This is a genomic window from Marinobacter litoralis, from assembly GCF_003336705.1.
Taxonomy (GTDB): Bacteria; Pseudomonadota; Gammaproteobacteria; order Pseudomonadales; family Oleiphilaceae; genus Marinobacter; species Marinobacter litoralis.
Window position 1 is genome coordinate 1 of the sequence record NZ_QMDL01000005.1, and the last position, 183,009, is coordinate 183,009.

General features: G+C 54.1%; 168 protein-coding genes, 5 tRNA genes and 1 riboswitch. Of the genes, 136 read left to right on the plus strand and 37 right to left on the minus strand.

Annotated elements, in window-relative coordinates; translation table 11 throughout:
• Positions 1-288 precede the first annotated feature (288 nt).
• The 54 genes from DOQ08_RS16230 (at position 289) to rplQ (ending at position 39,019) form a co-directional block, all read left to right on the plus strand.
• Complete coding sequence (locus tag DOQ08_RS16230) at positions 289-669, plus strand: hypothetical protein (protein ID WP_406565369.1); 381 nt, start codon at positions 289-291, stop codon at positions 667-669.
• Entirely contained in the window at positions 588-914 is a 327-nt protein-coding gene (locus DOQ08_RS16200; protein WP_227537710.1) for a hypothetical protein, read from the plus strand. Before DOQ08_RS16230 ends, DOQ08_RS16200 begins: the two co-directional genes overlap by 82 nt.
• 12 nt (positions 915-926) lie before the next feature.
• Positions 927-1,247, plus strand: coding sequence for a hypothetical protein (locus DOQ08_RS16205; RefSeq protein WP_227537711.1), 321 nt, complete (start codon positions 927-929; stop codon positions 1,245-1,247).
• Positions 1,248-2,321, plus strand: a complete 1,074-nt coding sequence (locus DOQ08_RS14805; protein ID WP_227537712.1) for a hypothetical protein — start codon at positions 1,248-1,250, stop codon at positions 2,319-2,321. It begins immediately after the preceding gene.
• The gene (locus DOQ08_RS14810) at positions 2,260-4,548 is read left to right on the plus strand and encodes a DUF6160 family protein (protein ID WP_227537713.1); all 2,289 of its coding nucleotides are present in this window, start codon (positions 2,260-2,262) and stop codon (positions 4,546-4,548) included. The genes DOQ08_RS14805 and DOQ08_RS14810 overlap by 62 nt, the downstream gene beginning before the upstream one ends.
• 108 nt (positions 4,549-4,656) lie before the next feature.
• Positions 4,657-5,622, plus strand: coding sequence for a biotin--[acetyl-CoA-carboxylase] ligase (locus DOQ08_RS14815; RefSeq protein WP_114335771.1), 966 nt, complete (start codon positions 4,657-4,659; stop codon positions 5,620-5,622).
• Positions 5,619-6,353 (plus strand): type III pantothenate kinase, encoded by a 735-nt coding sequence (locus DOQ08_RS14820; RefSeq protein WP_114335772.1) that lies wholly within the window; start codon positions 5,619-5,621, stop codon positions 6,351-6,353. Before DOQ08_RS14815 ends, DOQ08_RS14820 begins: the two co-directional genes overlap by 4 nt.
• On the plus strand, positions 6,350-6,988 hold the full coding sequence (locus DOQ08_RS14825; RefSeq protein ID WP_114335773.1) for a hypothetical protein: 639 nt from the start codon (positions 6,350-6,352) through the stop codon (positions 6,986-6,988). The genes DOQ08_RS14820 and DOQ08_RS14825 overlap by 4 nt, the downstream gene beginning before the upstream one ends.
• A gap of 31 nt (positions 6,989-7,019) precedes the next feature.
• Positions 7,020-7,095: transfer RNA gene (locus DOQ08_RS14830), tRNA-Thr, on the plus strand.
• 40 nt (positions 7,096-7,135) lie between these two features.
• Positions 7,136-7,219: transfer RNA gene (locus tag DOQ08_RS14835), tRNA-Tyr, on the plus strand.
• 10 nt (positions 7,220-7,229) lie between these two features.
• Positions 7,230-7,304: transfer RNA gene (locus tag DOQ08_RS14840), tRNA-Gly, on the plus strand.
• A 12-nt stretch (positions 7,305-7,316) separates the two neighbouring features.
• Positions 7,317-7,392, plus strand: a tRNA-Thr gene (locus tag DOQ08_RS14845).
• A gap of 52 nt (positions 7,393-7,444) precedes the next feature.
• A complete protein-coding gene (gene tuf, locus DOQ08_RS14850) occupies positions 7,445-8,641 on the plus strand; it encodes an elongation factor Tu (protein ID WP_114335774.1) in 1,197 nt (398 codons plus the stop codon).
• Between the two features lie 51 nt (positions 8,642-8,692).
• Positions 8,693-8,768: transfer RNA gene (locus tag DOQ08_RS14855), tRNA-Trp, on the plus strand.
• Positions 8,769-8,801: 33 nt separating this feature from the next.
• Positions 8,802-9,170, plus strand: coding sequence for a preprotein translocase subunit SecE (gene secE, locus DOQ08_RS14860; protein ID WP_114335775.1), 369 nt, complete (start codon positions 8,802-8,804; stop codon positions 9,168-9,170).
• Positions 9,171-9,181: 11 nt separating this feature from the next.
• Positions 9,182-9,715: a transcription termination/antitermination protein NusG gene (nusG, locus tag DOQ08_RS14865; protein WP_114335776.1), complete on the plus strand. Its 534-nt coding sequence runs from the start codon at positions 9,182-9,184 to the stop codon at positions 9,713-9,715.
• Between the two features lie 118 nt (positions 9,716-9,833).
• Complete coding sequence (gene rplK / locus DOQ08_RS14870; RefSeq protein ID WP_114335777.1) at positions 9,834-10,265, plus strand: 50S ribosomal protein L11; 432 nt, start codon at positions 9,834-9,836, stop codon at positions 10,263-10,265.
• A 1-nt stretch (position 10,266) separates the two neighbouring features.
• A complete protein-coding gene (gene rplA, locus DOQ08_RS14875; protein ID WP_114335778.1) occupies positions 10,267-10,965 on the plus strand; it encodes a 50S ribosomal protein L1 in 699 nt (232 codons plus the stop codon).
• 215 nt (positions 10,966-11,180) lie between these two features.
• Positions 11,181-11,711 carry a 50S ribosomal protein L10 gene (rplJ, locus tag DOQ08_RS14880; RefSeq protein WP_114335779.1) on the plus strand — a complete coding sequence of 177 codons (531 nt, stop codon included), beginning with the start codon at positions 11,181-11,183 and terminating at the stop codon, positions 11,709-11,711.
• 39 nt (positions 11,712-11,750) lie between these two features.
• Positions 11,751-12,125, plus strand: a complete 375-nt coding sequence (rplL, locus tag DOQ08_RS14885) for a 50S ribosomal protein L7/L12 (RefSeq protein WP_114335780.1) — start codon at positions 11,751-11,753, stop codon at positions 12,123-12,125.
• Between the two features lie 242 nt (positions 12,126-12,367).
• Positions 12,368-16,444, plus strand: coding sequence for a DNA-directed RNA polymerase subunit beta (gene rpoB / locus DOQ08_RS14890; RefSeq protein ID WP_114335781.1), 4,077 nt, complete (start codon positions 12,368-12,370; stop codon positions 16,442-16,444).
• A gap of 77 nt (positions 16,445-16,521) precedes the next feature.
• Positions 16,522-20,736: a DNA-directed RNA polymerase subunit beta' gene (rpoC, locus tag DOQ08_RS14895; protein ID WP_114335782.1), complete on the plus strand. Its 4,215-nt coding sequence runs from the start codon at positions 16,522-16,524 to the stop codon at positions 20,734-20,736.
• A 163-nt stretch (positions 20,737-20,899) separates the two neighbouring features.
• Positions 20,900-21,274, plus strand: coding sequence for a 30S ribosomal protein S12 (gene rpsL, locus DOQ08_RS14900; RefSeq protein ID WP_012139854.1), 375 nt, complete (start codon positions 20,900-20,902; stop codon positions 21,272-21,274).
• A gap of 111 nt (positions 21,275-21,385) precedes the next feature.
• On the plus strand, positions 21,386-21,856 hold the full coding sequence (rpsG, locus tag DOQ08_RS14905) for a 30S ribosomal protein S7 (RefSeq protein WP_114335783.1): 471 nt from the start codon (positions 21,386-21,388) through the stop codon (positions 21,854-21,856).
• An 18-nt stretch (positions 21,857-21,874) separates the two neighbouring features.
• Entirely contained in the window at positions 21,875-23,980 is a 2,106-nt protein-coding gene (gene fusA / locus DOQ08_RS14910) for an elongation factor G (protein ID WP_114335784.1), read from the plus strand.
• A gap of 35 nt (positions 23,981-24,015) precedes the next feature.
• Positions 24,016-25,212, plus strand: a complete 1,197-nt coding sequence (tuf, locus tag DOQ08_RS14915; RefSeq protein WP_114335785.1) for an elongation factor Tu — start codon at positions 24,016-24,018, stop codon at positions 25,210-25,212.
• 187 nt (positions 25,213-25,399) lie between these two features.
• The gene (gene rpsJ / locus DOQ08_RS14920) at positions 25,400-25,711 is read left to right on the plus strand and encodes a 30S ribosomal protein S10 (RefSeq protein ID WP_114335786.1); all 312 of its coding nucleotides are present in this window, start codon (positions 25,400-25,402) and stop codon (positions 25,709-25,711) included.
• Between the two features lie 75 nt (positions 25,712-25,786).
• On the plus strand, positions 25,787-26,425 hold the full coding sequence (rplC, locus tag DOQ08_RS14925) for a 50S ribosomal protein L3 (RefSeq protein WP_114335787.1): 639 nt from the start codon (positions 25,787-25,789) through the stop codon (positions 26,423-26,425).
• Positions 26,426-26,436: 11 nt separating this feature from the next.
• The gene (gene rplD, locus DOQ08_RS14930) at positions 26,437-27,042 is read left to right on the plus strand and encodes a 50S ribosomal protein L4 (protein ID WP_114335788.1); all 606 of its coding nucleotides are present in this window, start codon (positions 26,437-26,439) and stop codon (positions 27,040-27,042) included.
• Positions 27,039-27,332 carry a 50S ribosomal protein L23 gene (gene rplW / locus DOQ08_RS14935; protein ID WP_114335789.1) on the plus strand — a complete coding sequence of 98 codons (294 nt, stop codon included), beginning with the start codon at positions 27,039-27,041 and terminating at the stop codon, positions 27,330-27,332. The genes rplD and rplW overlap by 4 nt, the downstream gene beginning before the upstream one ends.
• A 17-nt stretch (positions 27,333-27,349) precedes the next feature.
• On the plus strand, positions 27,350-28,177 hold the full coding sequence (gene rplB / locus DOQ08_RS14940) for a 50S ribosomal protein L2 (RefSeq protein WP_114335790.1): 828 nt from the start codon (positions 27,350-27,352) through the stop codon (positions 28,175-28,177).
• A gap of 23 nt (positions 28,178-28,200) precedes the next feature.
• Entirely contained in the window at positions 28,201-28,476 is a 276-nt protein-coding gene (gene rpsS, locus DOQ08_RS14945) for a 30S ribosomal protein S19 (RefSeq protein ID WP_114335791.1), read from the plus strand.
• Between the two features lie 16 nt (positions 28,477-28,492).
• Positions 28,493-28,825, plus strand: coding sequence for a 50S ribosomal protein L22 (gene rplV, locus DOQ08_RS14950; protein ID WP_044387658.1), 333 nt, complete (start codon positions 28,493-28,495; stop codon positions 28,823-28,825).
• 11 nt (positions 28,826-28,836) lie between these two features.
• Positions 28,837-29,520 carry a 30S ribosomal protein S3 gene (gene rpsC / locus DOQ08_RS14955; RefSeq protein ID WP_011784249.1) on the plus strand — a complete coding sequence of 228 codons (684 nt, stop codon included), beginning with the start codon at positions 28,837-28,839 and terminating at the stop codon, positions 29,518-29,520.
• 12 nt (positions 29,521-29,532) lie between these two features.
• Entirely contained in the window at positions 29,533-29,946 is a 414-nt protein-coding gene (rplP, locus tag DOQ08_RS14960) for a 50S ribosomal protein L16 (protein WP_114335792.1), read from the plus strand.
• Entirely contained in the window at positions 29,946-30,137 is a 192-nt protein-coding gene (gene rpmC, locus DOQ08_RS14965; RefSeq protein WP_114335793.1) for a 50S ribosomal protein L29, read from the plus strand. The genes rplP and rpmC overlap by 1 nt, the downstream gene beginning before the upstream one ends.
• A gap of 1 nt (position 30,138) precedes the next feature.
• A complete protein-coding gene (gene rpsQ, locus DOQ08_RS14970; protein ID WP_114335794.1) occupies positions 30,139-30,405 on the plus strand; it encodes a 30S ribosomal protein S17 in 267 nt (88 codons plus the stop codon).
• Positions 30,406-30,423: 18 nt separating this feature from the next.
• The gene (gene rplN / locus DOQ08_RS14975) at positions 30,424-30,792 is read left to right on the plus strand and encodes a 50S ribosomal protein L14 (protein ID WP_114335795.1); all 369 of its coding nucleotides are present in this window, start codon (positions 30,424-30,426) and stop codon (positions 30,790-30,792) included.
• Between the two features lie 17 nt (positions 30,793-30,809).
• Positions 30,810-31,130, plus strand: a complete 321-nt coding sequence (gene rplX, locus DOQ08_RS14980; RefSeq protein WP_114335796.1) for a 50S ribosomal protein L24 — start codon at positions 30,810-30,812, stop codon at positions 31,128-31,130.
• 15 nt (positions 31,131-31,145) lie between these two features.
• Positions 31,146-31,685, plus strand: a complete 540-nt coding sequence (rplE, locus tag DOQ08_RS14985; protein WP_114335797.1) for a 50S ribosomal protein L5 — start codon at positions 31,146-31,148, stop codon at positions 31,683-31,685.
• Between the two features lie 12 nt (positions 31,686-31,697).
• On the plus strand, positions 31,698-32,003 hold the full coding sequence (gene rpsN / locus DOQ08_RS14990) for a 30S ribosomal protein S14 (RefSeq protein ID WP_114335798.1): 306 nt from the start codon (positions 31,698-31,700) through the stop codon (positions 32,001-32,003).
• Between the two features lie 88 nt (positions 32,004-32,091).
• Positions 32,092-32,484: a 30S ribosomal protein S8 gene (rpsH, locus tag DOQ08_RS14995; protein ID WP_114335799.1), complete on the plus strand. Its 393-nt coding sequence runs from the start codon at positions 32,092-32,094 to the stop codon at positions 32,482-32,484.
• Positions 32,485-32,493: 9 nt separating this feature from the next.
• Positions 32,494-33,027 (plus strand): 50S ribosomal protein L6, encoded by a 534-nt coding sequence (rplF, locus tag DOQ08_RS15000; protein WP_114335800.1) that lies wholly within the window; start codon positions 32,494-32,496, stop codon positions 33,025-33,027.
• Between the two features lie 9 nt (positions 33,028-33,036).
• Positions 33,037-33,384: a 50S ribosomal protein L18 gene (gene rplR, locus DOQ08_RS15005; protein ID WP_114335801.1), complete on the plus strand. Its 348-nt coding sequence runs from the start codon at positions 33,037-33,039 to the stop codon at positions 33,382-33,384.
• A gap of 12 nt (positions 33,385-33,396) precedes the next feature.
• Positions 33,397-33,897, plus strand: coding sequence for a 30S ribosomal protein S5 (rpsE, locus tag DOQ08_RS15010; RefSeq protein ID WP_114335802.1), 501 nt, complete (start codon positions 33,397-33,399; stop codon positions 33,895-33,897).
• 4 nt (positions 33,898-33,901) lie between these two features.
• Positions 33,902-34,090, plus strand: a complete 189-nt coding sequence (gene rpmD / locus DOQ08_RS15015) for a 50S ribosomal protein L30 (RefSeq protein WP_007153997.1) — start codon at positions 33,902-33,904, stop codon at positions 34,088-34,090.
• 1 nt (position 34,091) lies between these two features.
• Entirely contained in the window at positions 34,092-34,526 is a 435-nt protein-coding gene (gene rplO, locus DOQ08_RS15020; RefSeq protein ID WP_114335803.1) for a 50S ribosomal protein L15, read from the plus strand.
• Between the two features lie 17 nt (positions 34,527-34,543).
• Entirely contained in the window at positions 34,544-35,866 is a 1,323-nt protein-coding gene (gene secY, locus DOQ08_RS15025; protein WP_114335804.1) for a preprotein translocase subunit SecY, read from the plus strand.
• A 31-nt stretch (positions 35,867-35,897) separates the two neighbouring features.
• Positions 35,898-36,011 carry a 50S ribosomal protein L36 gene (rpmJ, locus tag DOQ08_RS15030; protein ID WP_008174902.1) on the plus strand — a complete coding sequence of 38 codons (114 nt, stop codon included), beginning with the start codon at positions 35,898-35,900 and terminating at the stop codon, positions 36,009-36,011.
• 140 nt (positions 36,012-36,151) lie between these two features.
• The gene (gene rpsM, locus DOQ08_RS15035; protein ID WP_114335805.1) at positions 36,152-36,508 is read left to right on the plus strand and encodes a 30S ribosomal protein S13; all 357 of its coding nucleotides are present in this window, start codon (positions 36,152-36,154) and stop codon (positions 36,506-36,508) included.
• Between the two features lie 13 nt (positions 36,509-36,521).
• Positions 36,522-36,911: a 30S ribosomal protein S11 gene (rpsK, locus tag DOQ08_RS15040; protein WP_004580767.1), complete on the plus strand. Its 390-nt coding sequence runs from the start codon at positions 36,522-36,524 to the stop codon at positions 36,909-36,911.
• 18 nt (positions 36,912-36,929) lie between these two features.
• On the plus strand, positions 36,930-37,550 hold the full coding sequence (gene rpsD / locus DOQ08_RS15045; RefSeq protein ID WP_114335806.1) for a 30S ribosomal protein S4: 621 nt from the start codon (positions 36,930-36,932) through the stop codon (positions 37,548-37,550).
• Between the two features lie 35 nt (positions 37,551-37,585).
• Positions 37,586-38,590, plus strand: coding sequence for a DNA-directed RNA polymerase subunit alpha (locus tag DOQ08_RS15050; RefSeq protein ID WP_114335807.1), 1,005 nt, complete (start codon positions 37,586-37,588; stop codon positions 38,588-38,590).
• A 33-nt stretch (positions 38,591-38,623) separates the two neighbouring features.
• Positions 38,624-39,019 carry a 50S ribosomal protein L17 gene (gene rplQ / locus DOQ08_RS15055; protein WP_114335808.1) on the plus strand — a complete coding sequence of 132 codons (396 nt, stop codon included), beginning with the start codon at positions 38,624-38,626 and terminating at the stop codon, positions 39,017-39,019.
• 218 nt (positions 39,020-39,237) lie between these two features.
• Here the strand turns inward: rplQ and uvrA are convergent, their stop codons facing one another.
• Positions 39,238-42,060: an excinuclease ABC subunit UvrA gene (uvrA, locus tag DOQ08_RS15060; RefSeq protein WP_114335809.1), complete on the minus strand. Its 2,823-nt coding sequence runs from the start codon at positions 42,058-42,060 to the stop codon at positions 39,238-39,240.
• Positions 42,061-42,240: 180 nt separating this feature from the next.
• Between uvrA and DOQ08_RS15065 the strand changes: the two genes are divergently transcribed.
• A complete protein-coding gene (locus tag DOQ08_RS15065) occupies positions 42,241-43,611 on the plus strand; it encodes an MFS transporter (RefSeq protein ID WP_114335810.1) in 1,371 nt (456 codons plus the stop codon).
• Positions 43,612-43,668: 57 nt separating this feature from the next.
• On the plus strand, positions 43,669-44,205 hold the full coding sequence (ssb, locus tag DOQ08_RS15070; protein ID WP_114335811.1) for a single-stranded DNA-binding protein: 537 nt from the start codon (positions 43,669-43,671) through the stop codon (positions 44,203-44,205).
• 78 nt (positions 44,206-44,283) lie between these two features.
• Here the strand turns inward: ssb and glnG are convergent, their stop codons facing one another.
• The 4 genes from glnG to glnA form a co-directional block, all read right to left on the minus strand.
• Positions 44,284-45,717, minus strand: a complete 1,434-nt coding sequence (gene glnG, locus DOQ08_RS15075; protein ID WP_114335812.1) for a nitrogen regulation protein NR(I) — start codon at positions 45,715-45,717, stop codon at positions 44,284-44,286.
• Positions 45,714-46,814 carry a nitrogen regulation protein NR(II) gene (gene glnL, locus DOQ08_RS15080; protein ID WP_114335813.1) on the minus strand — a complete coding sequence of 367 codons (1,101 nt, stop codon included), beginning with the start codon at positions 46,812-46,814 and terminating at the stop codon, positions 45,714-45,716. Before glnL ends, glnG begins: the two co-directional genes overlap by 4 nt.
• 239 nt (positions 46,815-47,053) lie before the next feature.
• Entirely contained in the window at positions 47,054-47,578 is a 525-nt protein-coding gene (locus DOQ08_RS15085) for a DUF4124 domain-containing protein (RefSeq protein WP_114335814.1), read from the minus strand.
• A 198-nt stretch (positions 47,579-47,776) separates the two neighbouring features.
• On the minus strand, positions 47,777-49,180 hold the full coding sequence (glnA, locus tag DOQ08_RS15095) for a glutamate--ammonia ligase (protein WP_114335816.1): 1,404 nt from the start codon (positions 49,178-49,180) through the stop codon (positions 47,777-47,779).
• 392 nt (positions 49,181-49,572) lie between these two features.
• Between glnA and typA the strand changes: the two genes are divergently transcribed.
• From typA to DOQ08_RS15120, 5 genes are all read left to right on the plus strand, one after another.
• Positions 49,573-51,384 carry a translational GTPase TypA gene (gene typA, locus DOQ08_RS15100; protein WP_114335817.1) on the plus strand — a complete coding sequence of 604 codons (1,812 nt, stop codon included), beginning with the start codon at positions 49,573-49,575 and terminating at the stop codon, positions 51,382-51,384.
• 181 nt (positions 51,385-51,565) lie between these two features.
• Positions 51,566-52,528 (plus strand): prolyl aminopeptidase, encoded by a 963-nt coding sequence (pip, locus tag DOQ08_RS15105; RefSeq protein ID WP_114335818.1) that lies wholly within the window; start codon positions 51,566-51,568, stop codon positions 52,526-52,528.
• 109 nt (positions 52,529-52,637) lie between these two features.
• A complete protein-coding gene (gene dtd / locus DOQ08_RS15110; RefSeq protein ID WP_114335819.1) occupies positions 52,638-53,093 on the plus strand; it encodes a D-aminoacyl-tRNA deacylase in 456 nt (151 codons plus the stop codon).
• 414 nt (positions 53,094-53,507) lie between these two features.
• Positions 53,508-54,524, plus strand: coding sequence for a porin (locus DOQ08_RS15115; protein WP_114335820.1), 1,017 nt, complete (start codon positions 53,508-53,510; stop codon positions 54,522-54,524).
• 92 nt (positions 54,525-54,616) lie between these two features.
• Positions 54,617-55,477, plus strand: coding sequence for a CYTH domain-containing protein (locus DOQ08_RS15120; protein WP_114335821.1), 861 nt, complete (start codon positions 54,617-54,619; stop codon positions 55,475-55,477).
• On the opposite strand, the gene mgtE is transcribed toward DOQ08_RS15120, so the two are convergent.
• Entirely contained in the window at positions 55,470-56,825 is a 1,356-nt protein-coding gene (mgtE, locus tag DOQ08_RS15125; protein ID WP_114335822.1) for a magnesium transporter, read from the minus strand. The two genes, DOQ08_RS15120 and mgtE, sit on opposite strands and share 8 nt — an antisense overlap.
• An 11-nt stretch (positions 56,826-56,836) precedes the next feature.
• Positions 56,837-57,994 (minus strand): potassium channel family protein, encoded by a 1,158-nt coding sequence (locus tag DOQ08_RS16165; RefSeq protein ID WP_114335823.1) that lies wholly within the window; start codon positions 57,992-57,994, stop codon positions 56,837-56,839.
• A gap of 80 nt (positions 57,995-58,074) precedes the next feature.
• Here DOQ08_RS16165 and glnE point away from each other — a divergent pair, with 80 nt between their 5' ends.
• The 3 genes from glnE to DOQ08_RS15145 all read left to right on the plus strand — a co-directional run bounded on the left by glnE (position 58,075) and on the right by DOQ08_RS15145 (position 62,471).
• Positions 58,075-60,969 (plus strand): bifunctional [glutamate--ammonia ligase]-adenylyl-L-tyrosine phosphorylase/[glutamate--ammonia-ligase] adenylyltransferase, encoded by a 2,895-nt coding sequence (gene glnE, locus DOQ08_RS15135; protein WP_114335824.1) that lies wholly within the window; start codon positions 58,075-58,077, stop codon positions 60,967-60,969.
• Positions 60,970-61,049: 80 nt separating this feature from the next.
• Positions 61,050-61,976: a branched-chain amino acid transaminase gene (locus DOQ08_RS15140; protein WP_114335825.1), complete on the plus strand. Its 927-nt coding sequence runs from the start codon at positions 61,050-61,052 to the stop codon at positions 61,974-61,976.
• Positions 61,977-62,063: 87 nt separating this feature from the next.
• Positions 62,064-62,471, plus strand: coding sequence for a DUF6165 family protein (locus DOQ08_RS15145; protein ID WP_114335826.1), 408 nt, complete (start codon positions 62,064-62,066; stop codon positions 62,469-62,471).
• 88 nt (positions 62,472-62,559) lie between these two features.
• On the opposite strand, the gene DOQ08_RS15150 is transcribed toward DOQ08_RS15145, so the two are convergent.
• Complete coding sequence (locus tag DOQ08_RS15150; protein WP_114335827.1) at positions 62,560-63,615, minus strand: glycosyltransferase family 9 protein; 1,056 nt, start codon at positions 63,613-63,615, stop codon at positions 62,560-62,562.
• Between the two features lie 118 nt (positions 63,616-63,733).
• Between DOQ08_RS15150 and DOQ08_RS15155 the strand changes: the two genes are divergently transcribed.
• The 9 genes from DOQ08_RS15155 (at position 63,734) to DOQ08_RS15195 (ending at position 72,616) form a co-directional block, all read left to right on the plus strand.
• The gene (locus DOQ08_RS15155; protein ID WP_114335828.1) at positions 63,734-64,405 is read left to right on the plus strand and encodes a 3-deoxy-D-manno-octulosonic acid kinase; all 672 of its coding nucleotides are present in this window, start codon (positions 63,734-63,736) and stop codon (positions 64,403-64,405) included.
• Between the two features lie 15 nt (positions 64,406-64,420).
• Complete coding sequence (locus DOQ08_RS15160) at positions 64,421-65,773, plus strand: O-antigen ligase family protein (RefSeq protein WP_114335829.1); 1,353 nt, start codon at positions 64,421-64,423, stop codon at positions 65,771-65,773.
• The gene (locus DOQ08_RS15165; protein ID WP_114335830.1) at positions 65,760-67,361 is read left to right on the plus strand and encodes an aldolase catalytic domain-containing protein; all 1,602 of its coding nucleotides are present in this window, start codon (positions 65,760-65,762) and stop codon (positions 67,359-67,361) included. Before DOQ08_RS15160 ends, DOQ08_RS15165 begins: the two co-directional genes overlap by 14 nt.
• 7 nt (positions 67,362-67,368) lie before the next feature.
• Positions 67,369-68,106, plus strand: coding sequence for a 3-deoxy-manno-octulosonate cytidylyltransferase (locus DOQ08_RS15170; RefSeq protein WP_114335831.1), 738 nt, complete (start codon positions 67,369-67,371; stop codon positions 68,104-68,106).
• Complete coding sequence (locus DOQ08_RS15175) at positions 68,090-69,286, plus strand: phosphotransferase (protein WP_133297174.1); 1,197 nt, start codon at positions 68,090-68,092, stop codon at positions 69,284-69,286. Before DOQ08_RS15170 ends, DOQ08_RS15175 begins: the two co-directional genes overlap by 17 nt.
• Before the next feature lie 179 nt (positions 69,287-69,465).
• Positions 69,466-70,536, plus strand: coding sequence for a hypothetical protein (locus DOQ08_RS15180; protein WP_133297175.1), 1,071 nt, complete (start codon positions 69,466-69,468; stop codon positions 70,534-70,536).
• A complete protein-coding gene (locus tag DOQ08_RS15185; RefSeq protein WP_227537714.1) occupies positions 70,517-71,149 on the plus strand; it encodes a hypothetical protein in 633 nt (210 codons plus the stop codon). Before DOQ08_RS15180 ends, DOQ08_RS15185 begins: the two co-directional genes overlap by 20 nt.
• 3 nt (positions 71,150-71,152) lie before the next feature.
• Positions 71,153-71,899 carry a BUD32 family EKC/KEOPS complex subunit gene (locus DOQ08_RS15190; protein ID WP_133297176.1) on the plus strand — a complete coding sequence of 249 codons (747 nt, stop codon included), beginning with the start codon at positions 71,153-71,155 and terminating at the stop codon, positions 71,897-71,899.
• A 54-nt stretch (positions 71,900-71,953) separates the two neighbouring features.
• Complete coding sequence (locus DOQ08_RS15195) at positions 71,954-72,616, plus strand: HAD family hydrolase (RefSeq protein ID WP_114335835.1); 663 nt, start codon at positions 71,954-71,956, stop codon at positions 72,614-72,616.
• Here DOQ08_RS15195 and DOQ08_RS15200 read toward each other — a convergent pair.
• From DOQ08_RS15200 to lpxL, 9 genes are all read right to left on the minus strand, one after another.
• Positions 72,613-73,770 carry a glycosyltransferase gene (locus tag DOQ08_RS15200; protein ID WP_114335836.1) on the minus strand — a complete coding sequence of 386 codons (1,158 nt, stop codon included), beginning with the start codon at positions 73,768-73,770 and terminating at the stop codon, positions 72,613-72,615. The genes DOQ08_RS15195 and DOQ08_RS15200 overlap by 4 nt on opposite strands.
• A complete protein-coding gene (locus DOQ08_RS15205) occupies positions 73,767-74,597 on the minus strand; it encodes a glycosyltransferase family 2 protein (protein WP_114335837.1) in 831 nt (276 codons plus the stop codon). Before DOQ08_RS15205 ends, DOQ08_RS15200 begins: the two co-directional genes overlap by 4 nt.
• Positions 74,598-74,703: 106 nt before the next feature.
• On the minus strand, positions 74,704-75,612 hold the full coding sequence (locus tag DOQ08_RS15210) for a lysophospholipid acyltransferase family protein (RefSeq protein ID WP_114335838.1): 909 nt from the start codon (positions 75,610-75,612) through the stop codon (positions 74,704-74,706).
• A complete protein-coding gene (locus DOQ08_RS15215) occupies positions 75,609-77,030 on the minus strand; it encodes a mannose-1-phosphate guanylyltransferase/mannose-6-phosphate isomerase (protein WP_114335839.1) in 1,422 nt (473 codons plus the stop codon). The genes DOQ08_RS15210 and DOQ08_RS15215 overlap by 4 nt, the downstream gene beginning before the upstream one ends.
• An 84-nt stretch (positions 77,031-77,114) precedes the next feature.
• Entirely contained in the window at positions 77,115-77,786 is a 672-nt protein-coding gene (locus tag DOQ08_RS15220; protein WP_114335925.1) for a YrbL family protein, read from the minus strand.
• Positions 77,787-77,833: 47 nt separating this feature from the next.
• Positions 77,834-78,853 carry a glycosyltransferase gene (locus DOQ08_RS15225; RefSeq protein WP_114335840.1) on the minus strand — a complete coding sequence of 340 codons (1,020 nt, stop codon included), beginning with the start codon at positions 78,851-78,853 and terminating at the stop codon, positions 77,834-77,836.
• Entirely contained in the window at positions 78,850-79,968 is a 1,119-nt protein-coding gene (locus DOQ08_RS15230; protein ID WP_114335841.1) for a glycosyltransferase family 4 protein, read from the minus strand. Before DOQ08_RS15230 ends, DOQ08_RS15225 begins: the two co-directional genes overlap by 4 nt.
• Positions 79,965-80,927, minus strand: a complete 963-nt coding sequence (locus tag DOQ08_RS15235; protein WP_114335842.1) for a mitochondrial fission ELM1 family protein — start codon at positions 80,925-80,927, stop codon at positions 79,965-79,967. The genes DOQ08_RS15230 and DOQ08_RS15235 overlap by 4 nt, the downstream gene beginning before the upstream one ends.
• A 3-nt stretch (positions 80,928-80,930) precedes the next feature.
• Complete coding sequence (gene lpxL, locus DOQ08_RS15240) at positions 80,931-81,890, minus strand: LpxL/LpxP family Kdo(2)-lipid IV(A) lauroyl/palmitoleoyl acyltransferase (RefSeq protein WP_114335843.1); 960 nt, start codon at positions 81,888-81,890, stop codon at positions 80,931-80,933.
• Positions 81,891-81,992: 102 nt separating this feature from the next.
• Between lpxL and waaA the strand changes: the two genes are divergently transcribed.
• Positions 81,993-83,246 (plus strand): lipid IV(A) 3-deoxy-D-manno-octulosonic acid transferase, encoded by a 1,254-nt coding sequence (gene waaA / locus DOQ08_RS15245; protein ID WP_114335844.1) that lies wholly within the window; start codon positions 81,993-81,995, stop codon positions 83,244-83,246.
• A 48-nt stretch (positions 83,247-83,294) separates the two neighbouring features.
• Here waaA and DOQ08_RS15250 read toward each other — a convergent pair whose 3' ends face one another.
• Positions 83,295-84,656 carry a TolC family outer membrane protein gene (locus tag DOQ08_RS15250; RefSeq protein ID WP_114335845.1) on the minus strand — a complete coding sequence of 454 codons (1,362 nt, stop codon included), beginning with the start codon at positions 84,654-84,656 and terminating at the stop codon, positions 83,295-83,297.
• A 183-nt stretch (positions 84,657-84,839) separates the two neighbouring features.
• Positions 84,840-84,953, plus strand: a riboswitch (TPP riboswitch).
• Between the two features lie 80 nt (positions 84,954-85,033).
• Between DOQ08_RS15250 and thiC the strand changes: the two genes are divergently transcribed.
• From thiC to DOQ08_RS15280, 6 genes are all read left to right on the plus strand, one after another.
• Positions 85,034-86,911, plus strand: a complete 1,878-nt coding sequence (thiC, locus tag DOQ08_RS15255; RefSeq protein ID WP_114335846.1) for a phosphomethylpyrimidine synthase ThiC — start codon at positions 85,034-85,036, stop codon at positions 86,909-86,911.
• Between the two features lie 420 nt (positions 86,912-87,331).
• Positions 87,332-87,952 (plus strand): NUDIX domain-containing protein, encoded by a 621-nt coding sequence (locus tag DOQ08_RS15260; protein ID WP_114335847.1) that lies wholly within the window; start codon positions 87,332-87,334, stop codon positions 87,950-87,952.
• Positions 87,949-88,434 (plus strand): DUF1249 domain-containing protein, encoded by a 486-nt coding sequence (locus DOQ08_RS15265; protein ID WP_114335848.1) that lies wholly within the window; start codon positions 87,949-87,951, stop codon positions 88,432-88,434. The genes DOQ08_RS15260 and DOQ08_RS15265 overlap by 4 nt, the downstream gene beginning before the upstream one ends.
• A gap of 176 nt (positions 88,435-88,610) precedes the next feature.
• Positions 88,611-89,417, plus strand: coding sequence for a 3',5'-cyclic-AMP phosphodiesterase (gene cpdA / locus DOQ08_RS15270; RefSeq protein ID WP_114335849.1), 807 nt, complete (start codon positions 88,611-88,613; stop codon positions 89,415-89,417).
• Positions 89,418-89,564: 147 nt separating this feature from the next.
• Complete coding sequence (locus DOQ08_RS15275) at positions 89,565-91,643, plus strand: T6SS phospholipase effector Tle1-like catalytic domain-containing protein (protein WP_114335850.1); 2,079 nt, start codon at positions 89,565-89,567, stop codon at positions 91,641-91,643.
• Positions 91,644-91,652: 9 nt separating this feature from the next.
• Complete coding sequence (locus tag DOQ08_RS15280; protein ID WP_114335851.1) at positions 91,653-92,258, plus strand: DUF2931 family protein; 606 nt, start codon at positions 91,653-91,655, stop codon at positions 92,256-92,258.
• 72 nt (positions 92,259-92,330) lie between these two features.
• Here the strand turns inward: DOQ08_RS15280 and metE are convergent, their stop codons facing one another.
• Positions 92,331-94,601: a 5-methyltetrahydropteroyltriglutamate--homocysteine S-methyltransferase gene (gene metE / locus DOQ08_RS15285; protein ID WP_114335852.1), complete on the minus strand. Its 2,271-nt coding sequence runs from the start codon at positions 94,599-94,601 to the stop codon at positions 92,331-92,333.
• Between the two features lie 114 nt (positions 94,602-94,715).
• Between metE and DOQ08_RS15290 the strand changes: the two genes are divergently transcribed.
• The 3 genes from DOQ08_RS15290 to DOQ08_RS15300 all read left to right on the plus strand — a co-directional run bounded on the left by DOQ08_RS15290 (position 94,716) and on the right by DOQ08_RS15300 (position 97,430).
• A complete protein-coding gene (locus DOQ08_RS15290) occupies positions 94,716-95,606 on the plus strand; it encodes a LysR family transcriptional regulator (RefSeq protein WP_114335926.1) in 891 nt (296 codons plus the stop codon).
• Between the two features lie 47 nt (positions 95,607-95,653).
• Positions 95,654-96,046 (plus strand): glycine cleavage system protein GcvH, encoded by a 393-nt coding sequence (gene gcvH, locus DOQ08_RS15295; protein ID WP_114335853.1) that lies wholly within the window; start codon positions 95,654-95,656, stop codon positions 96,044-96,046.
• Positions 96,047-96,233: 187 nt separating this feature from the next.
• Positions 96,234-97,430: a class I SAM-dependent rRNA methyltransferase gene (locus tag DOQ08_RS15300; RefSeq protein WP_114335854.1), complete on the plus strand. Its 1,197-nt coding sequence runs from the start codon at positions 96,234-96,236 to the stop codon at positions 97,428-97,430.
• Positions 97,431-97,584: 154 nt separating this feature from the next.
• On the opposite strand, the gene DOQ08_RS15305 is transcribed toward DOQ08_RS15300, so the two are convergent.
• Positions 97,585-98,241, minus strand: a complete 657-nt coding sequence (locus DOQ08_RS15305; RefSeq protein ID WP_114335855.1) for a histidinol-phosphatase — start codon at positions 98,239-98,241, stop codon at positions 97,585-97,587.
• Between the two features lie 183 nt (positions 98,242-98,424).
• On the opposite strand from DOQ08_RS15305, the gene DOQ08_RS15310 reads away from it, so the two are divergent.
• From DOQ08_RS15310 to DOQ08_RS15320, 3 genes are all read left to right on the plus strand, one after another.
• Positions 98,425-98,955: an RNA pyrophosphohydrolase gene (locus tag DOQ08_RS15310; RefSeq protein WP_114335856.1), complete on the plus strand. Its 531-nt coding sequence runs from the start codon at positions 98,425-98,427 to the stop codon at positions 98,953-98,955.
• A gap of 12 nt (positions 98,956-98,967) precedes the next feature.
• Positions 98,968-101,265: a phosphoenolpyruvate--protein phosphotransferase gene (gene ptsP, locus DOQ08_RS15315; RefSeq protein WP_114335857.1), complete on the plus strand. Its 2,298-nt coding sequence runs from the start codon at positions 98,968-98,970 to the stop codon at positions 101,263-101,265.
• Positions 101,266-101,357: 92 nt separating this feature from the next.
• Positions 101,358-102,599, plus strand: a complete 1,242-nt coding sequence (locus tag DOQ08_RS15320; protein WP_114335858.1) for a patatin-like phospholipase family protein — start codon at positions 101,358-101,360, stop codon at positions 102,597-102,599.
• A gap of 84 nt (positions 102,600-102,683) precedes the next feature.
• On the opposite strand, the gene hslU is transcribed toward DOQ08_RS15320, so the two are convergent.
• From hslU to DOQ08_RS15350, 6 genes are all read right to left on the minus strand, one after another.
• Positions 102,684-104,012, minus strand: a complete 1,329-nt coding sequence (gene hslU, locus DOQ08_RS15325) for an ATP-dependent protease ATPase subunit HslU (protein ID WP_114335859.1) — start codon at positions 104,010-104,012, stop codon at positions 102,684-102,686.
• Positions 104,013-104,023: 11 nt separating this feature from the next.
• The gene (hslV, locus tag DOQ08_RS15330; RefSeq protein ID WP_114335860.1) at positions 104,024-104,554 is read right to left on the minus strand and encodes an ATP-dependent protease subunit HslV; all 531 of its coding nucleotides are present in this window, start codon (positions 104,552-104,554) and stop codon (positions 104,024-104,026) included.
• Between the two features lie 62 nt (positions 104,555-104,616).
• Positions 104,617-105,264, minus strand: a complete 648-nt coding sequence (locus DOQ08_RS15335; protein ID WP_114335861.1) for an SPOR domain-containing protein — start codon at positions 105,262-105,264, stop codon at positions 104,617-104,619.
• A 7-nt stretch (positions 105,265-105,271) separates the two neighbouring features.
• Positions 105,272-106,957: an arginine--tRNA ligase gene (argS, locus tag DOQ08_RS15340; RefSeq protein WP_114335862.1), complete on the minus strand. Its 1,686-nt coding sequence runs from the start codon at positions 106,955-106,957 to the stop codon at positions 105,272-105,274.
• A gap of 134 nt (positions 106,958-107,091) precedes the next feature.
• Complete coding sequence (locus DOQ08_RS15345; protein WP_406565373.1) at positions 107,092-108,780, minus strand: Ig-like domain-containing protein; 1,689 nt, start codon at positions 108,778-108,780, stop codon at positions 107,092-107,094.
• Between the two features lie 418 nt (positions 108,781-109,198).
• Positions 109,199-111,370: a primosomal protein N' gene (locus DOQ08_RS15350; protein ID WP_114335864.1), complete on the minus strand. Its 2,172-nt coding sequence runs from the start codon at positions 111,368-111,370 to the stop codon at positions 109,199-109,201.
• A gap of 233 nt (positions 111,371-111,603) precedes the next feature.
• On the opposite strand from DOQ08_RS15350, the gene rpmE reads away from it, so the two are divergent.
• Positions 111,604-111,825: a 50S ribosomal protein L31 gene (gene rpmE / locus DOQ08_RS15355; RefSeq protein WP_114335865.1), complete on the plus strand. Its 222-nt coding sequence runs from the start codon at positions 111,604-111,606 to the stop codon at positions 111,823-111,825.
• Positions 111,826-112,041: 216 nt separating this feature from the next.
• Entirely contained in the window at positions 112,042-113,307 is a 1,266-nt protein-coding gene (locus DOQ08_RS15360) for a malic enzyme-like NAD(P)-binding protein (RefSeq protein ID WP_114335866.1), read from the plus strand.
• Positions 113,308-113,395: 88 nt separating this feature from the next.
• On the opposite strand, the gene DOQ08_RS15365 is transcribed toward DOQ08_RS15360, so the two are convergent.
• On the minus strand, positions 113,396-115,897 hold the full coding sequence (locus DOQ08_RS15365; protein ID WP_114335867.1) for a penicillin-binding protein 1A: 2,502 nt from the start codon (positions 115,895-115,897) through the stop codon (positions 113,396-113,398).
• A gap of 268 nt (positions 115,898-116,165) precedes the next feature.
• Here DOQ08_RS15365 and DOQ08_RS15370 point away from each other — a divergent pair, with 268 nt between their 5' ends.
• From DOQ08_RS15370 to DOQ08_RS15425, 12 genes are all read left to right on the plus strand, one after another.
• Entirely contained in the window at positions 116,166-117,230 is a 1,065-nt protein-coding gene (locus tag DOQ08_RS15370; RefSeq protein ID WP_114335868.1) for a pilus assembly protein PilM, read from the plus strand.
• Positions 117,230-117,793 carry a PilN domain-containing protein gene (locus DOQ08_RS15375; RefSeq protein WP_114335869.1) on the plus strand — a complete coding sequence of 188 codons (564 nt, stop codon included), beginning with the start codon at positions 117,230-117,232 and terminating at the stop codon, positions 117,791-117,793. The genes DOQ08_RS15370 and DOQ08_RS15375 overlap by 1 nt, the downstream gene beginning before the upstream one ends.
• Complete coding sequence (pilO, locus tag DOQ08_RS15380; protein WP_114335870.1) at positions 117,793-118,404, plus strand: type IV pilus inner membrane component PilO; 612 nt, start codon at positions 117,793-117,795, stop codon at positions 118,402-118,404. The genes DOQ08_RS15375 and pilO overlap by 1 nt, the downstream gene beginning before the upstream one ends.
• A 2-nt stretch (positions 118,405-118,406) precedes the next feature.
• Complete coding sequence (locus tag DOQ08_RS15385; RefSeq protein ID WP_114335871.1) at positions 118,407-118,964, plus strand: pilus assembly protein PilP; 558 nt, start codon at positions 118,407-118,409, stop codon at positions 118,962-118,964.
• Positions 118,964-121,072 carry a type IV pilus secretin PilQ gene (pilQ, locus tag DOQ08_RS15390; protein WP_114335927.1) on the plus strand — a complete coding sequence of 703 codons (2,109 nt, stop codon included), beginning with the start codon at positions 118,964-118,966 and terminating at the stop codon, positions 121,070-121,072. Before DOQ08_RS15385 ends, pilQ begins: the two co-directional genes overlap by 1 nt.
• Before the next feature lie 127 nt (positions 121,073-121,199).
• Positions 121,200-121,790, plus strand: coding sequence for a shikimate kinase AroK (aroK, locus tag DOQ08_RS15395; RefSeq protein ID WP_114335872.1), 591 nt, complete (start codon positions 121,200-121,202; stop codon positions 121,788-121,790).
• On the plus strand, positions 121,771-122,847 hold the full coding sequence (gene aroB / locus DOQ08_RS15400; RefSeq protein WP_206074880.1) for a 3-dehydroquinate synthase: 1,077 nt from the start codon (positions 121,771-121,773) through the stop codon (positions 122,845-122,847). The genes aroK and aroB overlap by 20 nt, the downstream gene beginning before the upstream one ends.
• A 40-nt stretch (positions 122,848-122,887) precedes the next feature.
• Positions 122,888-124,399 (plus strand): AAA family ATPase, encoded by a 1,512-nt coding sequence (locus DOQ08_RS15405; RefSeq protein ID WP_114335874.1) that lies wholly within the window; start codon positions 122,888-122,890, stop codon positions 124,397-124,399.
• A 186-nt stretch (positions 124,400-124,585) separates the two neighbouring features.
• The gene (gene gltB / locus DOQ08_RS15410) at positions 124,586-129,034 is read left to right on the plus strand and encodes a glutamate synthase large subunit (protein WP_114335875.1); all 4,449 of its coding nucleotides are present in this window, start codon (positions 124,586-124,588) and stop codon (positions 129,032-129,034) included.
• A gap of 75 nt (positions 129,035-129,109) precedes the next feature.
• On the plus strand, positions 129,110-130,528 hold the full coding sequence (locus DOQ08_RS15415; RefSeq protein WP_114335876.1) for an FAD-dependent oxidoreductase: 1,419 nt from the start codon (positions 129,110-129,112) through the stop codon (positions 130,526-130,528).
• A 125-nt stretch (positions 130,529-130,653) separates the two neighbouring features.
• Positions 130,654-131,721 (plus strand): uroporphyrinogen decarboxylase, encoded by a 1,068-nt coding sequence (gene hemE / locus DOQ08_RS15420; protein ID WP_114335877.1) that lies wholly within the window; start codon positions 130,654-130,656, stop codon positions 131,719-131,721.
• Positions 131,722-132,005: 284 nt separating this feature from the next.
• Positions 132,006-132,374, plus strand: coding sequence for a PilZ domain-containing protein (locus DOQ08_RS15425; RefSeq protein ID WP_114335878.1), 369 nt, complete (start codon positions 132,006-132,008; stop codon positions 132,372-132,374).
• A gap of 197 nt (positions 132,375-132,571) precedes the next feature.
• On the opposite strand, the gene radA is transcribed toward DOQ08_RS15425, so the two are convergent.
• Both radA and ettA read right to left on the minus strand, forming a co-directional pair.
• Positions 132,572-133,951 carry a DNA repair protein RadA gene (gene radA / locus DOQ08_RS15430; RefSeq protein WP_114335879.1) on the minus strand — a complete coding sequence of 460 codons (1,380 nt, stop codon included), beginning with the start codon at positions 133,949-133,951 and terminating at the stop codon, positions 132,572-132,574.
• On the minus strand, positions 133,951-135,612 hold the full coding sequence (gene ettA, locus DOQ08_RS15435) for an energy-dependent translational throttle protein EttA (RefSeq protein ID WP_114335880.1): 1,662 nt from the start codon (positions 135,610-135,612) through the stop codon (positions 133,951-133,953). The genes radA and ettA overlap by 1 nt, the downstream gene beginning before the upstream one ends.
• 395 nt (positions 135,613-136,007) lie before the next feature.
• Here ettA and glyA point away from each other — a divergent pair, with 395 nt between their 5' ends.
• The 8 genes from glyA (at position 136,008) to DOQ08_RS15475 (ending at position 142,619) form a co-directional block, all read left to right on the plus strand.
• On the plus strand, positions 136,008-137,261 hold the full coding sequence (gene glyA / locus DOQ08_RS15440; RefSeq protein WP_114335881.1) for a serine hydroxymethyltransferase: 1,254 nt from the start codon (positions 136,008-136,010) through the stop codon (positions 137,259-137,261).
• A 70-nt stretch (positions 137,262-137,331) separates the two neighbouring features.
• The gene (gene nrdR, locus DOQ08_RS15445; protein ID WP_114335882.1) at positions 137,332-137,847 is read left to right on the plus strand and encodes a transcriptional regulator NrdR; all 516 of its coding nucleotides are present in this window, start codon (positions 137,332-137,334) and stop codon (positions 137,845-137,847) included.
• Complete coding sequence (gene ribD / locus DOQ08_RS15450; RefSeq protein ID WP_114335883.1) at positions 137,844-138,959, plus strand: bifunctional diaminohydroxyphosphoribosylaminopyrimidine deaminase/5-amino-6-(5-phosphoribosylamino)uracil reductase RibD; 1,116 nt, start codon at positions 137,844-137,846, stop codon at positions 138,957-138,959. The genes nrdR and ribD overlap by 4 nt, the downstream gene beginning before the upstream one ends.
• Before the next feature lie 64 nt (positions 138,960-139,023).
• A complete protein-coding gene (gene ribBA / locus DOQ08_RS15455; protein WP_114335884.1) occupies positions 139,024-140,139 on the plus strand; it encodes a bifunctional 3,4-dihydroxy-2-butanone-4-phosphate synthase/GTP cyclohydrolase II in 1,116 nt (371 codons plus the stop codon).
• 49 nt (positions 140,140-140,188) lie between these two features.
• Positions 140,189-140,665, plus strand: coding sequence for a 6,7-dimethyl-8-ribityllumazine synthase (gene ribH / locus DOQ08_RS15460; protein ID WP_114335885.1), 477 nt, complete (start codon positions 140,189-140,191; stop codon positions 140,663-140,665).
• Positions 140,665-141,141 (plus strand): transcription antitermination factor NusB, encoded by a 477-nt coding sequence (gene nusB / locus DOQ08_RS15465; RefSeq protein ID WP_114335886.1) that lies wholly within the window; start codon positions 140,665-140,667, stop codon positions 141,139-141,141. The genes ribH and nusB overlap by 1 nt, the downstream gene beginning before the upstream one ends.
• Positions 141,142-141,144: 3 nt before the next feature.
• Positions 141,145-142,095, plus strand: a complete 951-nt coding sequence (gene thiL, locus DOQ08_RS15470) for a thiamine-phosphate kinase (protein WP_114335887.1) — start codon at positions 141,145-141,147, stop codon at positions 142,093-142,095.
• A 14-nt stretch (positions 142,096-142,109) separates the two neighbouring features.
• Positions 142,110-142,619, plus strand: coding sequence for a phosphatidylglycerophosphatase A family protein (locus DOQ08_RS15475; protein ID WP_114335888.1), 510 nt, complete (start codon positions 142,110-142,112; stop codon positions 142,617-142,619).
• Between the two features lie 34 nt (positions 142,620-142,653).
• Here DOQ08_RS15475 and DOQ08_RS15480 read toward each other — a convergent pair whose 3' ends face one another.
• Positions 142,654-142,854, minus strand: a complete 201-nt coding sequence (locus tag DOQ08_RS15480; RefSeq protein ID WP_114335889.1) for a DUF6316 family protein — start codon at positions 142,852-142,854, stop codon at positions 142,654-142,656.
• A 112-nt stretch (positions 142,855-142,966) separates the two neighbouring features.
• On the opposite strand from DOQ08_RS15480, the gene DOQ08_RS15485 reads away from it, so the two are divergent.
• Positions 142,967-143,608, plus strand: a complete 642-nt coding sequence (locus DOQ08_RS15485) for a DUF2057 family protein (RefSeq protein ID WP_114335890.1) — start codon at positions 142,967-142,969, stop codon at positions 143,606-143,608.
• A gap of 27 nt (positions 143,609-143,635) precedes the next feature.
• Here the strand turns inward: DOQ08_RS15485 and DOQ08_RS15490 are convergent, their stop codons facing one another.
• Positions 143,636-145,162, minus strand: coding sequence for a WS/DGAT/MGAT family O-acyltransferase (locus DOQ08_RS15490; RefSeq protein ID WP_114335891.1), 1,527 nt, complete (start codon positions 145,160-145,162; stop codon positions 143,636-143,638).
• A 127-nt stretch (positions 145,163-145,289) separates the two neighbouring features.
• Positions 145,290-146,258 (minus strand): octaprenyl diphosphate synthase, encoded by a 969-nt coding sequence (gene ispB / locus DOQ08_RS15495; RefSeq protein ID WP_114335892.1) that lies wholly within the window; start codon positions 146,256-146,258, stop codon positions 145,290-145,292.
• Positions 146,259-146,499: 241 nt separating this feature from the next.
• On the opposite strand from ispB, the gene rplU reads away from it, so the two are divergent.
• The 4 genes from rplU (at position 146,500) to proB (ending at position 149,591) form a co-directional block, all read left to right on the plus strand.
• Positions 146,500-146,811 carry a 50S ribosomal protein L21 gene (rplU, locus tag DOQ08_RS15500; RefSeq protein WP_114335893.1) on the plus strand — a complete coding sequence of 104 codons (312 nt, stop codon included), beginning with the start codon at positions 146,500-146,502 and terminating at the stop codon, positions 146,809-146,811.
• A gap of 35 nt (positions 146,812-146,846) precedes the next feature.
• The gene (gene rpmA / locus DOQ08_RS15505; protein WP_114335894.1) at positions 146,847-147,107 is read left to right on the plus strand and encodes a 50S ribosomal protein L27; all 261 of its coding nucleotides are present in this window, start codon (positions 146,847-146,849) and stop codon (positions 147,105-147,107) included.
• A gap of 138 nt (positions 147,108-147,245) precedes the next feature.
• Positions 147,246-148,436, plus strand: a complete 1,191-nt coding sequence (gene cgtA / locus DOQ08_RS15510; RefSeq protein WP_114335895.1) for an Obg family GTPase CgtA — start codon at positions 147,246-147,248, stop codon at positions 148,434-148,436.
• Between the two features lie 30 nt (positions 148,437-148,466).
• Positions 148,467-149,591: a glutamate 5-kinase gene (gene proB / locus DOQ08_RS15515; RefSeq protein ID WP_114335896.1), complete on the plus strand. Its 1,125-nt coding sequence runs from the start codon at positions 148,467-148,469 to the stop codon at positions 149,589-149,591.
• A gap of 74 nt (positions 149,592-149,665) precedes the next feature.
• Here the strand turns inward: proB and rpsT are convergent, their stop codons facing one another.
• Positions 149,666-149,935, minus strand: a complete 270-nt coding sequence (gene rpsT / locus DOQ08_RS15520) for a 30S ribosomal protein S20 (RefSeq protein ID WP_114335897.1) — start codon at positions 149,933-149,935, stop codon at positions 149,666-149,668.
• Positions 149,936-150,200: 265 nt separating this feature from the next.
• On the opposite strand from rpsT, the gene murJ reads away from it, so the two are divergent.
• From murJ to DOQ08_RS15585, 13 genes are all read left to right on the plus strand, one after another.
• On the plus strand, positions 150,201-151,790 hold the full coding sequence (murJ, locus tag DOQ08_RS15525) for a murein biosynthesis integral membrane protein MurJ (RefSeq protein ID WP_114335898.1): 1,590 nt from the start codon (positions 150,201-150,203) through the stop codon (positions 151,788-151,790).
• Positions 151,791-151,906: 116 nt separating this feature from the next.
• Positions 151,907-152,875 carry a bifunctional riboflavin kinase/FAD synthetase gene (ribF, locus tag DOQ08_RS15530; RefSeq protein WP_114335899.1) on the plus strand — a complete coding sequence of 323 codons (969 nt, stop codon included), beginning with the start codon at positions 151,907-151,909 and terminating at the stop codon, positions 152,873-152,875.
• Between the two features lie 34 nt (positions 152,876-152,909).
• Complete coding sequence (ileS, locus tag DOQ08_RS15535) at positions 152,910-155,729, plus strand: isoleucine--tRNA ligase (RefSeq protein WP_114335900.1); 2,820 nt, start codon at positions 152,910-152,912, stop codon at positions 155,727-155,729.
• On the plus strand, positions 155,729-156,253 hold the full coding sequence (lspA, locus tag DOQ08_RS15540; protein ID WP_114335901.1) for a signal peptidase II: 525 nt from the start codon (positions 155,729-155,731) through the stop codon (positions 156,251-156,253). Before ileS ends, lspA begins: the two co-directional genes overlap by 1 nt.
• Before the next feature lie 4 nt (positions 156,254-156,257).
• A complete protein-coding gene (gene fkpB, locus DOQ08_RS15545; RefSeq protein ID WP_114335902.1) occupies positions 156,258-156,710 on the plus strand; it encodes an FKBP-type peptidyl-prolyl cis-trans isomerase in 453 nt (150 codons plus the stop codon).
• 11 nt (positions 156,711-156,721) lie between these two features.
• Positions 156,722-157,675, plus strand: a complete 954-nt coding sequence (ispH, locus tag DOQ08_RS15550) for a 4-hydroxy-3-methylbut-2-enyl diphosphate reductase (RefSeq protein ID WP_114335903.1) — start codon at positions 156,722-156,724, stop codon at positions 157,673-157,675.
• A gap of 180 nt (positions 157,676-157,855) precedes the next feature.
• Entirely contained in the window at positions 157,856-158,416 is a 561-nt protein-coding gene (locus tag DOQ08_RS15555; protein WP_114335928.1) for a pilus assembly FimT family protein, read from the plus strand.
• Between the two features lie 8 nt (positions 158,417-158,424).
• On the plus strand, positions 158,425-158,958 hold the full coding sequence (gene pilV, locus DOQ08_RS15560; protein ID WP_114335929.1) for a type IV pilus modification protein PilV: 534 nt from the start codon (positions 158,425-158,427) through the stop codon (positions 158,956-158,958).
• Positions 158,958-159,977 carry a PilW family protein gene (locus DOQ08_RS15565; protein ID WP_227537718.1) on the plus strand — a complete coding sequence of 340 codons (1,020 nt, stop codon included), beginning with the start codon at positions 158,958-158,960 and terminating at the stop codon, positions 159,975-159,977. Before pilV ends, DOQ08_RS15565 begins: the two co-directional genes overlap by 1 nt.
• Positions 159,978-159,994: 17 nt before the next feature.
• The gene (locus DOQ08_RS15570) at positions 159,995-160,609 is read left to right on the plus strand and encodes a pilus assembly PilX family protein (protein WP_114335905.1); all 615 of its coding nucleotides are present in this window, start codon (positions 159,995-159,997) and stop codon (positions 160,607-160,609) included.
• 12 nt (positions 160,610-160,621) lie between these two features.
• Entirely contained in the window at positions 160,622-164,269 is a 3,648-nt protein-coding gene (locus tag DOQ08_RS15575; protein ID WP_165823680.1) for a pilus assembly protein, read from the plus strand.
• A gap of 19 nt (positions 164,270-164,288) precedes the next feature.
• Positions 164,289-164,816 carry a type IV pilin protein gene (locus DOQ08_RS15580; RefSeq protein WP_114335907.1) on the plus strand — a complete coding sequence of 176 codons (528 nt, stop codon included), beginning with the start codon at positions 164,289-164,291 and terminating at the stop codon, positions 164,814-164,816.
• Between the two features lie 91 nt (positions 164,817-164,907).
• On the plus strand, positions 164,908-165,516 hold the full coding sequence (locus tag DOQ08_RS15585; RefSeq protein ID WP_114335908.1) for a GspH/FimT family pseudopilin: 609 nt from the start codon (positions 164,908-164,910) through the stop codon (positions 165,514-165,516).
• A 33-nt stretch (positions 165,517-165,549) separates the two neighbouring features.
• Here DOQ08_RS15585 and DOQ08_RS15590 read toward each other — a convergent pair whose 3' ends face one another.
• Positions 165,550-166,929 (minus strand): sigma-54-dependent transcriptional regulator, encoded by a 1,380-nt coding sequence (locus DOQ08_RS15590; RefSeq protein ID WP_114335909.1) that lies wholly within the window; start codon positions 166,927-166,929, stop codon positions 165,550-165,552.
• Positions 166,930-166,981: 52 nt separating this feature from the next.
• Positions 166,982-168,625 carry a sensor histidine kinase gene (locus DOQ08_RS15595; RefSeq protein ID WP_114335910.1) on the minus strand — a complete coding sequence of 548 codons (1,644 nt, stop codon included), beginning with the start codon at positions 168,623-168,625 and terminating at the stop codon, positions 166,982-166,984.
• 94 nt (positions 168,626-168,719) lie between these two features.
• On the opposite strand from DOQ08_RS15595, the gene DOQ08_RS15600 reads away from it, so the two are divergent.
• Positions 168,720-170,384 (plus strand): NAD+ synthase, encoded by a 1,665-nt coding sequence (locus DOQ08_RS15600; RefSeq protein ID WP_114335911.1) that lies wholly within the window; start codon positions 168,720-168,722, stop codon positions 170,382-170,384.
• 10 nt (positions 170,385-170,394) lie between these two features.
• Here DOQ08_RS15600 and DOQ08_RS15605 read toward each other — a convergent pair whose 3' ends face one another.
• A complete protein-coding gene (locus DOQ08_RS15605; protein ID WP_114335912.1) occupies positions 170,395-171,228 on the minus strand; it encodes an outer membrane protein assembly factor BamD in 834 nt (277 codons plus the stop codon).
• Positions 171,229-171,399: 171 nt separating this feature from the next.
• Between DOQ08_RS15605 and rluD the strand changes: the two genes are divergently transcribed.
• From rluD to clpB, 3 genes are all read left to right on the plus strand, one after another.
• Positions 171,400-172,377, plus strand: coding sequence for a 23S rRNA pseudouridine(1911/1915/1917) synthase RluD (gene rluD / locus DOQ08_RS15610; RefSeq protein ID WP_114335913.1), 978 nt, complete (start codon positions 171,400-171,402; stop codon positions 172,375-172,377).
• The gene (gene pgeF / locus DOQ08_RS15615; protein ID WP_114335914.1) at positions 172,367-173,122 is read left to right on the plus strand and encodes a peptidoglycan editing factor PgeF; all 756 of its coding nucleotides are present in this window, start codon (positions 172,367-172,369) and stop codon (positions 173,120-173,122) included. The genes rluD and pgeF overlap by 11 nt, the downstream gene beginning before the upstream one ends.
• Positions 173,123-173,280: 158 nt before the next feature.
• Positions 173,281-175,857 carry an ATP-dependent chaperone ClpB gene (clpB, locus tag DOQ08_RS15620; RefSeq protein ID WP_114335915.1) on the plus strand — a complete coding sequence of 859 codons (2,577 nt, stop codon included), beginning with the start codon at positions 173,281-173,283 and terminating at the stop codon, positions 175,855-175,857.
• 75 nt (positions 175,858-175,932) lie between these two features.
• On the opposite strand, the gene DOQ08_RS15625 is transcribed toward clpB, so the two are convergent.
• Positions 175,933-176,409, minus strand: a complete 477-nt coding sequence (locus DOQ08_RS15625) for a DUF4124 domain-containing protein (RefSeq protein ID WP_114335916.1) — start codon at positions 176,407-176,409, stop codon at positions 175,933-175,935.
• A gap of 469 nt (positions 176,410-176,878) precedes the next feature.
• Here DOQ08_RS15625 and DOQ08_RS15630 point away from each other — a divergent pair, with 469 nt between their 5' ends.
• The 6 genes from DOQ08_RS15630 to DOQ08_RS15655 all read left to right on the plus strand — a co-directional run bounded on the left by DOQ08_RS15630 (position 176,879) and on the right by DOQ08_RS15655 (position 182,760).
• On the plus strand, positions 176,879-178,597 hold the full coding sequence (locus DOQ08_RS15630; RefSeq protein WP_114335917.1) for an acetolactate synthase 3 large subunit: 1,719 nt from the start codon (positions 176,879-176,881) through the stop codon (positions 178,595-178,597).
• A gap of 2 nt (positions 178,598-178,599) precedes the next feature.
• A complete protein-coding gene (gene ilvN / locus DOQ08_RS15635) occupies positions 178,600-179,091 on the plus strand; it encodes an acetolactate synthase small subunit (protein ID WP_114335918.1) in 492 nt (163 codons plus the stop codon).
• Positions 179,092-179,158: 67 nt separating this feature from the next.
• On the plus strand, positions 179,159-180,175 hold the full coding sequence (ilvC, locus tag DOQ08_RS15640; RefSeq protein WP_114335919.1) for a ketol-acid reductoisomerase: 1,017 nt from the start codon (positions 179,159-179,161) through the stop codon (positions 180,173-180,175).
• A 90-nt stretch (positions 180,176-180,265) separates the two neighbouring features.
• On the plus strand, positions 180,266-181,078 hold the full coding sequence (gene pssA / locus DOQ08_RS15645; RefSeq protein ID WP_206074879.1) for a CDP-diacylglycerol--serine O-phosphatidyltransferase: 813 nt from the start codon (positions 180,266-180,268) through the stop codon (positions 181,076-181,078).
• A gap of 93 nt (positions 181,079-181,171) precedes the next feature.
• Positions 181,172-182,143 (plus strand): protein-methionine-sulfoxide reductase catalytic subunit MsrP, encoded by a 972-nt coding sequence (gene msrP / locus DOQ08_RS15650; protein WP_114335921.1) that lies wholly within the window; start codon positions 181,172-181,174, stop codon positions 182,141-182,143.
• Positions 182,143-182,760, plus strand: a complete 618-nt coding sequence (locus DOQ08_RS15655) for a protein-methionine-sulfoxide reductase heme-binding subunit MsrQ (protein ID WP_114335922.1) — start codon at positions 182,143-182,145, stop codon at positions 182,758-182,760. Before msrP ends, DOQ08_RS15655 begins: the two co-directional genes overlap by 1 nt.
• Positions 182,761-183,009 lie beyond the last annotated feature (249 nt).

Here is a 183,009-nt window from a genome sequence, read left to right on the forward strand (position 1 = left end):
ATGGTAGTGTGGCACTTGCCCATGTGAGAGTAGGTCATCGTCAGACTCTTAATACCAAAACCCCAGCTTCGAAAGAGGCTGGGGTTTTTTCATTTATACTGCTGAAATTATGAACAGCCGCACAGTGTCAGCGACAAATTTTAGTTAATCTTTCTACCTAGTTGGCCAAAAAATAATAAGAGCCAGCCTCAGAGACACTCGTTAGTCAGTCCGTATCGCCTCCAATAACAAAGATTCTAGGTAGGTTTGGCTATGAGCATAAGAAGAGCATCGCTCTTGGCATGCCTCATGGGCATTCCGATTGCCTCGGTTGCAGGTCTACAGCCTATTACCGATCAGCAGCTATCAGAAGTGACAGGGCAGACCTTTGTTTCTATTGACCGCCCATACCACCCTGATCCTGCCCAAAACACCTCCTATACCCGTATCAATATGGGTATGGATATAGAAGTTCAAACCAATATTGACGTTCTTGAAGTGGGGCGGTACGACCGAGCAGGCGAAAGCCCGGGTCAGCCGACCTTCTTATCGAGAACTTTGCTCTGGGCTATATTAATAACCAAGCCTACTACAACGAAAACAGCACGGTGCCACAGCAATACAAGCCCGATGGCAGTCCCTACGCACAAAACGAAATCGTTCCCTTCACCATCAACAATCCTTTTATAGAGTTCGCACACGATCAGGCCACGAATGAAATCGTGGGTGTTCGGTTAGGATTTGGTGGAGCCATGGGCATGCTCTCAGGCCCAATAAAAAGTTTAACGGGTAACGTCAACATCGATCTTCTCGATAGAGGCGAGGGGCTTAAAAACGCCTCGTCTGATGGCAACCTGTTTGATCAGGTTATCGTGGCACTTGCGCCTTACCTTACCAGTGGCGATCCCATTGAGGCGAAAGCCCAGCTTCTGTAAGGCGAAGGGGCCATGATTGGTGAATTAGATCCGGTGCGTGCCGAGTATGCGGGTATCCCAAATGGCGAACAGATCGTTATTAAAGACGTTGATACCTCAACACGTGCCCTGTTGAAAATAATACGTGGTACTTCCAGTTCCGAGATAACGTTGCCCGGCTGCAATGAGTGGTATCAATCGTGCACTTTTGCCGGTCCAGGAAATGTTGAAATTGAAGTTCAACAGTGCGAGGCACTCGGAATTGATGTTTGTTTCTTAAATCTTGAGCAGGCAATAGACGGTATTCCGCGTTTGCGTACGGAGTATATAGACCGCGGACAGGGGTTGTTCTAGATGACCATATTCCGGTGTGTATTGATAGCGAGTCTCTGCATCGTGCGCCGCCTTCCGATTCTCGCGTTAGCATTTTTATTCGCCCACAGCGCTGTTGCTGAGATGAAGGGCCTTTCCGATGGAGAGATGGCTGACATTGATGGTGCGGGTATTGGCCTTGTACTTGAAAACTTCTTGTTCTCTCACGGAACTGATCAACCGGATGGTGCTGGTGAGCAGGCCAGAATTTTCAGAATTACCGGAATTAAGAGTACCGATGGCAGAGATGTGGATATCACCGTCAACCACTTATATATAGCGGGGGCGAACAGTAACTCCGGTCAGAATCTAACGCCCGTAAACAGCGGCCGGCTTACCAATCCGTGGCGTCTTGATGTGGTTGATGGAGATGAGATAGGCGTACCAGACGTAGCGGTTCTGGAGTTCGCGGCGCCAACCAAAGTGCCTGTGTCGGAGGGCTATGATTGCCTTTCCAGTTCTGCGGTAGCCGGAAGTGGGTCCTGTTCAAGCCGCCCGGCCACGGCGGATTGGCAAGGAGAGCGTGCCGACATTGGGCTCCAGATGAATGTCGCTGTAGGCGACGATCGCTCGGCAAATCTGAATATCCACGCTAGCAGCGCTGTTATTGATGCTAGCTACATACGAATTTGGGGCGACAGCGATCGTCGACAGATGGCAGGTCAGTTCCGGTTCAACTTGTATTCACCGGAAATCACAATCAATGCGTGTTCGCATGATGGCAGCACATGTGGGTCAAAAATTTCGATGTCGGACTTTGTCCTGGAACTTGCAATGGGCAACAACCAGCAGCCGGTGTTTTTTGATGTCGATGCGACCGGGAATTTCCTTTTGGAGATTGACACCATGGCGGCACCTGCTAACGGCACGATTGCTGCGAATGGGTTGAGAGCGGATAGCGATCCAGCGACTTGGGATTTCTACAACGATTACTACTCGAACCCGGTCTACAAAAGCAATGTCAGCGTCGGTAATTTCAGCGTCAGCGACCGCAATGTCGGAGGTTCAGGGGCAAAGTGGCATCACCTTAGAAATGGATCTCAGGTTATCCGCTGACCGGCTGTCTTACTATGACGACGGTCAAGGTGTGCATGTGGAAGGGATAAAAATAGGCTCTTCAGAGAGTCCGGGCAGCGCCGCTTTCCACAGAACCCGTATTGATATTGGGGCCGATGCCGGCCTAAATCTGGAATATCTTGTGGAAGACCGTCGCATCGAATTTGCTGACGTAAGGCTTGCCGGCGCGCCAGGTGTCAGTATGGGCGGGTTGTTCTTCGACCATTCGTTGGATGGTTATTTCAAGTTGAGGTCTGGTGGTGCAGTCGGCGGTGAAGGGTATACGTTCGACACAGCCTATACCGTGACAGGGGGTAGGCTCGGGTATCGAACCAATGGCAACGCAGTGTTTCTCGACGACGTCACGATGAATTTTGAAGCACTGGGGGTTACGTTGGATGTGGTAGGCAGTACGCTTCAGCTGGCTGCGCCGCGTGTGACCGGAGACTGGACCGTTGGGGCTATTCGATACAGTGACGATCCCGCGTTTCACGGCAGGAGTCATGGGGCGGATGGTTCGCTGTTACCGAGCTATGGTTCTTTGTCTGCAACCTATGACATGACAACTAGCACCGGAATAACCGCGGGGGGCCGACAAGGTGAAGGCCTGCGTATTGATAATGAAACCACCATCCATGGGGCCTCTCTTGAATACATTGATGATGGTTATGCACTGGCACTACGGGATATTACCGGGCACTACCGGATCCAGGATTTGAGGCTGGACGTAACCAACGATTGGCAGAACCGGCCTGCTGACGGGTTAACTCTGGGAAAGTTTGAAGGAGATATCAGTGTTGGCTCAATTGAAATGGGGGCCGGTGGGAACAGCGTAGGATCGGTTAATTTCAGGTTTATTTTTGAAGATCATGCGTTTAATGGTGAGAACTACACCAACGCTTTCTATCTTCTGGGCGGAGGGCACCAAGACGCCGGTCCTCAAGGCCTGCGGGTAGCCGCGGAGTGGAGCCTGAAGTTAGCTGATCTGAGCTTCACTGAGGATGGCAATCGTGTTTGGGTGAGTGGGCTTCAGTCCTGGGGGCGAGGCGATGTAACCGTTAACGTGACGCGAAATGAAGTTCGGAACGGTACTCAGTTTTATGACGGGCTAAGGGTGGGCTTCGAAAACCTAAAGGCTGGGTACCGAATCAACGGCATGAGGGTGGGTAGCGAGGATGCCCCTTTGCAGGGCGGTACTGAGCTGTTGTTGGCGATGGGCGTCTATCCGGCCTATGAATTCGAAATGGATGGCCACATTACGTTAGGCGCTGGGGGCGCGTCGGGGGATGGGCTTACTGTGAACTCCGATATTGCAATCCGAAATGGAAGAGCTGCCGTGATGGCGGCACCCTATGATGACGGTAGTGGAGAGGTTCCCCAAAAAGGATTGTGGCTAACGGATGTCACATATGATGGTCATGTACGCGATATGACCATTGATATGTCCGAAGAAGGGCTTGTCATGGAAACGGGAGAAGCCTGGAGCACTATGGATGTTGGAAACGTACGGGTCGGCACCGCTGATGATGGCGAGAGTTTTGGGCGTTTGCGACTGCAAAGCTTTGAGAAAGGAAGCACCATGGTGATTGCTCCGGGGGGAGCGGGGAATGTGTGTGTTGGCGGGACCGGAGCGACGTCAACCGCGTGCAGTGCCTCGGGAGGAATGTGGGAAGAACGAGGTGAGCAAAGAATCACCATCGGAATGAAGAAAATTCTCGCTCGTGCTGAGGGGCCGGATAAAAGGAACGCTGTCCTGTGGGAGACGTATCGCACACCAGATGGACAGGGCCAAGGAATAAACGGCACAGGTACTGGGTTGTTATTGAACGATATATATACTAGCGACGGAGAGGATTTGAATGGCGATGGTATCGTGGACAACGAGTTCGGGGTTCGAGCCAATCTTGCGGTGGACGTTTACCAGACAAAAGTGACGAAAAAGCAGGACGGCCCCGATTCACTGGGTGTAATCGGTGCTCGCGGCGATGAAAAAATCATGGACGCAAGCGCACCCCATGGTTACCGGTACGTTTCTTCGACTACGGCGGCTGACCGACTTAATCGGCCGATTGGCTTTGCGGTCAAGGCCGAGGCCCGTTTTAAGGAGCTCTCGATCAACAACGTAGATCTTATCCATCCGGTCGGTGGCGCTCAGACGGTTATTTATGGTGCTACGCTGCAAAACTTCGATATTCGATCCAATTTAACGGCCACCCCGATCCCATAGGGCGGGCCGGAACTGAAAAGAAGGGCAGCGACTGTGCTGCCCTTTTTGTTTTTTGTGGCTTGCTAGTGTTTAATTCCGTTCAGTCATTTCCTATCTGGAACCCGTTCGATGAAGCCGAATCCTTTGTTAGACCTTCTTAGCGACCATTGCGTTCATTCTGGCGAGTCGCTGGCCAAGCAGCTGGGTGTCTCCCGCACAGCCGTATGGAAGCAGATTCGAAAAGTGGAGGCCGAGGGCATAGAAATAAAAACCATCAGAGGCCAGGGCTATCAGCTAGTAACAGCGCTCGATTTGTTAGATCGGGAAAAAATTGTCGAGGGGTTGAAGGGCGCAAGCGAAGAAAAGCTCGATGTGGTGGTGCTCAAGGCGGTGGACTCAACAAACGCCGAAGTAGCCCGTCGATTGAGCGCCCCTAGTCCTGACATGCCCGTTGTGCTGGCCGATGCTCAAACCGAGGGGCGAGGCCGACGTGGTCGAAACTGGACAAGCCCCAAAGGTCAAAATCTGTATATGAGCATGGGTTTGACGCTTCGGGGTGGATTTGAGGGCTTGAGTGGACTCAGTTTGGTGCTAGGCGTGGCTGTGGTCAGGGCCTTAAGCGTATTAGGTGTAGAGGGCGCCGGGCTGAAGTGGCCGAACGACCTCTATGCCGGCGGAAAGAAATTTGGCGGCATATTGGTAGAGATTCAAGGTGAGCTGCAGGAAGGGCAGGTTCAGGTGATCGCCGGCCTAGGAATCAATGTCCATATGACAGCAGCGGCGGAGGTTGATCAGCCTTGGACAAGTCTGGCCAAACACTGGCCTGACCACAAGTGGACTCGGAATGAGTTGGCTGCGGCGGTGATTAATGCCGTGACAGAGGCTATGGGACAGTTTGAAGACCATGGCTTTGCGGGGTTTAAGGACGAGTGGCAAGGGCATGACATCTTCCTCGGCAAGCCGTTGGCGGCGAAAGATGGGACGCTATCCGGCATAGGTGCGGGAGTGGATGCCGGAGGTAATTATCAGCTGGATACGGACGCTGGGCTTAGGTCGGTAATGGCCGGTGACATCAGTTTGCGGGTGAGTGTGTGATCTTACTTATCGACTCAGGAAACACGCGGATCAAATGGCGTTTGGTTCAAGGAGTAGGGTGTGTAGCCGAGGGGGCCTCTGAACTCAGTGAGCCTGAACCTTTTTCGGGGCTGGAACAGTATTCCGAGGCGGTGAGTCGAGTCTGTGTGTCGACGGTTGGTTCTGATGCCAGTCGAGGTGCTTTAGAAGTTGCCGTAGCAAAGGTGACAGCGGCACCAGTTGCGTTTTATTGGAGCGAGTCGCAACGAGGAGGGCTTCAAAGCTCTTATCGGGACGTTTCCCGAATGGGGGCAGACCGTTGGCATGCTATGGTTGCCGCATGGGAACGATTTCAACAGGGCTGCGCTATCATTGATGCGGGCAGTGCTGTGACAGTGGATTATGTTGGTGGGGATGGTACGCACATTGGCGGATTTATCCTCCCGGGTTTGCGAATGATGCGCCGCAGCCTCAAGTTAGATGCCGCGAGAATTGGCTTCGATTTTGATGACCAGCTTAACACTCGGCCGGGCAATACGACCGGTGAGTGCGCGAATCATGGGTTGGCGTGGCTAACCGAGGGTGTCGTCCGCCAGATCCATCGTGACGCAGCGGCCTATGGTATTCCGAATATTTTGGTTACCGGGGGTGATGCAAAACGTTTTCTTGGGCTGGGGTTGAAGGCTGAGTATTGCCCGGGACTTGTACTCGACGGTCTACATCACGTTGCGGTACAGGATAGCCAACTATGAAGTGGTTGGCTCTTTGTTTGGCGCTTTTAAATCTTGGTCTTTGGTTTTTGCCCGGTCAGTTGCCGGGGGCAATGGTAAGCCCACAGGTCAGCGGCGGATTGCCGAGGGTGGCTAGCCTTAAGGCCAAGGGAACGACTCGGGACGAAACCGGGGTTGAGTCGGTTTGCCTGACCGTTGGCTGGTTCGAAACCCCCGCCTTGGCGCACGCTCTGGGGCGTACGACCGGTGTAAAGTACCAAGTTAAGCCGAAGCAGGAGTCTTTGCCAGCGTTGCATTGGGTATTGGTGCCGCCCCAGCCTGAGTCTGACGCAAAAGCCCAGGCCGATAACCTGCGTGCGCAGGGCGCTGATGTTTATGTCGTGGCGAGAGGCCAATATCGAAACGCCATTTCTTTAGGGATGTTTGAGTCCGTCAAAGCGGCTGAAAACTTAATGGCGAAAAAAAAGTCGGAAAATTTGAATGTAACGCTAGCCAAGTTCACACGTAATCGGATAGGATACGCGCTCGCTTTTGAAGTTGAATCAAGTCGGGAAACCGAAGTGCTTCAAGCGGTTGAAGCGGGTTTTGATGGAGATTTCGATTTCATCGAACGCAATGCTTGTGAAGGTGTTGCAACATCAGAAAAAAATCCGTAGTATACCGCCCTCGCTGAACGAGCGAATGTGAGCTGGCGTAGCTCAGTTGGTAGAGCAGCTGACTTGTAATCAGCAGGTCGGGGGTTCGATTCCGTCCGCCAGCTCCACTTTTTAGTTTTGAGCAGATCCGCGAAGCGGGTTTGTACTGGAGGGGTTCCCGAGTGGCCAAAGGGATCAGACTGTAAATCTGACGCGAAAGCTTCGCTGGTTCGAATCCAGCCCCCTCCACCACTTATTGCTCGCGGGCATCGTATAGTGGCTATTACCTCAGCCTTCCAAGCTGATGACGCGGGTTCGATTCCCGCTGCCCGCTCCAATTTAGTTTTTCGCTCATGTAGCTCAGTCGGTAGAGCACATCCTTGGTAAGGATGAGGTCACCGGTTCAATTCCGGTCATGAGCTCCACTTTTAATTCCGGTCAACGTTACGGTCCTGGTTGATTAGGGGGATTGGTCGAATGTCTAAAGAAAAATTTGAACGTAGTAAGCCGCACGTAAACGTCGGTACCATCGGTCACGTTGACCATGGTAAGACCACTCTGACCGCCGCTCTGACTCGTGTATGTCACGAAGTTTGGGGTACAGGTTCTGCAAGTGCTTTCGACCAGATCGATAACGCACCGGAAGAGCGTGCGCGTGGTATAACCATCGCCACTTCACACGTTGAGTATGATTCTCCTGCGCGTCACTATGCACACGTAGACTGCCCGGGCCACGCTGACTATGTTAAAAACATGATCACTGGTGCCGCTCAGATGGACGGTGCGATTCTGGTTTGTTCCGCAGCTGACGGCCCAATGCCTCAGACTCGCGAGCACATCCTGCTGTCTCGTCAGGTTGGCGTTCCTTTCATTGTTGTGTTCCTGAACAAAGCGGACATGGTTGACGATGAAGAGCTGCTTGAGCTGGTTGAGATGGAAGTTCGTGACCTGCTGAGCATGTACGACTTCCCGGGTGACGATACTCCGATCATCACCGGTTCTGCGTTGATGGCTTTGGAAGGCAAAGACGACAACGAAATGGGTACTACCGCTGTTAAGAAGCTGGTAGAAGCTCTGGATGCGTACATCCCGGATCCTGAGCGTGCTGTTGACCAGCCGTTCCTGATGCCGATCGAGGACGTATTCTCTATCTCCGGCCGTGGTACTGTTGTAACGGGTCGTGTAGAGCGCGGTATCATCAAAGTTGGTGAAGAAGTTGAAATCGTTGGTATCAAAGATACCGTGAAGACAACTTGTACTGGCGTTGAAATGTTTCGTAAGCTGCTTGACGAAGGTCGTGCTGGTGAGAACGTAGGTGTTCTGCTGCGTGGTACCAAGCGTGACGACGTTGAACGTGGTCAGGTTCTGTGCGTACCGGGTTCTATCAACCCGCACACCAAGTTTGAGTGTGAAGTGTACGTATTGTCCAAAGAAGAAGGTGGTCGTCATACTCCGTTCTTTAAGGGCTACCGTCCTCAGTTCTACTTCCGTACCACAGACGTGACCGGATCGTGCGAACTGCCGGAAGGTGTTGAAATGGTAATGCCAGGTGACAACGTTCAGATGATTGTTACTCTGATTGCTCCGATCGCCATGGAAGATGGTCTGCGCTTCGCGATTCGTGAAGGCGGCCGTACCGTTGGCGCCGGTGTTGTAGCTAAGATTATCGAGTAACCTTCGGGTTACTCGCGTACAGTGTAGTGTTGCACTGAGTTGTTTCGGTGCAGGCCAGTAGCTCAATTGGCAGAGCAGCGGTCTCCAAAACCGCAGGTTGGGGGTTCGATTCCCTCCTGGCCTGCCATTTTTTAACATCCGGATACATAAGCTGATTCCTATGGAGTCAAGAGCCGTTCAATCATCCAGTCGTTTCGATCTAGTGAAATGGCTGGTTGTTTTCGTTTTGATTGCTGCCGGCGTGGTAGGCAATCAGTATTTCAGTTCCGAGTCCGTGCTGTACCGGGTTTTGGCTCTCGTGGCGTTGGGTTTGGTGGCAGCTTTTGTTGCTCTGCAAACCGATAAGGGTCGCCGTTTTGCGACTTTGCTTAAAGAAGCGCGTGTAGAGATCCGGAAGGTAGTGTGGCCCACGAGACCTGAATTGGTGCAAACCACAGTGATTGTGGTTGTGTTCGTTCTGGTTGTGTCTTTGATTTTGTGGGGCATGGACTCGCTGATCAGTTGGCTAGTCGCCGGCTTTATCGGTTAACAGGAGTGTCAATGGCTAAGCGCTGGTACGTCGTTCATGCGTATTCTGGCTTTGAGAAGCAGGTAATGCGCGCTCTTAAAGAGCGAGTTGCTCTGGAAAGCATGGAAGACAAGTTTGGCGACATCCTGGTTCCGACCGAGGAAGTCGTTGAGATGCGTGACGGGAAAAAGCGCAAGAGTGAGCGGAAGTTCTATCCCGGCTACGTCCTGGTTCAGATGGAACTGGATGACGAGTCGTGGCACCTTGTTAAAGATACTCCGCGTGTACTTGGCTTTATCGGCGGAACCAAAGAAAAGCCAGCGCCAATCACGGAGCGTGAGGCAGAAGCAATTCTTCGTCGCGTAGAAAGTGGTGCTGACAAGCCGAAGCCGAAGACTCTGTTTGAGCCGGGTGAGGTTGTTCGGGTTATCGAAGGGCCGTTTGCCGATTTCAATGGCGTGGTCGAAGAAGTTGATTACGACAAGAGTCGTGTCAAAGTTGCCGTTTTGATCTTCGGTCGTTCGACTCCAGTAGAGCTGGAGTTTGGTCAGGTCGAAAAAGACTGACGGTAAGTGTAGAAAATTAGAGCTCGCTCGCCACGGCGTAGCGGGCTTTTTGTGTCTGCTCAGCGCAGATGTATTCACCGGGGAGCCGAAAGGCGATTGAACCCATAGGAGATCTATCATGGCAAAGAAGATTGAAGCGTATATCAAGCTTCAGGTTGCTGCCGGTCAGGCCAACCCAAGTCCCCCCGTTGGTCCTGCACTGGGTCAGCGCGGCGTAAACATCATGGAATTCTGTAAGGCGTTCAACGCCAAGACTCAGGGTGTTGAGCCTGGTCTGCCGATTCCTACTGTAATCACTGTATACAGTGATCGCAGCTTTACGTTTGTTACCAAGACTCCACCAGCTCCTGTTCTGTTGAAGAAGGCTGCTGGCGTTAAGAGTGGTTCCGGTCGCCCCAACACTGAAAAGGTTGGTACCGTGACGCGCGCTCAGTTGGAAGAAATCGCCAAGACCAAAGAGCCGGATTTGACTGCAGCCGACATGGACGCAGCGGTTCGTACCATTGCCGGAACAGCCCGTAGTATGGGCCTGACTGTGGAGGGTCTGTAAGATGGCTAAGTTGAGCAAGCGTAAGCAGCTGATTGCTGAGAAAGTAGACTCTACCCGCTCATACTCTGTTGACGAGGCTGTTGCCCTGTTGGCTGAAGTTGGTCAGGCCGTAAAGTTCAAAGAATCCGTTGATGTTGCGGTTAACCTGGGTGTAGATGCACGTAAATCTGACCAGGTAGTTCGTAGCAGCACTGTTCTGCCGCACGGCACAGGTAAAACTGTACGTGTTGCTGTCTTTACTCAGGGTGCAAACGCTGAGAAAGCAACAGCTGCCGGTGCAGACATTGTCGGCATGGACGATTTGGCTGAAGAAGTTAAGAAAGGCAACATGGATTTTGACGTGGTCATCGCGACCCCGGATGCAATGCGTGTTGTTGGTCAGCTGGGTCAGATTCTTGGTCCCCGTGGCCTGATGCCTAACCCGAAGGTTGGTACTGTAACTGCAGATGTTGAAACTGCCGTTAAAAATGCCAAAGCTGGTCAGGTTCGTTACCGTACCGACAAAAACGGTATTATCCACGCTCCGCTGGGTAACGTTGAATTCTCTGCTCAGAACATCAAGGAAAACCTTGAAGCTCTGGTTGCAGATCTTAAAAAGGCCAAGCCTGCGTCGTCTAAAGGTGTGTATCTGAAGAAGATCACTATCTCGTCGACCATGGGTCCTGGCCTGACTATTGATCAAGGCAGTTTGAGCCTCTGATCAGTAGTTACTTTGTAAGTCTAGGCGGAAGCCGAGGCTGTCAAAGACCGTAGGCCCCTGAGGCTCTTGGCAACAAGAGCCATACGGGTTAAAGCAACGCCTACGCAGACGGTGTGAAGACGTTCTCTCTGAACCCAAACACCGTAAGGCGCCCTTTTTTGAAGGGCAATGATGGGTTTGCCGGGGTTGTCCCGGCGAAATCGAGGAGAAATCCAGTGGCAATTAGACTCGAAGACAAGAAGGCGATCGTCGCTGAAGTCAACGAGACTGCTGGTGCTGCTCTGTCTGTGGTTTTGGCTGACTATCGTGGTGTTACCTCTGGTGACATGACGGCGCTTCGTGCCAAGGCTCGTGCTGAAAACGTACATCTGCAGGTTGTTCGTAACAACCTTGCAAAGATTGCGATTAAAGGTACTGAGTTCGAGTGCATCGATCCTGCGTTGGTTGGTCCGACCATTCTAGCTTTCTCAATGGAAGATCCGGGTGCCGCTGCGCGCCTGCTGAAGGATTTCGCCAAAGAGAAAGAGGCTTTCGAAATCAAGGCCCTGGCCGTCGGCGGTGAGCTGATGGGTGCGGACCAGATCGATCGCCTGGCCACTCTGCCGACGCTGCACGAAGCGTTGACGAAGCTGGCTATTGTTACACAGGCACCAGTAACCAAGCTTGCACGTACTCTGAACGATATTCCGGGCAGAATCACACGTGTAGTAGCTGCAGTTCGCGACCAGAAGCAAGACGCTGCTTGATTCTGTTGAACACCATATTTTATTTTTTGGGAGAAAGTCATGGCTCTGTCTAAAGACGATATTTTGAATGCAATTGCTGAAATGAGCGTAATGGAAGTTGTTGAGCTCGTTGAAGCTATGGAAGAGAAGTTCAACGTTTCTGCCGCTGCAGCTGTTGCTGCTGCGCCTGCAGCTGCTGCCGGTGGCGAAGCCGCTGAAGAGCAGACTGAATTTGACGTTGTTCTGACCGCTGCTGGCGACAAGAAAGTTAACGCTATCAAGGCCGTTCGTGAGCTGACAGGTCTTGGCCTGAAAGAAGCGAAAGAAATGGTTGATGGCGCTCCTTCTACTGTTAAGGAAGGCGCTAGCAAGGAAGAGGCTGAAGAAGCCAAGAAGAAGCTTGAGGAAGCAGGCGCTTCTGTTGAGCTTAAGTAATAGTCGGTTGTTGATCGACACCGCGCCATAGGCGCGGCGAGGCTGGTGGCTATATGCCACCGGCCTTTTTGTGTTGTATATGCTATAGAGTCTGGTGGGTTATATTGGGTTAGTTTCAGATTTATAACCTGCAGCCAGAGTCTTGTTCAAGGCGGCGCAATATGCCGAGCAACTCGGCCCCGAAGCAGAACACATGATTGCTTCTTGATACCAGGTATCAGGTCTAAAGCTGGGGAATGCAGATGACTTACTCCTACACCGAAAAAAAGCGGATTCGCAAAGACTTTAGTAAATTGCCTTCCGTGATGGACGTCCCCTATTTGCTGTCTATTCAGCTGGATTCGTTCCGGGACTTCCTACAAATGGAAGCCGCTCCTGAGGACCGCCGGGAAACCGGTCTTCACGCAGCGTTCAAATCCGTATTCCCGATTGTCAGCTACTCTGGCAACGCCGCGCTCGAGTATGTGAGCTACCGGATCGGCGATCCAGTATTTGACGTCAAGGAATGTCAGCTCCGGGGCGTTACGTACGCGGCGCCGCTGCGGGTGAAAGTCCGCTTGATCATTTATGATAGAGAATCGTCTAACAAGGCGATCAAGGACATTAAAGAACAAGAAGTCTACATGGGTGAAATGCCCCTGATGACCGAGAACGGTACCTTTGTTATTAATGGTACCGAGCGCGTTATTGTTTCCCAGCTGCACCGGTCGCCGGGTGTGTTCTTTGACCATGACAAGGGCAAAACTCACTCCTCTGGTAAGCTGCTGTATTCAGCGCGAGTGATTCCTTACCGTGGCTCATGGTTGGACTTCGAATTCGATCCGAAAGATTCCGTATTCGTTCGTATCGACCGTCGTCGTAAATTGCCTGCCTCTATTTTGTTGCGGTCTCTGGGTTACACCTCAGAGCAAATGCTGGCTATGTTCTTTGAGACCAGTAAGTTCACCGTGGGCAAAGAGGTTTGCAATCTGGAATTGGTTCCAAGCCGTCTGCGTGGTGACATCGCCACCTTCGATATCAAAGATAACGAAGGTAATGTCATTGCCGAGGAAGGGCGCCGGATTACCGCTCGTCATATCAAGCAGCTTGAGAAAGCGGGCATTACCGAGCTGGAAGTTCCTACGGAATACCTTTACGGCCGGGTTCTCGCCAAGGACATGATCGACGCGTCCACCGGTGAGGTTCTGGTTGAGTGCAACACCGAGCTGACCGAAGAGGTCATGGAAACAATCCTCGACGCCGGTGTGACAGAGCTAGAAACCCTTTACACCAACGACCTTGACTGCGGACCGTTCATGTCTGACACCCTGCGTGTCGACCCGACCCGGACTCCGCTGGAAGCGTTGGTTGAAATCTACCGCATGATGCGTCCTGGCGAGCCGCCAACGAAAGAATCTGCGGAGAACCTGTTTAACAACCTGTTCTTCTCTGAAGAACGGTACGACCTGTCTGCGGTTGGCCGGATGAAGCTGAACCGTCGTCTGGGCCGTGAAGAAAGCACAGGCGAAGGCATTCTGACCCACGAAGACATCATCGACGTTCTTAAGACGTTGATCGCGATTCGTAACGGTCAAGGCCAAGTCGATGACATCGATAACTTGGGTAACCGTCGTGTTCGCTGTGTGGGCGAAATGGCGGAAAACCAGTTCCGTGTGGGTCTGGTTCGTGTAGAGCGTGCTGTTCGGGAGCGTTTGAGCCTAGCGGAAAGCGAAGGCCTGATGCCTCAGGATCTGATTAACGCGAAGCCGGTTGCGGCCGCCGTTAAAGAGTTCTTTGGTTCCAGTCAGCTGTCTCAGTTCATGGACCAAAACAACCCGCTGTCCGAGGTGACTCACAAACGTCGTATCTCTGCGTTGGGCCCAGGTGGTCTGACTCGTGAGCGTGCAGGCTTTGAGGTTCGAGACGTTCATCCGACTCACTACGGTCGTGTGTGCCCAATCGAAACACCGGAAGGCCCGAACATCGGCTTGATCAATTCGTTGGCGACTTACGCCCGCTCTAACTCCTACGGCTTCCTTGAAAGTCCGTACCGGAAAGTTGTGGACGGCGTGGTTACTGATGAGCTTGTGTATTTGTCTGCGATCGAAGAAAGCAACTACGTTATCGCTCAGGCGAGTGCTGCCACAGATGAAGGCAAGCGCCTGACTGACGAGCTGGTTACGGTTCGTCACCAGAACGAATTTACCGTTGCTCCGCCGGAAGCGGTCAATTTCATGGACGTATCTCCGCGCCAGGTTGTTTCTGTCGCTGCGTCTCTGATTCCGTTCCTTGAGCACGACGATGCTAACCGCGCCTTGATGGGTGCGAACATGCAGCGTCAGGCGGTTCCGACACTGATCTCTCAGGTGCCATTGGTTGGTACCGGTGTTGAGCGTACTGTTGCACAAGACTCCGGTGTGTGTGTTACCGCGCGTCGTGGTGGTGTGATTGAGAGCGTCGATGCGGCTCGTATCGTTGTTCGCGTTAATCAGGCAGAAACGGAAGCGGGTGACGCAGGTGTAGATATTTACAACCTGACGAAGTACACCCGCTCCAACCAGAACACCTGTATTAACCAGCGTTCAATCGTGCGTGAAGGCGACGAAATCGCGCGAGGCGATGTGCTGGCCGACGGTCCGTCCGTTGATTTGGGTGAGCTGGCTTTGGGCCAGAACATGCGCATCGCGTTCATGCCGTGGAACGGTTACAACTTTGAGGATTCCATCCTTATCTCCGAGAAAGTGGTTCAGGAAGATCGACTGACCACCATCCACATTCAGGAACTGACCTGTGTGGCTCGTGATACCAAGCTGGGTAGCGAAGAAATCACCGCGGATATTCCAAACGTGGGTGAGAGCGCTCTGGCTAAGCTGGACGAATCCGGCATCGTCTATATCGGTGCAGAAGTAGGCCCCGGGGATATTCTTGTTGGCAAGGTGACACCGAAAGGTGAAACCCAGCTGACGCCTGAGGAGAAGCTACTGCGTGCGATCTTCGGCGAGAAAGCGTCTGACGTGAAAGACACGTCTCAGCGGGTTCCAACAGGTACCCGTGGTACGGTGATTGACGTTCAGGTCTTCACCCGCGATGGCATCGAAAAAGATTCCCGCGCTCAAGCGATTGAGAAAGAGCAGCTTGATAAGTACCGCAAGGACTTGAAAGACGAATATCGTATTGTTGAAGGTGCAACTTTCGAGCGTCTGATGGTTGCCTTGAAGGATCAGGAAGTCATCAGCGGCCCCGGTTTGAAAAAGGGTGCTAAGCTGGATGAAGCGTACTTGGCGGAACTGCCACGTTCGGACTGGTTCAAGCTACGGATGAAAGACGAAGCCCTGAATGAGCTTCTGGAAAAATCCGAGCAAGGTCTTGAAGAGCGTAAGAAAGAACACGAAGCGCGCTTTGACGACAAGAAAGGCAAGCTACAGCAGGGCGATGATCTGGCACCGGGCGTGTTGAAGATTGTTAAGGTGTACTTGGCAATCAAACGTCGTATCCAGCCAGGCGACAAGATGGCCGGTCGTCACGGTAACAAGGGTGTTATCTCCGCGGTTATGCCCATTGAAGATATGCCATACGACGAATTCGGTAATACCGTCGACATCGTCCTGAACCCGCTGGGTGTACCTTCGCGGATGAACGTTGGTCAGGTTCTGGAAACCCACTTGGGTGCCGCAGCCAAAGGTCTGGGTGAGCGGATCAGTCTGATGCTCGATGAGCAGCGCAAAGTCGCTGAGCTTCGTGAGCTGTTGGACCAGATCTATAACCACTCGGACGAGGTGTTCAAAGTTGATCTGGATAGCCTTAGCGATAAGGAAATCCTCGAACTTTGTAACAACTTGCGTGGCGGTGTTCCAATGGCAACCCCGGTATTTGACGGTGCCGAGGAAGCTGAAGTTAAGCGGATGCTTGAGTTGGCAGGCCTGAGCACAACAGGTCAGACCAAATTGTACGACGGCCGTACCGGTGATGCGTTTGATCGCCCGGTTACTGTTGGCTATATGTACATCCTCAAGTTGAACCACTTGATTGACGACAAGATGCACGCGCGTTCGACCGGTTCGTACAGCTTGGTGACCCAGCAGCCGCTGGGTGGTAAGGCTCAGTTCGGTGGTCAGCGTTTCGGTGAGATGGAAGTCTGGGCGTTGGAGGCATACGGTGCCGCCTACACCCTGCAGGAAATGCTTACCGTTAAGTCCGATGACGTCAACGGCCGGACCAAGATGTATAAGAACATTGTCGATGGTGATCATCGTATGGAGCCGGGCATGCCCGAGTCCTTCAACGTTCTTGTCAAGGAAATCCGCTCGTTGGGTATCGACATCGAGCTGGAATCCGAGTGAGCCGAATAGTTTTTTGGCAGCGTGAGCGGGCACTTTGTGTGCCCGCCCGAGATTAACGCCATCCGGAGCTTTTACTGATGAAAGATTTACTGAATCTTCTCAAGAGCCAGAATCAGAGCAAGGAATTTGACGCCATCCGTATTGGGTTGGCATCGCCTGACATGATTCGCTCCTGGTCTTTTGGCGAAGTGAAAAAGCCTGAGACCATTAACTACCGTACCTTCAAGCCGGAGCGTGACGGTCTTTTCTGTGCCAAGATCTTCGGCCCGATCAAAGATTACGAGTGCCTGTGCGGTAAGTACAAGCGCCTGAAGCATCGCGGTGTTATCTGTGAGAAGTGTGGCGTAGAAGTCGCACTGGCCAGCGTTCGTCGTGAGCGTATGGGGCACATCGAACTGGCGAGTCCTGTTGCTCACATTTGGTTCCTGAAGTCACTGCCGTCTCGTATCGGTTTGATGCTGGACATGACTCTGCGTGATATCGAGCGGGTCCTGTACTTCGAGAGCTTTATTGTTATCGATCCGGGCATGACGACCCTGGAAAAGGGTCAGCTGCTTAACGATGAGCAGTATTACGAAGCTCTGGAAGAATTCGGTGACGAATTCGATGCCCGTATGGGTGCCGAAGCTGTTAAAGAATTGCTGCAGGATATCGACCTGCAGGAAGAGGTTGATCGTCTTCGTGAAGAGATCCCTCAGACTAACTCCGAAACCAAGATCAAGAAGTTCAGCAAGCGCCTGAAGATCCTTGAGGCCTTCCTGTACTCCGGCAATAAGCCGGGTGACATGGTTATGACTGTTCTGCCAGTTCTGCCGCCGGATTTGCGTCCGTTGGTACCACTGGATGGTGGTCGTTTCGCCACGTCTGATCTGAACGACCTCTATCGTCGTGTGATCAACCGTAACAACCGTCTCAAGCGCCTGCTGGAGCTGAATGCTCCGGACATCATCGTGCGTAACGAGAAGCGAATGCTTCAGGAAGCGGTTGATGCGTTGCTGGACAACGGTCGTCGTGGCCGTGCCATCACAGGCACCAACAAGCGTCCGCTGAAATCATTGGCAGACATGATTAAAGGTAAGCAGGGTCGTTTCCGTCAGAACCTGCTGGGTAAGCGAGTTGACTACTCTGGCCGTTCGGTCATCGTGGTTGGTCCTTACTTGCGCCTGCACCAGTGTGGTCTTCCGAAGAAGATGGCTCTGGAGCTGTTCAAGCCGTTTATCTTCTCGAAGCTTGAGCATCGCGGACTGGCCACCACCATCAAAGCCGCCAAGAAAATGGTTGAGCGTGAAGAAGGTGTGGTCTGGGACATTCTGGATGAAGTGATCCGTGAGCACCCGATTCTGTTGAACCGTGCGCCGACACTGCACCGTTTGGGTATCCAGGCATTCGAGCCAGTACTGATCGAAGGTAAAGCAATTCAGCTGCACCCGCTGGTCTGTGCGGCCTATAACGCCGACTTTGACGGTGACCAGATGGCGGTACACGTACCGTTGACTCTGGAAGCCCAGCTTGAAGCCCGTGCGTTGATGATGTCGACCAACAACGTGTTGTCGCCAGCGAACGGCGAGCCGATCATCGTTCCTTCTCAGGACGTGGTATTGGGCTTGTATTACATGACGCGTGAGCGCCATGCAGCCGTTGGTGAGGGCATCGTATTCTCAGACGTGAAAGAAGCCCATCGTGCCTATGGCGCCGGTAAGGTTGATCTTCAGGCTAAGGTGAAGATCCGCGTCAAAGAAGTTGCGATCGCAGAAGACGGATCCCGCAGCGAAGCCTACCGTATCGTGGACACCACGGTTGGTCGTGCGCTGTTGTTTGATATCGTTCCTGATGGCCTGCCGTTTGACATCGTCAACAAGCCAATGGTTAAAAAGGCGATCTCGAACCTGATCAACACCTGTTACCGTGATGCTGGCCTCAAAGATACCGTTATCTTTGCTGACCAGTTGATGTACATGGGTTACCACTATGCAACTCGCTCGGGTATCTCGATCTGCTTTAACGACTTCGAGATTCCGCCAGAGAAGTACGAGTTGGTAGACGCTGCTTCCGACGAAGTGAAGGACATCGAGAACCAGTACGCATCCGGTCTGCTGACTCAGGGTGAGAAGTACAACAAGGTTATCGATATCTGGTCCCGCGCTAACGACAAAGTGTCGAAAGCGATGATGGAGCGGCTGTCTAAAGAACAGGTTATTGGTCCCGACGGTAAGCCGGTTAAAGGCGAAGACGGCGAAGAGCTGATGCAGGAGTCTTTCAACTCCGTATACATGATGGCCGACTCTGGTGCTCGGGGTTCCGCAGCTCAGATTCGTCAGTTGTCCGGTATGCGTGGTCTGATGGCTAAGCCGGATGGCTCGATCATCGAAACACCGATCACTGCGAACTTCCGTGAGGGTCTGAACGTGCTTCAGTACTTTATCTCGACTCACGGTGCTCGTAAGGGTCTTGCGGATACCGCTCTGAAGACTGCTAACTCCGGTTACCTGACCCGTCGTCTGGTTGACGTATCCCAGGATCTGGTTGTTACCGTTGAAGACTGTGGTACCGACGAAGGCCTGTTGATGACGCCGCACATCGAAGGTGGCGACGTTGTTGTGCCTCTGGGCGACCGTGTTTTGGGTCGTGTTACCGCTCGGGATGTGTTCACTCCGACCGATAAAGACAACGCAGTTGTTGAAGCCGGCACTCTGCTTGACGAGAAGACCGTTGAGTTGGTTGAGCGTGCAGGTGTGGACGAAATCTGGGTTCGCTCTGCGATCACCTGTGAGACTCGCCACGGTATTTGCTCAATGTGCTACGGCCGTGATTTGGCCCGTGGCCACCAGGTGAACGTAGGTGAAGCTGTCGGTGTAATCGCCGCTCAGTCCATCGGTGAGCCTGGTACCCAGCTGACCATGCGTACGTTCCACATCGGTGGTGCTGCAAGCCGGGCATCTGCCGTTGACAACATCCAGGTTAAGCACGGCGGTACCGTTCGCCTGCACAACTTGAAGTCTATCGAAAAGACCGATGGTTCACTGGTTGTTATCTCTCGTTCGTCTGCCTTGGCAATTGCCGATGAGCAGGGTCGTGAGCGCGAGTGGTATAAGCTGCCATACGGTGCGGTGCTGTCTGTTAAAAACGGTGACGTGGTAGAGGCGGGTGTTGCGGTAGCAAAATGGGATCCGCACACGCACCCGATCATCGCGGAAGCGAAAGGTACGGCCAAGTTCGTCAACATGGAAGAGGGCATTACTGTCCGCACCCAGGCTGATGAGCTGACGGGTCTGTCCACGATGGAAGTTATCGACGCGAAAGAGCGTCCTGCTGCCGGTAAAGATATCCGTCCTGCGATTCAGTTGCTGGATGAGAACGGCGAAGAAGCGGAGCTTCCAGGTGGTGGCGCTGCGATCTTCTTCTTGCCAGCGAATGCTCTTGTGAGCATGTCAAATGGCGCGAAAGTGGAACTGGGTGACGTAGTAGCCCGTATTCCGCAGGAAAGCTCGAAGACGCGAGACATTACTGGTGGTCTGCCGCGTGTTGCTGACTTGTTCGAGGCGCGTCGCCCGAAAGAGTCCGCGATTCTGGCCGAAATCAGTGGTGTTGTATCGTTCGGTAAAGAAACCAAAGGCAAGAAACGCTTGGTTCTGACACCGAAAGATGGTGATGCCTACGAAGTTCTGATTCCGAAGCACCGCCAGATGAACGTGTTTGAGGGTGAAACGGTAGAGAAGGGTGAAGTAATTTCGGACGGTCCATCCAATCCGCACGACATTTTGCGTCTGCTGGGTGTGGTTGAGCTGGCGAAATACATCACCAACGAAATTCAGGACGTATACCGCCTACAGGGCGTTGTGATTAACGATAAGCACATCGAAGTTATCGTTCGTCAGATGCTGCGCAAAGTGGAAATCACCGATCCGGGCGATACCACCTTGTTGTCGGGTGATCAGGTTGAGATCACTCATGTTCTGGAAGAAAACGAAAAAGCGGAAGCGGCTGATAAAGAGCCGGCACGTTTTGATCGTCTGTTGCTGGGTATTACCAAAGCATCTCTGGCGACCGAATCGTTCATTTCTGCAGCGTCGTTCCAGGAAACAACTCGGGTTCTTACCGAAGGTGCGGTCACTGGTAAGCGTGACTACCTGCGCGGCCTGAAAGAAAACGTTGTGGTTGGTCGACTGATTCCGGCAGGTACCGGTTTGGCTTATCACAGTGCGAGACGTCGTCGTCGCGACCTGGAAGAGCAGGGCGTAACGGCAGCGGACGTAGAAGAGGCTCTGAGCGCAGAACTCAATCGCGAAATCTGATTGAAGAGCGTGCCACCCCTGGGTAGATACGTACTCGGGGGTGGTTAAAAAGAGAACAGTCGTCTTGACTGTGCCCGGGCGCAAGCTTAAACTTGCGACCCTAAATTTTACCCTCTGTATGGAGGGTAAGTTTCATTGGTATGGTTTTTTGGAGTTTGCTTACATGGCAACGATTAATCAGTTGGTGCGTAAGCCTCGTAAGCGCAAGGTAGCCAAGAGCGATGTTCCTGCTCTTCAGGCCTGTCCTCAGCGCCGTGGTGTATGTACTCGTGTGTACACCACAACGCCGAAGAAGCCGAACTCAGCACTTCGTAAAGTGTGCCGTGTTCGTCTGACAAACGGCTTCGAGGTTTCGTCATACATTGGTGGTGAAGGTCACAACCTTCAGGAGCACAGTGTTGTGCTGATCCGTGGCGGTCGAGTAAAAGACCTTCCGGGTGTGCGCTATCACACTGTTCGCGGTACTTTGGATACCCAGGGTGTTCAGAACCGTAAGCAGGGCCGCTCCAAGTACGGTGCAAAACGACCCAAGTCCTGATGTCCCTAGCGGGTGTCTTTTATCGTTGCTTGTCAGAACGGTGAGAGTAAGGCTGAGTAGCTATTGCTATCTCAGGGGTTCCTGAAGACCTTTAAATATAAGGGCTTATCGATGCCTAGAAGAAGAGTTGCAGCAAAACGGGAAATTATTCCCGATCCTAAATTCGGCAGTGCACGTCTTGCGAAATTCATCAACCACGTGATGGAAAGTGGCAAGAAGTCGACTGCAGAGCGCATTGTTTACGGTGCTCTGACAATCGTTGCCGAGAAGTCTAATGAAGAGCCGATCGAAATGTTCGAGAAGGCCCTGGAAAACATTCAGCCGATGGTTGAGGTTAAGTCCCGTCGTGTTGGTGGTGCTACCTACCAGGTGCCTGTAGAAGTGCGGCCTTCCCGTCAGAATGCGCTGGCCATGCGTTGGTTGGTGGAGTTCTCTCGGAAGCGTGGTGAAAAGTCCATGGCTCAGCGTCTAGCTGGCGAAATTCTTGACGCGGCCGAAAGTAAAGGTTCTGCAGTTAAGAAGCGTGAAGACGTACACCGCATGGCAGAAGCCAACAAGGCTTTCTCTCACTTCCGTTTCTAATCAGCCGAGGTTTATACAGTGGCACGCAAAACACCGATTAAACGTTACAGAAACATTGGTATCTGTGCGCACGTTGATGCGGGCAAGACCACCACGACCGAACGTATTCTTTACTATACGGGTCGTAGCCATAAGATGGGTGAGACCCACGATGGCGCGTCTACCACTGACTGGATGGAGCAAGAGCAGGAGCGTGGTATTACCATCACCTCTGCCGCTGTTACGACATTCTGGCAGGGCATGGACAAGCAGTTTGATGAGCACCGCGTAAACATCATCGACACCCCGGGCCACGTTGACTTCACTATCGAAGTTGAGCGTTCCCTGCGTGTACTCGATGGTGCTGTCGTTGTGTTCTGTGGTTCTTCTGGTGTTGAGCCTCAGTCTGAGACTGTTTGGCGTCAGGCGAACAAGTACGAAGTACCTCGCATGGTTTTCGTGAACAAGATGGACCGTGCCGGCGCAGATTTCTTGCGCGTTGTCGAGCAAATTAAAGCTCGTCTTGGTGCGACTCCTGTGCCTCTTCAGTTGCCGATCGGTGCCGAAGATCAGTTCGCGGGCGTTGTGGATCTGCTGCGCAACAAGGCGATCTACTGGAGCGACGACGATCTGGGTATGACCTATCAGGAGGGCGAAGTTCCTGCCGATATGGTTGACCAGGTTCAAGAATACCGCGAAGCGTTGATTGAAGCAGCTGCTGAAGCCAACGAAGAGTACATGGACAAGTATCTCGAGGGTGGCGAGCTTACCCTGGAAGAGATCAAGGCGGGCTTGCGTGCTCGTACTCTGGCCAACGAAATCGTTCTGGCTTGCTGTGGTTCTGCATTTAAGAACAAGGGTGTTCCTGCGGTTCTGGATGCGGTTATCGAATATCTGCCGGCTCCCGACGAAGTTCGTGCGATTCGTGGTGAAGTTGACGAAGACGGTACCGAGGAAACTCGTCCGGTTGACGACAACGCACCGTTCGCCGCTCTGGCGTTCAAGATTGCAACTGACCCGTTCGTAGGTGCTCTGACCTTCTTCCGTGTCTACTCCGGTAAGCTTGAATCCGGTAACTCCGTATTCAACTCCGTAAAAGGCAAGAAAGAGCGTGTGGGCCGTATGGTTCAGATGCATGCCAACGATCGTGAAGAGATCAAAGAAGTTCTGGCGGGCGACATCGCTGCTGCGATCGGCCTTAAGAACGTAACGACGGGTGATACCCTGTGCGACGAGAACCACAAGATCATTCTTGAGCGCATGGAATTCCCTGAGCCGGTTATCTCTGTAGCTGTTGAGCCGAAGTCAAAGGCTGACCAAGAGAAGATGGGTGTTGCTTTGGGTAAATTGGCCCAGGAAGATCCTTCGTTCCGTGTTCGTACTGACGAAGAGTCTGGTCAGACCATCATCTCCGGTATGGGTGAGCTTCACCTGGATATCATCGTTGATCGTATGCGTCGCGAGTTCAAGGTAGAGGCGAACATTGGTAAGCCTCAGGTTGCCTACCGCGAGTGCATTCGTAAGCCGGTTGATGTCGAAGGTAAGTTTGTTCGTCAGTCTGGTGGTCGTGGTCAGTACGGTCACGTCAAGATCAAGCTTGAGCCGCTTCCGTTGGATGATGAAGATGGCGAAAACTTTATCTTTGTGAACGAAATCGTTGGTGGTGTTGTTCCTAAGGAATACATTCCGGCTGTACAGCAGGGTATTTCCGAGCAGATGCAGAATGGTTGTCTAGCTGGCTACCCTCTGCTGCGCATCAAGGCGACCCTGTATGACGGTTCGTATCACGATGTTGACTCCAACGAAATGGCCTTTAAGGTTGCCGGTTCCATGGCAATGAAGAAGGGTGCACTGGAAGCCAATCCTGCGCTTCTGGAGCCGATCATGAAAGTTGAAGTTGTCAGCCCTGAGGAGTACATGGGTGACGTCGTCGGTGACTTGAACCGTCGTCGTGGTCTGATCCAGGGTATGGATGACGGCCCTGCGGGCAAGATCATCCGCGCTGAAGTTCCGTTGTCGGAAATGTTTGGTTACGCCACTGATCTGCGTTCAGCGACACAGGGTCGGGCGTCTTATGCGATGGAGTTCTCCCGTTATATGGAAGCTCCTTCGAACATTGCCGAAGCGATCATTAAAAAGGGTTGATCCCCAGGACTTAAGAAACAGGAAGAGGTGTAACCGTGTCTAAAGAAAAATTTGAACGTAGTAAACCGCACGTAAACGTCGGAACCATCGGTCACGTTGACCATGGTAAGACCACTCTGACCGCTGCTCTGACTCGTGTATGTCACGAAGTTTGGGGTACAGGTTCTGCAAGTGCTTTCGACCAGATCGATAACGCACCGGAAGAGCGTGCACGTGGTATAACCATCGCCACTTCACACGTTGAGTACGATTCTCCTGCGCGTCACTACGCACACGTAGACTGCCCGGGCCACGCTGACTATGTTAAAAACATGATCACTGGTGCCGCTCAGATGGACGGTGCGATTCTGGTTTGTTCCGCAGCTGACGGCCCAATGCCTCAGACTCGCGAGCACATCCTGCTGTCTCGTCAGGTTGGCGTTCCTTTCATCGTTGTGTTCCTGAACAAAGCGGACATGGTTGACGATGAAGAGCTGCTTGAGCTGGTTGAGATGGAAGTTCGTGACCTGCTGAGCATGTACGACTTCCCGGGTGACGATACTCCTATCATCACCGGTTCTGCGTTGATGGCTTTGGAAGGCAAAGACGACAACGAAATGGGTACTACCGCTGTTAAGAAGCTGGTAGAAGCTCTGGACGCGTACATCCCGGATCCTGAGCGTGCTGTTGACCAGCCGTTCCTGATGCCGATCGAGGACGTATTCTCTATCTCCGGCCGTGGTACTGTTGTAACGGGTCGTGTAGAGCGCGGTATCATCAAAGTTGGTGAAGAAGTTGAAATCGTTGGTATCAAAGATACCGTGAAGACAACTTGTACTGGCGTTGAAATGTTTCGTAAGCTGCTTGACGAAGGTCGTGCTGGTGAGAACGTAGGTGTTCTGCTGCGTGGTACCAAGCGTGACGACGTTGAGCGTGGTCAGGTTCTGTGCGTACCGGGTTCTATCAACCCGCACACCAAGTTTGAGTGTGAAGTGTACGTATTGTCCAAAGAAGAAGGTGGTCGTCATACTCCGTTCTTCAAGGGCTACCGTCCTCAGTTCTACTTCCGTACCACAGACGTGACCGGATCGTGCGAACTGCCGGAAGGTGTTGAAATGGTAATGCCAGGTGACAACGTTCAGATGGTTGTTACTCTGATTGCTCCGATCGCCATGGAAGATGGTCTGCGCTTCGCGATTCGTGAAGGCGGCCGTACCGTTGGCGCCGGTGTTGTTGCCAAGATCATCGAGTAATACGCTCGGTTGATCAGGAAAAAGGGGCTGAAAGTTATCAGCCCCTTTTTCTGTTTAGGTCGCAAAGCTATCCCAACCGTGTCAACTGCTTCGGCAGTTGACACGGTTGGGTATTATGCATACAATGCGGCTCCTTTTTTTGAAGGTCGGCTAACTAGTAGCTGCTACGAGTGGAGTTTGGTGCATCATGCAAAGCCAAAAAATTCGAATCCGGTTGAAGGCGTTTGATTATCGCCTTATCGACCAGTCCACGCAGGAGATCGTCGATACCGCTAAGCGGACCGGCGCTCAAGTTCGTGGTCCTATTCCTCTGCCGACGCGGAAGGAAAAGTACACGATACTGGTATCCCCGCACGTCAACAAAGACGCGCGAGATCAGTATGAAATTGGTACGCACAAGCGTTTGCTCGACATTGTTGAGCCTACGGAAAAGACAGTGGATGCTCTGATGAAGTTGGACCTGGCAGCAGGTGTAGACGTTCAGATCAGCCTCGGCTAATACCTTTTGGTATTAGAGTGTGTAACTGTCATAGGCCATAGAGGGTGCGAGCCCCGTACACTTAAGAGGTGAAACATGGCAATTGGTGTTGTCGGTCGTAAGGCCGGTATGACCCGTATTTTTACGGAAGATGGGCAGGCTCTGCCTGTTACAGTAATCGAGGTTGAACCCAACCGGATTACCCAACTCAAAACTCTCGAAAACGACGGCTACCGTGCAGTTCAGGTAACCGTAGGTTCTCGTCGTTCCTCCCGTGTTACTAAGGCGGAAGCAGGTCACTACGCGAAAGCTGGCGTTGAAGCCGGTCGTGGTTCCTGGGAATTCCGTTTGGCAGATGGTGAAGGTGAAGAGCTGGCCGCTGGCGGCGAGCTAACTGTCTCTGTATTCGAAGACGGTCAGGTGGTTGATGCCACTGGTCGCTCCAAGGGTAAGGGCTTCCAGGGCGGTGTTAAGCGCTGGAACTTCTCCATGCAGGATGCTACCCACGGTAACTCCCTTTCTCACCGTGCTCCGGGTTCCATTGGTCAAAACCAGACTCCGGGTAAGGTATTCAAGGGTAAAAAGATGGCCGGTCAGATGGGTAATGCGCAGGTTACTGTGCAGAACCTCAAGATTGTCCGTGTCGATGCCGAGCGCAACCTGCTGCTAGTAAGTGGTGCCGTACCCGGCGCAACTGGCGGCGATGTTGTCATCAAGCCTGCAGTCAAAGCCTGAGGAGCGGTTCGATGGAATTGACAATTACTGGTAGTGGCAAGGGAATTTCTGTTTCCGATGCTGCGTTTGCCAAAGATTTTAACGAAGCTCTGGTTCACCAGGTGGTTACTGCATATATGGCAGCTGGCCGTCAGGGTACCAAGGCTCAGAAGACACGTTCTGAAGTCAGAGGTGGTGGTAAGAAGCCTTGGCGTCAAAAAGGTACCGGCCGCGCGCGTGCGGGTACTATTCGTAGCCCGATCTGGCGTTCAGGTGGCGTAACATTCGCTGCCAAGCCTCGCGACTTTGAACAGAAAGTTAACCGTAAGATGTACCGTGCGGCCATGTGCTCGATCCTTTCCGAGCTGGTTCGTCAGGAACGTCTGGTAGTGGTTGACGAGATCAGCGTCGATACTCCTAAAACCAAGGTGTTCACAGCGAAATTGGCGGACCTGGGTGTTTCTAATGCCCTGATTCTGTCAGAGACCGTTGAGCAGAACCTGCACCTTGCTTCTCGCAATATCCCTCACGTGGACGTTCGCGATGTGGCAGGTCTGGACCCTGTTAGCCTGGTTGCCTACGAGAAGGTCGTGGTCACTGTTCCCGCTCTGAAGAAGATCGAGGAGATGCTGGGATGAATCAGGAACGTATTTACAAGGTCCTGCTTGGACCGCTCGTATCAGAAAAAGCTTCTCGCGTAGCGGAGCACGGCCAGGTGGTTTTTCGTGTTGCCCCTGATGCGACCAAGCCCGAGATCAAGAAAGCCGTTGAGCAGTTGTTCAACGTCACCGTAGAAGGTGTTCAGGTTCTGAACCGTAAGGGTAAGCTTAAGCGCACTATCCGCGGGTTCGGCAAGCGTAATGACATTCGTAAGGCTTACGTTAAGCTGGCAGAAGGTCAGGACATCGATTTTCTGGATGTGGAATAAGGTAAAGGGGTCGTAATATGCCGATCGTCAAGACCAAACCAACATCTGCCGGACGCCGTCACGTTGTAAAGCTTTACAACCCGGATTTGCACAAAGGGCGCCCATACCAGTCGTTGGTAGAAGCACAGAGTAAGACTGGTGGCCGTAATAATAATGGCCGTATTACCAGTCGTCACATTGGTGGTGGTCACAAGCAGCACTACCGTGTAATCGATTTTAAACGGACTAAAGATGGTATCCCGGCGGTTATTGAACGCTTGGAATACGATCCTAACCGTTCAGCGCACATTGCGTTGGTCAAGTATGCCGATGGCGAGCGTCGTTACATCATCGCTCCTAAAGGTATGAAGGCTGGCGATCCTGTGCGCTCCGGCGTCGACGCGCCGATTAAAGTGGGTTCTACTTTGCCGCTCCGGAATATTCCGGTTGGTTCTGTGATTCACTGCGTCGAACTCAAGCCTGGCAAAGGTGCTCAGCTGGCTCGCTCTGCGGGCGCATCCGTACAGCTGGTTGCAAGGGAAGGGGCTTACGCCACTATCCGCCTGCGTTCAGGTGAAATGCGTAAGGTGCTTGTAGATTGTCGCGCCACGTTGGGTGAAGTTTCCAACAGTGAGCACAGTCTGAAGCAGCTTGGTAAAGCGGGTGCATCACGTTGGCGCGGTAAACGTCCAACAGTACGTGGTGTTGCTATGAACCCAGTTGACCACCCGCATGGTGGTGGTGAAGGGCGTACCTCTGGTGGACGTCACCCGGTTACTCCGTGGGGTGTTCCGACCAAAGGGCATAAGACTCGTAAGAACAAACGTACTGATAAGATGATAGTACGTCGTCGTTCGGCCAAGTAAACGACTACATAGAGGTAATTGCTGTGCCACGTTCTTTAAAGAAAGGTCCTTTTATAGACCTGCATCTGTTGAAGAAGGTCGAGGCAGCTCTGGAAAAAAGCGACAAGCGTCCAATTAAAACCTGGTCCCGCCGGTCGACAATTTTCCCAGAGATGGTAGGCCTGACCATTGCAGTCCACAACGGCAAGCAGCACGTGCCGGTTTATGTCACCGAAGATATGGTAGGACATAAGCTGGGTGAGTTCGCGGCAACGCGTACTTATCGTGGTCATGCGGCCGACAAGAAAGCTAAACGCTGATCCTGAGGTAATAGAAATGGAAGTAGCAGCCAAGTATAAGGGCGCTCGCCTCTCAGCTCAGAAAGCGCGTCTTGTCGCTGACCAAGTACGCGGCAAGGCTGTTGAGGACGCCCTGAATATTCTGACTTTCAGCCCGAAGAAGGCGGCTGGTGTGATCAAGAAAGCTCTTGAATCTGCCATCGCTAACGCTGAGCACAACGAAGGTCTGGACGTTGATGATCTGCGGGTCTCCACTGTAATGGTGGATGAAGGCCCAACGCTCAAGCGAATCAAAGCTCGAGCCAAGGGGCGCGCTGACCGTATTATGAAGCGCACCTGTCATATCACCGTCAAGGTCGCCGACAAGTAGGAGATGCTCAGATGGGTCATAAAGTAAATCCGACCGGCATACGCCTGGGTGTGATTAAAGAGCACAACTCAGTTTGGTACGCCGACAAAAAGGACTACGCGAAAAACCTGTTGAATGATATTCAGGTTCGCGAGTTCCTCGACAAGCGTCTGGTTAAGGCGTCTGTCAGCAAGATCGTGATCGAGCGCCCTGCTCAGAACGCCCGGATCACGATCCATACCGCCCGTCCCGGTATTGTTATCGGTAAGAAGGGTGAAGATGTTGATCGTCTGCGTCGTGAAGTTAGCGACATGATGGGTGTGCCTGTGCACATCAACATCGAAGAAGTCCGCAAGCCGGACCTGGATGCCCGCCTGGTAGCGCAAAACGTTGCCGGACAGCTTGAGCGTCGTGTGATGTTCCGTCGCGCTATGAAGCGTGCCGTTCAAAACGCTATGCGTCAGGGTGCCAAGGGTATCAAGATTCAGGTTGGTGGTCGTCTTGGGGGTGCTGAAATCGCACGTTCCGAGTGGTATCGCGAAGGTCGTGTTCCTCTGCACACACTGCGTGCAGATATTGATTACGCAACCTATGAAGCGCACACCACTTACGGCGTTATCGGCGTGAAGGTATGGATCTTCAAAGGTGAGATTCTTGGTGGTATGGAACAGGTCCGTGCTGACAAGAAAGCCTCTGGGAAGAAAGGTTCTAAGTAAAGGGGCACTCTTATGCTGCAACCAAAACGCACCAAATTTCGCAAGGTAATGAAAGGCCGTAACACCGGTCTTGCTCAGCGAGCTACTAAGGTGAGCTTCGGTGAATACGGATTGAAAGCGACAACCCGTGGACGTATAACTGCGCGTCAGATTGAGGCAGCGCGTCGTACCATGACTCGTAAGATCAAGAGGGGCGGTAAGATCTGGATTCGGGTTTTCCCGGATAAGCCGATCACCGGTAAGCCGCTCGAAGTTCGAATGGGTAAAGGTAAGGGTTCTGTCGAGTATTGGGTGGCTGAAATTCAGCCAGGCCGCATGCTCTACGAAATGGAAGGTGTTTCCGAGGAATTGGCTCGGGAAGCCTTTACATTGGCAGCGGCCAAACTGCCTGTACAGACCACCTTTGTAACGAGGACGGTGATGTGATGAAAGCAACAGAGCTGCGTGAAAAGTCCGTTGAGGAGCTGAACAGCGAGCTGATCAACCTCCTGAAGGAGCAGTTCAACCTGCGTATGCGTAAAGCGACAGGTCAGCTGAATCAGTCTCATCTCCTCGGCAACGTGAAACGCGACATTGCGCGCGTTAAAACGGTAATGAATGAAAAGGCAGGACAGTGACATGACCGAAGCTACCCAAACTGCCAGAACTCTGAGCGGGAAGGTCGTGAGCAACAAGATGGACAAGTCCATCGTGGTCCTGGTTGAGCGTCAGGTGAAACACCCTCTGTACGGTAAGTACATGAAGCGTTCAACCAAGATCCATGCGCACGATGAAAGCAATCAGTGCAACATCGGCGACACCGTAACCATCGAGGAAACCCGTCCGGTCTCCAAGACTAAGAGCTGGGCTCTGGTTGAGGTCACCGAACGCGCTTCCAAGGTGTAATTCGCCCGGAGAACAACCATGATTCAGACTCAAACAATGCTTGAAGTCGCGGATAACAGCGGTGCACGTCAAGTTATGTGTATCAAGGTCCTGGGCGGATCTCACCGGCGTTATGCCAGCGTTGGGGATATCATTAAGGTAACCGTTAAGGAAGCCATCCCACGCGGCAAGGTGAAGAAAGGCCAGGTCCTTAAGGCTGTTGTAGTACGTACCCGTAAGGGTGTGCGTCGTCCAGACGGTTCTTTGATCCGTTTTGACGGTAACGCGGCGGTACTTCTGAACACTCAGGACGCGCCCATTGGTACCCGTATCTTCGGACCGGTTACTCGTGAGCTGCGAAACGAAAAGTTCATGAAGATTATCTCACTGGCACCCGAAGTACTTTAAAGGACCAGAGGCCGGTTATGAAAAAGATTAAACGAGATGACGAAGTAATCGTCACCGCGGGGAAAGACAAAGAGAAACGTGGTAAAGTCCTGAAGGTTCAGGACGATGGTCGCGTGATTGTTTCTGGGATCAACATGATCAAGAAGCACACAAAGCCTAACCCGATGCTCGGCACCCCAGGTGGTATCGTCGAAAAAGAAGCGCCTATCCAGGCTTCCAACGTGGCTATTTTTAATCCGCAGACCGGCAAAGCCGATCGTGTTGGCTTCCAGATCAAGGAAGACGGCACTAAAGTGCGGATCTTCAAGTCCACGAAAGAACCTGTCGATAACCAGTAAGCGGTGGTGGTTACGATGCTTAACATGAAAGAGCAGTATTCAAAGGAAGTGGTACCCGCCCTGCAGAAAGAGTTCGGCTACAAGAACGTTATGCAGGTTCCGCGTATCGAAAAAATCACCCTGAACATGGGTGTCGGTGAAGCTGTTGGTGACAAGAAACTGATTGAGAATGCCGTCGCGGATCTTGAGCGTCTGGCTGGTCAAAAAGTTGTTGTGACCAAAGCAAGAAAATCTGTAGCGGGCTTTAAAATCCGTGAAGGTTGGCCGATTGGTTGTAAAGTGACCCTGCGCGGTGAGCGCATGTGGGATTTCTTTGATCGCCTGGTGCACATTGCGGTTCCCCGCATTCGTGACTTCCGTGGCCTCAATCCGAAATCCTTCGACGGTCGCGGTAACTACAGCATGGGTGTGCGTGAGCAGATCATCTTCCCAGAGATCGAGTACGACAAGGTCGACAAGGTCCGCGGGTTGGATATCACCATCACTACCTCTGCCGATACCGACGACGAAGGTCGCGAACTGTTGAAAGCCTTCGGCTTTCCGTTCAAGAAATAAGGAACGAGTGACATGGCTAAGGTTTCAATGAAAAACCGTGAGCTGAAGCGCGAGCAGACTGTGGCTAAATACGCAGCCAAGCGCGCCGAGCTCAAGGCGATTATCAAAAACCCTAATACCAGCGACGAAGAGCGTTGGGACGCACAGATGAAGCTGCAGCAGCAGCCTCGCAATGCGAGCCCTTCACGTCTTCGGAATCGTTGCCAGGTGACTGGTCGTCCTCACGGCGTTCTGCGCAAGTTCGAACTTTCACGGATTAAACTCCGCGAATACGGCATGCGCGGTGACGTTCCAGGGCTGACCAAGGCTAGCTGGTAAGACAGGCATCCTGACTTCGGTCAGGAGCCCGTTGGTAAGCGGTGCGGCGCGCCGCTGCACAACTAAAAAGATCAGGAGACTCATTGTAATGAGTATGCAAGATACGCTTGCGGATATGTTTACCCGTATTCGTAATGCTCAGATGGCACAGAAGGCCGATGTGGTCATGCCGTCTTCCAAAATGAAAATCTCCGTGGCCCAAGTTCTGAAGGACGAAGGTTACGTTGGAGAATTTTCCGTTTCAGCTGATGCCAAGCCCCAGCTAACGATCAACCTGAAATACTTCGGCGGTAAGCCGGTTATTGAAGAGATCAAGCGGGTTAGTCGTCCGAGTCTGCGCCAGTACAAAGGCGCTGGGGAACTGCCGAAAGTATCCGGTGGTCTGGGAGTCGCGATTGTCTCAACGTCCAAGGGCGTTATGACAGACCGCGCCGCACGAGCTGCTGGCGTGGGTGGCGAAGTCATCTGCACCGTATTCTAGGAGAATCACATGTCCAGGGTTGCCAATAATCCTGTCGTGCTGCCTTCCGGTGTTGAGGTTAAGCTGAACGGACAGGAAATTAATGTAAAGGGTGCCAAAGGTGCTCTTGAACTCACCATTCACCAAGCGGTTGAAGTAAAGCAGGAAGACGGTCGTCTTCGCTTTGCAGCGCGCGATGGTGCTAAAAAGTCCCGCGCTCTTGCTGGTACTACTCGGGCGTTGGTTAACAATATGGTTAACGGCGTATCTACAGGCTGGGAGCGTAAGCTTCAGCTGGCAGGTGTAGGTTACCGTGCTCAGGCGCAAGGCAAAAAGCTCAATCTGACACTGGGTTTTTCCCACCCGGTCGAATACGAGCTGCCCGAGGGTGTTACCGCTGAAACTCCGTCTAACACGGAAGTCGTCATTCGCGGTATCGACAAGCAACAGGTTGGCCAGGTCGCTGCAGACATTCGCGCGTTCCGTCCGCCCGAGCCTTATAAGGGCAAAGGTGTTCGTTATGCGGATGAGCAGGTAAGACGCAAAGAAGCCAAGAAGAAATAAGGCGGGACTATGAGCGCGAATAACGAAAGACTGCGTCGCGCACGTAAAGTGCGCATGAAAATTCGTGAGCTGGGTACTGACCGTCTGTGCGTTCACCGCACACCACGTCACATGTACGCCCAGGTTACAACTGCAGATGGCAGCAAAGTGCTGGCAACTGCCTCCACGTTGGATAAGGAATTGCGCCAGGGTGCAACCGGTAACGTGGACGCCGCTAAAAAAGTCGGTCAGCTGATTGCTGAACGCGCTAAGGCGGCAGGCATTGAGAAGGTCGCATTTGACCGCTCAGGTTACCGTTATCACGGTCGCATTCAGGCTTTGGCCGACGGTGCTCGTGAAGCTGGCTTGCAATTCTAAGAGGTGGAGAAGATGAGCGTTAACGAACAGAAGGCGCCTGAGCTCCAGGAAAGGCTGGTTCAGGTCAATCGAGTCGCTAAGGTTGTTAAAGGCGGCCGTATCTTTGCCTTCACTGCACTGACCGTAGTGGGTGATGGTAAAGGACGCGTTGGTTTTGGTCGTGGTAAGGCCCGGGAAGTTCCGGTCGCGATCCAGAAGGCTATGGAAGCTGCGCGTAAAAACATGGTAGACGTCGCTCTAGACGGCAACACGCTTCAGTACCCGGTTCGTGCACAGCACGGCGGTTCTAAAGTGTTTATGATGCCGGCTTCGGAAGGTACCGGTGTAATTGCTGGTGGTGCGATGCGTGCAGTGCTTGAAGTAGCGGGCGTTCAGAACGTTCTCTCTAAGTGCTACGGCTCTACAAACCCGGTGAACGTTGTACGTTCAACCATTAAGGGTCTGCAGGCAATGAATGCGCCTGAAGATGTTGCAGCCAAGCGCGGTAAATCCGTCGAAGAAATCCTGGGTTGAAGTCATGGCGAACGCAAAAACGATCAAAGTAACTCTGACCCGCAGCCCAATCGGCTGCCAGCCTAAGCACAAGCTTTGTGTAAAGGGCTTGGGTCTTCGTAAAATCGGTCACACCGTCGAAGTAGAAGATACTCCTTCTATTCGCGGCATGATCAACCGGGTTAATTACCTGGTGCAGGTTGAGGAGAACTAAGATGCGTCTGAACGAACTTGCTCCGGAACCTGGTTCACGTCCTACCGCTAAGCGTGTTGGTCGTGGTATCGGTAGCGGACTCGGTAAAACGGGCGGTCGCGGTCATAAAGGTCTGAAATCCCGTTCCGGTGGCTCCGTAGCCCCTGGTTTCGAGGGTGGTCAGCAGCCTTTGGCCCGTCGTCTGCCAAAATTCGGTTTCACCTCGCGTCAGCAGCGTTATGTTGCTGAGATTCGCCTGAATGAACTGGCGAAGGTTGAAGGTGACGTCGTTGATCTGGCAGCACTGAAGAAAGCTGACATTATTCGTGAAGAAATTCGCGTTGCTAAGGTTATGCTTTCTGGTGAGTTGGATCGCGCGGTAACCGTTAAAGGGCTACGTGTCACCAAAGGCGCACGCGAGGCAATTGTTGCCGCGGGTGGGAAAGTCGAAGACTAAGACGAGTCGAGGACTAAATGGCCAAGACAGCATCATTGCCTGCGGGTGCCGGAAAAGGATTTGCAGAGCTGCGTTCGCGGCTCTGGTTCGTCTTTCTGGCGTTGTTGGTGTACCGCATCGGTGCTCATATTCCGGTGCCGGGCATCAACCCAGACCGTTTGGCGGCATTGTTTGATCAGAATCAGGGTACAATCCTGAGTCTGTTTAACATGTTCTCCGGTGGTGCGCTTGAGCGCATGAGTATTTTCGCACTCGGTATCATGCCGTATATTTCGGCCTCGATCATCATGCAGCTCATGACTGCGGTCAGTCCGCAGCTTGAGCAACTGAAGAAAGAGGGTGAAGCTGGTCGTCGTAAGATTAGCCAGTACACGCGGTATGGTACGGTTATCCTGGCCCTGGTTCAGGGCTTTGGTATTTCGGTGGGGCTTGCCTCTCAAGGTGTTACGTTTAACGATAGCTTCAGCTTCCACTTTGTGGCGGTTGTCTCTTTCGTTTGTGGTGCCGTCTTCATGATGTGGCTTGGTGAGCAGATCACCGAGCGTGGTATCGGAAACGGTATCTCCCTGCTTATTTTTGCAGGTATCGTCGCGGGCTTGCCGGGGGCTATTGGTCAGACCCTGGAGCAAGCTCGTAACGGAGAGATGAGTCTGCTGGTTGTGCTCGGTATTGGCGTGCTGGCTGTAGCTGTAGTCGGATTCGTGGTGTTTATGGAGCGAGGCCAACGTCGTCTCACCATAAATTATGCGAAACGGCAGCAGGGGCGTCAGGTGTTCGCTCAGCAATCCAGTCATTTGCCGCTTAAGGTGAATATGGCCGGTGTTATTCCGCCGATCTTTGCTTCTTCGATTCTGCTTTTCCCGGCATCGCTGGGACAGTGGTTCGGGCAAGGTGAGGGCATGGAATGGTTGAGCGATGTATCACAGGCATTGGCTCCGAGCCAACCTTTGTATATTATTCTGTTCGCAGCAGCAGTTGTTTTCTTCTGCTTCTTCTACACAGCGCTGATGTACAACCCTAAAGAAGTTGCGGATAACCTCAAGCGTTCCGGCGCGTTCATTCCGGGGATTCGTCCGGGAGAGCAGACGGCAAAGTACATCGATGGTGTGCTTACCCGTCTAACGTTGTTCGGGGCTATGTATATTGCAGCGGTGTCCCTGTTTCCTCAGTTCCTGATGGTCGCAGGTAACGTACCTTTCTATCTTGGTGGTACATCACTGCTGATTGTTGTAGTCGTGGTGATGGATTTCATGGCGCAGGTTCAGTCGCACCTGATGTCTCATCAGTATGAATCACTGATGAAGAAGTCCAATCTCAAGGGCTATGGACGGAACGGCTGATAGCCGTTCCCCTTGAAAACTGGAGTCGACAATGAAAGTACGCGCTTCGGTAAAGAAAATTTGCCGTAACTGCAAAGTAATTCGACGCAATGGCTCAGTTCGAGTCATCTGCTCGGAGCCTCGCCACAAGCAGCGCCAGGGCTAATCCCACGGGATCAGAACTGACATTGTAAAAGGGGTTCGGAATAAGGCGCTTGACTCAAGCCTGAGTCAAGCGTTATTATTTCGCGCCCTTTTTGTGGCGGAAAATTCACACAGCAAAGCTTTGAACGCGGAGTAATTTGGATGGCACGTATAGCCGGTGTCAATATACCCGATCACAAACATGCTGTTATCTCACTGACATACATCTTTGGTGTCGGCAAGACAACAGCCCAGAAGCTTTGCGATGCAACCGGCGTTAAGCCGGACGTCAAGGTCAAAGACCTTACCGACGAGCAGCTTGAAGCACTTCGTACTGAAGTGGGCAAGTTTACCGTCGAAGGCGATTTGCGTCGTGAAGTACAGATGAACATTAAGCGTTTGAAGGATCTCGGTTGCTTCCGTGGTCTGCGCCATCGTCACGGACTTCCAGTTCGCGGCCAGCGCACCAAGACCAACGCCCGCACCCGTAAAGGTCCACGCAAACCTATTCGTAAGTAACAGGTAGGCAAACATGGCAAAGCCAGGTACACGTACCCGTAAAAAGGTGAAAAAGACGGTTGTTGATGGCGTCGCGCACATTCACGCGTCCTTCAACAACACCATCGTGACCATTTCGGACCGTCAGGGCAACGTATTGTCCTGGGCCACCTCAGGTGGTTCCGGCTTCCGCGGTTCACGTAAGAGTACACCTTTTGCTGCGCAGGTAGCAGCTGAAAGAGCCGGTAATGCGGCTGCTGAATACGGCCTTAAAAACCTGGATGTAGAGGTTAAGGGTCCTGGGCCCGGACGTGAATCTGCAGTTCGTGCCCTCAATGGGTGTGGCTACAAGATCACTAACATCACTGATGTGACGCCGATTCCCCATAACGGTTGTCGTCCGCCCAAAAAGCGCCGCGTCTAACACAGGAGACAGTGAAATATGGCTCGTTATATAGGCCCGAAGTGCAAGCTGTCTCGTCGTGAAGGGACAGATCTTTTTCTGAAGAGCGGTGTTCGCGCGCTCGATTCCAAGTGCAACATCGAGACTCCGCCGGGTATGCACGGCGCGCGTCGCGGTCGTCTGTCCGAGTACGGCTTGCAGCTTCGCGAGAAGCAAAAAGTTCGTCGTATCTACGGTGTGCTTGAGAAGCAGTTCCGTGGGTACTACAAAGAGGCAGCCCGTCGGAAGGGCGCAACCGGTGAAAACCTGTTGCAACTTCTGGAAGGCCGCCTGGATAACGTTGTATATCGCATGGGTTTTGGTTCTACCCGTGCTGAGTCCCGTCAGCTCGTTTCTCACAAAGCGATCCTGGTTAACGATAAGCCGGTAAACATTCCGTCTTATCAGGTTAAAGCAGGTGATGTTGTGAGTCTGCGCGAGAAGGCCAAGAATCAGTTGCGTGTTAAAGGCGCACTGGAACTGGCTGGTAGCCGCGCGCCGGTGAGCTGGGTAGAGGTTGACGCCAACAAGATGTCCGGCGTTTACAAGTCAGTGCCTGAGCGTACTGAACTGCCTGCCGACATCAACGAGAACCTCATCGTCGAGCTTTACTCTAAGTAAAGCCCAGTTAGCAACGATAGCAGATAGGGGCGTCTATGCAGCGTTCAGTACATGAGTTATTGACACCTCGTACGATTGACGTGAAAGAGTCCGGCGCTTTGCGTGCCAAGGTTACCCTGGAGCCGCTAGAGCGCGGCTTCGGTCATACTTTGGGCAGTGCGCTTCGTCGCATTCTTCTGTCTTCGATGCCAGGCTGCGCCGTGACTGAAGCACAGATCGACGGTGTCCTGCACGAGTACAGTGCCATCGAGGGTGTCCAGGAGGACGTCATTGAGATTCTTTTGAACCTCAAAGGCGTTGCCGTAAAGATGAACGGACGTGATGACACTGAGCTGACACTCAGAAAAAAAGGTCCGGGCGTTGTAACTGCTGGTGATATCACGTTGGATCACGACGTTGAGATCGCTAACCCGGAACACGTTATCTGTCACCTGAGCGAGAACGGCGAACTGAACATGCGCTTGCGCGTGTCTCGTGGTCGCGGTTACGAGCCGGCTGATCAGCGTGGACTGGACGAGGACGAAACTCGTGCCATTGGGCGTTTGCAGCTTGATGCTACGTTCAGCCCGGTTCGCCGAGTGTCTTATGCGGTTGAAAGTGCACGGGTTGAGCAGCGTACAGACCTCGACAAGCTGGTTATTGATCTGGAGACAAACGGTACGATCGATCCGGAAGAAGCAATTCGCCGGGCCGCGACTATCCTCCAGCAGCAACTGGCTGTATTCGTCGATTTCGATCATGAGAAAGAGCCAGAGCGCGTAGAAGAAGAGGAAGAAATTGATCCGATTCTGTTGCGTCCGGTTGATGATCTTGAGTTGACTGTACGTTCGGCTAACTGCTTGAAGGCAGAAAACATTTACTATATCGGCGATCTAATTCAGCGCACAGAAGTGGAGCTGCTGAAGACGCCTAACCTTGGCAAAAAGTCGCTTACCGAGATCAAGGACGTTCTAGCGTCCCGTGGTCTGTCACTGGGAATGCGTCTTGATAACTGGCCGCCGGCAAGCCTTCGTGGTGATGACCGGGTTCTGGGCGGTTAATCGCCGATTAGTTTAAGGTAAGGAATCAGAGCAATGCGTCATCGTAAGAGTGGTCGTAAGTTCAACAGGACCAGTGCGCATCGCAAGGCCATGTTCCGTAACATGACTGCGTCACTGGTTGAGCACGAGCTGATCAAAACGACGCTCCCGAAAGCGAAAGAACTGCGTCGGGTAGCAGAGCCATTGATCACGCTCGCAAAGAATGATTCGGTTGCAAACCGTCGTCTGGCGTTCGCGCGCCTGCGTAGCGATGCAGCGGTAGCTAAGCTTTTCAACGAGCTTGGCCCCCGTTACAACGAGCGACCGGGTGGTTACCTTCGTGTCCTGAAGTGCGGCTTCCGTGCTGGCGACAATGCCCCTATGGCATTTGTTGAGCTGGTCGGTCGTCCTCTGGACATCGAAGCTGAAGAGATGGGCGACGACGAGTAAAATCGTTTAGGCTGTTTCTTGATAAGGCCGGGATCCGAAAGGTTCCCGGTTTTTTTGTGTCTGGAACTTGAGGGTTCTGGCGGCGTGCTAACTTGGCGGGTTGGCCAGGGGTGCTAGGTTTATTTTCTTTGGAAAAATAACTCGCTGCGCTCAGACATCTTTTTCCGGCAGAAAATAAACCTAGCACCCCTGACCGACGTAGTTTTGTGGTGTTTTCCCTATTTTTCCAGCATCGGTTTTAGGTATTTGCCGGTGTGGGAGTTTGCGTTGTTCGCTACGTCTTCCGGTGTACCTTCCGCAATTATCTGACCGCCGCCAGAGCCGCCTTCCGGGCCCAGATCGACGATCCAGTCAGCGGTTTTGATCACATCCAGGTTGTGTTCGATTACCACGATAGTGTTGCCGTGGTCACGTAACCGCTGGAGGACGTTCAGTAACTGTTGAATGTCGTAGAAGTGTAGACCAGTTGTTGGCTCGTCCAGGATGTATAGAGTCTTGCCCGTATCCCGTTTGGAGAGCTCTTTAGCGAGCTTCACACGCTGCGCCTCACCGCCGGACAACGTGACCGCGCTTTGCCCGAGTCGAATGTAGGAAAGCCCTACGTCGATCAGGGTTTGTAATTTTCTGGCTAAGAAGGGCACGGCGTCGAAGAATTCGCGGCCTTCCTCCACGGTCATGTCGAGTACTTCGTGTATGTTTTTCCCTTTGTACCGTACTTCCAGAGTTTCCCGGTTGTAGCGTTTGCCTTTGCAGATGTCGCAGGGAACGTAGACGTCGGGCAGGAAGTGCATTTCTACTTTGATCACGCCATCGCCTTGGCAGGCTTCGCAACGGCCGCCTTTGACGTTGAAGGAGAAACGGCCGACTTTATAGCCTCTTGACCGGGCCTCTTGGGTTCCGGCGAACAGCTCCCGTATTGGGGTAAAGAGTCCGGTATAGGTTGCAGGGTTCGACCGGGGCGTTCTCCCGATGGGGCTTTGGTCAATGTCGATGACTTTGTCCAGATGGTCTAGCCCCTTAAGGTTTTTGTAGGGAGCGTGACTCAAACTGGTAGCCTTGTTGAGTTTGGCGGCTGCTACCGGGTACAGGGTGCTATTGATCAAGGTGGACTTGCCTGAGCCGGACACGCCGGTTACACAGGTCATGATGCCTAGAGGTAGCGTCAGCGTAACGTCTTGAAGGTTGTTCCCGCTGGCACCGGTCAGTACAAGGTGTTTTCCGTTGCCTTTGTTACGTTCCGTCGGTATCGCGATGCTTTTCTCACCGCTCAGGTATTGTCCGGTTAAGGAGGCTCTGTTGGCGATGATGTCGGCCGGAGTGCCTCTGGCGACTACCTGACCGCCGTGTACGCCAGCGCCCGGCCCAATATCGATCACGTAGTCCGCGGCGCGGATCGCGTCCTCGTCATGTTCAACCACAATGACGGTGTTGCCTAGGTCCCGCAGGTGGGTGAGGGTGGCCAGCAGGCGATCGTTATCTCGTTGGTGAAGGCCGATGGAGGGTTCGTCCAGAATATACATGACGCCGACCAAGCCGGCACCAATTTGGCTCGCCAAGCGAATTCGTTGGGCTTCGCCCCCCGAGAGAGTGTCGGCGCTGCGTTCGAGGGTCAGGTACTCTAAGCCCACGTTCACCAAAAACTGCAACCGTTCCCGGACTTCTTTCAGAATTTTGTCCGCGATCTCGCCTTTACGTCCCGGCAGTGTTAATTCGCCGAAATAGTGGTGTGCTTCACCGACCGGCATGCGGGTAACGTCCGGCAGGTTTTGCTCTTTGATAAACACGTGACGGGCACTCTGCCGTAAGCGGGAGCCATGGCAAGCTTTGCAGGGCTGGGTGCTGAGGTTTCTAGCCAGCTCTTCCCGCATACTTTGGGATTCGGTTTCACGATAACGGCGTTCCAGGTTGGGCAAAATGCCTTCGAAAGGGTGGGCCTTTTCGATGATCTGGCCGCGGGAGTTGACGTAACGGAAGGTGACGTCTTCGGTTCCCGTTCCGTGCAGCAAGGCCTGCTGGAAGTCGTCGGGTAGCTCAACCCACGGGGTTTCGAGATCCATGCCATAGTGCTCGGCAACGCTGGTGAGCATCTGAAAATAGTAAACGGCCCGGCGGTCCCAGCCTTTGATGGCACCGGAGGCAAGAGTGGCTTCCGGGTGTTGAATGATTTTTTCGGGATCGAAGAACTGTTTAACGCCCAGCCCGTCGCAGGTTGGGCATGCCCCTGCCGGGTTGTTGAAGGAAAACAGGCGTGGTTCGAGCTCGCTCAGAGAATAGCCGCATTGGTTGCAGGCATAGCGGGCGGAAAAGGTGTGTTCTTCGCCTTCGCCCGACATTGGTGCGACAAGGGCAATGCCGTCGGAGAGATCGAGGGCGGTTTCGAAGCTTTCGGCGAGTCTCTGTTCCAGCCCCGGCTTTACTTTGAAGCGGTCAACCACCACGTCGATTTGGTGTTTACGCTTTTTATCGAGAGCCGGCACGTCGTCGATGTCATAAACGGTGCCATCCACCCGCAGTCGGATGAAGCCTTGGCTGCGCATGGTATCGATCACTTGATGGTGTTCACCTTTCCGGTCCCGGATGACGGGGGCCAGAATCATCAGTTTACTCTCCTCGGGGAGTGCCAAAACTTGGTCAACCATTTGGCTGACGGTCTGGGCTTCCAGCGGCTGATGATGGTCCGGACACCGAGGCTCGCCGGCACGTGCAAACAGCAAGCGCAGGTAGTCGTAGATTTCGGTGATTGTTCCCACCGTTGAGCGCGGGTTGTGGGACGTGGACTTCTGTTCGATAGAAATGGCCGGCGACAGGCCTTCGATGTGGTCTACGTCCGGCTTTTCCATCATGGAAAGAAATTGCCGTGCGTAGGTCGATAGGGATTCCACATAACGTCGCTGGCCTTCGGCGTAGAGGGTATCGAACGCCAACGAGGATTTCCCGGAGCCAGACAGCCCGGTAATCACGATGAGTTTGTCCCGCGGCATATCCAGGTCGATGTTTTTCAGGTTGTGGGTGCGCGCGCCCTTGATCTGGATATGGTCCATAACACCTCGCTTCCGATAAAAACGACCAGTATATCGTTTTCAGAAGGGCGCGGCTAAGTTGCCGACTCTACGTAGAGTGCACCCCGATGTGGGTAGTCCCGTCGAAGCTTCCGTTCTGGTACAATGCGCGCCTCGCGGCAGACGGCCACCACCACATCCATTCACTCCGGCACGGGTTATATGAACGCGCTAGAAAAACGCTCAGTCGCAGCTCTGGCTTCGGTATACGCCATGCGTATGCTGGGTCTGTTTATGGTTATGCCGGTGTTTGTGCTGCTCGGGAGTGATTTGCAGGGGGCTACGCCAGCGCTGATCGGTTTTGCGATCGGTGCATACGGCTTGAGTCAGGCGTTGTTACAGATACCGTTCGGCTTGATGTCGGACCGGGTCGGCCGTAAACGGATGATTTATATCGGCTTGATTCTGTTTGCAGCGGGGAGTGTCCTGGCGGGAGTCGCCGACTCGATTTACGGGGTGATTGCCGGGCGTGTATTGCAAGGTGCAGGGGCCATCGCCAGTGTTCTGATGGCGATGCTAAGCGATCTGACACGAGAAGAGCAGCGCACCAAGGCGATGGCAACGGTTGGTATCTCTATCGGTTTGTCGTTTTCGGTCTCACTTGTTGTCGGGCCGCTGTTAGGTGCCGCTTGGGGGCTGTCCGGTATTTTCTACACGACCGCCGTGCTGGCTTTGCTGGCATTGATTGTGGTGGCCAAGGTAGTGCCTACGCCGCATCAGAACAAAGTGAATGCCGAAACGCATCCGGCGCGTGAGATGGTGGGGACGGTTCTGGCCGATGGCCGTTTGTTGCGGCTTGATTTTGGCATTTTTGCCCTACATTTTGCGTTGACCGCGCTGTTTTTGGTATTTCCGACCCTGCTCAAAGAGCAGCTCGGGTTGGCGGCTACTTCTCATTGGTGGTTTTACCTGACGGTGATGGTGACCTCTTTCTTTGCCATGGTGCCGTTTATCATCATTGGTGAGAAAAAGCGTAAGATGAAGCCGGTGCTCTGTGGCGCGATTGCGTTGTTGGCCGTAGCAACGGCGTCAATGACTGGCGTGACGAATAGTCTGGCGTTGGCGTGGGTGGTTTTGTTTTTCTTTTTCATGGCGTTCAATTTGTTGGAGGCAAGTTTACCGTCATTGATCAGTAAGGAAGCGCCAGCGGCAAGCAAGGGTACGGCGATGGGCGTTTATTCGACGTCTCAGTTTTTAGGGGCGTTTCTTGGGGGCGCATTGGGCGGATATTTGTTGCAGCAAGCTGGTTTGAACGGTGTGCTGTGGTTAATGGCGGGCGTATTGGCAGTTTGGTTGCTGGTAGCGCTCACCATGCCTTCCCCGAGTTACACCGCTAGTATGGTGGTGCAGTTGCGTACTGTGATCGCAACATCCTTTGACGACATCGATCAACGTTTGCGTGGCCTATCTGGCGTAGCAGACGTTGTTATTGTTGAAGAGGCTTCGACGGCCTATTTAAAGGTGGATCGTCAGCACTTTAATGAAGATCAGCTTGCGCGCCTGGAGTTTGTGCGGCAGGGTGATAATACTTAAACATTGGATGCCTGCAAGGAGCGCAGGCGTTCGGTCAAAAAACACCAGGAGCAGAACATGGCACGAGGCATAAACAAGGTAATTCTGATCGGCAACCTGGGCCAGGACCCGGATACCCGATACACCCCGAACGGCAATGCAGTGGTTAACCTGAACCTGGCGACCGATGAAAGTTACAAGGATCGCCAGACCGGCCAGATGGTTCCGAGAACCGAGTGGCACCGGATTGTTATCTTCGGAAAGGTGGCGGAAGTGGCCGGGCAGTACCTGCGTAAAGGCTCAAAAGTCTACATCGAAGGACGTTTGCAGACTCGTAAGTGGCAAGGGCAGGATGGTCAGGATCGTTACACCACCGAGATCGTGGTGGATATTAACGGCCAGATGCAGATGCTGGACAGTCGCGGAAGTGAAGGCGGCATGAATCAAGGCGCTCCGCAAGGTCGCCCGCAGCAGCAAGCGCAAGCACCTCAGCAGCAGTACAATGCCCCGCAACAGCCTCAGCAGCAGGGCGGGTACAGCAATCCTGCGCCACAGCAGCAGGCGGGTAGCATGCCAGAGCCCATTGATGACTTCGACGATGACATCCCGTTCTAAGACGTAGGATGTGTCGTATAAAAAAACCCGAGCAGTCGCTCGGGTTTTTTTATGGTATTGGCTTAATCGTACTAACCGCTACTCTTCTGTGGTTTCCGGATGATCCAATCCCAGTTCGTTGATCTTTCGGGTTAAGGTGTTTCGGCCCCAGCCGAGCAAGATCGAGGCATCCCGTCGTCGCCCACCGGTATGTTTCAGGGCGGTTTCGATCATGATCTTTTCAAACTCTGGTACGGCTCGGTCCAGTACCCCCTTTTTACCGCGCTTCAATTCTTGTTCTGCCCAGTTTTTCAGGCCTTCTTGCCAGGTCTGGCCGGTGGCGTCGTTCTCGGACTCGGCTTGGTCCAAAAGTTCCGGAGGTAAGTCGGCCACATGAATTTCACGGCCACTCGCCATCACCGTGAGCCAGCGGCAGGTGTTCTCGAGCTGACGAACGTTGCCAGGCCAAGGCAAGGTTGAGAGGTATTCTTCTGCGTCTTTTCGCAGAAGCTTTGTTTCGACGGCGAGCTCTTTCGCGGCTTGTTCGAGAAAGTGTTGCACTAGACGGGGTATATCTGTCCGCCGCTCGGCGAGTTTCGGCAAATGAATCCGAATCACGTTCAAACGATGGAACAAATCCTCTCTGAAGCTGCCCGCGTTCACGAGTTTCTCGAGATCTTGGTGAGTAGCGGCGATTATACGAACGTCCACTTTGATCGGGGTGGTTCCACCAACACGGTAGAATTCTCCATCGGCCAGAACTCGCAGTAAGCGGGTTTGGGTGTCGGCAGGCATGTCGCCGATCTCATCCAGAAATAATGTGCCGCTGTTGGCTTGCTCGAAACGACCTTGCCGGGTGCCTCCGGCGCCGGTGAAAGCGCCTTTTTCATGACCAAACAGTTCGGACTCGATGAGGTCCTTTGGGATGGCGGCCATATTGAGCGCAATAAAGGGGCTGCGGGCACGGGGGCTGTGGTTATGGAGGGCCTGAGCAACCAGCTCTTTGCCGGTGCCGCTTTCACCGTTGATCAGTACGGTGATGTTTGAATTTGAAAGCCGCCCTATGGCCCGAAACACTTCCTGCATGGCCGGGGCTTCGCCAATGATTTCAGTGCTCTTTTGAACCTCTTCAATGTGAGGTTCGGCCGTTGCTCTCTGTTCATGGCTGTGAGCGATGGCTCTTTTCACTAACGCAACGGCTTCATCCACATCAAATGGCTTGGGCAGGTATTCGAAAGCACCGGTTTGGTAACTGGTGACGGCGCTGTCTAAGTCCGAGTGAGCAGTCATGATGATGACCGGAACGTCCGGGTGCAGTGCGACAATACGTGAGAGTAGGGTGATGCCATCCACCCCCGGCATGCGTATATCGCTGACAATGGCGTCGGGCCGTTCGTGTTCAAGGCGGGCGATGATGCCTTCACCGCTGTCAAACGCTTTCACTTGCAAGCCGGCTTGGCTTAACGCCCGTTCAAGTACCCAGCGGATACTTTTGTCGTCGTCGATGATCCAGACGTTTCCTGGCTGATTCATAAAGTGTCCTCCAGAGGCAGGAAGATAATAAAGTCGGTTTTTCCTGGCTCGCTTTCACATTCCACTAAGCCTCGGTGCTGGCCGATGATGCTTTGGGTAATCGAAAGTCCCAACCCTGTGCCCGAAGCGCGGCCGCTGATCATGGGGTAAAAAACATTTTGTAGCAGGTCAGCCGGAATGCCGGGGCCGTTGTCGATAATATCGATGCGGCAGACCAATCGGTGGCGTTGATGGCCAATGGTGAACTGCCGCAATGTGCGAGTGCGGAAGGTAATTGTGGGGACGGTGTCTTCTCTTGATGCATTCTCGTTTTCGAAAGCCGCCTCCATAGCGTTTCGGGCAATGTTCAAGACCGCTTGAATAAGCTGCTCTTTGTCACCCGAGAATTCCGGAATGCTAGGGTCGTAATCACGCTGAAGCTGCACTTTGCCCCGGCTTTCCGCCTCGATCAGGGTGCGAACCCGCTCCAAAACCTCATGGATGTTGGTGGGGGCAATCTGCAGGGCTTTGTTGGGTCCGAGCATGCGGTCCACTAAACTACGCAGCCGGTCGGCCTCGTTAATGATGACTTGGGTGTATTCGCGTTGCCCGTCACTGTCTAGCTCGCGGTCGAGCAGTTGCGCTGCGCCTCGAATGCCGCCCAGTGGATTTTTGATCTCGTGGGCCATACCCCGGACAAGAATTCGGGAGGCCTCCTGCTGGGAAATGATGTCTTCTTCCCGACTGATACGAAGCTGGCGGTCTATGGGCTGGAGTTCGATCAGTAGCTCAATTGGGTCAATGCTGATAGGGCTGACGGAGTAATCCACCATCAGGCGGGATCCGGTCAGCAATGCGAACTCAGCTTCGCGCCGGGTATAAGATTGACCGTTCTTTGCCGCGGCGTGCAGTGTTCTTAGTGCATTCTCTGAATCGATCAGTACATCGCTCAACGCTGTGCCCTGCGTTCGCATAAGGCTCGTTTCGAACAGGTTTTCTGCGGCCGGGTTCAGATAACGAATCGTCAGATCGTCGCCCAGAACCAGGACGGCGGTCGTCAGGCTATCGAGAATACTTTTATACCCGGCGTTCAGGGTGGTTGATGGTCGAAACGACATGCAGGAATCCCGTTGGGCGCTCATGGTTATAGCTATGAATTAGCAATAAACGAACCAGTTTTTCTGTCTCGTCCGATGAGCGGTGTTTTTGTGCGATAGGGCACCCGGGAAGGGCTTGTCGTGCTTTTAATCTCAAGGCAGGCGAGTTGGAAAGCTGCAAGCGGGCCGGGTTTGCCCCTTTGTTTGCCTACAGCATGGCACTAAATTGGTGCTGGCGCACTATTTTGGTGCGGCCTGATTTACTGTGCCACAGAGGGGCGGTGCACCGTAAAGCGAATGGGTTGGCCGGTTTTAACTTGTACGCCGTTGCGATCGATAATGTGGGCGACAGCACTGTGAGTGCCTCGGTCGATGTTTGGTACGGTCACGGAGCCCGAGGTGCTTTGGCCGACCGGCTGGCCATCGAGTGTGATTTCGTATTTGTGGCCGGGTTTCAGGCCGGGAGTGCTTCGGACTTCAAAGGTGACCGTGCCGTTGCCGCTGTGAAAGGCTTGGTCATCCTGAGGGTAAGCGAAAGCGAGGTTGTCGTACGAGGCCCCTTTACGTTCAACCTCTTCTCTTAGCTTTCGGGGTTCGCGCACGGCTTCGGGCTTGGGCAGTGTGATGGTGGTAACAGGCTTTACTTTGACCGGTTCGCCGCCCTTGATGGGTTCGTCGGAGAAGGTAACGTTGCCTTGTGCATCTACGTGGCGGTAAACCTCCGCCCAGCTGGTAGATGCGGCAAGTATCAGTATTCCGGATGCGAGCGTGACAAGAGTTTTCATGATGGCGACCTGTGCTCTGGTTGACTCATTTGATTATCCGGCGCAGCGGAGGGGATATCAACGCTGTGGGTGGCTCGCTTGGTTACATCTCGTTAAGAGCGACAGGTGTTGGTTGGGTTTTGTGGAATCGGCCACAAAAAAACCCGCCGAAGCGGGTTTTTTCTCTCTTGCTGAAACGCACCTAAGCGGTGCAATCAATTAGCAGGAGTAGTACAGCTCGAACTCAACCGGGTGCGTGGTCATGTTGATGCGCTCAACTTCGGCACGCTTCAGGTCGATGTAGCCGGCAATCATGTCTTCAGTGAACACGCCGCCACGGGTCAGGAACTCGTGGTCTTCTTTCAGGGCATCCAGAGCTTCTTGCAGAGTCTCGGCAACCTTCGGAATGTTCAGAGCTTCTTCTTTCGGCAGGTCGTACAGATCCTTGTCCATGGCATCGCCAGGGTGGATCTTGTTCTGGATGCCGTCCAGGCCGGCCATCATCAGTGCTGAGAAGGCCAGGTACGGGTTAGCAGCCGGGTCCGGGAAGCGAACTTCAACACGACGGGCTTTGGCACTGTTTACGTATGGGATACGGATAGAGGCAGAACGGTTACGGGCAGAGTAGGCCAGCATAACCGGTGCTTCGTAGCCTGGTACCAGACGCTTGTAGCTGTTGGTGGCCGGGTTGGTGAAGGCGTTGATTGCCTTGGCGTGCTTGATGATACCGCCAACGTAGTACAGAGCTTCGTCACTCAGGCCTGCATAGCTGTCGCCTGCGAACAGGTTCTTGCCGTCTTTGCTCAGGGACATGTGAACGTGCATGCCGGAACCGTTGTCGCCAACAACCGGCTTAGGCATGAAGGTTGCGGTTTTGCCGTATGCATGGGCAACGTTGTGCACGCAGTACTTAAGGATTTGTACTTCGTCGGCCTTTTTGGTCAGGCTGTTAGGGCCTACGCCGATCTCACACTGGCCAGCGGTGCCGACTTCGTGGTGGTGAACCTCAATGGTCAGGCCCATGGATTCCATGGCCGCACACATAGCGCCACGCAGATCGTGCAGACTGTCTACCGGTGGAACCGGGAAGTAACCGCCTTTAACGCCCGGGCGGTGACCGATGTTGTTGCGGTCGAAGTCTTCGCCGGAAACCCAAGCGGCTTCTTCTGAATAGAGCTCGTACATAGAGCCCTGCATGTCGGTCTTCCACTTCGCGGAATCGAAGATGAAGAACTCTGGCTCTGGGCCGAACAGGGCGCCATCGGCGATGCCGGTGGACTTCAGGTACTCTTCAGCGCGCTGGGCAACAGAGCGGGGGTCACGCTCATAACCTTGCATGGTGGTCGGTTCCACAATGTCACAGGTAATGTTGATGGTGGCTTCTTCGGTGAACGGGTCCAGAACGGAGCTGCTGTCGTCCGGCATCAGGATCATGTCGGATTCGTTGATGCCTTTCCAGCCAGCAATGGACGAGCCGTCGAACATCTTGCCGTCGGCGAAGAAATCTTCGTCAACTTCAGATGCGGGTAGGGTTACGTGTTGTTCTTTGCCGCGTGTGTCTGTGAAACGCAGGTCGACCCATTTGACTTCGTGCTCTTTGATCAAATCAACAGTCTTGGACATTGTGCATGCTCCGTAAGTTATACATATTCGTTGTGCCGGATCGTTCAGCGTACTGAGGCCCGATCTGCTTGCAGGTGAGGGAAGCTTATCAGAAGCCGTTGGCCCTTACCTTTCAATTGCGGCTGTTTACACCTAAGCAAGGGCCTTGCCAGTTTATCGATGTTGCCTCACAAAAGCGCAGTTACGGGGCTTGCGGGCAACGCCGGGGCGCTGAGGGCGCGCATCCTGGCGTTTTTAACGTCTCAGTCGTGCCCCAAAGTGGTGCGCCGAGCTGATAAATGCCTAATAACAGTGCGCTTCGTGATTGATTACATATTAAGCACTAATCTTCATATTATCGACATGGACTTTTCGATATACTGCGTCCCGCTAATTTCTGCAGGATACCAGTTGTGATTGATAAGCTTAGAAACGTTGCCATTATTGCCCACGTAGACCACGGTAAAACGACCCTGGTTGACCAATTGTTGCGCAAGTCCGGAACTTTGGACCGTAAAGAGCTCGAAAGCGAGCGCGTTATGGATTCCAACGATCAGGAAAAAGAGCGTGGCATTACCATTTTGGCGAAGAACACTGCGCTGAAGTGGAAAGACTACGACATCAATATCGTGGACACCCCGGGACACGCTGATTTCGGTGGCGAAGTTGAGCGAGTCATGAGCATGGTAGACAGTGTTCTGCTTGTGGTCGATTCGATTGACGGCCCGATGCCACAAACCCGCTTTGTAACGCAAAAAGCGTTCGCAGCAGGCTTGCGCCCGATTGTTGTGGTCAACAAAATTGACCGTCCCGGCGCTCGCCCGGACTGGGTAGTAGACCAGGTATTTGATCTGTTCGATAACCTTGGCGCTACCGATGAACAGCTCGACTTCCCGATCGTATACGCCAGTGCCTTGAACGGCATTGCGGGTATGGATCACGAAGACATGCAAGACAATATGGATGCCGTTTTCCAGGCCATCGTGGATTACGTGCCAGCACCTGATGTTGATCTGGACAAGCCGTTCCAGATGCAGATTTCCCAGCTGGATTACAACAGCTTTCTGGGTGTGATCGGTATTGGCCGCATCGCCCGCGGCAAGGTAGCGACCAACACCCCGGTCGTTGCGATTGGCGCTGACGGTAAAAAGCGTAACGGCCGAATCCTTAAGATCATGGGCCATTCCGGTTTGCAGCGTGTCGAAGTTGACGAAGCTCAGGCTGGCGATATCGTGTGTGTGAGCGGTTTGGATCAGCTCTTCATCTCTGACACCTTGTGTGATCCTTCAAATGTTGAAGCGCTGCCCGCACTGACCGTTGACGAACCGACGGTTTCGATGACCTTCCAAGTCAACGATTCGCCGTTTGCCGGTAAAGAAGGTAAGTACGTAACCAGCCGTAATATTAAAGAGCGTCTGGAAAAAGAGTTGCTGCACAACGTAGCTCTGCGTGTTGAAGAAGGTGACTCCGCGGACAAATTCAAAGTATCTGGCCGTGGTGAGCTGCACCTGTCAGTACTGATTGAAAACATGCGCCGCGAAAACTTCGAGCTGGCGGTTGGTCGTCCGGAAGTGGTGATCAAAGAAGTAGACGGTGAGAAACAAGAGCCGTACGAAAACGTGATCATCGACATCGAAGAACAGCACCAAGGCCCCATTATGGAGCAAATGGGTCTGCGTCGTGGCGATATGACCAACATGATCCCGGACGGCAAAGGCCGCATGCGTCTGGAATACACCATTCCGGCTCGTGGCTTGATCGGCTTCCGGAACGCCTTCCTGACCATGACCTCCGGTACCGGTATCCTCACCTCGACCTTCAGCCATTACGGTCCTGTGAAGCTGGGTGAAGTGACCAGTCGTCAAAATGGTGTCATCGTTTCCATGGCGACCGGCACTGCGTTGACCTACTCGCTGGAAACCCTGCAGAGCCGAGGCAAATTGTTCCTTGAGCCGGGCCAGGAAATCTACGAAGGACAGCTGTGTGGTATTCACAGCCGCGATAACGATCTGGTGGTTAACCCGACCAAGGGTAAGAAGCTGGATAACATGCGTGCGTCGGGTAAGGACGAAGTCATCGGCTTGGTGCCGCCCATCAAGCATACGCTTGAGCAGGCGCTTGAGTTTATTGACGACGACGAGTTGGTGGAAGTAACGCCCAAATCGATCCGTCTGCGCAAAAAGCTTCTGACCGAAAACGAGCGTAAGCGCGCCGGTAAGAAGTAAGTACGGTTGGCCCGGGGTTTCAGGCAATCACAGTGATAGAAACGAAGGTTTTCTTCTTGTGATCGTTCTGTTGCTCCGGGCCGATTGCCTTTCGAGTTAACTCCCTATCCTTTGCATTAAATCTGTAATCTCTCTCGCTATTCTCGGCTAGACTTCCGTTAATCATTCATCGGAGTCCGCCATGCTTACTCTTTATCCCGAAATTCAGCCCTATGCTCGGCATCGCCTCGCGGTGGATGATGTTCATGAGCTGTATCTGGAAGAATCCGGTAATCCCGAGGGTACTCCCGTGCTTGTGGTGCACGGTGGCCCGGGTGGTGGTTGTGAGGACTACCATCGACGGTTTTTTGATGCCGAACGTTTCCGAATTATTCTGCTGGATCAACGTGGCGCAGGGCGATCGACGCCGTTGGCCGCATTAGAAGGAAATGACACCCCGAATTTAGTAGCGGATATAGAAGCGGTACGCCAGTTCCTTGGGGTGGATCGTTGGATGCTGTTTGGCGGTAGCTGGGGCTCTACGCTCAGTCTTATATACGCGCAATCGTACCCGGAGCGGGTGTTGGGGCTGGTGCTGAGAGGTATCTTTCTCTGCCGGCCTCGGGATATTCACTGGTTGTATCAGGAAGGCGCGAGCCGGGTGTTCCCGGATTACTGGCAAGACTTCCAAAGGCTTATTCCCCAGGAAGAGCGCGATGATATGGTTGCGGCCTATCACCGGCGTTTGACTAGCAATAACGAACTGGAGCAGATTCAGGCGGCGAAGGCCTGGTCTGTTTGGGAGGGTCGTTGCGCAACGCTCCAGCCGAACCCGAAAGTGGTGGAGCATTTTGGGCACCCCCATGTTGCGATCGCACTGGCGCGAATAGAATGCCATTTCTTCATGAATCAAGGTTTTTTGCAGCCAGACCAAATTATTAATAACGCGGATAAGTTGGCGAGGATTCCGGGCATTATAGTTCACGGACGATACGACATGGTGTGCCCACTGGATAATGCTTTCGCCCTTAGTGCGGCTTGGCCCGAGGCCGAACTGCAAATCATTCGCGATGCCGGTCATTCGGCGTCCGAGCCGGCCATTGTGGATGCGCTGATTCGTGGCGTTGAGCAAATTGCCGTCAAAGGTGCGCCTTCAGCTGGTTGATTATTAGACTTTTTGTTGACTTGGCGGGGTTGCGACCTTTGAGTGGCCTCTATACACTTTGGTGCATTACGGTGTTTTAACCCCGCGAGCCGAGTTGCCAAGGGACTAAATGAAAGGATTGATCCAGCGAGTATCCGAGGCAAGTGTTGCCGTAGGGGGCCATCAGATTGCCAGCATTGGCAATGGGCTCTTATTACTCTTGGGCGTGGAAAGGAATGACGCATCAAAAGAGGCAAAGGAACTGTGCCGGAAAATTCTCTCATACCGGATTTTCCCCGATGAGCAGGGCCGGATGAACGTGAACGTTCAGGACTCCGGTGGCTCGCTTTTAATTGTTCCCCAGTTCACCTTAGCGGCGGATACTTCCTCCGGAACCCGGCCAGGCTTTTCTCTGGCGGCTTCCCCGGACGTGGCAAATCGTTTGTATGAGGAGTTTGTTGCCGAGGCGAAGAGCCTGTTGGGGGCTGAGCGTGTGCAAACCGGCGAGTTCGGGGCAGATATGAAAGTGGCGTTAGTGAACGATGGCCCGGTTACCTTTTTGTTGGAAGTGGGTGGGTCAAAATAGGTCATTTTAACGCTGACGTAATAATGCCCATGATTAGGGCGTTGCTTGGGGTTTCCGGGTGCTGATATCTGATCCTAGGGCGCTCGCGACAAGTGACCAGTTTTGTAACGTGTTGGTTGGAAAGATAATAGTGGATTTAGGTCTGAATTTTGCGATGCTAGGCCCTAATTGCCGTAAGTATGGACGGACACACAAGTTTTGAATCTGGGGCTTGTTTAGGTTAAAAAATAGCCGCTAAAAATTTGCAAAAATGTAATTGTTGTATTAAAACAGGATCATCACAGGGAACTTTAACAGAGTTCTGTAAGTGACTGAGAATCAAGGCCTGCTGTTCGCCTTGTTGGGATAAAAAGAAAAGATCGGGCCTTAAGACCCGTCGAAGAACCTGAGTTAACTCACAAAGGAAGATGCAACATGAAAAAAACTATTCTTGCTTCTGCTATCGCAGCTGCAACCTTCTCTGGCGCTGCTCTGGCCCAAGAAAGCAACCTGCCGACTGTTTACGGTAACATTCAGTACGCTCTGACCCACGACAACGTTGATGGCGGTAGCAGCGACATCGCTCACAACGACAACGGCTCCACCATTGGTCTGAAGCACGACCACGAAATTGCTCCTGGCGTTACTGGCTTCTTCAAGATTGAGCTTGATGGTATTGACGCAGATGACAAGTCAAAAGGTCGTGGCCGTATCAAGCTGGACGAAGCATACATCGGTGTGAAAAGTGATAGCTTCGGTCAGGTGTGGGTTGGTTCTGATGATTCTCTGTATGAGTCCACCATTGACCGCATCGTTAACTATTACGAAGTTGCCGCGCGCAATATCGGTGGTAGCTACACCACAGGTGAAGGCGACTTGATTCAGTACATGACGCCTTCTTTCGGTGGCTTGAAGCTGGGTGCTGCCGTTCAGATCAATGGTGATGGCGATTCACAGTCTAACGGTAAGAGCTACCCGTACCAGTTGGCCGCTATCTACTCTGTTGATGCTCTGACTCTTGCGTTCGCTATGGATTCTAACGATGGCGACACCGGATACTCAAGCGGCAGCTCCGAAACTGTAGGCGACCCTGCGGTAAACGTTAAGAACAACGAAAACACCTACGGTGTGCGTGTAGCATACGCCGCAGATGCTTTCGGTGCTTCACTTGAGTATCAGACTCGTAAAGATGCGTACGACATTGTTGGTGTTCAGGGCACCTACACTCTGGGCAAAAACGTGTTCGCGCTGTCATACGAGCTGGCAGAAGCTGACGGTGTAAGCGGCGACGACAAGATGGATACTATTGCCCTGCAGGCGCTGCATAACCTGTCAGACAACATGTACGTCTATGTTGAAGGCAACTTGGCCGGCGGTGACGACGGTGTCTACGGTGTGGCTGACAAGAGCGAGGCTTCGACCGTTTCTGTTGGTGCCACCTACTACTTCTGATCAGCTAACCAGCTAATCCAGTAGTATCGAAAACCGGTGACTTAGGTCACCGGTTTTTGTATTTTTAGCCTCCAAGTTTTCAGGAATCCCCTATGGCCACCGAGCTCGAAATCAAACTTACCCTGTCTGAGCAATCCCAGACTGAAGCGTTGGCATGGCTATTGGCCCAACAGGAAGCCTCCGAAGGCCCAAGAAAGGTGTTGATGAACCGCTATTACGACACCCCCAGCGCGGCGCTCAATCGTGCCAGAGCGGCTTTACGGGTGCGTGAGGCTGGCGGCCGGTACATTCAAACCCTGAAAACCCAAGGCGAGTTTGTGGACGGGGCCCATCGGCGGGAAGAGTGGGAATGGGAGATCCCGAGTACCGATCTGGATGTGTCGTTACTCGAACAAACCCCGCTGAACGATCAATTGGATCTGTCCGAGTTGGCGCTGGTATTTGAAACCAACTTCACCCGTCAGATTGTCATGCTGAATACCGCTGGTTCAGTGATCGAGGTGGCGGTCGATTCCGGAGAAATTGCCGGTCGGGGGGCTGCCAGGCCATTGCACGAAGTGGAATTTGAACTGAAGTCCGGTAACTCTGAATCCTTGATGATCTGGGCGGCCGCGCTGGCCCGAGAGGTTCCGGTATTCCTTAATCTGGTGAGTAAAGCGGAACAAGGCTATCACTTGGCGGGTATTCATCAGCCAACTCTAGGCCGCAGCACTGAAGCACTATCGGTAACGGAGTTTCTGCATCAGTTAAGCCTCGCATGGTTGCTAAAAGCGCCTGCACTTTTTTCAGCGGAGTCGTTGTCAGAGGTACAAAGGTTCGCCGATGACGCGGGTTTTTCGGACGTGTGGGGGCAGCTCATGCCTGAACTGGTCCGTGGCTGCTGTGTTGCAGACATGCTCCAGAGCATTCCCCGCATCGGCGAGTTGCAGTTAGCGATCGCCGCCGCTAGCTGATATCGAGTAACGCCGTCGCAATACTGAAGTAAATCAGCACGCCGCTCACGTCCGCAATGGTCGTAATCAGCGGGGTGCTGGCGGTGGCAGGGTCAAACTTCAGTTTGTCGAGCAGGAAGGGCAGTAGCATGCCAATCAAGCTGCCGACCATCACCACGACAATCATGGTCACCGCAACCACAGTGGCTATCTCAGGGCCTGCGCGTAGCAGTCCGACCACCATCACGGCAGCAGCCATGGTCAACCCAAGGCCAGTGGCGACCAAGGTTTCTTTGCCTAGCAAGCGCCCCCAATCTGTGACGGTGACATCGCCCGTGGCCATGCCTCGAACCATCAAGGTGGCTGACTGGGCTCCGGCGTTACCCGCACTGGCAACGAGCAAGGGCATAAAGAACAGCAGGGCGATGTGTTCGGAGATGATTCCTTCAAAGTAAGCAATCCCGGCGCCTGTGAAGATATTGGCGAATACGAGAATGACCAGCCACTGCACTCGAGAACGGTAGAGTGAAAACGGTGAGGCATCTCTTAGAGTGCCTGTGAGTTTTCCCACTGTTGCACCCTTGTGCATGTCTTCTGTTGCTTCCGCTTCGGCGGCATCCATGGCGTCGTCGTAGGTGACAATGCCGACCAATCGGTTGTCGTGATCGACAATAGGGAGAGCCAGTAAATCGTACCGGGAGATGAGTCGAGCTACCTCTTCTTGTGGCGTGTGCGTATTGGCCGTCACCAGGCCGGTTGCGATCAGATCGTTCACCGAAGCACTGGGCGTTGCCGTGATCAGATTTCTCAGGGAAACGGCGCCAAGCAGCGTGTGATCTTCGTCCACCACATAGGCGTGGTAGATGGTTTCTTTGTCAGGCGCTGTTTTACGGAGCAAATCGATGGCTGCGCTTGCGGTCACGCCGGTGTTTATCATGGCGTAATCGGAGCTCATCAGGGCGCCGGCCGTGCCTTCTTCGAAGCTGGCCAAACGCCGAAGGTCTTCTCGCTCTTTGCTGGCAAGAGATTGAAACAGGCTGTGCTGCCTTTGTTCATCCAGCAGTTGGAAGAAGTCGGCTCGTTCATCCGAGGGCATCGCCGTAACCAGCTCGGTCAGGCTTCGAGTCGGAAGTTGTTGGGCAATCAGGGTTTGTGGAGTTGGTCCAATGTACCCGAGCACCTTGCCGCCTTGCTCCTTAGGCAGCGCATTTAGCAGGCGTATACCGGTATCGGCTTCCGGATGCGCTTCGATAAAGTCTGCTAAATCGGCTGCGTTAAACGTGGATGCGGCAATCTGAATCTGGCTGTCGTCGTTCGCGGCGAGCGCCGTAAACAAGGGCCGGAAGAACTCAGTGTCCTGGACTGACATGGATGACCCCGTTATTTCTGTGCGTTATTTGCTGCGCCATCGCCCTGTAGCTCCCGCCATTTCTTGAGGAACTCTCGATAGCGATCCAAAGCCTCTTCCACCACGGCCACCGTCGGTGTGTCGCTGGAGCTTACCAGTACGATCAACCCTTTACCTTCCACTTCTTTGTTGGAGGCAGGGTGGCAGGTCACTTCGTTGTCGTGATCAATGTAGGCCAAAGCGGTTCCTATACCGTGGCGGACAAGGGCGCTGACGATATCGGCCCACGTCAGATCATCCAATTCCAGCTCATAGCGGTGAGGGTGGTCGCGTTCGTAATTGAACATGTCCTCCAGGACTTTTTCGGAGCCAGGGGCGACGACGGCCCGTACCATGATTTCCGGGTAGGTGCGCACGGGGCGGATCACGGTGCGTACACCCAAGGTTTTGAAGCGATCGCGATTGATGTCGCTGACGCATTCGGCGGTGGTGCGGTTGCCCAAGTTGGATTCGGTCAAACGATGGGCGATGTCGAACGTCAGGCTGTCAGAGAAAGCGTCGGTTTCATCTGCGGCGAGCACGATGATGTGCCGGGCATCGCCTGCGTGAACGGCTTTAAGTGCCTCTGGGTCGTTCCCGGAGCCATGAAAGTGCACCATGCCGCAGTCCCTCAGCTCCGCGGGCAAGCCTCCGGGGAACTGCCGGGTCAGAAGAATAATCGGAACGGTATGATATTCCGGAATGGAGCGAATTTGAGAAGCGAAGCGCATGAAATATTGCTCGCCTCCGCTGCGGGGGGTGTTAATGATTACGATGTGGTCTTTCATGTTGTAGATCCAGCGTCCAGTCAGGATTCGTTCGCGGCGGTAAAAACGGTATTCAATATAGTCACTAACGATCAATGTCAGCAGAGTGATTGATGAAATAAACATCAGCAACACCGTGCTGATGCGTCCAACAACGGTTACGGGCGCAAAGTCGCCGTAGCCGACCGTAACCAGGGTCGTCATGGTCAGCCACGCGGATTCGAACAGAGTCAGGGGCTCGAATGTCCAGAGAATCAGAATGTGAGTGCACGTGAGCGCCGCGAGAGCCAAAAAAAGGCGCTTGACCCGCTGGCGAATCAGGCCTCCCATCGGCAGGTGTGACTGAGTGTGCTCCGGATTTAGCGGTCGCTTATTTCTCATCATGAATGTCGGGGCCTGTTCAGTCCTTGGCGAGTTCGTTATACAGTACTTGGAATATATCAGAGAGATAAAGGAGTTGCGTTATGTCCGACCCTTGGAAATCGCTACCGGCAGCGCTTGCTGATGAGGTATCGGCCTGCTGGTCGTCGATATTTCCAGGCGGTGTGCCCGAATGGCTGGCTGTGGTACCCGAGTCGGACATTGCGGAAGCCGTGGCGCGTAGCGTGTTCTTGCGCCAGACCCTCCAGCGCCACCCTGACTGCATGCAGGAAGTATTCGCTACCCGTCCTATGACGGAACCCACCACCGAGGCGTGGCTGGCAGAGCGATGGGCCAGTTATTTGAATGCGGTTGAAGCCGAACCAGATTTGCACAGCGCTTTGCGCCGTTTTCGCCGTGAGGTGCAGTTTCGAATTATCTGGCGTGATTTGATGGGGTGGGCGGATCTCAACGAAACCATGTTGGCGACCAGTGCCTTTGCCGATGTGTGTATTGACGGGGCATTGGATTGGCTCTACAGCAAGGCTTGCGAAGAATTCGGAACGCCGTGGGGCAAAGACCCGGTCACCGGAAAGGACGCTCCTCAGCGTATGGTGGTGCTGGGAATGGGCAAGCTCGGTGGCCGTGAGCTGAATGTGTCCTCGGATATTGACCTTATTTTCGCATTTCCCTCAAACGGTGAAACCCAAGGCGGCCGCCGTGCTCTGGATAACCAACAGTTTTTCATTCGCTTGGGGCAGCGCTTGATTCAGGCGCTGGACCAGATCACCGCCGACGGTTTCGTGTTTCGTGTTGATATGCGTTTGAGGCCGTATGGCCAGAGCGGGGCTTTGGCGCTGAGTTTCGCGGCACTGGAAACCTACTATCAGGACCAGGGCCGTGACTGGGAACGTTATGCCATGGTGAAGGCGCGGGTGGTTGCGGGAGATCAGCGTGCGGGTGCGGTCCTGATCGAGAGCCTGCGACCGTTCGTTTATCGGAAGTACATCGATTTCAGTGCCTTTGAGTCTCTTCGCAATATGAAAGCGATGATCGGCCGGGAAGTGCGGCGCAAGGGGCTGGAAGACAACATCAAGCTGGGCAGCGGGGGAATCCGCGAGATTGAGTTTGTGGTGCAGGCCTTTCAGTTGATTCGCGGGGGCCGTGATCGGGAGCTGCAGCAGCGGGAACTGCTGAACATTCTCAAAGAACTGGAGGAGTTAGAGTTGTTGCCTTCGCCGGTGGTGAAGGAGCTGCGCGAAGCCTATGTGTTCTTGCGGAATATCGAACATGCCCTGCAAGGGGTGGAAGACAAGCAGACCCAAACGCTGCCAGACAACCCTTTGTGCCAGGCTCGAATCGCACGCATCATGGGTTTCGACGACTGGGCAAGTTGTCAGGCTGCGTTAGCGGGTCACCGTGAACGGGTGGCACTGCACTTTGCCAACATTATTGCCACCGAAGATGAGGAGGGTGGCGGCGACACTGCCGTGGATGATGGCTGGTTCGAACTGTGGTTGCAGGAAATGGATGAGCCGGCGGCCATTGAGTGGTTGGCTGAGCAAGGTTATGAGAACCCCGAAGGCAGTTATAAATTGCTGACAGCCTTGCACACTGGCCGCACCGTACAAACCATGCAGACTCAAGGCCGCAAGCGCCTGAATCAGTTCATGCCCCTGTTACTGAGTGCGTTGACCGAAGTAGAAAACGCTTCGGAAACCCTGGAGCGGGTGTTGTTGCTGGTTGAGTCGATCTTGCGCCGGACCGCCTACATGGTCTTGTTGGTGGAAAACCCGAATGCGCTCACCCAACTGGTGGGGCTGTGTAGTGAAAGTCCGTGGATTGCCAAGTTGCTGGCGGACACGCCGCTGCTGCTGGATGAGTTGTTGAACGCCGAGAGTCTTTACAGTCCGCCGGCCAAAGAGGCGTTGCAGGATGACTTGCGCCAACAAATGCTGCGCATCCCGTATGAAGATCTTGAAGAGCAGATGGAGTCTCTTCGACACTTCAAAAAAGCGCACACTCTGCGGGTGGCTGCCTCTGAGCTAAAGGGCACCTTGCCGCTGATGAAGGTAAGCGATTACCTGACCTGGATTGCGGAAGTGGTGCTGGATCACGTAGTGGATGTGGCCTTCTCGAATCTCGTGAGCCGGCATGGCCGCCCGCAGCGCGTTGATGGCACGGCCTGTGATACCGATTTCGCCATTTTGGGTTACGGAAAGCTGGGCGGTATAGAAATGGGGTATACCTCAGACCTGGATTTGGTGTTTGTGCACCAGTCCGACCCACTCTTGACGACCGACGGCGACAAACCGATCGACAATGCCATCTTTTATACCCGCCTTGGCCAGCGGATTGTGCACATTCTGAGCACGCAAACACCGTCTGGCCAGTTGTACGAAGTGGATATGCGACTGAGGCCTTCGGGTAATTCGGGACTGCTGGTCAGCACGCTTCAGTCGTTTGAGAAATACCAGCAGAACGATGCATGGACTTGGGAGCACCAAGCGCTGGCTCGGGCTCGAGGTGTGGCGGGGTGTCGAGACACCTTGGCGGCGTTCGAGCGGGTTCGGCATGACATCTTGTGTGCTCAGCGTGACAAGGTGGCGCTTCGGAAAGAAGTTGTTGATATGCGTGAAAAAATGCGCGCCAACCTCGGTACGGAAGAATCGAAAAGGATCGAAGAATTTCATGTCAAACATGACTTCGGTGGCATTGTCGATATCGAGTTCATGGTGCAGTACCTGATGCTGGCCTGGAGTGGTGAACATCCGGAGCTGACCCAGTGGAGCGATAACATTCGCCAGCTGGAGGAGTTGGGGCGTGCGGGTGTGCTGGATGTTGCAGACACCGAGAAGTTGCGCGATGCCTATATTGTCCTGCGGTCAACGATTCACAGGCGGGCGCTGCAAAATCTGAGCAGTCGGGTTGAAGGGGAGCGATTTGTGAATGAACGCGATTATATCGAGGGGATGTGGAAAAAAGTCATGGTTAATTAGTAAGCTAAATTTATTTCTGGCCGGTATTCCTGCTAGAATGCGAGTTCCCCGAAAATCGCTTTTTTAGGAGCAGAAAAGAAATGTCGATGGCTGATCGCGATGGCGTTATCTGGCTGGATGGTGAAATGGTTCCTTGGCGTGATGCCAAAACCCACGTCCTTACCCATACCTTGCACTACGGCCTCGGCTGTTTTGAAGGGGTACGAGCCTACAATACCGCCAATGGCCCGGCGATTTTCCGCCTGAAAGAGCACACCGACCGCTTGTTCCGCTCGGCTCACATCCTGAACATGAAGATGCCGTTCAGCAAAGATGAGATCAACGAAGCCCAGCGTGCCGCCGTTCGCGAAAACAATCTGGACGAAGCTTACCTGCGCCCTATGGTGTTTTTGGGCTCTGAAGGCATGGGTCTTCGTGCTGATAATTTGCAAGTGCATGTGATGGTTGCCGCCTGGAGCTGGCCGTCGTACATGTCGCCTGAGGCCAAAGAAGTGGGCATCAAGGTGCGTACCTCTTCTTACACTCGCCACCACGTTAACATCACTATGTGTAAGGCGAAGGCTAACGGTAACTACATCAACTCCATGCTGGCGTTGAACGAAGCTATCTCTGGCGGTGCTGAAGAGGCCCTGTTGCTGGATAACGAAGGATATGTCGCGGAAGGTTCCGGCGAGAACATCTTCATCGTTCGTGACGGGGTGCTGCACACTCCTGAGCTGACGTCGTGCCTGGAAGGTATCACCCGCGCCACCATCATCGATTTCGCCAAAGAGCTTGGCTTACAGGTGAAAGAGCGCCGGATCACTCGTGACGAAGTGTACGTTGCAGAAGAGGCCTTCTTTACCGGAACGGCTGCTGAGGTTCTGCCGATTCGTGAGCTGGATGGACGTGCCATTGGCGCAGGCAAGCGCGGCCCGATCACTGAAAAGCTCCAGAGCATGTATTTTGATGCGGTTAAGGGTAAGCTGGCTCAGCATTCTGAGTGGCTGACTCACGTTAAAGGTTAAGACAGTTAGCTGTTCCAAGGTGGCCGCCGGTGCTTTCAGCCCCGGCGGCTTCGCTATATTGAATTCACGGAAAAACAGGGCAAGACAATGGCAGACGTAATCAAGGTACCGGTTTCTTTCGGTGAAGTGTTGGATAAGATCACGATTCTTGAAATCAAATCCGAGCGCATTAAAGACGAAGCAAAGCTCAAGAATGTGCGTTTGGAGCTTGATGAGCTGAGCGCAACTTGGGACGAGGCCGTAAAAGACAAGGCTGCCGAGATTGCGGATTTGCGCAAGCAGCTTAAAGCGGTTAACGAAGAGCTTTGGGTGATTGAAGACGATATCCGTGACGAAGAAGCGGACCAGAACTTCGGCCCGCGTTTCATTGAGTTGGCCCGTGCGGTCTATGTCACCAACGACAAGCGTGCAGCCATCAAGAAAGAAGTGAACCTGGCGCTGGGTTCGCGCTTTGTGGAAGAGAAATCTTATCAGGATTACACCGCCCGTAAGTAAAGCGGCTAGACATACCACTCGCTGAAGCTGCTTAAAGGCCCATCAATCTGGCCGAGTTTAGCGGCTTCAGCGATTCTGTTCTGGGTGATCAGTTGTTTTCGGCCATCCAGCGGTCCAGCATTTCAGTAGCGTCCTTGACGGACACCATCTCCATCGCCCCCTCGAATTCTGCCTTGGCGCCCCAGCGCGCTTCCTCCACGGATTTACCTGTGAACTTTTGCAGTGCTTCCGGGTAGCGGTTTACGCACCATTTCAGAGAATTGTAGGGCCCTGAACGATTGGGGTTGCTGGCGGCGAAAACGCCCAAGACATCGGTATTCACCGAGCTGGCAATGTGAGCGGGGCCGGTATCCGGTGCAACTACAAGATCGGCCTCAGTCATTAAAGCTGTGAGCTGCTTCAGAGTGTCTTTGCCGCAAATATTGTGCGCCTTGTGCTTCATGGCACCTTCGATGGCGGTGCAGTACTCTGCTTCAAAAGGTGCCGGACTGCCCACGAGAATGACCTTCATGCCGTAAGCTTCAATGGCATAGTCTGCAAGCTGCGCGTAGCGATCCGCTGGCCAATTCCTCAGCGTGTGACTGGCGCAGGGGCTGATGACTAAGTTCTTGCGGTCTGCTGCCAGGTGGCTGCGCGCAAATTCGTGATCGGCCTCTGACAGTGGAATGTGCCACCGGGGTGGGGCGGCTTTTAGCCCCAATGGCTCCAGAAAGCTCGCCAGACAATCCCTGACGTGCTGCTGTGGCACCGGAACAATACGCTTGTTAATAAACAGACTGTGCAGGTCTTTGCTGCGAGCTTTGTCGTAGCCGACTCTGATCTTGGCCGGAATCAGTGCCGCGGCAAGATTAGCTCTCAACGCCACCTGCATGTGCAGCAAGGCATCAAACTTGCGGCCTTTCATTTGCTGACGCAGGTCCGCATAGCCCTGACGGCCGGCTTTCTTGTCGAAGATGATGAACTCGACACCCGGAAGGTCGCCAATTAGCTTGGCTTCGATTTTGCCAATGACCCAGGTAATTTGGACGCCGGGAAGCTGCTCTTGCAGGCTCAGAACAACCGGGATGACGTGAGTGACGTCGCCGATGGCGGATAGGCGGAGGATACAGATGGATTTCGGCAAGGCGTCCTCGTAACGTTTCATAAAGATTAATGAGTGGAGCCCTGAGTCACGCTCCTGCTAAACTGCGCCTATTCTAACCCACTGTTGGTGCGGGGTCTGCCATTCACATTTCCACAAATGTTGGCTATCAGGTTTATTGATGCTTATTGTTAACCCTTCATACTCGGGAGTGTCTGAAAGGATGCTTTCCCCATCGTATTGGAACGATCGTGCTGAACCGGTTTCCGTTGGAGGGCGGGGTGGCGCTTGGTTTGTGGATGCGGATCAGGGGGGAATGGTTCTTCGGATGTATCGCCGCGGAGGTGTGGCTGCCCGGCTTTCGGAATCCCGATACCTCTTTACGGGCTGGCACCGGACTCGTTCCTATCGGGAGTTTCAGGTTCTAAGCCAGCTCTACCAGATAGGTTTGCCTGTGCCAGAGCCTGTTGCTGCTTCGGCTTGTCAGTCTGGTTTGTTTTATCAGGCCGCGATTCTTATTCGCCGGATACCAGATGCGGTACCGTTGCCGGAAGCGTGCGAGCTTAGTAAGGAGGCTATTTGGTGGGAGGTGGGCAGAACGATACGGCGTTTTCACGATGCAGGCCTAGACCATGTTGACTTGAACTGCGACAACATTCTGGTCGCGAATGGTCTCGTGTATGTAATCGATTTTGATAGGTGCCTATTCCGCAAGCCCGGTGTGGAAAAACGTTGGACCAAACGGAATCTATCCCGATTGTACAGATCCATCGAGAAGCGAATAGACACCGTCGATATTACGAAGCCCTGGCAATCGTTGTTGGCAGGCTATAGTAAGGTTGCCCAGTCTTAAACGGAGTGTTGTGGTGTGGTTGATCGAGTAGTTCCCGCTGAAACTCAAAGCGAGTTTACAGACCGTTTTCCTCGCTGGTCATTCGTATCCTTATCTGTGTTGTCGGTGCTTTTTACTGTTTTGCCTCTTGTTGAGGTTCGCCTGCCAAATGCAGTGGAAGTCTTGTTTGCTTTGCTGGGGTTGTATGCGTTTTTCCGTTTTGCTCGAGGCGTCCGTTGGAGTGCTCCGGTTAGGTTGATGGTTGCAGCTGTGATTGTCCTTAACCTCAGTTGGGGCTTTATGCTGATTGACCATCCCGGTTTGGCTCGCTCCGGTCCATCGCTAGAAGACTTCCTTGATAAGTTCATGTTTTTGTTCATTGCTTGCGTCTTAGTAGGATCAGAGAAAAAGGTTATCGGTTATTTAGCCATTTTTGGCGTGAGTATCGCCTTGATGCCGTGGCTGTCAGGAAACGGATTTTCCGAAATCGCAAGCGGGTTAGATGGAGCAAGAGCTAGTTTTGGCATTAACCCGATTCGTACGGGGTTGCTTTTTGGCGGTGTGTGCATAGGCTTGCTGTGCTTTTGGCAGCGAATTTTTCTCAAGCCATCGTTTTCGGTTTGGCGCTTCGTGGTTTGGTCAATTCTGTTGTGCTTTTGTGCGACTATGCTACTTATCACTCAATCCCGTACGGCTATGGTCGCGATTATTCCCGGGTTGCTGACGTCGGTGGTCCTGGGGGCCGTGTTGTCGACGTTTTCTTTTAGAACCAAAGCAATCTCAGCGGCTGCGGGCTGTGTTTTCTTGGTGATCGTTGTTGCTGGTAGCGTTTTTACGGGACTTGCGGAGGTGGTTGAGCAGCGATTCAACAAGGAGTCCGTCGTTGTTGAACGAATTATTGAGGGCGATTTTGAGAGCGTTCCAACGACCAGTTGGGGACTACGTGTCCACTTTGTTGTGGAGGCGGGGCGGGGGATTCTTGAGCGTCCGCTTACCGGCTGGGGGTACCGGGCCGGCGAAATCGTTTTGAATCAAGACGGTCTTCGTCAAGCCGACGGAGGAGTGTTCAGTCAAGTTCATAACAGCTATTTAGAGGCAGCCCTACGTTACGGAGTTGGGGGGGCGCTGATTGTTTTGCTGCTATTCGCTTGGGCGACACTAGAGACAGTGCGTTGCTGGAAGCAAGGGCTAATGTCTTTTGACGTTTTTGTGTTTTTGATGTCTGCTACTGCGTACTTTATGGTTGCGAACCTGTTCGATGGACTGCTGTTTCAAACTGAAGGCGTGTTGATGTTCAACGTGCTTATGGGGGTTGCAGCGTCATTTATATTTCAGAGGCGATGGCAAGCTTCTCTTGACGGTGTAGGGGATGTGAATGCACGTAGTTAAACTCGACTGCACGCTGAGAGACGGCGGTTATTACAATAGTTGGAATTTTAGCGCCGACCTCGCGCAGAGATACCTCGATGCGATGTCGGAGGTGGGCGTGAGCGTAGTTGAAATAGGTTTGCGCTCGTTAGAAAACGATGGGTTTAAAGGTGCGTTCGCTTTTTCACATGACGAGTACTTGCAGAATCTAAATGTTCCATCCGGTCTTGATATTGGCGTTATGGTTAACGCCAGTGAGCTGGTTGGGGGTGATATAAATGATCGTCTGAAAGCTTTGTTTCCTCGGCCATCAGGCCAGTCTCCTGTGTCATTGGTTCGTATCGCTTGCCATGTCCATGAGTTTTCTGAAGCCTTGAGCGCCACCTCGTGGCTCAAAGAACAGGGTTACCGTGTCGGTTTCAACCTAATGCAGGTGGCTGACCGATCAGAAACCGAAATCGTGGAATTGGCTCGCGAAGCACAGCAATGGAATCCTGATGTTCTTTATTTTGCCGACAGCATGGGTGGAATGACACCGGATCAGACAGCCACCATTATTGGCTGGATACGCCAAGGTTGGCAGGGGGCGCTAGGCATTCACACCCACGATAACCTCGGCTTAGCGCTTCAGAACACATTAACCGCGCTCGACAAAGGGGTGACCTGGATTGATTCCACGGTGACCGGTATGGGGCGAGGGCCAGGCAACGCGAGAACCGAAGAAGTTGTCATAGAGTTAATGGATAAAACCGAGCATCGGGTTAACCTGATTCCGTTAATGAGCCTGATTCGGACAGATTTTAAACCAATGCAGCAGCATTTTGGCTGGGGAACAAATCCGTATTATTTCCTAGCCGGCAAGTATGGTATCCATCCGTCGTTTGTGCAGGAAATGTTGGCTGATTCGCGGTATGTGGAGGCGGATCTTCTGGCGGTTATTGAGCACCTTCGACGAGAGGGTGGAAAAAAGTTCAGTCGAGATGCGTTGCACTCAGCACGACACCGTTTACGCAGTGAGTCTAAGGGGGCTTGGGCACCTGCGGAGATGTTGAAGGGGCGGGATATTCTGCTGCTGGGCTCTGGTCCGGGAGTTCGGGAGCACCGGGAGGCTCTAGAGCAATACATCCGTAAAAATGCGCCGGTTGTTATGGCGCTAAATACCCAAACATCTATTGATTCGTCTCTTATTGATGTACGAGTTGCATGTCATCCAGTTCGGCTGTTAGCCGATTGTGCTGAGCATTCGTCTTTGCCCCAGCCGCTGATTACGCCGGTTGGAGTGTTGCCAGAGGATGTTCGCTCTAGGTTGTCAAAGAAAAAACTACTGGACTTCGGTATGCAGGTCGAGCATGGCAGGTTTGAATTTGACGATACCCATTGCGTTCTACCAGTATCACTAGTAATTGCTTATGCCCTGGCAGTAGCCACCAGCGGTCAAGCGGAGCGGGTTATGATGGCAGGATTCGATGGGTTCGGAGCGGATGATCCGCGAACGGTAGAAATGCATGCTTTGCTGGCGGGGTATCAGCAGCATTCTGCAGCCCTGCCGCTGCTAGCGGTGACGCCAACTCGTTACTCAGTGCCTGTCCAATCCATTTACGGGATGTGAGATATTAATGAAAAGTGTTGTGGTTATTCCTGCTCGTTATGGTTCCAGTCGTTACCCTGGTAAACCCCTTGTGGAGCTTCTCGGAAAGCCCATGATACTTTGGGTCGCGGAGCTTGCAGCACAAGCGGTTAGTCCGGAAAACGTATACGTCGCCACAGAAGATGAGAGCATCGCAGCTGTAGTTTCGGATGCAGGGTACAACGCTGTTATGACAAGTGATTCTGCACTAACTGGAACCGATAGGCTGGCAGAAGCCGCCTCCCAAATTAGCGCAGATATATTCGTTAATGTTCAGGGGGACGAGCCGCTGGTTGACCCCAAAGACATTGTTCGAATTATTGATTTCAAAAAAGCGCATATGAACAAGGTTATTAATGGCTTTAGTGTGCTGTCAGAGGGTGAAGATCCAGCAAACGTTAATATCCCGAAGGTGATCGCTACAGAAACTGGGCGCATGGTTTACATGTCTCGTAACCCTTTGCCTGGCTTCAAAGATGCAACTAATAAACCCGGAAATTATTACAAGCAAGTTTGTATTTACGCGTTTACTGGGGACGAGCTCGCACAGTTCGCGAACTATGGACGTAAGAGTGACCTAGAGCGTTGTGAGGACATAGAAATACTGAGGTTTCTTGAGTTGGGCAAGGACATCCAGATGGTTGAAACGCAACCCGGTAGCTTAGCGGTGGATGTTCCTGAAGATGTAGCGCCGGTAGAGGCGGCCTTGCGTGCCCGAATTGGATAGTTTGATGTCTCCCGTGACTGATTTTGGTGTGGCGCCGCGCCCTGACTTTACACTTCCGAAGGCGCAACGGCACCGGTTGAAGCGCGTGAGGGCGCTTATGCTCGTAACGGATAAGTTTCGGTTTCCGTTCCGTCAGGCGTTGGCTGATAAGTTGTGGAAAGATTCAAAGCACTTCTACCGGCTAGCGGGAACAACCGCTCCGTGGGATGCAGCCCCCAGAGCAATGGCTACGTGCCGATCGTGGGAGGAGCTCAAGTACTGGAGCTATATCGTTTCCTGTTACGAGCAGCACCGAATATATGAGCAGATGGTGTCGGATTTTGGTTCTGTTGAAGCTCTTAGTGCATCAGGAATAGCCGCAAAAGTTAAATTTGTTGGTAGTGGCAGCGGCGGTTCCACGCTGAACTCATATCGATCCATTGTTTTAGCTGACCCGTCGAAGCCAAACTCGTGGTTGTTCGAAAAAGTATACCGTTGCCAAGGTTACGACGACCTAGAGAGGGTGCTTGCAGTATCCCGCCATCTTGGCGACAGACTTTGCACGGGCGACATCTTTATGCCCCGGTTGCTTGATGTCCGGAAGGGTGGGGAGCTCGCTATCGTATATAGCGCTTTTACGCCGAGCGCTCGCGTGTCTGCGAGGCAGGCCGTTGCCCGAGGTGCTGATGTTGTTAAGGAGTTGATGGCTTTACCTACTGATAGCTTGGTCTCTGAACCTGTTTTGAGAAAGCCGCATTCAAACTATTTACTGGCGTTGGCGAAAACGCGCGATTGGATTGCAGGCAGACGTCCGGAGGTTTTAACTGAGTTTGATGCGCTTTCTCGCAAGATCAACGATAGTTATCCGCGATATCTGGCTCATGGGGACTTGCATCGCAAGAATATTCTCGCGTCGGGTGCCGTGCTCGACTGGGATTCTTGCGGGTTTTACCCGATAGGGTATGACCCAGGACTGATTATAGCGAGAGGTCTGAAGGCTGATTCTGTTGAGGAGTTGGAGCACTCGCTGGTTAAGTATTTTGGGACCATGAATGCTGGCACAGATGCTCGGTTAATGGTGTCGGGGGGGCTGTACTTCGCTCTAGTTTTCGGTGCGGGCAAGAAATCAGCTTTGAGTGAGCCAGTGTTGGAGTCACTGCTAGCTAAAATTGTGCCGAATTCGGAGGTTGAGGGCCATTGATTAGTCGATTGCTTTACCATAAGAAACGCCAGCAACGGTGGTGGCGATACTTGCAGTTCCGAGGGGCTTACCAGGCGGCGCAACAAGCACGTGACCCTGCGAGCAGGCTTTGCGCCTGTTTCCGGAAGCTGGGGTATGGCGAGCCAACTTCTGAACTCAAAGATGTATGGGCTCAATGGGTGGCCCTAGGTTCTTTGGTTGCCCCCAAACTGGAGACTTCTACGGTAACCGCATTGGAGAGCCAAATTGTATCCTTGGACGGGAAGCAGTTACCGGTACTGGCTTGGCTCGATCTATATCGGTTGGCCATTGGTGTTGGTGTCTATGGCCCCGCTAATGCCCTCCGAAACAAGGCGATAACCCGCGCAGCCTCGGTGGTTGGAAGCGCCTCAAAGGGTAATCTTACGGCACAAGAAGTTGCGCTTGGCTTTTACTGCAATCTCGAATTAGGTCGTTTTGGTGAAGCCGATATACTGCTGCGGGACATGGCGACGGGAGGTTTGCCTGCAGAGAAAGTTGGTCACGCCCGGTGGTTTTTGTCTCTTTACAAGGGCGACCTTGCGACCTCTGAAGCCGGCTCGTTGGACGAGGATTTTGGAAGTTATCTCCGAGGGCAACGCGTTGCGATTGTCGGGCCAGTCAAAAGCCATGCTTCCCAAGGTACAGAAATTGATGCCCACGATCGCGTAGTGAAGTTTAGCTATCAAGGGGGAGAAAAAGGCCGGGATGCACTGACCCAAGGTCAGCGAATTGATGTCAGCTATTACAACAACACCCAGTCGCAACGTCTTTCTGAATCGGGTTACTCGAAAGTATTGGAGCAGCTAAGTTGGATAGTGTGTATCAACCGGAAGGGACGGTCTCGCTTCCCCTCCCACGAACAGAAGATTCGCCAGATCTACTCATTACAGTGGCTGCTTCCTGATACGCACTTTAATGCGGGACCGAATGCCTTTATTGATCTTCTGCGGTGTCAGCCTGCGGGAATTAAAGTATTTAACACAGATCTGATGCTGTCGGCAGGTCGTTATGCGGGGTATCGAAAGCCCGGGGCGAAGGACATCGATTATACTCGGTCGTTTATCAAGACTCACGATCCGATTCTTCAGTATGTAACAATCCACCGCCTGTGGGAGCTTGGCTATCTCGAGGGGGATGCCCGTTTCGAAGAGGTCATGGAGCTAGGCTTGAAAGGATATCTCTCGCAGTTGCAGAGAGTGCACGGAGCTCATGACCAAGCACTTTTATAGAGCCGTTTTACGTGATGGCTACAATCAACTGAGATATGGGCGCTGCGCTCCCAAATATGCTGAAAAAGTGTATGTTCGTGCGCGTGATTGTAGGGCTTATCTTCGGTCTTCAATGGTCGAGAGTTTCTTTTCTGTTCGGGTCAGGCAGGGCTCGGGCTTGGTGGTTAATGCATGGCCTGAAGCTGAACTAATCCCCGTGGACGAACACCCCAAGGTGGGTTATTGCAAGCAGCATTGGCTTGGCGGTAGTACGTGGCACCAGTCAGGCGCATACGATTACCTGATGGCACGAATTGAGGCCTCCGATTCAGGTAGTTTCGACGAATGTAGGAATTTGGCTGATGTGAAGCGCCGTTATCAAAATTTGGATGCATTATTCTTAACCCTGCAATCCGAGGGAGGGTTTAAATCGCAAAAGGAGATCCATCCTGATAATTTTCGGGAAGTTGGGGGGATTCAGTTTCACTTCGGCCCTGATGGCGTTCCCGTTTTTAGTGGTGCTGGGGCTCATCGATTCGCTATTGCCCAGATTCTGGATTTGGTTATCCCGGCACAGGTTGGAATAGTGCATCAAAGTGCTATTCCACACATGCAAAGATACCGTCGCGGTTAATTTATGGTTGATACTATGTGCTCGGGTGTGCGTGAACTCACTCACCAGGGGTGGAGTCTTAAAAGTCGATTATCAATTGAAGAAAGTCAGGGGCTGCTCGAATCGGTTTTGACAGGAGCGATAGAGCGACAGCATGTGTTTCGTGACAACTGGCGAACTTTGAGTGCCAAGGTGGCTTTTGGTGACCAGGTATTGATTCTGAAAGTCCCTAGAGCCCGAAATAAGCGCCGGTGGGAGCGTTTGTTAACGAGGTTTCGGGGAAGTGACTCTGTACGGCATTTTCGGCAACTGCACTTTATGCGGGAGCTTGGGTTTCAAGCCCCAGAGCCAGTGCTGGCCGGTGAGCTGAAGCAAGGTGGCGCTGTCATTGATTCTTTCGTCCTTTATCGGTTTGTGGAGGGAATCCCTCCTTCGCATGAACACAGCGAAGTGGTTTTAGGTACCCTGCTGGCGCTTCATGACAAAGGATATGTCCGTAATGACCCGCAGCTCGCTAACTTCTTATTAACCGATATGGGTGTCTGCTTCATCGATTTTCGGCTTAAAAAACCGAGATTTTTTCGGCTTTTATCGATGAATCGGGAGGTTGTTCAGTTTTTGAAGAGTTGTTCTGCTCCTGAAAGCATCGTGCCCGAGCATGTCCGGGCTTCTATCTGGTTTCGTATCGCCAAACGATTTGATGCATTTGGGGCCGCTGTGAAGCGGTGGAAGAAAAGCTTGCGTCGCCGGAAACGGTCAGAGCGCGCATAGTGACGGTTGCTGGTGTGTCAGAACGTTTCCTAAACAAGGGGTGGTCATAAAACGATGAAATCTTTGCCGAGCTATAGCACCTGGGTTTTTGACTGCGATGGGGTTCTACTTAACTCGAATGTCGTTAAAACGGAAGCGTTTTATCGATCGGCAGAGCCCTATGGTAGGGACAAGGCAGATGCCTTGGTAGCGTTCCACATAGCCAACGGGGGGGTCTCTCGGTACGTGAAGTTTGAGTATTTTCTGACGGACATTGTGGGGCGTGACAGTGTTGATACCGACGAGCTTCAATTGCTATTGGATGCTTATGCAGGATACGTTCGAAACGGGCTGATGAACTGTGAAGTTGCGGCGGGCCTTGACCAGTTAAAAAAGCTGACGCCAAAATCTTCATGGATGGTGGTGTCAGGAGGGGATCAGGAAGAGTTGCGCTGGGTTTTCGCTGCCCGAGGAATTGATGTCTACTTTGACGGCGGTATTTATGGCAGCCCTCAAACTAAAGACCAAATCTTGGCTTGGGCGGCAGAAACTGAGGTTCTGTCATTCCCCGCTGTGTTTGTAGGAGATAGTCAATATGACTTTGAGGCGGCATCTCGGGCCGACCTTGATTTCATTTTTGTTTCAGCCTGGAGTGAGTCTTCGTTTGACTTTAAAGGCGCTGATTACAGTCTAGACGATATTGGAAGTATCGTAGCCGCCGTCACTGAAGGCAATTAGCTGTCCTGGTTGTGAGCACCTGAAAGAAAACTAACCACGATGACGTCACTCCGAAAGGGGGCGAGCCAATTAGGCTTTACGGGTATCGGTAGTTCCCGAGTTATATTGCTAAGGCTTTGTGCCAAGCCCTCCGGCGATCGCGGTGCTAGGTAACGTTCAAGTTCTCCTCGGAAAACGTCACGAACCCCGCCAAGACTGTCCACTGATACTATCGGCGTCCCACAAGCCAAAGCCTCAGTCAGCACAATGCCCAGCCCTTCGTACTCCGAGGCCAACACAAATAGATCTGCCTGTTTCATCCATGGGTACGGGTTACTGCGCTTTCCAGCAAAGATGACTCGGTCGGATATGCCTAGATCTCTGGCCTTTGCTTCGAGTTCGCTGCGGAGCTCGCCTTCGCCAACTATGACCAGCTTGTGAGCAATGCCTGAGGCTTTATAGGCCTCCAGCAAGAGCGCGTGGCCTTTTTGTGGCACCAAGCGAGCTACATTGAGAATGTACGGTTCGCTGGGGATGTCATCGTCCGGCTCGTTCGCCAGGGCGCGGATTTGTTCAACCGGGCAGGGGTTGGTGATGACTCTCAGGCTTTTAGGCCGAATGTTTCCTTTCCCGAATGCTTCTTGCGCTGACTCCAGAACCCCGGTCGAGACACACGCTAAGTGCCGGTCGTGAAAAACCAGTTTCCATTCCAGCTTCTTTTGCCAGAGTGGGCGGTCGTAATGAATCACGTTTTCGAGCACGTAAACATTGCGCTCGTCTCGGAATGACCAGAAATATTTGAACGTGCCTAACCCGCGAAAAACAATTCGGTCAAAACGCCCGTGTTGCTGTTCCAGTTTTCGAATGTGGTGCTTGAGAAGCCAGCCGCACAGCCAGCCTACCCACATGAAGTGGGATTTCGGAAGAATAACGCCTAGCAGAACGCGTGACAGCAGGAAGACGGGAATCCCGATCACGGATTTCAGCAGTGCTTGCTGTTGATCAAAGTGGTGCAGCTTGACCGCCTCGTGCGACGGTGCCAAGTCATTGGGGCGGTTCCTGCAGGCCAGCAAATGGCTTTCATGGCCCTCTTCCGCGAATGCATCGGCTAGGTTAACGGCGACCCGCTCCATGCCTCCCATTTTGAGACTGTGTATGACGACCAGAGTTCTCATGCTGACGGTTTCTTCTTGATCCCGTTTTCCGCCCAGAAGGTTTTGTTATCCTTCACGGCTTTTCGGATGGCTCTGTTTTTCGCCCAGATCTCGGGTTTGGAATAACCGCGAGCATGATCGAGGTGCAGGCAAACCGTGCTGTAGCGTATCTGCTGTGATTTGTGGCCGTAGTTCCAGAGGCGCTCGCCGAGTTCTCGATCCAAGCCACCGTACTGCATGTCTTCGTTGAACCCGTTAACGGCGATCAAATCCTGAGTCCAGGTGGAGCTGTTCATGCCATTCCAGCTGGCAGCGGCGGGCGTGATGCGGTTCATGAAGTTGCGGAATCCCTTTGAAGGGGAGAGCTTCCACAATTTGTGGTTCTTCGGCTGCCCGTGAGCGACCAGCCAGTCTGGTTTGAAAATGACTCCGGAGCGGATGTCCTCATCGGCAATGGCTTCGGATACCGGCATGGTGAGCTTGATATAACCGCCGGACAAAAAGAGCCCGGGCTTAGCAAGATCGTGGTGGGTCTTCACGAAGTCCGGCTCGGGTATGCAGTCACCATCGGTGAAGATCAGGTAGTCACAGCTTGTCTCTTGAATGGTTTTGTTCAGAATTTGGCATTTTCGAAAGCCATCGTCCTCGTGCCATACGTGGTCGATCGCCAAAATGCCACGCTCTTTAAAGCTATTAATCAGATCGCGAGTTTCATCGGTAGAGCCGTCGTCAGCAATGATGACCCGGAACTTGGTGAAGGTCTGGCATTCATAACCCGTCAGTACTTTGCTCAGCCAGAGGGGAGAGTTGTAGGTGGTGATGACAACACCAATTGACGTTGGGGCCATAAAATTCCAGTGTCCAAATGTTAGCGGGTAAAATAAAGTGGCTAGTATAACGCGGGTTCTGGTCAGATGCCTGTCTGTACTTGCTCAGATATTGGGCAATGACACGTCAGCGGCAGATTTTGTCAGGATAATACGGATTCGGGTTTCCAGGCGGCCGGTGCCGGAGCCTCTTATACTCCCATTGATACTGCTCGGGTGCCATTCGAACAACCTTCTCGACGGATTTGTTCAAGGCCGTTGCCGCGACTACTGGATCTGCGTCACCGTTTCCGGGAGCGGCTTCTTCCACGATAATGCGAAAGCCGTTGCCTTTGGGTAGCCGTTCGGCGAAGGCCACCAGAACGTTTGCGCCCGTTTTTAGCATGAGTTTGTTGACCAGCGTCATCGTTCGCACCTCCATTCCGAAGAAAGGCGCGTAGGCGTTGGTTTTGCCCCGTGGGGATTGATCGGGAAGGATGCCGGCAACGCCTCCTTCTTTGAGAATGCCCATTAGGCGGAGCAGCCCGCGGCGGTCTCCGCGCACCAATTCGGAGCCAACACGGCTTCGAACCCGAATCATATAGTCCTCAAATTCTTTAATATGTGGAGGGCTGTAGAGCGAGGCCATCTTATAGCGGGATGAGAAGAGCAGGCCGATTAGCTCCCAGTTGCCAATGTGGGGGGCGAGCAGAATCAAGCCTTTGCCGGAAGCAAGCGCTTTGTCTACCAGCTCCAGCCCTCTCGTTTCCTTGATCAGCCCCAGGCATTTCTCAACCGGCCACTCCCACATCAGAGGTATTTCTGCGGCGGTCATGCCGGTGTGAGCCATGGAGTCTTTGGACAACTGGCCCTGCTCAGCAGAAGACAGTTCCGGTAAGCAGATGCGAATGTTGGTGTCGGTCGTCTTGCGTGACCTGCCATTCATGGCCCAGCCAAGCAGGCCGAGCCATTTGCCGATAAATTGGGCGGCCCGAAAAGGCAAAAAACTCACGAGCCTTAAAAGGCCCGCGATCAGAAAGTACTTCAGCTTACTCATGACCTTCCGTACCGATCCTCGTAACGCACGATGTCGTCTTCGCCTAGATAGGAGCCGGATTGAACCTCGATCAATTCAAGGTCGATGACTCCCGGGTTTTCCAGTGAGTGAACCTGGCCAACGGGAATGAAGGTAGACTGGTTTTCCGTCACCAAGTAGGTCTTCTCGCCATTGGTTACCTTCGCGGTACCGCTCACGACAATCCAGTGTTCAGCGCGATGATGGTGCATCTGAACAGACAGTTTGGCGCCGGGTTTTACAGTAATGCGTTTGACTTGGTAGCGCTCGCCGCTGTCAATGGAGTCGTAAACGCCCCAAGGCCGGTAAACTTCCCGGTGATTAATGTGCTCGTTTCGGTCGTCATTCTTGAGCCGTTCGACGATTTTTTTAACGTCCTGCACCTTATCTTTGTGGGCGACGAGCAGGGCATCCTTGGTTTCGATAATCACCAGGTCACTCACGCCGACGGTGGCGATTAAGCGGTTTTCGGAACGTGCCAGGGTGCTGGTGGTGTCGTGGGCAATAACATCCCCCATGAAACTGTTGCCGTTGGCGTCTTTCTCGGACACGTCCCACAGGGCAGACCAAGAGCCGATATCGCTCCAGCCAGCGTCAAGCGCTACCACTGCCGCATTTTGGGTTTTCTCCATCACCGCATAATCGATAGAGTCCTCAGGGCACTCTGCGAATACCGCTTCGTTAATGCGTGTGAAGTGCAGGTCTTCGTTGGCATCCTCAACCGCAGCCTGGCAGATCGATAGAATCTCTGGGCGGTGCTTCTCAAGCTCGGTGAGGTACTGGCGAGCGCCAAACATGAACATACCGCTGTTCCAGAGATAGTCACCAGACGCTAAGTAGCTCTCTGCCGTGGCTAAGTCGGGCTTTTCGACAAATCGATCGACGCTATAGCAGCTGTCTTCAAGCTCTTTGCCTTGTTCAATGTAGCCGTAGCCGGTTTCAGGGTGGCTGGGAACAATGCCGAAAGTAACGAGTTTCCCTTGTCGCGCCAGAGGGATCGCTTTTTGGATGCCTTGCTGGAAAGCCGCTACGTCCTGTATCAGGTGGTCCGCAGCCAGTACCAGCATTAGCGGGTCGTCGGCACCATCATCGGTAGCCTTCGCCAGTTGCAGGGCCGCAAGGGCAATGGCGGGTGCGGTATTGCGCCCGCAAGGCTCCAGGATAATCCGCGCATCTTTATAACCCGCCTGCCGCATTTGTTCGGCAGCCAGGAAGCGATGGTCTTCGTTGCAGATCAGAAGCGGATCCGCAGACTCCATGCCGTCCAGCCGGGCAACAGTGAGTTGTAGCATCGACAAATGATCATCCGTCAGCTTTAGGAACTGCTTGGGGTTCAGTTGCCTGGACAGGGGCCAAAGGCGAGAGCCGGTGCCGCCGGCCATGATGACGGGATGAATCATGAGTGCACTCCGCGCGTTTTAATGATGGACGGTTCCGTTAATATTCAAAGTGGACGACATACTAACATGCTGACCTTGTAGGGTTTATCTTAAGCGTTGGAAATCTTCCCAAGACAGGCCTGAATCGCCTTGTTCCCAGTCCAGTCTTTTCCTGAATCGTGCGATCTTCCGTTTAATGTAGCGTGAACTCCAGCCCGGTATGGAATCGAGTGCTTGTGGGATGGTCGGTGCGCCCAGCCCGTCAATCAGAAGCAGGCGAGGGTGGTCGAATCGATCTGAAACGACCAGGTTGTGAGGGAGCAGGTTTCTGGTCAGTATTTTGGTTTGCTGCAGCCAAGAGAGAAACTCGTCGATGCCCTGATTCAGTTCAGCGGTAAGACCCTGCTCTTTAATCAGATGTTCAAGTGTTGGCGCAACGCTGCCGTCAGCGCAGCGTATCAGTTCGCTTTCATTGGCCTCGCCCAACGAGGTGGGAACGCTGCCATAGAACTTGGGCAGATGCGCCCAGACCAACGCGTCGTCGCCTTGCTCAAGGAGCTTTTGGATGGCGCGCTGGTGGTGGGCCCGAATTTCTTGGTCGTTATCGTTGAGCCGTTTTGTGCCAAGGAGTCGCTTCACAGGTGATTGCCGTTCAAAGCGCGCGGTGATGTTTTCAGGGCGAATGACTTTCAAGCACCGAGTGGCGTCCAGTGGGTGCGTGTAGCACTTGCGGTTAGAGCCTTGTGCGAACGGTTGTTGGCCAGTTAAATCGAGCATAGTGTCAGGTTGCGACGGCAAAGTGCGGGTTGCTTTAGTGTAGCCTGTCATCGCTTGCAGCGCTCTAGAGCGAGTTTTTCTGAAGCCTTTTGGTAAACTGCGACCGTGTTGGCGGCCATGGCGGACAGTGACAGCTTTTCTTTGGCGAAGGCTCTTGCCTCGGATTGGTCGGCGGTTACGGACTCCAGATCTTGTTGCAGTAACTTGGCAAACTCAGCTGCCTCGCCGCCTTGGAATATGTGTCTTTTGGGCAAGACTTCATTCGCAATCGGGACGTTGGTGGAAATAACCGGCTTGCCGAGCAGAAGCGCTTCGGCGCAGACATAAGAAAACCCCTCTCGTTCAGAGCTAATAACCACGCCATCGGCGGCGGCCATGAGTGCGGGTACGTCTGTTCGAAAGCCTAAAAGCTGAACCTTGTCAGCTTGACCTGTGGACTCAACGAGCGCTTGAAGCCGTTGGTGCTCTGGACCGTCACCCGCGATCAATAAGGTGCCGGGGCAGGACTGAAAGGCTTCGATCAGCAAGCCAAATCCCTTGACCGGTGCGAGCCGTCCAACCGCTAACCATATTGGTCGGGTGGCCTCTCGGGGCAGCTCCGCGGGGGCCTGATTGGCAACTGAGGCCCCATTGTAGACTGCCGTAACCTCCGGTTGATTGATGTCGTTTGCAAGTGCTTTGCTGACCGCGATCAGCTGATGGAAAACGCCAGCTTTGGGGTAACGTGACTTAAAACCGTGAATGCTGGCAACGCGTGCGAGCTTCTTGATAAACGGCGCCAGCCTCTGCAGAACAAACGCTGCTTTGGTGCCTTGGGCGTGCACAACTTGGTAGTTTCCTTCCCGGATAGTCCGCAAGATTTTGAGCAGCAAGGGGATGGAGTTTCGTGACTGCTGCGCGTTCACAGGGATGCAGGAAACGCCTTCCATAGGTGCAACGTGTTGCGGAGCGGCTGCAACGGATACTTGGTGGCCCAGTTCAGCGAGCGCGGTGGCCAGTTCTCGGGTGTGCTTCTCAAGACCGCCAATTCCGGGGTTGTCCGAGAGCATCAGCATCAAAACCTTCATCCCGAACGCGCGCCTTTCTCAGCCAGGACCTTCTCGTAGATCTTCAGTGTCCCCTCCGTCTGCGCCCGCAACAAAAACCGCTCCGGCAGCTCAACCTCTTGCTTGGGCTTATCAAGTAACTCCAGAACGGTACGAGCAAAGGCGTCCGAATCATCCGGTGTTACTAACCCCTCCCGGAAACAGGCCTGCAAGGTCTCCGCCGCACCGCCACGATTGTAGGCGACAACCGGTGTGCCCGAGGCCAAGGCTTCTGTAACGGTACGGCCGAAGGGTTCCGGCTTGGTCGACATGTGACAAACCACATCGGCAAGCAAGTACAGGTTGGTCATGTCGTTGCGCTGGCCAAGAAAAGAAACCTGGTTAGTCAGGTTTAGCCGGCTTCGTTCGGTTTCCAGTTCCTGTAAAAAGCGTTCCTTCCCGGGCTCGGCTCCGCCCACGATAATACCGTGGCAATCCGGACGCTGGCGGACGATGCTTTCCATGGCTTTCAGGAAATCCAGTTGACCTTTCCAGCGGGAAATCCGGCCCGGCATCATGATGATCTTTTTGTTCGCAAGCTGGGGGAAGCGTGATAACAATATCTCGCGCCACTGTTCATTGATCGCGCGCTGGCGGAAGGCGTCAATATCGACCCCGCGCTGAATCACGGTCAGCCTGTCCTCCGGTACCTGAAAGTTTTTCAGTACGTAGTCGTTCACGCAGTTGGATACTGCAATCACGTGATCCGCTTTGGCCATGACCGCGCTGTAGGGGTTCACCGAGTACATGCCATGAAAGGTCGAGACGATGGCCGGGCGCTCGCTTGCCAGCAGCGACTTCAAGGCTAGATGAACGATCCAGGCCGGCATGCGGGAGCGAACGTGCACGATGTCAGGCTTGAGGCTCTGCAGCAGCTGTCGCATAGGCAGAATCTGGCCGAACGATGCGGGGGTTTTACGGTGGATTGGCATGTAAAGATGCGTGGAACCTTGGCCGCGCACTTGTTCAGCCATCGGGCCGCCGTTGGATACCACAAATGATTCGTGGCCACGCTTGACCAGTTCAGCCGCGAACTCTACCGTGCCACGCTCTACACCGCCGCTGTACAGGGCGGGAAGTGCCTGAAGTATTCTCAATGCAGCGACTCCTTGTTCATGCGTTGAGGCAAGTATGCAAAACGATTGATCAACCAGCGTGCGGCTCTGTCGGCCTCCCAAAGTCGTGCGTGTCGCTCTGGGTCTTCGCCCATAACACGGTCATGATCCTGCCGGAAGCAAACCCAGCCTTGCTCGGCGAGACGGTTAACGCCTTTGGCGACACGGCTGTGACCGCGGGCAGGGAGGTCGAGCAAGCCGGTTGGCACACCGGAAGTGGCGGCTTCGCACACCATAGAGACGCTATCCGGAGTCACCCACACCGCTCTTGACGCGGCCAGTTGGTGATTCAGCCAGGTGTCATGAGTGTTTTCGTGGTGAATGAAGGTTGCTTTGGGGCCTTGCAGCTCATCCAGCCTTGCCGTGAGGGCTTCAGGAGTCCGGCGAGAATCGCTGATGGTCCATCGCCACTCAGGATAACGATCGATCAGGTCGGTAATCTGGGCGAAAACGGCATCGTCATCCCAATCAAAATGAGGGGATGGGCCGCCGGCCAAGATGAGCGCTTCCGGTTTTGTGGTCAATTGGGCCATCGGGGTGATCGCGTTGATGACACCTTCGGTGATCAGCGTCTTGCGTGAGGCTTTTACGTTGTCGTGGGCTGGAATGATGGCCGCATCTACCCAAGCGAGCGGGAAAGCCGGCTTCATCAAAACCACGGTGTGGGCTTTTCGACGGCGGCGCAAAGCCAGCAATAACCGGTGTGTGCCCGAGCCCGCAGCAATCATCAGAGCGGGCGCGGGAAGCGATGAGTCTATCGTCGGTGCAGCGCCCAGAAGCGCACGCCAGAGCGGCACAGAATAATCAGTGGCGTTCACCCAATGAATACTGGCACCGGTGAGCACCCGCAAACGGTTGCCGAGCCCTTTTAGCTGGTTTTTGTGCCCTGGCTTGTTATCGGTAATCAGCCAGATCGCCGGCGCCCGCGTTTCAGGGTTCACGCGCTACCTCTTTTTCTTCTGTTTTTTGTAAAAGCCCGGATCATCTTTGGACGGTCGGGTTTTAAACCGGCGGTGCATCCACAAGTATTGATCCGGGGCTTTTCGGATTTCTTGTTCGATGATGGCATTAATGCGAGTAGCATCGTCCAGATCATCGCCGCTGGGAAAGTTTTCCAGCGCAGGGTGGAAGTAAATGTCGTAGCCGGGTTTGTCTTCACGGCGGAAATGGCTGAACGGAACAACCCGGCACTTGCTGCGGTCCGCAATTCGGGATGTGGCGGTGATGGTGCCGGTGGGAATCCCGAAGAAGGGGGCGAAGACAATGTCTTTTCGGCCGTAGTCCTGATCGGTGGCATACCAGACAGCGTGGTTTTTCTTCAGACTGCGAAATAGGCCCCGCAAGTCCTTGGAGGATAAAACCGTTCCGTATCGGCGGCCCCGTGCCCGGGTCATCACCGCGTTGGTTAAAGGGTTGTTGTGATCCCGCTGCATTACGTCGGCATCAATGAACTCGGTGACCAGACTACCACCGAGGTCGAGCGTGCTGTAATGCCCGCCTAAAAGCAGAACGCCATGGCCATCTTCCATCGCCTTTTCAAAGTGTTCGAGGCCATGCACTTGGGTGATGCCAGTGAGCTTCTCAGGGTCACGGAACCAGGCAATGCCCAGCTCCATCAAGCCGATGCCATTGGCGATAAAGGCTTTTCGGACAAGCTCTGTTTGTTCTGCTTCGGATAGCTCCGGAAAGCACAGCCGAATGTTTACCTCAGTAATATGACGGCGGCTCTTCGCCAGTCTCCAAGCGAGCAAGCCCGCGATCTTGCCCAACCACCATTGAAAACGAATGGGCAGTTGAGCGAACAGCCACATAATCGATATGCCTAGCCAAGTTGGCCACCAACGGGGATGGCGGTAAGCTGAGTAATCGGTGTTTCTGGGTTGTTTGCGGTACTTCTTGTTCAAAATCGTGAATCCTGAATCGACAAACGTTTAGCCCGAGGGCAAGATGCAGCCACTCGACAAATTTCGTCCTATGATAACGCACTGTTTTGCCGGGAGTCCTGCGTGTTTCATTTTATCTATTCCCAGCTGATCCGGCTGGTTCTGCCCTTTATCCTGCTACGGCTATGGTGGCAGGGTCGTAAAGCACCGGCTTTGCGCCGAGACTGGCAGCATCGCTTGGGTCTAGTTCCGGAAATGTCCGGGCCGGTTATCTGGGTACACGCCGTATCCGTGGGTGAAACCATTGCGGCAGGCCCCTTGGTTCGCCGGCTATTGGCAAAGAACCTGGGCGCAACCATCTTGATGACAGCCATGACCGACACCGGTTTGGCTCAAGCCCGAAAAATGTTCGGTGACAAGGTAGCTTACGCTTATGCGCCCTACGATACACCGGGAGCAATTCGCCGATTTCTGAACCGAGTGAATCCGGGCATTCTCGTTATTCTGGAAACAGAAATCTGGCCCAATATGATCCGCCAGTGTCGTCGGCGCAGGGTGCCGGTGTTCCTGATTAATGCCCGCTTGTCTGAACGCTCAGCTCAAGGCTATGAAAAGGTCAAAGGGCTGGCGGCACCGGTGATGAAAAGCATCAGCTGGGTGGCGGCTCAGGCGGAACCGGATGCTGATCGGTTTCGGCGCATCGGGGTGGCAGCGGACCGCGTGGAAGTGACGGGCAGTGTAAAGTTCGATGTGGATATTCCTGATGATGTCCGCGAGGCATCCGAGGAAGTCCGAAAAACGCTCTCGGGCAGGAAGGTCTGGATTGCCGGAAGTACCCACAGCGGTGAAGACGAACAGTTGCTGTGCGCCCACCAGAGTATTCTTGAACAGCACAATGATGCGCTGTTGGTTATCGTGCCCAGACATCCGGAGCGTTTCGATACCGTTGCGGCGATGGCCGAAGACAAGGGCTTTTTGATCGCCCGTCGATCCCGTAACGAGAGCCCGCAGCAGGCTCAGGTGTATCTGGGAGACACCATGGGCGAGTTGATGATGCTCTACGGCGCCAGCGATATTGCCTTCGTGGGCGGTTCGCTGATCGAGCGCGGAGGTCATAACCCGCTGGAACCGGCTGCTTGGGGAATGCCGGTGTTTTCCGGGCCTCATGTGTTCAACTTCGAGACAATCTATGAGCACTTGGTGGCTGACCAAGGCGTGCAAATGGTTGTGGGCTGTGAGGATTTGGCAAAAGCGGTGGGTCGCCTGATGACCGATGCGAAAGAGTGCAAAGCTTATGGTCAGCGTGCGCTGGCGGTCGTGAATAAAAACCGGGGCGCGTTGGATAAAGTGGTCGAAGGGATCATCGAAAGAGTGTAAAACCCGGGCCGGACGTCGGCCCGGGCTCACTCGTAAAGCCGGCGGGAATTACTCGGTGGGATCTTCCAGAGTTTTACCGTCGTTTGCCATCGCTTCAATGCCACGGGCACCTTCACTGAGCCAGTTGTTCAGCTCGATCAGGTCCTGAGGGCTGAGCGTGCCGGCGGCTTGCTTCAACTGCAGAGAGTTAATCACGTAGTCGTAACGGGCATTGGCGTAATCCCGCAGCGCTACGTAGAAAGCTCGCTCAGCATCCAGCACTTCCACAATGTTTCGTGTACCCACATCGTAACCGGCGCGCGTTGCATCCAGAGCGCTGCGGCGGGAGATGATGGTCTGTTCAAGCGCAGAAGCGGTTTCCACGTTGTTGTTGACGGTCAGGAATAAACTGCGCGTATTGACCTGTACGTCCCGGCGCACGGTATTCAAATCCTGCTCGGCCACCGTGACCAGTGAACGCTGCTGGCGCACGCCTGCTTGAGTGCCGCCCCCCATGTACAGCGGTACGTTGAGTTGGAGCCCGATAACGCCTTGGGTTCCTTCTTGCTGCGGGGTCTTGGCGTTTTCAAGCTCAGTTTCACCGTAGGAAGCCACCAGATCGAGCGTCGGCATATGGCCGGATTTGGCCACTTTCAGGTTGGCTTCGCTGGCGTTCAGTTGGTGCATGGCCGCCTGAATAGACCAGTTCTGATCCAGTGCAGTGGCTTCCCAAGAGGCAGGGTCCATCGGGTTCGGTCGGCCTAGCGGGAAGTTTTCGCGCAGGTTTTCCAAATCGGCGGCATACTCGCCGGTCAGGCGGGCAAGCTGCTCTCGGGCCACATTTAGCTGGTTTTCAGCGGCGATGCGCAGGCTCTTGCTGTCATCGTAGCTGGCACGAGCTTCGTACACTTCGGTGATGGCAATCAGGCCGACATCATAGCGTTCCTGAGCCTGTTCAAACTGGCGTTGAATAGCCGCTTCGGTGGCTTGAGCGGTGGTCACGGTATCTTGAGCGCGTAACACGTTGAAGTAAGCCGTTGCTACATCAAGAATCAATTGCTGCTGAGCCAGATTGTATTGGGCTTGCGCGGCTTCGGTCTGGAACTGGCTGGCATCGTAACGGAACCAGTTGTCTGCCCGGAAAATAGGCTGAGTCAGTTGAACGCCGTAGTTCAGGGACTTGTAGCTGTCTCCAGGGCCGTTCTCGGCATCGAAGTCGATGTGATTGGCTTCGGCATAAGCGCCGATCTGAGGCAGCAATGTACTTTTGCTTACGTCACTGGCGGCTTGCTGGGATTGGAATCTCGCCATGGCCGAAGCAATGCCGGAGTCGTAAGACAGCGCCTTTTCGTAAGTCTCCATCAAATCCAGAGAGAATGCAGGCTGAGCTGCAAGCAGGGTGATCAGTCCTGGAAGTAAGCGTTTTTTCATTGTATCTCCTGACAAACTGTCTCCGGGCATCCGTGATCTGGATACAAGGATCGGAAGGCCACAGTGCCGAGTGCTAACGCGACAGTATGGTCCAAAAGTATCGGTGGCTCATTATGGACAATAATGAGTCCCGTCTCTACACTTGAAAAGCTCACACATTGTGTAAGCAACGAATTCGATATTCGCGTCTTGACGGGGTGCTGAATCGCCATAAACCGGCGATAGGCTGAGATTGCAACGCAGAACCCGCGACCTGATCCGGATAATACCGGCGTAGGGATTAAGACCGCACGAACAGTGCCATGTAGCCAGTAATGGCGTTTTGGCAGTGCTCCGTCATGCGCGACCTGACACCTCAGATATTACTGGGAGCAGACATGACGGACATACCAGCATACCTCAGCGACTCCGCAAAAGTGGATTCGGCAGCAATCAAACCATTACCAAGCTCACGAAAAATCTATGTGCAGGGTAGCCGAGCCGACATTCGGGTGCCAATGCGGGAAATTACGGTGGGCGACACCCCGACCGAAATGGGCGGCGAAAAGAATCCGCCGGTACTGGTGTATGACACGTCGGGCCCCTACACCGATCCGGACGCCAACATTGATTTGCGTAAAGGCTTGGCACCGGTTCGTGCCAACTGGATTGCTGAACGCGGCGACGTTGAACAACTGGATGGCTACACCTCCGAGTTCACCCGCCGACGTATGAAAGACCCTCTGCTAGACCCGCTTCGGTTCATGGATGAGCGAAAGCCCTTCAAGGCAAAATCCGGCAAAAACGTCACTCAAATGCATTATGCCCGCCAAGGCATAATCACCCCGGAAATGGAATACATTGCCATTCGGGAAAACATGAAGCTCCAAGAGGCTCGTGAGCAGGGATTGGTCGATGATCAGCACCCGGGCCAGTCGTTCGGCGCCAGCCTGCCAGCGGAAATCACTCCGGAATTCGTTCGTGAAGAAGTGGCTCGCGGGCGGGCGATTATCCCAGCCAACATCAACCACCCTGAAACCGAACCGATGATCATCGGCCGAAACTTTTTGGTGAAGATCAACGGCAACATCGGTAACTCTGCGGTTACTTCGTCTATCGAAGAAGAAGTCGAGAAGCTTACCTGGGGTATTCGCTGGGGCTCCGACACCGTGATGGATCTGTCCACCGGTAAGAACATTCACGAAACCCGTGAATGGATCATCCGGAATTCTCCGGTTCCCATCGGCACCGTACCGATTTACCAAGCGCTGGAAAAAGTGGGCGGTGTTGCCGAAGACCTGACCTGGGAAATCTTCCGCGACACGCTGATTGAACAGGCTGAGCAAGGCGTGGATTACTTCACCATTCACGCAGGTGTGCGTCTGCATCACGTGCCGCTGACCGCCAAACGCACCACCGGCATCGTTTCCCGCGGTGGTTCGATCATGGCCAAGTGGTGCCTGGCGCATCACAAAGAGAGTTTCCTGTACGAACACTTCGAAGACATCTGCGAAATCATGAAGGCGTACGACGTGTCCTTCAGCCTAGGTGACGGCCTGCGCCCCGGCTCTATCGCCGATGCCAATGACGAAGCGCAGTTCGGGGAATTGGAAACCTTGGGCGAACTCACCAAAATTGCCTGGAAACACGATGTGCAATGCATGATCGAAGGCCCCGGCCACGTGCCCATGCACTTGATCAAAGAGAACATGGACAAACAGCTGGAATGCTGCGACGAAGCACCGTTCTACACCCTCGGCCCCCTGACCACAGACATTGCACCGGGTTATGACCACATCACGTCAGGCATCGGAGCGGCAATGATTGGCTGGTTCGGTTGTGCCATGCTTTGCTACGTTACGCCGAAAGAGCATCTGGGCTTGCCCAATAAGGATGACGTGAAAACCGGCATCATCACCTACAAAATCGCCGCCCACGCGGCCGATCTGGCGAAAGGCCATCCGGGTGCGCAGATTCGTGATAATGCGCTCTCCAAGGCACGATTTGAGTTCCGTTGGGAAGACCAGTTCAACCTGGCGCTGGATCCGGACACTGCTCGGGAGTTCCACGATGAAACTCTGCCGAAAGACTCTGCCAAAGTGGCCCACTTCTGCTCCATGTGTGGGCCCAAGTTCTGTTCCATGAAAATCTCACAGGAAGTACGGGATTACGCAGCGGAGCAGGGCATGGATGAGGTGTCTGCCATCGACGCCGGCATGCAGGAGAAATCCCGCGAGTTTGTGGAGTCTGGCTCCAAGCTTTACGACAAGGTCTGACTTTGGTGTATTTGATCTCCCAGCCTGTTGGTTGGGAGTTGTGAGCCGGGGTGGTGGGGCGGTTCAGAAAACGCTCGAGCCATCCGTGGGCGCTTCTGCTCCGCCATCCCTGGCTCCGCAAATTTCTGAACCGCCCCACCACCCCGGCTCAATTAAACTTCTGCCGTTTTACCGTAAAAAGGCTCTTTAGCGTTACGAACTGCACGGAGTCAGGGGCGGACCTTGGGATAGGCATTCCAAAAACCGCTCCTTCGGCACATCCATGTGGCGCTTCTGCTCCGCCATCCATGGCTGCGCACATTTTTGGAATGCCTATCCCAAGGTCTGCCTAACACCAAACACGCAGGCTAAGGCTGTAACTTGCAGCCCCCCCACAATAACGGCTATCGTTCAAAACCGATGACCAAACCGGAAGAACCGATGCCACAACCGTTCCAGTTCACAGCCAACGACGTCAAAGTCGAAAAACGCGAAACCGTCTTCCAGGGCTTCTTCCGCATGGACAAGCTCTGGCTGACCCATCCGCGCTTTGATGGCCGTGAAATGCCTACCTTCACCCGCGAACTCTTCATCCGCGGAGATGCCACCTGCGTACTGCCTTATGATCCAGAACGGGACGAAGTCGTATTACTTGAACAATTCCGGCTCGGCGCTCTGGGACGTAACCAATCTCCCTGGCTGCTTGAACTCGTAGCAGGCATGAACGAAGAGGGTGAAAGCCCGGAAGACGTCGCACAAAGAGAAGGCCAAGAAGAAGCCGGCCTGAGCTTCAGTCGCCTCGATAAAATCTGTGACTACATGGTATCGCCCGGTGGCACCACCGAATTGATTCATCTGTATTGTGGGCAGGTCAGCACAGCAGACGCTGGCGGAGTGTTTGGCGTTGAGCATGAACATGAAGACATCCTCTCCCACGTGGTCTCGGCTGAAGAAACGTTCGCCATGATCGCCGACGGTCGTATTAACAACGCGGCGGCCATCATTGCCATTCAGTGGCTGCAACTGAACCGAGACAGGTTGCGCAAGGAGTGGCAGGCATGACCGAATGGGTGAAGCGACCAAAACGATACGTGCCGGACTTGCGCCAGCTGGGCGCGCTGTGTGATGGCAACTATCACCGGCTGCGCAAACTGAGACAGCTTGATGCTGAAAACGAAGCTGTGTGTGAGATCGAATTACACCGGGAAGATCAGTACCTGGGCCGGGTTCGGATCGAACGCCTGCAAACGGCACGCTTCACGGAAACTTTGTTGCTTGAGCAAGTGCATAACAGTGGTCGTTGGCTGAACAATCCCAAAATGACCGTTCGCGTGTATCACGATGCAACAATGGCCGAAGTGATCAGTTGCTATCGCCACCGCCATATTGCCCCGGTGAACGATTACCCGAACCGGTTTATGCACCACCCGGATGAAAAAGTTCAGATCAACGGCTTTCTTGCCGACTGGTTGGATTACTGCCTGCGCTTTGGTCACCTGCCATTGGAGCATGCCGTTTGGACGGCGGGGCAAGGCGGAGACTGAACCGAAATCCTATTGCAGGCCCCTTAGCCTGTGTCATGGTTGTCAAATACTGCAAAATATTAAGCGCGATTGGCGAGAATGTGACATATCCTTAATTAATAGCCAATGCAACGAGAGCCAGCCATCGTACACTAAGAACAAATCTAACCAGCCGCAAAGACGACAGCAGGGCTTGCATGACCAACTCTGACCTTAAGCGCCCGTTACGGGTGCTGCAGTTGACGGACCCCCACCTGACCGCGCAGTCAGACGGAGCTTTGCTGGGCGTTAACACCCGAGCCAGTTTGGCTGCGGTTATTGATGAAGTGCTGAAGGTGCACGGGCAGCCCGACTTAGTGCTGGCCACCGGCGATATTTCTCAAGATGCTTCGGCTGAAGCCTACCGATATTTCGGGGAACAGCTGCAGGTATTCCAGTGTCCCTCACTATGGATAGCGGGCAACCACGACGACACCCCGCTGATGAATGCCGTTGCTGCCGAGTTTCAGGCGGATCAAAGGCAGTGGGTGCAGGGCGGTTGGCATTTCGTGATGCTCGATTCGTCCGTTCATGGAAAAGTGTTTGGTGAGCTGTCAGAGGAAGAGCTGGCTCACCTCGATAGCGCGCTTTCTGAACAGCCCGAACTACCCACAATGGTTTGTCTGCACCACCACCCCGTGGACATAGGTTCCGATTGGATGGAAAAAATCGGCCTGAAAACACGAGAGGGGTTCTGGCAGATCATCGATAAACACCCGCAGGTAAAAGCGGTTCTGTGGGGACATATCCATCAAGAGCTTCACCAGCATCGGAATGATGTTCAGTTGCTCGCAACCCCCTCCACCTGCATCCAGTTTACCGCCGGAGCCAGTGATTTCTCGGTAGAACCCCGTGCGCCTGGCTATCGGTGGATTGAGTTAGATCCTTCCGGGAATATTGCTACTGAAGTGCGCAGGGCAAGCCAGTTCGAATTCGAACTGGATGAAAATAGCACCGGATATTGACCGCAAGACGATTCGCTTACCTCTTGAGAAATTCCTGCTCGCCACTGGAAGGCAGTTCACTGATTGGGTTGATCAGTTTGATACGATAAAACCGCTGTGAATACGATTTCACAAGGATGAACACCCTCAGTCAACGGATGACGAGCCATGAAAATTGTAAGCACCTGGGATTTGCGTGCCGCAGATCTTCCCAGGCTGGAATCTCCATTTTTTGCCGCCGCCAAAACTAAAAGCCTGATCCTTGATCATGCCCACAATGCTAATAACAGCGATCTTGAGCGCTTACTTGGGCGATCCCGCTCGTCTCCCGGCGGTGGTCGTGCTTCACAAAACTACCGGGCCGCATTAATTGAAGAGGTCGTGCGTCGAATTGATGACGGCGAACTCTGGTTAGTCCATGAGGTTGTCGATGGTGAGCCCTCAGCTCCGGTGGTGTATTGGCGGAGCTCTGGTGATGGGCTGAAGCAGTGGGCAATAGCTGAAGGTGTAGCTAACTCCGAAATACGCAGCAGCGTGGAAGCACTGAACCGACACGGCATTACGCCGCAGCAACTCGACTCCCACCGCATTGGAGGCGTAGGGCACTTAGGTGCCAGCCAGTTTGATGCAGAGTTTCGTGAGAAACAGCGAGAGGATGCTCGCCAACAACGATCGACATCCCAAAGCTCAAACACGAGTTTCCTGGCGCAGTCAGTGGCACCGCTTGCCTTATACGCAGCACTAGAAGATGAACCCGAAACTGAAAAAGCTCCTCAGGAAATCCACCTCGAAATTGGCATCTTCACCGATGGCACCTTGAATAACGCCGAGAACTCCAAAGAGCTGGAAGAGCGTGTGGCCGCGGAGTGCGTTTCGTCCTTGGAAAGGGGAGGGATCTCAGAGGAAGAGTGTGCGTATTGGTTGGGGCTGTCAATGGGGGGGAGCTATGCGAATGCTCCGACAAACGTAGCGAAGTTAGCAGATTTGTATGATACATCCCCGTCTGCTACTGAAGAAATTATAACCTACAAGTTTACTGTATACGCGTCAGGCGTAGGAACGAAAACTGGTGCACAAGATTCGACGCTCGCGGCTATTTCTGGATTGGGCGAATCGGGAATCATTGGCCAGGTCGAGGGAGTATTTAATGATGTGGTTGGTCAGATAAAGGAACGCAGCATCCGTGAACAAATAAGTTCGTTAACCATCGATTTATTTGGGTTTAGTCGAGGGGCTGCGTCGGCTCGGCATGCTGTCTCTGAGATTAACCGAGGGCCATCGGGATTGCTCGGCCTAGCCTTCGAGAAAGCTCGACTTGCATGGCCGCGACGAATTGTTGTTCGCTTTGTTGGTCTGTTTGATACGGTAGCAGCGATTGTGAATCCGATGAGACTTGATTTTTTGGCCAGTAATAGCCGGAATCATCCGGTGCAGGTGTATCTAGACCCAAAGGGAGTGGGAAAGGCAGTCCACCTCATTGCTTCGGATGAGTACCGAAAGAATTTTGCTTTAAATAGTCTGCGTAGTAGAGACGGGAGTCTTCCGGGAAATTTTCAGGAAATTTCGTTGCCTGGTGCGCACTCCGATGTAGGTGGTGGCTATCCCGATCAACAGCGAGAGGATTTGTTGATAAGTCCTTACAGGCCGATTTCACGAGATCGTAATAAGCGGCCGCAACAAACAATGGAATGGGATAATCTCGATACGTTGAGGGGGCAAAAACTCTCCGAAGGATGGATTGGTGAATTTAGCTTACCCGTACAGTATTCGGCGAAACATGCACCAGTGCCGGATGAGCTGGAGTTAGAGGGTGACCCTAGTGTGTCAGTTTATGTGAAGAGGCACGATCATCCGGCACCTGATGGGCGCGTAGAATTATCGCTAAGAATGCTCCGGCAGATTCGTGGAGAGTATTCACGGTTACCTTTGCGATTAATGCATTGCTTGGCGGTTAAGGCCGGAGTCCCATTGAGAAAAATTCCACGAAGATCTGATCTAGATCTGCCGCCAGAAATAGAGAACATCAGTGAAAATTGGCTCAAAGAAGTGGTGAATGGTGGGGTTGAGGTGACGCTCGACACGGAACAAATGAGTCTGCTCCGCAATCGATATTTGCATCATTCCGCGCACTATAATCCATTGAAATTGATAGTGGGAGGGGTGTCTACGACAGTCATGATTGGGCGTAATTTTAGTCCTAACGCGCCTGCATCATCAGGTGAGCGCGAAACTCACCCTAATGGTTGAGGTTTATTGATGAAGAATGCAAAAAATATCTTCCTGCTTTTCACCTTTAATTTGGTACTGGGGGGGTGCTCGGCGTTAGGGGAAGAGTCTGGATATTGGGGCATTCGAGTAGCTGCGCCTGAACATTACGATATGTGGGTGACCGATGCTTATTTGGAAAAGTCCGGAGTTAGGAGCTGGAGGGCTCCATTTGGTGGCCACACAGGGTGCTGTTGGGCGGGGGCGTATGGCCCAGCGGGCTCGGGTGGAGAGCTGAAACCATTCCCTAACCTTATGCTGTTGCGTTGGTTTTCGTTTGCAGAGCAAAAGTATTATGCGGCATTAATCAGGGTTCCGGAGGATTTGCAGGAGCGTATGTTGGAACCTGTCCCGTATCTCTATCCTGATGCATCATCGGGGCAAGAACCAAGGAGGACGTTGGTTCTTGGGCTAGCTCCCGGCGGTGAGGTTGTCGTGTGGATAATGAGCCAGCGAACGAATGCGGAAGAAGTGCTGAGAGTGTCTGCTGCTGAATTGCCGGGCGACCCCGAAGATTTTGAGGAACTAACCGAAAGTTATCTGGAAGAACACGGAGCTTATCTCAAAGCACACGGCGTACCCTTAGAGGGTTGGTAAATCACAACCTTGCTCATTCGTCGATAACAAAAAGAGGGTGCGCCACAAGGTGCACCCTCTTCGAAGCTCCATTTACGCCCGCAACGCCTGAGCCGCAGCCACCATGGTCTCCAGCGCGGGTGTCACTTCCTCCCACTTCCGCGTTTTCAGCCCGCAGTCCGGGTTAATCCACAGCCTTTCGGCCGGAATGCGCTCCGCGGCGAGCTTCATCAGGTTAATGATCTGCTCCTTGTTGGGAACGTTAGGCGAGTGGATGTCATACACTCCGGGCCCAATGTCGTTCGGGTACTCGAAGCTCTTGAAGGCATCCAGTAGCTCCATGTCAGACCGTGAGGTTTCGATGGTAATCACATCGGCATCCATGCGAGCGATGGCCTCGATGATGTCGTTGAACTCCGAATAACACATGTGGGTGTGGATCTGAGTGCTGTCCTCTACGCCATTGGCGGCAATGCGGAAGCTGTTGATCGCCCAGTCGAGATAACCTTCCCAGTCTGATTGGCGAAGCGGTAAGCCTTCGCGCAGAGCGGCTTCGTCGATCTGGATGATGCCCACGCCGGCTTTTTCCAGATCCTGCACTTCTTCGCGAATGGCCAGTGCCAGCTGCAGGCACGAATCCTTGCGGGGTTGGTCGTCCCGCACGAACGACCAGTTCAGAATGGTCACCGGCCCTGTCAGCATGCCTTTTACCGGCTTATCTGTTAGTGACTGAGCGTAACGAATCCAATCTACGGTCATGGCTTTCGGGCGGCGGATGTCGCCGAACAGAATGGGCGGTTTAACGCAGCGTGAACCGTAGGACTGAACCCAGCCGAAGCGGGTAAACGCGTAGCCGTCCAGCTGCTCACCGAAATATTCCACCATGTCGTTACGCTCGGCTTCACCGTGCACCAGAACGTCGAGACCCAAGGCTTCCTGATTGCGAATGCAGCGTTCAATCTCTGCCTTCATTTGGGCTTCGTAGTCGGCTGCCGCCAAATCGCCTTTGCGGAATTGCAGGCGTGCCTGACGGATTTCCGGAGTTTGTGGAAACGAGCCAATGGTCGTAGTCGGAAACGCCGGTAGCTGAAGCTTCTCTTGCTGAAGCGCGATACGCTGGGCATAGGGGCTCTGGCGGTTACCCAGTTCAGTTGTGATGTCCGCGACCGCTGCTCGAACATCTGGATTGGTGACCCGCGTCGAGTTGCGGCGGCTGTCGATGGCTGTCTGATTCTGCGTCAGTTGCTGTTGCACCGATTCGCGGCCTTCGTTCAGCGCGCGGGTAAGCACATGAAGCTCGTCCAGCTTTTGCAGAGCAAAGGCCAGCCAGTTTCGGATTTCCGGATCCAGACCGGTTTCCTGCGACAAATCAACGGGCACGTGCAGCAAGGAACAAGACGGTGCCAGCCACAGGCGCTCGCCAAGTTTTTCGTGCACCGGCTCTAGCCAGTTCAGCGTTTTATTCAGATCGGTTTTCCAGATGTTTCGACCGCTGATAACACCCAGCGACAGCACCTTGTGCGTCGGCAGCCAATCCGCAATGCGGTTAACTTCATCCGGGGCGCTGATGGCATCCAGATGAACCCCGGCTACCGGCAGCTCGCAGGCCAGTTGCAGATTGTTGCGCAGCTCGCCAAAGTAGGTGGCCAGCAACAGCTTCGGGCGGTTCGCTTTCAGCTGGTGGTAGGCTAGGTTAAACGCGTAACGCCAGTTGGCATCCAGCTCGGTTACCAGCGCAGGCTCGTCGATTTGAACCCATTCGGCTCCGGCATCAGCGAGAATTTCCAGCAATTGTGAATAGGCAGGAAGCAGGCGCTCCAATAGATCAAGGCGATTGCTGCCGTCAGAGGTTTTGCCAAGCCACAGGTAAGTAACGGGGCCAATAATCACCGGTTTCGCTGACACGCCATGCTGTTGTGCTTCCGCCAACTGATTGATGAGTCGCTCAGGGTTCAGCTTGAACTCAGTGTCAGCAGTGAACTCCGGCACAATGTAGTGATAGTTGGTGTCGAACCACTTGGTCATTTCGCCGGCAGCGATGGCACAGCAGGGGCTGTCGTTGGCACCGCGGCCGCGGGCGGCGCGGAAGTAGGCGTCTAATTCATTTCCTTCTTTGTCCGCGGCACGAGCTGGCAGGTTGCCCAGCGTGACAGACATGTCGAGCACCTGATCGTAAAGCGAGAAATCGCCCACGGGCACAAAGTCGAGGGCAGATTGCTGTTGCCAGTGACTCTCGCGCAGCTCCGCGGCGATTGCGCTCAGGTCCTGTTCGGTTTTGCGGCCGGCCCAGTATTGTTCCAGCGCGAATTTCAGTTCCCGTTGACCGCCGATGCGCGGAAATCCGAGATTGTGTGTTGTAACCATGATGCTGTCCTTGGTGGTTTCTGCTGTAAGTAGGAGAGCTAGATTAGGGAGTTATTGAGATGAATAAAAATGGTATTATCTCAACAATTCATGAGCAGAATTCACGGTTTGGGCATGATTGAACGCAGTCACTTAGAGATATTTCGGGCGGTTGAACGGCAAGGTTCGCTCACAGCGGCGGCCGAGCAGCTGCATTTAACGCAATCCGCGCTCAGCCACGCGATTCGCAAGCTGGAGCAGCAACTGGGAACGCCAGTCTGGCTCAGGGAAGGGCGGCAGTTGCGGTTTACCCAAGCGGGTGAACAGCTGCTTTCGCTCGCGAACCGACTTCTGCCGCAATTTGAACACGCCGAGATGCTGGTCGGGCAAGTGGCCAAGGGGCAGCGTGGCAGTTTGCGCGTGGGCATGGAGTGCCACCCTTGTTACCAGTGGTTATTGAAGGTGGTCGGGCCTTATTTGCAGCAGTGGCCGGATGTGGACGTGGATGTTAAACAGGAATTCCAGTTTGGCGGAATGGGGGCTTTGTTCGGCCATGATATCGATTTGTTGGTGACGCCTGATCCGTTGCATCGTCCCGGTGTGTGCTTTGAGCCCGTGTTCGATTACGAGCAGGTGTTGGTGGTGGCGAGCGATCATCCATTGGCGGAAAGCGAGTGGGTAGAACCAGAGCAATTGGCCAGTGAAACCTTGATTACCTATCCGGTGGCCCCGGAGCGGCTGGATATCTTTACCCGATTCTTTTTGCCAGCTCATGCTGCGCCTGCGTTCCATAAAACGATTGAAACCACCGACATTATGCTGCAGATGGTTGCTGCGGGCCGGGGAGTGTCTGCCTTGCCGCGCTGGTTGGTGGATGAGTACGCGCAGAGGATGCCGATTAAGGCGTTGCGATTGGGCAAGGAAGGCATGCCGAAACAGATATTTTTGGGCTTTCGGGAGCGGGATCAGGAGGTGGATTATCTGGTTGCATTTATGAAGCTGGCCCGTAGCATTCGCTGGAACTAAGCTCTTCGGTTAAACTGCGCAAAAAATTTCAACAGGACACACAGATTATGAGCAATATCCCTGCGGATCTTAAATATATCGATACGCACCAGTGGGTGCGGGTTGAGGCTGATGGCACCGCTACGGTTGGTATCACCGATTTCGCCCAGGACCAGTTAGGTGATGTGGTTTTTATCGAAGTGCCGGAAGTGGGGGCTACCGTCAACGGTGGTGAGGAAGCAGGTGTTGCAGAGTCGGTGAAGTCGGCTTCGGATGTGTTTAGCCCGGTGACTGGTGAGGTTCTTGAGGTGAATGAGAAGCTTGAGGACGAGCCGGAGATTGTAAACGATGATCCTTATGGTGAAGGCTGGATGTTTAAGGTTAAGCTGGCGGATAAAGGCGAGCTGGATGGCCTGATGGATCCTGATGCATACGCTGAACACGTCGCTTCGGAAGGCTAAATAAGTAACTTGGTGCAAGCGTGTTCCCGGGGGCAGGCCTCCCGAAACACGCTCCTTCGGCACATCCATGTGACGCTTGGGCTCCGCCATCCCTGGCTCCGCACAGTTTCGTGAGGCCTGCCCCCGGAAACTCGCCCCAGCTGCAGAGTAGCCCCCCATAATGAATGAACTCACAGGTAATTAATTAATGGATTTCCCGATTCTCTATCTGCGCAAAGGCGCAGAACGCCGTCTCCGTGCTGGCCACTTGTGGGTTTACAGTAATGAGGTGGATATCAAGCGCAGCCCGTTAACCGAGTTCGAAGCCGGGGCCCAGGCTCAGTTGCGGGCGTCGAACGATAAGCCGCTGGGTACGGTGTTTGTGAACCCCCATACGTTGATTTGTGGCCGTTTGATCAGTCGGGAGCCTGCGCAGGGTATGACGCCCAAGCGGTTGACGGATCGGATGGAGGCGGCGCTTTCGTTGCGGGAGCGGTTGTTTGATAAGCCGTTTTATCGCTGGGTGTTTGGTGACAGCGATGGTTTGTCTGGTCTGGTGGTGGATCGTTTTGATGATGTTGTGGTGGTGCAGATTTCCACAGCTGGCATGGAACTGATGAAAGACGCCATTGTGCGGGCGGTTCAGCGTTTGGCGCATCCTCGTGTGGTGGTGTTGAAGAACGATGGCAAGATGCGCAAGGTGGAAGGGCTTTCCAGTTATGTGGAATTTGCTCATGGCCCCGAGACAGACATTTTGCGGGTTGAAGAAAACGGCGCGCAGTTTGAGGTGCCGTTGGCTGGTGGGCAGAAGACGGGGTGGTTTTACGATCACCGGATGAACCGTCAGCGGCTGCAAGCCTACGCGCCGGGTAAGCGCGTACTGGATGTGTTCAGTTACGTCGGTGGTTGGGGCATTCAGGCTGCGTGTGCCGGTGCTTCGCAGGTCACTTGTGTAGATGCTTCATCATCCGCTGTAGATTCTGTGCATCACAACGCCAAGCTGAACGGGTTGGATAATGTGGACACCATTGAAGGTGATGCCTTTGATGCGTTGAAAGCACTGGCGGACGAGAAAGAAAAGTTCGATATCGTGGTGCTGGACCCGCCCGCGTTGATTCCGCGCCGTCGTGATCAGAAGGCCGGTGAACAGGCGTATGCCCGGTTGAATCAGTTGGGTTTGCGGTTGTTAGAGCGAGATGGGCTGTTGGTGTCTGCGTCTTGCTCCATGCATTTGTCACAAGAAAAGCTGATCGACATCATTCGCGGTAGCGGCCGCAAGATTGATCGTTTTGTGCAGCTGCTGGAGCAAGGCCATCAGGCGCCGGATCATCCGGTTGTGCCGGGGATTCCTGAAACGGATTACATCAAATCTTGCTTCGTGCGGTCACTGACCGGGTTTCTATAAAGGCGAGAGCTGCACCCAGTGTAGGTCACCGGCGGGGCAGTCTTTCCGGGATCGTCAAAATCAGGGAAGATTTTGTCGAGCGTACAGGGATGTATTCACCGCGTATCCCGGAAAGACTGCCCCGCTGGTGGCCGGGCCAAGACGCTTTAAAGCATCAGTCCCGAAGCGACATCACCGGCCAACCCTTCTCATTGGCCAGTTTCTCCAGCGTAGGGTCTGGGTCTACAGCCACCGGGTTCTGCACCAATTTCAGCAGCGGTACATCATTGTGGGAATCGCTGTAAAACCAAGCGCCATCCAAAGTTTCATCAAAGGCTTCTAGCCAGTCGTTCAGGCGCACAACCTTGCCCTCCTGAAAACTCGGCGTGCCCGCCACTTCTCCGGTAAAGCGACCGTTCACCAACTCCGGCTCCGTTGCAATCAGATAATCCACACCCAAAAGCTCCGCAATCGGCTCGGTAATAAACCGGTTGGTTGCGGTAATGATCATCAGCGTGTGACCCTGAGCGCGGTGGTCGGCCAGCAACTTTGCGGCTTTCTCCAGCATCATTGGCTGCACCTTTTTCGCCATAAACGCTTCGCGCCACGATTCCAGCTCTTCCATACTGTGGGTAGACAGCGGTTGCAGGGCAAAACGCTGGTATTCGAAAACGTCCAGCTCGCCGTTCAGGTATTCCTGATAGAAGCGGTCGTTCGCCTGACGGTAGACCTCTGCATCCACCAACCCCTCTTCCACCAGAAACTCTCCCCACGCGTGGTCGCTGTCGCCGGCCAGCAGGGTGTTATCCAAATCAAAAATTGCGAGCGTCAAGCCGCGTCCTCCCATTATCACAGGCTTTTAAGCAAAGCTGACAGTCTAGCACGGCTCTAATCCAGGTGTACTGCACGCAGCGGCGTTTGCTGAACCATTGGGTTTCTGTAAGAATGAGAGCAACTTGGACAAATTTCGTCGGTTGGAAAAGCAACCGGCCCCCGACTATGCGAGGACTGTGCCGTGATCGACTCAGACGGTTTCAGACCCAACGTCGGAATCATTCTGGCCAACCACAGGGGCGAAGTGCTCTGGGCGAGGCGAATAGGGCAGGACTCCTGGCAATTTCCGCAAGGCGGTATTAATCCGAATGAGTCGCCTGAAGAGGCTTTGTACCGGGAGCTGGAAGAGGAGATTGGCCTTAGTGCCAATGATGTGGAGATCATCACATGTACACGAGGGTGGCTAAGGTACCGGCTGCCCAGGAGGATGGTACGCCACAACTCGCACCCCGTATGTGTGGGGCAAAAACAGAAATGGTTCCTGCTGCGGATGTTGTCACCAGATGCGCATGTTCGCGTAGATGGTACAGATTCACCTGAATTCGACGGTTGGCAGTGGGTGAGCTACTGGTACCCGTTGGGACAAGTGATATCGTTTAAAAGAGAAGTGTACAGGCGCGCGCTGCGAGAACTGGCCCCCAGACTGTTTCATAATATGGAACAGTGGCAGAAAGGAGAGTCAAACCGGCGTTTGAAGGAACACCAAAAATGATGGATTAGCCCCATGCTCGGCATCTTGCGAAGTATCGTACAAGAGGTAAACAGCGCCCGTGATCTGAACGAGGCACTCGCTATCATTGTCTCGCGAGTGCAGAAAGCAATGGGAACCGAAGTCTGTTCGGTGTACCTGCTGGACCCCACCTCTAATCGCTACATTCTGATGGCCACCGAAGGTCTGTACAAAGACGCGGTGGGCAATGTCAGTCTGGCCCATTCCGAGGGCCTCGTCGGGCTTGTCGGCTCACGTGAGGAGCCCATCAATCTCGAAGATGCGCCTTCTCACCCGCGTTATCGTTATTTTCCGGAAACCGGTGAAGAGCGCTTCAGCTCATTTCTCGGCGTACCCATCATTCACCACCGCGCGGTATTGGGTGTTCTGGTGGTTCAGCAGCGAGAAAATTCCCGCTGCTTCGATGAGGGTGAAGAAGCCTTTCTGGTAACAATCTCGGCTCAATTGGCCGGGGTTATCGCCCATAGCGAAGCCACAGGCGCCATCAGCGGCCTATCGTTAACCGGTGAAGAAGCCCACGACGTGTGTTTCAACGGGGTGCCCGGTGCGCCGGGTGTCGCGATCGGCACGGGCACGGTGGTTTACCCCTCCGCCGACCTTGATGTTGTTCCGGATAAGCCCGCCGACGATATTGACCGCGAGCTGGAGCTGTTCTGGAGCGCGGTTCAAGCCGTAAAAGAAGACATTGAGCGAGTGGCCAACCGCTTGGCTTCGCAGCTTCGTCCGGAAGAGCAGGCACTGTTCGATGTCTATTTGCGCATGCTGGATGAAAGCGCACTTCCCGGCGAGGTGGTCAGCAAGATTCAGGAAGGCATATGGGCGCAAGGTGCCCTGAAGCAGGTGATTCAGCAGTACATCCGCCATTTTGAACTGATGGACGATTTGTACCTGCAGGAGCGGGTGGTGGATATCCGGGATCTGGGGCGTCGCCTGTTATCGCACATGCAGGAAGGCGAACAGAAGCACCTGGAATACCCCGAACGCACGGTTTTAGTCAGTGAAGAGCTCACCCCGGCCATGTTGGGCGAGGTGCCGAAAGGTCAGCTGGTGGGGCTGGTTTCGGTAAAAGGCTCCAGCAACTCTCACGTTGCTATCTTGGCGCGGGCGATGGGTGTACCGACCGTCATGGGGCTGGTGGATATACCCGTTAACCAGTTGGGCGGTCGTGAGTTGGTGGTAGACGGTTTCGAAGGGCAAATCTTCGCCTCTCCCTCTGCCGACCTTCGCGCGTTCTATCAGGCCATTTGTGAAGAAGAAGATGAGCTGTTCCGCGGGCTGGAAGAGCTGCGGGATAAGCCCTGTGAAACGCTGGATGGCCATCGGGTACCCCTGCTGGTGAACACCGGTCTGATGACCGATGTGGTGCGTTCACTGTCTCACGGTGCGGAAGGCATCGGCCTGTACCGCACCGAAGTACCGTTCATGATCAAAGACCGTTTTCCGTCCGAGCAAGAGCAGCGGGAATACTACCGGGAGCAATTGGAAGCTTTCGCGCCTAACCCGGTCACCATGCGTACTCTGGACATTGGCGGTGACAAAGCGTTGACCTATTTCCCGATTCAGGAAGAAAACCCGTTTCTGGGCTGGCGCGGTATCCGCGTTACCCTCGATCATCCGGAAATCTTCTTGTTGCAGGTCAGGGCGATGCTCAAAGCCAGCGAAGGCCTGAACAACCTGCAAATCATGTTACCGATGATTAGCAACGTATCCGAGGTGGAGGAGTCACTGCACCTGATCTACCGTGTTTATCACGAGGTCCGGGAAGAAGGTTACGACGTTCACATGCCTAAAGTGGGCGTGATGATCGAAGTGCCGGGGGCGGTGTATCAGATTCGGGAGCTGGCTGATCGCGTAGATTTTGTGTCGGTAGGCTCCAACGATCTCACGCAATATCTGCTGGCGGTCGATCGGAACAACCCGAGGGTTGCTCAGTTGTATCATTCATACCATCCGGCGGTTCTGCAGGCCTTGGTGCGCATTGCACAAGACACCCATGCCGTGGGTAAGCCAGTAGGCATCTGTGGCGAGCTGGCGGGCGATCCGGGCGGAGCCTTGTTGCTGATGGCCATGGGGTATGATTCGCTGTCGATGAACGCGGCCAGCCTGCCGAAAGTGAAATCGGTGATCCGCAGCGTGGATCGCGAATGGGCCGTTCAGTTGCTGCAAGACGTTCTGTTGCTGGATTCGCCCCACGTTATAAAAAGCTGTGTTGATCTGGCGCTAAGAAACGCGGGCTTTGGCCGATATCTTCGTCCTGTAAAAACGCCTGTGTGTGAACCGGCCGCGCTCTGAGCCGATGCTTTTACAGTTAGTGTGTTTACTCTAGAATCAATTGGTAGCTTAGTGCTGTTAATCTGACCTGTAGTACCTATTAAGGATAGTTGATGACAGACGCGACCGAACTCAAGCCCACACCTAAAATAGGCCTCGCCCTGGGCGGCGGAGGGCCGTTAGGTGGTATTTACGAGATCGGCGCGTTGCGGGCGCTCGACGAAGCGCTTGATGGCCTCGATTTTAATGACTTGAATGTCTACGTGGGCGTAAGCTCAGGTTCATTCGTTGCGTCTCATTTGGCCAATCAGGTTACCACCGCACAATTGTGCCGGATTTTCGTGCGCAACGAGGCGGAGGTGCACCCCTTCCACCCGGATGTGTTTTATCGTCCTGCGTTTCGCGAGATCGGCAGTCGCTTGCTGGCTGTACCCAAGCTGTTGAGTACGGCGATCAGCCGCTTTATCAACAACCCCTATGACCAAAGCTTATTGGAAGCCCTGACCATTCTGGCTCAGGCAGCGCCTGCCGGGTTGTTTGATAATGAAGGTCTGCATGATTACCTGCGCCGAGCGTTTACCATGCTGGGGCGTACCAATGATTTCCGGCAGCTCAAGCGCAGCTTGTATATTGTTGCGGCGGATGTAGAGAGCTCCGATGCCGTATGTTTTGGCGCGCCCGGCTTTGATCACGTGCCCATATCCAAGGCGGTTCAGGCCAGTACCTCTTCCCCGGGCTTGTATGTGCCGGTAGAGATTGATGGGCGGTATTATGTGGATGGCACGCTGAGAAAAGGCTTGCACGCGTCCGTTGCTTTCGAGGATGGGGCAGACCTGGTGTTTGCGATCAACCCTCTGGTACCCATCGACGCCAGCGCTGCGGTGCGTGCGGGCTCACTGAAAGCCGGCGAGCTGACCCATTCCGGGATGCCGAACATGCTGTCCCAGACGTTCCGTACCATGGTGTATTCGAGGATGCAGTCGGGAATTGCCCAGTACGCCCGAGATTATCCTGATAAAGAAATCCTGTTGTTCGAGCCCACGCGGGACGACGCCAAACTGTTTTTCTCTAACGTGTTTAGCTTCCAGAGCCGCCGGATGGTGTGCGAACACGCCTATCAGATGACCCGTAGGGATTTGTTGAAGCGCGCGGATGAGTTGGAGCCCAAGCTGGCGAAATACGGCATCAAACTGCGCAGAGACCGGCTGGAAGATGAGCAGCGCACCATCAGTACCAGCCTTTACGGTGAGCTTCTGCCGTTATATGTGGCCAAAGGCCGTAAAAAACAGACGGAGAAGAGCCGTATAGCAACCGGGCTCAGCAACGTCACACACCTGTTCTCCAAGGCTCAGTAATGCGTTAAGTCTGGAAGGTCGAGAGCAACAAAAAAGCCCGGATGACATCCATCATCCGGGCTTTTTGGGTTGAGGGTAAGGCCGTTACAGAATGAACCGGCTCAAATCCTCGTCTTCGGCCAGTTCGCCCAGCTTTTCGTTAACGTACGCAGCCGTTACTTCAAAGCCGTCGGTCACCTGATCGCCAGCTTCGAACGACAAGCTTTCCAGTAAGCGCTCAAGCACCGTATGCAGGCGGCGAGCCCCGATATTCTCGGTGGTTTCGTTCACCTTGCACGCAATCTCTGCGATGCGGGCGATGGCGTCTTCGGCAAACTTCAGTTTCACGCCCTCAGTGCCCATCAGTGCTTCGTACTGCTGCACCAGAGAGGCATCCGGCTCGGTCAGAATGCGCTTGAAATCATCGGGAGTCAGGGCTTGCAGCTCAACCCGGATCGGCAAACGGCCCTGAAGTTCAGGGATCAAATCTGAAGGCTTGGACAGGTGGAATGCACCAGAAGCGATGAACAGAATGTGATCGGTCCGAACCGCTCCGTACTTGGTGCTCACGGTGCTGCCTTCAATCAGCGGCAGCAGGTCACGCTGGACGCCCTCACGAGACACGTCTGAAGAGGTATTCTCGGAACGCTTGGCAACCTTGTCGATCTCGTCGAGGAACACGATGCCGTTCTGTTCAACGGCCACCAGAGCCTTCTGTTTGATCTCTTCTTCGTTCACCAGCTTGGCCGCTTCTTCTTCCTTCACCCGCTTCATGGCATCCGCCACTTTCATCTTGCGGGTTTTGCGCTTGTCCGAAGCCATGCTCGAGAACATGCTTTGCAGCTGGTTGGTCATCTCTTCCATGCCTGGCGGCGCCATGATCTCTACGCCAGCACCGCTGCTGCGCAGGTCAATGTCGATCTCTTTGTCGTCGAGTTCGCCTTCCCGAAGTTTTTTGCGGAACATCTGACGGCTGGCGGAATCATTGTTGCGGGCGCCGTCTTCGTTAAAGTCGCGGGCAGGCGGCAACAGGGCGTCCAGAATGCGGTCTTCTGCGGCATCCAGGGCCTGGTTCTCGTGGCGTTTCATCTCCTGTTCACGGAGCATTTTAACGGCCATATCCGCCAGATCACGAATAATGGATTCTACATCGCGGCCCACATAGCCCACCTCGGTAAACTTGGTGGCTTCTACCTTCAGGAAGGGGGCATCGGCCAGTTTGGCCAAGCGCCGTGCGATTTCGGTTTTACCCACACCGGTGGGGCCGATCATCAGAATGTTTTTCGGGGTAATTTCATCTCGCAGGCTGCTGTCCAGCTGCATCCGGCGCCAACGATTACGCAAGGCGATGGCTACGGCGCGCTTGGCCTCTTGCTGGCCCACGATGTGTTTGTTCAGTTCGTGAACGATTTCACGGGGAGTCATTGCAGACATGGTCGCTCCGGTCAGTCTTTGATGGGCAGCACTTCCAGAGTGCGGTTCTGGTTGGTGTAGATGCAAATATCACCTGCAATTTCCAGAGCCTTCTCGGCAATTTCGTGTGCGCTCAGATCGGTGTTTTCAAGCAACGCACGGGCGGAAGCCTGGGCAAATGGGCCACCGGACCCAATGGCGATCAAACCTTGCTCTGGCTCAATCACGTCGCCATTACCGGTAATAATTAACGAGGCGGTTTTGTCGGCCACGGCCAGCAGGGCTTCCAGCTTGCGCAGCGCTCGGTCGGATCGCCAGTCTTTGGCGAGCTCTACCGCTGCTCGGGTCAGGTTGCCCTGATGCTTTTCCAGCTGGGCTTCGAAGCGCTCAAAAAGGGTGAAAGCATCGGCAGTGCCGCCAGCAAACCCGGCAATCACCTGGCCGTTATACAGCCGGCGAACCTTGCGGGCGTTGCCTTTCATGACGGTGTTGCCCAGTGAAACCTGGCCATCACCTCCCATAGCGACTTCGTCGTCACGACGGACGGAAACAATCGTAGTCATTTTGGCTCCAGTTGCCTGATGAAGATTGGTATTCAGACGTTATGGAGGCGCTTGAAGTGAATTCAACCTTTCTTGGGAATCTTTCGAACCAGGGGTTGAATATTTATGCCCACCAGCTTATCAACTGCCGAGTTCATCTGGCTTCGTGAGGTGAAAGGGCCCACGTTGACGCGGTACCACTCGCTGCCGTTGTCCTGAACCACGTGTTGTACGTGCGCGCGCAAGCCTTGAAAGGCGATTTGGGCGCGCTGGCGCTCGGCATCTTGCTTACTGCGGAAGGAGCCGGATTGCACCACATAATCGTAGGCCTGTTTGGCGGGGCCTGGGGTGTACTCCTCCACCTTGGGCGGCACCACTTCAGATTCCGGTAGCATTTCGTAGAACCGGAAGTCACGTTCCTTGCGGGCGGTTTGCGCCGGGGGCTGCTTCTGAATGGTTTGGGGCTGTGTCTGATGCGCCTGAGAGGGAGGCGATTGGCGAACTTCCTGCCCTGTCGGCAGCGTGTTCAAATACACAATGAAGCCCATAAAGCCGCCAACCGCGGCCAGAGATAAAATCCACTTCACAGACAAGCCACCCTGTTGGGAGTGCGAAGGCGCACTGCGTTTCGGCTTGGCCGCAGCTTTGTTGCGAGGCTGGGCGGTCCGCTTTTTAGGTGCAGCGGCACCTCTGCCGGATGGTCGGTCTTTCTTGGCATAATCTCTGGCCATGAGCTGCTTACATCTCCTCTGGGGCGCTTACGCCCAGCAGGCCTAAGCCGTTCTCGATTACCTGACGGACCGCCAGATACAAGCTCACCCGTGCATCGCGAAGCGCGGTGTCTTCGATCAGCACCTTGTGAGCGTTGTAGTAGGTGTGGAACTGCCCTGCCAGGTCGCGTAAATAGTGCGTCAGATGATGCGGTTCACGCTGCGCGGCGGAATTGGCAATCAGTTCCGGGTATTTCGCCAGCTGATTCGCCAGCTCTTTCTCTTCGTCCAGTGTCAGCAGGCTCAGATCGCCTACACACTCCGTGCGACCGCGCTGAACGCCTTCGGCTTCCAGCTTGCGCAACACGCTACAGATCCGAGCGTGGGCATACTGGATGTAATACACCGGGTTTTCATTGGTCTGGGAGCGGGCCAGATCGATATCGAAGGTCAACTGTGAGTCAACGCGGCGCGCGGCCAGGAAGAAACGAGTGGCATCGCGGCCCACTTCGTCGATCAAATCACGCACGGTCACGTAGCTGCCGGCACGTTTGGAAATTTTCACTTCCTGCCCGGAGCGGGTGACCATCACCATCTGGTGCAGAACATAGTCAGGCCAGCCTTGAGGAATGTCTGCTTTCAAGGCTTGCAAGCCAGCGCGGACCCGCGTGACGGTGGAGTGGTGGTCTGCACCTTGCTCGTTGATCACGGTGGTGAAGCCGCGCTGCCACTTGTCCAGGTGGTAGGCGACGTCTGGCAGGAAGTAGGTGTAGCCGCCGTCTTTCTTGCGCATCACGCGGTCTTTGTCGTCGCCAAACTCGGTGGTTTTCAGCCACATGGCACCTTCGTGCTCGTAGGTGTAGCCATTGGCTTTCAAGCGCTCAACGGTGGCTTCTACCTTGCCGTCGTCGTACAAGGACGACTCAAGGAAATACACATCAAACTGAACGCCAAAGGCTTTCAGATCGAGATCCTGTTCCCGGCGCAGGTAGGCAACGGCAAATTCGCGAATCGCAGCTTGGTCATCCGGGTCCGCTTTGGCCGTGACTTCCCGATCGTCCGCGATCACGGTCTCACCGGCTAAGTAGGCATTGGCCACATCAACAATGTAGTCGCCCCGGTAACCGTCTTCCGGCCAGCTTTCGTGCTCTGGCGTCAGACCTTTCACCCGCGACTGAACCGACAGTGCCAAGTTGTTGATCTGGGCACCGGCGTCGTTGTAGTAAAACTCACGGGTTACATCGTAACCGTTGGCTTCCAGCAGGCGACACAGGCAGTCGCCGATCGCCGCACCACGACCGTGACCCACATGCAGTGGGCCGGTCGGGTTGGCAGACACAAACTCGACCTGAACCTTTTCGCCCTTGCCGTTGTTGTTACGGCCAAATTGCTCCGCTTCATCCAGAATCGTGTTCACAATCCCGAACGCGCTGGCGGTGCTCATGAAAAAGTTAATAAACCCGGGCCCGGCAATCTCCACCTTGGCAACCGCGTCGCTTTCGGGCAACGCAGCGATTAGCGCTTCAGCCAGCTTTCGCGGAGGGCAGCCAGCGGCTTTGGAAGCCACCAAAGCAATATTGCAGGCGTAATCCCCGTGGGATTTGTCCTTGGTGTTGCCAACCTGCGGCGTGAAGGTTTGGTCAGCCGGCAAAGTGCCTTCGGACTGAAGGGTGGCCAGTGCAGACTGGAGAAGCTCGGATACGGTCTCTTTCATGCGTCAGACGACTCGGTTTTCAGAAGAGTGGGTGTCAGGGCAGGGCGCCCGTTGAAAATAGAAGAGGCGTATTATCGCGGAAAGTTGGAGTGTAAGCAAAAAGCCCGGCGGTTAGGCCGGGCTTTTTATATTGGTTAATCTAGATTCGCGCAGTTCGGGGCAGATCCGTACAGGCCACTTGTTCCGCCAGGAGGCGAAATGTCAGTGTTGCTAAGGTCACTGGCGAGGCAAGAGAGGAAGAATTCTGTGGATTCTTCGTTTTCTGTACCGCCGACCTTCACCGTTGCCGTTAAGCGCACTTGAACCCAATTACAATGACTCTGCGGGTAAAGCAAGTCAAAATCGGCAGAGCCATCAGTGGCGGTGGTGATTGTAGAGGAGCTTGTCGTAGCTGAATTAGTAGGCTCCAGCTTACCACTGCCGTTCGTGTCCTCTCCTGAATCTAATTGTCCATTTTGGTTTATATCTTCAGCCGGGCAAAATACCGCTCCGGGAGCTTCTACCCATTTGTCATCTTCAGCTTGATAGCTGCCTTTTTTATAGCCGATTGGCAGTACGCTTAGTTCCACCTCGGCATTGTTAATTGGGGCGCCGTTTGCGTCAGTAACGATTGCAACGTAAGGCTTCTTATAGCGTACGGTGTCTGGTTCTTCGAGTTCGTTACCTGTTCCAATTGCAAGTCGTAATGCTTGGCGAGCGACGGTGAGTGCTGTTGTATCAGTTATTGTATTATTGCTTGTCGATGCCTTGATCTCCACGCCATCGCGGCCGCTAATGCTAGAGCCTGCGATGAAAGTTGTTGATGCTCGGCCTTGGGAGTCTGTGATCGCTACGCTATCAGACAGGCGTCCATTGCTCTCATCAGCTACTAAGAGAAAATTGACCACTTGGTTTTTGACGCGGTTGTTATCGATGTCACGCACGATTGCGGTCACTTCGGTTGAGTCGTTTAGGCTTAGTTGAGTTTTCGTGGCCTGAACGCTAAGAGTCTCGGGGGTCGTGGCAACAAATTCAACGTCTAGAGAGGTGGTGAGGCCAGAGGACGGATCTCTCGCCGTAATGGTTGAGAGGCCGGCGCTTGAAGATGCGATATCAATTGTTGCGACTCCCCCTGAGGTTGTTACGGTGCCATCCGCTGGGGTTAGAGTTCCGCGTGTAGTGCTGAAATTGATAGTTGAGCCATCTGGAACTGGGGTTCCATCTCTTTCCCAGCTAACTGAAAGCGTTGAGGGGGCTCCAATGTCTAATTCAGATCCGTTAGCTGGCGACGAGAAAGTGAAATCATCGCTTGAAATAGCCACGTCCAATGTCGTACGCAAAGCACTTTCACCCTCAAACGCAGTGGCAGTTAAGCTTGCAGTGCCGCCGGAACTCGCGCTTGAAAGTTCGAATGCTACAGCGCCATTGTTCTCGGTTGTTAGTGTTTGGGAGGTGATTGAGCCGAGAGTGGTTGATATCGAGATAACTTGATCCGCAATGCCATTGCCCTCTGAATCCAGAAGAACAGCTTGGTAGCTGTCACTATTGCCGAAAGATATGGATTGAGGGCCCTTCAGAGTAAGAGTTGTTCCCGTGACCTCGATGGCAACGGATTCACTGACCCCGCCAGCCGAAGCGTTTACCGTTAGAGTGGTGTTTCTGCGGTCATTGTCGCCGGTCAACTGAGCTGTTGCTATCCCTGCCTCGTCCGTTGTTGCTTGTGTAACCTGCAGTGTTCCGCCTTGTGGCGCAGCAAATGTTACTGGAATATCCGCAAGCAGAACTCCATTCTCATTTTTGACTCGTGCTGTTATTGCAGAGTTGGCTGATGATGATGTATTGATGCGAACTGGGTTGGCGAACAAGTCGATAGATCCGACTTGTACTTGAACTTCATTCGTTATGTCTTCGCCATTGCTGTCGGTGTTGCCGTCGTTGTTGCTCCCACCGTTGCCTCCGCCGGCCAGAGGGGTCGAGCTATCGTCACCTCCACAAGCAGCTAATACAAAAGCCAGCGACAACGCTGACGCACGCGCAAGGATTTTCCCTGACATTATTTATCTCCAGTGTTCGTTACAGCAAAAGCCTTTTCGCCGCGCATTCCCCGCGAGAGAACCGCAACCTCAGTTGTTATTCAGCTTTATCGGTTAGATTGCTGAAAATCATAGCACAGCTACCAGAAATGGAATGCTCGCACGGTCAAAATTGTGAAAAAGATTGTAACGTTTTGCACAGCCTGCGCTGTTTCGCAATTTGGGATGCTTAGCCGGTTTCCTGTGGGTCTACATCTACCATCCATTTGGTGCTGCTCGGCAGTTTGGTTTGGTCCAAGTGCTGGCACAGATAGGTGAGCAATCGGTTGAGTTGTTTGCGATGATCGCTCACCAATATGAGCTGGGCGCGGTGCCGGTCGGCTTTTCGGGCGATGACCGCAGGAAGTGGGCCCCAAACTTCAACGCCGGGTGTGCTGGCCATGGGTTTTAGTGAATCCAGAAGTTGCAGACTGTTTTGCATGGTGTCGGCTTCTGCGCGCAGGATGGCCATGGCGCGAAAGGGGGGGAGTTGCCCGGATTCCCGTTCGGCCAGAAGCTGGTCCGCAATGGCAGGGTAATTGCCTTGGCATAGCGCGTTCAGCAGGGGGTGGTCACTGTGGCAGGTCTGGATGAGCACCTTGCCGGGCTTGTCGCCTCGGCCGGCACGGCCGCTGACTTGCAGCAGAGTTTGTACCATTTGTTCTGGAGCGCGGAAGTCCACACTGAATAAGCCGCCGTCGGCATTGACCACGGTGACTAACGTGACGTTGGGAAAGTCGTGGCCTTTAGCGAGCATTTGGGTGCCCACCAATATGCAGGGTTCGCCGCTGTTTACTTTTTTCAGGATGGCCTGAATGCTGCCTTTGCGCTGGGTGCTGTCTCGGTCTACCCGAACGATCGGGGTGTCGGGGAACTGTTCTGCCAGTGTTTCTTCCGTGCGTTCGGTGCCTTGGCCTACCGGTTTGAAGTTTTCGCTTTTGCATTTCGGGCAGGTGTGGGTTGCTGCGGCTTGGTAGTCGCAGTGGTGGCAGCGCATGGCCCGGTCGCGCCGGTGGTAGGTCAGGCGCGTGTCACATCGGGGGCATTCTTCCATGTGGCCGCAGTCAAAGCACATCATGATCGGTGCAAAGCCACGGCGATTCACGAAAACCAGTGCCTGCTCGCCTCTATCCAGCGTTTCCTTAATAGCTGTCAGTGCAGGGCGGGCCAGCCCAGCTTCAAGTGGGCGGCTGCGAATATCCAGCAGCGTCAGTTCGGGCGGTTTGGCGTTACCGGCTCTTTGTTCCAGGCGGGCAAGGTTGTATTTGCCTTGGCTGGCGTTATGCCAGGATTCCAGTGAAGGCGTTGCCGAGCCGAGAATCACAGGGCATTGGTTCAGATGAGCACGGTAAACGGCGACATCGCGACCTGAGTAGCGAAAACCTTCGCCTTGCTTGTAGGAGCTGTCGTGCTCTTCATCCACGATGATGGTGCGAAGGTTAATAAAGGGAAGCAGTACGGCGGACCGGGTGCCGATAAGAATGATTGGGTCGCCGTTACGGATTTTTAGCCAGGTGCTCAGGCGTTCGCCGTCGTTAAGGGCTGAGTGCCAAACCTGAATACGGTTGCCGAAATAGCGCCGGAAGCGAGCGACGGTTTGCGGTGTCAGATTGATTTCCGGAACCAGCACCAACGCTTGTTCGTCATGCTGAAGGCGCGTTTTTAGATAGTGTAGGTACAGCTCGGTTTTGCCGCTACCGGTGATGCCGAACAGCAAACTTGCGGAGAACTGTTTGATGTCTTCCGGTAGCTCTCCGGCAGCCTCTTGCTGGGCGCTGGACAATATCGGAGCGGGGAGAGCTGTCTCCGGGATGTGCGGTTGTGCATTTGAGGTGGCGCCTTGTTGGATCAGTTCTTTTTGTTCCAGCGAGCGAATCTGGGCTCGACTATAGCCAGACTGCACCAGTGCGCTGGTGGTGATGCCGGGCGTGGCTTTTATGGTGTTGAAGAGTGCGACTTGCCGATGGGCGTTTGCTGGAAGTGCCGCTTCGGTTGCGGTGGTTTGCCATTGCTCGTCGGGTTTCAGAGCTGCGGGTCTTCCGCGCCGAAGCGCCGGGGGTAGGGCGGTAAACAGGCATTCCCCCAGTGGGTGTTGGTAGTAGTCGCTGGCCCAGGTGAGCAGGCGAAAGGTGTTTTCCGGTAACGCGGCCCACGGCTCAAGTGCGGCTTGTATGGGTTTTAGGGTGACGCCTTCCGGCGGCTGCACACCGGTTTCAACCACAAGGCCGGTCAATGTTTGTCGGCCAAAGGGCACCTTAACGCGCTGGCCGGGTGTCAGCTCCAGAGCGTCCGGGATGCGGTAATCGAACAGCCGGCGCAGGGGGCGGTTCAAGGCGATGCGTGCGGTTTTGGGCTGTGTCACGGTATCTGCGTATCCTGAAAATCGGTGAAATAGCGCCGGCGGATGGTTTTGACGTAATAGACACTGCGGAAGATACTTGCCTGTGGCCGGCTTTGCCAGTAAGATTCGCGGTCTGTTTCTGGCCGGGCGTGGTAGTGCGCGGTCTTTCAATTGATTCAAAATTGCGGTGCCTGACCCAAAAACCGGTTTTTCCGGAGGTGATCAGGTAGCGGCATGCCCGAAAGAGGTTCGCCATGAAAGAAGGTATTCATCCTAAGTACGAAGACATCACTGCTACCTGTTCTTGCGGTAACGTGATCAAGACCCGCTCTACTGTTGGTCACGACCTGCAGCTGGACGTATGCTCCCAGTGCCACCCGTTCTACACTGGTAAGCAGAAGGTTATGGACACCGGTGGTCGTATCGATAAGTTCAACAAGCGTTTCGGTGGTCGTATCGGTGCTAAGAAAGACTGAGCACAGCCGGAATGTTGAAAAAAGCGCCTACGGGCGCTTTTTTTGTGCCTGAAATTTACGCATTAATCATTCTTATAAGCAAAATGCCCTATTGACTGGTTATAAAATATTCGGGTTTAGCTTGTCGTTTTGGGATGGGCGCGCCATAATGTCGCGCTCCGTCGACCTGAGGTCAGGCGGCTTTTACTTTTAAACGTGACAAACGGAACAGTGGCAATGTCTCAAGATCTGAAAGAAGCAGCCCTTGAATATCACGCCAAACCGCGGCCGGGTAAGCTGAGTGTAGAAGTCACTAAGCCTACTCAAACAGCTCGCGATCTATCTCTGGCGTACAGTCCTGGAGTTGCCGAGCCGGTCCGCGAGATCGCGAAGGACCCCGAGAACGCATACAAATATACCGCCAAGGGTAACCTGGTTGCCGTTATTTCTGACGGTACCGCTATCCTGGGTCTGGGTAACCTCGGGCCTCTGGCGAGTAAGCCGGTAATGGAAGGCAAAGGCGTACTGTTCAAGCGCTTTGCCGGAATTGACGTATTCGATATCGAAGTTAATTCCGAAAGCCCGCAAGCGTTTATTGAAACTGTTGAGCGCATCGCGGACACCTTTGGTGGCATCAACCTGGAAGACATCAAAGCGCCTGAGTGCTTTGAAATTGAGCGCGCACTGATTGAAAAGTGCAACGTGCCCATCTTCCACGATGACCAGCATGGTACGGCGATCGTTACTGCAGCAGGCATGATCAATGCCCTCGAGCTGCAGGGCAAAAACATTGAAGACGCGAAAGTTGTCTGCTTGGGCGCTGGCGCTGCAGCCATTGCTTGCTCCAAGCTGCTGATCAGCTGTGGTGTTCGCTCTGAAAATATCTTCATGCTCGACCGCAAGGGTGTGATCCACTCTGGTCGTGATGATCTGAACCAGTACAAAGCGATGTTTGCAAACGACACAGACAAGCGCACGCTGGATGATGCGATCGACGGCGCAGACGTATTCCTGGGTCTGTCCGGTCCTGATCTTCTGTCAGCGGAACAGCTGAAGAAGATGGCGCCGAACCCGATCGTTTTCGCATGCTCTAACCCGGATCCGGAAATCAATCACGCGCTGGCTATGGCTACCCGTGATGACCTGATCATGGCTACGGGTCGTTCGGACTACCCGAACCAGGTGAACAATGTGTTGGGCTTCCCGTTCATTTTCCGTGGTGCTCTGGACGTTCGCGCGACCTGCATCAACGAAGAAATGAAAGTGGCAGCGGTTAACGCTATCCGCGAACTGGCGAAAGAGTCTGTGCCTCAGGAAATCTGTGAAGCCTACGGCGTAGACAGCCTCGAATTCGGTAAGGACTACATTATTCCTAAGCCGATGGATGTTCGCTTGCTGGAAGTTGTACCTGCTGCGGTAGCTCGCGCTGCTGTAGATTCAGGTGTAGCAGGACAACCTTATCCTGCGCACTACCCGCTGAAGTCTATGGACGACATCATCTAACTCCGATGTAGTTCAGCTTCATGCATAAAAAACCGGCGGTGATCCCGCCGGTTTTTTTGTGGTTGCTTGTTTTGCCTGAGCTCCCGGCTTAGAAGATCTGCCGGGAGAAGCTTTCCGGCGCGCTACCGGATGGATTTTCAAGTTGGTCGGCGGTTAACGGCGCGGGAACATTCTCTTCTTTGAAGAGCTCAAAAACGCCATCTTCATTTGGGTGCGCGCGCTCGCCGGTTTCCGGATTGATGCGAATGTTGGCCAGGCCATTGGGTCGCGGCATCAATGAAGGAGGAGTGTCCGCCAGTGCAACCTTCATGTAGTCAATCCAGATGGGAAGTGCGGTGCTTGCGCCGTATTCTCCACGCCCAAGCGGTGCGGGCTGGTCAAAGCCGACATAAACCGTTGTCGCGATGCTGTGATTGTAGCCGGCGAACCAGGTGTCTTTCTGTTCGTTTGTCGTGCCGGTTTTTCCGGCTAAATCGCTGCGCCCCAAGGCTCTGGCGCGGCGACCGGTGCCCTGTTGAATCACGTCTTGCATGATGGAATGCATGATGTAAACCGAGCGGGTGTCCGCCAGTTTGCGCATGATTCTGGGGCTCTCGGAATTTTGTGAAGCAGGGAGAATAATGCCGACCGTTTCTGGCGCGGATTCAACGGGTTCAGTGTTTTCACTGCTAGAGCTGTATTGTGCCTCGAGCGCGTCGCAATCGCGGTCGCACAGAATCGTTTCCGGTGCTTCGTAAATTACGGTGCCATTGGATTCGCGAATGCTTTCAATCAAATAGGGCTGCACGTCATAACCGCCATTGGCGATGATGGCGAAGCCGCGAGCCAGCTCCATGGGGCTGAGCAGTCCGCTTCCCAACGACAATGACAAGTTTTCGGGCATATTGTTGGTCGGGATTTTGAGCTGTTCCAGGTAGTCGAGCGTAGTGCGAATGCCTAGATCGCGCAGTAATCGAATGGATACCAGGTTGCGCGACCGATACAAACCTTTGCGCAGGGTTGTTGGTCCGTAGAATTGCCCGGAAGCATTTTGCGGGCGCCACGAGCCTTCAAGGTCGGAGTTATCAAGCACAATTGGCGCGTCGTTATAAATGGTGGCGGGTGTGCGCCCGTTCTCCAGTGCGGCTAGATAAAGAAACGGCTTAAACGTGGAGCCTGGTTGGCGCTTTGCCTGGGTTGCCCGGTTGTATTTGCTTTGACCGAAGCTGTAGCCGCCGGTGAGTGCTTCAATGGCGCCGGTCTTGGCATTCAGGGAGATGAGCGCGCCTTCGACATTTGGTACTTGGGCCAAAGCAACGTTTTGCGTGACTGTCGTGGCATCTTCGGAGGGCTGCTCGGCGCTGAGGGCTTTTACATAAATGACATCGCCGACACTGACGACGTCAGAGGGTTTTTTCGGCTCGGGGCCTGTCAGGCTTTCCGTGCGGTGCCTGCGTGCCCACTTCATGGAGTCAAACGCCATGGTAGTGGGGCCGAGTGCGCGAGTGTGTGTTTGGACTTTCCCGTTCTTGTCGTCAATCGATGTGACAATGGCTGGCAGTAGGCGTTCTACGGTCGGGTAGTTGGCAAGTTCCCCTGAAAGTTCGGCGGCCGTCATGCCGTCGATGTCCACTTGTCCGATAGCGCCCCGGTAGCCGTGGCGACGATCGTAATCTTCGAGGCCGGCCCTTAATGTGTCGGTTGCGGTCTGTTGCTTCAAGCTGTCGACGGTGAGAGTGACGCTGTAGCCATCGGTATACGCTGTGTCGCCGAACCTCCGTACCATTTCGGAGCGCGCCATTTCAGCAACGTAATCGGCATCGACGTCGGTGTCCCGGGCGTTGTAGCTGGCAGTGATCGGGGCTTCCGAAGCCAGTTCGCGCGCATCACTGGTAATGAATCCCAAACTTTCCATGCGTCCGAGTATCCAGTTTCGGCGCACTAGGGCGCGTTCGGGATCGGCGATCGGGTTGTAAGCCGAAGGGGCTTTGGGAAGGCCGGCCAGCATGGCCATCTGTGCCAGAGACAGTTCATTAACCGGTTTGTCGTAATAGACTTGAGCTGCAGCGGAAATACCGTAAGCGCGATTGCCCAAATAGATCTTGTTCAGGTACAGCTCGAAAATCTTTTCTTTGCTCAGTTCTCGCTCAATTTGAATGGCCAGAAGTATTTCGCTGAACTTGCGAATGAAGGTTCTGTCGCGTGACAAAAAGTAATTTTTTGCAACCTGCATTGTGATGGTACTGCCACCGGATTGAATCGATCCGGTAGAGATCAGTTCGATCGCAGCCCGTGTCAGGCCTTTGATGTCTACTCCGAAGTGTTCGTAAAAACGGGCGTCTTCCGCGGCCAGAAAGGCTTGTAACTGAAGTGTAGGGATCTGTTCGATTGTGACCGGAGTCCTTCTCTTTTCGCCGAATTCTGCTATTAATTCGTTGTCATGACTGTACACCCGCAAAGGCGTTTGCAGCTTGACGTCGAGAAGTTGTTCTACGGGAGGCAGGCTGGGTCGTAAATACAGATACAAGCTTGCAGTCAATATGACGGCGACACTCAGGCCGGTAAGAATGATCCAGGCAAAAACACGAGATGTACGCATCAAATGAGACATTTTTTTCTGACATCTGTTAGATATAGGTCTATTATTTGAGAAATTGCTTTAGGAAGGTTTGGCGGCCTTCCGGCATGCAATCTCTCCCGTAAAAACGAGAAATTGCATTGTAGACGGAATGAATAAGAAATTCTCTTACATATAAAACAGATAAAAGCAGGAAAACTGCTTAAAACTAAGAGAGCGATCTCGGAGCTTCTGTCGCTAACAGGCAAGAGACCGAGGGGCTCCAACGCCGGGTGTATTCAACCAGGTATAGGGTGAGCGCGTGTTCGGATTGATAGGAAAAAAATCCAGTTCTGTTCTTGGGGTTGATGTCAGCTCCAGTTCAGCAAAACTCCTCGAACTGTCAAAGCAGGGCGACCGTTACAGAGTCGAAAGCTACGCTGTTGAGCCCCTTCCGGCCAACGCAGTTGTCGAGAAAAATATTACAGACGTAGAGGCGGTGGGCGAAGTGCTCAAACGTGTTGCGTCTAAGTCCCGCACGAATGTCAAACAGGTGGCTGTTGCCGTCTCCGGTTCTGCAGTCATTACCAAAGTGATTCAAATGGATTCCGGTCTCAATGAGTTTGAGATGGAAGATCAGATTGCTTTGGAAGCGGATCAATACATTCCATATCCCCTTGATGAAGTGGCTATCGATTTCGAGGTGCAGGGGCCTTCCGAGAGTAATCCGGATCAGGTTGATGTCCTGCTTGCCGCTTGTCGGAAAGAAAACGTTGACGTTCGGGAAGATGCTCTGGAAATAGCAGGGCTGAACGCGAAGGTGGTCGATGTTGAAGCCTACGCGCTCGAGCGGGCTTATGAATTGATCGAGCCGCAGCTCGATTCTCAAGGTGAAGAACTGGTGGTGGCTATCATGGATATCGGGGCCACCATGACCACGCTGAGTGTTCTGGCCGAAGGTAAGACGGTTTACACCCGCGAGCAGATCTTCGGTGGCAAACAACTCACCGAGGAAATTCAACGCCGTTACGGTTTGTCCACTGAAGAGGCCGGGTTGGCCAAAAAACAAGGTGGCTTGCCGGATGATTACGAAACCGAAGTGCTAAACCCATTCCGGGAAGCGGTTGTCCAGCAGGTGGCACGCGCGCTGCAGTTTTTCTTCGGCGCCAGTCAGTATAACGCGGTGGACTACGTGGTGTTGGCAGGTGGAACGGCTTCGATTCAAGGCCTTACAGAAATGGTCGAAGAGAAAACAGGGACACCAACGCTGGTTGCTAACCCGTTCGCTGATATGGCGGTGGGGTCCCGGGTGAATGCATCCTCGCTGAGCAATGACGCACCATCGTTGATGATTGCCTGTGGACTGGCAATGAGGAGTTTCGACTGATGGCAAAAATTAACCTGAGACCTTGGCGCGAAGAGCTGCGTGCGGAGAAACAGAAACAGTTTGTGGTGATGATGCTGGGCGCTGTCATTATTGCGGCAGGCTTAGTGTTTTTGTGGAAAACCGATACAGACAACCGAATCGCGTACCAGCAATCACGTAATGCCTACATTGAAACCGCTACCAAACAGCTGGACAAGCAGATCAAAGAAATTGAGAACCTCAAACGCCAGCGTGATGAGCTGCTCGCTCGGATGAAGGTTATTCAGGATCTGCAGGGCAAGCGTCCGGTCATTGTTCGAGTGTTTGACGAGTTGGTGCGTACCCTTCCCGATGGCTTGTTCTTTACCGACCTTAAAAAGAGCGGTGAGCGCCTGGATATCGTCGGCATGGCCGAGTCCAACAGTCGCATTTCTAACCTGATGCGTCAGTTTGAGGAATCCGAATGGTTTACCGGGCCGAACCTGAGCAACGTTGCGGCTGCAGATAACCGCCGCGCTGGTTACAGCCAGTTCAATCTATCGGTTCAGCAGAAAACGCCAGAGCCCGAAGGGGAGGATAAATAATGAGCCTCGCGGACTCACTGAAAAGCCTTAACGAATTCGATATCAACGATCTCGATGTCAACAATGCTGGCATTTGGCCCGCGCCAATCAAGGCCATTGTGTTCCTGTTGGTGTTTGGTCTGATTTTGGGTGGCGGGTATTGGTTTTTTATCAAGGACCAGTACGCCCAACTCGATCGAGTTGAGAGAAAAGAGCAAGAGCTGAAGCAAACCTACGAGCAGAAAGCCTATCGGGTTGCAAACTTGGAGGTGTTTAAAGCTCAGATGGTTGAAATGGAAGAAACCTTTGGTGCGCTGGTGCGTCAGTTGCCGAGTGAAACCGAGGTGCCGGGCTTGTTGGAGGATATTACCAATACAGCGCTGGGCAGTGGTCTGAGCTTGCAGGAAGTGAAGCTGCAGCCAGAACGCCAGAGAGATTTCTATTCGGAGCTTCCGATCAACGTGCGGGTTTCAGGTTCGTATCATGAGCTGGCCTCGTTCGTCAGCAGCGTTGCAAGTTTGCCTCGCATCGTTACGCTGCACGATTTGACTATTAAACCAATCGGTGGAAATGGCGAACAACTGGATATGCAGGTTGTTGCCCGTACCTACCGTTACCGGGCTGGAGAGTAAGCATGGCAAAGAAGCATGCAGGAAAAGCCTGGCTGGGTGTGTGTCTGGCGTCGTTACTGACAGCTTGTTCCCAGGGCAACGGCTTCTCGGATTTGGACAAGTTTATGGCGGATACCCGGGCTAAACCCCGGGGGCACGTAGAGCCTTTGCCAGAGTTCAAGGCCTACGAGGCCTTCAGTTATTCGGCGGCCGACCGCCGGGCTCCGTTTGAGCCGCCCGTCGATGTGCAGTTGACCATGGTAGACGAAAAGCCCATTACCGACGTGGAGCCCGATCTCGATCGTCCGCGAGAGGTGCTCGAGAACTTCGATCTGAAGTCGTTGAGTATGGTGGGTACGTTGGAAGGTTCTGGCGGAACTCTTTTCGCGTTGGTGCGGGACGGCGCGTCAGGCATACATCGAGTGCGGGTTGGAAACTACATGGGGCAAAACTATGGCCGTATCGTAGGAGTCAGTGAAACGCGTATCGAACTGATTGAAATCGTTCCGAATGGCCGGGGTGGATGGGTCGAACGCCCCCGCTCCTTGTCTTTGGATGAGGGCACAGGAGCGGCAGGATGATGAATACAAGAAATATGCAAGAACAAACAGGTTTAGGGTCGAGGCTAGCGATGTTCAAAAAACTTAATGTCTCCGTAGGTATTATTGCCGTGGGGTTATGGAGCAGCCTGGCCAGCGCGGTCACGCTGCAAGACGTCACGTTTTCGTCACTGCCGGGTGAGCGCTTGGAAGTGATCATGGAATTTGACGGTACACCACCGGAACCGACCGGCTACACCATCGAGCGTCCGGCCCGGATTACGGTTGACCTGAAAGATACAACGAGCGGAATAAATAAGCGCAGCATCCCGCTGGGGTCCGGCAATGCTCAGAGTGTGACCGTTGTGGAAACCAAAGATCGCACCCGGTTGATCTTCAACCTGATTGAGTTGGTCCCCCACGAGACAACGCGGAATAACAACTCACTGGTCATGACGATCGGTGGCGCAGGATCATCAGTAGCTGCAACTTCCGGCTCCCAGCAAACGACGGTTTCCGCTCCCTCTGGTGCAAATGCACTGGCAGGCATTGATTTCCGTAGAGGGAAAGCTGGCGAAGGGCGAGTGATTGTTGATTTGGGCAGCAGCTCGTCCGCGGTGAACCTGACCGAGCTGGGCGGACGCATTCGTCTGACCATGCCGGATCTTGACGTGCCTGTTGATTTGCGTCGTCGATTGGATGTAACGGACTTTGCAACGCCTGTCACCCGTATCGATACCTTTGTGGAAGATGGGAATGCAGTTGTAGAGATTCGTCCGGAAGGGGATTACGACTACATCGCCTACCAGTCTGGCCGCGAGTTCACGGTTAGCGTGGAAGAGATCTCTCAGGAAGAAGCCGAAACCCGCCGTGAAGAGAAGTTCCCGTATTCTGGCGAGAAGCTCTCTCTTAACTTCCAAGACATCGAAGTGCGCTCTGTGCTGCAGCTGATTGCGGACTTCACAGGCTTGAACCTGGTTGCCAGTGACACGGTGGGCGGCAGCATCACGCTGCGCCTGCAGAACGTGCCTTGGGACCAGGCGCTGGATCTGATTTTGAAAACCAAAGGTCTGGATAAGCGTCAGATCGGTAACGTGCTTCTGGTAGCGCCTGCTGAAGAAATTGCAGCCCGCGAGAAGCTGGAGCTGGAAACCAATAAGCAGATCGCTGAGCTAGCTCCGGTTCGGTTGGATATTATTCAAGTTAACTACGCGAAGGCCGACGAAATTGTTAGCTTGATCCAAGCCGACGCCGAGTTGATCTCATCGCGAGGTTTCGTGTCATCGGATAAGCGTACCAACACCATTACCGTGCGTGAAACTGCGGATAAGCTCGAAGAGATTCGTCGCTTGGTGAGCACCTGGGATGTTCCCGTGCGTCAGGTATCCATCGAAGCGCGCATTGTTCGTGCACAGACCAACGTTGCCGAAGACTTGGGCGTTCGTTGGGGCGGTGCGGCCTACGATGTGAGTGGCAATGATGTTGTTACCGTTGGTGGGTCCCTGGGAACTCTCAGTGAAGCCCGTGATGCAGCAAGTGGCGGTAGTAATACGATCTCGTTCCCCGGCGCTTTGGGTGTGGACCTCGGTGTGACTGGTGAAGGCGCATCATCTTTCGCCATCGGCTGGGGCAGTGACGACTTCCTGGTAGATCTTGAACTTTCTGCGCTGGAAAGCGATGGCCGCGCGGAAGTAGTTTCGCAGCCTCGTGTTGTGACGGCCGATCGCCAGAGCGCGTCGATCAAGTCAGGTGAAGAAATTCCTTATCAAGAGGCTTCTTCAAGCGGCGCTACGTCCGTGTCGTTCAAGGAAGCGGTGCTTTCTCTGGAAGTAACGCCACAGATTACCCCGGATGATAAGATCATTATGGATCTGATCGTGAACCAGGATTCTCGTGGTGAGGTGACCGCAGGGATTCCGTCAATCAACACCAACGAAGTGACCACGCAGGTGCTCGTTGCGAACGGTGAAACGGTAGTGCTGGGTGGTATCTTCCAGTCAGAAGTTGCTACTCAAACAACGAAAACGCCATTCTTGGGTGACATCCCATACCTGGGGCGGTTGTTTAAGCGCACAGAGCATGTGGATGAGCGCAGTGAGCTGCTGATCTTCATCACGCCGAAGATCATCAAGAGCGATTTGATCCAGTAATTCGGGTCAGAGCCTGAAAGCCGCCGCTGATACCGGCGGCTTTTTTGTGTCTGTGGCTCGGCAAGGTTATGGATTGGCGCGCCCTGTGCTATTCTCATCCGCCTGAAAAATTGTTGAGCGGAAAGTTATGTCTTTGCCCAAACGCGTTGTTCTGGTTGGGCCCATGGGGGCCGGAAAAAGCACTATCGGCCGTTTGCTTGCCAAAGAACTCGGTTATCGTTTTTTAGATTCGGATCGGGTTATCGAGGAGCGGTGTGGGGCAAACATCCCTTGGATTTTCGATGTCGAAGGCGAGGGCGGCTTCCGGCAAAGAGAAACCGCCATGCTTGACGAGATGACTGTCGAATCGGGCGTAGTGTTAGCGACGGGTGGCGGTGCCGTGATGCGCCCGGAAAACCATCCTTTGTTGCGCAAAAACGCTGTGGTTGTCTATTTGAAGACCTCGATCGAGCAGCAGGTAGAACGGACAAGAAAAGATCGCAATCGTCCTCTCTTACAAAACGATGATCCTGAAGGCGTGTTACGAAAGCTGTTTGCGATCAGAGATCCGTTGTATACCCAGTTAGCCGACATCGTGATGTATACCGACCGAAAAAGCCCCCGGCTTGTGGTTCGGCAATTGGTGAACAGAATCAGCCCTAAAACCCCAAGGCATAGAAGGCAAAGGCGGAAGGAAGGTCGTCAGCATGTACAAGCTACTGAAAGAACTCAAAGTTGATCTTGGTGAGCGCAGCTACCCCATTGTGATTGGGTCGGGGTTGCTGGGTTCTTATGATCTCACGCCCTGGGTGAGTGGCGGTCAGGTCATGATTGTCACCAACGAGACGGTCGCACCGTTGTACCTGGAAAAAGCGAAGGCATGTTTTCCGGGAAAACAGATAGATGTGGTTACACTGCCGGATGGCGAAGAGTATAAAAACTGGCAAACGTTGAATCTTATTTTCGACGGTTTGCTGGAAAAACGTCACACCCGCCACACGACCCTTGCGGCGTTAGGTGGTGGCGTAGTCGGAGACATGGCAGGCTTTGCTGCGGCGTGTTACCAGCGCGGTGTTCCGTTTATTCAGATTCCGACAACCCTGTTGTCACAGGTGGATTCGTCGGTAGGTGGAAAAACCGGCATCAATCATCCTCTTGGAAAGAATATGGTGGGTGCGTTTCATCAGCCGCAAGCCGTTCTGATTGATACCGATACGCTTGGAACCCTGCCCGCCAGAGAAGTGTCTGCGGGTCTGGCGGAGGTGATCAAGTACGGTTTGATTCGCACGCCGGAATTCCTAGATTGGCTCGAAGATAATATTGATGCGTTACGAGCCCTGGACACGCAGGCTTTAGGCGAAGCCATTTACCGCTCCTGTGAATGTAAGGCAGAAGTGGTTTCTTTGGACGAAAAAGAAGGCGGCTTGCGAGCCATTCTTAACCTGGGCCATACCTTCGGGCATGCCATTGAAACCTTTGCCGGCTACGGGAACTGGTTGCACGGTGAGGCGGTGGGTACCGGCATGATGATGGCTGCCGATTTATCTGTGCGCGAAGGGCATATAAGCGAAGCGGACAGAACGCGGGCCGATGCCCTGATCCGAAGTGCAGGTTTGCCAGACAAAGCACCAGAAGGAATGGCAGAAGAGGACTTCCTGAGTCTGATGGCTGTTGATAAGAAAAATGTCGATGGCCAAATCCGTTTGGTATTGATGCGCGCATTGGGCAATGCTTGGGTGACGGCAGACTACGCGCCTGAAAATTTGCGTGCGACCTTGAAAGCGTTTACCAGCTAACCGGTTGTCTACCCAGAAAACAATAAGACAGGGATGAGGTGTGGCTCAGGACACGTTAAACAGCCTTGATGGCGGTGGATTGTTCCCGCGTTTGCAGCAGCGATACGGTTTGAGCGAGAACCCGCTGGAAATGGATACGCCATTCTTTCCCGGGGCGATGCGGCAGCATGCTTTGGAATCGCTGCGCCATCTCAGCGGCTTTGGTGACATGGCGCTGGTTGTGACCGGGGCGCCTGGGGCCGGCAAAACGCGATTGCTGGCCGAGCTGGTTAAGAATGAATCATCGAGGCTCGATTTTCAGTACGTTCCGGCGACAGCCCTGACGAGCGCTTCGGTGTTGGCGCGAGAACTTAAGCGTATGTCCCGCTCGGCTATTCCTGAAGATTTCGAACCTCGAGAAGCGGTATACCGCTATTTTTCATGGTCTGAGAGTCGTGTAGAGCGTGGTCAGCGCCAAGTACTGCTGGTTGATGATGCTGATCGGTGTCCGCCTGACGTTCTGAATCTTATTCTCTCAGCATTCGTTGCCGCGGATCGAACAGCCGCAGCTGTTCCTGTGTTTGCCGGAAGCGAAGCCGTTGAACAGGTTCTTTCATCAGAACCCGATGCGGGATATGTGCACCACCTTGCATTGCCGCCACTGGCTGCAGAAGACGTTTTTGCGTATCTGGAGCCTCGCGTTATTAAAGCGGGCGGTTCTGTAGACGAGTTGCTCTCTTCTTATCGGTTAAAGCAAATTCATGCTCTGAGTCAGGGTAGCTTTGGCCGATTAAAACGGGTAACCCCGGGTGTGTGGCTTGACATGGTCGCGGGCGCTCAAGGCGTGTCCCGTTTTAACTTCCCGTCGATCCAAAGCTTTCGTTGGCCTGCACTCGCTTTGTTATTGCTTGGTATTTCCTGGTGGCTCGTTTCTTTGCAATACGATCAAACGGTTGAAAAACTGCCAGAGGCTACTGCCGCACCTGAGCGTGTGCGTAAAAGCATTACGATTGGGCCGGACTCGGCACCAATGGAAGATAAAAGCCCTGTGATTGCCTATAACCAGGAAGTGTCACTTCCTCCTGAGCGTGAGCTTCCCGAGGAAGACGTGCCTAAAACACGCGAATTGGAGCAGCCTGTTGCTCTAGACTCTGCGCCAGAACCCGCGAACATTATAGAAGAGCCAGAGCCAGAGCCAGAGCCAGAGCCAGAGCCAGAGCCAGAGCCAGAGCCAGAGCCAGAGCCAGAGCCAGAGCCAGAGCCAGAGCCAGAGCCAACCTTTACTCCTGTGATGGCGGAGCGGTTTGTTGCGCTGGATCGCCTTAAAAAAAACCAGGGCTGGACGCTTCAGCTGGTCGCCGGACGTTTGGAGCAAACCGTACTGAATGTGCTTGGCCGGCTGCCGGGCGACCAAAATATGCGATATACCGTCGGCGAGCGTGACGGCAAACCGTGGTTTATGTTGGTGTACGGAAATTACGCGACCCGGAAAGACGCGGAATCTGCCGCTGCGACCCTTCCTGATGCATTAAAGGTGGATCGGCCTTGGATTCGCTCCTTTGAGAGCTTCTGATACTAAAAAGTGCACCTATATGGTGCACGACTTCCGTCGGTATGACGAAAAATTCAAAAAATTCTTGCCTGCCCTTTTTTTGTACGTATAATCCCTTCCCCCTTTTTTAAAGTGTTAGCTCATTTTGTGCACTACAGTGGTGCGAGATGGGGTGACGGGAACGGATTTTTACGTGAGAGAACGCTTATGACGACAGGCTTGTATCATCCCGATGAATTCAGGGACAACTGCGGTTTTGGCCTGATAGCCCACATGAAGGGCGAGGTTAGCCATAAGCTGTTGGAAACAGCTATCGAATCACTCACCTGCATGACGCACCGGGGAGGCATCGCTGCCGACGGGAAGACCGGTGATGGTTGTGGTCTGCTGTTGCAGAGCCCCAAGGCCTTCTTGGTTAAAGCTGCTGAAGCAGCGTTTGGAAAAAAACCTGGCGACTTATTTGCAGTTGGCCAGGTTTTTTTAGCTCAAGAGGAAGGCAGGGCTGCGGCTGGTCGTGCTGCGATTGAGCAAAGGCTGACCGAGCAAGGGCTCGATATCATGGGTTGGCGCGAAGTGCCTGTCGATGACAGCTGCCTGGGGCCCATGGCAAAAGACTGCTTGCCTCGCATCGAACAGGTATTTGTTGAGCCTGGCGACAAAACTGAGAAAGAATTTGCGATCAGTCTGTTCCTTGGTCGTCGTTATGCCGAGCGCGATATGGCTGACGATTCCGAGTTTTACATCTGTAGCCTTTCGCATCGTACCTTGGCCTATAAAGGCCTGATGATGCCGGCCGATTTGGCCAACTTCTATAAAGATTTGGGTGACCCGGATCTGGAAACCGCTATTTGTGTGTTCCACCAGCGCTTTTCCACCAACACCATGCCCAAGTGGCCGCTGGCTCAGCCGTTCCGCTATCTTGCCCACAACGGTGAAATCAACACGGTTGATGGCAATCGGAACTGGGCGATCGCCCGTGCGGCGAAGTTCAGCTCGCCGGATCTGCCGGACCTGCAAACCTTGCAGCCTTTGGTCAACCTGACCGGGTCTGACTCCTCCAGCATGGATAACATGTTGGAAATCCTGCTGGCCGGTGGTGTTGACCTGTTCCGAGCCGTGCGAATGATGATCCCGCCGGCCTGGCAGAACGTTGACACCATGGATTCGGATCTGCGTGCTTTCTATGAATACAACTCCATGCACATGGAGCCGTGGGATGGCCCCGCGGGCTTGGTTATGTCTGACGGTCGCTATGCGCTTTGTATGCTGGACCGGAACGGCTTGCGCCCGGCACGTTGGGTGATCACCAAGGATGACTTCATTACTTTGGCATCGGAAGTGGGTACCTACGACTACGCGCCTTCTGACGTTGTGGCCAAAGGCCGGGTTGGTCCGGGCCAGATGTTGGCTATCGATACCGAAACGGGCGAGGTTCTGCACACACCCGATATCGATGAGCGTTTGAAAAACGCCCGGCCGTACCGGAGTTGGTTGAAAGAAAACGCCCTGAGAGTTGAGTCCACACTTTACCAAGAGTCGCCGGAATTCAAATTGATGGAACCGGACGAGCTGTTGGTGCACCAGAAGATGTTTAACGTCTCCTTCGAGGAGCGTGATCAGGTGCTGCGTCCGCTCGCTGAGGGTGCTCAGGAAGCGGTTGGCTCCATGGGCGACGACACGCCGATGGCGGTGCTTTCAAGCAAGGTTCGACACGTAGCGGATTATTTCCGTCAAAAATTCGCACAGGTCACGAACCCGCCGATTGACCCGCTGCGTGAGACGATCGTTATGTCGCTCGAAACCTGTTTGGGCGCTGAGCGAAACGTTTTTGAAGAAACCGCTGAGCACGCGGATCGGGTTATTCTGACAACGCCGGTCCTGTCGCCGGCTAAGTTCCTCAGATTGACCAATAACCAGCGCCCCGGTTTTGAAGTTGGTCGTGTAGCTTTGAGCTACCGCCCGGAAGAAGGCTTGGAGCAGGCCATCGTTCGCGTATGCGAAGAATCCGCGGCGGCGGTTCGTGATGGCAAAGTACTGCTGATTCTGAGCGATAAGGATCTGGTGGAAGGTGAGCTGCCAGTGAACGCACTGATGGCCACGGCTGCGGTTCATCACCACCTGTCAGCGAACGGTTTGCGTTGCGATACCAACCTCATCGTTGAAAGTGGTTGGGTGCGCGACCCGCATCATTTCGCCGTGTTATTTGGCTTTGGCGCGACAGCCGTTTACCCGTACCTGGCTTATCAGGTGATGAACGATCTGATCCGCACCGGTGAGCTGATGATGGATCCGCTCGAAGCCAAGAACAATTATCGTAAGGGTATCAACAAAGGCCTGCTGAAGATCCTGTCCAAGATGGGTATCTCCACCATCGCTTCCTACCGCGGTGCTCAATTGTTTGAGGCCATTGGTCTGGCGGATAACGTGGTTGATCTGTGCTTCAAGGGAGTGCCCAGCCGAATTCAGGGTGCCGATTTTGGCGACTTCCAGCAGGATCAGGAACTGCTTGCATCGGTTGCCTGGAAACCCCGTAAACCGCTGTCCCCCGGTGGTGTGCTGAAGTACATCCACGGCCAGGAATATCATGCGTTCAACCCAGACGTAGTGGGCAAGCTCCAGGATGCGGTTATCAGTGGTGACTACGGTCACTACAAGGAATACGCGAGCTTGGTTAATGAGCGCCCAGTCGCAACGTTGCGTGACTTGCTGGTGTTCAAAGACGGCATTCAGCCTATCGATATCAGTGATGTTGAACCGGTAGAAAACATCTTCCCGCGCTTTGATTCGGCGGCCATGTCGCTGGGCGCGCTGTCTCCGGAAGCTCACGAGGCTCTGGCGGTGGCGATGAATACCCTGGGCGGTCGCTCCAACTCCGGTGAGGGCGGTGAAGATCCTGCGCGCTATGGCACGAACAAGCGTTCCAAGATTAAACAGGTTGCCTCCGGCCGTTTCGGCGTGACCGCTGAATACCTACGCAGTGCAGATGTAATGCAGATCAAAGTCGCTCAGGGCGCCAAGCCGGGTGAAGGTGGTCAGTTGCCGGGCGGTAAGGTGAACGACCTGATTGCTCGTCTGCGGTATTCGGTGCCAGGTGTGACATTGATTTCGCCGCCGCCGCATCACGACATTTATTCCATTGAAGATTTGGCTCAGCTGATCTTCGATCTGAAGCAGGTTAATCCGGAAGCGTTGGTTTCTGTGAAGCTTGTGTCGGAGCCGGGTGTCGGCACCATCGCAGCCGGTGTGGCCAAAGCCTATGCTGACCTGATTACGGTGTCTGGTTATGACGGTGGTACTGCGGCCAGCCCGCTGACCTCGATTCGTTACGCCGGTTCCCCTTGGGAGCTCGGTTTGACCGAAACACAGCAAGCTCTGCGTGCTAACGACCTGCGTGGCAAGATTCGTCTGCAAACAGATGGTGGCATAAAAACCGGACTGGACGTGGTGAAAGCGGCCATTCTGGGTGCGGAAAGCTTCGGTTTTGGTACCACGCCAATGGTCGCGCTGGGCTGTAAGTACCTGCGCATTTGTCACTTGAACAACTGCGCGACGGGTGTTGCGACTCAGAACGACTATCTGCGCGAGGAGCACTTCAAGGGCACCGTCGAAATGGCGATGAACTTCTTCCGCTTTGTCGCGGAAGAAACCCGCGAGTGGATGGCCAAGCTGGGTGTTCGCAGCATGGAAGAGTTGGTGGGCCGTGTTGATCTGCTCGAGCGCTTGCCGGGCAATACCGAGCGTCAGAAGAAGCTCGACTTGACCCGTTTGCTGGAAAACGACCATATCCCGGCAGACAAGCCTCAAACCTGTCAGGTAGAGCGCAACGTACCGTTTGACCAAGGTAAATTGGCTGAGCGGATCGTGAAAGACACAGCTGCCGCTCTGAACGAAAAATCGGGTGGCGCCTGGACCTACAAGGTGACCAACTGTGACCGTTCTATCGGTGCCCGTTTGTCCGGTGAAATTGCCGCTCGGTACGGGAACAAGGGCATGTCGGATGCTCCGATCACCCTCGACCTGACAGGCACAGCCGGTCAGAGCTTCGGTGTTTGGAACGTTGGTGGCCTGAACATGGTTCTGCACGGCGATGCCAACGATTACGTGGGCAAAGGCATGACCGGTGGCAAACTGGTTATTAAGCCGCCTCGTGGCAGTGCTTTCAAAACTCAGGAAACGTCTATCGTAGGTAACACCTGCTTGTACGGCGCAACCGGAGGTAAGTTGTTTGCCGCCGGTACAGCAGGCGAGCGTTTTGCGGTTCGTAACTCAGGCGCTCATGCGGTTGTGGAAGGCGCCGGCGATCACTGCTGTGAATACATGACCGGCGGTTTGGTGACGGTTCTGGGCGAAACTGGCTACAACTTCGGTGCGGGTATGACCGGTGGTTTCGCCTACGTTCTGGACATGGATAACACCTTTGTCGATAAGTACAACCATGAGTTGGTTGAGATTCAGCGTATTGCGCGGGAAGACATGGAAGCCTACCGGAACCACCTGCGCGGTGTGATTCGGGAGCACATTTCCGAAACCGGGAGTGCCTGGGCTGAACATCTTCTGGAGGATTTCGACGATTACATCAACCGGTTCTGGCTGGTTAAGCCGAAGGCCGCGAATTTGCGCAGCCTGTTGGCCAGCACCCGAGCCCGCCCGGAGTAATCACCGGGGAAACTGTAAGTTGGGCTGCGCCGCAAGCGCAGCCCGCGTCGAAATCGAAAGTATGAGAGCAACACTATGAAAGAACGTCTTCATAATGACTTCCAGTTCGTCGAAGTAGGGCGGGTTGACCCGAAGAAAGTCCCGGCGAAAAAGCGGAAGAAAGAATTCGGTGAAATCTATCATCCATTCACTGAAACCCATGCGGCCTCTCAGGCACATCGTTGTCTGGAGTGTGGTAACCCGTACTGCGAGTGGAAATGCCCGGTACACAACTACATTCCGAACTGGCTGAAGCTGGTGTCGGAAGGCAACATCATGAAAGCTGTGGAGTTGTGCCACCAGACCAACTCGCTGCCTGAAGTGTGTGGCCGTGTGTGCCCCCAGGATCGTCTGTGCGAAGGTGCCTGTACTCTGAACGACGGCTTTGGGGCAGTGACCATTGGTTCGGTAGAAAAGTACATCACCGACACCGCTTTTGCCTTGGGTTGGAAGCCGGACATGTCCAAGGTGACATGGACAGACAAAAAGGTTGCCGTGATCGGTGCTGGCCCTGCGGGTCTTGGCTGCGCCGACGTGCTGGTGCGTAACGGTGTGAAGCCTGTGGTGTTCGATATCTATCCGGAAATCGGCGGGCTACTGACCTTTGGTATTCCAGAGTTCAAGCTGGAAAAGAGTGTGATGGCTCGCCGCCGTCAGGTGTTCGAAGAGATGGGCATGGAATTCCGCCTGAACACCGAGGTGGGCAAGGATGTTTCGTTGAAGAGCATTCTGGAAGAGTTCGATGCTGTATTCATGGGCATGGGCACCTACACCTACATGAAAGGTGGTTTCCCGGGTGAGGATCTGCCGGGTGTTCATGATGCACTTCCGTACCTGATCTCCAACGTGAATCGCCGACTGGGCTTCGAGAAGAAGTCTGCCGATTTCATTGATATGAAAGGCAAGCATGTGGTGGTTCTGGGTGGTGGTGACACCGCTATGGACTGCAACCGTACCTCTATTCGCCAGCAGGCGGAAAGCGTGACCTGTGCCTATCGTCGGGACGAAGCCAACATGCCAGGTTCCCGCCGCGAAGTGGCGAACGCCAAAGAAGAGGGCGTGAAGTTCCTGTTCAATCGCCAGCCGGTGGAAATCGTTGGTGATGGCAAGGTTGAAGGCGTCAAAGTGGTCACCACGGAGCTTGGCGCGCCGGATGAAAATGGCCGTCGTCGCCCGGAAGTTGTGCCCGGTAGTGAAGAAGTGATTCCGGCTGACGCAGTGCTGGTCGCCTTCGGCTTCCGCCCGAGCCCGGCACCCTGGTTTGAAGACCTTGGCGTGAATACCGATGAATCCGGTCGGGTAACAGCACCAGAGAAAGCTGAACTTCCGTTCCAGACCAGCAACCCGAAGATCTTCGCTGGCGGCGATATGGTTCGCGGTTCGGATCTGGTGGTCACTGCGATTTGGGAAGGTCGACAGGCAGCCGAAGGCATCATGGATTACCTGGATGTCTGAGTAAAAGCTTGATCGGTGTCAGAAGGGCGGCTTTCTAAGGGAAAGCCGCCCTTTTTTATTGGCGCAAACGGGGTATCATTGGCACCCATTGTCTCTGACCCATAAACGATGAGAAGACTGAAACTATGACTGAGTTGAAGAACGATCGCTTCCTGCGCGCACTGATGCGCCAGCCTGTGGACCGTACCCCGGTGTGGATGATGCGTCAGGCGGGCCGTTACCTGCCGGAGTACCGCGCAACCCGGGCTCAGGCGGGTGACTTCCTCAGTCTGTGCAAGAACACGCCGTTGGCCTGCGAAGTCACACTGCAGCCACTGGAGCGCTACCCGCTGGATGCGGCGATTTTGTTCTCCGATATCCTGACCATTCCCGATGCGTTGGGCCTTGGTCTGTACTTCGAAACGGGCGAAGGTCCGAAGTTCCGCAAAGTTATCCGCACGGAAGCCGACGTAGACGCGCTGCCAAACATCAAGGCCGAGTCTGATCTGGATTACGTGATGAACGCGGTATCCACTATTCGCCGTGAGCTGAATGGTCGCGTTCCGTTGATCGGTTTCTCCGGTAGCCCGTGGACACTGGCGACTTACATGGTAGAAGGTGGTTCCTCCAAGGACTTCCGTGAAACCAAGAAGTTGGCGTACGGTCAGCCGGAAGTGATGCATCGTTTGCTGGACCACTTGGCGGATTCGGTGATTGACTACCTGAACGGCCAGATTAAAGCCGGTGCGCAGGCGGTTCAGATCTTTGATACCTGGGGTGGTGTGCTTAGCGGTTGGGCTTATGAAGAGTTCTCGCTGCGTTACATGAAGAAGATCGTAGACGGTTTGATTCGTGAAAACGAAGGTCGCCGGGTGCCGGTGATCCTGTTCACCAAGAACGGTGGTCAGTGGCTGGAGTCGATTGCCGACACGGGTTGTGATGCGGTTGGTCTGGACTGGACTACGGATATTGGCAACGCTCGTGCACGAGTGGGTGATCGGGTTGCTCTGCAGGGCAACATGGACCCGACGATGTTGTATGCGCCTAAGCAGCGTATCCGTGAGGAGGTGGAAGATATTCTGTCTCGTTACGGGCAGGGCACCGGGCACATCTTCAACTTGGGCCACGGTATTACGCCTGAGGTGGATCCGGAGCATGCGGGTGCGTTCATTGAGGCGGTTGTTGAGCTGAGTGCCAAGTATCATCAGCAGTAATTGAAGTTTGAAGTTTTTCGTCCGCTAGCCTTTTACTTGGGAGTTTGTAAGGTGGCGGGCGGGCCTCCGAAAAACCGCTACAAGCACATCCGTGTGCGCTTCTCTCCGGCCATCCGTGGCCTCCGAAATTTTTCGGAGGCCCGCCCGCCACCTTACTTGCCGTACTCCTCGTTATCCTGAACAAAGTCTTTTGATGTTGAACTGCCCGTCTCGAAGACGGTTGGCTTACAGTTTGTGTCCGGTCTATAGTCATAGCAGATCTATTCAAGACTCGGAGACATCCCTTGGCTGCCCAGAATCCCGAAAATCGCCGTTTCCACCGTATTAGCTTTGATGCTCCCTGTGAGCTGCATTGGCAGGAACAGGTGTGGTCAACGGAAGTGTTGGATATCTCCCTCAAAGGGGCGCTTGTTGAGCGGCCAGAAGGCTGGGGCGTGCCAATCGGTGAGCCCTGTGAGCTTGTTATACAGCTGAACGGCCACGAGGCCGGTATTGTTATGGCGGTGGAGTTGGTGCACGTTGAAGGGCATCGTCTGGGCTTTAAGTGCCAGTACATCGATATCGAAAGCGCAACGCATTTGAGGCGGTTGGTGGAGTTGAATCTGGGCGATCCGGATTTGTTAGAGCGAGAGTTAGCGCATCTAATTGACTAGAGGATGCGCGCTGAATGTTTTTTGAGCGTATATTTCCGAGGTCAGGTTGGTTCGCGCAGGGATAGCTTTCCAAAAATGTCGTAGGCCATGGATGGCCGAAGAGAAGCGCACATGGATGTGCTCGTAGCGGTTTTTGGAAAGCTATCCCTGTGCGAGCCTTGCACCAAAGTCTGCAGGCTAGGCTGGAGGGGGGTAGATTAAAACTCCTCCAGCGCCGAAAGAGCATCCGATAGTTTGGTCACCGGAATAACTTTCATCCCCTCGATAGGCTTACGCGGTGCATTGGCTTTCGGAACCAATGCTCGGGTGAATCCATGCTTGGAAGCCTCGTAAATCCGCTCTTGCCCACTGGGCACAGGACGAATCTCACCGGAAAGGCCGACTTCCCCGAAAATCACCAAATCCTGCGGCAAAGCACGGTTCCGGAAGGATGAAACAACCGCAGCCAGCAATGCCAAATCGGCACTGGTTTCAGCAACTTTCACCCCGCCAACCACGTTCACAAACACATCCTGATCCGCCACATGCATACCACCATGACGGTGCAGAACCGCTAACAACATCGCCAAACGATTTTGATCCAAACCAACCGCAACCCGTCTTGGGTAACTGCCCTGAGCCATATCCACCAATGCCTGAATCTCCACCAGCATCGGCCGAGTGCCTTCCCAAACCACCATTACCACACTGCCCGGAGCCGCTTCTTCGCCGCGGTTCAGGAAGATGGCGCTGGGGTTTTTTACCTCTTTCAGGCCCTGTTCCAGCATCGCGAAAACGCCCAGCTCATTTACCGCACCAAAACGGTTCTTGATGCCCCGTAGGGTGCGGTATCGGCTGTCGCTGGAGCCTTCCAGCAGGATCGAGCAGTCGATCATGTGTTCCAGCACTTTCGGGCCGGCCAGGCTGCCGTCTTTGGTGACATGGCCAACCAAAAACAAGATGGTGCCGGTCTGCTTGGCGAAGCGGGTCAGGTAAGCGGCGCTTTCACGCACTTGCGAGACAGAGCCCGGCGCGGACTCAATGTCCGCAACGTGCATCACCTGAATACTGTCCACCACCAGAATGCGCGGTTTTTCAGCTTCGGCTACCTGCATGAGCCGCTCGACACTGGTTTCCGAGAGCATTTTCAGGTCTTTGGTGGGCAAGCCGAGGCGCTTGGCGCGCATGGCAACCTGTTGCAGCGATTCCTCGCCGGTCACGTACAGGGCAGGGTGCTGGGCTGCCAGTTGGCACACGGCCTGGAGCAACAAAGTGCTCTTGCCAGCGCCCGGGTGACCGCCCATCAGCACGGCCGAGCCTTCGATCAGGCCGCCACCGAGCACGCGGTCAAACTCCTGCATGCCGGTGCTGATGCGGGCCTGTTCAGCAAGACTGACCTCGTCAAGGCTTTTAACCTCCGACAAGCTGCCCGCGTACCCCTCGAAACGAACGCCTCGAGCGCCTTTGGTGTTGTTGCCGGAGATGCCGCGTACTTCGCTGACGGTGTTCCAGGCTTGGCAGGCCGTGCACTGCCCCTGCCATTTGGAGTAATCAGCGCCGCACTCGGTGCAGACGTACGCGGTTTTGGCTTTGGCCATTACGCCAGCTTCTTGTACTTCATGCGCTTGGGCTGCATTGCAGAATCGCCCTTACGCTTCTTGAAGTCGGCGTCGTATTCCGTGAAGTTTCCGTCAAAATAGACCACTTCCCCGTCGTCTTCGAACGCCAGAATGTGGGTTGCCACACGGTCCAGGAACCAACGGTCGTGCGAGATCACCAGCGCAGAGCCCGGGAAGTTCAGCAATGCTTCTTCCAGCGCGCGCAGGGTTTCTACGTCGAGGTCGTTGGTGGGTTCGTCCAACAGCAATACGTTGCCGCCCTGTTTTAGCAGCTTGGCAAGGTGCAGGCGGTTACGTTCACCACCGGACAGATCACCAACACGTTTTTGCTGGTCGGTGCCCTTAAAGTTAAAGCGGCCGACGTAAGCGCGAGACGGGGTCTCGTAGTTGCCGACTTTGATGATGTCGTTGCCGTCAGACAGCTCTTCCCAAACGGTCTTGCTGCCGTCCAGATCGCGCATCTGATCGACATACGCAAGTTCAACGGTCTCGCCAACGGTGATGGTGCCGGAGTTCGGCTGGTCCATGCCGGCGATCATTTTGAACAGAGTGGACTTACCGGCGCCGTTACCACCGATGATGCCTACAATGGCTCCGGGAGGCACGGTCAGTGAAACGTCTTCGTACAGCAGGCGGTCGCCAAAGGCTTTGCTGATGCCTTCAATTTCAATCACCTTGTCGCCCAGACGCGGTCCGGGCGGGATGTACAGTTCGTTGGTTTCGTTGCGCTTCTGGAACTCTTGAGAGCTCATTTCCTCGAAGCGAGACAGACGGGCCTTGCTCTTGGACTGACGGCCTTTCGCATTCGAGCGAACCCACTCCAGTTCTTGTTTAACAGCCTTCTGGTGAGCCGCTTCCTGTTTGGATTCCATCTCCAGACGCTTTTCTTTGTTTTCCAGCCACTGGCTGTAGTTGCCTTCAAACGGAATGCCTTGGCCGCGGTCCAGCTCGAGAATCCAGCCCGCAACGTTGTCCAGGAAGTAACGGTCGTGGGTAATCGCAACCACGGTGCCTTCGTAATCGTGCAGGAAGCGCTCCAGCCAGGCGACGGACTCTGCGTCCAGGTGGTTCGTCGGCTCGTCGAGCAGCAGCATGTCCGGGCCGGAAAGCAGCAAGCGGCATAGGGCAACTCGGCGGCGCTCACCACCGGACAGAACTTTTACTTTCTGATCCCAAGCCGGAAGGCGCAGTGCGTCGGCGGCGACTTCCATCTTGCGTTCGATGTCGTGGCCGTCGGTGGCCTGGATAATCGCTTCCAGTTGCCCTTGCTTTTTGGCCAGTTCGTCAAAGTCGGCGTCGGGCTCGGCGTAAGCGGCGTACACCTGATCAAGCTCGGCTAGCGCGTTGTGTACGTGGGCAACGGACTCGTCCACAATTTCTTTGACGGTTTTCTCTTCGTCCAGTTCGGGTTCCTGCGGCAGGTAGCCAACATTGATGCCGGGCTGCGGACGGGCTTCACCGATGTAATCCTGGTCAACGCCAGCCATGATGCGGAGCAGGGTAGATTTACCTGAGCCGTTCAGGCCGAGTACGCCAATTTTGGCGCCCGGGAAGAAGCTTAGAGAAATGTCTTTCAGGATTTCCCGCTTGGGGGGGACTACTTTGCCCACGCGGTTCATGCTGTATACGTATTGAGCCATTTTGGCATATTCCTTTTAACAAACAGTAGCTTGAAAAATGAAAGCACGTCAGGCGACTGATCGAGGACTTCGGGGAGAGCGATCCGGGATCGTCAAAATCAGGGATGATTTTGTCGAGCGTACTGGGACGTATTCACAGCGCATCCCGGATCGCTCTCCCCGAAGGCCGATACCACGGACGTCGGTACCTGAGAACAATAACCACGTAAGGTATCTAAAGCGTTGAGTGATAGCAATTGAGTGGAAACCTGGATTGCCGGCGTGTCGGTATCTGCGGACGGTATAAAGGATGATTTTTGACCCGCATTCGAGATAGAATGACGGCCCAATTTTTCAGGGGTTGCGGCATACACAAGGGTAAGCCGGACCAGCCATTCAGACAGGGGCAGCACTCCATGTTTAATCGTGATATGAAAATCGCCGGTTTCGATGACGAACTGTTGAACGCCATGCAGGCGGAAGAAAAGCGTCAGGAAGCGCACATCGAACTGATCGCGTCCGAAAACTACACCAGCCCTCGGGTGATGGAAGCTCAGGGCAGTGTGCTGACCAACAAGTACGCCGAAGGTTACCCCGGTAAGCGTTACTATGGTGGTTGTGAGTTTGTGGACGTGGCTGAGCAGCTGGCGATTGATCGCGCCAAAGAACTGTTCGGTGCTGCTTATGCCAACGTACAACCGCACTCTGGTTCTCAGGCCAACTCTGCCGTGTTCATGGCACTGGTACAGCCGGGCGATACCGTTTTGGGCATGAGCCTGGCCCACGGTGGTCACCTGACTCACGGTGCCAGCGTGAACTTCTCCGGTAAGATCTACAATGCCGTACAGTACGGCCTGAATCCGGAAACTGGCCTGATCGATTACGATGAAGTGGAAGCTCTGGCGGTTGAGCACAAGCCGAAGATGATCATTGCTGGCTTCTCTGCCTACTCTCAGGAACTGGACTTTGCCCGCTTCCGTGAGATCGCAGACAAAGTAGGCGCATACCTGTTTGTCGATATGGCGCACGTAGCTGGCTTGGTAGCAGCAGGCGTATACCCGGACCCGGTTCCTCACGCTCACGTAGTGACCACCACCACTCACAAGACTCTGCGCGGCCCTCGTGGCGGCCTGATTCTGGCCTGTGACGACGAAGCCCTGCAGAAGAAACTGAACTCGGCCGTATTCCCGGGTGGTCAGGGTGGGCCTTTGATGCACGTGATTGCCGCTAAGGCCATCTGCTTCAAAGAAGCCATGAGCGACGAATTTAAAGCTTACCAGCAGCAGGTTGTGAAGAACGCTGTAGCGATGGCCGATGTGTTCATTGAGCGCGGTTACGATGTGATCTCCGGCGGCACCAAGAACCACTTGTTCCTGGTTAGCCTGATCAAGCAGGACATCACCGGTAAAGATGCGGATGCGGCTCTGGGCCGTGCTCACATCACTGTGAACAAGAACGCGGTTCCGAATGATCCTCGTTCGCCGTTCGTAACCTCTGGTTTGCGTGTGGGTACTCCGGCTGTGACCACTCGTGGTTTCGGTGAGCAAGAGTGTCGTGATCTCGCCGGCTGGATGTGCGACATCCTCGACAACCTTGAAGACGAAGCAACCATCAACCGTGTGCGCGAGCAGGTTGAAGCGGTATGCGCGCGTTTCCCGGTTTACGCCTGAGTTGCACTGTGTGAGTCGCCCGAGAGCCCTTGACGGGTACTCGGGCTCTTTTTCCCGGAGCGTTTGAACTATGCATTGTCCTTTCTGTGGTGAAGCCGATACCAAGGTGATTGATTCGCGTCTGGTGGCCGAAGGCGATCAGGTGCGCCGCCGCAGGGAGTGCTTGTCCTGCCACGAGCGGTTTACCACGTTTGAAACGGCGGAGTTGGTAATGCCGCGTGTGGTCAAGCAAGACGGGACCCGGCAGCCTTTCGATGAAGAAAAGTTGCGGGCCGGTTTGATGAAAGCTCTGGAAAAACGACCGGTTAGTATTGAGTCGATCGAAGCGGCGCTTAACCGAATCAAGTACCGCCTGAGAGCGACGGGCGAGCGTGAAGTGAAATCGATGCAGTTGGGCGAAGAGGTGATGACCGAACTACGCCAGCTGGATAAAGTAGCGTACGTTCGTTTTGCCTCGGTCTATCGCAGTTTTCAGGACATCAACGAGTTCAAAGAAGAGATTGAACGATTGTCCCAAGGCAACGGCGATGCCGCAGATGTGGCGCGTGCGTTGGCCGAAACCCCTACAGGGAAAGGTAAGGTATGATTTCAGACCGCGACAGGGCAATGATGGCACGGGCTATCCAGTTGGCTTGGCGTGGTCGTTACTCCACTCACCCTAATCCACGTGTGGGATGCGTGATTGCCAGAGGCAATCGTATCGTGGGTGAAGGCTGGCACGAGCGGGCCGGTGAGGCGCACGCCGAAGTGCATGCATTGAGCCAGGCCGGGCAGGAAGCACGAGGCGCAACGGCCTACGTGACCTTGGAGCCGTGCAGTCATTATGGCCGGACACCGCCATGCGCGAAGGCGTTGATGGAGGCGGGTGTAGCCCAAGTGTTCGTGGCAACGAAAGATCCAAATCCGACGGTTTCTGGCCGGGGGCTTGATATGCTGCGCGATGCGGGCATCAGGGTAACCGAAGGTGTGCTGAGTGAAGAAGCCGCGCGCCTGAACCCGGGTTTTATGAAACGGATGAATACCGGCCGGCCGTGGGTACGATTGAAAATGGCGGCCAGCCTGGATGGTCGAACAGCCATGGCATCGGGCGAAAGTCAGTGGATTACGGGTCCTGAGGCGCGTCGCGATGTGCAACGCCTGCGGGCCATGAGCGATGCTATTCTCACGGGTGTGGGCACAGTATTGGCGGATGACCCGTCTTTGACCGTGCGCCTGGATGATATGGGCGATTTGGGGGATGCTGCGGCACCTTCGCGCCAGCCGCTAAGAGTGATTGCTGATCGTGACGCGCGAACGCCAACCTCAGCCCGTATTCTTCGAGGCGGCAATGTTCAGGTGTTCTGCGCCAGTTCCACTCGACCAACGGCACCTGCACAGGATCTGGCCGCGCTGGGCGTGAGTATTGCCGGTGTCGCCTGGAGAGATAACGGGGTGGACGTGGTCGAACTACTGGACGCCCTCGGAGAGAAAGGCATTAATGAATTACTGGTAGAGGCCGGGCCAACGTTGGCGGGTACCTTTATCAACGAGAATTTAGTGGATGAGCTCTGGTTGTACCAGGCCCCGGTGTTTTTAGGGAGTACGGGACGGCCAACAGCTCATCTACCCATAGAAGTTATGGCAGACAAAGTGCAATGGAAGGTGCTGGATCGCCGTCAGGTGGGTGAAGATCAACGGTTGATCCTCGCTCGCAGTTAATCATTCAATTCATTCCTCTTGGTTGTCATTGCGAATAGCCGGGGGTGACAGGGTGCAGAAGCGTATGGCACTGAACAGCATTGAAGACATCATCGAAGATATTCGACAGGGAAAGATGGTCATCCTGATGGATGACGAAGACCGCGAAAACGAGGGTGATCTGGTGATGGCTGCAGAACATTGCACGCCGGAAGCGATCAACTTCATGGCGCGTTTTGGCCGTGGCCTTATTTGTATGCCAATGACCCGGCAGCGGTGTGAGCAACTGGGCTTGCCGTTGATGGTTCAGCAGAATGCGTCTGGTTTTGGTACCAAGTTCACCTTGTCAATTGAAGCCCGTGAAGGTGTGACCACAGGTATTTCTGCAGCAGATCGTGCACGTACCGTTCAGGCCGCCGTGGCGCGCGATGCGAAAGCATCGGATCTGGTGCAGCCGGGGCACATCTTTCCGTTGATGTCTGATCCGGGCGGTGTTTTGAGCCGGGCCGGACATACCGAAGCGTCCTGTGATTTGGCATCTCTGGCAGGTTGTGAGCCCGCGGGTGTCATCTGCGAAATCATGAACGACGATGGCTCAATGGCCCGTCGTGAAGACCTCGAGAAGTTTGCGGAAGAGCATGATCTGAAGATTGGCACCATTGCCGATCTGATCCACTACCGCACCATGAATGAAAAAACCGTCGAGTGCGTGGAAGAGAATGATCTGGATACCGAATACGGTGTCTTTAAATTGCGCACCTACCGGGACAATATTCAGGGATCAACTCACCTCGCGATGGTGATGGGTGACATTAGCTCCGAGGAGCCGGTGCACGTTCGCGTTCATATCACGGACACCCTGCGTGACCTGTTGGGCGCCCGCCGCAAGGATTCCCGAAGCTGGCCTCTGCACCATGCGCTGGAGAAGGTTGCCAATGAAGGCAAAGGCGTGGTCGTGCTTCTGAACAGCGCAGAAGACAGCCGTAATCTGGAAGATCGTATGCAGGAGTTTTTTGATGAAGGCCGCGGGTCTTCAGGCAAAGGCAGCTCCGGCGTGTACTTTACCGTAGGTACGGGCTCTCAGATTCTGCGCGACATTGGCGTAGGCAAAATGCGTTTGCTGAGCCCGCCCGTAAAATTCTCGGCTATCTCCGGTTTCGACCTGGAAGTTGTGGAATACGTACCTTATACCCCCGAATGATAAACCTGGTTGCCGCTTGAATGCGTTGCAGCCCGAGAAGGAGCCCGAGATGGCAGACATCAAAGTAATTGAAGGTGATTTTACCCACTGCAGCGGACGTTACGCGCTGGTGGTTGGCCGCTTTAACGGTTTTGTGGTTGAAAGTCTGGTGGAAGGCGCGATCGACACTCTGCGTCGTCACGGCATTGCCGAGAGCGATATCACCGTGATTCGCGTACCAGGTGCTTACGAGATGCCGCTTGCCGTTAAGCGCGTAGCAGAAACCTCTGACTACGATGCCATTATCGCGCTGGGTGCGGTGATCCGTGGTGGTACGCCGCACTTTGAGTATGTGGCGGGTGAAGCATCCAGTGGCTTGGGTGCTGTCAGCCTGGAAACCGACGTGCCAGTGACTTTTGGTGTGCTGACCGTTGATTCCATCGAGCAGGCAATTGAGCGTTCAGGAACGAAGGCTGGCAACAAAGGCGCGGAAGCAGCAATTACTGCCCTGGAAATGGTCAGTTTGTTCAAGAAGTTGGGTGAGTAATGAGCGAAGCAGGCGATAGCAGTCCCCAACCGGGGAATACGAGTAAGCCCAAAGCCGGCGACCGTCGTCGTGCCCGGGCGCTAGCAATGCAGGGGTTGTACCAGCGGCATTTCAGCAAAACCCCTATTTCGGATATTGAAGCCGAGTTCATGGTCGATAACGACATGAGCAAAGTGGATATCATGTATTTCCGGGACGTTTTGAGAGGTGTTCACCGCGAGCAGGCCGAGCTGGATCGCCTGCTGGAACCGTTCCTGGACCGCCCCATGAAAGAGGTGGACGCGGTTGAGTTGGCTATCGTTCGCTTGGGTGCCTATGAGCTGAAGCACCGTATTGATGTGCCTTACAAGGTGGTGATCAACGAAGGTGTCGAAATGGCCAAGCGCTTCGGCGGCACAGAAGGTCATAAGTTCGTGAACAGTATTCTGGACAAGCTCAGCCGTCGCCTGCGGTTGGCCGAAACCCGTCCACGCTGATTCATGGGTGAATTTGAGCTGATCCGTCAGTATTTTCAGCCGATGGCTGATAGCGCACGGCAAGGGCAGCTCATTCTTGGTCCCGGTGATGATTGTGCCATTCAGCGCGTTCCACCGGGCCGGGATTTGGTGTTTTCAGTGGATACCCTCGTAGAGGGTGTCCATTTCCCTCCGAACTATCCCCCTGAATATCTTGGTTGGCGCTCGTTAGCGGTGGCTGTTAGTGATTTGGCGGCTATGGGAGCGGATCCTGTCTGCTTTACCTTGGCGCTATCACTTCCACGCGCGGAACCTGAGTGGCTGGCAGGCTATTCCCGAGGCTTGGCCCGGGCCAGTGCCGCTTTTGATATCGCTCTGGCCGGTGGCGACACGACACGCGGCCCGCTGACGATTACACTTCAAGTGCATGGTACGGTTCAGGAAGGGTTGGCCCTGCAACGCTCTGGTGCACGCGCAGGGGATCTTGTGTGCGTTACCGGGCCGTTAGGCGACGCGGGTGCTGCTCTGGACTTCCTGGAGACTGCAGCGCCTACAGACGACCAGCAGGCAGTGCTTGCGCGTTACCACTATCCCGAACCCCGGTTGCAGTTAGGGGCTGCCTTGGTCGGTAAAGCCTCAGCGGCGATCGATATTTCTGATGGCTTGCTTTCTGACTTGCAGCATATTCTGGATGCGTCCGGAGTCGGTGCTGAACTCGATGCTGACAAAATTCCATTGTCGCCCGCTTTGGTAGCACTGAAGGGGAATGAGGCACTAAGCTATGCTCTAAGCGCGGGCGACGACTATCAGTTGTGTCTGACGATGGCGGATGACCAGCTGTCAGCGCTGGATTTGCATGTTCGGAACCAGCTAATCACTATTGGCCGTATACATTCTGAGGCCGGTTTAAGGGTGAAAAATGCTGAAAATATTGGCTCCCGTCAGGGGTATGATCATTTTGGGAGGTCTGTTTGACGGACAATAACGTGATGCAAGAGCCAGATAACGTGAAGGCCATTTTGCCGCCGGGCTTTTTGCGCAATCCTGTGCATTTGCTGGCTTTCGGTTTTGGCAGTGGCGCAGCACCAAAGGCACCCGGCACCTGGGGAAGTCTTGCCGCCATTCCGTTGTGGTATGGCATTGCTTGGATGCCGCCGGTTGCCTACTGGCTGGTTGTTCTAGGGGCGTTTGTTGTTGGTATCTGGTTATGCGGAAAAACCGCCGAAGATTTGAAGGTCCACGATCATGGCGGCATCGTCTGGGACGAGTTCGTAGGTATGTGGATCGCTCTCGGTTTGTTTCCGGATCAGATATACGGTGTACTGATGGCGTTCATGCTGTTCCGGCTGTTTGATGTGCTCAAACCTTGGCCAATCAGTTGGTTAGATGCGCGTATGCCCGGTGGGCTGGGTATTATGTTTGATGATGTGGTTGCGGGTTTTATGGCACTGGGGTGCCTTGCCGCAATTGACCACTGGATAATGCCTTTCATGGTGTGAGGGGCATTAGGCAAGAACCGGAAGGGGCGCGTTGTTAGTGAAGTTGTTCTTCGGGCAACAGCTTAACGACGTGAAGAAAGCGCTTCAGGCCAATCTCGGCACGCTCTTTTGAAGCAAAGGGGCCGCTGTCGAACCCTTCGCGGGTAGTGAAGTACCATTTACTCCCGACGCAGAAGAAGCGGCTGCTCCGAAAGGGAGGGGGAGATTTTTCGCCAGCCCGCTGTTGAGTATCCATATATCCTCCTTCTGCGATGTGGGGGTTCGGGCATCAAAGTGTTTGGCGTATCCTATTTAGAATTAGCCCAAATACGACCAAATTCAAATTTTTTCTCAAAAAGGATGTGTAAATGAGTATGTGTCACGTTGGTGGTTTTTACAAATTAGTGCTGGCTTTTTTGACCGTGCTGGTCGCAGGGTGTGCATCTTCCTTGTCCAGAGTCGATACTTGGGAAGGCAGTTTGCCGGCCGCGACCGAGCCTGCCGTGTTAAAAGCACCCGGAACCATTCAGGTGAGCGAGGTTAATGGCAAGTCCATGACGAGCTTCCTCATGGATGATCTGGCGTTGGATTACGGCCTGCTGCCGGGTGGCAATGAGGTGGTGTTCACCTATAAGACCATTTGGGCAAAGTCGGGCATTGTTGAAGATGGCGAATCAAAAGTTCATGTCATCGAAACCGAGCCGCAAGTGGTTCGGTTTGATGCCGAGCCCGGTGCCACTTATCAGTTCGCGGTTGAGAAGCCGGAAAGTCGCCGTGCAGCTGAAGCTTTTAGCAAAAACTTCTCTGCAACCATTGTGAATACGGATGGCGACGCAGTGGCTGAGGCAGCTGTCTGGAAAGGTCCGGCTGACAATCGCACTCCAGTGTTTGTCGGAGGGGAGAGTGGCTACGATGGCGAGGCTGGCAATACGCTCGAGAACATGAAGCGTTTGTGGGGTGAAGCGACAGACGAGGAGAAGAAAACCTTCCTTCGCTGGGCGTTCGAATAATTATCGTGTTGGCGCTAGCCAAATGGGCTAGCGCCAAAAACGGAGAGGACGCTTTTTTAACAAGCCTTCAAGGTAATTATAAATTTCGTTCGATAAGGATTTCGGGCTTGCGTCCCCGGGCTGGTCAATAACCGCTTCTCCAGCGGCTTCCGCCCGCCTTTCAATGGCATCAAGACTGTCGTGTACCAAGCCTTCCAGACTCTCGCCATCGCGCACCACATCCGGACATAGAGTGAAGTTGAGCGTCACCATCCCCTCATAACTGACCGCAACAATAACGAGCCCCATGCTGTCGAACAGGGGGGCGGTGTTGTATTGCTGCACCAGCTTTGCGCCTTGCAGGTACATGGGCACTTGCGGCCCGGGTACGTTGGTTATCGGCAGGTTGAACAGCGGTTGGTAGTTGCGGGCAACTCGAAGTTCCGAATACAGCCGTGCGGATAGCGCCAGCAATGTGGATGGCAATAGTTCTGTTAAGCGGTCAGCAGCGATGGCTTCCCGATAAGGCTCGGTTTCAACGGCATTGCGGTGAATGTGGCGGATCCTGAGGGCCGGGTCGGTTTCGTTTGTCGCGAGATTTAACAACATCGCAGACATTTGATTACCGGTGGCGCGTCGCAGGCTGCTGGACCGAACTGAAATCGGGGTCATTGCCACCAAAGGTGTGGTGGTTTTCGTGCCTTGGGTGATCAGGTACCTGTTCAGTGCTTCCGCACAGATGCCAAGCACCACATCGTTCAATGTGACATCGCCCAGCTGTGCTTTGATGGTTTTTAGCCTGGCCAGTTCTACGCTGGCAGAGACAATAGACCTATTGCCGGTGATCTGTCGGTTGAACGGGCAGTGAGGGGCAGTAAAGAGCGATGCTGGCAGCGGAAGCTTGTGAATCTGTTTTTGAATGAGTCCACGAGCGGCCGCTTCGGCGGTATTGTAGGCCAGCGAAGCAAACTGCATGGGTGCTTTCAGCATATTTGCCCCCGCCTGCAGAAAAACGCGTTCTTCTGAGGGCTCTGTTCGGGGTTGCCAAGGGCGCGGCGGGTTAATGGCTCTGGGCACCGGAGAATATTCCAGCAACTTGCCCATGATTTCCTCGCCGCTGAAAGCATCGATTGAGGCGTGGTGCAGCTTGACGATCAGGGCGAAGCCGTCTTTGTCTCCCTCTGGTGTGTCCAGTTTGAAGCCGTCTACAAAGGTAATGTGCCAAAGAGGGCGGTCCCGTTTGAGCGGTTCTTCCAGAATCTTTGCGGCAAGGGCATTAACGCAGGTTTTTTTGCCGCGTTCGCCAAGGGATACGTAAGCCAGATGGCGTTCAATGCTGAATTCGGAATCGTCTACCCAGTAGGGGCGGCCGAGCCGAAGCGGAATCTCTTTGAGTTTCTGCCGAAACATCGGAGCAACGTGCAGTCGGCTGCATATGTACTTGATGAAAGTCGCGTAGGAGACGGGAGTTTCCAGGCCGCTGGCATCAAAAAGATAAACGCCTCCAATGTGCATCGGCGTGGTTTCCGATTCCAGGTACAGAAACGATGCGTCCAGTTCAGACAGCTGGTGCATGCAGAGGGCTCCCTATAGCGACTATGTAACCGGGTGGAGGCAGTATAGCGTAGAGCGCATGATCCCCGGTTGGCCCGAAGGCCTTGGTTTGTCATGCTTTCCGGCCAGTTCTGGGGCTTGGTGTCTGTCAGCTCACGCGAGCAACGGCGGCTTCTGTGAGTAATTCCAGTGCTTCACGATACGTCGATTCCGGCAAGCAAGCGAGCAGTTTACGCGCGGTTGCAGCTTCTTCACGCGCTTTGTTCATGGTGTATTCAATGGCACCGGAAGCCTTCACGATGTTTAAAACTTTGGGGAGGTCGTCCAAACCGCCTTTACGAATGGCCTGTCGGATGAGTTGGCGCTCGTCGTCGCTGCTGTTCTCCATCGCGTAGATGAGGGGTAGTGTGGTTTTGCCTTCGGCCAGGTCATCGCCCACATTTTTCCCCATGGCTTCGGCGTCCCCCTGATAATCGAGTACGTCATCAACCAGCTGGAATGCCAGCCCCAGATGCTTGCCGTAGTCTTTCAGGGCGTTTTCTTGTTCCGCATTCGCGCCTGCAAGCAGGGCACCCGTATGGGATGATGCTTCAAACAACATCGCGGTTTTGTTGTGAATGACGACCATATACTGGTCTTCGGTCAGGTCCGGGTTCTTCACATTCATTAGCTGCATCACTTCGCCTTCGGCAATCACAGCCGTGGCGTGAGACAGAACGTTCATGATAGGAAGGCTTTGCAGCTCTACCATCATCTCGAATGCGCGGGCGTAGAGGAAATCCCCTACCAGAACACTCGGTGCGTTGCCCCATTTTGCGTTGGCCGTGCTGCGGCCTCGGCGCATGTCGGAGGTATCGACAACGTCATCGTGCAGAAGCGTAGCGGTGTGCAGGAATTCAATGACGGCCGCCAGTTTAAGGTGATCATCCTCGCTATAGCCCGAAGCCTGGCTGGAAAGCAAAACCAGTAATGGTCTCAAGCGTTTACCGCCGCTCTCGATGATGTATTGGGCGATTTTCTCGACCATCGGGACATCCGAGGCAAGCCGCTGGATAATAAGATCGTTCACGCGGCTGAAGTCTTCCGCTACGGTGTCATGGATGCGCTGGGCTGTCATGGGGCTGATAAGTCCCTTACTGGTATGTTCGTTGAGTTTTCGGGCAGGACGCGGCAATGCTAGGTATTGCTGCCTAGAGTGTCAACTTGAGTCGTAAACTCCCTTGTATTGGTCGGCGGCTTTTCGTACAATCACGCGCCCAACTCATCCCAACCTGCGCTCCCTGCAATAGGGTTGCCAAAGCGCTTCCCTTAGAACCAGGTGGATAAGAGCAGGGATGGGTCAATCGCGGAGACAGAAAATGTACGCAGTTATTGTTAGCGGTGGCAAGCAGCACCGTGTAAAAGAAGGCGAAACACTGAAGCTGGAAAAGCTCGAAGTTGAAACCGGCGGCTCTGTTGAGTTTGATCGTGTTCTGCTGGTAGCCAATGGCGACGACGTTAAAGTCGGTGCTCCAGTTGTTGATGGTGCTAAAGTGACTGCGGAAGTGGTAAGCCACGGTCGTCACGACAAGATCAACATCATCAAGTTCCGTCGTCGTAAGCATTCCATGAAGCGTCAGGGCCACCGTCAGTGGTTTACTGAAGTTAAGATCACGGGCATTCAGGGCTAAGCTCTGAACATACCCCTTAAAGAAGGAGGCTGGTAATGGCTCATAAAAAGGCAGCAGGTAGTACCCGTAACGGTCGCGATTCCGAGTCGAAACGACTTGGTGTCAAGCGCTACGGCGGCGAGACTGTATCTGCAGGTAGCATCATCGTTCGTCAGCGCGGCACTCGTTTCCACGCTGGCAACAACGTAGGCCTTGGCAAGGACCACACCCTTTTTGCGAAAGCAGAAGGTCAGGTGAAGTTCGAAGTTAAAGGCCCGCAGAACCGTAAGTTCGTGAGCATCGTTCCGGCTGCGTAAGCAGCGGCGATCCTCCGGTTCTGTCGAACCTTGGATTTCTTGATATGCTGAGTTGATCAGCCCTCAGGTAAATCCGGAGCCCCGCAAAGCTTCCATGAGGCTGCGGGGCTTTTTAGTTTATGCAAAGGCATTTGACGTATGAAATTTGTAGACGAAGCCACCATCATTGTTGAAGCGGGAAAAGGCGGCCATGGCTGCTTGAGTTTTCGGCGTGAAAAATACGTTCCTAAGGGTGGTCCCGACGGCGGTGACGGCGGGGATGGCGGTTCCGTCTATCTGGTAGCAGACGGCAACCTGAATACCTTGATTGACTATCGCTTTCAGCGCAAACACAAAGCGCAGAACGGTCAGCCGGGTTCAGGCCGGAACTGTACCGGTATCAAGGGTGATGATCTGGAGTTGCCGGTGCCGGTAGGCACTACGGTGGTGGACATGGATACCCATGAAGTGCTGGGTGATCTCACCAAAGAAGGGCAGCGCCTGAAAGTGGCTCAGGGCGGTTTTCATGGTCTTGGGAATACCCGCTTTAAATCATCGATTAACCGGGCGCCACGCCAGACCAGTAAAGGTTCTGACGGCGAAGCTCGAAACTTGCGCCTGGAGCTGAAGGTTCTGGCTGATGTGGGGCTGCTGGGTATGCCCAACGCCGGTAAGTCCACCTTTATCCGTTCGGTGTCTGCGGCGCAGCCAAAAGTGGCGGATTATCCGTTTACCACTTTGGTGCCTAATTTGGGCGTGGTCAGTGTTCAGGCTCATCAGAGTTTTGTGATCGCGGATATTCCGGGGTTGATCGAAGGTGCGGCAGAAGGTGCCGGTTTAGGGATTCGCTTCCTGAAGCACTTGGTTCGTACCCGGTTGTTGTTGCACCTGGTGGATGTGGCGCCTTACGACGGTTCGTCTCCGGTGGAAGCCGTGCAAGCGATTGCGCACGAATTGGAAAAGTTCAGCGAAACCCTGGCTAATCGCCCGCGTTGGTTGGTGCTTAATAAGGTCGATATGGTGCCTGAGGAAGATCGGGAGGCGCATTGCCAGGCTATTGTGGATGAGCTCGGCTGGGAAGGCCCAGTCTTTGTTGTGTCGGCGCTTACTGGCGAAGGTACCAAGCCGTTGGTTCAGGCCGTGATGCGCTGGATCGAAGAGCAGGCTGAGGAAGAGGCTGAAAACCCTGAAGTTGCCGAGCAGGAAGCAGCTCGTCGTCGCCAGATGGATGAAGAGGCGCGCGCCAAGATTGAGGCTGATCGCAATGCTCGTCGGGCCTCTCGTGAAGAAGACGACGATGACGACTTTGATGACGACGATGATGTCGAAGTGGTTTACGCGCCTGAATAACAAGCAACCCTAAGAGATAGTACTGCTGTCATGAGTGAACGCATTCAGCTTAAGAAAGCCCGTCGGTTGGTGGTGAAAATTGGCAGTGCTTTGCTAACCGACGATGGTAAGGGGCTGGATGTGGCCGCGCTGGGCCAGTGGGTTGACCAGATTGCCGGTCTGATACGCAGTGGTGTTGAAGTTGTTGTCGTGTCTTCGGGCTCTGTGGCTGAGGGTATGAGTCGGCTGGGCTGGAGTGCGCGGCCGCAGCACTTGCATGAGCTTCAGGCCGCGGCGGCCGTTGGGCAGATGGGGTTGGTGCAAACCTGGGAGGCCCAATTCAAGCGCCACGGCATTCATACTGCGCAAATTCTTCTGACTCATGATGATCTTTCCGATCGCAAACGTTACCTGAACGGGCGCAGCACGCTGCGTACCTTGCTGGATTACGGTGTCGTGCCAATCGTGAATGAAAACGACACGGTGGTTACCGATGAAATCCGGTTTGGCGATAACGATACGCTGGGGGCGTTGGTTGCGAATCTGGTAGAGGCGGATGGCCTTATAATTCTTACCGACCAGCTGGGCTTGTTCACCAAAGATCCGCGTAAGCACGAAGACGCTGAACTGGTCACTGAGCGTAAAGCTCAAGATCCTGAGTTGGATGCGATGGCAGGTGGTGGTGCTGGCGCGCTAGGCCGTGGCGGTATGCTCACCAAGTTGCGGGCGTCCAGATTGGCTGCGCGCTCTGGTGCGTTCACCGTGATTGTGGGTGGTCGCATCGAGAATGCGATTGATCGCTTGCGGGACGGAGAGGTAATAGGCACCTTGTTGCTGCCAGAGCAGGGCAGGCTTGCCGCTCGAAAGCAGTGGATCGCCAGCCATTTGCAGACCCGTGGCACGCTGGTTCTGGATGATGGTGCGGTGAAGGTCTTACGCCAGGGTGGGCGCAGTCTGCTGCCGGTGGGTGTTAAGGCGGTAAGCGGCAAGTTTCGTCGCGGCGAGATGGTGATGTGCGTGGATTTGGCTGGGCGTGAAATTGCCCGCGGATTGGTCAACTACGATGCGGACGAAGCGGCTGCAATCGCCGGTCATTCCAGTGATCGTATTACTGAGCTATTGGGATATGTGTCCGATGAGGAAATGATTCATCGAGACAACCTGGTGGTTGTCTAGCGTCAACGTGGGTTTTGACGGATTTCAGGCATAAAAAAACCGGCTAGAAAGCCGGTTTTTTTATGATCGCAAAATTAGGCAGTTTTCAGAGCCTTGATTTTTGCGTTCACACGGCTCTTATGACGAGCAACTTTGTTCTTGGCGAAGATGCCTTTGTTGACCATGCTGTCCAGAACTGGCTGGGCTTCTTTCATGGCCGCTTGGGCTTCTTCGTAGTTGCCGGCCTTGATCTTGGCGTCAACTTTTTTCATGTACGTACGTGCCATAGAACGCAGGCTAGCGTTGTGCTTGCGGTTTTTCTCGTTTTGACGAGCGCGCTTTTTGGCTTGCGGGGAATTTGCCACCGTAAAACTCCTGAATTCGTTGCTATAAAAACGGAATATGTTTAGATCGCGGGCGCGCCATAACGAGCGCGTCGATATAAATGACGCGGAACTATGCCGCCGAACGCTTGAAATGTCAAGGTTGTCGGTGCAGTAATCCCCGCGTGCTGCAGGCCTGTGATACACTCGCGCATCGCTGCACGGGGCATACTGCGGCGCCTAGGCCCGCCCTGTGGAATACCGAAACGCCGCTCAGGCCTGAACTCTGAATTTGGATTCTCGCAACATGTCCTCGGAACCGCAACCAACACAAGCGCCGTCCCCCCTGAAAGAGCCGCCTAAACCGCCCGGATTGCTCCGCTCCTCGGGCGTGGTCGGGGTGATGACGATGCTGTCTCGGGTGTTGGGGTTGGTTCGGGATATGGTGATCGCCCGTTATTTTGGTGCCGGAACTGCGGCGGATGCTTTTTTTGTTGCGTTCAAAATTCCGAATTTTTTGCGTCGATTGTTCGCAGAAGGAGCCTTCTCTCAGGCGTTCGTGCCGGTGTTGTCATCCTATCGGCAAAAGGGTGATATTTCCGAGGTGAAGCGATTGGTAGATGCTGTCGCCGGCTCACTCGGATTGGTTCTTTTGGCGGTCACATTGGTGGCTATGCTGGGCGCGCCCGTGCTGACCGCACTCTTTGCGCCCGGGTTTCTCGAGGATGACGCGAAGTTTGCGTTGGCCAGCGACATGTTGCGCATTACTTTTCCCTATCTTCTGCTGATCTCACTCACCGCCTTCGCGGGCGGCATTCTTAATAGCTACGACCGCTTTGCCGTGCCAGCGTTTACGCCGGTACTGTTGAATTTGGCGATGATTGTTGCTGCCATCTTCCTCACGCCGTTGATGAGCGAGCCGGTTATGGCGTTGGCTTGGGGTGTGTTTATTGCCGGCGCTTTGCAATTGTTCTTCCAGTTGCCTTTCCTTATGCGCCTTGGCTTGATGCCGCGGCCCCGGGTGGATTATCGGCACGAGGGTGTCAGCCGTATCTTAAAGTTGATGATGCCCGCGCTCTTTGGGGTTTCGGTGAGTCAGATCAACCTGTTATTGGATACCGTGCTAGCTTCGTTCCTGCAAACCGGCAGTGTGTCCTGGCTGTATTATTCCGATCGCTTGTCTGAATTGCCCTTAGGGGTGTTCGGCATTGCCATTGCGACGGTTATTCTGCCGAGCCTGTCCCGCAAGCATGCGGCGGAATCGAAGGATCAGTTTGCCGCCACGTTGGATTGGGCGGTTAGAGCCGTGTTGTTGATCGGGGTTCCGGCCGCAGTGGCGTTGGCGCTCTTAGCTGAGCCTTTGATTGCCACGCTGTTCCATTACGGCGAAGTGACGGACCGAGATGTGGCTATGTCGGCCCAGAGCTTGCGGGCGTATTCTGCCGGGCTTTTAGCGTTTATGTTGATCAAAGTGCTGGCCCCTGGCTTTTTTGCCCGGCAGGACACCAAGACACCGGTCAAAATTGGCATCATTGCCATGGTGGCCAATATGGCGTTTAACTTGGCGTTGATTGTGCCCCTGGCCCATGCGGGGTTGGCCTTGGCAACCTCCTTGTCGGCTTGGTTGAACGGTTACCTTTTGTGGCGCGGCTTACGTAAAGATGGCGCATGGCAGAGTCAGTCTGGCTGGCCTAAGTTCCTGATTCAGTTGGCTGTAGCTAACTCGGCGTTAGCCGCTGTGGTGCTTTGGCTGAACGCTCCTGTGGCCGATTGGCTAACCGCCGGCGGCCTGCAAAGAACGGCTGATATGGCGGTGATCGTGTCGGCTGGTGTGGCCGCGTATTTCGTGACTTTGCTGCTGTGCGGGGTGCGCCTTCGCCAGTTCCGGCAGAAGTAAGCGTCTTCACGATTTTTACCATACCCGCGACTGGGGTATAATCGCGCGTTTTCTCACCAGTGCATGTCCCACAGGGCTGCACCCAAAGCCAGTTGGCAAGTAAAGGTTCGCAGTAGATGCGTCTGATTCGAGGCCTCACCAATCTTAAGCGCTTGTCCGCGGAAGCGGACTCGCCGCTCGCCGGTGGCTGTGTCGCAACCATCGGGAACTTTGATGGTGTGCACTTGGGTCACAAAACGATCATCGAACAGGTCCGGCAAAAAGCGGTAGAGCTGGGTGTACCCTCGGTGGTGATGTTTTTTGAACCTCAACCGCGAGAGTTTTTTCAGGGCAGCGAAGCGCCTCCCCGGTTGATGCCATTCCGCCAGAAGTTCGAAGCCTTGTTGGCTGAAGGCATCGATATCGTGCTGTGCATCCGTTTCGATGACACCTTCCGCAGTTTTTCGGCCATGGATTTCATCGAGAACGTGCTGATCCACGGCTTGGCGGTGCGTCATTTGGTGGTGGGTGATGATTTCCGCTTCGGTTGCGATCGAGCGGGAGACTTCCGTTTGCTGGAACAAGTAGGGCAGGAACACGACTTCACCGTCGAGAATACCCGAACGGTAACGGTTGACGGCGAGCGGGTTAGCAGCACTCGGGTTCGCAAAGTTCTGAATGTGAATGGCCTAGAGGAAGCGGAACGCCTTTTGGGGCACCCTTACCGGATTCACGGCCGCGTGGTGTATGGCCGACAGCTGGGTCGCCAGCTGGGTGCGCCCACAGCGAACATCTTGCTGAACCGGATGCCGGCCTTGCGTGGTGTATATGTGGTACGTGCCCGCCTTGAAACGGGTGAATGGCAAGACGGTATTGCAAACATTGGCCTTCGGCCAACCGTGGACGGGAAACGGCCGGCGCTGGAAGTGCACCTGTTCGACTTTGCTGGCACACTCTACGGCCAGCATTTGAGTGTTGTGTTCCGCCATGGCCTGCGGGACGAAGTGAAATTCGATTCTGTTGACGAGTTACGGCAACAGATCGCCCGGGATTTCGAGCATGCCCGGGCCTGGCTGGCGGCCAACCCCGCCCAGCCCATCAACTGATTTAACTGACCAACCAGAGAGTGCGCACACAAACATGAGCGACTACAAGCATACCCTGAATCTGCCGGAAACCGCCTTTCCGATGCGCGGTAACCTGGCCAAGCGTGAGCCGGATATGCTCAAACGCTGGCAGGATCTCGACGTTTACGGCAACCTGCGCAAGCAGCGCGAAGGCCGGGAAAAGTTCATCCTGCACGATGGCCCTCCTTATGCGAACGGCAGCATTCATATCGGGCATGCGGTCAACAAAATTCTGAAGGACATGATCGTTAAATCCCGTAGCTTCATGGGATACGACGCGCCCTACGTGCCGGGCTGGGATTGTCACGGTCTGCCTATTGAGCACAAGGTTGAGCAGGAAATCGGCAAAGCCGGCGTGAAAGTGGATTACAAAACCTTCCGCCAGGCCTGTCGCGACTACGCGGCGAAGCAGATCGACGGCCAGAAAGCCGACTTCATCCGTTTGGGTGTGATGGGTGAGTGGGACAAACCCTACCTGACCATGGACCCGAAAGTAGAAGCGGGTATTGTTCGCGCGCTCGGCAAGATCGTGGCCAAAGGTCATCTGGTTCGTGGCTTCAAACCGGTTTACTGGAGTGTGGTTGGTCAGTCCGCACTGGCAGAAGCCGAGGTTGAGTATCAGGACAAAACTTCTACCCAGATTGACGTGCGTTTTACCGCCGTGGATCAGGCTGGCGTGCTCAAGTTGTTCGGTACCGATGAAGGTGAAGGTGACGTTTCAGTGGTTATCTGGACCACCACGCCGTGGACCATTCCTGCCAACCAAGCTGTTTCTCTAGGCGCTGATCTGGAATACGCCTTGGTGCAGGTAGACACCGGCAACGGCCCGGAGCGGATGATTCTGGCTACCGATATGGTTGCAGGCATCATGGCTCGCTGGGGCGTAGAAGATTTCCGCGTGTTGGCCAACGTCACCGGCTCCGCACTCGAAAACCAACTGCTGCAGCACCCGATCTACGACAAGCAAGTGCCTGTACTTCTGGGCGATCACGTATCGCTGGATGCCGGTACCGGTGCGGTTCACACTGCTCCAGACCACGGTATGGAAGACTTTGAAGTGGGCAAAGCCTACGGCATTGACACCATCAATCTGGTCAAAGCAGACGGCACCTATACCGATGCAGCAGGCGAATTCGCTGGTATTCACGTGTACAAAGCCGACGAGCCGGTCAGTGCCGCGCTGGAACGCGAAGGCAAGCTGGTGCGTGCTGAGAAATTCCGCCACAGCTACCCGCACTGCTGGCGCACCAAAACCCCGCTGATCTACCGTGCAACGCCGCAATGGTTTATCAGCATGGACAAGCTCAACCTACGTGACGATGCGCTGGAAGCCATCAAAGGCATCCGCTGGGTGCCGAGCTGGGGCCAGAACCGTATTGAGGCTATGTTCCAGCAGAGCCCGGATTGGTGTATCTCTCGTCAGCGCACCTGGGGTGTGCCGATCACCTTGTTTATCCACAAGGAGACTCAGGACCTGCACCCGAACACCCAGGAGCTGATCGAAAAAGTGGCGCAAGCGGTTGAGACCGATGGTATCGACGCTTGGTACGACATCGATCAAAACGAATTGCTGGGTGACGATGCAGACCAGTACGACAAGGTGCTCGACACTTTGGACGTTTGGTTCGATTCCGGTGTCACCCACGAATCCGTGCTGCGTGCACGGGAAGAACTAGGGCAGTTCCCTGCGGACCTTTACCTGGAAGGCTCTGACCAGCACCGCGGTTGGTTCCAGTCGTCACTGAAGACTTCCATCGCCATGAATGGTGTAGCGCCCTACAAGCAGGTGCTGACCCACGGCTTCACCGTGGATGCCAAAGGCTACAAGATGTCCAAATCCATGGGCAACGTGATTGCGCCTCAGGAAGTGATGAATGAGCTGGGTGCCGACATCCTGCGCTTGTGGGTGTCTGCCACCGATTACAGCGGCGAGATGTCCGTTTCCAAAGATATCCTGCGCCAGACTGCAGACGGTTACCGTCGTATCCGGAACACCGCCCGTTTCCTGCTCAGCAACCTGAACGGTTTTGAGCCGGAGCAGCACATGGTGGCGCCGGAAGATATGATCGCTCTGGACCGTTGGATGGTCGATCGTGCTCTGCAGCTGCAGAACGAGCTGCAAGAAGACTATGAAAACTACGCCTTCCTGCGCATTTACCAGAAAGTGTACAACTTCTGTGAAGCGACGCTGGGTGGTTTCTATCTGGATATCATCAAAGATCGCCAGTACACCACTCAGGCTGATAGCTTGGCTCGACGTTCCTGCCAGACCGCGCTGTATCATGTGGCAGAAGCGCTGGTGCGCTGGATTGCGCCGATCCTCAGCTTTACCGCTGACGAGATCTGGCAGCATCTGCCCGGAAAGCGTGGCGAAACCGTGTTCTACGAAACCTGGTACGAAGGCCTGACCGCACTGCCTGAAGACGCAGAACTGGGCCGCGATTACTGGCGTGAAATCTACAGCGTGAAAGAGGCGGTCAACAAATGCCTCGAAGACGTTCGTGCCCGTGGTGACATCAAAGGCTCCTTGAGTGCCGAAGTCACCTTGTACTGCGAAGGCAGTTTGGCCGAGCGCCTGAACTTCCTCGGTGAAGAGCTGCGTTTCGTACTGATTACCTCCGAAGCTACGGTTAAGCCGGTCAGCGAAGCGGACGGTGCAGAGCAGACCAGCCTTGAAGGCTTGTTGGTGAAGGTGACTCCGGCTGCTCACGCCAAGTGTGAGCGCTGCTGGCACCACCGTGAGGATGTTGGTCAGAACGAAAATCACGCGGATCTGTGCGGCCGTTGTGTCAGCAATGTGGAAGGCCCGGGCGAAACCCGTGCCTACGCCTGATGGACGCTGCAATGGTTGATGAGCGAGAAGGCAGCAAGCTGAAGTGGTTATGGCTGGCCGTTCTGGTGATCGCGGTGGACCTGGGTACCAAGTACATGGCCACCGCCATGTTGACCTACGGCAATCCGGTTCCGGTGATCCCCAGCTTTAACCTGACCTTGCTGCACAATACCGGCGCGGCCTTCAGTTTTCTGGCCGAGGCCGCCGGTTGGCAGCGTTGGTTTTTCGTCACCTTGGCCTTGGTTGTCAGTGTGGTTCTGACCGGTTGGCTGAAAAAACTTAAAGCTAACGAAACCTGGACCGCCATCGCCATCGTGCTGATCTTGGGCGGTGCGCTCGGTAACGTGTACGACCGTGTAGTTCATGGTTACGTGGTCGATTTTCTGCACTTTTACTGGCAGGACTGGCATTTCCCTGCCTTCAATCTGGCCGACACTGCTATCACCATCGGCGCTGCCATGATGGTACTTGATGCATTCCGCAAACCCGCTGAAGACAGCGGGGATGCCGACAGGAGTAATTGATCCGATGAACGATCTGCCAATCGACAAAGGTACCCGGGTAACCCTGCATTTCGCTCTCAAGTTTGAGGATGGCGAAACCGTGGATGCCACCTTCGGCAAAGAACCGGCTACGCTGGAAATAGGCGATGAAAATCTGCCAGAGAATTTCGAAGCCTATCTGATGGGCCTGAAAGCCGGGGACCACAAAACCTTCGAGGTGCCACCGGAAAAAGCCTTCGGCCAGCACAACCCGAGCAACCTCCAGACCTTCAAGCGCCACGAATTCAGCGCCGATATGGTCTTGGAAAAGGGTGTGGTGATTTCGTTCGCCGATGCCCGGCAGCAAGAACTGCCCGGCGTGATCAGCCGAGTGGAAGGCGATGAAGTGGAAGTCGACTTCAACCACCCGCTGGCAGGGCGTACACTGAGCTTTGAAGTACAGATCATCGATGTGGAGCCCGCTGGGCAAACACACTGAAGGGCGAAGATATGCAAATCCGATTAGCAAACCCCCGTGGCTTCTGCGCCGGTGTAGACCGTGCGATAGAAATCGTAAACCGCGCGCTCGACGTATTCGGTGCGCCCATCTACGTGCGCCACGAAGTCGTCCACAACAAGTTTGTGGTGGATAACCTGCGCAATCGGGGCGCCGTATTTGTTGACGAACTGCACGAAGTGCCTGACGACACCTTAGTGATCTTCAGCGCTCACGGCGTATCTCAGGCTGTTCAAAACGAAGCCGCTCGCCGTGGCTTGAAGGTTTTCGACGCCACTTGCCCGCTAGTCACCAAAGTGCACATGGAAGTCATGCGCAACAGCCGCGACGGCCGTGAATGCATCCTCATCGGCCACCATGGCCACCCGGAAGTCGAAGGCACCATGGGCCAGTACGACCATAGCAACGGCGGCAACATCTACTTGGTTGAAGACGAAAGCGACGTTGAAAAGCTGGAAGTGAAAGATCCCGAGCGCCTCGCCTACGTGACTCAAACTACGCTCTCCATGGACGACACCGCCCGAGTGATCGACGCACTGCGCGCCAAATTTCCGAAGATCGAAGGCCCGCGCAAAGACGACATTTGCTACGCCACCCAAAACCGCCAGGATGCGGTAAAGCAATTGGCCGGCGACTGCGACCTGATGCTGGTAGTGGGCTCCCCGAACAGCTCCAACTCCAACCGCCTGCGCGAGCTGGCGGAGCGTATGGGGACCCCGGCTTTTCTGATTGATGAAGCTTCTCAAATCGACAAGCAGTGGCTGGAAGGTAAAAAAGCAGTGGGTGTGACTGCCGGTGCCTCTGCTCCTGAAGTGCTTGTGGCCGATGTGATTAACCGCTTGAAGGAATTAGGTGGGGAAGAGCCGCAGGAAGTTGCAGGGCGGGAGGAGAATATTGTGTTTTCTATGCCTAAGGAGTTGCGGATTGATGCGGTGAATGTGGGGTAGCGCCATTAGTGGCTAACAAGATCCTCGATCTGTCCAGACAACAAAAAAGCGTGATTTCGATCACGCTTTTTTGTTGTCTGGCTACCGCTCACGCCCGGTTTTTCACCGTTTGTCGTTTAGTGGTAGGTGTTCTTTACAGAGTTTCGTAAGCTGAAATTGAGATAATAAGAGGTTTGCTTTATGCGTGTCCGGAGCGACAGCGGTTTTACGTTGGTTGAGTTGATGATTACTTTGGCGGTGGCGGTGATATTGGTAACCGTTGCTATTCCGAGTTTTCGGGATACGCTTGCCCGAAACGAGTTAATTACGACGACCAATGCGTGGGTTGCAGCAATCAACGCAGCGCGTGCTGAAGCCGTGAAGCGCAACCAATCCGTGGCGTTGTGCGGTGAAGATAATGCGCCAAGCAGCGGGATCGGCTCAAATTGTACCGCCGCTCTCGCCGGGGAGGTCCGCTACTTACCTCGAGGAGGCGGGGCTGCCGAGACGCTGCACCCCGCACTGGCCGCTTCGATTGAGCAGCCTTTGCAAATTCTTTCGTCCACAATCGTTCGCTTCCGGGGAGATGGTTTGGGTTATCTTGGCGAGAATGTTTTAACCCCCTACAACACGGCTTCCGGGGATCCCTCCGTAGTGGTGTTGTGTAATTCCGCACTATCGGCCGATAACGTTCGTAGTGTTGCGCTAATCGCCGGTAGCACCGTGCAGGTCGCAACCTCAACGCGAGTAGATTGCAAATGAGCTGGTTTATGAAAGATGTCCGTCAAAACGGCGTACTGCTTGTGCCTAGTAAACGAGTAAAAACCCATCGATCAGGTTTTCGGAACGGTCAGGCAGGGGTTGGTCTGATCGAAGTGTTGATTGCCGTTCTGGTGCTGTCGATTGGATTTTTGGGCATGGCGGCACTTCAGTCGAAAGCCCTCAGTAACAACAACAGTGCGATGGTGCGCAGTATAGGAACGATTGCGAGTTATTCGATCGTTGATGCCATGAGGATTGATTTAGCGGGCGTTCGGGCGGGTAATTATGATGAGTTAAGCGTGACAGTCCCATCGGATTGGACGGGGCCTGGTGATTGCTCTGTAGCAACGAAGGGTGGTGCACTGACCAAAGCGAATCAGAATCAATGGTGTGATGATCTCGGTAGTTTGATGGGGCCGGGGACCAAAGGCGAGATTGAGAATGCGGGAGGTGATAATTTCATCATAACCATCACTTTTAACGACGAGCGGGCAACTGGCGGTGTCGCCGGCCAAACCATGATCACGCGAGCGAAACTATGATGACGAGCAAATCCTACAGTCAGATTTCGGTTCACTCACGAGCAGTTGCCGGCTTTACTCTGGTCGAGTTAATGATCGCTCTTGTGCTCGGTTTGCTCGTTGTTGCAGGTGTTGGCAGCGTATTTTTGGCTAACCAGAACGCCTATCGCAGTAACGTGGCATTGGGTGAAGTGCAGGAGGGCGCTCGTACTTCATTTGAGTTTTTGGCAAGGGAGATTAGGGCTGCAGGCGCTAACCCTTGTGGTACTGCTAACGTTGATAGTGTGCTCAATGCAACTGGCGATCCGATGCTTGATAACAATACACCTATCCAAGGGTGGGACGATGCAACAACGGTTGCTGGGCTTCCCTCAAGCGGCGCAGGGCAACCTGTTGCAGCTGGAGCGATTCGTTTGGCGAGCGCAAGGAACACGGGGTTGGCAATCGACTCGATGGACGGGCCGCAGGCGAGCGTTAAACTCCAAAATAAAACAACGGCGATCGACAAGGGCGATGTTCTGATGCTCTGTGATGTCGACAAGGCCACTATGTTTCAGGTAACAAATTTCAATTCAAAGGAAACGTTGGTACACAACAAGGGAAATTCCGAAAAACCTGGGAATCAAACAAAGTGCTTGAACCACCCGGTACCCCAAGTGCCTGCAGGCGGTTCCTGCAACACGTTTAGCCCAACGTCGTACCTTGCACTGCCGACCAACTACATTTGGTACATCGGGGCCAATGATGCAGGAGGGCGGTCGTTGTTTCGTTTCGGTCGTGGTCAAAGCACAACGTCTGCTGCGGCGGAAATGGTGCGGGGAGTTTGGGGTATGACGGTGAGATACCATGAACAAGGTGGAAATGCTTTTGTTACGGCCGCCAACGTGGGTAACTGGGAAAACGTTGATGCCGTTCGGTTTGCGCTTACGGTGCAGAGCGGTGGCACCCAGCCGGGCGCGGCAGCGGGTACCGACAATCAGCCACTTCAGCGGGTATTTACCTCGACAGTGGCACTTCGTAACCGGCTGAATGTTAATTAAAATTTGAGCGGTCAAATATGAAATCCGAACGAAGGAAACAAACCGTGAAGATGAGCAGCCTGCACCAACAGCAAGGCATGGCCCTTATGGTGTCTCTGGTGCTGCTGGTTGTTGTCACTCTTGTCGGTCTTGCCGGAATGCGCGGCACAATACTGCAGGAGCGAATGGCAGGTGGGGCCTATGATCGCGAAACGGGGTTTCAGGCGGCAGAAGCCGCATTGATCATGGGAGCACGAGCATTTACCGGTAATCGACAGGTATGGGAAGCTCGAATAGCAGCAAATTCGGCGGAGCTGGATTGCAGCGATAAAAGCTGTGTTTCTAATCCCAGCGGACAGATTACGAATAGCTTATGGCAATCAGTTCCGACTGGAACGGCGCAGACTGAATTTACTGCCATCGATTCGGCCAACCCTCCGCAGTTTGTTGTGCAACTACTTGGGGACTGTTCATCCACTGGGGCAGGAACGGGGTATACCGGGACGACTGACCAGAACGAAGGGGGCCCAGGGGGCACCCAGCTCACCAATCAAGGTACTTGTTACCGCATCACCGCGCGGGCTTTAGATCCCTCTGCGGCGATAAACGCTGAACGCGCGCAGGTCGTCCTTCAAGCGACCTACCGGATGTAGGAGATGTCCGTTATGAGCATGATAAAAACCAAGCAGGAAAGTTATCACAGACCTGGCAATAAGCGGCCTGCCTTTGGCCTTGACGAGCATCGCTTAGCGTGGCGCAAATGGCATCCAGCAATGCTGATCATGCTGATCATGCTGCCGCTGCTAAGCGCCCAGGCGGCTGTTGATAGTGTTGATGTTGACCAAAGTCCTCTAGTTGTGAGTGAACCGCTGCCGCCTAATATTGTGCTTTTGCACGATGACTCTGGATCGATGAGGCGGTCTTATCTTCCGGATGACGCACCAAGGTCGGGTGATAATTTCCGGAAGCCAAGTCGTAATCGCCAGTATTACAACCCTGAGACCCTGTACACTGTTCCACCAAAGGCTGATGGCTCATGGTATGGAAGTTCAGTATTTCCAAGTGGCTACAGCGACCCCTTTGCTTCGACTGCTACAATTAACATCCTTAACGATTCAAGTTATTCCGATGCTAGCCAGAGTTATGTTGACAACTCTTATCGCAGAAAAAAGGCGTGTCGTCGCGCTGGAGGTGACTGGGACGATGGAGAGTGTGAATTTGAGAGCCCTCGTTCATTCGTTTTTTATGATGGAAGTGATAAGCACCGAGTGGTAGAAGATGATGAAAGTTGTCGCGCTTGGACCAATTGCCATCACGCCAGCGACCCATTGATTTTGGACGGACAACAGACAACTTATGGGCAGAACGTTGCCAACTATTACAGCTACTACCGTACCCGAGCACTATCTGCAAAAAGCGGCATTATGACGGCCTTTTTTAGTTTGGATCCGGCTTATCGTTTTGGTTTCGGGTCGCTCAACAACTCCAGTTCCAATAATCTGGGAACAGGTCAGTACTCCAAGCACATGAAGATTAAGCAGGTTGAACCGTTCGGTGATGGAAGTGCCGGAACTCAAAAGCAGCGTTTTTGGGATTGGCTTGAAGGAGTGGGGGCCAACGGCGGAACGCCACTGCGTCGAGCCTTGGAAACAGCGGGGGAGTATTATAAGACTCAACAACCTTGGCTCGATACGGATCCGAATGGCCGCGCGGTGGAGTATTCCTGTCGCGCCTCTTATTCTATCTTGGTGTCTGATGGTTACTGGAGCGGGTCTGAGCCTTCTGCATCGCTCAAGGGGGCGGACAATACGAAGTCGAGCAATTACGAGCCTGTTGCGCCCTTCGTAGGAGGAGCTGCTGACGGCGATGAAGCAACGTTAGCAGATGTGGCGAATTACTATTGGAAAACGGATTTGCGTGATGGAAGCTCTGATGGTCAGAGGAATCAGGTTCCGCCAACACCGACCGATCCTGCCACTTGGCAGCATATGACTACCTTCACTGTGGGCCTTGGCCTTAGTGTGAGTGGATTAGGGGCGACCCCCTCGGAGCTCTTTGACTGGGCGCGAAACGGTGCTTCTAGTGCTGTTAGTGGCTGGAAAGGCTGGCCAACTCCGGGACGCAATTCGGGTCAAGGTAAAATTGAGAATGTTAGCGATATGCTACATGCAGCTATTAATGGCCATGGTGGGTTTTTCTCTGCTAGGGACCCTAAACAGTTCGCGGATGGGCTTAAACAGGCATTGGCGGACATCGCTGCAGCTCCCGGTGCGGGCGGAGCACCGTCATTTAGTGGTGGCGAGACTTTGACGTCGAGTACGAGACAGTACAGTGCGAGTTATATGACCGGAGCTTGGTCCGGAGAGCTTAAGTCGGTTGGTTATGATAAGACAGCTGATACGTTTAGCGTAGCGCCTTGGAGCGCATCCGCACAGCTTCCGGTGGCGGCAGATCGTAATATCTGGACCATAGACAGCAGCGGAAATGCCCTTGAGTTTAAAGCTAGCGTATTGGGTAATTACTTAGAGGTCCTGGGGGATAACCTGTATCCCTCGGACCCAAAGGGTGCTAGTTGGGGGGAGCACATTGTCAAATATCTGCGAGGCGATCAAAGCTATGAAGACTCCGTAGTGTCGCCACTTACAAATGTTTTGCGTAAACGCGGGACTCTTTTGGGGGATATCGTTAACTCCACTCCAGTTGTAATCGGTGATCCTAAAGCTGACCTGTACAAGCATGTAATTGATGAAACGTACTTTGACGGTTTGAGCGGCGGCAATGACTATGAAAAGTTCGCAACTGATAACGCAGGGCGCACGCCCATTGCTTATGTTGCTGCGAATGACGGGATGCTACATGCATTCAACGCGGATACAGGGAAAGAAGTCTTTGCTTATATTCCTGGAGCGGTATTAGGCGGCACAGGCGATGCCTCATTAGCGCGTCTTGCCAATCCTGAGTACGGAGTTTTTAACCCGGTTAATGGCACGCAGCCGGTGCCTCATCAGTTTTACAACGATGGTAAATTGACAACCCAAAATGTTTACCTTGACGGAAGCTGGAAGACCATTCTTGTGGGCACAACGGGGCGAGGTACGTCTCGTACTGTCTATGCTTTGGATATCACTAACCCCGCAGACCTTGCCGACCCCCAAAAGGCAAAAAATGCGATTCTTTGGGAAAGGTCCGCAGGGGATGGCAAATCTAACGATGAGTGGATTGGTATGGCTTTGGGACGCCCTACCATTTCTTTAATTGAGCAAAGTACGCAAGGTAAAAAAGGTACTGGAAAATGGGTTGCTCACTTGGGTAACGGGCCTAATAGTGAAAATGGGCGAGCTGCTCTGCTGCAATTTGATCTTAAAACAGGCGATCTTTCAGTTTACCCGGCCGGGACGATAACGCCCAATGGGCTGTCTGCACCTTATGTTATCCAAAAGGATGACACTGATGGAGTTAGTGAGTATGCCTTTGCCGGTGATCTGCAGGGCAATGTTTGGCGTTTCGAGCTGAGTCCAAACGGGGGGGCTGTTAGTCAGCCGATCTATGTGGCCAAGGATAGTGACGGTAATCGTCAGCCGATTACCGCGGATATGTACGCTACTCAAAATCCTGATACTGGGGCTATCTGGGTATTTTTCGGGACAGGTCGATTCTTGACGAAATCTGATATACGTAACAGCAGTCCTAAGGTGCAAACCTGGTATGGTTTACGAGCACTGACTGGGCCGTCAGGCTTAGCCGAGGCAAAGCAAACCCATTCTCGTAGTAACCTCCAAGAACGCAAAATTATTGCTGAAAAAAACACGACAGGGGGAGTGTATCGCGTTACAAGCGATGGTGAATTCTCTGATCTGACCAGTGATGGCGATGTGGGCTGGTATATGGATCTTGTTTCGCCTGTAAACGGCAAGGAAGGTGAGCGGGTTGTTTATCAAACGCAGTTGATCGCTGGAAGGTTAATTGTAAACACCCTTATTCCAAAATCTAGTAGTCCATGTGATACGTCACCGGGGGGGGCCACGTTAATAGTAGATCCGTTCTCGGGCGCGAACCCCGGAAAACCTGTCTTGGATGCTGATGGTGACGGGAGCATTGACTCGAAAGACTCTGTAACTTTGGGTGGTAAGCTTTATTACTATAACGGTGAGCGCTACAAGGTTGGGATGTCGGGAGTTTTTACGGCATTGAAAGCGAGTAATGGAAACGTCCGACTGTTCGGTTCTGCGCTCGATTCAAGTGATGTGAGCAAGGAAACGACTATGGGTGCCAGCGGCTCACAGCGGTTAAATTGGCACGAAATTATCAATTAACGCAGGAGCGGAGAGTTACATGCAGTTGAATAAATTGAAGAAAAACTCCAATCCTGCTCGCTCGCGGCTGGGCATCCCTATAGCCACAGAATGGAAGCTGCGGCTTCGCGGCGCCGAGTCGGGGTTTACCCTGATCGAATTGATGATCGTGGTAGCAATAATTGGCATCATCGCAGCGGTCGCCTATCCCTCGTATACGCAACACGTGGTCAAAACCAAGCGGGCAGCCGCTGCAGCCTGTTTGGTGGAACAAACGAGCTATATGGAACGGTTCTACACCACGAACATGCGGTACGACGAAGATTTAGCGGGAAATGATAACCCGCTTGGCGCAGCTAAAAACCCGCTTGTGCTGGATTGCATGACGCAGGGTCAAACTGGATCTGATTACACATATGCAATCAATCCACTCACAAGAACCGCCTATACCATTACTGCAACCCCACAGGGGGCGCAAGCCAGTAACGATAGCGCTAAATGCGGAAAGTTGACGCTTGATCAGAAGGGTACGCGCGGTGCTGGCGGCAGTGTTGATAAGTGTTGGTGATTCGTTTTCGGGACCGTTAGCTAGTTAACCATTCGCGCAGGCTCCCAAAGGAATTGGGCCAAGTCTGTTCAGAAACATCAAGGAGTTCGTTATGCTCAAGGATGAGCGCAAGGCCCGGACTCGGGCCGATCGTTTCTATTTGACTGATGTTCGATCAACAGGTTTCTCGTTGATCGAACTGATGGCAACCATGGCGGTTGTCACTATTCTTCTAGCAACCGCTATTCCTGCATTTTCCAATCTAATGGCCAGAAACGAGCTGGCGGTGGCGACAAACGCTGCGCGAGGTGCGCTGATGGTTGCCAGAGAGGCCTCGGTCATGCGAGGGCAACCAGTCTCTCTATGCGCTGGTGAGCCAGCAACGGGATGCAGCGGCGACTGGTCCAGCGGGCAATGGATTGTGTTCCGAGACGCTAACCATAGCGGTGATATCGACTCTGGCGAAACCGTCTTGGAGCACGGGCGTGTTCCTGGCGCCGGTCGCAATGTGTCGATGAGCGGCAATGGGCCGCTTCGGTCTGCGCTGGTTTATACGCCACTAGGCCACGCTGAGCGCATCAGCGGTGCCTTTGGTGCGGGCCGCTTGAGGGTGTGTGTGGCACGTGGTATCGCACCAAACGCGCGTGAACTTGTTATTTCAATCAGTGGCCGGGTGCGAATGCAGCGTGTAGATTTCAAGGGTGTTTGCCCGCCACTGTAATGCTAGTGCTGGCGTGGAGTGAGTTTGAGTGGCTCACTCCATCCCCAACTTCTTCAACCGATACCGCATCGCCCGAAAACTGATCCCCAACCTCTTGGCCGCCGCGGTCTTATTCCAGCGTGTTGCTTCAAGCGCCTTCTCAATGGCCTGCCGTTCGATGGTTTCAAGATAGTCTTCCAGGTCAATTTCGCCTTCTGGTACTAAATCCGACAGCTCACCTCCGCCGTTACCTGGCCCACGTGCGGCGCTGCCTTGCGCCACTGCGCCACCAAGATGCAAGTCGCCGGCATCAATACGGTCCTCATCACACAGCGTAAAGGCACGCTCTAAAATATTCTCAAGCTCACGCACATTGCCCGGGAAGTCATAGCTTTTCAGCCGGTCAATAGCGGCAGACGTTAGGGTGGCCGGATCACACTCATACTCTCCGGCAATGCGCTCCAGTATATGCTCGGCCAGCAGAGGAATGTCGTCTCGCCGCTCGCGAAGTGCGGGTACGGCCAGCTCGATTACGTTGATGCGGTAAAACAAATCCTGGCGAAAGTCTCCGGATAGCACCAATTCCGGCAGGTTCTTGTGGGTGGCGCTCAGCACCCGAATGTCTACCGGAATTTCCTTGGTATCGCCAACTGGCCGAACCGCTTTCTCCTGAATAGCGCGCAGTAGTTTTACCTGCATGGCGAGGGGCAAATCGGCCACTTCGTCCAAAAACAGGGTGCCTCCATCAGCACTTCGGAACAGGCCGACTTTATTCTCTACGGCACCGGTAAAGCTGCCTTTTTTATGCCCGAAGAATTCGCTTTCCATCAGCTCTGAGGGGATCGCACCGCAGTTAACGGCGACGAACGGCGCTTCCGCGCGCGGGCCTTGCAGGTGGATCATTCGGGCGACCAGTTCTTTACCGCTTCCGGATTCCCCGCTGATGAACACCGGGGCTTGGCTGCGGGCCAGTTTTCGGGTTTGGTTGCGCAGTTTGCGAAGTTCCGGGGAATTGCCCAGTAGCAGGCCGGGGTTATCTGCCTCGGTTGTTTTCTGAACCTTGGGTTCCGACAGTTTCAGGGCGCTGTTCACCAGCTCACGTAGTCGGGGCAGTTCAACCGGTTTGGAGACAAAATCAAACGCCCCTGCCTTAAGTGATTCAATGGCGGTATCCATGCTGCCATAGGCGGTAATAACGGCAACCGGGGTGCTGGGGCTGTGTTGCTGAATCCATTGCACCAGTTCGATGCCGTTGCCGTCTGGCAGGTTCATGTCGGTCAGGCACAGCTGGGGTTTGTGTTCTTCCAGAAGGGCGCGCGCGCTGCTCAGGTCGGCGGCGGTGTAGGTGGTGATGCCCATCCGCCCCAGAGTAATTTCCAGGAGACTGCGGATGTCCGGTTCGTCGTCTACGATCAGCGCGGTTTGGTTACTCATGATGTGTTACCGGTTCCCTGTTGAATTGCTAACGCCCGATGGTCGTTGTTACTTAAATCATCCGCCCCGGATGAGCGAAGGTGATGCGAAAGCGGCAGCCGGGTTGGTCGTCTTCAACCAGCGACAGATGCGCCTGATTGGCTTCGCACAACTCCCTCGCAAGATAAAGTCCTAGCCCGGTTCCGTTTTTGTCCGTAGTAAAGAACGGCTCGAACACTGAATCGCGGTACTCCGGGGCTATGCCGGCGCCAAAATCCCGGATATCGATGCGAGCCCGTTCGCGGTCTGCGGTTGAAGCGATCAGTAATTGTATCTTCCTTTCACCGGTATTCTGTTCGCTGTATCGCAGACCATTGTCGCACAGGTTTACCATGACTTGTTCAATCTGGCTCGTATCGAAGCGCGCACCGGGAATCTTGCCTTCGATCAGTAACTCGATTGTGGCAGGTGCGCTTTCGGCTTGGGTTTGCTGGAAGTCGCTGCAAAAGTCCGACAGCCACGCACGCACATCGACAAGCTCGGTGTTGGCCATACGCCGTCGCGACAGATCCAATACGTTCTCGATAATACCGTTAACCCGCTTGGAATGGCGCCGAATGATGTCGAGCATTTGCTGGTCGCCTGGATCTATGTGAGGTGATTCTTCCATGAGTTGTGCGGCATGACTGATGGCCCCTAGCGGGTTGCGGATTTCATGGGCGATACCTGCGGTTAGCCGCCCCAAAGACGCGAGCTTCATCTGCTGGGCCTGTTGGGTAACCTTGCTCATGTCTTCGATAAACACCAGGATCTGATCGCCGCGGTCCTGATCCAGCTGAGTAAAGTTGGCTTGCAACAGCGGAGACGTTGGGTTGGCCTGGAACGGCTCAATCTTGGCGTGGTGGTCGTGCAACCAGATGTCCAGACCGTCTTTCAATGGCGCCGGCAGCGTACGCGCCTGGCGCATGCCATAGGGGTTGGTGGCGGCTTCTTCAAACAGCATTTCTTCGGCGGCGGCGTTAGCCAAACGAATCTGGCCAAATCGATCCAACACCAAAATACCGGTACGCATGCGCTGAATAATCTGCTGGTTAATTTGCTCAAGCTCGGCAATGCTTTTGGCGCGACTGGTGGCCAGGGCTTCGCTGCGGATAACCCGTTTTGAGATACCCTGCAAAACAAAAGCAGCGGCAAAATACAAAATGCCCAGAGAGCCGGCCCGCACGATATCGTCGGCAGAGGCGTGGAGGGTCAGTGTCGCCCAGATGGATATGCCCAGTGAACAGAGGGTCGCCAGCGCCGCGTAAAAGGTACCGAGACGGTTCGGGGCAAGAATGTTGCCCGCGGCTACAGACACAATGACCAGGTTCGCCAAGCCGCTGGTGATGCCTGAACTGGCCAGTAATAAACCGTGAATGATCAGAATGTCGGCCAGCACCGATAGGGTGATGTGCCGCTGGCGGGGATGAAAACCAGCGAGCAATATCAAAGCAATGAAGCCGTTTACGGCAAAATACAACAGCGCACCGACTTGGTAGGTATCGAGCCAGCGAAACTTGGTTTCCGCCATGAAGGGCTCAATAAACAACAGGCCGGCCAACAAGATACTGATAACGAGCCGGTAATGGTTATAGATCCGAAATAATCTGGCTTGCTGGTATTTTGCGTGAGGCCCGAAAGGCGAGCGTGCAGTGCTTGTAGGGGAGTCTGAAGCCATATCGGAAGTTATCTGTTGTCAGTCAGGAGAATTCCTCGTCGGTGCGTGGTTATAATAGCCTTTTAACGGCAATAAGTTACAGGAGCCTTTTTGCATGACGGCACCCGGTAAAGTATCCGAGGACGCGACCCCAGTGAAAAAGTTACGGGTGGTAATGGCCCAGTTGGATTTTCTGGTAGGAGATATCCCAGGTAACACCGAGCGGGTTATTCAGGCCGCGCGTGAAGCTTGGCAAGAGCATCAGGCCGATATTGTGGTCTTTCCTGAGCTGTGTCTAACCGGCTACCCGCCGGAAGATCTCTTGCTGCGCCCAAGCTTGGGGATTCGTGTGTCGGATGCTTTGGAACAGCTGAAGCAAGCAAAGCTGGAGCCGGCGATTGTGGTTGGCGCGCCAGTGCGTTCGGGTGGTTTGCTCTTCAACGCTGCGCTGGTTATCGAAGGTGGTGTCTTGGTGGGGAAATATTTCAAGCGGTGCCCACCCAATTACCAGGTGTTCGACGAAAAACGTTATTTCGCGGCAGGTCGAAATGCCAAGGTTTTAAACATCAAAGGTGTGCCGGTTGGTCTGACCGTGTGTGAAGATATCTGGGCCGATGGCCCGGTCGAAGATGCCGCAGCAGCCGGTGCTCAGCTGATTTTGAACCTGAACGCTTCACCCTACGACATCGATAAACAGGCTCGGCGCAAAGCGCTGCTCGAGCGCAAGGCTGCCAATAACAACGTGAGCATTGTTTACGTCAATCTGATGGGCGGGCAAGACGAGTTGGTGTTTGACGGTGGTTCGATGGTGGTTGACCACTCGGGCACCCTTGCCGCCGAAGTACCGCAGTTTAAAGAGGGGTTGTTCCCGGTCGAGTTTTTATGCGAGCACCATTGCCAGCCTGTGTCGCAACTGCCGTGCCCCGAGCCTTCGTTAGAGGCTAATGTGTACAACGCCTTGGTAATCGGCGTTCGGGACTACGTGAACAAAAACGGCTTTAAGTCTGTTGTGCTTGGGCTATCGGGAGGGATTGATTCGGCGCTGACCTTGGCGATTGCGGTAGATGCACTCGGTAAAGAGCGTGTACGGGCTGTCATGATGCCGTTCCGCTACACTTCCAGTGCCAGCTTGGAAGACGCAGAAGCTCAGGCTACGACGATGGGTGTGCAGTACGATGTGTTTTCCATTGAGCCAATGTACGACGTGTTCATGAAAACCCTGGAAGCGCCCTTTGAAGGCACGCAGCCGGATACCACCGAGGAAAACCTACAGGCCCGTTTGCGGGGCGTGTTGCTGATGTCGCTGTCCAACAAGTTTGGTTCACTGGTGTTAACCACCGGCAACAAGAGCGAATTGGCGGTGGGGTATTCCACCTTGTACGGCGATATGGCCGGCGGTTTTGATGTACTTAAAGATGTGCCCAAGACGTTGGTGTTTCGTTTGTCTCGTTATCGAAACACCGTGGCGCCGGTGATTCCGGAGCGGGTAATTACCCGGCCGCCTTCGGCCGAGCTGGCTCCAGACCAGAAAGACGAAGACAGTCTGCCCGACTACGACACGCTCGATGCCATTTTGCATCTATACGTTGAACGGGATTACAGCGCTGAAGCGATTGTGGCGGAAGGGTATGAGCGTGCCGACGTAGAGAGGGTGACTCGTTTGGTGGATATCAACGAGTATAAGCGCCGGCAGGCTCCGATTGGTGTTCGCATCACCGAACGTGGCTTTGGTAAAGACCGCCGGTATCCGATTACCAATGGCTGGAAAATAGGCAAGTAAGGCTTACGCCTTACTCGTCGCCCAGTAGTCCGAAGGTGACAACGTTCAGGAGCGAGCGGTTTTGCCGCTCGAACTGGTTTGCTTGGAACTTGCCGTTGCTGTCGAAGGCTTCACTGTCCGGGAAGTTTTTGCGCAACGTGGCGATGGCATCGCTGGCGCCTTTCCTCAGGTCCATGAACAGGAAGGTGTCTGCCAGAATGATCAGCGCATCTTCAACGGCCGGCGAAGACGGGTAGTTTTCGACAACATAGCGTGCGCGGTTATTGGCCGCCACATAGGCTTCTCGCTTGATGTAGTAGCGTGCAGCGTGTATTTCCAGCTCGGCCATACGGTTGCGAATCGAGATCATGCGCTGGCGGGCATCTGGCGCGTACTGGCTGTCAGGGAAGCGGCTCAGCAATTGTGAGAAATCACGGAACGCCTGAAGCTGTTCGCCGGGATTACGTGCGGAAGCGTCGATAGGGAAGTAGCGTGCGGCAAGCCCTAAATCCAGATTGTAGGAAGCCAGGCCGCGCATATAAAGCGCGTAGTCCAGTAGCTCGCTTTGTGGATTCAGGCGCATAAAGCGATCTGCCGCGGCCCGCGCGCCTTCCAGATCGAGGTTTTGGTAGCGAGCGTAAATCAGGTCCAGCTGAGCCTGTTCCGCATAGCGACCGAACGGATAGTAGGTTTCGAGGGCGTCCAGGTTTTGCTCGGCTTCGTTGAAGTTGCCGGCGTTCATGGCCTTGCGGGCGTTCTCGTAGTAGGTTTGTTCCGGTAGCACTTCCACGTCTTTATTGGAGGCGCAGCCGGCAGCTAGCGCTATGATGGTGGAAAGTAGCAGTAAACGGACAACTGATCTCATGCCGGAATCCCGTATAATGGTCAGACTGATGATTGGATTGGCCATTGTAACGGGGAAGACTGCCCATGTGCAGTGTTAACAGAAGTATCTCCGGCTAATCTGACCGAAACGTAACATCGGTTTTCAGCCGGTGTCCTCAAATTTGAAAGCATAGTGGCGAAGCGAGGCTTGATGTCTTCCGAAAACAGAATCACCGGCCAGTTCAAAATCCCACCGGGTTTGAGCGATAAACGACTCGATCAGGCGGCGGCCGAGTTGATGCCCGAGCACTCCCGCTCCCGTTTGCAGTCGTGGATCAAAAGCGGCGTACTGACGGTCAATGGCAAAACCTGCAAGCCCAGAGACAAGGTGATGCTCAACGATCTGCTTGAGCTGGATGCCGAACCGGAAGTGAAGGTGACATGGGAAGCCGAGCCCATCACGCTCGACATCGTGTATGAAGACGAGCATTTGCTGGTTATCAATAAGCCGGCTGGCTTGGTGGTGCACCCGGCTGCAGGCCATGCCGATGGCACCCTGGTAAACGCATTGCTCAATTACGCACCGGAGGTGGAAAACCTGCCTCGCGCCGGCATTGTGCACCGACTGGATAAAGACACGTCGGGTATTATGGTGGTGGCCAGGAGCCTGATTGCCCACACCTCGCTGGTAAACCAGCTTCAGGAACGCACCATGGGCCGGGAATACGAAGCCGTAGTGGTGGGTTCGTTGACTGGTGGCGCAACGGTGGATGCGCCGATTGGTCGTCACCCGCAAGATCGCAAGCGTATGGCAGTGGTGTCGTCTGGCAAGCCGGCGGTAACCCACTACCGTTTGATCGAACGTTTTGCCGCCCATACCCATGTGCGGTGCAAGCTCGAAAGTGGGAGGACGCACCAGATCCGTGTGCACATGACTCACGTTCGGCACCCGCTGGTGGGTGACCCGGTGTATGGAGGGCGTCTGCGTTTACCCAAGGGCACAACGGAGGAGTTGCGAGCCGAGTTGGCCGCTTTCAATCGTCAAGCTTTGCATGCTCGCAAATTGACGCTGGAGCACCCGGAAACCGGTGAAACCATGAGCTGGGAAGTCGACTTGCCAGAAGATATGGTTCAGCTAATAGCGGCATTGCGCAAGCACGCCCGCGAGCTGGAAGAAAATGATTTCTGAGAACGAATTGCTCCGGCCTGATTGGACCGCTTCCGCACGGGTGCGTGCGCTCTGCACGACCCGGAAGGGTGGGGTTAGCCAATCGCCTTGGCAATCTTTAAATCTGGGTGGGCATGTTGGCGACAACGCGGCCGATGTGGCCCGGAACCGTCAACGTTTGGCAGCGTTCATGGGTGTCGAGACTAGCCAGCTTGGCTGGCTAAATCAGGTTCACGGCACGCGGGTGGTAGAGCTTACCCGCGATAATCTGAAAGACTGTCCTGATTCCGATGCCAGTTTCACCCGGGAGCAAGGCGTGGTTTGCGCTATTCTAACGGCGGACTGCCTTCCGGTGATCCTCGCTGACCGTGATGGCCAGGTGGTTGGTGCTGCTCATGCTGGTTGGCGGAGCCTTTGCGGCGGTGTGCTGGAAAACCTGATTCAAGCCATGGCGGTGGAGCCGTCAAAGCTGACGGCGTGGTTCGGGCCATCTATTGGGCCAGTGAATTTCGAAGTCGGCCCGGAGGTTCGAGCGGCGTTCGTAGAACAGCAGGCCGACTCGGCCTCCGCCTTCTCCGAACAAGGTGCTCGCTCTGGCCACTTTGTTGCAGACATCTATGAATTAGCCCGTTTGCGCCTGTCCCGCGCGGGTGTTTCCGATATCTCCGGTGGTGGTTGGTGCACCGTGGACGACCCCGAGCGATTTTATTCCTATCGTCGGGATGGTCAGACAGGCCGTATGGCAACGTTGGTCTGGCTCGTATGACGAGCGTCAATTTTCTGACATTATTTGTTTTTGGTTCCTTGAACTCTCTTCTTTAGCCCCTACATTAGTTATCAAGACATCGCGAACGCCGCTCATGCCACGTCCTTACTTATGTGTGGAAATGTTGGCGCGCTGTACCTATTCGGGGAACAATTGCTATGAGAATCGATAAGTTGACCAGCAAGTTACAGAGCGCTCTTGCAGACGCTCAGTCGATTGCGGTCGGAAAGGACCACAACTTTATTGAGCCGGTGCATCTGATGCTGGCCTTACTTGATCAACAGGGTGGTTCGGTCAAACCACTATTGCAGCAGGTTGGCGTAGAGCCCGGTCGGGTACGTCAGGCCGTTGCCAGTGAAATTGAAACCTTGCCGGAAGTGCAGGGCAACGCCGGTGATGTGTCTATGTCGAACGACATGGGGCGGCTGTTCAACATATCTGACAAGTTGGCTCAGAAACGTGGCGATCAATTTATTTCCAGTGAACTGATCTTACTAGCAGCCGTTGAAGATCGCGGCTCGCTGGGCCGTATTCTGCGCGAGCATGGGGTAGATAAAGCGGCTTTGGAAAAAGCCATTGATGAAGTGAGAGGTGGTGAAGCTGTGAACGATCCCGGTGCGGAAGAAAACCGTCAGGCGCTGTCGAAGTACACCATCGATCTGACCGAGCAGGCGGTTGCAGGCAAGCTGGACCCGGTGATTGGTAGGGACGATGAGATTCGCCGCACCATTCAGGTACTGCAGCGTCGCCGCAAGAATAACCCGGTGCTGATTGGTGAGCCGGGTGTCGGTAAGACCGCCATAGTGGAAGGTTTGGCGCAGCGCATCGTGAACGGCGAAGTGCCTGATAGTCTGAAAGAAAAGAAAGTGCTGTCGCTGGACATGGGTGCCCTGATCGCCGGAGCCAAGTTTCGCGGCGAATTTGAAGAGCGTCTGAAGGCAGTTTTGAACGAGCTGTCAAAGCAGGAAGGGCAGATTATTCTGTTTATCGATGAGCTACACACCATGGTGGGTGCCGGTAAGGCCGAAGGTTCGATGGACGCGGGGAACATGCTTAAGCCTGCGTTGGCGCGAGGCGAGTTGCATTGTGTTGGTGCCACCACATTGAACGAATACCGTGAAAATATTGAGAAAGATGCCGCTTTAGAGCGCCGCTTCCAGAAGGTGTTGGTCAGTGAGCCGAGCGAAGAAGACAGCATTGCCATTCTTCGCGGTCTAAAGGAGCGTTACGAAGTTCACCACGGGGTGGAGGTGACGGACGGCGCCATTATTGCCGCGGCTAAATTGTCTCACCGGTACATCACCGACCGGCAGTTGCCTGATAAAGCCATTGATTTGGTTGATGAGGCGGCCAGTCAGATTCGAATGGAAATGGATTCCAAACCGGAAGCACTGGATCGTCTCGAGCGGCGCCTGATTCAGCTCAAAATTGAGCGGGAAGCGCTGAAGAAGGAAACCGATGCGGCTTCCAAAAAACGTTTGGAAGAGTTGTCGTCTGTCATTGGCGATGTTGAGCGTGAGTACGCGGATCTGGAAGAAGTTTGGAACACGGAAAAAGCAGCTCTGCACGGCTCCCAGAAAATCAAAAGCGAGCTGGAGCAGACCCGAATTGATCTGGAAAACGCGCGCCGCAGTGGCGATCTGGGCAAAATGTCGGAGCTGCAGTACGGCAAGATTCCAGAGCTTGAGCGCCAGCTGGATATGGCCAGCCAGGCTGAAATGATGGAAATGACGCTGCTGCGCAACCGGGTCACCGAGGAAGAGATTGCCGAGATTGTTTCCAAGTGGACCGGCATTCCCGTCTCCAAGATGATGGAAGGCGAGCGCGACAAACTGATGCGCATGGAAGAGGCGCTGCATGGCCGGGTGATTGGTCAGAACGAAGCGGTAGAGGCGGTTTCTAACGCCGTGCGTCGTTCCCGTGCAGGTTTGTCGGATCCCAACCGACCCAACGGTTCATTCCTGTTCCTTGGGCCAACCGGTGTCGGTAAAACCGAGCTGTGTAAAGCCTTGGCAGCGTTCCTGTTCGATACCGAAGACGCCATGGTGCGCATTGATATGTCCGAGTTCATGGAAAAACACGCCGTGGCTCGACTAATCGGTGCGCCTCCTGGATACGTAGGCTACGAAGAGGGCGGCTATCTGACCGAAGCGGTTCGTCGTCGGCCGTATTCCGTGTTGTTGCTGGATGAAGTGGAGAAGGCGCACCCGGATGTCTTTAACATCTTGTTGCAAGTGCTGGATGACGGTCGCCTGACCGACAGTCAGGGCCGCACGGTGGATTTCCGTAACACGGTGGTGGTGATGACCTCGAACCTGGGCTCTCACATCATTCAGGAAAAAGCCGGTGAAGAGAACTACGAGGACATGAAGTCTGCCGTTATGGAGGTGGTCGGCACACACTTCCGGCCTGAGTTTATCAACCGTGTGGACGACGTGGTGGTGTTCCATCCGTTGGCCGAAAGCCAGATTCAAGGTATTGCAAGCATTCAGATTGCGAATCTGTCGAAGCGCCTGAAAGAGCAGGATATGAATCTGGAGCTGGGTGACGAGGCTCTGCAGTTGCTGGCCGAGGTGGGTTACGATCCGGTGTATGGCGCGCGTCCTTTGAAGCGAGCGATTCAGCGGTTGATCGAAAACCCGTTGGCACAGAAACTCTTGCAAGGAGAGTTTGTGCCTGGCGACACGGTCAAAGCCACGGTAGATGGAAGTGAGCTGACGTTCACCAGGGCGTAAGCGGTTGGCCCAAGTTGGTTAAATTAGAAAAGCCAGAGGATGAAGGTCCTCTGGCTTTTTTTCTGCGCGGGGCGATTACTTCTCAGCGTTGCCGCCCTGAGCGGGGCCGCAGTTCTCTTCTGCAAACGCTTCAAACTTTTCTCGTTGCTCGTCGATTTCTTCCGGGCTCAGGTAACGTTGCTCGCCATTCTCTTCAACTCGAATTCGCGCATTACTGCTGATCACTTTCAGGTTTGCCTTGGCGGTTTTGCAGTTGGCTTCACGCTGTTTGCGATTGGCTTCTTCAAGCGCGGTTTCTTTTTTTCGTTCGGCGCTTGCCTGCTGCTGTTCTTCAAGCTGGCTCAGGCGCTCTTGCGGGGTCGCTCGGTTCGAACTGGTGTTTCGGCTGGTGCCTGAGCGAACATTCAATTGCTCGGCTTTCTTGCCGGTGGGTTGCCGATCGCCAAAATGGGTTACGCCGTTGTCGTCCGTCCATTTGTATACTGAACTATCAGCGGCCAGGCCGGGAGTCGCGGCCATCAGAATAGAAAACACCAGTATCTTTCGGTTCATGTCGTTGCCCGTTGTTCGTTTATCGCCTGAAGATAGTGCCACCAGAACAAAGGTTTTTCTTTCGTCTGGTTCAAAACTCTAGCATGGTTATTTGGGCAGTATGGCAGAGAAGAGCATAAAATGGTGCCAATTAAGCCACAACGGCTATTGACAGCGAGTTTCCCGCTGTCAGAATTACCGACTGCCTGAAGATAGGGGTAAATACGGCCGGCAATCCCGTGCAAGTATCCCCCGTTAATCACCACACCGAGTGCGCCATTACTAGGCGGGCGATGGTTGTTGCTAACGTTGCAACCCGTTGCTGGCCGTTCTCCGCAACCCTCAGGAGTGCGGCTGGCCAAGAGACAACCTCTAAAGAATTGGTGTGGAGGAGTACGCCGGTACCGCTTTCACAAGAAGCTGGGCAACCGTGGATCCAGGCAACCGGGACGAATCCCGGCTCATTCACTTGTAGAAGAGGGTAGAAAACGTGGAGTTATTGTCTGGTGCCGATATGTTGATCCGGTCCCTTCAAGATGAAGGTATCGAACACGTATACGGCTATCCGGGTGGCGCAGCCCTTCATATTTATGATGCGCTGTTCAGGCAGGATAAAGTCAAACACATTCTGGTGCGGCATGAGCAGGCAGCGGTCCATATGGCCGATGGTTATGCCCGTGCAACCGGAAAACCAGGCACTGTCCTGGTGACCTCTGGCCCTGGCGCTACCAACACGATTACTGGCATTGCCACCGCATTTATGGATTCAATTCCTATGGTGGTTCTCTGTGGCCAGGTTGCATCCACATTGATTGGTGAGGATGCCTTCCAGGAAACCGATATGATCGGTGTCTCTCGCCCCGTGGTGAAACACAACCTCAGCGTCCGGCACCCGGAGGAAATCCCGGAAATTATCCGCAAGGCCTATTACATCGCCTCAACTGGCCGCCCTGGTCCCGTTGTCGTAGATATTCCCAAGGATATGACAGCGCCCAACGAGCGTTTCGAGTATTCCTATCCGAAAAAGGTCAAGTTGCGTTCATACAACCCGGCCGTTCGTGGCCATGCAGGGCAGATCAAGAAAGCTGTCGATATGTTGATGGCCGCTAAACGTCCGGTGATCTATGCCGGTGGTGGCGTCATTCTTGGTAAAGCCTCCGACCAGTTAACTGAACTGACCCGAAAGCTTGGCTTCCCGATTACCAACACATTGATGGGCATTGGCTGCTATCCGGCAACCGACAAGCAGCATTTGGGCTGGCTCGGCATGCATGGTACCTATGAAGCCAACATGGCCATGCACCACTCAGACCTGATCCTCTGCGTAGGCGCTCGTTTCGATGACCGGGTAACCAACGCCACCGAGAAGTTCTGCCCGGGTGCGCGCATTATCCATATTGATATTGACCCGGCATCGATCTCCAAAACGATCGATGTTGATGTGCCCATTGTTGGCCCGGTGGATGCCGTGCTCAAAGAAATGCTGTCTTTGGTGAAAGAATCCAAAGAAAAACCGGAAGCCGAAGCCTTGGCAGCCTGGTGGAAGCAGATCGACGAGTGGCGTGCTTTCCACGGCATGCGTTACGAAACCAGCCCGGATGTGATCAAGCCACAAGAAGTGGTCGAGATGCTCTGGAAGCTCACCAACGGTGATGCTTACGTGACCACCGATGTCGGCCAGCACCAGATGTTTACCGCGCAGTACTACAAGTTCGACAAGCCGAACCGTTGGATTAACTCCGGTGGTTTGGGCACGATGGGCTTCGGTTTGCCGGCGGCTATGGGTGTCAAACTGACCCACCCCGATGAAGAAGTCTTGTGCTTTACCGGTGAAGGCAGTATCCAGATGAACATTCAGGAACTGTCTACCTGTAAGCAGTACGATCTGCCGGTCAAGATTATCAACCTGAACAACCAGGCGCTGGGCATGGTTAAGCAGTGGCAGGACATGAACTACGAGTCTCGCCATTCGCAGTCCTACATGGAATCTCTCCCGGACTTCATCAAGCTGGCGGAAGCCTACGGCCACGTTGGCGTGCGCATTGATCGCAAAGAAGATCTTGAGCCCAAGCTGAAAGAAGTTCTGGCGATGAAAGACAAACTGGTGTTCGTAGATATTTATGTCGACCGTTTTGAGCATGTGTACCCAATGCAAGTTGCCCGTGGTTCGATGAAAGATATGTGGCTCAGCAAGACGGAGAGGGTGTGATCATGCGTCGAATCATTTCTGTGTTGCTGGAAAACGAGCCGGGTGCACTGTCTCGAGTGGTTGGGCTGTTTTCTCAGCGCAACTACAACATTGAGACACTGACGGTAGCTCCTACGGAAGACCCTACGTTGTCACGACTGACCGTCACCACGTCCGGTTCTGACAAGGTTATCGAGCAAATCACCAAACAGCTGAACAAGCTGATTGAAGTGGTAAAGCTGGTGGACCTCACGGAAGGAGCCCACATTGAGCGGGAAATGATGTTGGTGAAGCTGAAAGCAACAGGCTCTCAGCGCGCTGAAATCAAACGCACGGTGGATATCTTCCGTGGTCAGATTGTTGATGTCACCAGCTCGGTTTACACCGTTCAGTTGGCAGGAGATAGCAGCAAGCTTGATGGTTTTATTCAAGCCGTTGGCACGTCTGGAATCTTGGAAGTGGTGCGTACCGGTGTTTCCGGTATTGCCCGAGGCGAAAAGGTACTCAGCCTCTAAAGTCGGCTGAAAAAATTCGAATACCATGGCCGTTCGCGGCCAATACTTTTAAAAGTTGAGGTTTGAAATGCAGGTTTATTACGATAAAGATTGTGATCTTTCCATCATCCAGGGCAAGAAAGTTGCCATTCTTGGTTTTGGTTCACAGGGCCACGCCCACGCGTGCAACCTGAAAGATTCCGGCGTAGACGTAGTTGTTGGTCTGCGTGCAGGTTCTACGTCCATTGCCAAGGCTGAAGCTTACGGCCTGAAGACCAGCGACGTTGCGTCTGCGGTTGCTTCTGCTGACGTTGTTATGGTTCTGACTCCGGACGAATTCCAGGCTGAGCTGTACCGCGACGAAATCGAGCCGAACCTGAAGCAGGGCGCTACTCTGGCCTTTGCTCACGGTTTTGCGATCCACTACAACCAGATCGTTCCCCGTAAAGATCTGGACGTAATCATGGTTGCTCCGAAGGCGCCTGGTCACACCGTACGTACCGAGTTCACCAAGGGTGGCGGTATTCCTGACCTGATCGCGATCTTCCAGGACGCTTCCGGCAATGCCAAGAACGTTGCTCTGTCCTACGCCAGCGGTGTGGGCGGTGGTCGTACCGGTATCATCGAAACCACATTCAAAGACGAAACTGAAACCGATCTGTTCGGTGAGCAGGCAGTTCTGTGTGGTGGCGCGGTTGAGCTGGTTAAAGCCGGCTTCGAAACCCTGACCGAAGCGGGATACGCTCCGGAAATGGCGTACTTCGAGTGTCTGCATGAGCTGAAGCTGATCGTAGACCTGATGTACGAAGGCGGTATCGCCAACATGAACTACTCCATCTCTAACAACGCTGAGTACGGCGAGTACGTAACCGGCCCTGAGGTGATCAACGATGAGTCCCGCGCAGCCATGCGTAACGCTCTGAAGCGCATCCAGAGTGGCGAATACGCCAAGATGTTCATCTCTGAAGGTGCTCTGAACTACCCGTCAATGACTGCGCGTCGTCGTGAAAACGCGGCCCACGAAATTGAAGTGGTTGGCGAAAAGCTGCGTTCCATGATGCCATGGATTTCCGCGAACAAAATCGTGGACAAAGATAAGAACTGATCCGGAATTTCCGGTACGGTTTGAAAGCGCGGCCCTAGTGGCCGCGTTTTTCGTATATACTCCGCACAAATGCTTTCCGGAGTTGAAGGAATGACAGAACAGAATACATCGACAAATAAAACTGACCCTCACCTCGCTGCCGAAGTAGAAATTGAAGCAGGAGAGGTTATTGAGGAAGAAGTGGTTGAGGGCGCTAAGGTTCGGCGGAAAGGTATCTTTTTATTGCCGAATGCGCTGACAACCGCATCGCTGTTTTCGGGTTTTTACGCAATCGTTTCCGCCTCGAACGGCGTTTTCGATAATGCCGCCATCGCGATTTTCGTTTCCATGATCTTGGATGGGCTTGATGGTCGGGTAGCACGTATGACCAATACCCAAAGCAAGTTCGGTGAAGAGTACGACAGCTTGGCGGATATGGTTGCCTTCGGGGTAGCTCCGGGGCTGGTCGCGTTTTTCTGGTTGCTGAACGGAATGGGCAAGCTCGGTTGGGCCGTTACCTTCATCTACGTTGCCGGTGCGGCGCTGCGTCTTGCGCGCTTCAATACCCAGATTGGCTCGGTGGATAAGAAGTACTTTGTTGGCTTGGCAAGCCCGGCTGCCGCAGCCTGTGTTGCCGGGCTGGTGTGGAGTTTTCACACGTTTGAGCCGGCGGCTTGGCTGACGGCATTGACGATGGTCGTTGTCGGCGGCACGGGTGTTCTGATGGTGAGCAACATTCTGTACCGCAGTTTCAAGGATCTGGATTTGCGGGGCAGAGTCCCTTTTGCCGCAATTCTGCTCGTCGTGCTCATCTTTGTGGTGATTGCGCTTGATCCGGCTACCGTATTGTTTTCTGCATTTTTGATCTACGCGGCCTCTGGCCCGGTAAGAGCGTTGTTCCGTCGTAAGGCTAAGCGCGCTTAATTGATCGATAATTCCCGCCCACGGCCGTTGGGCGGGAATTTCTCCAGCAAACTGTGGTCTACTGACTAGAACCACGACAGCTGGAGCCTGCCAATGCATATCAAGAAACGCCCATCCTGGGCTATCTCCGAATCCGAAGTCACGCCTGAGTCTGTCTACCTGAACCGTCGTAAGTTTATGTCCGGCGTTGCCGTGTCAGCTGCTGCGATGGCTGCTCCGGGGCTAGTCCTTGCCAGTCAGCATGAGAAACTGCCCGCCTTGGACTATAAAAAGGCGGGCAAATATGTTCCGGACGAAGAGCTTACGCCCTATAAGGACGTTGCCAGGTACAACAATTTCTATGAATTCGGGCCCGGCAAGGAAGATCCTTCGCGTCACGCTGGCCAACTGGTGGTTGATCCGTGGTCTATTGATGTTGAGGGTGAGTGTGCCCGGCCGGGCCGATATCCGTTAGAGCAGCTCCTTAAGTCTCATAGCTACCAAGAGCGTATATACCGTTTACGTTGTGTTGAGGCTTGGTCGATGGTGATTCCGTGGGTGGGCATTCCGCTGGCGGATGTGTTGAAGCAGTTGGAGCCGACCTCAAGGGCGAAGTATGTGTATTTTGAAACTCTGGAGCGTCCGGAGCAGATGCCCGGCCAGAGGTCTTTGTTCAGCACGATTGACTGGCCCTATCGGGAAGGTTTGCGAATGGATGAGGCCATGAACGAGCTATCGTTTCTGGCGGTCGGTTTATACGGGCGAGCGCTGCCCAATCAGAACGGCGCCCCCATTCGTTTGGTAGTGCCTTGGAAGTACGGGTTCAAAAGCATCAAATCGATCGTACGTATTCGCTTTATGGAAGAGCGGCCGAAAACCAGCTGGGAAATGATTGCCCCGGATGAGTACGGTTTCTACGCTAACGTAAACCCAGAGGTCGATCACCCACGCTGGAGCCAGAAACGAGAGCGCAGGTTGCCATCCGGTATTTTCAGTCCGAACTGGCGAGAGACTGAAAAATTTAACGGTTACGGTGAGCAGGTGGCTCAGCTATACAAGGGCATGGATTTGGCGAAGTTTTACTGATGTCGGCTAAATGGAATAGGGAGCATACCCTACGAGGGGCCAAGGTCGCGTTTTTCATCGTGGCGTTGATCCCTTTGTATATGTTGGTTCAACGAATGGTTCTGGGAGATTTGGGGCCCGATCCGGCTCAGGTGATCACCGAGAGTTTGGGTAAGGCTGCACTTCAGCTTTTATTGGCCACGCTATTCATGACACCGTTACGAAAACTGACCGGGTGGAATGGGTGGATACGTTGCCGGCGGATGATTGGCCTGTTCGCCTTTTTCTACGCTGTGTTGCATGTAATGGCTTTCCTGCAGTTGATATTGGGGTGGGGGGATTTGTGGGCAACCTTCACTCGCCGCCCGTACATCATTATGGGGGCGGCAGCGTTCTTGTTATTAGTACCTCTGGCGCTGACCTCGACTCAAAAAATGATGAAGCGAACGGGGCGGATGTGGAAACCGCTTCATCGCCTTATCTATCCAGCGGCGATCTTTGCGTGGCTGCACTTTCTTTGGCAGGCAAGGAGCAACCTATTGGAAATGGTTGTTTACGGTCTTGTATTGGCTGCGTTGCTGGCGATTCGAGCACACTGGTTTGGAGTGTCGTCACTGGTGCCGCTCAAAAAGACCTGAATTAGCCTGTATTTTGATCGTTCTGGTGGTGTTTTGAACGGCAGCGTAGGTGGAAACCGAGGGGTGGGTTAATTTCTTTAGAAAGTCTGTTGACTCCTCAGTAGGGGTCTGTAGAATGCGCATCTCGCTTGAGGGGCTAGCCACTAAACACGGCCAGCAACGAAGCGGTAACTGCTTGAAAGATTTGAAGAAAACGTTTTAAAGATTCTTCAAAAAGCAGTTGACAAGGTGGCGGTTCAGTGTAGAATG

Coding starts and splice junctions, on each gene's coding strand:
- dtd (WP_114335819.1), top strand. CDS start 52,638: ATGAAAGGATTGATCCAGCGAGTATCCGAGGCAAGTGTTGCCGTAGGG.
- DOQ08_RS15385 (WP_114335871.1), top strand. CDS start 118,407: ATGGCAAAGAAGCATGCAGGAAAAGCCTGGCTGGGTGTGTGTCTGGCG.
- secE (WP_114335775.1), top strand. CDS start 8,802: ATGGAGTCAAGAGCCGTTCAATCATCCAGTCGTTTCGATCTAGTGAAA.
- ptsP (WP_114335857.1), top strand. CDS start 98,968: ATGCTCGGCATCTTGCGAAGTATCGTACAAGAGGTAAACAGCGCCCGT.
- DOQ08_RS15085 (WP_114335814.1), bottom strand. CDS start 47,578: ATGAAAACTCTTGTCACGCTCGCATCCGGAATACTGATACTTGCCGCA.
- rluD (WP_114335913.1), top strand. CDS start 171,400: ATGTCTTCCGAAAACAGAATCACCGGCCAGTTCAAAATCCCACCGGGT.
- DOQ08_RS16230 (WP_406565369.1), top strand. CDS start 289: ATGGGCATTCCGATTGCCTCGGTTGCAGGTCTACAGCCTATTACCGAT.
- thiL (WP_114335887.1), top strand. CDS start 141,145: ATGGGTGAATTTGAGCTGATCCGTCAGTATTTTCAGCCGATGGCTGAT.
- DOQ08_RS14825 (WP_114335773.1), top strand. CDS start 6,350: ATGAAGTGGTTGGCTCTTTGTTTGGCGCTTTTAAATCTTGGTCTTTGG.
- rpmC (WP_114335793.1), top strand. CDS start 29,946: ATGAAAGCAACAGAGCTGCGTGAAAAGTCCGTTGAGGAGCTGAACAGC.
- DOQ08_RS14810 (WP_227537713.1), top strand. CDS start 2,260: ATGTCGGAGGTTCAGGGGCAAAGTGGCATCACCTTAGAAATGGATCTC.
- DOQ08_RS15595 (WP_114335910.1), bottom strand. CDS start 168,625: ATGGCTTCAGACTCCCCTACAAGCACTGCACGCTCGCCTTTCGGGCCT.
- lspA (WP_114335901.1), top strand. CDS start 155,729: ATGGACGCTGCAATGGTTGATGAGCGAGAAGGCAGCAAGCTGAAGTGG.
- ettA (WP_114335880.1), bottom strand. CDS start 135,612: ATGGCTCAATACGTATACAGCATGAACCGCGTGGGCAAAGTAGTCCCC.
- DOQ08_RS15490 (WP_114335891.1), bottom strand. CDS start 145,162: ATGCACCAGCTGTCTGAACTGGACGCATCGTTTCTGTACCTGGAATCG.
- DOQ08_RS15320 (WP_114335858.1), top strand. CDS start 101,358: ATGACAGACGCGACCGAACTCAAGCCCACACCTAAAATAGGCCTCGCC.
- rpsK (WP_004580767.1), top strand. CDS start 36,522: ATGGCAAAGCCAGGTACACGTACCCGTAAAAAGGTGAAAAAGACGGTT.
- rplP (WP_114335792.1), top strand. CDS start 29,533: ATGCTGCAACCAAAACGCACCAAATTTCGCAAGGTAATGAAAGGCCGT.
- argS (WP_114335862.1), bottom strand. CDS start 106,957: ATGAAAGAGACCGTATCCGAGCTTCTCCAGTCTGCACTGGCCACCCTT.
- DOQ08_RS15280 (WP_114335851.1), top strand. CDS start 91,653: ATGAAGAATGCAAAAAATATCTTCCTGCTTTTCACCTTTAATTTGGTA.
- glnG (WP_114335812.1), bottom strand. CDS start 45,717: ATGAATCAGCCAGGAAACGTCTGGATCATCGACGACGACAAAAGTATC.
- proB (WP_114335896.1), top strand. CDS start 148,467: ATGAGTGAACGCATTCAGCTTAAGAAAGCCCGTCGGTTGGTGGTGAAA.
- DOQ08_RS14805 (WP_227537712.1), top strand. CDS start 1,248: ATGACCATATTCCGGTGTGTATTGATAGCGAGTCTCTGCATCGTGCGC.
- DOQ08_RS15260 (WP_114335847.1), top strand. CDS start 87,332: ATGCCACAACCGTTCCAGTTCACAGCCAACGACGTCAAAGTCGAAAAA.
- rpmD (WP_007153997.1), top strand. CDS start 33,902: ATGGCGAACGCAAAAACGATCAAAGTAACTCTGACCCGCAGCCCAATC.
- DOQ08_RS15555 (WP_114335928.1), top strand. CDS start 157,856: ATGCGTGTCCGGAGCGACAGCGGTTTTACGTTGGTTGAGTTGATGATT.
- DOQ08_RS15585 (WP_114335908.1), top strand. CDS start 164,908: ATGCTCAAGGATGAGCGCAAGGCCCGGACTCGGGCCGATCGTTTCTAT.
- DOQ08_RS15580 (WP_114335907.1), top strand. CDS start 164,289: ATGCAGTTGAATAAATTGAAGAAAAACTCCAATCCTGCTCGCTCGCGG.
- DOQ08_RS15360 (WP_114335866.1), top strand. CDS start 112,042: ATGTCTCAAGATCTGAAAGAAGCAGCCCTTGAATATCACGCCAAACCG.
- rpmJ (WP_008174902.1), top strand. CDS start 35,898: ATGAAAGTACGCGCTTCGGTAAAGAAAATTTGCCGTAACTGCAAAGTA.
- DOQ08_RS15375 (WP_114335869.1), top strand. CDS start 117,230: ATGGCAAAAATTAACCTGAGACCTTGGCGCGAAGAGCTGCGTGCGGAG.
- DOQ08_RS15600 (WP_114335911.1), top strand. CDS start 168,720: ATGACGGCACCCGGTAAAGTATCCGAGGACGCGACCCCAGTGAAAAAG.
- rpsH (WP_114335799.1), top strand. CDS start 32,092: ATGAGTATGCAAGATACGCTTGCGGATATGTTTACCCGTATTCGTAAT.
- DOQ08_RS15220 (WP_114335925.1), bottom strand. CDS start 77,786: ATGCTCGATTTAACTGGCCAACAACCGTTCGCACAAGGCTCTAACCGC.
- DOQ08_RS15335 (WP_114335861.1), bottom strand. CDS start 105,264: ATGGCCAGAGATTATGCCAAGAAAGACCGACCATCCGGCAGAGGTGCC.
- DOQ08_RS16165 (WP_114335823.1), bottom strand. CDS start 57,994: ATGATGAGAAATAAGCGACCGCTAAATCCGGAGCACACTCAGTCACAC.
- glnA (WP_114335816.1), bottom strand. CDS start 49,180: ATGTCCAAGACTGTTGATTTGATCAAAGAGCACGAAGTCAAATGGGTC.
- DOQ08_RS15050 (WP_114335807.1), top strand. CDS start 37,586: ATGCAGCGTTCAGTACATGAGTTATTGACACCTCGTACGATTGACGTG.
- hslU (WP_114335859.1), bottom strand. CDS start 104,012: ATGTCTGCAATGACTCCCCGTGAAATCGTTCACGAACTGAACAAACAC.
- pip (WP_114335818.1), top strand. CDS start 51,566: ATGCTTACTCTTTATCCCGAAATTCAGCCCTATGCTCGGCATCGCCTC.
- rpsN (WP_114335798.1), top strand. CDS start 31,698: ATGGCTAAGGTTTCAATGAAAAACCGTGAGCTGAAGCGCGAGCAGACT.
- rpsQ (WP_114335794.1), top strand. CDS start 30,139: ATGACCGAAGCTACCCAAACTGCCAGAACTCTGAGCGGGAAGGTCGTG.
- pilV (WP_114335929.1), top strand. CDS start 158,425: ATGAAAGATGTCCGTCAAAACGGCGTACTGCTTGTGCCTAGTAAACGA.
- ribH (WP_114335885.1), top strand. CDS start 140,189: ATGGCAGACATCAAAGTAATTGAAGGTGATTTTACCCACTGCAGCGGA.
- rplB (WP_114335790.1), top strand. CDS start 27,350: ATGCCGATCGTCAAGACCAAACCAACATCTGCCGGACGCCGTCACGTT.
- rplW (WP_114335789.1), top strand. CDS start 27,039: ATGAATCAGGAACGTATTTACAAGGTCCTGCTTGGACCGCTCGTATCA.
- DOQ08_RS15250 (WP_114335845.1), bottom strand. CDS start 84,656: ATGAAAAAACGCTTACTTCCAGGACTGATCACCCTGCTTGCAGCTCAG.
- DOQ08_RS15140 (WP_114335825.1), top strand. CDS start 61,050: ATGTCGATGGCTGATCGCGATGGCGTTATCTGGCTGGATGGTGAAATG.
- DOQ08_RS15300 (WP_114335854.1), top strand. CDS start 96,234: ATGGATTTCCCGATTCTCTATCTGCGCAAAGGCGCAGAACGCCGTCTC.
- DOQ08_RS15185 (WP_227537714.1), top strand. CDS start 70,517: ATGACCAAGCACTTTTATAGAGCCGTTTTACGTGATGGCTACAATCAA.
- rplA (WP_114335778.1), top strand. CDS start 10,267: ATGGCTAAGTTGAGCAAGCGTAAGCAGCTGATTGCTGAGAAAGTAGAC.
- ileS (WP_114335900.1), top strand. CDS start 152,910: ATGAGCGACTACAAGCATACCCTGAATCTGCCGGAAACCGCCTTTCCG.
- mgtE (WP_114335822.1), bottom strand. CDS start 56,825: ATGTCAGTCCAGGACACTGAGTTCTTCCGGCCCTTGTTTACGGCGCTC.
- DOQ08_RS15570 (WP_114335905.1), top strand. CDS start 159,995: ATGAAATCCGAACGAAGGAAACAAACCGTGAAGATGAGCAGCCTGCAC.
- rplU (WP_114335893.1), top strand. CDS start 146,500: ATGTACGCAGTTATTGTTAGCGGTGGCAAGCAGCACCGTGTAAAAGAA.
- aroK (WP_114335872.1), top strand. CDS start 121,200: ATGTCTTTGCCCAAACGCGTTGTTCTGGTTGGGCCCATGGGGGCCGGA.
- radA (WP_114335879.1), bottom strand. CDS start 133,951: ATGGCCAAAGCCAAAACCGCGTACGTCTGCACCGAGTGCGGCGCTGAT.
- metE (WP_114335852.1), bottom strand. CDS start 94,601: ATGGTTACAACACACAATCTCGGATTTCCGCGCATCGGCGGTCAACGG.
- DOQ08_RS15170 (WP_114335831.1), top strand. CDS start 67,369: ATGAAAAGTGTTGTGGTTATTCCTGCTCGTTATGGTTCCAGTCGTTAC.
- DOQ08_RS15205 (WP_114335837.1), bottom strand. CDS start 74,597: ATGGCCCCAACGTCAATTGGTGTTGTCATCACCACCTACAACTCTCCC.
- rplF (WP_114335800.1), top strand. CDS start 32,494: ATGTCCAGGGTTGCCAATAATCCTGTCGTGCTGCCTTCCGGTGTTGAG.
- rplE (WP_114335797.1), top strand. CDS start 31,146: ATGCTTAACATGAAAGAGCAGTATTCAAAGGAAGTGGTACCCGCCCTG.
- DOQ08_RS15065 (WP_114335810.1), top strand. CDS start 42,241: ATGAACGCGCTAGAAAAACGCTCAGTCGCAGCTCTGGCTTCGGTATAC.
- DOQ08_RS15115 (WP_114335820.1), top strand. CDS start 53,508: ATGAAAAAAACTATTCTTGCTTCTGCTATCGCAGCTGCAACCTTCTCT.
- rpmE (WP_114335865.1), top strand. CDS start 111,604: ATGAAAGAAGGTATTCATCCTAAGTACGAAGACATCACTGCTACCTGT.
- secY (WP_114335804.1), top strand. CDS start 34,544: ATGGCCAAGACAGCATCATTGCCTGCGGGTGCCGGAAAAGGATTTGCA.
- DOQ08_RS15655 (WP_114335922.1), top strand. CDS start 182,143: ATGTCGGCTAAATGGAATAGGGAGCATACCCTACGAGGGGCCAAGGTC.
- rpsD (WP_114335806.1), top strand. CDS start 36,930: ATGGCTCGTTATATAGGCCCGAAGTGCAAGCTGTCTCGTCGTGAAGGG.
- rpsC (WP_011784249.1), top strand. CDS start 28,837: ATGGGTCATAAAGTAAATCCGACCGGCATACGCCTGGGTGTGATTAAA.
- rplL (WP_114335780.1), top strand. CDS start 11,751: ATGGCTCTGTCTAAAGACGATATTTTGAATGCAATTGCTGAAATGAGC.
- rpoB (WP_114335781.1), top strand. CDS start 12,368: ATGACTTACTCCTACACCGAAAAAAAGCGGATTCGCAAAGACTTTAGT.
- pilQ (WP_114335927.1), top strand. CDS start 118,964: ATGAATACAAGAAATATGCAAGAACAAACAGGTTTAGGGTCGAGGCTA.
- pilO (WP_114335870.1), top strand. CDS start 117,793: ATGAGCCTCGCGGACTCACTGAAAAGCCTTAACGAATTCGATATCAAC.
- hemE (WP_114335877.1), top strand. CDS start 130,654: ATGACTGAGTTGAAGAACGATCGCTTCCTGCGCGCACTGATGCGCCAG.
- cpdA (WP_114335849.1), top strand. CDS start 88,611: ATGACCAACTCTGACCTTAAGCGCCCGTTACGGGTGCTGCAGTTGACG.
- rpmA (WP_114335894.1), top strand. CDS start 146,847: ATGGCTCATAAAAAGGCAGCAGGTAGTACCCGTAACGGTCGCGATTCC.
- gcvH (WP_114335853.1), top strand. CDS start 95,654: ATGAGCAATATCCCTGCGGATCTTAAATATATCGATACGCACCAGTGG.
- rplR (WP_114335801.1), top strand. CDS start 33,037: ATGAGCGCGAATAACGAAAGACTGCGTCGCGCACGTAAAGTGCGCATG.
- DOQ08_RS15575 (WP_165823680.1), top strand. CDS start 160,622: ATGAGCATGATAAAAACCAAGCAGGAAAGTTATCACAGACCTGGCAAT.
- DOQ08_RS15275 (WP_114335850.1), top strand. CDS start 89,565: ATGAAAATTGTAAGCACCTGGGATTTGCGTGCCGCAGATCTTCCCAGG.
- DOQ08_RS15565 (WP_227537718.1), top strand. CDS start 158,958: ATGACGAGCAAATCCTACAGTCAGATTTCGGTTCACTCACGAGCAGTT.
- glnL (WP_114335813.1), bottom strand. CDS start 46,814: ATGTCGTTTCGACCATCAACCACCCTGAACGCCGGGTATAAAAGTATT.
- DOQ08_RS15215 (WP_114335839.1), bottom strand. CDS start 77,030: ATGATTCATCCCGTCATCATGGCCGGCGGCACCGGCTCTCGCCTTTGG.
- nrdR (WP_114335882.1), top strand. CDS start 137,332: ATGCATTGTCCTTTCTGTGGTGAAGCCGATACCAAGGTGATTGATTCG.
- ilvN (WP_114335918.1), top strand. CDS start 178,600: ATGCGTCGAATCATTTCTGTGTTGCTGGAAAACGAGCCGGGTGCACTG.
- DOQ08_RS15415 (WP_114335876.1), top strand. CDS start 129,110: ATGAAAGAACGTCTTCATAATGACTTCCAGTTCGTCGAAGTAGGGCGG.
- glnE (WP_114335824.1), top strand. CDS start 58,075: ATGTCCGACCCTTGGAAATCGCTACCGGCAGCGCTTGCTGATGAGGTA.
- rplX (WP_114335796.1), top strand. CDS start 30,810: ATGAAAAAGATTAAACGAGATGACGAAGTAATCGTCACCGCGGGGAAA.
- tuf (WP_114335774.1), top strand. CDS start 7,445: ATGTCTAAAGAAAAATTTGAACGTAGTAAGCCGCACGTAAACGTCGGT.
- DOQ08_RS15475 (WP_114335888.1), top strand. CDS start 142,110: ATGCAAGAGCCAGATAACGTGAAGGCCATTTTGCCGCCGGGCTTTTTG.
- msrP (WP_114335921.1), top strand. CDS start 181,172: ATGCATATCAAGAAACGCCCATCCTGGGCTATCTCCGAATCCGAAGTC.
- DOQ08_RS15195 (WP_114335835.1), top strand. CDS start 71,954: ATGAAATCTTTGCCGAGCTATAGCACCTGGGTTTTTGACTGCGATGGG.
- ribBA (WP_114335884.1), top strand. CDS start 139,024: ATGGCACTGAACAGCATTGAAGACATCATCGAAGATATTCGACAGGGA.
- ispB (WP_114335892.1), bottom strand. CDS start 146,258: ATGACAGCCCAGCGCATCCATGACACCGTAGCGGAAGACTTCAGCCGC.
- DOQ08_RS15150 (WP_114335827.1), bottom strand. CDS start 63,615: ATGAAACGTTACGAGGACGCCTTGCCGAAATCCATCTGTATCCTCCGC.
- rpsE (WP_114335802.1), top strand. CDS start 33,397: ATGAGCGTTAACGAACAGAAGGCGCCTGAGCTCCAGGAAAGGCTGGTT.
- rplO (WP_114335803.1), top strand. CDS start 34,092: ATGCGTCTGAACGAACTTGCTCCGGAACCTGGTTCACGTCCTACCGCT.
- hslV (WP_114335860.1), bottom strand. CDS start 104,554: ATGACTACGATTGTTTCCGTCCGTCGTGACGACGAAGTCGCTATGGGA.
- pgeF (WP_114335914.1), top strand. CDS start 172,367: ATGATTTCTGAGAACGAATTGCTCCGGCCTGATTGGACCGCTTCCGCA.
- rpsJ (WP_114335786.1), top strand. CDS start 25,400: ATGCAAAGCCAAAAAATTCGAATCCGGTTGAAGGCGTTTGATTATCGC.
- ssb (WP_114335811.1), top strand. CDS start 43,669: ATGGCACGAGGCATAAACAAGGTAATTCTGATCGGCAACCTGGGCCAG.
- rplV (WP_044387658.1), top strand. CDS start 28,493: ATGGAAGTAGCAGCCAAGTATAAGGGCGCTCGCCTCTCAGCTCAGAAA.
- murJ (WP_114335898.1), top strand. CDS start 150,201: ATGTCCTCGGAACCGCAACCAACACAAGCGCCGTCCCCCCTGAAAGAG.
- ribD (WP_114335883.1), top strand. CDS start 137,844: ATGATTTCAGACCGCGACAGGGCAATGATGGCACGGGCTATCCAGTTG.
- DOQ08_RS15145 (WP_114335826.1), top strand. CDS start 62,064: ATGGCAGACGTAATCAAGGTACCGGTTTCTTTCGGTGAAGTGTTGGAT.
- DOQ08_RS15165 (WP_114335830.1), top strand. CDS start 65,760: ATGCACGTAGTTAAACTCGACTGCACGCTGAGAGACGGCGGTTATTAC.
- DOQ08_RS15290 (WP_114335926.1), top strand. CDS start 94,716: ATGATTGAACGCAGTCACTTAGAGATATTTCGGGCGGTTGAACGGCAA.
- DOQ08_RS15480 (WP_114335889.1), bottom strand. CDS start 142,854: ATGGATACTCAACAGCGGGCTGGCGAAAAATCTCCCCCTCCCTTTCGG.
- fkpB (WP_114335902.1), top strand. CDS start 156,258: ATGAACGATCTGCCAATCGACAAAGGTACCCGGGTAACCCTGCATTTC.
- rpsL (WP_012139854.1), top strand. CDS start 20,900: ATGGCAACGATTAATCAGTTGGTGCGTAAGCCTCGTAAGCGCAAGGTA.
- DOQ08_RS15210 (WP_114335838.1), bottom strand. CDS start 75,612: ATGAGTAAGCTGAAGTACTTTCTGATCGCGGGCCTTTTAAGGCTCGTG.
- rpsM (WP_114335805.1), top strand. CDS start 36,152: ATGGCACGTATAGCCGGTGTCAATATACCCGATCACAAACATGCTGTT.
- glyA (WP_114335881.1), top strand. CDS start 136,008: ATGTTTAATCGTGATATGAAAATCGCCGGTTTCGATGACGAACTGTTG.
- DOQ08_RS14815 (WP_114335771.1), top strand. CDS start 4,657: ATGAAGCCGAATCCTTTGTTAGACCTTCTTAGCGACCATTGCGTTCAT.
- DOQ08_RS15625 (WP_114335916.1), bottom strand. CDS start 176,409: ATGAACCGAAAGATACTGGTGTTTTCTATTCTGATGGCCGCGACTCCC.
- DOQ08_RS15485 (WP_114335890.1), top strand. CDS start 142,967: ATGAGTATGTGTCACGTTGGTGGTTTTTACAAATTAGTGCTGGCTTTT.
- rplC (WP_114335787.1), top strand. CDS start 25,787: ATGGCAATTGGTGTTGTCGGTCGTAAGGCCGGTATGACCCGTATTTTT.
- nusG (WP_114335776.1), top strand. CDS start 9,182: ATGGCTAAGCGCTGGTACGTCGTTCATGCGTATTCTGGCTTTGAGAAG.
- uvrA (WP_114335809.1), bottom strand. CDS start 42,060: ATGGACCATATCCAGATCAAGGGCGCGCGCACCCACAACCTGAAAAAC.
- DOQ08_RS16205 (WP_227537711.1), top strand. CDS start 927: ATGATTGGTGAATTAGATCCGGTGCGTGCCGAGTATGCGGGTATCCCA.
- ribF (WP_114335899.1), top strand. CDS start 151,907: ATGCGTCTGATTCGAGGCCTCACCAATCTTAAGCGCTTGTCCGCGGAA.
- DOQ08_RS15190 (WP_133297176.1), top strand. CDS start 71,153: ATGGTTGATACTATGTGCTCGGGTGTGCGTGAACTCACTCACCAGGGG.
- rplK (WP_114335777.1), top strand. CDS start 9,834: ATGGCAAAGAAGATTGAAGCGTATATCAAGCTTCAGGTTGCTGCCGGT.
- ilvC (WP_114335919.1), top strand. CDS start 179,159: ATGCAGGTTTATTACGATAAAGATTGTGATCTTTCCATCATCCAGGGC.
- DOQ08_RS15225 (WP_114335840.1), bottom strand. CDS start 78,853: ATGAAGGTTTTGATGCTGATGCTCTCGGACAACCCCGGAATTGGCGGT.
- rplD (WP_114335788.1), top strand. CDS start 26,437: ATGGAATTGACAATTACTGGTAGTGGCAAGGGAATTTCTGTTTCCGAT.
- ispH (WP_114335903.1), top strand. CDS start 156,722: ATGCAAATCCGATTAGCAAACCCCCGTGGCTTCTGCGCCGGTGTAGAC.
- rplN (WP_114335795.1), top strand. CDS start 30,424: ATGATTCAGACTCAAACAATGCTTGAAGTCGCGGATAACAGCGGTGCA.
- DOQ08_RS15590 (WP_114335909.1), bottom strand. CDS start 166,929: ATGAGTAACCAAACCGCGCTGATCGTAGACGACGAACCGGACATCCGC.
- thiC (WP_114335846.1), top strand. CDS start 85,034: ATGACGGACATACCAGCATACCTCAGCGACTCCGCAAAAGTGGATTCG.
- DOQ08_RS15155 (WP_114335828.1), top strand. CDS start 63,734: ATGCTTATTGTTAACCCTTCATACTCGGGAGTGTCTGAAAGGATGCTT.
- DOQ08_RS15605 (WP_114335912.1), bottom strand. CDS start 171,228: ATGAGATCAGTTGTCCGTTTACTGCTACTTTCCACCATCATAGCGCTA.
- DOQ08_RS15365 (WP_114335867.1), bottom strand. CDS start 115,897: ATGTCTCATTTGATGCGTACATCTCGTGTTTTTGCCTGGATCATTCTT.
- DOQ08_RS15265 (WP_114335848.1), top strand. CDS start 87,949: ATGACCGAATGGGTGAAGCGACCAAAACGATACGTGCCGGACTTGCGC.
- nusB (WP_114335886.1), top strand. CDS start 140,665: ATGAGCGAAGCAGGCGATAGCAGTCCCCAACCGGGGAATACGAGTAAG.
- rpoC (WP_114335782.1), top strand. CDS start 16,522: ATGAAAGATTTACTGAATCTTCTCAAGAGCCAGAATCAGAGCAAGGAA.
- clpB (WP_114335915.1), top strand. CDS start 173,281: ATGAGAATCGATAAGTTGACCAGCAAGTTACAGAGCGCTCTTGCAGAC.
- cgtA (WP_114335895.1), top strand. CDS start 147,246: ATGAAATTTGTAGACGAAGCCACCATCATTGTTGAAGCGGGAAAAGGC.
- DOQ08_RS15120 (WP_114335821.1), top strand. CDS start 54,617: ATGGCCACCGAGCTCGAAATCAAACTTACCCTGTCTGAGCAATCCCAG.
- DOQ08_RS15200 (WP_114335836.1), bottom strand. CDS start 73,770: ATGAGAACTCTGGTCGTCATACACAGTCTCAAAATGGGAGGCATGGAG.
- rplQ (WP_114335808.1), top strand. CDS start 38,624: ATGCGTCATCGTAAGAGTGGTCGTAAGTTCAACAGGACCAGTGCGCAT.
- pssA (WP_206074879.1), top strand. CDS start 180,266: ATGACAGAACAGAATACATCGACAAATAAAACTGACCCTCACCTCGCT.
- gltB (WP_114335875.1), top strand. CDS start 124,586: ATGACGACAGGCTTGTATCATCCCGATGAATTCAGGGACAACTGCGGT.
- rpsG (WP_114335783.1), top strand. CDS start 21,386: ATGCCTAGAAGAAGAGTTGCAGCAAAACGGGAAATTATTCCCGATCCT.